A 229,116-nucleotide genomic window follows, 5' to 3' on the forward strand; every position below is an offset into this window, starting at 1 on the left:
AGCATCTGTTTGATCGTCCAGTTTCCAAAGAGGATTAAACTTTATATTCCATTCGAAACTATCCGGGTCTATCTGGCCTCCTGCTTCATCGCTAGCCCATAATAGTAAACGAACCAAGTACTCAATCTTAGGACGAATAAAATTCTCTTGAATGCCGGCAATCCGTGCGTAGTAGTTTAAACTGTCGTACTGAGCACCGCTAATTGTGCCAGCTTGTTGACCTAACAAATGCGATTTCGGCATTCTAGCTGAACCAGATAAAAGCTCCCAAACAAAGTTTAGGAGCTGGTCAATACCTTGTACCTGAGTCGATTCTTTACTTAACGTTTCGTTCTGACCAATAAGAGCAAGTGCTTCCGTTCGAAACATAAAGTCGGTTAGCATTTGTGTTTCACGTAATTCTTCTTTGGTGAGCCCTTCTGCCTGATCAGAGCTAAACACTTTAAACGTATAGTCATACAAAATCTGCCCGACGGACCAAACCGATGTATCAAACACCGTAAGAATATCCCACATCGGCTCTAGCATCGGTTGGCCCCAGTGGTCATCTTCCAGCTTTTTGGACTGCATGTGTAATAGCCTAGAACGATGAACTTGTCTCGACATTTCAGCAAGCATCCCGGAGGAATTGACTTGATAAAATTCAACGTCGCCGTAATTCGGATGGAACGGGTCGTCTAACACTTCAAACTTTGTGATTTTGTTGCTGCTGAACCCATGCAGATAATCAATTTTTCTAAGCTTATTCACATTTAAAGGATCCTGCAGCTCCCAGTTTCCTGTTTCTGCTGAACCAATAGATACAAATCCATCCCCACGCAGGCGGTCAAAACCTACCATCTTTTCAAAAGCCTCTTGCGCTTTCAATTTCTGTAGCTTTTGTTCCAATCCCCGCGCCAACTTTTCATTTTCCATTTCTATTGTGATCCACTCTCTTGTGCAATCCTCAGCAGGAATATCAATGATGTTCTGCACGATTTGATTGTTCGCGTACATGCGCGTTATCTCTTCCTGGCTGACGTAACGACGACCACTTGGCTTTTGTTTAGTGAGTGGATCACGATGCCCCGCTTTACCACCACCGGCCATGAAGTCGTTCTTATATTCTTTTGCGCGGTCGAATGTGGTTCTTTTTGTCATCGCAGTCACTCACCTTAAGCTAAGTTTTTGTACCGTTCTTTTAGAGATTTTTTACCGCGTCCGTAAATTATTGTGTTTACAAAGTATCTATCAGCGTCCATATGATGGTCATTGGCTTTGATGGGCTTATCTTCGCCACGGTTGCCTGCTTTTTCATCCCAAATATAGGAGGAGAACTCACGAAATGTTTCTTTACAAGACTCATCATAATAAATTTCGCCTTCTCTTAATGCGTTGGCCATGTTTTGAATACCTTCCAGCACCTCGTTCTTAGCTTCAATGACACGAAAGCGATTGTTCTTTAATAACGCGATAAACGGTGTAGCGCTTGGGTCCACCACAACTCCTGTTACTCGAATATCGGACGTGAAAGTCAGCAAGTCATCCAGATAATCCTGTGGCGTTTTCTGTTTGTTTTCTTTACGACCATCGTAGTGATACTCCCGCAGCTTATACCAAACACCCAAACGTAAACCCCACAAGCCAAAAGCTGTGGGGTTCTGCGTGCCGTAGTCGGCAGATACATAATATTTATCAAAACGTTTAAAGTTCACTTTCATAGCATGTTGCTTCTTATCAAACATGTCGAAAATAACGCCTTCAGCAAGCACCCACAGGCCAAGAATAAAGCGTTCATAAAAGACGCCGCTGAACATGCGTTTATATCTGGCTATGGTTCCTTTATCCAAAGACGGGTTATCCTCCATCCGAAAATGAAGGTGGACGAGTCGTTTTTCTTCTAAATTATCCAAGTAATTTTCTTTGAACCAGTGATAAGGCGATTCAGGGTTACAGTTGTACCAGAACTTAGAGCCACCAACAGAACACCGTGCTTCAGCTTGATTAACAAAAGAATCTGGCATGAGTGCTACTTCATCGAAAAACATCCCTGCCAGTGTGATACCTTGAATCAAGTCCTGGCTGCCTTCGTCCTTACCGCCAAAAATGTAAAAGTAATTGGTTTTGCCTTTGTAGCTGATGGTCATGAAGTTGTCGGCACGATGATCTTTGACACGATATCCTCTGGACTTGAGCATTCGTTTTAAAGGTCGGATAACGTTACGGCGGAATGAACCAATTGTTTTACCGGCCATGCCTAAGTTCTGGTCATTAAAGCTTTCCATCCCCCACATAACATAAGAGAGTGACATCACAACCGTTTTGCCGGCACGCACTGAACCATCGCAGATAATGCCATCTTTATCCTTCACTGGCGACTTATAGTGCCACCACGTCAGGACCTTCTTTTGTTTCTTCGAAAACGGCTCAAATTTGAATAATGCGGGCTTTTTTTTAGTCTCCGTTGTCGTCATCGTCCCACACCTCTTCAACCGTATCTCCTAGGGCATCGATGAATCCATCATCTTCGTACTCCCCTTCATCCACATTGGCTTTTGCTTTATCAAGTTCCATTTTTTCTTTAGATAAGTCTAGCTTTTCTTTTTCGATATATAGCTTGTTGACCTGCCCTTCTAGCCTGGAAACCAACTCTATACCTTTTTGAATAGATTCTTCGTAAAAATCATCCTGGAGACGGTAATGATCCACGCCATCCTTAGTTGACGAAATTCCTATCATTCTCTTATTCTCTTGCTCCCTTACCAATCGAGCCACTTTATATCGGGCAAGTTGTAATTCCTGTTCTATACCCTGGATCTCTCCAGACAATAAAAAAAGCTGTTGATCCTCTTCAGAAAGATTATCAACAACTATGGTTTCATATAGCCCGTGCGTAACTGCGTTTTTGTTTGATTCGGGAGCAGAACCGCCACTGTTACCTGCAGCGTTTTTATTGCCAGGTGGCGCCCCTTTTTTTGTGTGCACACTTTTTTCTTTGGGTGCACCCTTTTCTCTGGTCCACCCATATCGCCTTTTCCATGACTTCACGGTATTAATCGTGACGTCATATTTTTTAGCGATCTCTTTATATTTCAGGCCTTTTACGTAATCCTTCTCTGCTTGGACATGTTTTTCTGGCACCTCACATCACCTGCCACCTCCACTTATTTGTGTTTGTTTCGGAAAACATACTTCGGAAGCCTATCAGCATCGTTTGTAGCTTCTATTAAAAATGTGCTACTGTTAATGAAACTCATATATAAAGGAGGAGGAACATGGATCCATTAACACCTCATGGTAATTCCATTCACACCAATGAGGAATTTGAACGCCATTGGGCTTTGGAAATTCCTATTGCTGTTGCAAATCCAGATTTCCCAGACGATATAATGGCCTCTGGTCTCATCGAATGGTTCAATGGAGACCTTGTTAAATTGAAGGAATACGACCTACCGAAAAATCGAAACGAACTATTATTTATATCTTCGATTGAATAAAGCGCCGCATTTCGCGGCTCTTTTTTTTATAAAAAAGCACCCCGTAGGATGCTTCAATCAGATTAAGTAGCTCTAATTACCTTGATATAAATTTTTTGCCAACTCTTTAGTTATATCTTTTATTTTTTGAGATTGTTGTATTTCTAGTTGTTGTATTAAATTGATTTCTCCGCTTTTCATAGTATCCACACCAAACTTCATGGTCTTCTCCTCTATGTAATCGACATACTTTTGATAAGCTTCGCGGAGTTCTTGTCCTTTTTCTTCAGCTCCCTCTGGTATCTCCAAATCGTTAATACGACTTTGAATTACCCTGAAATCATCAACTATTAATAACCACCCTTTTTTAAACTCTTGTAGATCCTCTTCTGTTTTGAAATTGGGCGATTCCCCATACTCACCATACCTATCAGCAGCTTCAATAATTTGATCAGCATATAACCGTATTTTTTTAATATATTCATTTTTACTAATAGTCATATCATCCCTCCTCTTGATAATTTCTAAGGAGAAAGGCATGATTCCTTCATCATTCTTTCGTCAATTATCGACAATTACATAAATACTTGGAACCAGTAAAAGCCCGCAACTAGTGCAGCTACTGAGCTCAAGCTACCTGAAATTCGAGAGGGGACCTTGCAAACTCTTAAAATATAACCAATTATTATTCCCACTGCTATCATAGTAAACGCTAATGCTCCGAACTGAAGAGCAAGATTATCAATCACTGATGTATCAAATTCTGATAAATCTAACATAATAGCACCTCCTGTTCTACAATAACAATTCGACAAAAGGTACTATTTTCCTGCTTTTTTAGTTTCAGGAAAAGGAAAAACCTCCCTTTGTGTTGAAGTGTGTCTTATAAGAAGGGAGGTGAAAGAATGAAAGCATATGTTATAAATCATAACCCGGCAAGCAAAGAAATTCATCGTAGAGATCATTTAACAGATAATTGTCAGATTCGAGAAATTAAAGACAAAGAAGAAACGGACGATTATAATAAAGTATATCGTCTACTTAAACCTCGCGGTTCTTACAACGGCTGTTACTATTGTTACCGTAATCAGCATACCGATTGATTTTTTTTAAGAGGGCCATCAAGGCTCTCTTTTTTTATAACCCCTATATTTTTTTCTAGCGGCAGTTGATTAATTCGATGCCATTCTTCGCAATCCTGCTTTGTTATGCATCCTGTTTTAAGAGGCATCTGCCAAACACCACCGCTTATCCCATCTGCGTAATAATATGGATAAGGGTTGTATCCTGAGTGTCTTGCTAATTGAACACTCTTTTTTTGAATCAAAGCAACTGGCGGATCAGCACGGCTTTTCCAAATGCCGAAGGCGTTTTCCCACTCCACATTTTCCCCTGCCGTACCGTGATTACAGCAACACCCTAACGTAATAATGCCTTGATCATTTAGTTGCTGAATTTCATCGGATATACAAGCATCTACAAATACCTCTGTATTGCTCTGATCAGGATTGATTACATACACTTTTTTATATACACCATATAAACACATATTGATCACCTCAATTCATTAATATGCCCGAGGAGAACAGAAAATTATGAGCGAAACCTGTAATGAATTTCCGCTCCGTTCCTGCCTCCTATTCTACACGAGAGGATTTTCATTTTCATAATCCGTCAATCTCTGTCAAGCGTGTCAATCAAGTCAATCGTTCAAATACATGATGACGGCTAACTTACGAACAGCACTCTCTTTAATTTCGAACGTAGCTTGTCTACTAATACTGAGAACTTGACCGGTTGCGCGAAGAGTCACTTTATCCATACACCCTTCTATAATCAAGCGTTCTCGTTCGTCGTCTAATTGGGATACCGCATTCTCTAATCGCTTAATTTTCTCTAGGAAGCGCCGGTTGCGTTCTTCCACACGCATTTTCTTTTGAACTTCTCCGTAGGTTGGATCGCTAATTTCATCAGGCTTTGGCATTGTAGAATCATCGCCGTATTGAGAAATCTGAGCAGCAGCCTCGAATTGTTCGGCTTCCATTTGACTAACTTTACGAGACATCCAGTAATAGTTATTAATGTCCTTATTAACCTTACGGATAGCTTCGATGGTTGTTTCCACATCATTTATAGTTGCTGGCATTCGCCACTCCCCCTTATTTCTGCTTAATAGCTCCACCATTGCCGCGGGCATACGTCGGACGGTTAACGCCCATCAGTTCCTTCAAATCTTTATCTGTGAGCTTCTCTTTCGGCTTTTTCTTGGTCATGCAGCACCCTCCTATCTCATAAAAAAAGAGGACGCCAAGATCCACGGTCGTAACCGTAAATCAAAGCGTCCTCCAGTGGGCTGGTAGAACTAAATGTATCTCTTTTCAATAACTAAAATTTAGTTTGTTTATTATGATAATCGTTTTTTTCGGAGTCTAAATTCTCTAATGCTCGCTTTTCGTTTTTGGATAATTTTTCTTTACTCTTAGCTGCTAGAATTAACCTGTCGGTGGCGGTTAAATTTCCGTTTTTATATCTTTTTCTTCTTTCTAATTCATCATTTACATAACTTGTGAAAGCATATATCCTATCCCTAATTAAATTCCAGACTTTTTTTAATATCCATTTAACTAAGCTAATCAATAATCCACTAAGTAAGCCTATTAGAATAAAATCTAAAATGGTTAATTCATTATACCTACCAAAATAATTCGTTAATAATTCCAAATTCAAAAATCCTTTCTTGTTAAAATACATCGAATATTAATAAATTTAAATAATTTTCTTATCCAATGTTTTACTTTTGAAGGGTTTTTTTGTAAATTATATTCACGATGAAGTTTTAAAAACGTGTCTATTGATTTCACCATAAAAGTTGTAAAACTATACTTTTCATCTTCATCCCCATTCTTAAATTTATTAACCATATAATTATTGAAGTTTATTAGATCGTAATTAGTTAAAAGATGCATGTTATCTTTAAGTAAATTTTCCACTTCACTTGCACAATCCTTAAAGTTTGCATAACTATTATATATTTCAGTTTTTTGTACAGATTTATTTACAAATCGGAAATCTTTAAACGCTGCTTGATAACTTAGATATATAAAGTACAATTTATTGTAAAGAGTCACCATTCGATTTTCGATTAACTCCCTTTTTTTCTCCCTATTTTTTTGAATTCTATCTTTCCAAAAAATCACAGTTGCTGTAAATAAAGTAGTTAAAATACTCGTTAATATCGGTGTAGTAAAAGAGCTTAAGTTAATACCAAAAATCAAAGCTTTTCCCCCTCATCAAACTCCTCTGATTTATTGTCCTAATGTATAATATTTTTTCACAAATCATTACAACAACATCACAGATATATCTATAAAAACTTCTGCAGTAGGCCGGTGGAATTATTTTTTCTTTTTTGGAAGAAATTTTTTATATCGTGGTTGATGTCGTTTCTTCAAAATAGGTGGTAAACCCACATTTTCTCTTAAATCATTATATCTACCCATTGCAAATTCTAAAAATTCCCTATCTTCATCTCCGAAATAGTCATCTATCTGCTCATGTATAATAAAATCTTCTTTCAAACCCCATAAAAGCGAATAGAGCTCTGCATCAACATATTCATGATTTTCTTCTATTATTTTTTCAATTTCTAAAAGCTGGTCATATGTTATACCTTCATACCCATCCGTAGCAACAACCTTCTTTTCGATTACCTTGGCTATAGGTGCATATACATTTTTTATTATATCTATTTTATATTCTATGGATGTTTTCTTTTCTTCTTTTTTTATAGCAAACCAATAACTGAATAAATTGGTTATAAAAATTGTGATAGCAGCAGTTAATACCCCTATAGTAACATCGTTCAATAATCTTCCCCCCAAAACAGTATAAATGAACTGCAGATTTATTTATAATTACTATGGTAATTGTTGAGCAAACTCAACTTTTTTCTTTAATATAAATCTATTGACTAATTATAATAATAATTGTAGGATATAATCATACATAAGCGCTTAATATGGAGTGTTAGTCAATCTAACACCACCCCTATTAGGCGCTTTCTTTATGTTTTTTTATATCTAAAATGCAAACTAGTTTTCTATAAATTGTATTACCATTATTAATTTGTCTTAGAGCTTCGTTATAATTTTGTAGAAATTTTTGTATTTCCTCAACATTTGCGTCAAATACAGTTCTTAAAACCAAGTATGAAAATTTCTTATTGTATGGAATTTCTGCATTAAAGATTTCTTCCAAGGATTCATAATTACATCTAGCATAATTTGTGCCCCTTCTACGAATGCTGTTAGTTAAAAAATCTTCAGGCATCATTCTTTCCATGTTAATAACTTTTTCCTCTAATACAATATTATCCCTATCTACGTTTTTCAAGTACTTATTTACCGGTAAAACATTATTTCCCCGTAACAAATTAGGGAGTTGTCTTTCGGCTAACAAATTATATCTACCCCTTAGTGTAGATTCTAAATTATCATTAATTAAATCATCAAAAAGATCGCTGGCTTGAATACCAGTTATTCCTACTGAATCTAACATTTCTGATTCTTTTCCAATAGCCACTACAATTTCATCGCCGTCATATTCATCATCTTCTACTAAATTTACTAATTTCTTCTTTTCACCTTCATTATCTTCAACTATGTCGTATACTAAATCTTTGATATGCTGAATTTCCTTAAGTGTGGTGATTCTTTTTAATTTGTTCATTTCTTTGAGCAGAGGAGTAAAATCTGATAGTGTTATTTTCGTCATTGAAATTTCAACTCCCTCGATGTTCATACCGTATGTACCAACAAGGGGATTTTTAACTGTTTCATCAAAAATAACAATAACTAGTCTTTCCTCAAATTTTTTAAATTCCTCATCATCTTCTAGACATTGAAAGATGTCTAATAATATAGCTTTAATATTTTCATCTGAAATAGAATATCCCATAAATATAACAGGATTTTCAGTAAATAAATTAATTATTTTAGCTGATAATATCCTTCTCTTTCTTTGAAATTTGTCATAATCTTTACTCGTAAGAACTAAAGAGTTAGGTAATGATGAACAACCATGGATTTTCATTATCGTTCCCATTTCTGACTTTTTAAAAATCTGTTGTCCGACAATTTTTTCATGTTTTGTGAACACTACATCTTCGAAAAAAGTATCGTAATTTGTAGTTAAAACTGTTAGCATTTTTTCTTTTAAACTCTTAAATAGATTGATCTCATCCTCCATTTCTTCTTTTAGTCCATACTGATTAAGAAGTTGCGATACATAGACCTTTAAAGGTGAATCCTCTTCCTTAACTCTTAATTCGGTTATTTGTTTCCGATAATATGCTTTATTAAAATCACGTTCAACAAAAGATCCAATTCTTTCATTTACTGAAAATTTGTTTACGTTTTTATATTCCATTCCATGTTCGACTTCTTCTTTATACTCCTTATATTTATTTAGAGGATCATCACTATAATTGCTAATGCACTTTATTAGCAATTCCTTCCAATCATAACTGTTAGTAGTATACCTTTTAGATAGTCCAGAACCTGCGAAAATAATTGGGAGTCTTTCAGATTTAACAATATTATTAAAAACTTCTGAAATTTGATCTTTGCTCAAAATTCTTCCCCCTCATCATACTTAATCCTCTTAACCTTGCCTTGGTGCGTGACTATCTTTGTCTCCCCATGATTAGGCAACTCCGTAAAACGAGCTTGTCCATTACACACCACGATAGCAAATGAGGAATTTTGTTCCATTATATCAATATCTAGTTCTCCAGTACTAGGGTTAATGTCAATATTCTGCAATCTTTTCATAGTAGCCCCTCCCTGATATACTTGCTGTAGGGTTAAGTCGTCTCGAGAGGGGCGGCTTTTTTATTTAATTAACTGGAACTTTCTCAGTATGTTTGTCCACGATGGCCAAAAAGTCCAATGGTATCCCTCTGCCCTTTCCACTTGATCAGCGTATATCTGAAAGTCATCAATGGGGATAGATTTTCGTCCTCCCTGATCCGCATTTTTAGCCGCCAGAGTGATTAAAGATAGTGGCGTGAAGAATACCTCCCGAGTGTCTCGAAACTTAATAAGAAGAAACGCGGCGGCTCCATGTTGCTCTGCATTTTTAAGATACTGGATTTGATGGTCATGAATGTTTTTTAAATCAAATCGTTTCCCGGCGACACTTTTTGCTTCAAACTCAATCGCTTGCCCATTGTAGACGCCTGAGTAATCTACCGAACTTTTCGTTCCCCAGACCGCTTTTAAGATGTGAACGCCTTTCGACTGGAGTACCTTTACTGGGGTAGGACGCTTGCTAATCAGCGCCAGCCCTTTATTTTTATACTGAGTATTAGCCATATTGACAAGATTCTCAAAAGCCATCCCACGTTTACCCTGTCCGTGCTTCATCGGTATCACCTTCTCTAAGCATGTCTACAAGATCCGGATTCTCTTTTGATTTCTTCCAACACTTAGGACCGTAACCACGTTCGATAGATTTGAGGTCTTTCAGCTTCCTTCCGCACTTTGCACATTCCATTACTCCGCCTGCCTCCTTATTTCCTGATTGCCTCGTTTATGATCCGGGTGCGACAGTGTGTACCGTTTCCCGCTTATCTCCACAACGGTTGGAACGCCTTTCTTTGCCTTATCTACCGTCACAATAGGGCGATAATGTTCATTTTTAACCCGTTCTCGCATCTTCTTCAGCTCCTTCTGATAGATTTGCAATAATCTCATAAGCAGCGTCTTTGCCTACAACAGCTACACAAGCATTTAGCCATCTGTTAAACTCGTAAGCCAGCTCGTTCTCCAGTCTTTCTATCTCCTGGCCGTCCTTCTCAGCGTCTTCTGCTTTGCCGTACAGTATCCAAAAATCTTGATTCGAGAGCGTTACATCTCCATGCTGCTCATCTATAATAACTCGTTCCTGGAGTTCCTCAAGTTCACTCATGTTTTGCCTCCAATCGCTTTATTCGATAATTCGAAGTGTCTGGATTCTCTCGAATTTTTCTCTCTGCATCCTCTATCTTGTCAGCGTTTATAATAGTTTCGAAAATACCACGCATCGGCGGCACTTCGTATAAAACTTTATATTCCAATGAACTGCCTCCTTTAAGGGTCATAATGGTCGGTATGCGTACTAATCTTCATAATGTTTTGAAGCAATATCTTGATACACTCCGTAAAACTCATCAGGATTTATCTCAAGTTCTTCAAAATGAGAGAATGTTAATTCTGTTTCTTGTTGGATTTCAGCCTGTTTTATGAGCCACTCTATATCATCTTTCCATCTTGTTCCTTCGAAAATTATTCTGTCTCTTTTCTTTATTTGCTCCAAACGTGCAGACATTAGTCTCACTCCTTTCGCATAATCCGTCAGATGTTCATGATGGCCGGTATGAGAATTAATCAAATTCGGTTCCACACCAGCAACAAAATTTCTGGTCTGCATCAAGCACAATTTTGTTGCAACTTCCGCAATATGGCATCGGTATTCGTGCAACCGTTCCTGTTTTGTTTTCGTGAGAGCAATTTTCACAGGTGTGGTATTCATAGCCACCTACGGTTCGTTGCTTTTGAATGATTTCAGTTTTCATTTTATTCTCCTTTCTTACTTACACACTTTCCGTCATATATGCGCTATTCAAGGTTTGTTTTCGATTCTTTTTATTACCTTATGCTGACATCTTTCATGCCTAATTGCTGCCTGTTGCCATTTATACGCGTCAGACCTTCCTTACAAAATTCTTCGTCAAGTTCAAAACCAATCCAATTACGTCTTGTATTATCAGCTGCGACCGCTGTTGTAAATGCTCCCATGCAGTTATCCAATACTGTGTCGCCTCTATTTGTATAGGTTTTAATTAGATACTCAAAGAGCATCAAAGGCTTCTGAGTAGGATGAAATGTGTTTTTGTCACGCGGAAAATCCACGATTGATTTCGGATAGTTTGTATGAGTGGTGGTGTGCTCTTTCATTAGACTTTTATCTCCTTCTTTAAAAATCCCACCTGTACTTTTCCTCTTCTTTCTTTTAACCTTCACTAACGGTAGCAATCCCTGAGGATGATAAGTCGGTAACTTTTTATAGAAAACACAGATATTCTCATGATTTTTCAATGGCATTCGCTTTGCATTTTGGAAACCTGTGGTGTGTTTTCCTTTCTTCCATATCCACTCATACCTAAACCAGCTCATATTACTTGTGATTAATTTAGAAGTGAATGGTTGGCTCGCCGTTAATACTATCGCTCCATGATCTTTGATAATTCTCTTGTATTGCTCCCATAATTGATCAAAAGAGATGATTTCATCCCACTTACAGTGAGTTGTGCCATAAGGAAGATCGCATAAAATCATGTCTATGGAGTCATCCGGTATTTGCCGCATCCCTTCAATGCATTCCATGTTATAAATAGTATTTGGTTGTATAGTCATTCCTTTTCTCCCTTCCGCATGATAGAATTAAATTTAGAAGGGAACGCTTGTTCCTTATTTGTGTTGAGACCCTTTTGTAAGGGTCTCTTTTAGTTGATAGCTGTCGTAATGCGATTTGAAAAAGAATGAAAAAAACAATTTTATATAGTAAAATTTAACCACCGACCTATTGAAAGGAGTACATAATGATATCACTGAAGGTGTAGATTTCAATACCATGATGTTTATTGGGCCTCTGGTGGTTTTAATTGTCACAACTAGTGGTCTTTGTTTAATTTACAAGGTTCTGTTTAATAGGATCCCAAGACCAATTGATAACTTCCTACTATCCGGAGTTACACTTTTAGGCGCTTATATATGGGCCTTCCCAATGGGCATGGGATTCTTTGAATATTTTAAGGGCTGGGGCATGTAATGTGCCCTCCTGGTACGCATTATCCGTCATACTCACTACAGCCGCATAACTTCCGGAAGCCTGATCTTCTCTCGTTCCAGTTCGGATACTGTCAATTCTTGTAACGTTCGACCGTCCATAGCCAAGAAAAAACCTTTCTGCTCAAGCTCCTTTATGAGCATCTGTCGTCTCAGTTCCATAGCTTTCTACCTCCATTTCTTTTAACTTTTGTTTGTTCTGCTCATAAAGCTGCATCAGCTGCGCCTTACGTTGCTCCCACAATTCCCACGGGACCTTTTGACCGCGGAAATGAATTGCTGATTCCACTGTCATGTCATGCCCTCCAGTCGATGATTAAGTTGAAATTTATCCCCCTGTATCAAAACCAAGTAATCCTTGCACATTTCGTATATGCGAGTAGCAAGCGCCTCGTCTATTTCAACCATCTGATCAATCTGCAGCTCTGACGAGATCATGATTGGCTTATGATTCAAGTAACGGTGATTGATAACAGCGTATGCCTGCTCTACCTGCCAATCCGTAGCCCTCGCCTTACCTCTTGCCGGTTTAAACAAGTCGTCGATAAACAGCACATCCGCCTCTTTCATCCGGCCCATTTTCTCTTCTAGCTTGTCAAAATCATCTTTCAAGTCGTTAAAGCCCTCAACGTAGGGGAAATACTGTACGCCAACATGCTTTTTATGCATGAGATTGTTGGCTATAGCCGTTAGTAAATGTGTTTTCCCTGTACCTGGCTGGCCAAGGAGAGCTATGCTGTTCTGCCGCTGCTCTCGAATATCTCTGAAACTTTGAAAATAGTTATAAGCACACTCATAAGCCCCTTGAATCAGCTCAGGTTTACCCTCAATGCGAAAGTTTTTGAAGCCCAGCTTTTTAAACTCGTCCGTAATCTCGCTGGAACGCATCAGCTTTTGTACTCTACGCCATTCAACACAACTACAGCGTACCCAGACTTCAAAGCCGTCTTGTATTTTTAGGTAGCCTGTTTGGTCCTGGCATTTAGGACAATCGTAATCAGGCTTGCTTTCCTGGCCTGATCCATCCGAGTTGACCGCCTGTAATTGACCGTTTTTGGCTTCCTCCGCCTTGATTCGCAGGTTCTCCATAACTTCTTGCAGTTTGTCCACGTTCAGTAGCCTCCTTTCGCTGTTTATCCGCATAATGATTAGCCAATATAATTTTTTTGCAATACCCCAAAGAAGTGATTTCATCGCCGTCGTACTTAGGTTTAAAGATGTCGAACGATTGTTTAATACCAGCTATGGCTTCAGTGGCAGAAACCCCAGCTTCTAAAATCGCTCTTGCATGGTCATAATCGGAGGCCCTGGGAGGCATGCCCGGCTTCCCGCGATATGCCATGAATGCATCTGTTATTTGATCTAGTTGTTTTTCGAATTGCTGTTCTTGCGTGCGCGCTTGCGCACTATCAACAACAACGTCTTCTTCCTCATTCTTTTCATTCTTGTTTGTCTCCAGTGACTGTTTATCGGGTGTGTAGTGACTGTTACTTGTAACACCTTTCCCATCTGATTTATCTTGATTTGACGGGCTTTTTTCTGTGTTTAAGGTGTTACCATTAACACCATTTTCAGGGTTTTGGTGTAAATCAGTGGTGTTACTTTCATCTTCTTTCGATTGGTAAACCTCCCAATTTAGCAGGCTTATAAGTGTGTATTGCCTGTTACCTGCTCCAAGGTCTTGTTCGATCATTTTTTGTTTCTCTAACCACTTCAGAATATCGCTAATGGTTTTTGGATTTGGTTCTTTCCAAACCATTCGTTCATACCAACCAACCGATTGAGCGAGCTTTCTTTTGGATGTTAAATGCTGCCCTGGTTTTACTGTTAAAAAGCTGCCGTCTTTCATCGGTATCCGTTCTATTTTGTGGTTCACTTTATATTTGAGATACTGCCAAACCCGATGGTAAAGGGGCGGCATCATCCAAATATCACTGTCCAGTTCCTTTCGATAATCCTTGATGTACCCTTGCAATGGCCACCCCCTCCCTAGCTAACTCGGTATCTCTCGAGTCTGTTCTGTGTATCTGTGCTTCAGTAGCAACATACCGTCATTGTTCTTTGTAACAAGCCAGTTGTCTGGATTAAGATTAAAGTACGCTATTCTTTCTTTTTGAGCTCGTGTCGGTTTCTTACCTTGTTGCATGGGATTATCTCCTTTCGCAAATCGCTGTCATGCCTTCAATTTTTATTAAATTCATTTCGGGATAGGTTCTTTTTATATAACCTTGGACATACTGTTTAAAGAGCCGTCCCCGGTCTTCACATCCTTCTGTTAAACCAACATAGAAGCCGGGGATTGGCACGTAATATTTCATGGTACATACACCGGAACACCGGTTTGCTCCTGTATTTCTCGCTTAAATCTAGCCTCATCTGAGTTGCTATCTGATAAATGCAGCATCCAGATCTCTTCAAGCTTCGATAAATCGTTAGCTCGTATAAATTCTTTGAAGTTCTCCAAGCTCATGTGTGACCTCATGAGTCGTTTTCTCATGACTTGAGGAACACTACCATTCAGAATATTTTCATCCAGTATGTCTAGGCTGTAGTTACATTCCAGAAGTAAATGCGTAACACCATTGAACCGGTATTTAATATAGAAAGTGTCTGTGGCAAATAACAGCTTCTCTCCTGCTTCATTTGCTAACAGAAACCCATACGGTTCTGATACATCATGTTGTACGTCAAAGGGCAGTATGGTCCATGTTCCGACCGTAAATTGTTTCTTTGCCTCAACTGTTTTAATTCGGTGGTGCTTATTTGCAATAGCGTCTGCTGTTCCTGAACTCATATAGCAATTAATACCGGCTCTTGCTACGTCTTTAATAGATTTACAATGATCGGCATGTTCGTGTGTAACTAAGCAACCAGCAATACTTGATGTTTGGAAGTCTAACTTTTTCTGAATCTCTTTAAAGTTGATACCGCATTCCAGGAGAAGGGAAGTCTTCCCATCTGTAACGTGATAGCAGTTCCCTTTACTGGATGAGGCAAGAGCTGTAATTTCAATCATTAGAATGGATCCTCGTCTGTTCCTGCTGCTACCGCTTCGTTAGCTTGTTCAAAAGACGCTGTCAGGTCCAGTTGTTCTTCCTGATTATTAGACTGTGGCTGTTCAGGCTGCTCTTCCTTTTGTGCTTCAGGAATCGGTTCTTTCTCTGGAGTTGCTGGTCCTGGTTCTATATCAATAATCTCTTGATTAGCATTCTGATTAACTTCCTCGCGCATCCGCGCTTCTTCCGCGGCGTCATCGGTATGATGGAAATGATTCATAACAAGGCTACCGTCATCGCTTGAATTCATAAATTTTTTGCAGGTGCGATTGATGACTGTCTTCTTCGCCATTTCCTGCTTGAAGTTATCGTGTGTGGATCCGGCCTTTTCTTTCTTCTGATCTTTTCCCCACATCTTCGACTGACTCCAGGATTGGCGAATTTCATCTATCGTCATCAATTCGGTATATATACTCCCGTCGCCCATTTCAATGGTGCAGTATGCGCCGGATACCTTCTCCTTGTCGATATTGTTAAATTGCTGTTTATGAGTGAGGTTTTTAATCTGGCCATTTTTTATCTCGTAATTGACCTCGTCCCCCTCGTAAATGACAGCTGCGTCAATGGATTTTGCTCCGGTAACTCTTTGAGTGACTGCCATTGTGCCAAAATACGAGCGTTGAAAGGTGAGTTGATTACCGTAAACAATGAAGTATCCTTGTTTTTTGCTAGGGTTAAGACCTTGAACCACCATATCGAGAAGAGCGTTTGCTACACTGTCTCGCGTACAAACTTCTAGGGCTGGCTTGTAGTTACGATCCTGCGTGTTTTGCAGGGTGAGCCATGCGCTTTTCATCGCGTTCTCCGGGGAATAATTCACCGGAAAATGCAGCTCTCCTTTCTCCTGAAAGGTCTTCACCTTGTCTGCCACCACGTCGACTGTATCCTTCTTAATTAGTGCAATATCATTTTTCTGTTCTGCCAATTAAACCGCCTCCTTTGTTCGTTCCGTTTCTTCTACCCGTAGTTGCTTGTCCTGCTCGCTAACAACCAAGCTGATAACCTGCGCTTCCGTATCTATTAATCTAGTAACAGCCTCACTATTGTCTACAAAGATTGGTGCTGAGAAGCCATAATGTTCGCTGAGAGTGTTTATAATATCGAGTCCTACATTAATCCTTGCCGCGTTGTTCAATCCTCCTGAGTAAGGCACACCTTCATACAACGTCTCACAAGTCTCTTTCAATCCTTCATTTATCTGTGTGTCGAATAATTTAAAATGAGCATGTTTGAATTTGCTATTGATTTTATCTTCCAGGAGATCCACCTTCGCACGGATAAATTCTTCTGTTAGATACAGTTCGTGTTCAAGTTTTTCGTAATCGGCAGATAGCTGTTTTTGTTCATCCTCCAGCTCTTTAATACGCTGGTCAGCTTTCCGGATTTGTTCAAACTTCGCTTGGTCTTGTTCAAAGCTGGCTTTTTTGCTCTTGATTTCATCCATTTCAGCACGTACTTTCTGCGTAGATTCCTGCACAGAATCCTTAAGTTGCTGGATATCATGCTCGATCTGCTTTGCTTCTTCTTGCTTCGTCTGATACTGAGCATTTTCTGAAATATCGCTGACATTGGCCTGCAGACTTTCTATTTCAGTATTCAGATCACCAATTTCGGATTGTTTGGCTTCAAGTTGTTGCTTCGCTTGCTCCAATTCTTGCTGTGCAACTTCTGTGTCCTTCTCCAGTTCTTTGGCTTTGCTAGTTTTCTGGGTGCCGGATGCCTTAATATCTTCCAACTGCTGAGCTTTCTGTCGATTGAATTCTCCAAGATTGGCTTCATAAGACTTCATGGCTTTCTCATGGGCAGCTTCTACCTGATCAGGTGGCAAGTCTTGTCCGCAAGCAGAGCAAGCACATTGTTGTTCATCTTTGGTAGGCTTAATGCCATCAAATTCTTTGCCATTTAAATCATGCCACTGTTTTCTAAGGTCATCTGCTTCTTTGGTTAAATGCTCTGTTTGCTCGCAGTTTGCAGTGATACGATTGTTTAATTGATTAATAGATTGCCTGATTCTGTTCTTTTCTCGTTCCAGTTCATTCAATGTATAGCGCTTTTCATTAATCTTCTCGTACTGCCCGGACTGATGATTGTTTTTGATTTCCTGCATCTCACCTTGAACCTCAGCAAGCTGCTTCTGCTTTTCGGTGACTTCGCCTCCAGACTGGATCCTGTTTAATTCGTTCTGTTTGTCATCCAGTTGTGAGCTTAGATGCTGCAGTTCATTATTAATCTCTTCTTCATCCAGTTGGGATGTATCCGGTAGAGCTCGATGCACTTCATCGATTCGTAATGGTATTTCATCGATTTGTTTATTAATCTCTTTTCGTTTAGCAGCAATCACTTTCTTGTGGTCTTCAATGCTTCTTCCGTTGAGCGCATCAGCAAGCTTGTCTAATCCTATCTTGCTCTGCATGACTTCCTCATCTGAGACATCACCTGCTATTTCTAAGAGGATGTCACGGCGCTTCTGCCAGTGAAGAATTTCATTGAAATAAGATGGCGATGTAACCCATTTAAAAATTTCTTCATCGATAATGGACTCTACAAAATCTGTAAACTCTTTTCTCTTTGACGGAACCCCGTCGATATAATAATCCGTTGTATTTCCAGTTAGCTGCTTGTTAATATCGCCGCGTTTTTTGGTCCACTTTTCTTTGAAAACCTTACGCAACGTTTTTTTCTGTCCATCTACTTTAAAAGTAGCTTCTACCTCATGATCCAACCCGTGAATATCTTCTCCATCTTTATTGACAGTCTTGATGGAAAAATCCTTTTTGTTATTGGAGTCCTTATCGAACAGGAGCCATATAAAAGCATCGAATAATGTAGTCTTGCCCGTTGCATTGTCGCCGAACACCTGTATGTGCTCTCCCTTTGGCTCCAGAGTAAATTCTTTAATACCTTTAAAATTGCGTAATGACAAGCGTTGAATCGTCATCTGTTTCACGTTGATTCCTCCCGTATTGTTATTTTTGGGTAAATCGCATATAATGGTGGTAATAGTTAATCTAGCGATTCACCGACGATCAGCCCGCCAGCTGGTCGTCTTTTTCTTCTTCCTCCATCAAACGCTCTGTTTTCTCAATTTCCTCGATAAAATCCATAACTCGGTTATTCATTTTTATAAGCTCTCGCTTCATCTCAGATAGCTGATTTTGAATTTGATCGGTATCCATCATCTATCCTCCTTTTAAAAAGTCGGGGTCGACAGGCTCTAAAAAGCGACCCCTTTAAATGTGTGTGTCCATAATTTCATGTCTTAATTTGGAGGCATTGATATCACCCCTATCTGGCGCAGTCGCACCGTTGAACCCACAAGCTAAAAGGGGGGATGAAGGGAATAAGTTTGTGAGCTCAACGGCAAGACCGGCCCGCAAAAACCGGCTTGCCTTGCTTATCAACCTTTGTTACACTTGAATCAACTAATAAGAACTCACTTAAGTGCTAGCTGTGTCCGCAGCTGGTGCTTTTTCTTTGTAGTGCTTCACCATGTAATCAACCGTTACTACTGACCTCAAATCCGTTGAATATGGAACGTTTTGCAACCTAGTATGTTCGTCTGCATCTGCCACGTAATTTAGCAATTCATGACTTATTCTCATCCTTTGATTACTCCTAACTGAGCCATTCTCTCTTGATCTGTTCGCGCTCTTCGTAGTTTTTCGAAATCGCTGACTGATCGCATGACCACATCGTTTGAGATGGCACCATTAATCCATGTGGCTTCTACATATTCCTTATTAAGCCCCCATTGGTTTTCCATTGCTGTTAGCAAGCATTCTGCAGCATGCTTAATATCAAAAATCTGTTTAGCAGTGGTCTCCGCGAGACGTTGATCGTGTTCATTAAATCCTTTCCATGGCCTACAACGCTGAGATAATTTTTCAATTTGTTTGGCTGCTTGAAAGGCTTCTTCAATCTCCGGTTTCAAATTATCTAACTGATCTGAAACACTTTCTAGTAATCTAGGATCCGTAGGCGGTAAGCCGATCCCATAGATGTGCATGATTTGCTCCAACGCTTCCGAATCTTCTACTGCCTCGCACCATTCAATACATTCTTCCAAATGGATTTGAGAAGTACGATCTTCTATTCCAGTCAAGCGCCTTTCCGTTATCCCTAATTGATCAGCAAGCCACCGTTTGGTTCGGCGTTCGGGTTTCAACGCTCTTTCTCTCGCCGTTTTTAAAATGGTTGGTATCGCTGAGGGATTATATAGTTTTGCTTTTGCCGTTTTGTTCTTCATTGTGTTCGCCTCCTATATATTGTTTTGTTAAAGGTAAGATAGTAATAGTTAAACAGCTTGTTTGTCTTTTAAATGTTGTTCTACTTCGGCATACATGTCGCTGATAGTAACTTCATCTTCAACCCAGCGTCTTAATAGTTTAATAGCAAGTTTTTCGTCTTTATAAGAAATTTGAACAAGCATCTTACGAATTTGGGCACGTTTTTGAACAAGTGTTTTATCTATTGGTAAATCTGGCATCTAAATCACCTCCAAAAATTCATTTATCAGTATGTCTGCAAATTTAACCTGCCCTTTTCCAGTGATTAACGTCGTAACGTTTTCTACATCACCTTCAGTTCGACTAACCAAAGTAACGCTTGTGTCAAATAGACCTTGCTCAATATATTTTTGTTTCGGATTATTACGTTCTCTACCATTTTTTATCAGGTAACCATTATCACGAAGCCATGCAAACATTTTATTGCGACCAAGCTTGATACCATGATCGTCATACATCATTTTGGCGAATGCTCCCACGTTGATTGATGCGTTCGACTTGGATATCGCTTTGCCAAAAGTAGAGTAAGGCTTGTCCAGTCGAAGTTGGTGCTCGACAGCCTGTCGTTTTTCCTGTTCTTCTTTTAAATTGGTTGCCAGCTTGATGATTGTGTCTGGATTCATCAACGTTTCTTCGATCTTTTCCGGCGTCATATAAGCTCCGTGTTTTCTAATAGATGGCAAAACTTCTGCTGTTACCCATTTTCGAAAATCCCTTGCTTTTTCTGTGCCGGCTTCGAAAATGAAATCGTAGAGTCCTGATTCATCGATAAAAAGTTGTCCGTCGTGGTCAACCGTTGTTATATCAAGTTTTTTAATTACATTATTGATTCTGTCGTATCTCAGATAATGAGTTCCTTTTGACTCTCTTGTATAACCGAGTGACCATGCTACATTCATTAAATTAAAATGTTCTTTTTCATCAATAGAAGTAACTCTAAGTTCTCCAAATAGATTGTGGTTAAAGATTTTAATATCGGTCACTTGTTTCTCCTCCTATGCTGATGTGGTTTAGTTACTCGTATTGTGTAACTTTTCATCAAAAAAAAGTTCTTTAACGTCAGAGTCTAAAATGTTTGCTATTATAAGCGCATTTTCTAAACTTGGTTCATTTCTACCCATTTCAATATTTGCATAGCCACTAGGGCTTTTATAACCAAGTCTGGATGAAATAAAGGTTTGTGTAACTCCTTTCTCAATCCTTCGATCTCTTAAACGATGTCGCATTTTTTCACCTCGACTTTCACTTTATGTGTAACTCTTAAGTACATAATACTTTTTCAAAACGTGTAAGTCAATATATTTTTATTCTTTTTGTGTAACTTTTTATTTAAACTGTGTAAGGAGTGATATAATTTACACACAGAGTGCAAATGAGAAGGTGAGTATAATGGAAAATACGACCGCAAAAAGATTAGAACAACTAAGAGAAAACCGCGGTTGGACAAAATCTTATGTTGCAAAGGATAAGTTAGGTTTTAAGGGTGTATCAACCTATGCTAATTGGGAATATGGTACAAGAAGTCCCGATCATGATTCCATCTTAAAACTTGCAGACATATACGATACAACAACTGACTATATCTTGGGGAGATCAAATAACCCTACCCCACCCGATGAAGACTACGATCCCATGGAAGACCTCAAACAGTTCTTCATCGACAACGACCTTCAGGACGCAGGCTTTAATTTCTACGACATTAATGAGTGGAAAAAGATGAGTCGAGAGCAGATCCAAGAAGTGAAGAATCATTGGTTGTGGGTGAAGGAGAAAGCCCGGAGAATGGAAGAAGAGGATGAGGAATAAAAGATAGTCGGTGATACTTGCTACAATATATCTACTTAACATTGTAGCAATTGAACGTTATCGACTCTAAATCCTGAGGTTCCTTGACTTTGTTTAGAGGTTTTGAACTACTTTCTTTATTATAATCTAAGAGCCTTTTCAGGCTTTTCTTTTTAATCTTTTATCGAACATACATTCCCTTAAGGAGTGATACTATGCTTCACACACACAGAGAAGATTATGTTTTACGACTTTATGACAGATTAGATATTTACCATCCCAAACAAATCATCGAGAAAAACATTGCTCGACGCCTTCACATCTTTTTAAAGTATCACGATGATGGGTCTACTTATAAAGAGACTGGAAAATTCCGAGCCATTATATTACAACGTGGACTATCTCCAGAGGAACACCGCATTCAGTTTTTTCATGAATTAGGGCACGTTTTGCGGCACCACGGAAACCGCTTGTTTTTACCAGAAGGATTTGCTGATTTTTTAGAATGGGATTCCAAGCTTTTTGAATTGTATGCTTCCCTCCCCTATCACATGCTGAAAAATTATGACTGGGATGCCTTAGACATTATCGAACAGCTTTCTGAAGACTTCGTTGTCCCTGAAGACTTTGTAGAACGCCGGTTAAGACAGCTTTATAAACAAACGGTAATAGAACCAGTAACAATAAACAAAATTACTAATCAATTGCCAACCTATTCCGCAAGCTATGAACCTAGTAAATGGTCAAAGGAGACAAAGCGAGTCATGGGTCAGCTTCAAGAACAAATCGGCAAGGAGGTAATAAATCATGTGGGTTTACTACGAAGAGATTGACGGGGAACTCAATCCAAAATGGGTAATCGTAAAGGCTGAATTACCAGAGGAAAGTTCCACCACCTATTATTCTATCAGTCAACCATTTGGTCGTTTTCATGAGGAAGATTTTCATGATGACTTCCAAGCGCTTTCTATCGATATGAGCGAGTTAGTAAGAGATCCGTTCCAAGATTACAGCGTTGGGATTGACTGTGATTTAATCAAGAATCGATTACAAAGCGAGGGACTCTCTGCAGAGAATATTTATTATGATGTGGAATATTTTATTATGTTGTGTGACGATCTGGAAGAGGTCATGTCGCTAGATTTAACGTTTTTCAGATAATAGCGAACCATACTTTCGTGACAATACGTTCGTTATTGTGTTCGACTACATTATGATAATACTACAATGCAAAAATGGAGTGTTGAATTATTAAAGGAGTTAGTGATAGACATGAAGTGTGCTATATATATTCGTGTATCGTCAGACATGCAGGAATCTAACTATTCTCTCGCCGCCCAAACTGGTGAATTAAATCGATATGCCGAACAACAACAGTGGCAAATTATTGGTGAATTTAAAGACGTGGAATCCGGCGGAAAGCTTAACAAAAAAGGCTTAAACAGCATGCTTGATTTAGTGGAAGAAGGTTATATTGATGTGGTACTATGTATCGACCAGGATAGACTTTCTCGGCTCGATACTGTTGCCTGGGAGTACTTAAAGTCTACACTACGAGATAACAATGTTAAAATAGCTGAACCTGGGAACGTCACAGATTTAAAAGATGAAGACCAAGAGTTTATTAGTGACATAAAAAATCTCATTGCCCGTCGCGAAAAAAAATCCATTGTAAAGCGTATGATGCGCGGCAAGCGTCAGCGTATGCGTGAAGGGAAACCTTGGGGCAAGGCTCCGATTGGTTATATATACGATAAAACCAATGAACGTTTTGTCATAGATGATAACTGGGCATGGGTGATACCAACGATAGACAAGCTATACCTCGAAAAAGAGTTAGGTATGCAAGCAATTGCCAATAGACTAAACGAAATATCTCGAACACCTAAAGGGGGATTATGGAATGAAACCCTTGTACATCGAAGACTAATATCAAAAGCTTTTCATGGCATTATGGAAAAAACTTTTTCTAATGGTGAAGTTATTACGATTGAAGATATTTATCCCCCTCTCCGTTCTAAGGTAACTTATGACCGTATTCAAGACGAGAGAATGAAGCGCGGTAAAAGATTTAAAGTAACTAGCCGACAACGCGAAGATTTGCATATGTTACGACGTACTTTAATTACTTGCGGTTTATGTGAAAGAAAATTAAATCTACATCAAAATGGCAATTCTAAAAAGCCTCGTTATTATCTCAAACACGGACGTACCATGAAATTAAATGACGAGACTGTTTGTGATATATCCATTAATACCAAACGTGTAGATCAAAATATAGTTAACGCTGTCAAAGATATTTTAACTAGCGAAGAGTTTGCGAAAAAATATGTTGATTTACAAGTGGATAATGAAGAGTTCCGTGAGTTACAATCATCTTTAAACTCTGTGACATCGTCTTTGAACAGCAATCAAGAAAAACTAGATAAGCTTTTGGATTTATATTTAGATGGTTCTTTTTCTAAAGATCAGTTGTCTAAAAGACAAACAGCATTGCAACAAGAAGTGCAACATTTACAATCGCTAAAGGATGGATTAGAGCGTAAAGTCGATATGTTCAAAAAACAAGAATGGAACTATGATACGCTTTATGAGTACATGGAAATAGCAGAGGGCTTTGACAAAGAGCTATCACCGGCAGAACAGGCAAGAATGGTTGGTAACCTATTCCCTCACGTCAAAGTATTCGAGGATAAACTACTTTTACTCGGAGAATTAGAAGGTGGTGCCCCTCTACAACTGGAAATACCTATAGATTCTGATCCATACAAATGGCACCACAGTAAAACAGCAGAATATAAACAAAGATACGAAGGGCGAATAAGGTGATTTATATGTTATCGCCCCCTTTTATCTCAATCATTGTAAATCCAGATTGCCTCCATGCTTTATTCATTAAGACCATCCTTTTTATTTTAATTTTTGTTCCATAAGATGCAACAGAGTAACTATATCTTGCTCTTTGGTTTTTTCTAATTCTTGTAACCTGCTGTCTAAAGCAGTTAATTTTTTTGAAGCTTCTTCATGCCAATTTTTAAGTCTTGTAATAGGGGTATCGTTCATTACTATACATCCTTTCCTTTTTTTGATTACTGAATAGAAGTCATCAGTTGAAACATTGGTAAAAATACTGATAAAAACATCGCTAAAATTATACTTCCTATGAATAAAAACATAATAGGCTGGAGTGTCATCACTGTTTTTTTTACTTTCATTTCCAGCATTTTCATTACTCTGTCACTGTAAAAATATAAATCGTCTTCTAACTTACCAGCTGCCTGCCCGTGTTTAATCACATACTTCATATCATGTCGGTACCATCCAGATATTTCAATGGCGTCATATAAAGGTTTTCCGTCTTTTAACATACGTTTTAAATCATGTCCTTCTGCTTGAAAAAAAGGAAAATGTTGTTGCTTCTCAAAAACCCGGCAAGCATCATATATAGATATCCCCCCTTTCAACATACTGCTAAATTGAAGAGAAAAATAATAAGTTAGAAACAGTTGTAAATAAGTCGCTGCAAAAGGGATACGACTTATGAGACGACATTGTTTTTGAGGTGTATAATGGCGGAAGGTCATCATGTAATATACGAAACCTGCCGCAAGAGGCAGTAATAGAACTACTAAGATATAAGGTGAATATTGAAACATCTGAATCATTAGTTTTGTTAAAAATGGGAACTCAATATCAAGAGATTGAAATAGTTGCTGAAAGGAAGGGAATAAGAAGTGGATCATCAGAATAGCTATCATAACTAAAACCCATAGCAATAATAGAGGGTATCGTAACATGCGACGAACCGTAGTTAATGTCTGCAGACGTTTTTTAAACAATCCTCCTGATCCTTTCAATCCTTCTGGAAGTGAACCAGTTTGTTCAGCAAAAAAGACATAGGCGCTAATATCAGGAGGAAAATCGTAACGATCAAGGACTTCGTGAAAAGAACTCCCCGTTCGAAGCACTTCTATCATGTGAAGAATTTTTTCTTTCACAAAATATGATTGTTCCCAAGACAATAGTTGTAAAGCAAGATGAAGAGGATAACCCTGATCTAACAGTTCCCCCGCTTTTAGGAGAAAATCTGCTTTCTCTTCTTTTCGCCACTTCTTACTCATTTTTAAAAAACCGACTCCTTGACTTTAAAATTAGAAAATAAACCAAGCACCCAACCCCTTATCATTTGATGATTTTTTGAAAACGTCAGTGTGGTAGAACTTTTCGTATTATTTGAAGACAATACCTGCTGCAGTTGACTTCCTGCTAAAATATCGAAAAGAGCCAACCGGGATGTATATTTGTTTTTATTACAATACAAAGAACATGAATCATTATTACAAAAGTAGCAATATCGAGGAAACAACTCTTGGGAGGTTAGACAGAGTAAGGTTTCTTGCAAATCTGTTACAGAACACCCGAAGTCAAGCATTCTGTTAATAGCGCCTGAAGGAGAGCTGGCATGCATAGTTGTTAATACTAGATGACCGCTTAAAGCAGCCCTAATCGCTAATCTCGCAGTATTGTGATCTCTAATTTCACCTATCATTAATACATCTGGATCATGACGTAGCGATGATTTTAACAATTCCATATAGCTTAAGCCGGCTTTTTCATTCACTTCTGTTTGTATGAAAGCATCGTTTTGTATTTCAACCGGGTCTTCCATACTTACAATTCGTGAGTCGTAATGAATCTGTAATTCGTTCATCAATGTATAAAGAGAAGTCGTTTTTCCTGAACCTGTTGGACCGGTTAAAATAATCATTCCATTAGTGTAAGAGATAAGAGAGTAGAAATACGATATAACTTTAGGGTCAAAAGTCAAGGAAGGTATCATATGGAATTCGTTTTGGGGCAAAACTCTGATTGATAAGCTTTCCCTCACGTTAGAGGGCATTGTAGAAAAACGGAGATTAACAGGCGGAGAAGTATTTTTTAACATAAAAGCCCCATTTTGTGGACGTCTCTGTTCACCAATATCCATTCCAGCTCGAAATTTAAAATGAGCAATGAGGCGTTCAGAATACTGCCTATTCACAGTAAACACTTGTTGCAGCTTCCCATGAATACGGAAGACTACTGCCGCATTTTTTTCTTTTGGGTTCAGATGAATATCAGTAGCGTGTAAGGCGAGAGCTTTTTCTATTAACATCCTGCTCTCATATTCCATGTTGTTCAATAAACCACCTTCCTTATCACTTATTTTCTTATGCTATATAACTATTCGACATCATTTTATAATCCCCTTCTTTTTTTAAAAAATTTTTTTGAGAATGAATAAAATACAGGAGACTGCTTACACTATTCAATGTTAATGGGATGTAGCCAAGCGGTAAGGCATCGGATTTTGATTCCGTGATGCGCAGGTTCGAACCCTGCCATCCCAACCAAAAAAGGAGACGCTAAACAACGTCCCCTCTTTGTTTATTTTAATTTGTCATCGACAGATTTCAGCTTATCTGTCATACCTCTTCCATCTTTGTCACGGCGGTCATCTACACGTATATTAGTCGACACACGTTTCGCACCGCGTTCAAATGGAATTTCATGCAGTTCTTTAACAATCATAAGCAAATCGTTTAAATCTCCTTCAATGATTGTTCCCATCGGAGTTAGTTTATATTCAATTTTTTCAGCATGCGTGTCCAACACGCTTTGCATTTGTGCTACATCACTACTAATACTAGTTGATTCCGTTCCTACTGGCACAACCGTAACATCAATAATTGCCATATGGTTTACCTCCTTCGAATGTTCCCTTTTCTTATCCTTCAATAAATGTGGATATTCTTGCTTCGCCAAGGCTCTATAAGCTTCTAAAGCTGTTAAAACATGGCGCCTGTCAGGAGAAGCACACGACACATGACGTTGCACATAATACGAAACTGCAAGTAAAGGTTTTCTCAGCCAATGCATATTTTTTCTTTGGATGATGCGATGAACAACCAATGCTAACGGGACAGCAGTATAGGATATTATTGCAAGTGCCGTGCCAATGGGCTGCCAAATTGTGAGTAAAGGACACCCTGCCACAATAAATAAGAAGTACAATACAACGACATTAGTAGAACAGTATCGATTTGTAATCGGTGCACGCTTCATTCGATATATATTTCTTCTTTTCTTCATTCCTTTGTAGCTAAATACTTTATGCTCTGCACCATGGAACTTTCGAAGCTCCTTAGGAAAAATAAAATGGGTGCCAAAAAGAAAGTAAAAAAATATATAAAAAGGTACACCAGGTAAGGAAAGGTCAGCGAAAAATCCTATCAATACTGGGAGAAGCAAACCCATTACAAGGATGCCGCTAATACTCTTATACCACAAAGGCATCGCTTTAAAAACATGTTTTCCAATGTTTAATATAGATCTTGCGTTTATTGGCATCACAGACACTTCCGGACGCTTGTGTTTCCATTGAGCCCATCCAATATATTCTTCACCTAAAAAGAGTACTCCATTTTGATAGGATAAACCTTTCATTATACACTCAACCGCCTCTATTTACTCCAAATCTTCAAACGTTTCCATCACCCAATAAAATGATTCATCATTATCCTCTTTACCTTTAAAACTTCTATTAAAGAACCTTGCATCTTGTGATTCTAACCCCTCATGATCTTCCCATGTGTGCAAATAACTAATAACAGCTTGCTCAGTATGAGTTTCACCATTGGAAGAGACTTGTAACGAACCACTATCTCCAATCGTTTGATTTTCCTCTAATTTGTTAGGAAAAGTAAATAAAATGCCATTTTCGACTACCTGTCCTTCTTTCACAATATCAGCTTGATCATTTTGTTTTAAGGACAATTTATAGTCTTTTAATTCTTCTTCCGGCAGTGGATTACCATTTTCATCCATAAGTGTTACACCAATATAATCGGTACCTTGTAAACCGTCATCTGGCATTACTCCCCAACTCCAAGAAGCATTTAAAACCGAGCCGTTGTCACCTTCGTTAAAACTTTTTTTCCATTCTACTTTTTCGGACAAATTATCATTCGTTACTTCTTCTGCTTGTTTTACATATATACTTCCTCCCACAAATAGAAAGGCCATTAAAAACAGCGGTAATATTACTATTAATTTATTTCCACTAAACATACACGTCGTCTTCCTCTCCCATAGATACCTTGTCCCACTTATTCAAACGACCTAGCTATATTTTCCACCTATCAATATAAAAACCGAGAACCAGCTATACCAGCATTGGTCATTTCTTTTGTATCAAGTATTTCATCTAGTTCTTCTGCTGTTAGTATATTACGCTCCAGACATATTTCTCTGACACTTCTCCCTGTATCAATTGCTTCTTTCGCTATCCTAGAAGCCGTTTCATATCCTACATGAGGGTTAATAGCCGTAATGATTCCGACACTTTTTTCGACGAGATCTTTACAATGCTCCACATTTGCAGTAATACCTGCAACAGCATGTTCTTTAAACACACTCAGGCCATTTTGCAGGATAGAGAGTGATTGAAGAAGATTGAATACCAGAACCGGCTCCATTACATTCAGTTCAAGCTGCCCTGCTTCAGATGCCAAACTAATCGTGTGGTCATTTCCGATAACTTGAAATGAAATTTGATTTATCACTTCACACATAACCGGATTCACTTTACCTGGCATAATAGATGAACCAGGCTGTCTAGATGGAAGATTAATTTCATTCAAACCGGTACGCGGCCCGGAACTCATTAAACGTAAGTCATTAGACATTTTCGATAAATTGATGGCATGAACCTTCAAGGCTGCAGACAGTTCTGTATATGCATCTGTATTTTGGGTAGCATCCACAAGGTTTTCTGCACTATAAAACGGTAGACCTGTTAAATCCGATAAATATCCGGAAACTTTATCAATGTATTCCGGTTTTGCATTTAATCCAGTTCCTACTGCTGTTGCTCCCATATTTATTTCATATAAATGATCCACCGATTGTTTAATCCTAGTTAAATCTCTTTGCAAAAGACGTCTATATGCTCCAAACTCTTGTCCAAGTCTGATAGGAACAGCATCTTGTAAATGGGTCCGTCCCATTTTTATAACATCATCAAATTCCTCTTCTTTTCCCTTTAATGTAGTTAGAAGTTGTTCAAGCGACATCGTAAGTCCCTTGGCCAGATGAAGCGCAGCAATATGAATAGCAGTCGGGAACGAATCATTCGTTGATTGACCCATATTAACATGTGTGTTTGGACTAACCATAATATAATTACCTTTTTTGCCGCCTAAAATTTCAATCGCTCTATTTGCAATGACTTCGTTTGCATTCATATTAAAGGAGGTTCCCGCTCCTCCTTGAATCGCATCAACAATAAATTGGTCATTAAATTTTCCCTCTATTACTTCATCGGCCGCTTGTATAACTGCTTTCGCTATGTTTGGATTTAATATCCCCACTTTTTGGTTAGCCATCGCAGCGGCTTTTTTCACATAACCAAACCCTCCAATTAATTCTGGGTGAGGCGGATAACCTGTAATGGGAAAATTTTCTTTAGCTCTAATCGTTTGAATTCCGTAATAAGCGTCTATGGGTACATTTTTCTCCCCTAGAAAATCACGTTCTTTTCGATATTCCGTCATGCAATCTTCTCCTTCAGAGCGGTGATTTATAAATTATGTATGATTTCTGTTTTTGTGATTTCTGCTCACATACCTTTATCATGTTTTTGCTTTGGCAAGCCAAGCGGCTCCCGCTACACCTGCATCATTGCCAAGGTCAGCCAGCGCAAAAGTAGAATGTTCCTTCACTTTAGGCAAGGCATATTTATCATAGTGATAACGCAAAGGTTGTAATAAATCTTCCCCTGCAGCAGACACCCCTCCACCAATAACAATTTTTTGAGGGTTGAGTATATTAGCCATATTTGCAGTAGCTAGCCCCAAGTAATACATGGCATCATCAATCACTTTTTTAGCCACTTTATCCCCGTTTTTTGCACACTCAAATATTTCTTTCGTTGTTAATTCTTCTTTTTCGTGACATATCTTATATAGCATCGAATCTGTATGACCTTCTATTGCTTCTTTTGCCATACGGACCATCCCAGTTGCTGACGCTACCGTTTCCAAACAACCCAACTTACCACAATTACAAGGAGCCCCACCTTCATCTATCATCGTTACATGGCCTATTTCTCCTGCCATGCCAGCGACACCGTGCAAAATGTCTCCTTTCACAATAATACCGCCACCAACTCCGGTTCCTAACGTCAATAATATTAAATCATCTGCGTCTACCGCTGCACCACGCCAATATTCTCCCGCAGCAGCAAGGTTAGCGTCATTATCCACTATAACCGGAATACTTAATTGTTTAGACAAAATAGAAGAAATTGGGTAGTTTTTCCAGCCGATATTAACAGCAAAATCTATCGTCCCTTGATTCATATCAACAAAGCCTGGAACCCCGACCCCGGCACCTGCAAATTGCGAGGCGGCCATATCTAACTCCTGCCACTTTTCTTTAACAGAAACAGAGATATCTTCTAAAATAAATTCTCCATTATTTTTTTGATTTGTAGCAATTGACCATTTATCGATCAGTTTCCCTTGTTGCGAAAATATCGCCATCTTTACAGATGTTCCACCAACATCTATCCCTAGAAGATAAGAACTATCCATATTTATAACCCCTTCCCTGTTCCTAACGTTCCTCCAATTTCCCTTTTTCACGTCTAATAACTAGCAACGCTTGCTGGAATAACTTTTTTTCCATCAGTCCAGTTTCGTGTGCCTCTCGGACTTCTTCTTCCATTAAGTCTAAATCAACACTTTTATCTTTTGTGTATACAACCAGCCGAAACTGCATGAGCCACTTTCTTACATCTGCAATAGAATTTATTTCATTTATCATATCTTTATTATAGCAACATGAGGAAGGAAAATAAAAGCAGGATTATAAAAGGGGTGAAAGGGATAATTGACTTTTGTCTCCATTTAAAATGAATTAATCCTTGAATCGTATTACCTCCGATAAAAAAAATAACATAAACAATAAACAAGGCAGTAAAAGAGTATAAAGAAGAAAACCAGTGACCAGCATGCCAACCAATGAAAAAAAACAAACTTGAAACAGCAAGCCATGTATAATTACTTTTGGTATGAAAAAAACCGTGATAAGGGATATAAGCCATAAAAGCAGCGATGATTAAAGCAAATGCTATTATCACTCTCAGTATAGGAAATACCCAAGGGATACCTTGTCCAAAAATCAATTGATTGCTTGACACAAGAAAACCAAAATAAAACAAACAAAGAAATAACAACATAAACATCATTGTTAACATTTTTTGTTTATGAGACGTATAAATACAGGCAGCTCCGGTGACTAAACCAGCTAGCATTATTTCAATCATGGACACAAACATGATGACCTCCTCGGAATGTCGATAGGTTATTACAACCTATGTTTGTCCGAAAAGATACATACATGTGCATCAGCGTTTTATGAAGATGGCTGCTTGTCCAAATCTCTAACATCAAGTGCTGTCGGTCTTTTATTTTTTAATGGAATCGGTTTTCGTTTAAATATATCCCCTAGATTAGAAAAGGAGAAAGGAATAAAAGGCCAACAATAAGGAACACCAGCCGGGCGCAATGTTACTAAAATTAATATCCAAATTGTCATAGCAAAAACAAAACCGGGTGCTCCGGCAAAGGCTGCGGCAAATAAAAATATAATCCGCCAAAGTCTATTGGCCAAACTTAACTCGTAGCTTGGCGTTGCGAAGGAACCGATTGCTGCCACGGCCAAATAAAGAATTACCTCTGATGAAAAAAGACCTACATCAATGGCAACTTGACCAATCAAGATTGCTGCAACCAAACCAAGTGATGTTGCTAAGGCAGAAGGCGTATGAATTGCTGCCATCCTCAACATTTCAATTCCAATTTCAGCGATGATAAATTGAGTTAATAATGGCACTTCCCCTTTGTCTTCAATTCCTATATAACTTAGATATTCTGGCACAGTAATCGCGTCTGATGCGAACACATACCACAATGGGAGCAAGAATAACGAGGATAATACCGCAATATGCCTTATTATTCTGTGCATCGTACCGATAATCGGCTTTTGGCGATATTCTTCGGCATGCTGCATATGATGCCAGTACGTGCAAGGGACAATGATGGCTGTAGGTGAACCATCTACATATATTAATACATGACCTTCTAACAAGTGTGCAGCCGCTGTATCTGGTCTTTCTGTATAGCGGACGAGGGGATAAGGATTTAAATATTGACCGAAAAGATATTCTTCTATTGTTTTATCAGCCATCGGTAAACCATCAATTGCAACACGATCTAATCCCTCTCTTATACGTTCCACCATGTCATCACTTGCAATGTCATCTATATAGCTGACGCAAACGTCTGTAAGAGATCTTCTGCCAACTCTCGTATGTTCCATTCGCAGATTTCTATCCCGTATCCGCCTTCGCGTTAAAGCAGTGTTAAAAACTATTGTTTCTACAAAACCATCTTTTGCCCCTCTTACTACTTGTTCCGTTTCTGGTTCTTCTAAACTTCGAACAGGGTACTCTCTTGTATCAATAAGAATAACCTGGTCTTCTCCATCAACAATTAAAGCAGCTGGACCCGACAAGATTTGGTTTACTGTTTCATTCAGATCATCGCTTGTCTCTAACTCAATATAAGGTATACGCGACTGTATTAATGACTGTACGTTTTCTATTTTGCGTCCTACCGACCCCAGATGATCCAATTCCCGTTGTATTTGTGTCATAGCTGCATCTTTTACAAAACCATCGACCATGTACATCAACATTTTTGTCCCATTATATTCTAAAGGTAGTTCGATAATATCGAAATTTTTATCAACAGCTAGTTCTTCCGCAAGATATGCTTTATTCTCCTCGATATCACGTTGTACTGGTATTATATCTTTATTCATATCCATTCACCTCTCTCCCATTTTCTCCTTCTTGCTGAAAATCATACTGAATCATTCATGATGTATTGAAGGGATAATCCTTGCAAACAATACAGAAAAAACGGACAGGAGATTTGGTTCAATGAAAGTCAGATTAGAACGGTTACTATTATTTATTTTTTTATGTTCAGGCTTTATGATAGAACAAACAAACGCCTCTCCATTGCAAAAAGAAAGTCCATCCTATCGTTATGTGGAATCCGAAGAAGCATTTATTACGACAGAAAGTTTAGTTGACATTCTTCATATTACCGATGAGGATGAATATATCATAGAGTGGACCGGAAGCTCTGAAACAAGCGATGAAACCGATACTCAACAATCCATCACTTTCTTATTTGACGATGGTTACTTAAAAGACTTATCTTCCGGTTGGTCAGAAGAAAGCGACCACGTGTCGATAACAAAACAAACACTATCAGAAGATAGCAGCAGATATAATGCTATCAGCTTTCATTTCATGACAAAAACTCCAGCCTTCTCTTACGACTGGAGTGAATCAATGTTGTATGTTTTTGATACACCAATGACAGAACTTCATTCCTTTAAAAAACCAAAATCTAAAGAAGAAGAAAAATCGCAACAAGTATTAGATACAATCATTAAACAACAGCAAAATCATATTCGTCGTATCATAAAGGACAAAGCGTCTTTAAAGTCCGATGTTAAGCTATTCCCTTTGTATGATACGACAGCGTGGAAATCACTAGAAAAATCACCAGCGTTTCCACATACACACGTTGAAGAAATCTGGAGCGATATATATCAGAAACTTATGGAAGAAAGAAAAGAACTCCAAGCAGATAATAAAAAAGGGATGCCATTTATAAGCTGGAACAAAAACAGTCGACAATTATCCTTATATATTCATTATGGTCACGTCTAATCTCTTTGTTGTTCAAGCAGTGATTCTATTCTTTCTATTTCCATATCATCATTTTGTTGTTGTTCATTTAATGACTTTGCTCGTTGAAGAGCAGATTCCGCTTCATCGAGTTCGTCTATCTCCATATAAGCTATTGAAAGGTTATAATAAGCTTGAGCTAGTTCTTGATCGAGACTTGTTGCATTTTTATAGCTTGAGATGGCTTCTTCGAATTTATTTTCCTGAAGATAAGAATTTCCCAGTACAAAATAAGCCAGCGCATTATCATTCATTTCAAGAGTCTCATTAAGAATAGTGCGCGCTTCTTGAATATTATCTTGTTGTAAATATTCTTGTGCCAATTGCACATTCATAGAAGCTGATTCCATTTTGTTTTCATTTACTAAACCATACCACAATAGTGCTCCTGCCAGAACAGGCAGGACAAGCAATGAAACAAACTGGCTGCCTTTAAATCGATGTTTTGGTAAATGAACCGTTGCAGAAGCTGCAAATCCTCCGATCAGACCTCCGATATGCGCACCATTATCCACAGCAGGAACGACAAAACCAAACATAAGATTAATTGCCAAAATAACTAGAACATTCATCCCCATTGTTCTAAAAAATAATTTTTTGTGAATGACTCCAAAGTACAAAAGCGCTCCAAAACATCCGAAAATAGCGCCAGAGGCACCGGCAGACACTTGTTCATTTAAAGCAAAACTCGCAAGTGACCCAAAGAGTCCAGCTGTGAAATAGATGAAAATGAAACGAAACGTACCATACATTCTTTCCACAGCACCACCTAAGTAAAATAAAGCTAAAGAGTTCATGAACAAGTGAAACATTCCAATATGTAAAAACATCGAGGAAAATAAGCGCCACCATTCTCCATTCATAATAGCAGGATTATACTTAGCTCCAAATTCAATTAACGTCAGAATATTTGTGCTGCCGCCTGATTGTTCCACCCAAACGAAAACAAGCAAAATAGCAGCAAGTAAAACATAAATAAACCGCTGTTTGCTGAAAAACAATAAAGAACGGTCTTGTTTTTCCATACTTTTTTGCTGTGTTTGTACTTCTTTCCTGTAATAACCGGCATACATTTCATGTTCTTCAGCAGACATTTCTGTAATTGGTTTCCATACAGTGGAGACCCCTAAGTCTTTAAAAACTTGATCAGGTCTATCGGCAATTTGTTCGGAAGGATCTTTTGACAAAAAATAAGGGCGCATCCTCTTTTCATCTTCCCAATGTTTCGCTAAGCTTGAATACAAATCAACAGGGGGATAAGATGACACGTAAATGTTGAAAAACAGAATATTTCGTCCGGCTATCATTTTTTTAACTTTGCTAAACATTTGTTTCGTACGTTCAGCATCGGCTTTCAGCTGTTGCATCCAATCGTGTTCTACTTTAGCAACGCGAACTACAGCTTTTTGATTTTCTAGTTCCAGCCATATTTGTTTTTTGTCAGGACTTAGATCTAGCACTCTTGCATTTTCTTTTATTACAAGATTATAAATGAACTTCCAATAAAGGTGAGAAGGCTCCACAACGGTTCATCCTTTCAGGTCAAGGGATTGCAACAAAAACTGAGTGGTCTCCAAAAAATCGTAATGTTCTGCAACCGGGATATCAAGCGATGATTTATGTTCCATACGTGAATTTAAAAATATTGCATCCCATCCAGCTTGTATCGCCCCCATCACATCTAATTGCCATGAATCTCCGATAAATAATGCATGGTCTCTATTCCCATTCATTTTGTTCAGGGCATAGTCGAAGATTCGTCGGTCCGGTTTTTCTATTCCTACGTCTTCAGAAATAATAATATGTGATGGCGGGATGTAATTATCTGTTTCGAGTTGTTCGATTTTCCGTTCTTGGGTATTTTGTTTTCCGTTCGTAATGATACCTAATTTTATCCCTGCTTGATGCAAAGAACGTAACAATGTATGCATGCCTTGGTAAGGTGCACAGTATTGTACAACTACATTTTCATACTCATTATGGAATTGTTTAGCGTCTGATTCATGGTAGGGAAGCCCAAATGCTTTCATGGTCTCATCAAAACGAACTTTACGATACTCGTCATGTGTTAATTTATTTTTTTCAAGATCTTCCCAATAGTAATCACTATTCTTTTTAAATGTGTCAAACCATGCTTTTTTATCTATTTCATTAGCCAACTCTGTCTGTTTAAGGTATTTATTTTGAAATGTGTGCTGTATCGCACTTTCAAAGGCGGCTTCATGACTAAATAATGTATTATCAAGGTCAAAACAAATCGTAGTCCAGCGCATTTTCATTCCCTCCATCAATCAATTATAGCAACACTGCCATCATATATCGAATCATTTCATACACGGAATCATTCTTAACATTTCATACAAACTTATACCCCTTTGCAAGAAAACACATGGCACCCTAGAAGACGCAAAAATATATACTGTTCTGTCTTCTAAAAAAGAGAGCCTGTCTGTGAAAGACGGCTCTCTTTTGAATAAAATCGGTTAAAATGATTGTAGCAAATACTTTCGAACACCAGGAACTCGCATTGCCATTGTCACCACAACTCGTCGAAGAGAAGAATTGTTCAATATAAATCGAAAAATCAATCCTTTGTATCGTGACAAAACAAACAAAAGCATAATAATAATTAATGTTCTCCATCCGTTTTTAAACATTGATTTCCCTCTTTTTATTGTTATAGTTTACGGGAAGGATCATTTTTATGCTTTTCATTTACAAAATAAATGATTCAGTTATAAGTCTTTGTAAAGGAATATCATGTTTTTCACGTGGGAGACGTTCGTACAGTTGAAAATCAAATAACAAAGCGCATGTAGAAGCACCAATATTTTGTAAAAAGCGATCGTAGTATCCCCCTCCATAACCGATTCGATATTTGTCTTTATCGAAGGCTATTCCTGGAACAATAATTAAATCAAACTTTTCCTTAGGAATGATTGTGGTCAGTGAGGAATCTGGTTCCGAAATACCTGCGTATTCGACTTTTGTCTGTGCGAAATCGGTAAGGGAATAAAAATGCAACGTATGAGAAGATGGGTTAACCTTAGGAACAGCTATATGCTTCCCTTGTTCCCAACCTTTTTCAATAATTGGTCTCGTATTAATTTCATTTGGCATAGACATAGTTATTCCAATCGTTGTTGCGTGTTGCCATATAGAAGAGAGGAACAATTGTGCGTGCACATGCTCAGTCTTTTCGTTCCACTGTGTCGGCTGAAGTTGTTGCAACTGTCGTTTTATATGTAATCGAATGTCTTTTTTTTCTTTCATAAAAATCCCCTTACCCGTTTAACGAACGAAATTTGAAGACCGAAAAATTGAATAAAAAAAAGCAGAGGAGGTATTCTCCTGCTGCTTACTTTGTCTCACGATGCAACGTATGCTTATTTAAACGCGGACTAAATTTTTTAAGTTCAATGCGTTCCGGATTTTTACGTTTATTTTTTGTAGTAATATAATTACGATCTCCTGTCTCAGTGCAGGCCATAGTTACTTGTACACGCATATTAATCCCTCCTCACGTTTCTACTTCACTCATACTTTACAATGATAGCAAATCCAATGACGCCTATCAAGCAATTTGTAAAGAAAATAAAAAGATTATTCTCCTTTTTTATAGAACCATGTATAATGTGAAATGAGTCTTTTATCATTATTGGGGGGGACAACACAACATGGAATGGCTGATTATTGTATTAATTGTAAGCAGTATCGTTCTATTTGGATTATCCTTTTTTGCAAAAGATCGTACTAAACAAATGGATAACGATATGGAACAATTATCTTTACACGTGATGGGAGAAATGTACCAGGTCAAACAAAGACTGCAAGTACTTGAGGAAGAATTGTTATCTGTCGGCACGCCACCTACTGCGTCAAAGCGTCCTCTTACGCAGGAAGAATTAGCAAACGAAGCGTATCAACTATTTCAACAAAATAAAAGTACGGAGGAAATCGCTTCTCACATGCAATTAAAAACGGATGAAGTGAAATATTTGTTGGCACAACTTAACTAATGAAGGAGAGACTTTTTGATGAATCGAAAGAACATCCAACTATTTTCATTCGGATTGTTCACTGCGACTTGCTGTCTTGCGCTATTTTATTTCTTTTCTCCGACATCTGCGGAAACAGACGACTCTAGTAATGAACAAACAACTACAGCTCCTACCCTTGAGGAGATAAAAAAAGAAAAAATTGTTTCTTTCTTAGAAACAGAAGGATTAACCGTATTAAATGAAGAAGAGATGGCTAATTTGGAACAAGCAGCAAATAGTGCGCAAGATGTTCCAGATGAAGACGAAATGAATAATGAATCAATAAAGGCAATTTTACATATTGAAGAAGGCATGACTAGTAAAGAAGTGACTGCTTTGCTAAACAATCTTGAAATGGTAAAAAATACTTCTGAATTTGAACAAAAATTAACGGAACACAAAGCGGCAACAACCATTCAACCTGGTATGTACGAGTTGACAGATGACATGAGTTTTGTAGAAATTATTGAACAAATAACGTCATAATACATAAAGCTGACTGGCTTAGAACCAGTCAGCTTTTGTTTATTCTTCTTCGTCTACGCTTTCCCCTTGTGGTTCTATTTCTTCACGTTCTTCTTTCATATCAAAATAAGCGTCTAATGACCTTCTTGCTATCGTATTGGCAATACCTGATGTACCTCCATCTGAACTTTTATACACATTTGGCACAATCACAGCTACGGTTACTTCCGGATCATCGTAAGGAGCATATCCTATAAACGCTTGATTGTTTCCATCCACCGTACTATCAGAGTTTTCCAGTCTCACACTCACTTGAGCTGTCCCTGTTTTTCCGGCAGCTTCGTAGTCGGTTCCTTGGAAATACCCATAGGCTGTTCCGCTTTGGGTATTCACTGCACTCCAAAGCCCTTCCTGTACCATATCGATGTAGTTATTATCGATATCTACTTTATTCATGACATCAGGTTCAAATTGTTTTAAGACAGATCCTAATTCACTTTTGTCAGGGTTAGGCTCTCGGATTTCTCTTACAAAATGCGGCTTCAAGCGATAGCCGTCATTGGCAATAGTTGATGCATATTGAGCAAGTTGCATCGGTGTATAAGTATCAAATTGCCCAAAACTTAAATACAAAAGACTACCCGGACGACCAATTCCTCCATCAATCCCTGTAGATTCTGAAGGAAGATCTACTCCAGTCGTTGTTCCTAGTCCAAATTGCTCGTAATAGTAACGAAATGTATTGTAAGCTTGAATGTACTGAGTGCTGTTCCATCCCTGCGTAATTCCAGGTTGGTAACCTGCCATATTCATTGCCACGTAGGACATATAAATATTCGAAGACTCTGCTAACGCACTGCGATAGTTCACTGGGCCTAAATTCGATACGGAACTGATTTCCGGGGTCGATGGCAAATCTAAAGGACGGTCGTTAATCACAGTGTATTCATCCACTGCTCCTGTTTCAAGTCCCAGCATTACCGTTGCCGCCTTCACGGTTGACCCCATTTCATAAGACCTTGACGTAACACCAAGCTGATCGGTATATCCATCAGCAGCTAGGATTTCCCCTGTATCAGGTTCCATCATGACAACATAAGCATTGGCATCATTTATGAAACTGCCCGTGTCTCCTCCAATTTCTTCATTAATAATAGCATCAACTTCTTGCTGTAATGCCATATCAATCGATAAAATTAAATCATTACCCCGAGAACCATTTGTTTCTTCTTGTCCATTATTGGCTTCATTTGAAGAAATTTCACCTTTTTTTCCGCGAAGTTCAGCTTCGTATTCTTCCTCCAAAAAGCTTGTGCCAACCTCATCAGACCTCGCATATCCTTTAGCAATGTATTCATCGAGGTTTTCACGAGGAATAGAATTAATACTTCCAAAATAATCCGGGAATTCATCATCATAAATATACTGCCGGTTTGCATCACGCAATATATCAACACCCGGAAGATTGTCTAGGCGCTCACTTATGCTATGTGCCTCATCTCGGGAAATATTCTTTTTTATCCGCTGCGGAGAATCATAGTACCCACTCATCATTTCTCCCCATATATAAACAACCTCAAGTTCATCGTCTACATCACTTAATTGTTCATCAGAAATTCGATTAAGCTGAAGCTCATATAGTTCATCTTCTTCTACCTCATCCCTGTCTTCTTGTGTTATTAAATCTTCTGCATCCTCAGGATGGGTTGCAATCCAAAAGTCTTGTTTGGTCCGCCTATTAATTTCGTCATCAAGGTCAGAATCTTCATCTGTCTCAATCGTCACTAATTCACTTAATCTTCTTGCAATATCCAGTCTTTCTTCGGTTGTAACACTTTGCTTGTTCGTATAGGTCAGTGATAAAGCCAACTCATTATCCACTAACAATTCTCCGTTCCTGTCGTACATTAAACCACGAGGAGCATCAATTCGTGCTGTCTCACTGGTAGATTCCTCCAGATCACTCTCAAATTCATCACCTTGCACGATTTGAATATAACCTAGCCTTAATATCAACAACGAAAAAAGCACAAACACTGCGAAGAATAATACATTCAAGCGAAAAGGAATATGATTTTTCCCTGTTTTTGTTTTCCCCAAGCGTATTCCTCTCCCTTTCCCTTATACATTTTCCAAAATTCTTTACACTCCACCATTTTAGCATATTTTCAAATGAACCAAAACGAAAAAGAAGGACTCAAGTTAATGAGTCCCCTCCACCGTTTTCAGGCATGCCGGCTTTTATCTCTTTTTTCGTTGTCAAAAAGGAGGTGTCTATATCTTTAATAAAAAAATTAATGATGAAATGTCCTGATCCGCAAATGACCATTAGAATGGGGATAATAATTTTGTCTTCAAATAACGACATACCGATGAGCAATAACACAATGGATACAATTCTTCCCCCATTTACAAACCATTCCTTTGTGATGAGATATTCTATTCGCAACTCACCTGCATCTGTTGCTTTACCCAAAATGTCATAAGTTAAAGACACATACGGAACGAGCATCAATGGGTATGCTGCCGATACAATAATTCCATATGAGATAAGTAGCGGGTAAGTCGGGTGAAAAACAATCAAAAATACAGCAGCCGTTAAAAGAATACTTCCAATGAAAATTGCTCTTTTTCGCTGTGATGCTTTTAGTAATCTGCTTACTGTAAAATATCCAATTAAGGATACACTAGATGTAATGAACCCATAAGTACCAAGTGCAAGTTCACTACTAGTTGCCATATATACCCATAGTACAATAATAAATACAAAAATTCCTTCTCTGAGCCCTTGTGTAAAATGAGAAAAAAGAATCCTGCGCCAGGCTGGGTTCTTTTTTATTTCACGCGTTGAGGTTTTTATATACAACGGTCCATTGGTGCGACGGTGCTTCATTCTAAAGCTTAATAAAACAGCCAAAATGAACAAAGCGAAAGAAATAAAAAAAATAAACTGGTAGCCTCTTGCATCAGGAAGCCACGTGATAATAACCCCAGCACTCAACGGACCAATCATGCCAGCAAAGGATGTCAATAATCCCGAAAACCCGTTAAAAAAATCACGCGTTTCTGGTTCTGTTATCTCAAATGTTAGAACATTATATCCAAGCCAATAGAAACCAAAACCAAGCCCCAATAAAATACCTAGCAATACAATAACATCTTCCGCAGATTCACCGGAAAATAGCACCATTAAATAAAAAGCAGTTAATATGAAAACGCCTAATCTCAGCGTATAAATTCGATCAGCTTTTTTTGCAATATACCCGGCCAACAAAAAAGCAATCGGTTGTGTGAGAACAGAAGCCAGTTGGTACAAGGCAATATCTCGAATTTCACCAGATTGCTTCCATAAATATATATTCACAAATGTATTGGATAAAGAGATGGATATCGCATACAAACCACCAATAACAAGTAATAATAATAAATTTTTAGTGATTGGAACATCTCCGAGAAAAATTTTTGCAACAGAACGTAACATTTCCCCACCGCCTTGGTTTTTATTGTGTCGCAAAAGAAATGCAACTATTCAACATGAAAGCGATGGAAACTCTAAAATATCTGCGCAAATTGAACCAATTTGGTGAAGGTGAACGCTGCAGTTACGAATCGAACATCGTCGAGGGTTAACGTTATCATCTTAATTACTAACTGGATAAAGATGGACGGGCAAGAGTTCTAAATTTTAAAATATCATGTGTTTGACAATAAATGGAGACACTAAAAAGAGACTGCCCTCAAAGGCAGCCTCTTCATCAGTCATTATTTTGCTTGGGCATAACGTTTAGCAACTTCATCCCAGTTAACTAAGTTCCAGAATGCTTCTACATAGTCTGGACGACGATTTTGATAATTTAAGTAGTAAGCATGTTCCCATACGTCAATACCAAGAATCGGCGTTTTCCCTTCCATAATTGGAGAATCTTGGTTCAATGTATCTTGTACTTCAAGGTCTCCATTATTAACAACAAGCCAAGCCCAACCTGACCCGAAACGTCCAAGAGCAGTGTTTTTAAATTCTTCTTTAAATTTGTCAAAGCTTCCCCACTTGCTCTTAATAGCATCAGCTAGTTCACCGCTTGGTTCACCGCCACCATTTGGACTAAGAATTTGCCAGAATAGGGAATGGTTAGAGTGACCTCCCCCATTGTTTCTAACTGCTGTACGAATGCTGTCAGGAACTGAATTCAAATCGCTAATCAACTCATTAACATCTTTATTTGCAAGATCATCATGACCTTCCAAAGCAGCGTTTAGCTTTGTTACATAGGTGTTGTGGTGTTTACCATGATGAATTTTCATTGTTTCTTCATCAATGTGAGGTTCAAGAGCATTGAATGCGTATGGTAGTTCTGGTAGTTGATGGTTTGCCATAATCAAACTCCTCCTTGAAAAGTGTATTTTTGTGCTGTTTCCTGCTGATGAACAACTCTAACATGAAACGTCAGGAAGGGATGGTATCATATAACACCATCTTTTGCCTAACAACAATAACATTACCAAAATATTTTCATGTTATCAACAAATATGCACGCACTATTCGTGCACCATCCATACCATACCACCCTTTATCTATAGTTAAACATTCTCACTATAAAAAAATTCCCTCTAGTTATTCTAGAAGGAAGGCACATGCCGTTATGTATGTATCATTTTATATATGGCGGAGGAAGAGGGATTCGAACCCTCGCGAGCCCTTGACGGACTCCTGGCGGTTTTCGAGACCGCTCCCTTCAGCCGAACTTGGGTATTCCTCCATTGTGAAAACAAAATAAAAGCATAATATTCATGCTTTTATGTAAGTAAATGGTGGACCCTGTAGGACTCGAACCTACGACCAAACGGTTATGAGCCGTTTGCTCTAACCAACTGAGCTAAGGGTCCTTTTTAATATTTTATAGTTATTTCTTAATTCCCGCTTTAATCGTTTGTCCCCTCCTCTGCATGTTTATTCAAGTGATGCTTTCATGCGTCAGGGACAACTCGAAGCAAATTCGACGATGTCTTTGCTCGTTGCTCTAACCAACTGAGCTAAGAATCATTATTATTTGTACTAAGTTTATCGTACAATTTTTTCAGTTTCATCGCACATTAACCATAAGCGAAGCGATAATAACAATGGGGCGGTTGATGGGAATCGAACCCATGCGTGCCGGAACCACAATCCGGTGCGTTAACCCCTTCGCCACAACCGCCGTCTGAAAACATTAAATGAATAAAGTGGTAGCGGCGGAGGGAATCGAACCCACGACCTCACGGGTATGAACCGTACGCTCTAGCCAGCTGAGCTACGCCGCCTTATGGCTCCACAGGCAGGATTCGAACCTGCGACCGATCGGTTAACAGCCGATAGCTCTACCACTGAGCTACTGTGGAATATGTAAATAATGTTTCCTCTTTTCAACGACAATAATGATAATACCATGCTATTTAAAACGAGTCAACCATTTATAATAAAGAATATATTATAAACATGTTTAAAATATAGCCCGGTTAAACACCGGGCCGTATTTTATTCCTCATTCTCATCTAAAACGGCTTCAGCAATATTAACTGAATGATCCCCTACTCTTTCTAGGTTACTAAGAATATCGACAAAAACAATGCCTGCAGAACCAGAACATTTACCTTCATTCAAACGTAAAATATGCTTCTTGCGTAGTTTACGCTCAAGTTTATCTATCTGCTCTTCCTGTTTCACAACTTCCTGGGCACCATCAATATCATCATTTTCTAATGTTGTTACCGCGTTGTGTAACGTTTCAATCGTCAAGTTAAACATTTCTTCTAAGTCGGAATATGCTTCTTTTGACAATACTACTTTATTGGTTATTTGGTAATCAACGAGTTCGACTAAGTTTTCCATATGATCTCCAACTCGTTCAATATCCCTCACCGTATCCATCAATATTGAATGCGATTTTGAATTTTCATCAGACAAGGAGCGTTGCGAAATAAGAACTAGATAATTCGTTATGCTTTTGTCTAAATTATTTATCGCTTCCTCAAATTGTACTGTCAATTCAGAGTGCCGCTTATGAGTTGTCTTTAAATAATTTTGAGACTCTCGTAAGCCTTTTTCAGCAAATTCTCCCATACGCATGATCTCTGATTTAGCTTGTCCTAATGCAATAGAAGGAGATCTCTCAATAAAGCTAGTATCTAAATTCTTTGCCTTATATTCAATTTCGGTGTCTTGACCAGGTATTAATTTTGTCACAATGACAGCAAGCAATCCAACAAAAGGAAGTTGCAACAATGTATTAGAAATATTAAATATACCATGAGCAAAAGCTACCGTCATTCGTTCGTTCAACTGCAACCATTCTTGCACATTCTCTATAAACGAAGTATATGGAACGAGCAGTATTAGAATAATTGTTGTCCCGATTAAATTAAATATAACGTGTGTTAATGCTGCTCTCTTTGCTGCTACAGATGCACCAATTGCGGCTAGTACTGCCGTAACCGTTGTCCCAATATTATCGCCGAACAACACTGGCATAACAGCATCGAGCATAATTGCACCTTGCTGATAAAGTTCTTGTAATAACCCAATCGATGCAGAAGAGCTTTGCACTGCAACGGTAAAACAAACACCTATAATAACGCCAAGCACAGGGTTATTACTCATACTAATAGTCAGGTTTTCAAATGATTGCAATTGTTCTAATGGGGCTACCCCATCTCCCATAAGTTTAAGACCATAAAATATACCGCCAAAGCCAAAGAATATTTGACCGATACTATTGGCTTTTTTGTTTTTAAAGAAAAAGATCAAAAACGTACCGATAAATAAAATTGGGAGTGCATATTCTTCAATATCTATCCCGATAATGAACGCAGTAGCTGTGGTTCCAACGTTCGCTCCCATAATAACACCAATAGCTTGATGCAGTGTCATGAATCCTGCATTTACCAAACCTACTGTCAATACAGTTGTTCCCGAACTTGTTTGTATAAGTATGGTAACAATAATACCTGCAAGAACACCCATGACAGGGTTGCTTGTAAACTTATCCAGTATCTCCCGAAGCCTGTCCCCGGCTACTTTTTGCAGGCCATCCCCCATAAATTTAATACCAAACAAAAAGATTCCGAGACCCCCGAAAAATGTAAAAAGTATTGTTTGAAGATCCAACACCGTTCATCCCTTCAATTAATAATTATTTAGCCCCTTTTTCGACAAACCTCTTATATTCTACTTCATATTTCTTTAATAAGCATTTGTTTTTTTGTAAAGATTTTATTAAGATTTGTAAATGTGATTGTAATATTCCTTTTTAGGCTGCACTTTTTCAGGTAGAATTAGACATGAAAGAAGGGAGCAACATATGAATATCATTCAATCATTTATCAAAAGTCTCTATTCTCCAAGGTATACTGGACGTTTTCGTTTTAAAGGTATAGGAAAAACAATTGGTTATATCTTTTTTTTAATGTTTATTGCAAGTATTCCCGCTGCCATTATTTTGACAAACACAATATGGACCGGAGTCAATCAATTAGAAACAGCTTTGAACCACGATAAGATGCCAGATTTTGAAATTAATGACGAGGGATTACAATCAGAAAATGAAGATGTTCATCTTTCGTTAGAAGGAGAACAGGGAGAAATCATCATTTTTGACACAGCAGGTCAAACAACGAATAATGAGTTACAGCAAAATGAAAAAGTAACGGCTTTTTTACAAGAAGAACTCGTTTTTAAAAACAACGGAGAAACTCAAACGTTTCCTTATGAACAAATAGGAGGATTTAATGTATCGAAAGAGGATTTAAATTCCTATATTAGTGCTGTTGATGGGTTGTTACTCCTTGTTGTGCCTGTTGTTCTACTCTTTATGTATTTACTTTCTACAGCCTTAAAGTTTATCGGCATCTTTTCATTATCTGTATTCGGCTTGTTAATAAAGAAGGCATCTCCTATCCCTTTATCGTATCGTCAGCTATGGATATTAAGTGCTCATGCCGTAACACTGCCGACCATTGCTATAACACTACTAAATTTACTGCCATTCCAAATACCATGGTCTTTCAGCATTTACTGGCTCATCGCATTTATTTGGCTATACCTTATTTTTACAAAACTTCCAATTCCAAAGAAAAAAACATCATAAAAAAAGGGAAACCGTTTGAATTGTCGGTTTCCCTTTTTTATTGGACCATCTCGACTAACCCGTTTCCTCTGAGCGCCGAACTAAAATTTTTGTTCCATCGACCGAAATAACCTTTACCATTTCACCTGGTTCCAGCCACTGATCTCCACTTGTAGCACTATAATGTCTGCCTTCAAAAATAATCGTGCCCGTCGGCCGAAAAGGGGTTAACGTTTTTACTTCTTTTCCTTCTAACTCTTTGTATGTTTGATTCATCGAATTGTATCCTTGTTCACTTCCCAATTGATCCTTCAATGTCATCTTTGACCATAAATTTCTGCTTGAGAACACTTTCAAAAATAAACCCGATCCAAATAAGCCTGTTATATAGCCAAAAACAACTAACACTCCGTAGGTAACACTTGGAGTTGGAACGGCTAAACCAATTCCCATCAGTAAAGCTCCAAATAAAGCAATGGTTCCGTCACTAATTACTTTGCCATCTAAAACAATTAGCGCAATTCCAATGACATACAAAATAATAATCCACATATTGCCACCTGCGTCAATATGGAAGGAAAAAAACAAAGACATGAAAGCTATTCCCAACAAAGCAAATAATCCTTTTGCTTTCACTAACATTTCACCCATTAGAAATAGAGTACCAAAAAACACGACCAAAAATCCGACACTGGCATATTCAAGCCAATCCACGTTTATCAGCTCCTTTTGAGCATAAGTTCAAGAAAGTTTTCTTTTATATAATAGTACGTATGAAAATATTATATCGTTTCACTGTATATTCTACCTTGTTTGAAGGTTTATTTCACTCATAAAAAAAAGACATCTAATCTTCATCCTTTTGATTCCCATCTTCTAAAAAGAGCCGTCTTATATAAATAAATACAAGACGGCTCTTTACACTGCTTTAAGTTGACTCTTCTTCTCCGCCAAACCAACCGCTTACAGCATCTATTAATTCATTAATAAAGTCTAGAAAACTTGAGATAAATGATTGGGTGTCTTCTCTGTTCAAAAATTCATCCAGATTATCCCTTACGTTGCTAATTTGATTCTGTACTTGATCCCAATCAATGTTTAAATCCTGCATTCTATTAAATAATGACACAAGACCATTCATTTCTTCTTCGGTTAATTCAATTCCAAGTTCATTAGCAATTCGTTCAATTAAATCTCGAAGATCTTCTTCATTTTCTATTTGTTCGTCTCCAATTTCTTCTTTGACCCTCGTAATTAATTCCGTTGCTTCTTCCATACCAATTCGCTCGCCCAATTCAGAAGTTTTTACCATTTCTTCATTAGCTACTTGTTTTTGGTCTTCTGAGATATCAATATCATTCTGTATTTCATAAGCCTTTATTAACCCAGTCAAACCTGCCGTTCCGGAAACTGTAAACGGTGCTGTTACGTATATATCAGCATCTTCAACACCAGCGGTTATAAGCGCATTAGCATACATACCTTCTGAAACTTTATCAATATTATTTGTCTCTACATTAAGTCCACTACCAGACTCTGTAACTGTAATTTTAGATGAAGAAATGGCATTACTTCCGATATCATCACCCAGATAATCCCCTAAATATTCATATTCTTCTTCATTAGACACAGTGATAATCTCTGCACTTTCCCCCGCTTCCATTTCATCGAGCAGACTATTTTGTTCTTCTTCACTCAAATCTTCACCTAATGTGACAATAACATCACCTTCTTCAGCGTTTGCAAACGCTGCATTTGGCAAGGATAACACCAAGACTGCTGATATAGCTGCTAACAGAGATTGCTTGAACGTTTTCATTTAACATACTCCTTTTATTTCATATTCTCTATATTAAGTTCTAATGACCATGTCCAACACATATATATACATTATAAACGTTATTTAGTCCAAGTGAGGTAAAAAATTATGAAAAAAATGTTGTTCTTATTATTGTTTATATTAGTCTGTACCTCAATCTATTATGATATTACAGAAGGAACACTTCCAACTTTATCTCCTCCTTCCGCTACTTCCGATTCTTTAGACGACCAAACTATCATAAAGGTTACAATAGAACCTGGACAAACCGTGTTATCTATAGTTGAAAAGCTTCATGATGGACCTATTCCCGTTAGTATTGAACGAGTAACAAAAGATTTTCAACAACTTAATAATGATATGGAACCTAATCAAATTGAAGTGGACAAGTCTTATAACTTTCCAGTTTACGAACCTTAACAAAGTAAAAATATTTTTATAAATGTCCTTGCTTGCCAAATCAGTCAAAACGCTGATACAATTACGAGTGATTAATCTAAAGGATTTAAAAATATTAGCTGTGAAATGCAATGAGAATTTATCAACATAAAAGGGGCGAATGGATTCATGAGCCAAATCACCCATCGTACAGAAACAAGACGAGTCAAAGTAGGCAACTTAGTTATAGGCGGAAACGATGAGATTGTTGTACAAAGTATGACAACGACAAAAACCGATGATGTCGAAGCGACAGTAAATGAAATTCATCGATTAGAGGAAGCAGGCTGCCAAATTGTGCGCGTCGCTTGCCCTGATATGGAAGCAGCAGAAGCTATTCCAGAAATTAAAAAACAAATAGATATTCCACTTGTCGTGGACATCCACTTTGATTACAGATTAGCCTTGAAAGCAATCGAAGGTGGTGCGGATAAAATTCGCATTAATCCAGGTAATATTGGTAAACGCGAAAAAGTTGAGGAAGTAGTAAAAGCTGCAAAAGCTAAAAGCATCCCTATTCGTATTGGTGTTAATGCAGGTTCTTTAGAAAGAGGGATTCTTGAAAAGTATGGATACCCAACGGCTGATGGTATGGTAGAAAGTGCCCTTCATCACATTAAAATTCTAGAAGAACTTGATTTCTATGACATCATTGTATCTATGAAAGCTTCCGATGTTCATTTGGCTATCGAAGCTTACGAAAAAGCAGCGCAAGCCTTCAGTTATCCACTCCATCTCGGTATAACTGAATCAGGCACACAATTTGCCGGAACTGTTAAAAGTTCAGCTGGTCTTGGCGCCATCCTTAGTAAAGGAATTGGTAATACACTTCGTATTTCTCTTAGTGCTGATCCAGTCGAAGAAGTGAAAGTAGGACGCGAACTCTTAAAAACATTCGGCCTAGCTTCGAACGCTGCCACTTTAATTTCTTGTCCAACATGTGGACGTATTGAAATCGACTTGATAAGTATTGCCAATGATGTAGAAGACTATATCTCCACTATAAAGGCACCTGTGAAAGTTGCTGTACTCGGTTGTGCAGTTAATGGCCCTGGTGAAGCTAGAGAAGCAGACATTGGGATAGCTGGTGCCAAAGGGGAAGGACTTTTATTCCGTCACGGTGAAATTATCCGCAAAGTACCAGAAGAAACTATGGTTGATGAATTGAAAAAAGAAGTCGATAAAATCGCTGAAGAACATTACGAGAAGGAAGCAAAAGCCAAAGAAGAAGAGGAAAAAGCAGCAGCTTCCCAATCCTAATAAAAAAGCTGTTCCGAAAAAATAATCGGAACAGCTTTTTTTATTCGTTAAAAGAACGGTGCAAATAGTACGGTCATTACAATAGCAAAAGCACCTATCCCTATTGACCAATACCCTAAAGCTTTTGCTTCTTTTCTCGCTGCGAAAATGCCTAGTACAATTCCTGCGCCGCCTGTTACAATTGGTAAAAAAAACAAAGCACAAATACTTAGTATGAGCGCCGTTACACCCAGTCCTTTGCCTAGTGACTCATCATTCACATTTGAATCCATTGTTGCGTCTTGTTCTTCTTCTTCGCGTTCAGGCTCAGATAAATTGGCCTTATTACCAATTCCAGGTGCTGCTATTTCTGAGGCGGTTTCCATTGTATAATCATCTTCTGACAGCTCTACATCATCCGGTCCATTTTCTCTTTCTCCAAACCCTGGTTCCTCTGTTAAATGATCATTTGTTCTGCGATCGTCATCCATGTTGCTGCCCTCCCCTGCTCTTATTAAAATGGCTCATCATAGAAAGCATCATAAAAGTAAGAGCATTTATATTGTTCCCGGGGCATACACTTTAACACTGCCAAATTTAACAAAACAGCTGTGTCTTATGTGTGAGAAACAACAAGTTGACATTCCGAGCAATACCCGTATATTTCGAATTTGTGACCGGTCACTTCAAATTCTTGTTCACCATTTTCATTTAGCCAATCCATAGGACAAGCATGTATTTGTTTAGTTTTCCCACATTCAAGGCATATTAAGTGGTGATGATGATGTGTTGTCGAACAACGAAAGCGAAAACGTTTTTCTCCTTCTAGTTCAGTCACTTCCAAAATTTCCATATCCTCAAACAAAGATAAGTTTCGATAAACCGTATCAAAGCTCACATTAGGAAAATCAGACTGCATCTCTGTCAATACTTCCTTTGCGGACAAATATCGTTTTTCCTCTGCAAATAAATGCAGAAGTTGTTCCCTTTTTCCTGTAAATTTATATCCTTCATTCTTTAATTTTTCCAATGCTTGCTCTACGTTCATCATTTATATTCCTCCTACTTACATCCGCACTAAGAATTTTTTTATTGCTAATACGGTTAGTAATAAAAAAGCAGCAAAAACGACAATAGCGCCTCCAGTTGCAATATCAAAATGGTACGAACTATAGACACCTAACATAACTGTTATTTCCCCTATCATAACACTCCAGAGCAACAATTTCCTAAAACTTTTTGCTAATTGTAGTGCTGCGGCGACTGGTAAAGAAATAAGAGCGCCTACCAATAGTATACCTACCACTTTCATTGACATGGATATAACAAGGGCTACCAAAAATGAAAAAAGAAATTGAATCATCTGTACAGAAATCCCGGAAACTTTAGCAAATTCCTGGTCAAAAGAAACAGATATAAGTTCCTTATAAAATAATAAAAATAATGCAAGGGCAAGAAAAGAAGTGACAATAATAAATATAAGATCTTCTCCAGTTACTGAGACGACACTTCCAAATAAATAATCATACCACTCATTGTATCCAGAATTATCTATGCTCATAAGAATGGCACTAGCCCCAATCGCTCCTGATAATATAATTGGGGCCGCTAATTCTTGGAATTGGGAATATACTTGTCTTAATTTTTCAATGAAAAGAGAACCAGCCAAAGCAAAGATAAACCCAGAATATAACGGATTCACCTGAAGTACTTCCAGCGATTGCCCTAACAGTACTCCTGCCGAAATACCTGTAAGCGTTACATGAGAAAGGGACTCTGAAATAACAGAAGACCGTCTCACAGCTAATAATGTACCGATTAAAGGTGCAATCAATCCAACAAATAAGGCGGCTATTATCCCTCTTTCAATAAATGTTAATTCCATCTTCAATCATCTCAATTTTTTATAATTTTTTTAGACTTTAACGTCCATGATTACGTGTTATTGTCTGTATAAGACATTTTTTTACGAGACGTTCCTACATGTATTTTTTTGCAGCCAAGTATAATTAGTAAGATTGATAACGCCACTAATACAATGACACCACCTGGTGAAATGTCTAAATAAAATGCCGAAATAATACCTGTAATCACAGAAAATTCCCCTATAATGATAGAGTATAAAAACATTTGCTTAAAACTTTTCGAAAGTTGAATAGCAGATGCCGCCGGGAGTGTCATCAACGAAGACACCAATAAGATACCGACAATTCTCATGGAAGATGCAATCACTAGTGCTGTCATTATAATGAATAGTATATTAATCCATTTTCCAGGAATTCCGCTAACAGACGCCTGTTCTTCATCAAAAGATAAAAATAATAACTCTTTATAAAATAAAATCAACAAACCAGTTACTACAACTGTAACAATCGAAATAACTGATAAGTCTTCTCGTGTCACCGTAATAATGCTACCAAATAGGTAATTAAACAAATCATTATTAAAGCCATCAGCAAGGGATATAAATACGACACCCAACCCGATACCTATCGATAAAATGATTGGAATGGCAAGTTCTTTAAAGGCTGTATAAACATTACGCAATTTTTCCATCAGAAGCGACCCAGCAACCGCAAATGTCATTCCCATATACAACGGACTCATTAGTTGCATAAATGTAAAAGTCTGAGCTAATAACAAATGAAATGCAATGCCGGTTAAAGTGACATGTGACAAAGCATCTGTAATAAGTGCCAACCTTCTCACGACAATAAAAACCCCTAATATTGGTGCCAAAAAACCGATCATGATACCGGTAAAAAAAGCATTTTGTAAAAATTCATAAGTAAAAAACTCATTCATCATTTTAATGCCTGCCCCCGTGTTCATGATCATGGGTAATGACTTGCACATCATGTCCGTATAAAGACGATAAGTCACTTTCTTGAAAATCTTTAGAAGTTCCATGAAAATGAAGTGTTTTATTTAAACAAGCCACATTGGATACATAGCTTGTCATCACCCCTACATCATGCGTGACTAATAGCAATGTAATATGTTTTTCTTGATTTAATTTTGTTAATAGTTGATAAAACTGTTGGACAGAGGATGTATCTACACCAACCGTAGGCTCATCAAGAATAAGAATGTCTGGTTCACTTACTAACGCTCTTGCAACGAATACCCTTTGTTGCTGTCCTCCAGACAGTTCACCAATATTTCTGTTTTTATATTCAAGCATCCCTACACTTTCTAAAGTCTCATCAATTTTTCTTTTATGCTTTCGATTTAAAAAGCGAAGTAGACCTACTTTAGAGTACAGTCCCATTGAGACCACTTCATATACGGTTGCAGGAAAGCCCGTATTAATAGTATTTGCTTTTTGAGAAACAAATCCTATTCTTTCCCACTGCCGAAATTTGTTCAAAGGTTTATTAAAAAGCTCGATGTCTCCTTGATTAGGAGTTATTAACCCGAGTAATGTTTTGATTAATGTTGATTTCCCTGATCCATTAGGTCCAACTAGACCTAGGAATTCTCCTTTTTCAATATTTAAATCAATATTTTCTAAAATGGTCTGGTTCCCATATTTCAGAGAAACATTCGTCACTTTTACAATTGGATCTTCTAATATATATTCACCCATTGGTACACCTCGTTCCTGAACATCGATAAGAATGATTACGATTTACTGCTTTTATGAGTATACAGGATGATTTTATCATTGTAAATGTATACACTCTTCTATCTTGTTCTTTCTCGGACAACCGTTTATGATGAAAGTAGAAGCTATTTAGAGAGGATGACTTGCGTGTTTCAACCAAAAGAAAAAGTTGCCGTTATCGATATCGGTTCAAACTCCATTAGGCTAGTCATTCATGAACTGGATGATAAAAAAGGGACTAGAGAGTTACATAACTTAAAAAAAGTCGCCAGATTAAGCAACCATATCAACTCTGATTATCAACTAACAACAGACGGGTTACAAGTGTTGAAAGAATCGTTACAGCAATTCGAAGAAGTTCTTAGCTTTCACCACGTCACTAATATTAAAGCTGTAGCTACTGCCGCAATTAGAAATGCGGTAAATAAAGAAGAAATAATTGATTTTGTTCATAACGAAACGTCACTTCATGTTCGAGTGCTGTCTGAACAAGAAGAGGCTTATTATGGCTACCTTGCTGTAGTCAATTCGACATCCATTTCAGATGGCTTGTCTATCGATATTGGCGGTGGCAGTACAGAAATCACATTTTTTAAAGACAAAAAATTAATCCATTCCCATAGTTTTTCTTTCGGTGCTCTGACTTTGAAGAAAAAGTTTTTTCCGGACAAAGAACCAGATAAACAAGCATTAAAAAACATATCTGACTATGTTATTGATCAATGTAACCAGATTCCATGGTTGAAAGAAGCAAAACACTTACCAATTATCGGTATTGGGGGAAGTGCTAGGAATATGTCCTTAGTTCATCAATCGCAGGTTCACTATCCCTTGGCAGGACTACATCAATATGAATTGGAAATGGATGAGTTGAAATCGATGATGCAGCTTTTTGAAAATTGTTCATTAAAAGAAAGAGAAAATATTGATGGACTGTCTAAAGATCGTGCTGATGTGATTGTTCCCGCTGTTAAAGTTATTTATGAAATGGCAGATTATATTAATGCTGCTTATTTTATGATGAGCAATAAGGGCTTAAGAGAAGGTTTATTTTTTGAAGAAATGCTCCGTGAACATTCAACTGAATTTTTACCGGAAGTCGTGGAAGAAAGTTTTTTTCAACTCAGTAGGGAGTTCGAGATGAACGAAGATTATGTGCAGGAAGTTGGCAGAATAGCCCGTCAACTATATACCGAATTAGAACCCTTTATCCCTTCGCCTCTTAAACAGGACGATAACATTTATCTATTAAAAAAAAGTGCGCGGGTTCTTTACATCGGGGAATTTATTAGCCATGAAACGAGTAGTCAACACACCTTTTATGTATTAACTAACCGTTCCATTGATGGAATTTCTCATTCTGACAGACTGGCTATGGCTTTCATAGCATCTTTTAAATCTAAAAAATGGATGAAACAGTTATCCCCGCCTTTTAAATCTTACCTATCAAAAAGTTCATTAAAACGCTTTGAACTACTCGGTAGTATTTTGAAAATGGCCTATGCCTTAGATCGCACGAAACGAAAAGTTGTTGAGTCCATTTCTTCTGAAAAAAATGGGAAATCGATTAATCTTTACATAGCCTGTAAACCAAACACATATAGTTATTTCGAAGAGGTTAAAAGTACAAAATACAAAAAACACATTGAAAAAGTTTTAAAACAAGACATTTCTTTAACATTTCAACCCATAGACAAACTTAACAAAAAATTTACATTGTAATGTTACTATCGGTTTAGATTTGATTGATGAAAGAAAGGTGAAATGTGTAATGACCTCTCGATTTAATGATGATAATGAACTAAATAACCCCGGCTACTATAATAACAGAGAATTAAGCTGGCTCGCTTTTAATGAAAGAGTATTAGAAGAAGCTATTGATGAAAATAATCCTTTATTAGAACGTCTGAAGTTTTTAGCTATTTTCAGTTCCAATTTGGACGAATTTTTTATGGTTCGGGTTGCAGGACTTAAAGACCAAGTAGAGGCTGGTTACAATAAACCTGAGAACAAAGCTGGCTTAACACCTAAACAGCAATTAAAACAAATAACAAACAAAAATCGTGAACTTGTTCATTTACAAGATGATTTTTTTACAGAAACACTTATGTCTCTTCTGCATCAAGAACGAATTGAATTTTTATCAATTGAAGAGTTAAGTACGGACCAGTTAACGTATGTGAAAAATTATTTTGAGGAATATATTTTCCCTGTGCTCACACCATTAGCAGTGGATGCCTATCGACCATTTCCTATCCTTTTAAGTAAGTCGATCAATTTGGCTGTCCTTTTACAGGAAGCAAATGATATACATAATGAACAAATTGCGATTGTTCAAGTGCCTTCTGTCTTAAGCCGCTTTATAGAACTGCCTCCGTCTGCTCCAAATAACAAACAATTTATAATGCTGGAACAAGCAATTAGTGAGTTCATTGGCGAGCTTTTTGTCGGATATAAAGTTAAATCCGTATCCCCTTTTCGTATTACTCGCAATGCTGATCTAACTATTCATGAAGAAGGGGCCAGAGATTTACTTGTAGAAATCGAAAAAGAACTTAAAAAAAGAAGATGGGGGGCCGCTGTTCGTTTAGAGTATCAAAAAGGACTTATGGACAACAAGATTTTGGAATATTTAACGACAGAACTTGAAATTCATGAGAATGATGTTTACTGTTTGCGATGCCCGTTAGATTTAACTTTTTTATTTAAGTTGTACAACGAGTTATCTGAAGAACGTGAACATCTTGTCAATGAAACTCTCATACCCCAGCCTCCGCAAGATTTAATTGGGGAAACAGACATTTTTTCTGCTATAACTAGAAAAGATATACTCCTACATCACCCATATGAATCTTTCCAACCTGTCATTGATTTTATGGTAGCGGCAGCGAATGATCCCGATGTGCTTGCTATTAAACAAACACTGTACCGTGTCAGCGGCGATTCTCCTATCGTCAACGCTTTAGCTGAAGCCGCTGAGAATGGAAAGCAAGTAACTGTACTCGTTGAATTGAAAGCGCGATTTGATGAAGAAAATAACATACAGTGGGCAAAGAAATTAGAGAAGTCTGGTGTTCACGTCATTTATGGAATTACTAGCTTAAAAACGCACAGCAAAATCACGCTTGTCGTAAAACAACGCCACGATAAAATCCAACGGTTTGTCCACCTTGGTACCGGTAATTACAATGACTCTACTGCTAAATTATATACAGATATGGGGATTCTAACATCTCGACAAGAATTTGGTGAGGATGCTACAAATTTTTTCAACTATTTAAGCGGTTATCGAAAAAAACCTGTATGGAACCATATTTCCACATCACCGCTTGAAATCAGAAATCATCTCATCCACTACATTGATGAAGAAATTGCCGCACACAAAAAACACGGACGAGGACAAATTACTGCCAAAATGAACTCGTTGACCGATAAACCACTGATTCTAAAACTATACGAAGCTTCGATTGCCGGAGTCACCATCGATTTGATAGTACGAGGGATTTGTTGCCTACGTCCAAATATTCCAAGTATTAGTGAAAATATTACGGTTCGGAGTATTGTCGGTCGCTTTCTAGAACATAGCCGAATTTTCTTTTTTCGTAATAATGGTAATGAAAAAATGTTTTTGTCATCAGCAGATTGGATGACCCGAAATATGGAAAAACGCATAGAAATTATGTTTCCTATACTTGATTCATTCTTAAAGCAACGATTAAAAACCATTTTGGAGATTACTCTAAACGATAACCAAAAAGCAAGAATCCAAGATACTTCAGGCAAATATTACTACGTAACAGCAGACACAGATGAACCTGCTATAAACAGCCAGCTCCAACTATTCGAGCAGGCTTCCCTTTTTATTGATCATCAAGATGAATAAAACCAAGAAAAGAACTCTCCAAAACCCTTCCTCAAGAAAACAAAGATAAAAAGCAGCCGTCATGAAATATCATAACGGCTGCTTTATTTGATAAAAAAGTCGTTGAAGAAGGTGAAGTGCTCCCCTTAAAACTTAGACATCTGCAGTAAAATCCAACATTACCATGAAGATTTCTTAGTAAGTTTTTATTGCTTGGCAAGCAATTCTTGTTTATCTTCTGCTTTTTCTTGTATTTCTACGGCATACCAGCTTTTTGCATCACCATTTTCTTCTTCATACGTTTTTAAACCACTAATACCTCGATGATAAGCAGTAAGTGCTTGATCCCAATTGTCATACTTATCATGTAAATAATCTAGATACTCAATCGACAGTTGAATCGAATAATAAGGGTCAAACAGCATAGAATCACTGTAAGGCAAGTCAGCTAAATCAGCAATCCACGGACCAGTATTCTTCATAAATTGCGCCAATCCGTATGCATGTCCATATTTTGTTTGTGGTCCTGTTAAAGTCGGATCAAACGTTCCACCGGTCTCTACCTTTAACAGTTCATATACAAGAGCAGGGCTGATATCTCTTTTTTTAGATTGATATATCATATAAGTGCCCCAATTCAATGAAAATCTGCCACCGCTCTCTTCTTTAAATGTTTTTGCCTCCTGCCTTGCATCTGCCCATTCATGATAACTAATGTCCCATTCTATACCACTAGACTCTTGTAAGAAATCTACGTTGTTTGCAATTGTTTCTGCTTCTTCCAATTCCTCGCTTTTTTCCTCTAACTCCTCCATATGAGATTTATCAAACCCCAACAACAAAAATAAAAGAGGTAGCAAAAAGATGGTACGAGTGTACGGAATAAGATTCAATTGTCTTCCCTCCGTTCTTTCAATGATAACTGTATTATGAGAGCCAAATGATTTTTTACCCTACAAAAAAATCGTTTAAACATAGAGGTGTGATATACACCATATGTCACTCACGATTAACGGTTTTACCAGAAATACATACTATCGTCAATCAAAAAACTTGCGTGTACCTATTTTATAAAAAAGTACAAGGCGTATGCTTTCCATTTTCTTATCTTACAAAAAAAGGGGCGTTCCAAAGTCGTAAAAACCACTTTAGAACAACCCCTGTTCTTCTTTTATTCTTGTATTTGGATTGGAAACGAAAGAGTTATTAACGTTCCCTTCCCTTCACTACTCTCAATATCAAATATCCCATTATGTTCTTCCATGATTTTTTTACACAATGGAATACCCACACCTGTACCTTTTTCCTTTGTTGTAAAAAAAGGTTTACCTATATTATTTAAAATGTGTGCTGGAATACCTTTTCCATTATCTCTTAAGCAAATAACTAAATAATTGTTTTCCTTATAGCTATCAAGAGAAAATACATTGTTTTTCCTGTTTTGAGGAAAAGCTTCAATCGAATTTCGTAATGCGTTTAGTATAATTTGTTTAAAAGAAGACTCATTTACTTCTATTTTCCCTTCAACAGGATCTACGCGATATTGAAAATGTACTCCCTGCATCAGACATTCCGATCTTATAATATCAATCACACTGTCTAGTAAATGATTAGGTGTCTTCCATTCTTTCTTGACTTTTTTTCTTGCAACGGACAAAAAATTATCAATAATTTCATTCATACGTTCTGTTTCAGACAAAATGGTGCCAGAATACTTATGAAAGCTATCTGTTAAAGAGGACAGCTGCAAAAACCCTTTTATAACAGATAAAGGATTCCTTAATTCATGTGCCACTCCTGCCGATAGATAAGAAACAGATTCCATTTGATCTTGAAAGGTCAGAAGATGATGATACTTCTTTTCATAGGTTAAATTATAAATCATCAATAATACACAATGGGAGCCTTTTAAGTATAATCCTTTAAGATAAAACCATTCATCCGCAGAATCATTTTTTATTTCCAACTCTAATGATTTCTTTTTTTCAAGTACTTCTTCGACTAATTTTGGAGTGACATCCAGTTCCTTACTTGCTTCCGTTAATACATGGATATGTTTAGGGTAAATCTGACTAATTGTATCTTTGTCATCTTTTATGCCCAAGTACGGATAAAACGCTTTATTGTATTTCTCTATTTCTAAGTGGTCATTAACGATGACACTGGCATGTTCAAATTGCTGTAATAATTCTGTTGTCTCCATTGAAAAAGGGGAATCTGTGATTTCTTCGCCTGTTAGTAATACATAATCTTGTGACACCATACCTTTATACTGCATGTAAATTGCTTCTTTTTCAAAAATGTGTACTAGAGTTACACTTTTGCAGACATTTTTATTTGATATCTCTTCCACAAAACGTTTTGCCCGATTCTTATAAGCACAATGCAGATAATCATAAAAACAGCTATTTTCTGTGAAATATTGTTCTCCCTTATCGTTCACGGACAGTACGTTTCCTTCTTTCGTAAGAACTAATCCGGTAGTTATTTTAAGATTGTCAAACTCTTCTTTGAAATCCGTTGTGCTTAATGTACGCAGCGATTGGTACATATAACCCCTCCTTGATTAACGAAACAAACCTCCAATTCCTCCACCATTCATTTATAAAAATTTTCATTAATCGCTCTACAAATAATTATACTAAAATTTTCAAAAATTACTACATATAAATATTATTTCTTTCATTTTTCCTTTTTTCTTTATAGGTCACCTTTACATTCGCTTAAACATAAGATACGTAAGAATGTTACATGTTCCATCTACGATAAAGGAGAGATATGTATGAATCTTTTTAAAGATCAGTGGATAAAGTACAAAATATCTGAACTTCATCCGACGGACCTTGTCCATTATGGAAAATTGTACGGGGTTACCATTTCACTAGACGAGGCTGAAAAAATATTAAACGTGGTGCAGCACAGTAACTGGAGTATGGATGATGAATCTTCTTTACAAGCATTACTTGCAAACATTAAACCCATTGTTTCTAAGGACGCGTACAGTGTGATTACCAAACTTTTTCATCATTACATTGGTTGAGTATGAAGTTCTGCTATTACATTTTCCTGACTGGTGACAGTACTTGATCCGGCAAGGATAGAAACGCAGGTAACATGAATTATTACAGTTAGTCAACATTTTAAAGGGGCTGTATACAGTCAAAAGGGGCTTGGTGAACAAGGAGGACATGCGCTGCAGGCGGACGCTTTCCGCTCCTGACCATGGTCGACTGCTTACTGTCATAGAAAAGGGACTGTACCTTTTGATACAGCCCCTTCAGATTAATATATGCGTATGATTAAAGTTTTATGAGAGGATTTGCTCTTTCATGTTGTCATTAAATTGTTTCGTTTTTAACATGTCAATCTCATGTTTATAAGGCGGCTTTTTGTCTTTCTTTTCGACTCCAACATAAGGTGTTTCTAGTATTTTAGGAATATCGTCAAAAGATGGATGATGTACAATGGTTTGAAGTGCTTCAAATCCAATATATCCAAAACCTATATTTTCATGGCGATCCTTTCCTGCTCCTCTTTCATTTTTACTATCATTAATATGAAGTACTTTCAAACGATCTAAGCCTACCGTTTTGTCAAAAGCAGTCAACACATTATCCAAGTCATTAATAATGTCGTATCCAGCATCATGGGTGTGACACGTGTCAAAACAAACCGACAGCTTTTCATTATGGGTAACACCATCGATGATAGCAGCCAATTCATCAAAGGTACGACCACACTCTGATCCTTTTCCTGCCATAGTCTCTAATGCAATCTGAACATCTTGATTTGCATCAATAACTTCATTTAAACCTTCGATGATTTTCTTGATTCCAACATCAGGTCCAGCTCCAACATGTGCTCCGGGATGTAGAACGATTTGTTTTGCTCCTATCGCTTCTGTCCGCTCTACTTCTGAACGTAAAAAATCTACCCCAAGGCGAAACGTTTCCGGTTTAGTTGTATTTGCTATATTAATAATATAAGGAGCGTGTACAACTACACTATCAATGCCGTTCTCTTTCATGTGCGCCGTCCCGTTCTCTATATTTAAATCTTCAATCGCTTTTCTCCGTGTGTTTTGTGGAGCACCGGTATAAATCATCAATGCTGTTGCTCCATAGGAGACTGCTTCCTCACTTGAACCAAGCAGCATTTTTTTTCCGCTCATTGATACATGAGACCCTAATAACATAAACTTTTGTCCTCCCTACCCTTATTTTTTAGCTTTATTTTGCTTTTTTTGTTTATGATAAGCTTCCTGCTTCGCTTTCTTTTTATATCCTGGCTTAACTTGCTTTGGTTTTGGAGCCTTAATGACAGGATCATTTCTATTTCCTTGTTTCTTTTTTTCCTTTTTCGTAATTGGATTCTCTATTGGAACAATCTCATTGTTTTTTAAATCAGCAAATATAGGAGATACACCTTGATCCTGCAGTGTTTTTACTTTCGTGTATTCATCGGTTTCTACAAAGGTATACGTTTCTCCTGATTCACCTGCTCGTCCAGTACGACCTGTTCTGTGAACATAATACCCTAATTCTTTAGGAAGAGAATGATTAATGATGTGAGAAACCCCTTTAATATCTACACCTCTTGCGGCAAGATCTGTCGCCACTAGATATTGTATATCCAATTTATCGACATTTCTCATGACTTGTTTTCGCTGCCGTGGTGGAATATCACCGTGAAGAACATCAGCATTTAAGCCGGCATCTATCATAGCCGCCATTAGTTCATCCGCTTCTTGTTTTGTAGATGTAAACAAAATAGCAAAGTATGGATGCAATCGTTGAGCTAGTTCTACTGTTACTTCTGTTCTATCCCTGTGTTTTAACGGGATAAAGTGATGTTGAATTTTAGCCGGTGTCGCTTCTTCCGGTGCAACATGCACATGACGCGGTTGTTTCATATATTTTCTTAAAAATGGCTGCAGTTGTTCAGGTACGGTAGCGGAAAATACCATCATCTGCAAGGAGTCCGGCATTAAAGCTGCTACTGGATCAATGTCTTCTATAAAGCCCATATCCAACATTTGATCTGCTTCATCCACAACGAACATTTCAACCAAATGAACATCTATAATTTGATTTTCAACCATATCTTTCAAACGTCCGGAAGTAGCAACAATAATTTGTGGCTGGTTACTCAACTTCTCTATCGACCGCTGGCGATCTGTTCCGCCGGTGACACTCTTAGCTGTAACTTGTTGTCCGTCTCCCACTTCTAGGAGTTTTTGAAGTTCATTGTAAATTTGACTTGCCAGCTCTCTAGTAGGAGCTGTTATTACGGCCTGTACATGATTTTTATTTGAGTCTACTCTAGCCACTATAGGAAGTAAAAACGCTAGCGTCTTACCAGATCCAGTATTGGATTGACCAATAACATCACGACCGTTTAAAATTGCCGGGATTAATCGTTCTTGAATCTCCGTAGGTTTATTTATTTTTTGATTCTGCAAAGCCTCTATTAAAAAAGGAGGTAAATCAAAACGTTGAAAAGCTTTCATTTTCAACCGCCTTCCATGCATTGTTTATATTCAGATTAGTTATTCCGTCACATTCTGTAGGATGCTATCATATTTTATCACAAACACAAAGAAAACACAGCTTTTATAAAATAAAAAGAAAGGATGACTCCCTTTGTTATCATTGTATCCATCATCTCATCCTATACCGCCCACTTCTCCTGTTCCTCGCCCTCCAGCTAATTATGGATATAACAATCACGCTATGACGTTTGCAAATCCTGGAGGAATGGTTAGAAATCCGTCATTTGGTTTTGCTGCGCCATTTATTTCCCAACCATCAAATGTAGCTGCATTACTGCCTCAAATTCAAAGAATGGTTGGTATTGCTCAGACAGTAGCCCCCTATGTCAAGCAGTATTATCCTCTTGTTAGACAATTGCCCGCCTTGTGGAGTTTATTGTCATCCTCGTCCTCATTTGATGGAGGCTCTCCAAGCGTTAAAAATGACGATGACGATGTCAATGTCGATACTAGTGAACTTAAAACAGATGCTTATTACTCAGAATCTCCTCCGCCTAAATTGTATATATAATATGCCAGTTGTCTCTTTGGGGATCGACTTCTTTTACATTTTTCATAACAGATAGTATAATAACCCTAGCATTTACAACAACTTTGTGTTGTAGTGCTCGCGTCTTAACATAATAGACGACAATTAATGAATGGATTCAGTTTCAGAGGAGGCTGTTATGGAAGTTATTAAGATTTCCCCAAGGGGCTATTGTTATGGTGTTGTCGATGCTATGGTACTAGCTAAGCAGGCTGCTAGTAACTTGGAGTTACCGCGCCCCATCTATATTTTGGGAATGATTGTTCATAATAAACATGTCACAGACGCTTTTGACGATGAGGGGATTATTTCACTAGACGGGCCTAATCGCCTTGAAATATTAAGAGAGGTTGAAAAAGGGACTGTCATTTTCACTGCTCATGGTGTGTCACCCGAAGTACGTGAACTTGCACGAGAAAAAGGATTAACGACAGTTGATGCTACTTGCCCTGATGTGACGCGTACACATGACCTTATTCGTGATAAAAAAGAAGACGGATATCACGTGATTTATATTGGGAAAAGAGGGCATCCAGAACCTGAAGGTGCTGTAGGTGTAGCACCAGATATTGTTCACTTAGTAGAAACAATAGAAGATGTAGAAGCATTAAACATTGACACCGACAAAATTACCATTACAAACCAAACAACGATGAGTCAATGGGATGTTTCTGATATTATGAGTGCAGCTTTAAAACGGTTTCCGAATGCGGAAATTCATAATGAAATTTGCATGGCGACACAAGTTCGTCAAGAAGCGGTCGGTGAACAGGCTAAAGATGCCGATTTGATGCTTGTAGTAGGTGATCCAAAGAGTAATAACTCAAATAGACTAGCACAAGTGTCTGAGCAAATTGCGGGAACTCCAGCTTATCGAATTGCTGACATATCCGAATTGAATTTGGAGTGGTTGCAAGGTATAAATACAATTGCTGTTACAGCTGGTGCGTCAACTCCAACACCTATAACAAAAGAAGTCATTCAATTTCTAAAAGAGTACGATGAAAATGATCCTTCTACTTGGCAAACAGAAAAAAGAGTTGAATCTTCAAAGATTCTCCCTAAAGTAAAAAGTAAAGCCAAATAATACAATGCTAAAAGGACCAGCTCTTTGCTAGAAAGAACTGGTCCTTTAAAATTATTATAACTTCTCCTGCTATAAAGTTGTTAACGAAAAGAAAATGGTTCGGTAGACACACTCGATGCTATAAATTGTGTCGCGTATTTATTAGAATCAATAAGTGATTCCATTTTCCTTTTTACGCCCTCTTTCATTATTTTTTCCACATTATGTCCAGGATCAATCATACTTAAACCATCAAGTGCTGCATCTTGTGCGACATGGTAGTAAAGATCGCCGGTTATATACACGTCTGCTCCATTTCGTTTAGCATAAGACCAATACTTATTTCCATCTCCACCTAGAAGAGCCACTTTTTTCACCATATCAGGTTCCGGTCCTGCTATTCGAATATGATGAACTTCAAAAGCCGATTTTACTTGAGTGATAAATGTTTCAAAGGAGACTGGTTCTTTTAAACAGCCGACTCGCCCAAGACCAAGTTTTTCCCCTTCTAAGTCTAATGGGTACACATCATAAGCTGGTTCTTCGTAGGGATGTGCTTTTTCAAGAGCTTTTATAACGTTACGAATCATTGTTTCAGGTACAACGGTCTCCATTCGTTTCTCAGCAGCAAACTCCATTTCCCCTTGTGTTCCTAAATAAGGATTCGTGTTGTCTCCTGGAATGAAAGTTCCTGTACCGTCTGTAGCAAAAGTGCAATGACTATAATCACCGATGTGTCCTGCTCCTGCATCCCCGAGAGCTGATCTAACAATTTCTACATGATTTTCAGGTACAAAAGCAACGAGTTTTTTTAAAGGAATTTCTTCGGTTGGAACAAGGACTTTAGTATCTTCAAGTCCCAATGCCTCGGCCATCATGTCATTCACGCCGCCATTCGTAATATCAAGGTTCGTATGGGCTGCATACACAGCGATATCATGTTTGATACACTTTTCAATAATTGGGCCTTGTCCTGTTGTTGTTTCTATTTGCTTCAATGGCTTAAAAATGAGGGGATGGTGCGCTATAATCAAACCCGCTTCCTTTTCAATTGCTTCGTCCACTACTTCTTCTGACACATCTAAAGCTATTAAGACATTCTCAACTGGTTTATTTAATGTCCCTAACATTAAACCAACTTTGTCACCTTCAACAGCAAGCGATTTTGGTGACCACTCTTCAAATGTTTGAATAATTGCTTGTCCATTAGCTGGTTTCATGGTGAATAACCTCCTCCACTCTTCGTATTTTTTCCGACAATGCTACTCTCTTTTCAGATACAGTTTCACTCATTTCAGCTTTTTCTAAATTTGCTAAAATCTTCTGCCATTGTATTTTTTCCCGTTCCCATTTCTTTTTAAAAGCAAGGTTTTGTTTTTGAATTAAGTATGGTCCAAATAGCAATTCTTTTTCTCTTTTTTCTTGATCGCTGCTATATGGCTGCGCTCCGCTTCCAGGCTCTGCTGCTAATATTTCATAACATTTATTATCTTCTTCTAAAATATGTTCATTTGTTAAAAACCAATCATGTTCACACAACCAAATGCGAATTTCTTTTGCTCTTACATTAGGTTGTAAAATAAGCTTTTTTACAGTTTGTAAAGGTGCTTGACCCTCATCTAAAATACTAGTAATTAAGGGGCCTCCCATTCCTGCAATAACAACAGTATCAATGTTATCCTTCCCTTTTATAACATTTAATCCATTCCCGTAGCGCGTTTCTATCTTATGATGTAACTGTTCTTGATTTATTTTTGCTGCGGCTGATTGAAGCGGACCCTGATTTACATCTGATGCAATCGCTTCTTGAATTTTATTTTCTTTAACCAAATGAATAGGTAGATATCCATGATCTGTACCTATATCAATCATTTTTGCTCCCCAAGGTACCTCTTGAGCTATTGTTTGTAACCTGTCAGACAGACTTTTATTATTCATCTTCTTGCATGATTCCTCTCTTATAAAGAAAAGCGCGTTTACCGACCCGCTTTAAATGTTTTACATGTTTAAATAAATTGCCGCGTGCATAAATGTAGTAAAAGGTTCTTCCTTTCATTTAATCACTGCCTTCCTACATTCCACGGAAAAAGGAGAGGCAAACGCCCCTCCTTTTTACTTTATTCTTCTGAGAGCGACATTAAGTATTCCGCAATCGCCTGTGCTTCTTCCGCATTAGCTTGTCCTGATGGCATATCACCAATACCATTTTGTGCAATGTCAGCTATTTCTTCTGCTGAATGATCATCTCCTGCATCAACAATAGCAGGCCCACTTGCTCCTTCTAAATTGTCTCCGTGACAGGAAACACAGCTTTCCATAACAACTTCTTCTCCGTATTCAACCGGATCTTGTTCTTCTGTATCTCCACTTTCATCATCCGCCTGCTGATTCACTCCGACAATGGATAGTCCCAACGTCAATAACAAACCAACAACAGCTATGAGAAAAAATGGAATGAGAGGTTTACCTTTCACTACCTATTCCCCCTTTGCCTTATGTACTTCCGATAATGACGCGTTATAATTCCGCATTCGTATTCATTTTACTTTATTCTTACTAATTAGAAAAGGTAAAAGCCAGACTTTTATAGTTTTTGTCACATCTTATTCAAATATACCAATCTTTCACGTTAGTAGGTAAAATAATATAGCCAGCAATATACCTGCTGCTCCGCCCCATTTTAAATATGGTAATCTCCAATAAAAGCCAGCCATTAACCAAACAGCACAGTTCAGTAAAATAGTTAAACTCAGCAAAAGATTATTTTCTTTAAAATTCATTACACTAGTTGTACTTCCTAAAAAAAGAATTAAGGCGCCAACACAAATAAGAATATGAAATAAGATGAGATCTTTTCTTTTTATATAAAAGGCCATCGTCAATACAAGAATCGATAGAAATATATGCGATAGCGTTTGCACCAAAAGTGAAAAAGAAGTAAAATATATAATAATACATGTGAGGCCTAATGAGATAAAAGCAAAAAGCATCATGCCGAGCAACACACCTTTTTTATCCCTTGAAGGAGTCTCTATCGTCGCGGCACTTTCAACCTTTTCGGCCTCTTCCCCTTCTGTATATAGCATTAGGAGAAAATCACAATAATGCTCCGGAAGCATTTTGTTTGTTTTCCAATATTTTATTTCATTAATAATAACTTCTTTTCTTTCCTCATCCATGGACATTCTCCTCTGCAAAGATACAGGGGGACAAATTATATACGGTAGCACGTAAGTTTTTCTATTTTAATAATCGAATGGAGTGCCATATATAACTCACTATAAAAAAGCTGCTGTTTACATTGAGTGCTGATTTTGGTCCACCTATTCATTAAAGAATAATGTAAAAGATTGTCTCCAACTTGGATATTCTAGAGACAATCCTATTTCTTCTACATTAATCGAGGAAATCTTTTAATCGTTTACTGCGACTAGGATGACGGAGTTTTCGTAAAGCTTTTGCTTCAATTTGACGTATCCGTTCTCTTGTCACACCAAACACTTTTCCAACTTCTTCAAGCGTGCGTGTCCTTCCATCATCTAGACCAAAACGAAGACGAAGAACATTTTCTTCTCTATCGGTTAATGTATCCAGTACATCTTCTAATTGTTCTTTTAACAACTCATATGCTGCAGCATCAGATGGAGCAGTTGCTTCTTGGTCTTCAATGAAATCACCAAGATGCGAATCGTCTTCTTCCCCAATCGGTGTTTCTAGAGAAACGGGTTCTTGAGCAATTTTCAAAATCTCTCTTACTTTGTCAGGAGTCAAATCCATTTCCTTCGAAACTTCTTCGGGTGTAGGCTCACGCCCTAAGTCTTGCAGAAGTTGACGTTGTACACGTATTAACTTATTAATAGTCTCTACCATATGCACAGGGATACGAATGGTTCTTGCCTGATCGGCTATTGCTCTTGTAATAGCTTGACGAATCCACCATGTTGCATAGGTACTAAACTTAAAGCCTTTATCATAATCAAATTTCTCGACCGCTTTAATCAGACCCATATTACCCTCTTGAATGAGATCCAAAAACAACATTCCACGTCCCACATATCTTTTCGCTATAGACACAACCAACCGCAAGTTTGCTTCAGCAAGGCGACGTTTTGCTTCATCATCGCCTTCTTCGATTTGTTTCGCGTACGTAATCTCTTCTTGTGCTGATAAGAGAGGAACACGGCCAATTTCTTTTAAATACATACGTACTGGATCATTAATTTTAATACCAGGCGGAACACTTAAATCGTTCAAATCGAGTTCTTCTTCTTCTTTGGCTACTTGATCCATACTCGGAACTTCTTCGCCTTCATTTAACAAATCGATTCCCTGTTCACCCAAGTATTCGAAAAACTCGTCCATTTGCTCTGAATCCTGATCATATGGGGCAAGTTTTTCTGTTATTTCAGCGTACGAGAGCACGCCTCGTTTTTTACCGGTTTCGAGTAATTGTTCTTTGACTTGATCGATTGACATTTCACCTTCCGCCAATGGACGCGTTGGTTTTTCAGCCATTCTCGATCCCCTCCTTCCATTCTTCAAACCGCTTTATCTCTCTCATAACATTCTCCAAAACAGTAATGTTTACTTAGATAATTAAAACAACTTTTCATCTTACTTTAACGAGTTTATTTTTGCAAGGCTTTTTTCATGTCAATTATTTCGTTTCCAAGCTTAACAGCAAGAGAAACATCTTGATTTCTTTCTGCTTCTTTCATTTTTTGTTGAATTTGTTCTATTTCTACCCATTTCGGGTAATTTTTAATCTTATCAATATAGTCAACCAATTCATTTTCCGACATGTGTTCTGTTATGTCAAGCAACGCAATCTCGGAAGCTTCTTTGATTAAATCAGGGTCTTGCAGGTGATTAATAAACGTTCCCGCGTCTGCTGGATTACCCTCGGCATAATAGGCATAAAGGTGAGCAGCTATAGCAATATGCGATTCAATGTTAAACTCTGCCCCAAGTCTTTCTTTTACTTCCATACAGGCTTGACTGTCGTGCATCATATGGGCTAACAGCAATCTTTCAGCATTTTGAAATGCAGGTAATAATTTTGCCCTTGCATATTGGTCTGTACCCCAACGTCTTTTTCTGTCGTTAAATCCATTTTCTTTTGTTTTCTCTGTCGAATGATTAGAAACTTGTTTGTATAGACGAAATTGTTCTTGTTTTAATGCATCGAGAGACAACGAAAATTCATCAGCCAATTGCCTTAAATAGAAGTCTCTTTCTACTGCTTTAGAAAGATGCGTAATTTCTTTTAATACTTCTTCTATATATTGAAGCCGTTCTCCTTCATCTTGTAAGTTTTTGTCCTTTTTCAGCATTTGTAATTTGAAACTCATAATCGGAACAGACGCTTCAATGACTTCCTTTCTGAAACGTTCCGTACCATATGATTGGATATAGTCATCAGGGTCCATTCCGCTTGGCAACACTGCTACTTGAACAGTTAATCCCTGACGCTCAAGGATTTCAGCAGATTTCTTTGCTGCTCCTTGTCCCGCATTATCGCCATCGTAACAAATTATAATACGTTCCGTGTTCCGGCGTATCAGTTGGGCTTGTCTATCGCTCAATGAAGTTCCAAGTGATGCTATCCCATTTGTCACTCCTGCTTTGTTTGCAGAAATAACATCCACATACCCTTCAAACAAAACAGCTGTGTTTTGTTTTCTAATGTCAGGCCTTGCCAAATCGATTCCATATAACATTTCATTTTTATGAAAAATAGCGGAGTCTGAGCTGTTCAAATATTTAGGTTCTCCTTCGCCCAGTGTCCTGCCACCAAATCCTACCGTTCTGCCTTGGACGTCACGAATAGGAAACATAATTCGATTACGAAAACGATCTCTTAGTTCCCAACTGGATTCCTGTCGGAATAAAAGCCCGCCTTCCTCCATTTCTTGTAGGTCAAAACCTCTGTTTTCTAATAATTCTTTTAAAACCTCAGGTTGATCAGGCGAATATCCAAGTTGAAAATGTTCCATTGTTTCCGTCGAAAAACCTCGATTGACAAGGTAATCATAAGCCTGTTTACCCTGTTCTGTATTCATTAACACATGATGATAAAATTTCGCTGCCAAATCATGACCTTCTCGTTTCGCTTTATCTTTTTCTCCACTCTCTTGTTCCGCATTAGAGTAACCAATATCGGGAACAGATATTCCAGACTTATTCGCGAGTTTCTTGACAGCATCAACAAATACAACGTTTTCCATTTCCATTACAAATGTGATGGCATTTCCGCCTACTCCGCAACCAAAACAGTGATACAGTTGTTTTTCTGGCGAAACAGAAAAAGAGGGTGTCTTTTCACCGTGAAACGGACAAAGTCCTAAATAATGTTTGCCTTGTTTTTTTAACTGGATATGTTCACTGATGACATCGACTATATCAAGAGATTTTTGAATTTCATTAATGGTTTCTTCCGGTATAAATCCCGCCGCCAATATTATCACCTGCGCTTTTCCAGTAAAGCAATCAATTATTGATTGCCCTTTATTACATTAATTTTGTTAATGACTCTACAAATCGTTCTCGATCTTCCTTTTTCAGCGAAGGTGGTCCCTTTATTCTGGTTTTTCCTCTTTTTGCCTGGATGCCCTCATAACGCCCTATCAAAAGGGTATCAATATCATTTTTATTATACGTTTTACCCCTTGGATTTATTGCAATAGCTCCTTTTTCCAGAACCATAGCAGCTAACCCATTGTCTTGGGTAACAATAATATCATCTGGTTTAACATGATTAAAAATATAAAGATCAACCGCTTCTGCTTCAGAATCTAAAATAATATTGTGCGAATAATAGCTGTTTTGTGAAACATGTGCATAAGTAGATACAAAATAAGATTGTAGTTGATGCATCAAGGCAATATTATCTATTTCTTGTTTTACCGGGCACGCATCGGCATCTGTATAAATAATTATAATACATCGTCTCCTTCTAGATTCGACAGTGTTAAACAAATTCCTTTTTTTATAACAAAAAGTTCTATTATTCTCATACAATGTATTATTTTAAACAATAATTTTATCGATTACCAGAGATAGAAATCGACAAATTAGTAGCCCGTTATATTAAAAAAGCTGCTTTTATAGTAGCAGCTTTTCAGATGTAACGTTATCCCTTTTGAAACATATTAGAAATCATGTTGGCCGTCTCTTCCACCGCTTTACTTGATACGTCAATAACAGTACAGCCGATTTCATCCATTACTTTCTTGGAATGCTTCAATTCTTCTTCGATTCTCTCTAATTTTGCATAGTTTGCTTCAGGCTTTAAACCCAGTGCTTTTAGTCGTTCTGTTCGTATGTCATTTAGTTTTTCTGGACTAATGCTTAGTCCTATACATTTTTTAGATGATATTTTAAAAAGTTCTTCTGGAGGATCTACTTCCGGAACCAACGGTACGTTTGCTACTTTTAATCGTTTATGAGCTAAATATTGAGATAAAGGGGTTTTTGAAGTTCTTGATACACCGATAAGAACAATATCTGCTCTCATAATCCCTCCTGGATCTCTACCATCATCATACTTCACTGCAAATTCGATGGCTTCCACTTTTCGGAAATAATCTTCATCTAATCGATATACTAATCCAGGTTCATATTTTGGAGCAAGGCCGGATACACTCATCATCTTTTCTAACATGGGTCCGATAATATCTACTGTCTCCACCCCAGCTTCGTGTGCGCGCTGTAGTAAATAATCATTCTTTTCCGGAATAACAAGTGTATAAGCAATCATAGCCTTCACTTCTTTTGCCAAATCTATGACTTCATCTATTGTACCTTCATCTTCTACATATGGTATCCGCCGTATTTCCATACCTTGTTCACCGAATTGGCTCGCTGCCGCTTTGACTACTAGTTCCGCAGTTTCACCAACCGAATCGGACACAACATAAACAATCGGGCGTTGTTGATTCATCTATTCCATCCTCCTCGCCTTGTTTGTCTCCATTAGTCAATCTGATCGTGAGAAAGATCCACAAGCACTTGGGTTATATTCGTCTTCGTTACCCTTCCTGTCACTTCCAATTGATTATCTTGTACTGACTTGACAACCGGGAGCGCATCAATTTGCTTTTCAATTAATTTATTCGCCACTTCGATAATCAAGTCGTCTTTTTTACAGACAGCAATATTGGGCATTCTTGACATAATGATACTGACAGGCATGGACTCGAGATCTTGGTTGCCTATACTTGCTCTTAGCAGGTCTTTTCGCGACAAAACACCTGCTAAAAAGGAGTGTTTATTTACAACAAACAAAGTCCCTACATCTTCTAAAAACATGGTACAGATTGCATCATACACAGAGTTTGATTCGTTCACAACAACAGGAATTGATTGATAGTCCTGTACAGTTAATTTCTTCACTTTCTCGGTCAATAACTGTGATCCTGTTTTGCCAGTGAAAAAATAACCTACTCTCGGACGTGCATCTAAAAAACCTGCCATGGTAAGTATCGCAAGATCAGGCCGAAGTGTAGCTCGTGTAAGCGATAATTGATCAGCGATATGTTCCCCCGTTATCGGACCATTTTCTTTCACTATATTCAAGATATATTCCTGCCGTTCTGTCAATTCGATTATCATCACCGCCTTAAGACCATTCTATTACATACGTGGAACACTTTTGCTAGACGGCCTCTTGCTAAACTTCATTATACCCCGATGCGCGTTTATAAAATAACTAACGACAAATTCTATATCGTTACGCCGAAAACACAATCTGTTGAAAGTCAGCAAAACGTTTGATTTCTTCAGATATACAACACATTAAGCGGAGGCGGTTTTGTTTTAGTGCCTCATCATCTGTCATAACCATTACATTATCAAAATACGCATGAATGGATGGTTTCATCTCTTCAAGTAAACGATATGCTGACTCAACATAACCCGCTTCAAGATTTTCTGAGAGTTTCGTACTTATTGTGCAATATGCGCGATATAAATCTTTTTCCGCCTGTTCGTTTAAAAGCTCTTCTTTTACGCTTTCATTGCCTTCTTCTGCTTTTCGGGCAATGTTAGTAATTCGGCTTAGTGCTTCCACTGTATCTTTAAAGCCTGCATCATTTGAAGTAGCTTGTAGAAATTCAGCTTTCTTTACCAACTCTCGAATTTGGCCTCCCAAATTGTTAAGAACAGCATCTGCAATATCATAACGAATATTACGTTCTGCCAGTACATTCTTCAAACGTAGTCCAAAGAAGGTCAAGACTTCTTGTTTTACTTCTGCCGAAGTTTTGTGCAGTACTCCTGTTTTTTCGATTTCGGTAATCGTCGCTTGAATCAATTCATCCAAGTCAATGGCAAATTCATGTTCTAATAAAATATGGGAAACTCCTGCAGCTTGTCTTCTTAATCCATATGGATCCTGAGAGCCTGTAGGAATCATTCCGATTCCAAAACAAGCAACAATAGTGTCCATTTTTTCAGCAAGACCAATGACTGCACCAATATTTGAATCTGGTACATTATCCCCGGCATGTTTTGGTTTATAGTGTTCTTTGATTGCTTTAGCTACTTCTGGCTTCTCTCCAGCTAGTAAAGCATATTTCTCTCCCATTAAACCTTGAAGCTCTGTGAATTCATCAACCATCAGTGTAACGAGATCAAACTTAGAAATGGAAGCTGCTCTTTTTGTATCTTCTAACACACTTTTATCAAGTGAGAGCATATTTCCAAATGATAAACTGAGAGATTCTACTCGACGAAGTTTATCGCCAATCGTTCCTAGTTCCTCCTGAAATACGATATAATCAAGTTTTCTCGTTGCTTCTTCCGGTTTTAATTTCTGATCTTCTTCATAAAAGAATTTTGCATCTGATAACCTTGCGCGCAGAACTTTTTCATTTCCCTTTTGTACATTTTCTAAAAATTCGTCATTACCATTTCTAATTGTTACAAAATAAGGGAGCAGTTTGCCCTTCTTATCTTCGACAGGGAAATAGCGCTGGTGCTCACGCATGGAAGTAATTAATACTTCTTCAGGAAGCTTAAGAAAATCCTCATCGTATTTACCATAAAGGGCAGTAGGATATTCCACCAAGTTATTTACTTCTTCCAGTAAATCTTCTGTTACAAGAATAGACCATTTTTGCTCTTCAGCCATTGCTCTTAACTGATTTCGAATCGCATCTTTCCTTCTTTGTGCATCAACAATAACAAATTGCTCTAAAAGGTCTTCTTCATACTGATCCGTGCTTGTAATATCCACTTTATCCCCTAATACTCTGTGTCCAAATGTAAATCTGTCACTCTGAACATTTGTGATGGTAAAAGGAATAACTTCCTCTCCAAAAAGGGCTACCAACCAATGAATAGGACGGACAAATCTTAATTGGTACTCGCCCCACCGCATATTTTTAGGAAAACTTAAGGATGTAATCTCACGATCGATATGTGTCAGCAATTCTGATGTATATTTACCTTTTATTTCTTTATTAGCAAATACATAGTCGGTGCCCTTAACTTCCTTGAAATATAAATCATCTTGGCTTACCCCTTGTCCTTTTGAAAAACCAAGTGCTGCTTTCGTCCAATTGCCATCGTCATCTACTGCTATATTTTTAGCTGGACCCCGTGCTTCTTCTACTAAATCCTCTTGTTTATCAGCCAAACCATTTACACGAATCGCTAAACGGCGTGGTGTGGAAAATGCATCAATAGAATCATGTGTTAGTCGATTCTCATTTAACCATTCTTTCATTTTTTGTTTCAATTGCTGCATCGCATCTGTTACAAAACGTGCCGGCATTTCTTCTAAGCCAATTTCGAGTAGAAAATTTCTTTTACTCATCTAGTTTTCCCTCCTTTGCTTTCCCCATCGGAAAGCCAAGTCTTTCTCGTTCTTGATAATACGCTGAGGCGCATTTTCGAGCTAAATTCCGAACTCTTCCGATATAACCTGTTCTCTCTGTTACTGAGATAGCTCCGCCTGCGTCAAGTAAATTAAAGACATGAGAGCATTTCAATACGTAATCATACGCTGGAAACACGAGGTTTTCGGAAATCGCTCGCTCTGCCTCTTTTTCATACGTACTAAATTCCTCAAAAAGCATCTGATGATCGGCTATTTCAAATGTATACTTGGAGTGCTCATATTCTTGTTGAAAAAAGACATCTCCATATGTGAAGCCATCTACCCATGTTAAGTCAAAGACATTCTCTTTATCTTGAATATAAGAAGCCAAACGTTCAATTCCGTATGTAATTTCAACAGCTACAGGGTTTGCATCAATACCTCCGACTTGTTGAAAGTATGTGAATTGAGTGATTTCCATACCATCGAGCCATACTTCCCAACCTAGTCCCCACGCACTTAAGGTAGGTGCTTCCCAATTGTCCTCCACAAAACGAATATCGTGTTCCTTTGGATTTATGCCCAATTCTTCAAGGCTTTGTAAGTAAATGTCTTGAATATCGATTGGGGAAGGTTTCATAATGACCTGGAATTGATGGTGTTGGTAAAGACGATTCGGATTTTCACCATATCTTCCATCTGCCGGCCGTCTAGATGGTTCCACATACGCAACATTCCAAGGCTCAGGACCAATACTTCTTAAGAAGGTCATCGGATTCATCGTTCCCGCACCTTTTTCTACATCATAGGCTTGCATAATTAAACAATTCTGTTCAGCCCAGAAATTTTGTAACTTTAATATCATATCTTGAATATTCATTAATTTCTCTCCTCCTTCTATTAAGAAAAGCACAAATACACTGTTTGGCTCAAGTTGTGGTGACCTTCAACATTCAAAACACGAGTGGCTTTAATATAAGAAATATGAAATCCCGCCCCTATACCAAACACTACCTGGTATAGGGACGGGATTCTCCGCGGTTCCACCCTATTTGCTTGATTTCATTCAACCAAGCCACTTTCTCGTAAACATGCTCTGGAACGCCTTCATTATCTTAATTAACGCAGCTTTCACCACCCTGCGCTCGCTCTGTAATCAGAGGATTATTACTACTTTCCATCTTTGCACTATATTCAATGTAATAGCATCATACTTAACTGTATGCTAATCTGTCAAGTCCCACCTCTTCTTATTACCACTTTTCCATTTGCTCTATAAAACGTTTTGATTTCAGATGCAAGCCTGAATACTCTTGATAATATGTGTCTAAAATGGTGCGCAATTCTTTTTTTGTCTCTTCTTTTAACGAAATGCTCCCAAACCGAGCAATGTCCAAATGAAAAAAAGTACGCAGTAACTGCACTGTCTTTGGTTGTATGTTTAATCGGTTTTCGTCCACTGCTTTACAACGATGGCACAAAAAACCCGCTTCCTTCACAGAAAAACTAAACGTACCTTCCTTGTTTTTGCAGTGGACACATTGTTCTAACTCCGGTTTTATCCCAGCTTGAGCTGTCATTTTTGTTTCAAAAATCTGCACCAGCACTTCTGGGTCATCGTCATCATTCATTCGTTCTAATAATTGCAGTATCAATTCAAATAAATACGGATTTTTCTCTTGTTCTTCTGTCAATTTGTCCAAAAGTTCTGTTATATAAGAAGCATAAGCTGTTCGTACGATATCATTTCGTATGATTCGAAACGAATCAATCGTATCCCCTTGATTCAAAGTTTTCATTCCTGAAGATTTATAGTATAAAAATGTTGCGTAAACAAACGGTTGAGATACGGCGGCCAGTCTACTTTTTGGCTTCTTGGCCCCCCTTGCCATTACAGCTATTTTCCCTGCTTCTCTCGTGAAGAGTCTTAATATATTATTCGTTTCACCATATGCAAACGTACGAAGAACAATACCTTCCGCCTTTTCAAGCATGGCTTTCATCCCTTACCATCACTCTATTGTTTTTCTATATCTTCCTCCCCATCATAACGGTAACCAGAATTTTCTTGCTCTAATTCTTTTGTTAAAAGATAAGCGTCCACATTTCCCGTTAGAATAAATAAGTCCCAGGAAGAAAAATTACTTTCATAAAGCATTGTAAGCCACCCTTTCTTTTTAACAGCCAAAATAAGAGCTGTATTATTTAGAGTGGCTTATAAAGATTAAAACATGTCCTGTAATATTTGCCTATTTATTAATACTCTTCTTCGTTATATCCATATTCATTAAGCTGATAGCGGCTGTTTCTCCAGTCTTTTTGAACTTTGACAAAGAGATCTATATAGACACTTGAAGCGAGCAGCGCCTCAATATCTTGACGTGCACGTTTACCAATTTCCTTTAACATGCTTCCTTGTTTTCCAATAATAATCCCTTTTTGGGAAGAACGTTCCACTACGATAACAGCAGATATATAAACGGCACCTTCTTCTCGTTCTTTCATTTCCTCTACATATACAGCAATCGAATGTGGTATTTCATCTTGTGTGAGGTGAAGGACTTTTTCGCGAACTAACTCACTCACCACAAAACGTTCTGGATGATCGGTTAATTGATCTTCCGGATAAAACTGCGGTCCTTCTTCCATGTAATTGATAATCTGATCCATTAGTGTGTCTACGTTGTTTCCTTGCAAAGCAGAAACAGGCACAACTTCTGCAAAATCTGCCCGAGTTCTATATTCATCTATTTTTTCAATTAATTGGTCGGGATGAATTTGATCGATTTTATTAATAACAAGAAAAGTTGGAGTTGAAGTTTCTTTCAACTTATTCACAATGAATTCTTCTCCAGGCCCATAGCTATCAGAGGCATCAATCAAAAATAAAATCAAATCAACCTCTTGTAAAGACTGTACGGCAGATTGAACCATAAAGTCTCCAAGTTTATGTTTTGGTTTGTGAATACCCGGTGTATCGATGAAAATAACTTGCGCCTCGTCCGTTGTATGAATCCCTTGTATCTTATTCCGTGTCGTTTGCGGTTTATCACTCATGATTGCTATCTTTTCTTCCAAAACAAAGTTCAACAGTGTCGATTTGCCCGCATTAGGTCTGCCAACTAAAGCAACAAATCCTGATTTAAAGCTATCACTCATTGTTTAAGTCCTTTGCTTCAAAAGCTCCTGGAAGCAGTTCAGCTATTGTCATCTCTTTCACCATTCCATTTATATTACTAAGGATAACTTTCCCGTCGGTCGGCAGAAATTCAGATAGGACTTGCCTGCAGGCACCGCAAGGAGAAACTGGTTCCTCCGTGTCAGCCGCAACAGCTATTAATTTGATTGTTTTTTTTCCTTCACTTACCGCCTTAAAAACAGCCGTGCGTTCTGCACAATTGGTCAACCCATAGGATGCATTTTCAATATTGCTACCTGTAAATACTTCACCATCATCAGTTTTCAAGGCTGCACCAACAGCAAAACGTGAATAAGGAACATAAGCATTTGACCTTGCCTCTATCGCTTTTTTTACCAATTCTTCATTCGTGTCCATGAGTCCTCCCCCTTTTTAATTGGAAAATAATACAGAAACAATCGGATGATAAAACAATAAAACACCAATAATAATAGCTGCTACGCTATACACAAAAACAGAGGCTGCCGCTATGTCCTTAGCCAGCTTAGCTAAAGGATGGTATTCATCGGTAATAAGGTCTACTAGTCTTTCTAACGCTGTATTAACAATTTCAAGCGCAAATATTCCTCCTATCACTATGATTAAAATCATCCAATGAACAAGAGGAATAGAAAACACAAACGCCATTACAATCGCAATTACCGCAGCTAACAAATGCAATTTCATATTTTGTTCTTCTAAAAATACATATCGCAGTCCGTGTGATGCATATTTAAAAGATCGAAAAAACCGACCCAGCCCTTTTTTTCTTCTATCTTTCAAGTCCATAAGCATTTAAGATCGATTCCTGGCGGCTGAACATTTTTCTTTCCGATTCCTGTTCATCATGGGTATAGCCTAGCAGGTGCAACAACCCATGTACCGCCAAAAACCCAAGCTCCCTTTCCAAACTATGACCATATGCCGTTGCTTGCTCTTCTGCTTTGTTTATACTAATAATGATATCTCCCAGTAAATTGGGCATATCTTCTTCTCCATATACTACTTCTTCATTTTCATCTAATGCAAACGAAATAACATCCGTCGCTTTATCTATACCGCGATACTGATTATTAATTGTTTGAATACTATCATTATCAACGATTGTTACAGATAGTTCCGTTTCAGCCGGAATCTGTTCTTGTTTTGAAGCATATTGAAGAATATTCTCTATTAGGGTTATCTTATCATCCGTCATTGTCTCTGTTTCATCCATTAGATCAATGATGACACTCATGCTTTTCCTCCTAATCGCTATCTCCTGATTTATCTTGGCTGCGCATACCCGTTCGGGTGGGTTCCGCTTCTTCATAGGCATCTAGTATTTGTTGAACGATGGTGTGGCGGACAACATCTGTTGACTGTAAATAGATAAACCCTATGTTTTGAATATGCTTCAATATATTTATGGCAATTTTTAATCCGGACTGCTGTCCTTTAGGTAGGTCAACTTGGGTCAAATCTCCATTCACTACCATCTTTGAACCAAAACCCAGTCGTGTTAAAAACATTTTAATTTGTTCTCTCGTTGTATTTTGGGCCTCATCAAGAATCACGAAGGCATCTTCAAGTGTACGTCCTCTCATGTAAGCAAGAGGAGCCACTTCAATCGTTCCTCTTTCCATCAATCTGGCCGTATGCTCGACTCCAAAAATATCGTGCAACGCATCATACAACGGCCTTAAATAAGGATCTACCTTCTCTTTTAAATCTCCTGGTAAAAAACCGAGGCTTTCCCCAGCTTCCACCGCTGGACGAGTTAAAACAATTTTTTTGACCCTTCCCTCTTTTAATGCATTAACTGCCATGACTACTGCTAAATATGTTTTACCAGTTCCTGCAGGACCTATCCCAAAAACAAGATCTTTTTGACGGATAGCATCTACATAATCTTTTTGACCAAGCGTTTTCACGACGATTGGTTTTCCTTTTGTATTTACAGCTATTGTTTCTTGATATAAATCCTCAAGCTTATCTAACTTGTCCTCTTCGGCTAACTGAATCGCATATATCACATCTCGTTCAGATAGATGGATTCCGTTTCGTAATAATCCAATAAGCGAATCCAGAACATTTTTAATTAAAGACGCCGTCTCTTCAGACGCCGTTACAACTAAGGATTCTCCTCTTGTTATAAGGGTTACATCAAGCTTTTCTTCTATTCGTTGCAAATGTACATCATTAGGACCAAATAACACTTGCAGTTCATTTGTATCTTTTACATCAAGTGAAATGAATTGCTTTTCTTCCAATCTTCTCATTCTCCTTGGATGATCGGTGCTTCCGACATAATATCTTCAATGACTTGGTAGTGAACAACTAGTCTAACTTTACCATTCTGTGAGTCCTCGTGCAAAATTTTTTCGGCTTTTATTTCTGCATTATTAGAAAGACGGTTTTTTAATTTAATTGTTGCCGCTTCTTTTGACTTTTCGATAATATTCTTTTTTGAAACATCTTGCACCGTCTTGCTTTCCTGATATTTGTTAACCTCAAGTGAAGCAGGAAGATTCCATTTCCATACCTTTGCATCATGCGTCTTTTCAGTCATTACAACGTTATCATACTGTTCGCCAGCATTCATGCCCCATATTGGTATATTTAAACCAAACAGTTGTATAGTATAGCTTTTTTCCGATTCACCGGTCAATGTTTGTAATAGAAGTTTCTCAGGTAGCTCCACCGTAACCTTATACCAAGTTTCTCCTCTCACTTCGCCTTGTGCCGCTACTGTCCTAGTGTACTCTCCTTCACCTATAAAACCTGAAATTAAAACATCATCTTTATGAACCACATCATTTTGTTTCACCATTGGTTGTCCTTTTTCAGCATATATGCTATTAATCACTGCCGTTTTTTTGGCAACGAGGTGATGTGGAGATTGGGATTCACTTTTTTCCGGAAGCGATTGTTCCACTACTTGAAATTGATAGGTTGTCCCTTTTTTGTTTACACCTATCCATGTTACCTCGTCCATCCTGTTTAATAATTGTGTTTGCATTCCTTCCGAATCAGGTAGGAGAAATTGAAACGCTCCTACTTTAACGCCCAGTTCGTCAAGATAGTCCTTCATTTCGTATTCTAATCGGGGATCGGCACCTTCTATTTCTACTTTCCATATCATTTGCGATAACAATATTATTATTAACATAAATAAACCAATACCTAGGAAAAATCCTGTTCTTGTTTTTAAATAACCGTAGTACTTTTGATAGGTTGATTCCTCTATTATCTCCCATTCACAATCATGTAACCTTGCTGCTTCTTGTATTTCATTTACGTTTGATTGTATCGTATAAAACTCGACTGCATCTTTTTGTCTTGTTACATTACTCAATATAATCCCGTCTCTGAGACAGTAATTTATTATGTTTTCTATATGTTTTCCCGTTACTCTTACTTTTACGTCTGCGAGTTCACGCCGCTTTTTCATGTTACCCTCCTTGGTCATACTCCGTGGAATATTTAATTTCGCTGATTATTCCTTCCAACAACAGTTCCTCCGGATATATTTTTTTTATGACAAAATCTTCACCGTAAATGAGCAGCTCGCCGTTGGAAAGCTTTAAACGTATATAGTCTTTTGAAAAATGGAGAACCCCGCGGTGATTTTCCACGTGCAAATGAAGCTGACCAATCATCGTTAAACGAGGCACATCCATTAATATATCTTCCGGCAGGTTTAATCTTTCTGTCATCCATTGTTTTATAGAGCGTTGCATTCGAGTCAGCATTCAGGCACCCCTTTTCTATTCATATGATGGTATTTTGTATGTATCACTAGTTTACGTTTCGAAAACAAGAAAACACAGACACGCTCTATATAAAGGGACTATTGGACAAGCTCTGTTTATCATAAAAAAGAGCTTTTGCGAAAGTTATTATATAACTCTCACAAAAGCTCTATGGCATTTTACCTATTCCGTTTTAGTTCGATCCGGTTCTTTTTTGATAACGTTTCATGCCGTTGTTTGGATAAGGCCGTCGCGCTTTTGGTTCTCCTAAAATTTCCGACCAAACAACCCCCTGAATCGCGTCACTGCGAGATGTAGGGGCAAACCGAGAACGAGATCCCGTTTGCCTTGAATCAACTCCAGTAGCTGCTTGATCTAATGCATTATCATGTACTGTAGAACGGCCTACTTTTTCAACCTTTTCTCTTGCTTCTTCCTGCTTTTTTCTTAATTCTTCCATTTGTTTACTATATTGCTCGTGCTGAGCTGGCCCGCTGTTTTCAACATCTGGTTTAACTAATTCCCCTTCCGCTTCAGGAACTGGTTTAGTTGGTCGTTGGGGAGAAGAAGTTTCCTCATCTTCTTGTTGAAAAATGCTTTTCCAGTCAATTTCTTTTTTTTCCTCTTTTCCTTGTTGCCCTTGACCAGATGATTGTTCTTGGCTGGTTCTGTTACGGTTAATGAGTGAAATGATACCGCCAATAATTAAGGCAACAAAAAAGATGTTTCCAAATATCAACTCAATAATGGTTTGCAAAGGGATCACCCTTTCTCTTTAAGTGCCATGGCCAAACTAAATGTGGTTTCCGGAATCATTACCCGAACCATCATCGTCATTTGGTTTTGTTTCTTTACCGATGGATGTTCTCATATCGGTATCGGCACTAACATTTTGGATGTTCATATAATCCATAACTCCAAGATTTCCTGATTTAAGCGCATCGGCCATAGCCATTGGAACTTCTGCTTCGGCCTCTGTTACTTTAGCACGCATTTCTTCAACTTTTGCTCTCATTTCTTGTTCATGTGCCACTGCCATTGCACGGCGTTCTTCTGCTTTCGCTTGAGCAATCTTCTTGTCAGCTTCAGCTTGATCCGTCTGCAATCCAGCACCGATGTTTTTACCGATATCAATATCGGCTATATCAATCGAAAGAATTTCAAATGCCGTTCCAGAATCGAGTCCTTTACTAAGTACAGTCTGAGATATCATATCAGGATTTTCTAATACTGCTTTATGGTCTTGAGAAGAACCAATTGTAGAAACAATCCCTTCCCCTACTCGGGCAATAACAGTATCTTCACCAGCACCACCGACAAGGCGGTCTATGTTCGCGCGTACTGTTATTCTTGCCTTAGCTTTTACTTCAATACCATCCATAGCCACCCCGGCAATAAAAGGAGTTTCAATGACTTTAGGATTAACACTCATTTGTACCGCTTCTAGTACGTCACGGCCAGCAAGATCAATCGCAGCGCAACGTTCAAATGTTAATTCAATGTTAGCCCGTTGTGCCGCAATAAGCGCATTGACTACTCTATCTACATTACCACCTGCAAGATAATGTCCTTCTAATTTGTTTAATTCAATATTAAGTCCCGCTTTTTCAGCTTTAATGAGGGGATTCACCACTCTTGCTGGAATAACACGCCGTAACCTCATTCCTACTAATTGAAAAATACCGACTTTCACCCCGGCAGCAAGCGCAGATATCCACAACATGACTGGCACAAAGGTGAATAAAATAAGCAACAGAATAAAAGCCAGTACTAATACAATAATCAATCCTACATCGATAGGCATATCCATAATTCCTCCTTATGTGTCTATTTATTTAATTTCCGTACAACAATCCTTGAGCCCTCTGTCTCTACTATTTTCACATTTTCTCCTTTTTCAATATATCCTCCTTCCGATATAACGTCAAGCCGCTCTTCGCCTGATAAGATGGAACCAGCAGGACGAAGAGATGTTAGAGAAACACCAGTAGCTCCAACAAGTTCATCTCGACTTTCATTCGAGATAAATCCATCATCTGTAGTAACAGCATCATGAAGAACAAAGCGTTCCATCGGACCTTTTTTCCCAAACATCGTGAACAAAACAATAATTGCTATTATGGATAAAATACCCGCAATTAATATGGAGATAACAATATTCATCGTGGAAAACGAAGCCAGTACCATGCCGGTGATTACCGATCCAATTCCTAGAACACCAAAAATACCGAACCCTGGAATCAATAGTTCTATGATCAGCAGTATAATACCAACAATGAACAAAATGATAGATTCAAAGCCAGCAAAACCAGCTATAGCGTGACCGAAGAAAAACAAAAATAATGATGCAGATCCCAATATTCCTGGAATTCCAAAACCTGGAGAGTATAATTCCATAATGAGCCCGATACTACCTACACTGAGAAGAATCGGTATTAATACTGGATTTGTTACAAAACGTGCGATTTGTTCAGCCAGACTTACTTCAAATTCCTGAATTTGTGCATCAGCGGCATCCAATTCGGCAAGCAGTTCTTCTCTGTCATCCACCACATATTCTGTGTATTCAACCTCTAACGCTTCAGATGCAGTCAGTGATAATAGTTCCCCTTCTCCAGCTCGAAACTCCGGGAGATTTACAGATGGATCAGCCATAGCTACCGCATACTTAGGGTCACGATTATTTAATTCAGCTGCCCCTTTCATATTAGCTTCCCAATGAGATTGAGCTTTGTTACTTGCTGCATTACCGGAACCATCAATTACTTGGGCAGCTCCCATCTCCGTGCCAGGTGCCATAGCAATATTATCAGCACTTAAAGCAATAAAAGCGCCGGCTGACATTGCTTCCTCTGTTACAAAAGCAGTCGTAGGTATTGGTGCGTCTTGAATGATAGACGAAATATCTCCCGCTGCATCTACGGCTCCACCAGGTGTATCGATTTCAAATATGATTCGGTCTGCTCCAGCATCTTCTGCTTCAGTTACAGACCGTTCTAAAAAAGATACCAATCCTCTTTCGACCGTTTGCTCAACAGGAACAATATAAACTAAACGATCAGACGAATCGTTGGCATAACCTACATTCACAGCTAAAATAACCAGAGATAGTACCAGTAAACCTACGTATATTTTGGTTTTATGGAACACTACGAACCCCTCGTTTCTACGTGTTACCTTCCTGTTGATTTATTAAAATATATAGTACACCTATTCTATCCTGCGAATCATTATATACGTTATAAAAATGAAATCGTTTCAGCTAAAGACAGTATAACATTAATTATGTATGCCTTCCATCAACTCTCCTCATTAACAATATATATACAGGACTTATCAAGAAAAGTACAAGAAGCCCTGGGGTAGATGACTTCTGCAGGGCTGGCCTCAGCCTTCTCAAACTCTGCTTTCAAGGGATCCGCTCGTTTTTTTAGTCCGTCTTCTGCTTCTGCTGGAGGTTTTACACTGCTTCACAAAATCATACACGTTTTAAACATTTCTGTCCTATAAAAAGAGACTGCCTCAAAAGTCGTTCTTACGATTTTGAGACAGTCTCTTGTATTAAGTCAAATGCTTTTGTACGAGTTGATTGACCTTTTTACCGTCTGCTTGCCCTTGCACTTTCGGCATGACAGCAGACATTACTGCTCCTATATCACTTTTGGAAGAAGCGCCGACCTTTTGAATGGTATCTTTAACGATAATATCAAGATCTTCTTCCGAAAGCTGCTTTGGCATGTATTCAGATAGAATCTTAAGTTCTTCCTCTATCTCTTTTGTCAAATCTTCTCTATTCGCTCTTTCAAACTCATGGAGGGATTCATTCCGTTTTTTCCATTCACGGTTTAATACAAGAAGAGCTTCCTCTTCCTCAAGTTCCCTGTTTACTTTAATCGATTCATTTTGAAGAGATGATTTTATACTTCGAATAACAGTAAGCCTTTTTTTGTCCTTGGCTTTTAAAGCAATCTTTAAATCTTCATTTAAACGATCCATGAGATCCAGCGCCAAGCACCTTCCTTCTTTAGAACTTACGTTTTCTAGCCGCTTCTGATTTTCTCTTGCGTTTCACGCTTGGCTTTTCGTGGTGCTTGCGTTTTTTAACTTCAGCCATCGTTCCTTCTTTAGAAAGATCGCGCTTAAAACGGCGAAGAGCGGCATCAATATTCTCGTTCTTACGAACTCGGGTCTCAGCCATATGATTCCCTCCCTCCGAACAACCAGTACAGCCATAGTATTTCAACAAAAACTATAAAAAGCATGTACATCAAATGTTAACCCAATACATGAATGAATAATTTTTAATTGAAAACAATAGCTATTTTCACAAATTATAAAACAAAACCATAAAAAAAGCAACACATCTATTAAAAAATATATGCTTGATTTTAATAGTCAGAAGAACTTGAAGTACCAGAAACGATAGCAATTCCAGAACTAGTGCCAATTCTTTGGGCACCAGCTTCTATCATCGCAAGTGCTGTCTGTTCATCCTTCACTCCACCACTTGCTTTTACCTCAGCTTTATCTCCTACAACTTGCTTCATTAGTTTAACATCTTCTAGGGTAGCTCCACCACCGGCAAATCCAGTCGAAGTTTTAACAAAATCGGCACCAGCTTCTACAGCTAAAACACATGCCTTTTCTTTTTCTTCATCAGTTAATAAAACTGTTTCAATAATAACCTTAACTAAGGCTTTGTCTTTTGCCGCTTCAACCACCGCTTTAACATCTTTTTGAACATCTAATTCTTCTCCGCTTTTTAAAGCACCGATGTTGATAACCATATCAATTTCGGTTGCACCCTTATCTATGGCTTGTTTTGTTTCAAACGCTTTGACACCTGGCAACGTAGCACCTAGTGGGAAGCCTATTACCGTACACACTTCCACCTCGGTGTCTTTTAAAATAGAATAAGCGACAGGAACCATAGACGGATTGACACAAACGGATGCAAAGTTGTATTCTTTTGCTTCATTAGACAAGGTTTTAACTTGATCAATGGTTGAATCAGGTTTTAAAAGAGTGTGATCAATCATAGTAGATAATGAATTCATGCTTACTCATCCTTTCTGTTACGCGAGTACTATATCTTCCTCTTCGCTAGCTTCACGTACAAATTCACCTATATTGTAAGGATAGCCGGCTTGTGTAATTCTTACTTTAACAATTTTACCTATCATATTTTCCGTTGCTTCAAATTTAACTCTCATATAATTCGACGTATAGCCTGTGTATAATCCAGTTTCTTCGTCCTGTTCTTCTGGTATAACATCCACTTCTGCACCTTCATAATCAGAAGCGTATTCTTTTGCTAATTGGTTAGAAAGCTCGATTAAACTGCGCACACGCTTTGTTTTGACATCATTATCAACTTGATTATCCATCTTTGCTGCAGGGGTTCCAGTCCTTTTAGAATACGGAAATACATGTAATTCTGAGAATTTGTTATCTGCAATGAACCGATAGGTTTCGTTAAATTCTTCTTCTGTCTCTCCAGGAAAACCAACAATAACATCTGAAGTAACAGCCAGCCCCGGAAGAGCTTTTTTTAATTTATCTATTCTTTGAGCAAAGAATTCTGTTGTATACTTTCGTCTCATTCGTTTTAATACCGTATTCGATCCGGATTGAAGAGGAACATGTAAATGGTTGACGATTTTATTTGACTGATCAATAACATCAATAACTTCGTCGGTTATTTGACTTGCTTCAATAGAAGAAATTCTTATTCGTTTTAAACCGTTTACTTGCTCGAGTTCTTTTAATAAATCAGGAAGACTATACTCTTTCATGTCTTCACCATAACCGCCAGTATGAATACCTGTAAGTACTATTTCTTTGTACCCAGCTTCGACAAGTTGATGAGCTTGCGCTAAAACATCTTCCGGTTTTCTAGAACGAAGTAACCCTCTTGCCCAAGGAATGATACAAAATGTACAGAAGTTATTACAACCTTCCTGTATCTTTAAAGATGCTCTTGTTCTATCAGTGAATTCTGGAACATCTAACTCTTCATATACTCTAGTTTTCATTATGTTCCCTACACCATTAATGGGTTCACGTTCTTTTTGGAATTGTTCAATGTATCCAATCATTTTGGAGCGGTCTTGAGTACCGACTACAACATCTACTCCAGGGATATCCATAATCTCTGCTGGAGAGGTTTGAGCATAACAGCCGGTAACACAAACGACAGCTTCAGGATTTTTCCTTACCGCTCGGCGAATGACCTGTCTGCTTTTTTTATCACCGGTATTAGTAACTGTACACGTATTAATTACATAAACATCTGCTTGTTTATCAAAATCCGTTTTCTCGTACCCTTCTTGCTTGAAAAGCTGCCAAATCGCTTCCGTTTCATAATGATTTACTTTACAACCAAGAGTGTGGAATGCTACAGAAGCCATTAGTTTCACCTCAATAATTCATAGTTATAAGATAGAACCGATAGTAAATATAGAGAAGCCGTTTCACTTCTTACTATTCTTGGTCCTAAACTGACTTGACGACAGTTATGTTTCGTATAAGCGTTTGATTCATTTTCACTTATTCCGCCCTCCGGACCAATAATAGCTAACAGAGAAGAAGAGGCATGTTTCAAAACAGCCGGCAATCCACTGTGATTATTCATCTTTGCCTGCTCTTCGTATAAATAAATGCTAGCATCATAACTGGACATTGTCTTGAGCAATTCTTTATAGTCTGGGCAATAGCTAATCGATGGAATAAAAAGTCTGCCTGATTGTTCTGCAGCTTCTTTTGCAATTTTACGCAGTCGTTCTATTTTCTTATCTACTTTGTTACTGTCCCATTTTACCACAGATCTTTCAGCATGGAATACATAAAAGCGATGGGCCCCAAGTTCTGTACCTTTTTGAATAACAAGATCTAAATTGTCCCCTTTAATCAGAGCTTGAGCAATTGAAATTTTCACAGGGAGTTCAGGATTATAATCCACGTCTTCAAGAATGTCTGCTTTAACTTGTTCTTTTTCAATAGCAGATATTGAACAATAAACTTGGCGTCCTTCGTTATTTAGACATATGATTTTATCATCAATCTCTAATCGCATAACTTTTACAATATGCTTCACGTCATCTCCAGTAATGAACACATTCGTATCTGTCATTTGTTCTGGATTGACAAAATACCTTTGCATAGAAGTGACTCCTTTATTTTTGTGCGACAAAAGCGACCCAATCTTCCATTTCCATCGTATCTTTAATTACAAAATTTTCATAGGTCAAAGCTTCTTTCACTTCGTCCTTTTTACTCGAAATAATGCCTGAAGTAATAAATAGACCTCCAGATTTTAACGATTGATAGGCTCTTGGGGTTACTCGAATAATAATATCCGCCAAAATATTAGCAACAATAATGTCCGCCTGGTGGGACTCTTGATCTAACAAATTATTCTGTCTGACCGTTATCTTATTTTCTGTATTGTTTTCTAATACATTTTGCCGGGCTACATCTACAGCTTTCTGATCAAGGTCTAATGCTAGAACGCTCGCTGCATTTAACTTGGCCGCACCAATAGCCAGTACACCCGATCCAGTACCTACATCAATAACCTGTTCTTGTCCAACCATTTCTTGTTCCAACGCCTGCAGACTTAGAACAGTGGAAGGATGTGTTCCCGTACCAAAAGCCATACCCGGGTCCAATTCTATCACTTGTTCTTGTGCCGTTTCTGGAATATAGTTTTCCCAAGTTGGTGCAATCGTCAAGGAGTCAGTAATTTTTACAGGCTTATAATATTGCTTCCAAGCATGAGCCCAATCCTCTTCCTGTATTTCCTTTAAGGTCACATTATTATTCCCAAGATCAATATGATGAAGACGTAAATGTGCAATAGAAGTTTTTATATCTTCAATTGTTTCTGTTAGAAGATCATTGTCTGGGAAGTAAGATTTTACAATCACACCTTCTTCCGGGTAATCTTCTTTTGATAAATCAAAAATTTCGTCTTCTGCCCCGTCCCATTTTTTATCAACGTCATTGGAATCTTCAATAACAACTCCACTTGCTCCTGCTTCATGAAGTATATTAGATATTGGTTCTACTGCTTCTTGGGCAGTATGAATACTGAATTCTATCCATTTCACTTTTACCATCTCCATCATATTAAAAGGCTTTCTTAAAAGATTCTTACTGTTTAAGCATAAGAAGTCAATGAACGAAAGGCGGCAACACCTGCGAAAAACAGCACGAACTAAAATCACTTGAAACGACGAAAGTAGTTTCAAGGAGTTAACGTCGTGCCAGTGGCAAGCGTCCGCCATCAGTGAACAATTGTAAAAAACAACAAGGATTACAAAAACAGCCTATTAAAAAATCCCTTGTCGCTTTTAATACATTTCGCTTAGGAATCTGATAAAACCAAGCCTGTGGGTGCACAGACTTGGCTTCCATATATACTTATTCTCCCTTAAAAGCTCGCTTTACTTTTTCAAAGAAATTTTGGTGTTGCTCTTCTACTTGTTCATCTCCGCTTAATTCCGAAAATTCTCTGATTAGTTCTTTTTGTTTTTCGTCTAATTTTTTCGGTGTAATAACCTGAACTTTTACGTGTTGATCACCTTGACCCCGTCCATGAACATTTGGAATTCCTTTTCCACGTAACCGGAAATTAGTGCCCGTTTGAGTTCCGGCTGGGATTTTCAGCTTCACTTTTCCGCGTAGGGTCGGCACTTCAATTTCGTCTCCTAATGCAGCTTGAGCAAATGTTAATGGCATTTCGCAGTATACATCGTCACCATCACGGTCAAAGAATTCATGAGATTGAACATTAAACACAACAAATAAATCGCCCGCAGGACCATTATTAACTCCTGCTTCTCCTTCTCCAGCGACACGTATTTGTTGACCATAATCCACACCAGCTGGTACTGTTATGCTGATTTTCTTGTTATTTTGAACTTTTCCTTTTCCGCCGCACGTATTACATTTGTCTTTAATGGTTTTACCAGTTCCTTGACACCGATCACATGCGCGTCTGTTTACGACACGTCCAAATGGAGTATTTTGTTCAACATTAAGCTGACCAGCTCCTCCGCATTTCGTACATGTTTCTGGACTCGTTCCCGGTTTTGCCCCGCTTCCGTCACACGTTTCGCATTCTTCTTCTCTAGGAATTTCAATTTCTGTTTCTTTACCAAAAACTGCTTCCTTGAAAGTGAGAGTCATTGTGTACTGTAGGTCAGCACCTTGTCTTGGAGCATTTGGATCTCGTCTTCCACCACCAAAGAACATATCGAAAATATCGCCAAATCCGCCGAAATCACCTGCGCCTCCACCGGCACCACCGAATCCTTGATTTGGATCAGCGTGTCCGAAGCGGTCGTAATTAGATTTCTTTTGAGGATCACTTAAAGTATCGTACGCTTCCTTCACTTCTTTAAACTTTTCTTCGGCTCCCTCTTCTCCATTTACGTCAGGATGATATTTTCGAGCCAGTTTTCGATAAGCTTTTTTTATTTCATCCGTTGAAGCATCTTGATCTAACCCTAATACTTCATAGTAATCGCGTTTACTCATCATATATTCACTCCCGTTCGCTATTCCATAGACGTAATCATATCATTATACTCGAAAATTCTTCAAGTTTTTCCGAGTCGACCCCAGCTGTCCCTCGAACGAATTAATTTTGTTCTGTTGGGTTTTCGAGTCACGTTTTTCCCGCAGGGAGACGCCATCTTTCGCTTCTGCTGAAAGCTCCACATTGCATTCATTCTTATCTTTTTAGAAAGACCCGGCTCATCGCCGAGTCCTATGGCGAAAACCAAGGTTAACTTGTAATGAGTTTCCATACCATTTATATCACTCAAAAAGAAAGGAGCTGACCCATAGTAAAGCGAAGCTTAACCTTTTTTTGGGACAACTCCTCATGTAGGTAAATACTATTTTTTGCTTTTCCTTACAAGTAAGTTCCCCATTCAAGGGAAGAAGACTATCTCTTCATCCTTAATAGTAAAAGGAGGAGAGACAGTCTCTTAAAAAGCATAGCTATTATTTTTCCTTGTTATCGTCGTCAACTTCTTCATAATCTGCGTCAACAACGTCGTCTGAATTACCTTCTGTGTTTTCTTGAGCATCTTGAGCTTGTTGAGCTGCTTGCTCGTAAAGCTTAGTAGAAAGCTGTTGAACAATTTCTTGTAATTCATCTTTTGCAGAACTAATAGCTTCGATATCATCGCCTTCAAGCGCTTCTTTTACTTTATTTTTCGCTTCTTCAGCTTTATCTTTTTCTTCTTGATCGACGCTGTCTCCAAGGTCTTCTAGTGTTTTCTCTGTCGTAAATACAAGCTGATCCGCTTCGTTTCTTGTCTCAACCGCTTCTTTACGTTTTCTATCTTCTTCTGCATTTTCTTCTGCATCTTTCACCATTTGTTCAATTTCATCATCGGAAAGACCAGAGGAAGAAGTGATTGTAATGGATTGTTCTTTATTTGTTCCTAAGTCTTTTGCACGTACATTAACAATACCGTTTGCGTCAATATCAAATGTTACCTCGATTTGAGGAACTCCACGTGGTGCTGGTGGAATGTCTGATAGTTGAAAGCGGCCAAGTGTTTTGTTGTCCGCAGCCATTTCGCGTTCCCCTTGAAGGACATGAATGTCTACAGATTGTTGGTTATCCGCAGCTGTTGAGAACACTTGCGATTGACTTGTCGGAATCGTTGTGTTTCTTTCAATCAGTTTAGTTGTCACACCACCCATTGTTTCGATACCAAGTGATAATGGAGTAACGTCAAGCAATACAACATCTTTAACATCTCCAGCTAACACGCCTGCTTGTATAGCAGCACCTAGTGCTACCACTTCGTCAGGATTTACACCTTTGTGTGGATCTTGGCCAGTTAGCTTTTTAATACCTTCCTGTACTGCAGGAATACGTGTAGAACCTCCTACTAGTATCACTTTATCAACATCAGACGCACTCATTCCTGCATCTTTCAATGCTTGACGTGTAGGTCCCATCGTTCTTTCTACCAATTTGGAAGACAGCTCATCAAACTTAGCACGAGTCAAAGTCATTTCCATGTGCTTTGGACCAGTTGAATCTGCTGTAATAAAAGGTAAGGAAATTTGTGTTTGAGCAACGCCAGACAAATCTTTTTTAGCTTTTTCCGCTGCATCTTTTAAACGTTGCAAGGCCATATTGTCTTGAGATAGATCAACACCTTGTTCCTTTTTGAATTCAGCAACTAGATGATCAATAATAACTTGGTCAAAATCGTCCCCACCTAATTTATTGTCACCAGAAGTTGATTTAACTTCAAAAAAGCCTTCTCCAAGTTCAAGGATAGATACGTCAAATGTTCCACCGCCAAGGTCATATACTAAAATAGTTTGATCTTCTTCTTTATCTAAACCATAAGCTAGTGAAGCAGCAGTAGGCTCATTTACGATACGGTCGACTTCAAGACCTGCGATTTTTCCAGCATCTTTTGTTGCTTGACGTTGAGAATCATTGAAATAAGCCGGTACTGTAATAACAGCATTTGTAACTGTTTCACCAAGATAACTTTCAGCGTCATCTTTTAGTTTTTGTAGGATAATAGCTGAGATTTCTTGTGGAGTGTAACTCTTTCCTTCGATTTCAACAGTGTGATCCGTACCCATATGTCTTTTAATAGATTGGATTGTATTTTCGTTTGTAATTGCCTGACGTTTAGCTACTTCCCCGACTTGGCGTTCACCGTCTTTAAAAGCAACTACTGATGGAGTTGTACGATTACCTTCCGGATTCGGAATAACTTGTGCTTCTCCACCTTCCATTACTGCCACACAAGAATTTGTTGTCCCTAAGTCAATACCAATTGTTCTACTCATTGTCTCGTCAGCCTCCTATACACATTTACTTTAAATTTTTATTATGCATTTACTTTTACCATTGCTGGTCGAATTACTTTATCTTTTAATTTATAACCCGTTTGCAATTCTTCCACGATTTGATTTGATTCAAACCCTTCTTCTTCAACTTGCATAACGGCTTGGTGTTGATGTGGATCAAATACTTCACCTTCTGACTTGATCACTTCTAGACCCTCATTTTGCAGAGCATCTAAAAGTTGGGAGTAAACCATATTAACCCCTTGCAATAAAGAATCAGAATCCTCATTTTCCGGAGCAGCATCTATCGCTCTCCCAAAATTATCGAGTACTGGAAGAAGAGACTCAATCAAATCCTGGGCTCTATATTTGGCGTCCTTCTCTTTTTCCTCTTTTGCACGCCGTCTTACATTATCAAGATCAGCCTGAGCACGTAAAGCACGACTCTGCCAATCTCCTGCTTCTTGCTTTAATCTTTCAATTTCTTGTTGTTCCGGAGTCTTATCTGACTGTTCTTCCCCGTCTTCTTGTTGATTTGTTTCATCGATTATTTCTTCGGAGTTTTGCTCCGTTGTGTTGTTTTCTTCTTCCATAGAAGAAGTATGTTCTTCTTTCATATCATTCACCTCCCGAACTTCCTGTGTTCCTTTTTTCAAACCCAATCACTTATAGTACCATTAAGAGCGTTTCGTGTACAAGTTTGTAAGAGCGATGGATAAATCTTTGGATAGATGTTCAATTAGACCTATAACTCTTGGATATTCCATTCTTGTAGGACCTACAATTCCAATAGTCCCTACTGGATTTCCATTAAAAGAATACGTCGCAGAAATAATGCTGCAATCTTCAAAAGCTTCATTCGCATTTTCTTGCCCTATACGAATTGTTAATCCGCGTTGATTAGGCTTAAGAAGTTCATGTATCGTATGATCTTCTTCCAACAATTCAAAAATCATTCGAATCTTATCCACGTCTTTAAACTCTGGTTGTGATAATAGATTTGTTTTACCGCCGTAAAATACTTTTTCTTGTTTGCTCTTTTGCAACGTTTCTTCTGTAAATTCCAGTGCATCATGAAAACTGTTGACATGTTGTTTAAGCAGACCGGCTACCTCGTTCATAATTTTATTATGAAGTTGATAAAGAGGAACACCCTCAAGCCTTTCATTTAAAATGTTGGCGATTTTTTCAAGGTCACTACTATTTAAAGACTTAGGAAGAGAGACCGTGTGATTTTCTACGTGTCCCGTATCTGTCACAAGGATAGCTACAGCTGCATTTTCATTTAATGGAATAATTTGAACTTGCTTTAACTTGGATTGAAAAATTTCTGGTCCAAGAACTATAGAAGCGTAACTAGTCAGCTCAGATAAAATAGTAGCAGATTGCTTCACTACCTCTTCGGCTTCTGTGACCCTTCCAGCAAACAGTGCTTGCATATCTTGAATTTCTTTTTTAGAAAGTCGATGTGGAAGCAACAAATGATCCACATAGTGACGATATCCCTGTTCAGACGGAATTCTCCCTGATGAACTATGCGGCTTTTCCAAATAGCCCATATCTTCTAAGTCCGCCATCTCATTCCTTAACGTGGCCGGGCTGTAACTTACTCCTCTTCTTTTGGAGAGGTTACGAGAACCTACCGGCTCTGCTGAGTGAATATAATCATCAACGATCGCTTGTAAAATAAATAATTGACGGTCTGTAAGCATGACATCATCACCTCTGTTAGCACTCATTGCTTTCGAGTGCTAAATCTATTGTAAAGTTATCAAAAGGGATGATATTTGTCAATAAATAATGCTATGATTCATCCACTTAAAATCATTTCATATTTCTAATATACAAGCAGAAATTTTTCAAACACTTCGTTGCCTAACAGTTTTCCGTTTTTTGTAAGATGAAGAGAGTCACCGGAGTCATAAAGCAACTCTCGTTCTAATAAGTCATGAATCACTTCCGGAAAAATAGTGTAGTACGATGTTTGAAACTTGCTTTCAAACCTGTCTGCTCTCACACCTTCTTTCATTCTAAGACCCATAAACATTTCTTCTTCCATCATTTCTGTCTTTGGTACCTCATGACTTTCTTTTACTGCTGATTCACCGTTTTCAATTGCCTTAATATAATGTGGAAGTGGACCGATGTTTGCATACCTTGTTCCATCTAAATAACCATGAGCTCCTGCACCGAACCCGTAATACTCGTTATTTTTCCAATATGTTTTATTGTGTTCACTATCCATCCCATATTTAGAGAAATTACTTATTTCGTAGGCGGTATACCCGGCATTGTGTAATCCTGAAACTAACACTTCATACATCTCTGCTTCCGTATCTTCAGGCAACGGTTGAATTTTACCCTGTCGATACCAATTATAAAACATAGTTTTTTCTTCGATTTTCAAAGAATATGCTGATATGTGTGGAATATCTAGTTCAAGTGTTTTCGAAATGGTATCTTTCCATATTTCCATCGTTTGTTCAGGTAACCCGAACATCAAATCAATCGAGATGTTTTCAAAGCCAACAGACTTTGCTAAATCTATAGTTTCGACAGCTTCTTGGGCTGAATGTCCTCTACCTATCTTTTCTAATAACTTATCATTAAAACTTTGTACACCTATACTTAAACGATTAACACCAGCAGCGCGCATCATTTTCAGTTTGTCACGATCCACTTCGCCGGGATTAACTTCAACGGTAAATTCCCGCACCTGTTCTGGATTCCTAACAAGTGTATTTACATCATCAAGTACTTGTTTCAATTGCTGCTCATTTAACGCTGTCGGAGTACCTCCGCCTATATAGATTGTTTCAATCGAAGGTTTTTCATCCATCGATATCACACGTTTCATTTCTTCATTCAATACCTCTACGTATTTATCCACTGGTTGATTTTTAATATAAAATTTATTGAAATCACAATAAAAACATATTTGTTCACAAAAAGGAATGTGGACATATATCGAGGAAGCCGCCATGTAATCACCTTCTTTTTGTCCTCCAGTTGGACGAATTAATCCTCATCCATTCGAAGAACAGACATAAATGCTTCTTGTGGTACATCTACTTTTCCTACACTTTTCATACGCCGCTTACCTTCTTTTTGTTTTTCAAGGAGTTTTCTTTTTCTAGTAACGTCACCACCATAACATTTTGACAACACGTTTTTACGCATCGCCTTTATGTTAGAACGAGCAATAACATTATTTCCAATTGTCGCTTGAACAGGTACTTCAAATTGCTGACGCGGGATTAATTCTTTTAATTTATCAACAATCGATTTTCCACGCTCGTAAGCAAAATCTCTGTGCACAATCACAGACAGGGCGTCAACTATTTCTCCATTTAATAAAATATCCATCTTCACGAGGTTCGATTCTCTATACCCGATGAATTCATAATCAAACGAAGCATATCCTTTTGTATTAGATTTCAATTGATCAAAAAAGTCATAAACAATCTCGGTTAAAGGTAAGTGATAAACGATGTTCACACGGTTTTCATCCATATACTGCATATCTATAAATTCCCCGCGTTTTTTCTGACAAATATCCATAACAGCACCAACGAAATCGTTAGGAACCATTACCGTAGCTTTAACAAAAGGCTCTTCAACAGAGTCAACTTTCTGCTGATCGGGCATTTTCGATGGATTGTCAATTTCAAGTACTTCTCCGTCTGTTAAATAAACATTATAAACAACGCTAGGTGCTGTTGTTATTAACCCGATGCCATACTCTCGTTCGATTCGTTCCTGTAATATTTCCATATGCAAAAGACCCAAAAAGCCGCAACGGAAACCGAAACCCAGTGCTTGAGAGGATTCAGCTTCATATTGAAGCGAACTGTCATTCAATTCCAACCTTTCCAGAGCATCTCTTAAAGCGTTGTAATCATTAGAATCAATCGGGTGCATACCACAAAAGACCATCGGATTCATTGTCTTATAACCAGGCAGCGGCTTTTCAGCAGGCTTATTAGCATGTGTTATCGTATCACCGACTCTAGAATCACTAACATTTTTAATGGAGGCTATCATAAATCCGACATCACCAACTGTTAATTCATCACAGACAACCGGTTTAGGAGTAAATACGCCAACTTCAGACACTTCAAACTCCTTACCTGTCTGCATCATTTGTATTTTTTCACCAGGACGTATGGTTCCTTCTATCACCCTGATATAAGCAATCACACCTCTATATGTATCATAAATAGAATCAAAAATAAGAGCTTGCAACGGCTCTTCCGGATTTCCAGATGGTGCTGGGATTTTTTCTACAATCTGTTTGAGAACTTCATCCGTTCCAAGTCCACTCTTGGCTGAAGCAAGTACAGCGTCAGACGCATCTATCCCGATAACATCTTCAATTTCTTGTTTGATTTTTTCTGGCTCAGCACTTGGCAGGTCTACCTTATTAATGACAGGAATAATTTCCAAATCGTTATCAACAGCTAGATAAACATTGGCTAACGTTTGTGCTTCAATTCCTTGTGAGGCATCTACAATAAGAAGAGCTCCTTCACAAGCCGCTAAACTTCGGGATACCTCGTATGAGAAATCGACGTGCCCCGGTGTGTCAATCAAATGAAATGTGTACTCCTCACCGTCCGTGTGAGTATATTTCAAATGAACAGAGTTTAACTTAATCGTAATACCTCGTTCTCTTTCTAAATCCATAGCATCCAACATTTGATCTTTCATTTCTCTTTCCGGTAAAGACCTTGTCGTTTCTAAGATTCTATCCGCAAGTGTCGACTTACCGTGATCAATATGAGCGATGATAGAGAAGTTTCTAATTTTCTTTTGTCTTGCGTCTCTTTGTTCATGATTCATTATTTGATCACTCCTGATTAGAATAAACCATCGAAAACTTTCAATGATTTCCCCGTACTAAAAACACTAATTTTAATTATACCAACGGGCGGCCGGCACTTCAATAACAAGCATACTAATTCACGACGTGGATTCGAAGATGTCCAATGTATCACCTATATTAGAAAAAATATTAACGACGTCTTCTTGCTTCATTTGATCCTGACGCTTTAACAAATCCTTTGATAAATCAGTTTGTTCTTTTTCTGACTTTACTGTCTGCTGAGAGGTTTCAGTTTTTGAATCAACTAAAGTATCCATATCAATGTTCTGCCAATGTATTTGAGAATACTGAAAACCGGTTATCATACCTCCCATAAATAAAATGCCTGCCACACAAATAACGGTCAGAAATTTCATCGTTTTACTCCCCTTCCTCTTTGGATTCGAAATATTGTTCACTAATTACTTCTGCTAATTTATCTGCCGTACGGTATGTTTCATTTAATGAGTTTTCAACCCCGCCTACTTCGATAAGAATCGATTTCTCAGAAAGGTCTTGATTGTAGCGACCGTTTGCACCGACTCCACCTTTAGTAAGCACCCCTCTGCTTATTCCTGGGTATTTGTCATTTAATCTATGGTGTAGATCTGTCGCCATTTCTAAATTCTTCTCATAATGAGGATTGTTTTCACCAATAACAAAATATGTTCTTGCAACCGTCTCTCCATTAATTGTAGCTGTGGTGATATCTCGTGGCTGTGAATCCCTGTGTAAATCAAAAAATAATTCTAATTGATCGTTTTCTTCAATCGCTTCTTGCAGTACTGTTCTAGACACATCGTAGGATTGCGGAAATTCCCAACCCTTTTCATGGAGTCTTTTTTCAATATCTGTTTTATCTACTGTCGTTCCTATGCCTTGTTTTTCTAGCTGTTCTCCCAATCTTTGCCCTACCATCGTTATATTCACATCTGAATGAAAGGCGTTTTCTGTCCCTTCTTCTAATTCCGGTAAATATGATTCCCGACTATGAGAGTGAATAATATGGGCGATTGTCTCATTTGTTTGCGATTCATTGTCCACTTCTTGGTCAGAATCGTCCATAATCTCTAATCTATCAGCCGTTGCTTCTCTTTCTTCGAGCAAAACTTCTAAAGGAGGAGCTGATTCTATCGGCATATTTGTAAAATCCGCCCCATCACCAGCTACTACTATTTTTCCATCAAAAGATGCAAAACCCGGGATTTCTCGTCCCAGTAATGTTCTTGGTTCATGAAAATCTAATTTTGTTGCGAATTCAAACAACATGTTAGAAATTGATTCGGTTTCTACATCTAAGCCATTTATAAAATACCGATTTTCATAAGTGAACAACGAAATCAGCAATTCCTTTTGTACTTCTGAACTCCACGTATGTAATTGACGAGACGAAAATATACTTTCGTCTTCAGATGACGTTAACACTGCTATAATAAACATCACTAGTAAATAACCAGCCATGCCTGTCATTATTATCTTCCTAATGCTTGTACGTTTTTTGGGTAAGCCTCTTCTTCCTTTGTTTTTATATACCATGGTTTTCCCTCCTGCCTCTAATCTATGAACGAAATATAATAGATTAGAACTGCAGAAAGTAATTTAAGAGAAAAGCCGTTCTCTAATGATGGAGAACGACTTAATCTGGCTTAATGGTTTATTTTGTATATGTCCCTGTACTTTCTTGTGAAATGCTTTCATGAAGGGCTGCATTTAGTCCTTCTGCAATTACATTTGCCATGTCTCTCATAAATACATCCACTTCTTTAGGGGTAACCATTAAATTATGACCCATTGGTGCGAGCACTTCCTGAATTAGCTGTCTTTTTTCCATTTCTTCCAATCCCCCTACCATGCCGAGCATAGCCTTGCGTTTCTCTTCATTAGGCATATCTTCTTCAGTTAGTTCCTTTTTTTCTCCAAAAACCATACCTGCTGGAGTTAAGGCTTTACTCGCAGAGTCTTTTGTGTCCATTTCCTTTCCTAAATGTTTTAATATAAAGTCAATTGTATCGCTAGTAATCGAAACGGCATCAACTACAGTTGGAATACCAATAGCAATAACAGGAATACCAAGCGTTTCTTTACTTAATTCTTTTCGTTCATTTCCAACCCCTGATCCAGGATGAATCCCCGTATCCGACATTTGAATCGTTGTGTTCACCCGTTCGACAGACCGAGATGCTAACGCATCAACCGCAATAATGAAATCAGGGTTTGTTTTGTCAATAATTGCCGAAATAATATCGCTCGTTTCTACCCCGGTCAACCCCATCACACCTGGTGAAAAGGCACTAACAGGGCGAAATCCTTCTTCCACTTGTTCTGGCGCTTCTTTAAAAAGATGTCTTGTAATAACTAGTTTATCTACTACCATAGGTCCTAGTGCATCGGGAGTCACATTCCAATTTCCCAATCCTGTTATTAAGCAGGAAGCATCTTTAGTTATACCAAGCTGTTTGATAAAGGCGGCAAACTCTTTAGCAAAAACATCTTCCACTGCTTGTTGCAGTTCTGTGTCTTGTTTACGAACACCTTGGGCTTCAAAGGTTAAATATTCTCCTGCTTTTTTACCTGTTTTTTCTGCACCCGCTTCATCAATACGAACCTTTGTTATTTTTACTCCTCTTTCCTTTTTTTCATGGACACGTACTCCTGTACTTTTATCCTGTTGTTCATCACCCTGTATTTCTTTTTCTTCTAAAAGTTCTTTTTCTTCAATCGCCAAATCTGTACGGACAGAATATTTAGAGAGGTCTAACTCCATAACAGCACCTACTTTCTATTCCTTTAAAGGCGTTCCTGGTAAGGTTTCTTCTTATTGTGTTACCTGATTTACTATTTATTCGTCTTGCACGACATTTTGTTTTTTGATAGAATCCTCTTGTGTTCTTATCAACGGTTTATGGATGGAACAGAACAAGGAGGTGACAAATATGCCAAATATTAAATCAGCAAAAAAACGCGTAATCGTTAATGAACAAAAGCGCACAAAACAGCACGCTTTTAAATCTGCGATGCGCTCGACTGTAAAGGAATTTAATAAAAAAGCCGACAACAACGATGTTGAGGGAGCGAAAGAACTTCTTCAGCTTGCTACGAAAAAAGTAGACAAAGCGGCTGATAAAAAAATGATTCACAAAAACACTGCTGCTAGAACGAAAGCTAAAATGCAGCAACGTTTTAATAAAATTGCTCAATAAACAGACAAAACGACTCTTGATGAGTCGTTTTTTTTAAAAGATAAGAATGTATAAAATGTGGAGCTTTTGGTACGAAAGGAAGACTTCAGCAGGAGCGGAAGACGGGCGACTCCTGCGGAAAACGTCCCGTCTTCAACGGATGCGGGATGAAGCACATTTTAAAAAAAGGGCGGCTACACAAAGAACGGAATCTGTGGTTACCAGATTCCGTTCTTCTTACAAATTCTATAGATTAGCTAATTTTACTATACTCAATTCTAATTGCAGAGATTTTCCGAATTTTCCTGTTTTCACTTTGTAATCTGCTTCCGCTAATTCTTTCAGCACGTTTTTCAACATTAATTCATTGTATTTACTAGCTTGTCCTTCTGCTATTTTTACAGCATAAGGATGCAACTTTAGCTGTGAAGCAATTTTTTGACGAGAGTAACCCGTTTTCTTTAAATGGCTTACATGTAAAATAATTCGAAACTGCCTCGCTAGTAAAGCAAGGATTTTTATCGGTTCTTCGTTTTGCTTCATTAAATCATAATATATTCGAAGCGCTTTTTCTGACCGCCCATTCACAACATGATCCACTAACTCAAACACGTTATCCTCAAGGGTTCTGGCAACTAATTTTTCCACAATCTCTTCGTTTATTTCCCCATCTTTCTCTATGTATAACGATAATTTCTCCATTTCAGAAGAAAGCATCATCATATCTTTCCCGGCTAGTTGTATGACTTTTTGTTTTGCATCATCTGTCATATTAAAGTTCGAATCGTGTACATACGTATGAAGCCATTGCATCATGTTTTTTTCATCGAATGGATTCGCATCCAGAACTATACCTTGTTTTTTGAGCTTCTTTACTAATTTTTTTCGTTCATCGAGTTTTTCATGAGAGACCGTTACAATCATCACCGTCTCTTCCGGTGCATTATCTACATATTGTTCAAAATAACTTACATTGTGCTCTATTTTTTCTTTATCCTTCACACCGGTTAAAAAATAACAATTTCTCATAAGAATCACTCTTTTCCCTCCAAAAAAGGGCAAAGTTTCTCCCTCTTCTACAGGTAATTCAACCGGAGTTTCTTTCATATCATAAATGGAGTAATTAAAATCGCGTTCCTCTTCAGCCAGTGATGCCGAAACGATTTTTTCAATAACATTTTTTATTATATACTCTTCTGTTCCATATAATAAGTACAAAGACGAGATTTTATGTTGATTTAATTCTTTTAAAAGCTGGGTATATTCCATTTAAGTCGCACTCCAATACTGTAATCTCCTCTTTCTATCCTATCCCTGGTATTATTATTTCGCAACATTTAGAGAAAAGGAAAGTGCTGTGTAAAAGCACTTTCCATTTATAATAAACGCTGATAAAAAGGCCTAGGATATCTTTTTATCAACGATATTCTTCTTCTCTCTTTTAGGATATCCTATGTTATCGGGGGTTATAGGTGACAACTGTTTACAGCTTGGGCAAAGTAATCCTTTCTCCACTATTCTCTGGCAGGTGCGATTTTTAATGGAAATATGGATTTTTTTGAATGGTTGTCCTATACTAGTAAGAGAAGCGTAATCGTAAGGGGGGAATATTGGTGAACCACTTTGAAAAAGACGTACAAAGCAAACGTAATGATTTCAACGATTCCGTTGTCGGTTTTGTTGTTCCTTTCATTTTCTTTACCCTGATTATGGTAATCGCCACTGTCATAGATGTTGCTGGCGGCTTCTAAAAGGTGTGTAGAAAGGCTGTAACAAGTATTGGATTTGTTACAGCTTTTTTGTATGCATACTTTTCTTAAGAACATATACTATTTGTTGTATTTTGCTGCATTTGCTTGATATTTTTCACTTTTGTTTTATCGAATCGGATTTCTATTGCCCCTCCAATATCTGTCCTGAACACTTTCACCCCATTTTCTTTCAGCGTTTGTAATGTCTCTTCATGAGGATGACCAAACCTGTTACACGTTCCGGCAGAGATAAAAGCTGCCTTTGGCTGAATATGTTCAATAAACGGTTTACTTGAAGAAGTTTTACTTCCATGATGACCTACCTTAAGCAAATCCGTTTTTAAATTTGGATATTTTTTCAAAAGCTTTCTTTCTCCCTCTTCCTCTAAATCACCTGTGAATAGCCATTTGTATCCTTCGATGTCTGCCCTGATAACAACAGATCGACCGTTTCCCGGCTCCTCCTCTCCTTCAGGCAGCAAAATGTGAAAAATTGAGTCGCCTTCCCTCCAAATGTCTCCTTCTTTCCCCCATGTAATCGGTACTTGCTTCTCATTATGAAGGTATTCTAAAAATTGTATCTCTTCTTCTTTATACTCTTCTCCTTTGCCATAAATGACTTCGTGTATTTTCATTTCTTCGGCCGTTTTATATAGCCCTCCATAATGATCCACGTCTCCATGTGTGACAATTAGTTTATTTATCGACGATATCCCTTTCGCCTTCAAATAAGGGACAATGACTCGGTCTCCCGGATCGTAAGGATTATTTTTTTCTTCCCATAGTTCTTTTGGAAACTGGATAGTACCTCCTCCGTCAATTAAGTACACTGCTTTTCTGTATGGCAATTCAATCAGTATACTATCCCCTTGTCCAACATCTAATATTGTGATGTATCCATTTTTATCAACATAAGGGAGAATCATTTGAGCGAGGAGTACGGTGGCTAAAAGACTAATCGATCCGTATAATTTCTTACCTACTCCATATTTTTCAAGCCGGTAAAATAAACAAAAAATAAAGATAGAAAGGAAACATAAAATAATTAAAGAAGGTTTTCCAGACAAAAATTGAAGTCCGTTCCAAGATGCAGACCATTTTAATAAGTGATGGGCTTTATCTACTATAAAATCAAACGGTACAATTAGTATTGTAAATATAAGGGGAGAAATCAATGACACAATAAATAAGAGGAAAATGGAAGGTAATACAAAAAAAGGAAATAAAAGGTATAAAAAGAAGGTTTAAAATAAAACTGAGAAACGAAAATTCATAAAAATGATAAAGGACAACGGGTAAAGCAGCGATTTGCGCGATAAATGTGACTAACAGAGAAGCTTCACGTTTCCTTTTAGATTTTAATAACGGCCAAGACAATAACAAAGAACCGCTGATTAAAAAAGAAAGCTGAAATCCAACGTGAAAAATATAATACGGATGAAGAAACAATAGAAACATTATAAAAAATGCCAGTACTGAAAATGGATCACACCTCGCAAGCCCTGTTTTTCTCCATAGTAAAAATATTAATAACACAGAAGATGCGCGTATAACCGAAGGAGCAGCACCAGCTGTTAAAATATAAACGGGAAGCATGAATACAAGCACCCATTCACTCACTTCTCTAGTTAAACCAAGCCGGATCAACCCATAATATATAGTCGTCGATATCAGTCCGACGTGAAGCCCCGATACAGCTAATAAATGAATAAGACCCAACTTTTGATAATGGCTTTCCGTGTCAGCATCTAGCAAATGTCTTTCACCAAAAATAAGGGCCGCTGCTATACCTTTTAACGATGAAGGAAAAGTAGTATCAATCCACTGAATGCCATCGTGTCTCCACTTTTTTATTATATAAAATATATGTCGTGTTTTATTCTCATTACAGTGAATATCGTCCATAGAAGACACTTCAAACGTCCAATGAATATATTTATATTTCAAGTAATCAGCGTAATGAAAAGCATAAAAATTGTTAGGAGGGGAAGGACGAATCATCTTACCTTCTAACGTACACTGTACGCCCGGAGAAAAATTTGCCAGAGAAAAAGTGTCTTTATATTCATCTAAAAAAAGGGTTACTGCTATTTTTTCGTCACGGTTGCTTTTTAACTCAAGTTGCACTTGATTTCCATCCCTATACGGACCATCGTGTATGATTCCGTGCAGGATACTTTCATCTCCTTTAAATGTGGAGACATTCGTATGTTCTGTCCATTCGGCTCTCAGAAAAAATAAGATAAACACAATGAGCAACAAGGCAACAATGATTCGTATCTTTTTGAAAAAAATGATACCTAAAAGAAAGGCGGTCGCAATAGTAACAGCTGCTACGGTTACATGTTGAAACGACAAAATTAACGCAACGATCGCAGTGACAGGATAATATATTATATTTTTACTCAAAACATCACCTGACTTTTCAGTAACGTTTGTCCTAACTGTTATGACTCGTGTTTAAAATATCTTTCTTTAATCAGCAGTTATGAATTCATTGAGCTGTTCTAGGGACTTCTCACCAATACCTGACACAGACTGAAGATCCTCTTCTGATTGAAATAAACCATGTTCCTCTCGATAACTTATAATTGCTTCCGCTTTTGCCGGTCCAACACCAGGCAGCGTTTCTAACTCTTCGCGATCGGCATAATTAATACGCACTTTATCGTTTTGTTCAGAATTATTCGGATTTATTTCACTTTCCGTTCCTTGTTTTGGAACATAGATTATCATTTCATCATAGACCCGCTCTGCAAAGTTTACTTGTACCGGATCCGCATCTTCTAATAAACCGCCAGCTAAATCAATCGCATCAATCACTCTCTCTCCTTCCTTAATATCGTAAACACCAGGGGAATTCACTTCCCCTTTCACATCAACGACAACATGTTGAACAACTTTATTTTCTTCCACTGATTCTTCCTTATCTGTCGTTTCACCAGTTGTTTCTGCTGATAATTCTTGTAAAAAATCTTCTTCCCTTTCCGTTTTATCTGTTTGAAAAAAGAATGAAATAGATAAACCTACGATAATAGATAGTGCGATAATACCTGTTACCAAGACAAAGGGTTGTTTCCATTTCATTTATTTTGCTCCTTTTAAAATGATTGTAGAATGTTCAGTCGATTTGTCACATATAGTGTAGGGAAAAGCATGAAGTAGAAGAATGTCTTAAGGAGGGAATTAGTGTGACTAATATTGGTATCGTGGGCACTGGGAATATGGGAGGAATGTTGGCGGAAGTAATGATGAACCAACAAAGTATTCCTCAACAGCAAATGTACATTTATAATCGAACGAAAGAGAGGAGCACCGAACTACAGACAAGATATCCGAGCTTAAATATTACGCAGGATATACGGGAATTACTTTCAAAAACCGAAACTGTATTCCTATGCGTAAGGCCCAATCAATATAAATCGTTGGTGAACGAATTAAAAAAACATTTAACTTTAGAGCATATTGTAGCCACTATCACAAGTCCTGTATCGTTAAAAGACTTAGAAACACTTCCGGCAAGAAGAATAGTCAGAACAGTCCCGACTATACTCAATCGAACAGGAAAAGCACCATTATTATTGACATTTGGAAATCATTGGACGAACAAAGAAAAGACTTTATTTGAGCAGTGGCTCCAAACATTTTCTGAACCAATCTCTATCACTGACGACACATTACGAATTTCGAGTGACTTCATAAGTTGCGGTCCTGCTTTTATCAGTTATTTACTCGAACAATTTATACTTGCTGGAGTGAAAGAAACAAATATTACTGTGGAGGATGCTGAAATCTTAACCGAGAAAATGATCGTCTCATACGGTCATTTGTTGGAGGAAGGTCATTTTAATTTTCAAGGATTAAGGGAAAAAGTAAATGTTCCAGGAGGTATCACGGGGAAAGGGCTAAAAGTATTAGAAAAATTCAGTGAAGGAATGTTTGAAGAGCTCATTCAAGAGACACACCACAAATATGCCGAAGACAAAAAAGAAATGGCTACACTCTTTCAGGGGAAGACAGACATGTAACAAAGGCGGTTTCTACCGTCTTTGTTACTAGTTTACTTCTTTTCTCGAATTTGTACAATCTTTTTTTGCTACAAAGAAAATTCTTTCGCTGTCTTCTGCCGGTTCGTCAAACGAAAAGTCGGCGTATATTCCAATAACTTCAAAACCTGCTTCCTCTAAAAAAGTTTGATAAACGGGAATCGGAAATGTTTTTTGGACATGAAGTTCATCATGACGTTCATAATGCCCTTTCTGTTGTTTTATAAAAAAGGATAATTCATGTTCGACTTCCCCTTTTTCTTCTGTAGGAAAGGAATTCCATATATAAGAAACATCATCTGCTGCATCAGCAAAGCTAAAATCATGAAGGACATTCTCTACATAATAAAGAGAGTGAACATCAAAAATCAATGTTCCCCCTTTATTTAAATGGGTATAAAATGACTGAAAAGCCGTTCGTACATCATCTTCCTCTAGTAAATAATTCAAGGAATCACACAATACAACAATACTATCATAATCACCGCCCGCATGAATATTTCTCATATCTTGATGCAATAATAGCGGTTTATACCCTTGTTGCTCTGTTTTTGCTCTAGCAATCGACAACATATCTTCAGACATATCTAAACCATGAGCATTATACCCAGCTTGAAGCAGTGAATATAAAATGGTTCCAGTCCCACAGCCAACATCTAAAATAACTGGTGACGATTCACATTGCTTTTGAAAAACTTGCGTTAACCAATCCACCCAAGTCTTATAAGGGGCATCTTCCATCAAACAATCATATACACCAGCAAACGCGCTATATGTTTTCATTTTTGGGGGGTCTCCTCTACGTTGAAACTGTATCTAACTGTACTTGCGATGCATCTCCCCAAAGTTTTTCCAAGTTATAGTAATGACGTTCATCCTTATGGAAAACATGCACAATAACATCGCCTAAATCAATAAGAATCCACTTTGCCTCATCGAAACCTTCGAGCCTTTTTACTTCTTGCTCTTGTTCTTGTGCTTTCTTTTTTATATCTCGAGCTATAGCCTGTACTTGCTTATGAGAATTACCTTGCCCTATCAAAAAATAATCTGCAATAAGAGAAATTCCTCTCATATCCAAGGCAACTAAATGCTCTGCTTTTTTTTCATCCGCTGCATTTGCAGCCAGTTCTAACAGTTCTTTACCTTCCATTCGATTCATCAGCCTCCATTTTTTTCTTTTTTAAAATCATATCATTATAGGTGGAGAGTGTTTCCGGAAAAACAGGTTGATTTTTTTTCATTAAAAATGTGATGGTATTGCGAAGTGCCATAATAATTGCTCCATCTATACTGCGTTTTGCTTCTTCCCTTGTTTCTTCAACACTCGGAAATTTTCTGTTCGGTTCAATATAATCAGCCAAAAATATAACCTTTTCCATGGCACTCATATTTACTTTTCCTGTAGTATGCCAATAGATTGCCGATAGTATTTCCTCATCACTAATTCCGATTTCTTTTTCTACTAAATAAGAACCTGCAGGGGCATGAAGCAATTCATCCCCGTATGTAATGAACTTATTATCCCAATTTTGATCTGTGATAATTTGCCGCATTTCTTGTTTAGGACGAAATTTAGCATAATCATGAAAAATCGCTGCTAATTCCACTTTTTCATGATCAACGTCTTCTCTTTCCGCTAATTTCAATGCACTGTCCCTTACCCCTAATGTATGAACATAACGGTGTTCTGTCAAATGTGGTTTCACTAATTCTAATGCTTCTTTTCTATCCATAAATATTTTTCTCCTTAATAAACTTCCAAACGGAGTCAGGAATATAGTAACGGATATTTTTCCCTGATTGATGTCTTTCCCTTACAACTGTTGAAGAAATATCAACTTGTGGCATTTTTATATATTTCATTTCTTTTAAGTCAATTGGTTGAATCGAATAACCGGGACGATCAATGACTGCGAATGTTACTAAGTTTTTAAGCTTCTCAATGTCCTTCCATAAATGAAGCTGCTCCGCCATGTCTCCACCAATGATAAAATAAAATGACGTTTCAGGGTGGGCCGTTTTTAACGCCTCTACCGTTTCTAATGTGTAAGAAGGCCCTTTTCTTTCCAATTCAATTGTAGATACTTGAAACTGATTGTTTCCCTCAATCGCTTTTTCTGTCATTTCTAAACGTTCTGCTGGAGTCGCCATATGTTCTCTCGTTTTATGAGGAGGAGAATATACAGGTATAAACCAGACTTCATCTAATTGAAGAACCGTTAAAGCTTCCTGAGCTATCATCAAGTGGGCATTATGAGGCGGATCAAATGTTCCGCCAAATAAGCCGATTTTCGTATGCATCATTTATACCCCTTTTTTACGAAGGCAGTTCAATCGTTTTATTTTCAACAGATTCTTTATACAATACAATGGTGTTGCCGATGATTTGCACAACTTCGGCTTTTGCTCCTGATGAAAGAAGATTTGCAACCGACTTCTTATCATCCATACAATTTTGTAAAATATTCAATTTTATAAGTTCTCTAGCTTCCAAAGCATCTGCCGTTTGTTTGATTAAATTCTCACTCACCCCTGATTTACCAATTTGAAAGATAGGTTTCATCGAGTGAGCTCTACTTCGTAAATAACGTTTTTGTTTACCGGTTAACAAGTTTATTTCCCTCCAAGATGTTGCATTACAACATCATTCATTCTATTTAAATCAGGCCATACACCAGTCCATTTATAAAAAGCAAAAGCACCTTGTCCTACAAACATACCTACACCATTTAAAGTGTCAGCACCATTACTCTCTGCTTCAGCAAGCCACTTTGTTTTTAAAGGATTATAAATCAAATCACTGCACAAACAGTTTTCTTTCAGATTATCGGTCCTCCATGGTGTTTTATCTGTTTCAGGTGACATACCTACCGAGGTTGTATTTATGATAATATCATAAGCAGGAGTTTCCTTTTCTGCCTCCTCTGTCGTTAGTACACTTATATTTGAATGGTGAGGCACACGCTCTTTCAAAGATTCTGCTTTAGAATACGTTCGATTGGTTATCGCCAAATGACGCACTCCCTCGAAGGATAGCGCTGTTACGACAGCTCTTGCAGCACCACCAGCACCAATCACTAATATATTCGAATCCTTTAAAGTATCTCCGGTTTTGTTCAACAATGATTCAACATAACCGCGACCATCAGTATTATATCCTATCCATTTATCATTTTGGTTGACCACAGTATTCACAGCTCCAATGATCTGAGCTTCTTCATCCACTTCATCAAGGTATTTCATCACTTCAATTTTATGGGGAACAGTCACGTTAAAACCTGAAATACCCAGCGCCTTAAATCCTTCTACCGCCTCTTTCAAATTTTCCGGAAGAACATTGAAAGCATGGTAAAAGAAAGGAAAATCATGATTTGAAAATTGATCGTTTTGCATAACTGGTGATAACGAATGTCCAATCGGATAACCAAGCAGCCCAAATAACTTTTCTGCTCTCATCTCATCTATCATTATATTATCGCCTCTCTTATTGAAACTCCTGCTCCTTTTGGAGCATAAACCGTTATGTCGGCACCAGGGTTTACAACGGTAATCCAACCTAAACCAGAAATAACAACATCTATTTTTTCCTGTTTAATGTGAAAGGAATGAGCTACAAATTCCGGCATATGCTGCAATGTTTCTTTACTAGGAGGTGCGAGCATGTCACCTGCTTTAGCCGCATAAAGGTCATCTGCCTTTTCTAATTTTGTGCGGTGAATGAGTAGATCATTGGCAAAAAACGCAACAAAAGAGTTCGGTTCTCCTTTTGTAAAATCCAGTCGAGCCAATCCGGCAATAAACAATGATTGCTGTTCATTTAATTGATAAACTCTTGGTTTGATTTCTTTAGCCGGTGTCATTTGCTTCAATTCTTTATTATTTACAAAATGAGCCATCTGCTTATTATTAATAATACCAGGTGTATCATAAAGCTTACTACCATCATCAAGTGGTATATCAATCATATCAAGCGTTGTCCCAGGGAAATAAGAAGTAGTAATTAATTGTTCTTCATCGCCACCAAATTGTTGAATTAATACATTGATAAAAGTCGATTTTCCTACATTCGTACAACCAGTTATGTAGACATCCTTTCCTCCTCGCAATGCATCTATTTTAGAAGCGGACTCTTCTACACTTCGCTTTTTTTCGGCACTAATTAACAATACATCTCTTACTTTCAAACCTTGTTCTTTCGCTTCTCTTCTGACCCAGTCTTTCAGTTTGTTTTCATTAACTGATTTCGGCAGTAAATCAATTTTATTAACTAATAAAAGAACATCATTACTACCGACATACCTTTGAAAACCCGGAATCCAGCTTCCCTCAAAATCAAAAACGTCCACGATTTTGACGACTAACGCCTTACGTTTCCCTAACTCATGAAGCTTATTTGTAAAATCAGTATTCTCTAAAGGTACGTCTTGCACTTCATTGTAATGTTTCAGACGAAAACAACGCTGGCATATAACAACTTCTCTTTCCAAAGCTGATGGTGGGGTGTAACCAGCTTGTGTTTGATCATCCGTTTGAATAGCTGCACCACAGCCTGCACATATTAAATCTTCTTGACTCATCTTCATTCCTCCCACTGTATAAGACCTTTTCGTTTTAGCTTGCTAAGTACTCTTCTTTCAACTTTTCTATTCAACTTCGTAAAAAAACCGTCACCTTTTCCTACAGGAACGACTAAAACAGTATAAAAACCAGCTCTATTACCGCCAACGACGTCAGTTAATACTTGGTCTCCCATGACAACGACTTCGCTTTTTTTTAATCCCATGTTTTTGCAAGCCTTACGAAAGGCTTTCCCCATAGGCTTTTTTGCAGAATGAATAAATTGAATACCTGTAGGTTCCGAAAAGGTACTAACACGTTCTTTATTATTATTGGAAACAATGGTGACTTGAAACCCCTGCTGTTTAACAAAATACATCCAATCAAGCAACTCGGGAGTAGCTTCAGGTCTATCCCACTCTACCAATGTGTTATCAAGGTCCGTAATAATACCTTTAATGTTTCGTTTGGTTAAATCCTCAAGATTTAAGTCATATACGGAAGGTAAATATTCATTAGGTACGAAGTACTTAAACACAGCGCAACTCCTTCCTTTTTATATGTTACGTACAAACATCCACTAAACTGAAAGTATATCGTTAATGGCTTCTTTTTTCAAACCATTTAGATACCGAAAAGTTTTCGACATATTTTGGAATTGACGCAAATGTGGATAACTTTTTTGATTTTCCAAAATCCTTTTAAATTCATCATTCGAGTATATTTTTTGTTATTTATGAACAACTTATCCACGGATGAATGTGGATAAAACGAACGGTTGTTCTCTTCTTGACACCATGATACACTGACTATACAATCAGTTGGAAAAACCAACCTGTTCCTATTTTTTCAAACGTACATCTATATGAGATTGCAAACATAAACATGCACATTTGTTTCACTATTACATTTTTTGCTGATCAAGGAGGTGTTTTGTCTTCTCATGAGACAATTATCGGACGAATTATTAATTGAAGCGTACGAAAAAGCTCTTCGTCTTCAACTAAATGATGACTTTATCTTATTAATGGAAGAAGAAATAAAAAAACGTTCGTTGCAAGAAAAATATATCAAGCAAGCTATCACTCTTTAATACCAGTGCCACTGTTTCAATAACTAGCAATTGCGCTGTAACAGATATAAAATACGTCTACATTTCATTCACATTCTTTTTCCATGGAAAAGCCTTTCCGAATTTAACCGGAAAGGCTTTTTATTTTTACGTATTCCCTAGGTTCAAACGAATCTTTTTCTATCGGCGTGTTCGTTAACGACAAAGAATCTTTTGTTGAATAGAATTTTTCTACTCTTTTTTGTTCAACATAATCATTAGCCGCCCAGCCGCCGGCTAAAAACGTTATCAATAATATGAAGAACAATACACCATTCAATCCGTTTTTATTAGTCATGTTGTTGCACCCTTTTTAGTATTTTCTCTTAGTGTGAAATAAAAGTCAGTAAATTATTCACAAAATTTTTAACATCGTGTTTCTACCTATATTAGAATAAGCCGTATTTCCTGAAAAACCAGCAACTCAAAGATGCACAGCTTTTTAATATAAGTTATAATGTGAAAAGAATTTGTACGTTCTACGACAAAAAGGAGGTTACGTATGTTTACAGCACTTCATTTCGCCATTATTGCGCCTTTTATTGCTGCAATTTTTGTTCCTATTTTGTATAAATTATTTTCCCGCATACATACTGGATGGTTCGTGCTGACTGTCCCTACGATTTTGTTTCTTTATTTTCTACAATACTTACCTATAACGGCGAATAAAGAAACAGTAACAGCCGTATTTGATTGGATTCCTTCTCTTGGTATTCATTTTACTGCTTACATAGACGGCTTAGGGCTGTTGTTTGCCCTTTTAATTACTGGTATAGGCATCTTGGTTGTTCTTTATTCGATTTATTACTTATCGAAAGAAAGAGAATCGTTACATACTTTCTACACATTTTTATTAATGTTTATGGGTGCCATGCTCGGTGTTGTGCTATCAGATAATCTAATCGTTTTGTATATGTTTTGGGAAATTACCAGCTTGTCCTCGTTTTTACTGATTTCTTATTGGTACGAAAGAGAAAAATCGATTTATGGAGCTTTAAAATCGATGATCATTACCGTTATGGGTGGTTTTTCAATGTTAGTCGGCTTTGTGTTGTTATACACGATGACTGGCACATTTAGCATTCAAGAAACCATAGCTGCGTCTTCTGACATCGTGTCACACCATTTGTTTCTTCCAGCAATGTTAACAATTCTACTTGGAGCTCTTACTAAATCGGCGCAGTTCCCATTTCATATTTGGCTTCCTGATGCCATGGAAGCCCCGACTCCGGTAAGTGCTTACTTGCACTCGGCAACAATGGTAAAAGCCGGCATTTACTTAGTCGCACGATTAAGTCCTGTATTCGCCATCAGCGGTGAATGGTTTTGGTTAATTGCCGGCTTCGGTATTACAACATTATTCTGGGGATCCTTTTCCGCTGTACGTCAAACGGATTTAAAAGGGATTTTAGCCTTTTCAACTGTGAGCCAGCTAGGGATGATTTTATCTATGCTCGGCGTAGGGGCGGCGGCTCTCCACTTTGATAGTTTAGACTTAGAGAATAATGTGTTCGTTGGAGCGACAACAGCAGCTCTTTTCCATTTAATAAACCACGCCACGTTTAAAGGCAGCTTGTTTATGATGGTCGGAATTGTTGACCACGAAACAGGAACAAGAGATATTCGAAAATTAGGCGGCTTAATGACAATCATGCCTATCACCTTCACGATAGCAGTCATAGGAAGCTTTTCTATGGCCGGATTGCCGCCCTTCAATGGATTTTTAAGTAAAGAAATGTTTTTCACAGCTATGGTAGAAATTACAAAATTTCAATTATTTAACGTTGACACATATGGCGTAATGTTCCCTGCGATAGCTTGGGTTGCTAGTATTTTCACTTTCATCTATAGTATGGTGCTAGTATTTAAAACCTTTAATGGAAAATTCAAACCCGAAAAGTTGGATGTCAAACCACATGAAGCACCATTTGGCATGCTTTTATCTCCAATCATTTTGGTCAGTTTGGTTATCGTATTCGGCTTTTTCCCTAATATTTTGTCTTATACGGTTATCGAACCAGCGATGGCTTCCATACTTCCTTCACTGTTGCAAGAAGGAGAACAATTCTATGTAGACATTTATTTTTGGCACGATTGGACACCAGCATTGTACATGACTATAGGAGTTATTTCTGTTGGTCTCTTCCTTTATTTAGGAATGAAAAAATGGGTCGGAATTTACCGTTTATTCCCGGATAATGTTTCATTTAACACTTTATATGATCAAGCTATTGTAAAAGGAGAGCGTTTATCAGAAAAAATTATTAGTTCCCATATGACCGGGTTCATCAAAGACTATTTACTTTACATTTTCTCCTTTATTACTGCGGCCCTGGTTTTCACCCTGTTCCATAAGGGAGCTTTTGTTGTTGAAACCCAAGACTTGGCACCAATAAGTATATATGAAGTCATTCTTGCAGTAGTACTCATTGCTTCGGTGTTAACCGTTATGTTTACTAAGTCACGGCTCAAAGCAATTATCGGGCTTGGCGTCGTTGGTTATACGATTGCCCTGTTTTTCGTGATATTCCGGGCACCTGACCTTGCCTTAACTCAGTTAATTATTGAAACCGTGTCGGTTGCTTTGTTCTTGCTATGTTTTTATCATCTACCGCAAATTGCGAAATCACTAGAAACTATCCGTTTCCAATTAGGTAACTTTATTATTTCCTTAGCTGTAGGAACGACAATTACCTTAATTGGATTAACAGCAAATAGCAATCGTTTGTTTGAATCGATATCAGGATTCTTCATAGAGAACAGTTATAATGAAGCGGGCGGAAAAAACATGGTTAACGTCATTTTAGTTGATTTTCGTGGTTTTGATACAATGCTCGAAATTCTTGTATTAGGTATAGCGGCATTTGGTATCTTTACCATGATTAAACTTCGATTAGAAGGGAAGGAGCAGCTGTGAAATCCAACGATATTATTTTACAAACGATGACAAACGTAGTGTTGTTCATTGTTCTCATTTTTTCGATATTCATCTTTTTTAACGGGCATCATGAACCTGGCGGTGGTTTTATCGGTGGATTGATGACCAGCTCTGCATTGGTTCTGCTTTTACTTGCCTATGATTTAGAAACGGTTCAAAGAATACTCCCTATTGATTTTAAAATTGTTGCAGCTATAGGTTTACTAATAGCTATCGGAACTGGAATGGGTTCTTTCTTGTTTGGAGAGCCCTTTTTATCCCAAACTTATGATTATTACACTTTTTTTGTTTTAGGAGAGCTTGAACTTGCAACAGCTCTATTATTTGATATTGGTGTGTATTTAGTAGTGATTGGAGTCACCCTCACTATTATTCAGACAATAGGAGAGGATAAATAATGGAAATTATCATGTCTATCTTAGCTGGTGTTTTATTTATGGGTGGTACATACTTAGTTCTGTCTAAAAATATGATTCGAATTATTATAGGTACTTCCATTATCAGTCACGGAGCCCATGTTCTTTTATTAACAATGGCTGGATTAAAGACGGGGGCACCTCCGTTACTAGGGCTTGATGCTTCAACCTATACAGATCCGCTTCCTCAAGCATTGATTCTAACTGCCATTGTCATTAGCTTCGGGGTGACATCGTTTTTTCTCGTACTCGGTTATCGAACCTATAAAGTAACCGGAACGGACAACACCGAAAGAATGAGAGGAACTGATTCGTATGACTAATTTAATGATTTGGCCTATTTTAATACCGCTTTTAACCGGGGTTGTCCTTCTCTTAGCTCCAAAACGAGTATTATTTCAACGTGTACTAAGCTCGATTGCAGGAGTGGCGTTGATTGTACTGAATATATTTATTCTATTATCTATTCATCAAGATGGAATCCTGACGTTGGAGCTTGGAGGGTGGAATCCTCCATTTGGGATTGTACTTGTCGGAGATATGCTTGCCGCTTTATTAATAACAGCAACATCTATTGTCAGTTTGCCTATTCTACTTTTTTCAATTTATACGATTGGAAAAGAACGTGAACAATTTTATTTTTATGCGTTTTATCAATTTCTTATTACAGGGGTTATAGGGGCATTTTTGACTGGCGACTTGTTCAACTTATTCGTATTTTTTGAGGTTATGCTTATTTCCTCCTATATCTTAATTGTTCATGGAGGTACAAAAAAACAATTAAGAGAATCGTTTAAGTATGTTCTCGTCAACGTTATATCTTCTGCTTTTTTCGTTGTCGGCGTTGCTTATTTGTACGCCGTAACTGGTACATTAAATATAGCTCACTTATCCGAAAGAATTAACAGTTTAGACTCGCCAGCTCCCATTCTTACAGTTATCGCAGTCTTGTTTTTAATTGTTTTTGGACTAAAAGGTGCTTTGTTTCCATTATATTTTTGGCTGCCAGCCTCCTATACCGCACCACCATTTGCAATCGCTGCTATTTTCGGGGCCTTGCTCACAAAGGTTGGAATTTACTCCATTTTTAGAACCTATTCCATGATATTCACCCACGATATCGGCTTTACTCATCAATTGCTAAGCATTTTAGCAGCTCTAACGATGGTAATAGGAATTATTGGAGCGATTGCCCATCAAGATGTCAAGAAGATTCTTGTCTATAACGTCATTGTCGCCGTCGGTTTCGTCTTATTCGGGGTTTCAACGATGACAGAGGCAGGATTTATCGGTGCTATTTATTATGTTCTTCATGACATGGTCATTAAAGGTGCGTTGTTTTTACTCATTGGTGCTATGGTAATTGTAGCTGGCACAAGCCATTTGAAAGAAATGGGCGGTTTAATCAAACACCATCCTCGAATGGGCTGGATGTTTTTCACGGCTACTATGGCCCTTGTAGGTGTTCCTCCTCTCAGCGGTTTTGTTGGTAAATTAATGTTGATTCAAGGTGGAATAGAAGCTGGACAATATGGAATTATTGCCGTCATGATGGTAACCAGCCTGTTGATTTTATACTCGATGATTCGTATATTCTTAAAAGGCTTTTATGGACAGATTAAGCTTTTAAAAGCAGATCAATATGGATCTTCCAAAGGTTTATTGTTACCGTGCGCTTTTCTCATAACTGTATCAGCGCTTATGGGGCTTGGAGCAGAATCACTATACCCATTTGTTGAATCCGCGGCAAAAACGTTACTAAACCCTGAAATTTATATTGACGCCGTGTTAAAGGAGTAATAAACATGTCTTTTCAATTATTAATTAATCTTTTGATGGCACTCATTTGGATGTTTATGAACGATGCCTGGACCTTTGGTTCCTTCATCAGTGGTTTTGCGATAGGCCTTGTTATAGTCTATTTTCTGCGAGCTTTCTTTCCGCAGCGTTTTTACTTTCTAGGGATTATTGCCATCGTCAAACTGTTATTCATTTTTCTTAGAGAATTAATGCTTTCAACGTTTGAAGTGGTTGGACAAATTTTGCGTCCTAAACTCAACATTACACCTGGCATTTTTGCAATGGATATTGAGTTAAAAAAGAATTGGGAAATTACCGCATTATCTTGTTTAATAACACTCACCCCTGGAACTCTTGTAATCGACGTGTCGCCGGATAATAAGACTCTCTACATTCACGCCATGGATTTACCTGACGTGGAGAAAGCGAAAAAGGACATAAAAGGCTCATTTGAAAAAGCTATTCAGGAGGTGAGCCGGACGTGATAAATATATTACTGAATACTTCAGCCGTTATCATTTCCATTTCTATCTTTGTTGGATTGTACCGAGTGGTCAAAGGCCCTTCTATGCCGGACCGCGTTATCGCCTTGGATATGATAGGTATTAATTTAATCAGCCTGGTTGCGGTAGTATCTCTTATATTAGAAACAACTGCCTTTCTTGAGGTAGTACTTCTTCTTGGAATCCTAGCTTTTATAGGGACAGTCGCTTTTGCCAAATTTATAGAAAAGGGTGTTGTCATTGAACGCAAACGAGATTAGCAGTTGGATCATTGGAATTGTCGTTTTAATAGGCGCCCTTTTGAGTTTGATAAGTGCGTTAGGCCTCGTTCGACTGCCCGATATTTACACGAGATCCCACGCTGCCACAAAAGCCGCAACGTTAGGTGTTATGTCTGTTCTTCTAGGTACTTTCTTATTCTTTGCTCTCATAGAAGGCTTGGTGAGTGCACGTATCTTACTGGGCATCGTATTTGTCTTTATTACAGCACCTGTAGGTGGACATTTAGTAGCCAGAGCCGCTTATCATTCAGGCGTTTCTTTATCAAAAGGCAGTAATCATGATCAATTAAAGAAGAAAATAAGGAACAAAAATTCTTCATAAACCTTTATATTCCGCGCTTTTTTGGATGAAAATGTAAAAACGGCCGCTTATATGCTGTATTTTTGTATGAATTCCTTGTGAACACTTGACATATCAAGGATTGATGAGTAAATTTGTATTGTACAGGCTCTATATTATTGGAATGAAAGGGAGTATTTTTTATGAACAAGACAGATTTGATTAATGCTGTCGCTGAGCAAGCAGACATCTCCAAGAAAGATGCTTCAAAAGCAGTAGACGCTGTATTCGACAGCATTACAGAAACATTGAAAAAAGGTGACAAAATTCAACTTGTTGGCTTTGGAAGCTTTGAGGTACGTGAACGTGCAGCACGTAAAGGACGTAATCCTCAAACTGGTGATGAAATCAAAATTCCAGCAACTAAAAATCCTGCATTTCGTCCAGGAAAACAGCTTAAAGACGCTGTTAACTAAGAACGCCGCATTGTAGTTCAAAGAGTCTGACATATTTTTTGTGAAAATGAATACACAGTAACATGGATTATAAGTAATAGGAAAAAAGAAGCTTTTCCCTTTTTGTGGAGAAGCTTCTTTTTTATTATTCACATAGTGTGCTTGACTCCTTTTTGTACCAACAACCAATTAGCTGGATAACTTGTAAAAAAACCTAGCATCATCGCAATCTGCATCATAAACCAAAATACTGAGGTAGTTGGTTCAGGAGGTTGTGTGAAAATTACATAATGTACGATAGCCATCCAACCGAACATTCCTATTTCAAAAGCAATAAGAGCCAGTGTATCAGCTTTGATTGCATCTTTAATAGCTTTTCTTGGTTCACTTTTCTTACTAAAACCCATCCCAAAATATTGAAATGCGATACCAAAAATATAAGCAAGTATAAACTCAACCATATAATTCGCAAATAACGTACTTCCTGCAATCGTTAATCCTGTTAACGCTACAATGGGAACACCTATCATATCACCGAGCGAGCAACCGCTGCTACAGTGAGTAGTAGAAACAAAAACGCTTTGCCAAAAAGGTTTCTTTTCATGATGATGCATGTGATGGCCATTGTGTTTTACCCGATGACGGGTATGACTTTTTCCCAATTTTAAGTATGTTAGTAATCCCAATACAGGAAAATATAAACCAGTCAGCGGCCAGACAATATTCATAATAGGCATCGTTTTTTGTGGGTTTTTGATTACGTCAATAGTAATATAAACAGCTTGCATTATCCCAATTAAGATAGAAATCCATGCTATAGATTCTAACAAATTCATATCGATAACTCCTTTTTTATAATTTTTTAAAGATCCATAGCATGTTTTATCCCTTTGCTAATGAAATAAAACTTCATACATATTTTAGATTGTTTGCTTCAATATATAGCAATTTTGCTATGTTTGTTCCCCTGATAAGTAGTCATGAGTACATATTGTTTTCTTTCATGCAAACAATATTGAAAATGATATTAGGAGGAACATGTCATGACCAACGTGAATCTTGAGGAACTCAATAAACAAATTGAAACCTTAAGAAAAACCCTTAACAGTCTTGCAAATGAAAAGTCGCTTACAGATTCAGAAATAGTTGAAACTAGTAAAATGCTCGACGCATTATTGAATCAATATGAACAATTGCTTCGTAGAAAAATGGATTCCAATAAATAGTGTTTTATATAGTGCACAATTTAAAACATTTAACAACTTTTATCGTCAAAATGGATGAGGAACAACTTTTGTTGAACATAAAAAGGAGCTTTTGCCTTAGTAACAGGAAAAGCTCCTTTGATTTTATGCAATAGCCGCTTATTTCGATGGTTTTCTAAAATTAGAACTTGCTGTCTGGTCGACTTGAGCGAACTTTTGTTGTTTATAAAATTCTTGAAACAGTTTAAGCAGGGCTCGCTTCTCTATTCTTGACACATAACTTCGAGAAATCCCTAGTTCTTTTGCGATTTCTCGTTGTGTTTTTTCTTTTTCTTTTTCTAAACCAAAACGATAAACAATGACCTCTTTTTCTCTTTCATCCAAGATGTTCATATAAGCCTGCACTTGTTTTTTCTCCATATTTAGTTGAATCAGGTCCGCTACATCAGGTCCCTCTTCCTCTAAAACATCAATAAGAGAAATTTCATTTCCTTCCTTGTCACTTCCGATTGGATCATGCAGAGAAATATCTTTTTTGACTTTTTTTAAAGCTCTAAGGTGCATAAGTATTTCATTTTCTACACATCTTGCAGCGTAGGTAGCAAGCTTTGTGCCTTTTTCCGGAGAATAGCTTTCAATTCCTTTTATTAAACCGATGGTACCAATAGAAATTAGATCTTCCGTATCTTCTCTTGTGTTTTCAAATTTTTTAACAATGTGTGCCACTAATCTTAAATTATGTTCAATTAACATATTTCTTGAGTACTCGTCGCCTTGCTTCATTTTTTCAAGGTATTTCTTTTCTTCTTCCTTGCTTAAAGGTTGGGGAAAGGCGTTGTTTTTGACATAAGAGACAAACAAAGCCAGCTCTTTAAACAGATACATCATAGCAACAAAAACGCTGGACAACGTTACCGCCCTCCTTCTTTAATCACTTATCTTCATTATATGCAGAGGGAGCTTTAAGTTGTTTGTCCTGTCTACCTTTTTCTAAATAAAATCGCCTTGTTTTCTTTAACCGTCCTACGGGAATATACAAATATAACACAAACACACATTCAGGAGTGAAAGCTATGATGAATATTACATTAACACAGCCCGCTGTGAAATGGTTTCAAAAAGAAATGAATACCAAACCAGGAGATTATATACGATTTTACGCACGTTACGGTGGGATATCTCCTATTCATCCCGGTTTTTCCATAGGTATTACCAAATCCGAACAACCCTATGAAATAGCCGTGCAAACGCAAGAAAACGGCGTAACATTTTTCATTGAGGAAACGGATAAATGGTATTTTGACGGATATGACCTTCACGTGAAATTCAGTCGTAAAGACGATCAAATAAAATATGAATATCGTTAATAATGGATAGGTAAGTGAAAGTAGCAACACAAATTAAAAAATGCTGACTGGATATGAGCCAGTCAGCTTCAAGTGGAGAGAGAGATGCCAACAAGGAAATGTAACGTCGGCAAAAGGAAAAGGAGTTTCCTTACATCTTAGTTTAGGATACATATGCCGTTCTTTCATTACTTTTGTCAGATAATATACCTTCCTTCTTATTTAAAGAATAGTTAATCATTTGAGTTTTTCTCCATTTTTTACTATACTAACTTCACACTAAGTATTTTATACGAATACACCATCTGCCTCTGCATATCCTGTTCTTATAGCATTTTTTATCACATAGAAAAATTCATTTATTTATTCATAAGGGGGAATTATTTTTGAGTTATAATAAACGTCCGATTACCTCAAATGATTTAAAAAAGATAAACGTTGTCAGCGAACCTCAGATTTCTAGAGATGGAGAAAAATATGCTTTCGTTCAAAAGAAAATTGGAGATGATTTAAACTATTATTCCCATCTATTCATCCATTATCATACCGATGATATTCCTATCCAATGGACATTTGGGAAAGTGAAGGATCATTCTCCACGTTGGTCACAAGATGGCACAGAACTTGCTTTTGTATCCAACCGTTCGGGAATAGACCAAATTTGGGTGATGTCAGCAGCAGGAGGAGAACCTCGTCAATTGACCTCCATCAAAAATGGAGCCACTAATCCTATCTGGTCTCCAAACGGAAAATATCTGCTATTCTCTACTTCTTTACGAGCTGATGAATCTATGACTTTAGTCGATGAAAATCATACAGAAGATAGTGACCCACAAAAAGAACCGGTTGTAGTGAACAAGCTTAGGTACAAATCCGACGATAAAGGATTTCGAAAAGGGAAACGATCCCACCTTGCTTTACTACATTTAAAAACAAATGAAATCAATATACTGACTGATGGTGATTTTGATCATCATTCTGCCGATTGGTCTCCAGACAGCCGACACATTGTTTTCAGTGCGAATCGTGATGCTGACGAGGACGTTTCTAATACACTAGATTTATTCATCATTGATATTGAAACAGAAGACATCATTAAACTTACCGATTCTTCTGGTGTGTTTTCTCATGCCAATTGGTCCTATGACGGTAAAAAAATTGCTTGCATCGGACATGAACTTGAATATAAAGGAGCCACACTTAATCAAGTTTGGGTTATTGATCCATTATCCAAGCAACGTACATGTATGACATTAAAGTGGGACGTACAAATTGGAGATGCTGCTATTAGTGACATTCGTTCCGGACATCCCAATCCAGGGCCTGTTTGGTCTCATGACCACAAACATCTGTTTTTTATGGCAAGTGATCATGGCATCACTGGAATTTACCAAATGGACATGGATGGCGAGATTTCTGCGGTCCATGAAGAAGATAATCACGTATTTGGATTTTCCTATCATTCCCAGCTTGATTTATTCGTTATGGGTATTAGTGATCCCTCCAATCCAGGTGACTTTTATAAATTAAACAGAAATGAAAAAGGAAAAGTGAGACTGACAGATGTCAATGTCGAGTTTCTAAAAGAAGTTCACATGTCTATCCCTGAGCCGATCACAACAAAAGCCAATGACGGTTGGGAAATTCATGGTTGGCTGATGCGTCCAGCGAATTATGAGGAAGGACAGCGCTACCCTCTTGTCCTGGAAATACACGGGGGTCCACACGCGATGTATGCTAATACCTTCTTCCATGAACTGCAAGTGTTAGCTGCACAAGGTTATGCTATTTTGTATACAAATCCTAGAGGAAGTCACGGGTACGGACAGACCTTTGTAAACGCATGCCGTGAAGATTATGGTGGAAAAGATTACAGCGATTTAATGAATGCTGTCGACCATGTCATAAACACCTACGACTTTATTGATGAAAAACGTCTCGGCGTTACCGGGGGGAGTTACGGCGGTTTTATGACCAATTGGATAATTGGACATTCTAATCGGTTTAAAGCAGCAATTACCCAACGTTCTATTTCAAATTGGACAAGTTTTTATGGAGTAAGTGATATTGGATTTTTCTTTACCAATTGGGAGTTAGGAGCTCGTATGTTCGATGATCCTGAAAAACTATGGCATCATTCACCGTTGAAGTACGTAAAAAATATAAATACTCCTTTACTCATCATGCATGGTGAGAAAGACTATCGTTGTCCGATTGAACAAGGCGAACAACTTTTCACTGCGCTGAAACATTTAGACAAAACAGTTACTTTTTTAAGATTTCCAGACGCAAACCACGAATTGAGCCGCAGTGGCCCGCCTTCTCTTCGAATCGAGCGGTTAAATCATATGACTCAGTGGTTTAAAGAATACTTATAAAAGGTTTCATTCAACATTAAAATCCAGAAGAATAGTCTTCTGGATTTCTTTTATGGATTTAGATGAGTTTCAAGCAATTCTCTGCTATTATTGAGAATATAGACGAAAATGTTGAAGGTGGCATGTATTTGTGAATGGACGTATAAAAGAGATTGTAAAGCAATTCGAAAATAGAAAACAAGGCATTATCAATGAAAACGCTATGAGGCATTATGCTATATTTCTTCCATTACTAGAATTAGAAAACGATATCCACCTTCTGTTTGAAGTACGGGCTAAACATATGAAACGTCAGCCTGGTGAAGTCTGCTTTCCAGGTGGCATGGTGGACTCATCAGATTCAACACCAGCTGATGCAGCGGTAAGAGAGTTATGTGAGGAAATAGGGATTCAAAAAAATCATGCGACTATCATAGGAAGCCTGGATAAAATAATATCGCCGTTTAAACAGATTATTTTTCCGTATGTAGGGTATATTGAGGAAAACGCAGCTTATTCCCCTAATGAGGCGGAAGTAGAAGAATTGTTCACCGTTCCTTTATCATACTTTCTAGATAACGAACCAATTCAACATAATATTCATTTAAAAATGGAAGCACCCGACTCTTTTCCTTATGACAGAATTCCTAATGGGAAGAACTATAAGTGGAATACTATCACTTTGCCTGAGCACTTCTATTATTATGAAGATTACGTTATTTGGGGATTGACAGCCCAAATAACGAAACACTTCATAGAAGAAGCAATCAAGTAATTTTCCCGCATTGTATTATTGTTCTGCCTTTTTGCGTTCTTTTTCTGCGAAGAAATGAAACGTTAATGAAAATAAGGCCAAGCCCCCGATAATTAAAAACGAAGTCGTTTCCTTATCCGTCGGGATACTATTATCAGGAAGAAAAGCTCCAATTAGCAGAAAACAAGCGAGTGTTATTAATATCCTGCTGAATGTGTGTAAATCTTTCGCGTTTTTTTCTTTTGTGGTTGTCTCCTGATGCATTCCCCTTCTCCTCTCTTTTCACTTGTTTCGTTTGCTTCATCGTATCATAGATTAACAAGTTGAAATGGAGGGGATTATTGGTAATTTATTTGTTTTTCTGATGATGATCAATCATTGACAGCACTAGATTTGCCGAATTCACCGATGCCGTTTCCAAAAATTGATCATATGATTGTTTTGCATCTTTGCCTGCTATATCACTTAGCGCTCGTATTACAACGAATGGAATGTCAAAACGGTAACAAACTTGAGCTATAGCCCCTGCTTCCATCTCTGAGCATTGAGGATTGATAAATGTTTTCTTTAAATAATCCACCTCGGACTCTCCACTCATAAACGAATCTCCCGATAATATTAGACCCGCTTCAATCGAAATATTCTCTTGATCCGCACACATCTTAGTTTGTTCCACAAGCTGCTTATCAGCGCTATACATTGCAGGCATTTGTGGCACTTGTCCATATTCATATCCAAACACGGTTGCATCGACATCATTGTACCTTACTTCTGACGATACTACTAAATCTCCCACTTCTAATTCAGGATTAAAACCACCAGCAGAACCCGTATTTATGACGATTTCAGGTTGGTATTTTTGTAATACAAGCGTTGTCGCTATAGCTGCATTCACTTTTCCTATGCCTGATTTTATAAGGACAACCTCTTCATTATGAATGGAACCATAATGAAAATAAGTTCCACCTGCCTTATCATCTTCCCTATTCTCTAATTTTGATTTTAATAGTTCAACTTCTTCATCCATTGCACCAATTACTGCTATTGTCATTATCATTTTCCTTTCTCACTTTGCCTAATATGTACAAAACTGTTGCCGTTTAAATAGGCGGCAACAGTTGTTTTTATATCGGAATCTTTTATTGTCGATAAGGGTTAGAATCCAATCTTTCGACTTCTAAAGGTTTCCATCCCTCATTTTCAACAAATTGCATCGTCACTTGTAAAGGCTGATCCGCGTTACTAAGTGTACTTACCGTGCCAATTACCTTATCAACGTCGCCTCCATTTTCAATTTGCCACACTTTCATTTCTTCTTCACTTAAGTCCGTTGCATATCGCAAAGCTGCTTCCATCTCTTCCCAATTTTGACTGTCTTCATCAAAATCATGGCTGAAAGATCCGGATTGTTCTGTTCCAATCGGCTCCCATTCTCCATCTTCTGCTTCTGTTTCTGGTACAGAGAGCTGGTCGTCCTCATTGTCCTCTTCTCTATCTGAGGAGTTAATCTCATTTTGTTGATCTTGTTCTTCTGTATTTTCATCAGAGGTGTTTTCTGGAGAATTATCCGTATCTACGGTTTCAGACTGATTATCTGTTTCTTGATTATCTTTTGGTGCCGTTTGATCTGTGGAGTCTTCCGTGTCTATCTCTTCTTCTTCACTATCTGGTGTGCTTTCATCATTTTGTTCCTCGTCTGAAGCTTCTTCGCTGCCCGGTAGAAATAATTGCAAAGCAAAGAACAGTATTAATGCCCCCACCACTAAAATGGATCCATTCAAAATACGGTTCATGCGTTTCCGTCTTCTCATTTCATAACGATTGTCTTCTCCAAATCCTCGATTGTTGTTTTCACTCATTATTCTCACCTGCCATTTTGTCTCTCATAATATGATAGTGATAGCACATAGGATTACTAATATCATATAAGATTTTGTCCATTTAATCGAGAGCAAATTGGAATTTTTTCAGCATTTTACACAAAGACATAGATTTGTGAAATATAATTGTTATGGCAAGAAAGCAGTGTCCTTAATAGAACACTGCTTTCTTCATATAACTTTATTACTTCACTTCGATTATTTTCACATTAAATTCTCCGCCTGGAGTTTGAACTGTTACAGAATCTCCTACTTTTCGCCCTAATAAACTTTGAGCCATAGGAGAATCGTTGGATATTTTCCCTTCGAGTGGATCCGATTCAGCACTTCCAACGATAGTATAGATTTCTTCATCTCCATCAGGTATTTCTTTAAACTTCACAGATTTACCTAAAGCTACCTCGGAGTTATTAGAAGAATCTTCTTCTATAATAACGGCATTCTTTATCATTTGTTCTAGTTGATTTATCCGTCCTTCTACAAATGCCTGTTCATCCTTAGCTGCATCATATTCAGAGTTCTCGGAAAGATCCCCAAAACTTCTTGCTATTTTAATACGTTCCACAACTTCTTGACGTTTTTCCGTTTTAAGATATTCAAATTCTTCTTCTAGTTTACGTTTACCTTCTTCTGTCATGTAATGCTGTTTTTCTTCTGCCATTTTACCGTCACTCCTCTTTCCATTCAGTCAATCCTATTAATTTTGGACAAACAAAAAAAGCGTATCCTTCTTACAATAAATACTGATTGCACAGGCAGTATTTTTTCTGACTTACTTTCTGCCATTATCATACGCACTGAACGCGCAAATTACAATCAGTTTTCTTTTAAAAGTAACAAAAATGCTGATACAAAGAAGCTTTTACTCTTCTGTTTATTTTTTTATACTAACCGCAAGTCCGTCTCCTACCGTCAAAAAACGTGTTTTAAACGAAGGATGTTTAGAAAGCCAGTCGTTATAATAACGAATCTTTTGAACCATTGAGCGAATCCTTTTTGGAGCTTCTTCTGGAACTGCTGTCCATCCTTTAAAAAACACATTGTCTGATATAATCAAACCGTTTGGTTTCACATACGGATGGTATCGTTCAAAAAAATCTATATACTTACCTTTTGCTGCATCTATAAACAATACATCATACAGTTGCGATGTATCAAGTACAGGAGGTTCAGCTAATGCATCTGTATGAAGAAACGTGGTTTGTGTAGAAACGTTGCTTTTTTCTCTAAAATAGAGTGCTTTTTCGTAGCTTTTTTGGTCCTTTTCCAACGATACTACGTGTACTCCTTGAAGGGCAGAAGCCATTCTTAACGCTGAATATCCAATAGCTGTTCCAATTTCTAATATTTTTTTACTTTGATGCACATCAAGAATTTGAAGCATAATATTTATGGATTCATTTTCAATAATTGGAACTTTTTGCTGTTGGGCATACTCCTCCATTTCTTTAAATAAGGCGTTGCTATCATTGCACAACGATTCTGCATATTGGCGCATGTTCTGCTGTTCATCCATACATCGTTTCTCCTACACTTATAGATTAACAAAAGGCGGCTTCTCTCTTGTTCCTATGAAATGAGAAGCCGTTATCTTTTAAAATATAACAAATGTTACTTATTCGTCCTCCGCTTCTATCCACTCACTGCGATATTTTTCTTGAACTTCCCGGTGCTCTTCGTACGTTTCATTGTATATAACTTCACCACTTCTTCTTGCATAAAAATACAAGTTGTCGCTTTCTTCTGGATTCAATACTGCTTCCACAGCAGGAGTGCCGGGACTTGCTATCGGACCAGGTGGAAACCCTTCAAAACGATACGTATTGTAAGGAGATTCACTCTCTAAATCCTCGTTCGTTGTCATATAATTATGTTCTCCAACTGCATACGATACCGTTGGATCAACTTCTAAACGCATTCCTTCATCCAACCTGTTATACAAGACACCAGCAATGCGAGGACGATCTTCCTGTTCTCGAGCTTCTCTTTCCACAATAGAAGCTAAAGTTAACAGTTCATGAGGGGAATAATCATTCTCCTCTACTTGTTCCGAAAATTTTACCATATTTTCTTGCGTACGTTCAATCATACGTTCAATAATAGTGCTGATTTTTACGTCTTCTTCTAAAAATTCGTATTTTGCAGGAAATAAGTATCCTTCCAATGGATATCTTATGTCCTCATCAAGTATATCTTCGGTTAAAATGTTATGCCGATCAATTAATTCTGCTAAATATTCCTCGTCTTCGAGTTTTGCGCTAATGTCACTTAAATCATGAGTCGTTTCTTCGGAAATGACAGAAATAATATCTTCATACCAAGTACCCTCTGGTATAATAAACGATACGGAATATTCCTGCTCTACAATGCCTTCTTTTAACTCTTGAATAATCTCATCTATGTCCATGGATGGAGACAGTTCATATTCTCCCGCTTGGAAACCACTTTCATTCTTATAGCGGACATAATATTGAAAAATAGTTCCATTCTTAATTACTTCTTCTTCTTCGAGTATTTCTCCAATTGCTGCTGCATTGGAGCCAATAGGTATTTCAATATTTTTCGTTTCGTCACTCTCTTCATCGACGGGGTCAAGTGCAGAAGATATGTATACGTAGCTGCCTATTCCAACCGCTGCTATGACAACAATAAGGATTGCCAAAGTAATAAAAACGATTCGCCGTACAACTTTAGCTTGATTTTCCTTTTCCTTAAAAGGGCCTTTATTTGAGTCATTTTCCATAAAATCCAACTCCCTCCTATCGACTCTATTATACAGCATACGTCAATATTCGAAGGTAGTATAGAAAAAACTGTCTTATAGAAAGGATATTCTATAAGACAGTTTTCATATTTTTAAGAAAGCACATGTAGCTACTTTTCACAGATATGAGGCAGCTTTTATGTTATATGTGAGTGTAGGGGATTCGAAAATCTTTTAGGATTTACTCTTCTTCTCCAGAGCTGAACGTTTCCACCATTTCCTCTACCATATTCCATTCTTCATCCGTCTCAATCGGAAATAAAGACAACTCTGAGTCTTCTTCTCCTTCTTCTTCTTCATATCGAAAAGCAAAGACCTCTACTTCTTCATCTTCACTTTCTTGTTCACCTGCTGCGGTCAACACCATATAAGAATAGCCGGTATCGTCTACATCAAACGTGAAAAGCATATCAAATAAATGTTCATTGCCATCTTCATCCGGAATTACAATACGTTCTTTTTCTTCTTCTGCCATTTTAAAAACCTCCGTTACATTGAACTAGATTGTTCTTGGTCAAGATACCCTTGCAAAATCATAACCGCAGCCATTTTATCTACGACTTTTTTTCTTTTTTTTCTACTCATATCCGCCTCGATTAACGTTCGTTCAGCAGCTTGTGTCGTTAAACGTTCATCATACATCGACACAGGCACGTTAAATTCTTCCTTTAATTTATCAGCAAACATTTGGCATTGCTCACCACGTGGACCTATCGTACCATTCATATTTTTAGGAAGTCCAACCACAATTTCAGATGCCTCATTCTCTTTCATTAATTCAGAAATACGATGAAAGGACTCGATTGGGTCATCCCCTTTAATGTGAATGGTTTCCACCCCTTGTGCCGTCCATCGTAATTGATCAGAGACCGCAACGCCAATTCTCTTCATTCCTACATCCAAACCTAGTACCCTCATTCATTCTCCTTCCCATGCTCATACAAGTAGGACCTTACCAATTCTTCTATTAGTTCATCCCGTTCAATTTTACGGATGAGGGTCCGGGCATCTTTAAATCTGGGAATGTATGCGGGATCACCAGACAACAAATAGCCGACAATTTGATTTATGGGATTATAACCTTTTTCTTCTAACGCTCGATATACCGTAAATAATACTTCACTCGCATCTACATCTATGGAGTCATCTTGAACATTGAATTTCATTGTGTTGTCATTTGAATCCACTCCATACACCTCCTCATTCTTACTGCAATCAGCTATAGGAAAAACGGGAGACCGCTCTAGGCTGTTCACATCTTGCCCTTATTGTACACCAAATATTCTCATTTAGGAAATGGAATTCACTATATTTTCCACTGCAGCTAAAGCCTCGCCCAACTTTTCAGGTTTTTTTCCTCCTGCTTGAGCCATATCAGGACGACCTCCACCGCCGCCGCCACAAATAGATGCCGTTTCCTTAACAATAGATCCTGCTTTATATCCTTTTTCGATTAAGTCCTCTGTAACTCCTGCCGCGATATTCACTTTGTCGTTATTTTTCATACCTAATACGACAATTCCAGAACCTAGCTTTTGTTTAAGTTCATCTAGTGTGTTTCTTAAACCATCCATATCCGGGGCTGCAACTTCTTTTGCAATAACTTGCACCCCATTTACTGTTTTAACTTCATTTATCAGGTTGCCTGCTTCTATGTTACCAAGTTTAGAAGTAAGGGAGTCATTTTCTTTTTGCAGTTCACGTATTTGTTGTTGAAGCGATTCCACTCGTTGAGGTACATCTTTAAAAGATTTAGCTTTTAGCTGTTCTCCTGCTTGCTTTAACATGGAGAGTTGCTCGTTAATATAATCATATGCCTTTTTACCCGTTACTGCCTCAATCCGGCGTATACCAGCACCAACTCCCGCTTCTGATACAATTTTGAAAATCCCTATCTCTGCGGTATTGTTCACGTGACATCCCCCACAGAGTTCGATGCTATAATCATCTACCTGTACTACACGCACGTCTTCACCATATTTTTCACCAAACAATGCCATAGCTCCCATCGACTTAGCTTCTTCTAGTTTCATTTCTTCGATGGCGACGGGAATGGCGCCTGATATTTTCTCATTAACTGTGTTTTCAATCGTATCTAGTTCTTCTTGCGTCACTTGGCCGAAATGAGAAAAGTCAAACCGTAAATAATTCTCAGATACAAGGGACCCCGATTGATTAACATGATCCCCAAGTACATCTTTTAACGCTTGGTGTAAAAGGTGGGTTGCTGTATGGTTTTTAACAATACTCACACGATCCCTTTCTTCTACAACCGCTTCTACTTTCCCACCTGCACGAAATGAACCTTGAACCATTTCTATAGTGTGTAAATTTTGGCCGTTTGGAGCTTTTTGTACATCAATGACCTTTGCCTGCGCCTGATTATTGAAAATCGTACCTTTATCAGGAACTTGACCGCCGCTTTCAGCATAAAAAGGAGTTTGATCTAAAATAAGTTTCGCTGTCATCCCTTCCGATACAGTATCAACCAGTTCTTTTTCTTGAACGATAAGCTGGATAACAGATTCTGATTGCAGCACGTCATAGCCTACAAACTTGCTTTCAACATTGGCCTCAGATAGTACAACATCTTGTGTTTGCATCGAACCGCTATCTTTTCTAGCAGCTCTTGCCCGATCACGTTGAGCCTGCATTTCTTTTTCAAACTCTTCTTCATTAATGGCAAATCCTTGTTCGATTACATATTCTTCAGTTAAATCTGCAGGAAAACCGTACGTATCATATAACCGAAAAACATCTTTCCCTGATATGACACTATTCCCCTCTTCTTTTTCCTTTTTCATAATGTCAGCCAAAATGGCAAGACCTTCACTAAGTCTTTCATGAAAACGTTCTTCTTCATTTTTGATTACTTTTTGAACAAAAGCTTCTTTGCCTTTCACTTCTGGATAATGATCGGCCATTATTTCACCAACCACAGGCACGAGCTCATACATAAACGCGCGTTCCACACCTATCATTTTTGCATAACGAACAGCTCTTCTTAACAACCTGCGAAGAACATAGCCTCTTCCTTCGTTAGAAGGTAGTGCTCCATCTGCAATGGCGAAGCTAACCGTACGAATATGATCAGCTATTACTTTTAATGAGGTATCTGTTTTGTTAGAAGAATTGTACGAAACAGATGCTATTCTCTCTGTTTCTCTGATGATTGGCATAAATAGGTCTGTGTCGTAGTTTGTGTTTGCCTCTTGGATGACTGATACAATACGTTCAAGTCCCATCCCCGTATCAATGTTCTTTTTAGGAAGTGGTGTGTACGTATCATCAGGATTGTGGTTAAATTGGGAAAACACTAGATTCCAGATTTCCAAATAGCGTTCATTTTCACCACCTGGGTACATTTCAGGATCTTTTGCATCATCACCATATGCCGGTCCTCGATCGTAAAAAATTTCTGTATTTGGACCACTAGGCCCTTCCCCTATGTCCCAGAAGTTTTCTTCAAGTCGAATAATCCTTTCTTCCGGAACACCTATGTCATTTTTCCAGTAATCATAAGCTTCAGTATCTTCTGGATGAACCGTGACAGACAAACGTTCTTTTTCAAATCCGATCCATTTCTCGGAGGTTAAAAATTCCCATGCAAACTCGATTGCCTCTCTTTTAAAATAATCCCCGATCGAAAAGTTACCGAGCATTTCAAAAAATGTGTGGTGTCTCGCTGTTTTACCAACGTTCTCAATATCGTTTGTACGAATTGATTTTTGTGCATTCACAATTCGGGGATTATCTGGTATAACACGACCGTCAAAATATTTTTTTAACGTGGCTACTCCGCTGTTAATCCAAAGCAACGTTGGGTCTTCTTGCGGTACAAGCGAAGCACTTGGTTCTATTTCATGTCCTTTTTCTTTGAAAAAATCTAAAAACATTTTTCGCACTTCAGCAGATGTATGATGTTTCATTCTCTGATTCCTCCCTCTTTTAAATAACAAAAAAATCCCGCCCCTGGATGCAGGGACGAGATTAGCTCGCGTTACCACCCTGTTTACAGATTATAACATCTGTCAACTTGAAAGCTTTAACGCAGCTATACGGCAAACTTTTATTTTGCACTCCGGGTTAGCTTTTCAACTAATCTTCTCCGCCATTTTATTTCAGCCAAGTAAAATGGTCTCTGTTCAAAGGGCTTTAGTCTACTTTTCCCATCCTCACATTTTCTTTTACAGTTATTCTCTACTATTTATATAAGAAAAAAATCTATCTGTCAAATGACTTATCATCTTTCTCAGCATTTTGATAAGATTGGAACGTATGAAATACATTATTCACCACTACAAACACCGGCACAGCTATTAATAAACCTATAACCCCGGCAACTTCAAACCCTAACAAAAGAGCAAAGACAATCATTAATGGATGCAGATGTACATTTCTTCCTACAATATAAGGGGACAATAAGTTACCCTCCACTTGTTGAATGAAAAAGATAACTATTGTTGTGATAATTAATGTTTTTGTCGAAACGGACCCTGCAACTACAACTGCAGGAAGAGCTCCAAGTATTGGACCAAAATAGGGAATAATATCAGTAACTCCTATAATTAACCCCAGTATGATAGGGTTAGGAATGTTAAGTAGAAACAAACATATTACTGCCAGCAGTCCAACTGTACCAGCAACGATAAACTGTCCGCGTATATAACTCCCTAGCGCTTCATCTATTGCTTTCGCTAAAAGATGGCCTTCCTCTCTCCATTTGGAGGGTGTAAAACGCTTCACCACTTTTTCCAATGCTTTAAAATCTTTTAATAAGTAAAATACTAAAAAAGGCAACAGTATGATAAGAACAGCTATATCAAAGGCGCCTCTCCATTTACTCATCCAATCATTCAACATACTCGTCAGTTTGTCTTCCGCTTGTTCAAACACGCCTTCAATATTATCGTGAACGATTGGAGGAAAACGATCAACTTGATGGTGAAAATCTGATAAAAGACGGTATAATTGATCAAAATACAACGGTATATGACTGATTAGCCGTTCTATTTGAACGTATACAATTGGACTGAAATACCAGCACAACCAAACACCTCCGCCAAAAAAAACAACATACACGAGTAGAATGGACATAGAACGAGGAATTTTTTGGTTTTGAAAAAAGTCAATGACGGGATGGAGTAAGTAGGCAATAAGACCAGCAATAATAAAAGGAATAAGAACTTTAGCCGCCACATGGAAGATTTGTGACCAAAGCGGATGGAGTAAGTAAAGTAAATATAAGATTAGTAAAGAAACAGCAACAAAAACAACTCTGCGCAACCAGATCGATTCTTGTTTTTTTTCCATTAGATACCCCACCTCCTCCATGAATAGGATGAGATATCTCGCTCATATTTATGAATTTTATTTTTACGTATTATTTTATACCTAACGACAAAAAGCATCTTTGGTTACTTTGTTCCAAAGATGCAACGGATACGTCACTTTTTTCAGCCTTCAAGATACCACTGTTTTCCAAACAGGTCATCTAAACAACACAATGTGCCATCTTCCTCAACTTGATACAGAGTAAATTCTCCATCTTCTATCGTCCATTCAACGAAACATTCCCAACAATAAAAATGCTCTACACCAATTTTTCCGGTCGTTTTTGATTTGCAGTAAGGACAATTCATATACCTATCTTCCTTTATTTAAAAAGATAGTATTCAGCCTGTCCTTTCTCCTGATAAAATATACGTCAAATTATAAAATTATTCTTCCATCGAAGCACCGTCCTGATCCAACAGTTTTTCTTTCAACATCGTATACCGTTCTTCTTTATTTTTATTATCAACTGCAAACTGAAGAGCCTGTTGTTCTCCACTTAAAATTAAATAATCTCTTGCTCTCGTAACCGCCGTATAAAGCAGGTTCCTTTTTAACATTCGTCTATAAGACATAAGGATTGGTACAACCACAATCGGGAACTCACTTCCTTGTGATTTGTGGATAGATGAACAATAAGCGAGCATAATCTGACTTAAATCTTGTCTGGTATAAGTAACTTCTTTTCCTTCAAAAGATAACACGATTTGCATTTGTTTATCTTCTGTTTCTTTTGATTCAAAAATAGCTTCCACAACGCCTCTATCCCCGTTATACACCTGCTCTTCTGGATTATTAACGAGTTGGAGAATAACGTCTCCTTTTGAATAGACGGACTCACCGAAGGTTACTTTTCTTTTTTTGTTTTCATGTGGATTAAATAATTGCTGTAGTCTTTTATTTAATTCATGTACACCGGCAGGTCCCTTATACATAGGAGCAAGTACTTGAATATCCAGTGGCGTGTAACCTTTATTCATAGCTCCTGCACATACTTGCTCTATTAAATCAGCGGTTTGCAGTTTACCACATGGGAAAAAACGCCGATCCGAATAGGGGGTATACAAATCTTCAGGTAAAGACCCTTGCTTAATAGAATGAGCTAGCTGAATGATCGATGAACCTTCTGCTTGCCTATAAACAACCGAAAGAGCAACAACTGGAAGAATGTTTGTTTGAATTAAATCACCTAGAACTTCTCCAGGTCCTACAGAAGGTAACTGATCTTCATCGCCCACTAAAATAACCTGCATTCCTTCTGGTACCGAGCGAAACAGTTGATTCGCAAGCCACATATCAACCATCGACACTTCATCTACAATTAAGAGTTTGCCTTCAAGTGGCTCTTCTTCACCCTTTTCAAAAACTTCATTGCCTTCTTCTCCACTAAACCCAAGCAACTTGTGAATTGTTGATGCATCCAATCCGGTTGATTCTTTCACTCGCTTTGCCGCCCTTCCAGTCGGCGCGGCTAGTAAAATCGGGAAGGGCTCTCCTTTTTTATACGAAGATCGATCGAGGGAAAAATCATGCAACTTTGAAAACATTTCAACAATCGCACGTATAACTGTTGTCTTACCTGTCCCTGGTCCTCCGGTCAATACCATTAAAGAAGAATGCAGCGCTTTTCTAATGGCATCTTTTTGTTGTTCTGCGTATTCAATTCCTAGTTTCTCTTCGGTTTCTCCTAACGCTTGTAAAAACTCTGATTCAGAAAATTCAATGTCGTCTTGGTCTATTTCTGTCATTTTTTTCACTCTTGAAACAAACCCTTTTTCGGCAAAATAGAGGGATGCCATATAAATACGATTTTCATCTTGAATCAGCTTGTCCTCTTCCATTAAATAAAGAAGAGATTGTTCCAGTAAACCGTTTGAAACTTGAAAACTTCCATCGTTTAATAATTGTTTTGCTTCATCCATCAGTACAGATTCCGGCAAATACACGTGACCGTCCTGCATTGTTTTTTCGTATAATGTGTATAACATGCCTGCTTTAATTCGTTCTGGATTATCGCGATTAATACCAACACTTCTTCCTAATTTGTCAGCTTTATAAAACCCGATGCCTTCCACATCCCATACAAGCTGATAAGGAGATTCTTGAATAATCTCAAATGTTTTTTCCCGATAAACATGATATATCTTTACAGCAAGATCCATCCCAAAACCATATTGGGTAAGTGTAGTCATTGCTTTTTCCATTCCTTGGTTTTCAAGCATAGCCTCATATATTTGCTTTCGGTTTTTCTCACTCAGCCCTTTTATTTGTTTTAACTTTTCCTGATCATCCAAAATGATAGAGATAACATCTTTGCCGAATAACTCTACCATTTTGGTGGCTGTTTTCTCACCAATACCAGGGAAACGCTCACTTGATAGGTATAAAATAAGGGCATCTTTTTCTGTAGGTATCTCTTTTTTGTACATCTGGACATGATATTGTTTTCCAAAACGTGGGTGTTCTTTAAATTGTCCTTCAAACCGGTAACGTTCATCTGTCTCAATCATTGGAAAGTGGCCGACAACAGTTACTTTGCTGTCGGAACATTCAGGATAAGCATCTTTTACCTTCACGCTTAATACAGTATATCCGTTGTCTTCATTTCTGAAAATAATATGTACCACCGTTCCGCTTAGAAACGATTCAGAAATAGCATCCTCTGTGTGTGAAACACTTGTCATCATTTACAACCTCCGGATTACTCTTTAAGCATTTTTTGCGCCTGTTCTTTTCCGTTTAAAGCTAGCATATGATCCGGTTGAGCTACAATCGCCTGTTCAAAATAATAGATAGCATCTTTCAAACCATCCGTCATCATACTGGCTACTCCTAAATTATAATAAGCATCTGCGTGATTGTCATCCTCTTCCACAACCTTCTTCAATTGAGACATTGCTTCGTCTATTTGTTCAGTTTGTGCTAAACATAATCCATAATAAAACCTTGCTTCTGTATCTGTTTCATCCCATTCTACAGCACGTTGAAAGCAAGCTAGAGCGTGACCGACTTTTTCGATTTGAAAATGCGACATCCCCATCATATAATGTAAACTTCCGTCATCAAGTCCAGCATGGTGAGCTTTTTGATACATTTGAAGAGCTTCTTCATATTTTTCAACATTAAAAAGAACATTTCCCGCACCGTAGTAAGCTGCTGCAGCTTTATTATCGATTTCTATAGCTTTTTGATAAAACGAAAGAGCTCTTTCACTTTCCCCAACTTCAGCCAATATATTCCCAAAATTAATATAAGCAATCGAATCTTGAGGATTTTTTTCTATTGCAGTATTTAAAAATTCAAGCGCTTCTTCATAATTACCATTAGATATCGCTTCTATGGCTTTTTCATTTTCATCCATCGTTATGTACTCCTTTATTTGTTTCATTGATTAGATAAGAAAGAGAGAAAACGCGGTTAAGATCCCACGCTTTCCCCCGTTTTAACAGCTTCTTCGATTGTTGCTCCGCCAAGGCAAACATCATCTTCATAAAACACAACAGCTTGACCGGGAGTTATTGCTCGTTGTGGTTCATCAAAGGCAATATAAGCCTCCCCATTCGATTTTGGATGCACAGTAACTCCTTGATCCATTTGACGGTAACGAAACTTCGCGGTACAAGAAAATGGTTCTTGTCTTACAACATCATCTATCCAATTAAAATCAGAGGCATATAAACCTTCCGAATATAATCCTTGATGATGAAAACCTTGTCCTACAATTAATTTATTTTCGTTAAGATTTTTGTCTAAAACAAACCATGGCTCTCCAGAACCACCGATACCAAGACCTTGACGTTGGCCTAGCGTATAATACATAAGGCCTTCATGTTGACCTTTTACCACCCCGTCTTCTGTTACCATTTGTCCAGGTTGCGCAGGCAGGTATGACTGTAAAAATTCTTTGAAGTTACGTTCACCGATAAAACAAATTCCAGTACTATCTTTTTTATTAGCTGTACTTAAACCTTTCTCATGAGCAATATCTCTTACTTCCTGCTTCATTAGACCCCCAAGCGGGAACATAACTTTTTGAAGCTGCTCTTGATTCAGTTGGTTTAAAAAGTAAGTTTGGTCTTTATTATCATCTTTTCCTCTTAACATTGAGACCGTTCCATCTTTTTCCATTCGAACTTGAGCATAATGGCCGGTTGCCAAGTAATCCGCTCCGAGCGTTAGAGCATGATGGAGAAATGCTTTGAATTTTATCTCCTTATTACATACAATATCAGGATTAGGCGTCCGTCCTGATTTATATTCGTCCAGAAAATACGTAAAAACGTGATCCCAATATTTTTGTTCAAAATTAACCGCATAGTACGGGATATCTAGCTGATTGCACACTTTAATCACATCATCATAGTCTTCTGTGGCCGTGCAAACGCCATTTTCATCCGTATCATCCCAATTCTTCATAAAAATACCGATCACTTCATACCCTTCATCTTTTAATAAAGCCGCTGTAACGGATGAATCTACACCACCTGACATTCCGACGATAACTCGTGTGTCTTCCGGCTTCTTGGTTGTATTCAGCATCTTCTACACCTCCACTCTTATATGCTTTTATCTATTCATTATCCTTTTTATTTCTTTTGCAATATATTCTACATCTTCAAACGTATTGTCAAGACCAAAACTGAATCGTATCGATGATGACGCTCTTTGATCATCATGAAACATAGCCTGCAGGACATGGGACGGTTCAACTGAACCAGCGGTACATGCCGATCCACTTGAAGCAGAAATACCTGCCATATCTAATTGTACGAGAGACGATTCTACATCGATACCAGGTAAAAATATATTTAATATATGGGGAAGTTTATTTTGGTTGGAACCATTCACTTCAAATGGTACCTCATTTTTGGTTAAAGAAGTAATAAAATGCTCACTTAATTGGCCATACAGTTTATAATGATTCTGCATGTCTTTTTGTGCTAACACTGCTGCGACTGCAAAACCCGCAACTGCTGGGAGGTTTTCTGTTCCGGCTCTTCGTTTTCTTTCCTGTTCCCCTCCCGTTACACTTGGAGTCAGCTTTGTTCCTTTTTCAGTATATAATAAAGCTGCCCCTTTTGGGCCGTTTATCTTATGTGAAGATACCGTCATCATAGTGACTGGAATAGATTTCACATCAATATCAATAAGCCCATAGGACTGAACGGCATCCGTATGAAACGCTATGCCATAGTTGTGGGCAATAGCAGCGATAGCAGTAACTGGTTGAATCGTTCCAACTTCATTATTTCCATGCATTATCGTTATAAGAGTCGTCTCATCTGTTATCGAAGCTTCTACTTCTTCGGGGTTCACTCTGCCATCCTTGTCAACAGGGAGATACGTAACAGAAAATCCATCTCTTTCAAGCTTCTCACACGTATGGAGTACAGCGTGATGTTCAACTTTTGTGGTTATAATATGATTTCCTTTTTGTTTATTCGCATGGACATATCCAACAATAGCGAGATTATCCGCTTCTGTACCGCTACTTGTAAGAATGATTTCATCTGGAACTGCACCAATAGACGAAGCAAGCTTTTCCCGGGCTTCATCTAATTGTTTACGAGCCTGTCTGCCATGTTGGTGAATACTTGATGGATTACCAAAGTTATTTTGAAGTATATCCATCACCGCTTCAGCAGCTTCTGGATGAACAGGCGTTGTCGCGGCATGATCTACATAGATTTTTTGCATACTGGCATCATCCTAGTTATTCTTATTCTTAAATATAGAACATGTAATACTCGTGATCTTCATCACCTTTATACGAAGCAAGTGCCTCTAGTGACGTATTATCTAGAACCTGTTTAACGGCATCTCTAATTTTGATCCACAAATCTCTTTTGGCCGGTTCTTCATCATCAAGTACCTCGACAGGACTAATTGGTCCTTCGAGTACACGGATAATATCCCCTGCTGTTATATCAGCCGCATCTTTTGTCAGCATATAACCGCCATATGCGCCTCGAACACTTTTCACCAACATCGCATTACGAAGTGGTGCAATTAATTGTTCTAAATAATGTTCGGATAATTGATGGTCTTTCGCTATTGATTTTAACGAAATGGGACCTTCACCGGATTTCTTTGCTAGAGCCATCATAATGGTTAGACCGTAACGTCCTTTGGTTGATATTTTCATGTCTTCCACCTCTTTCAATCAATCGATAAACAATTTTTTGGCATTGTGGTAATGCAAAACCGACTACTTGCCCAATTCCTGCACAGAAAAGAATCGTTCCGATGAAAACAGGACCTCCAAGCAGCCAACCAATGAGTAATACACCTATTTCCATAATTCCTCTGACTCTCGACACTTTCCATCCTGTTTTTTCCTGCAAAGCTAACATTAAACTATCACGTGGTCCCGCTCCACATTCAGGGGCAATGTAGGTACCAATTCCGTATCCAATAACTAAAATGCCACTTACTAGCATAATCAGTTTCATGATAAAGGAATCAGGTGTTGATAATAGTAGTAAAAATATATCAATGAATATGCCAACGAGAAACATATTAACAATGCCACCGGCTTGAGGAAATTCCCGTCGCATCAAGGCAGTAGAACCTATAATAACAATTCCAATAATTATACTCCATGACCCGACTGTTAATCCAAATTGATGTTGCAAACCAATATGCAAAACATCCCACGGGGCACTTCCTAGTTCCGCCTTAATCATAAGGGCAATTCCAAATGACATAATAACAAGGCCAATCATAAAAATAAGCCACCTTTGCAAAAGGTGCTCATTTCTTGCAAATCTTCTCTCCATCCTAACCCAGCTCTCTATTTATCTAAACCATTATCATATGCCTTATCTTTTATTGTGAAGAATCCTTTGCCATTATAGCATGAAAAGGGTAGTATTTGCATGAATGCTAATCAACCATTCTAACATAACAAAACAGCACACTTTATTTCTATTAATAGAACATCATCTTTGTTAAAATGGAACTGATGTTCTTACGATAAAGGAGCCTACTATTATGAATAAACATCAACCATTGGCTTATCGGATGCGTCCACGTACCATTGATGAAATAATTGGACAAGAACACTTGTTAAGCAACGGTAAATTGCTGCAACGCATGATTTATACTAGAAAACTGACATCTATGATTTTGTACGGACCGCCCGGCACAGGAAAGACTTCCATTGCGTCTGCTATTGCAGGTAGTACAGATACTCCTTTTAAAATGATGAATGCGGTTGAACACAATAAAAAAGATATGGAAATCGCAGTTGAAGAAGCTAAGATTTCTAATCAACTGATTGTAATTATGGACGAAGTGCACCGGCTTGATAAAACAAAACAAGATTTTTTGCTTCCCCATCTGGAAAAAGGACTTATTATACTTATTGGAGCAACTACAGCTAATCCATATCATTCCATTAATCCAGCGATTCGAAGCCGGTGTCAAATATTTGAACTGGAGAGCTTATCGACAGACAATATAGTCAAGATGTTATACCAAACACTTCAAGATAAAGAAAGAGGTTTAGGAAACTATTCTGTTGATCTTAAAGAAGATGCAGCCTATCATTTTGCAACCGCAAGCGGTGGTGATTTGCGGACAGCATTGGGTGCTCTGGAACTAGCCGTGCTTTCCACTCCAGAAGCCGATGAGCAGACCATTATTATCGATTTGCCTGTTTCAGAGGAATGTATACAGAAAAAAAGCTTTCAGCATGATAAAGATGGAGATGCCCATTACGACGTGTTATCTGCGTTTCAAAAATCGATACGGGGAAGTGACGTAAACGCAGCCTTGCATTATTTAGCACGATTGGTAGAAGCAGGCGACCTTGTTAGCATCGGCCGTCGTCTTGTCGTTACCGCCTATGAGGATATCGGCCTTGCAAGTCCTCAAGCTGGACCAAGAGCCCTTGCAGCGGTTGAAGCCGCCGAGAGGCTTGGTTTTCCGGAAGCAAGAATTCCATTGGCAGATGTTGTGGTTGAATTATGTCTGTCTCCTAAATCAAACAGCGCTTATACAGCATTTGATAAAGCAAGAGAAGCGATGCTTCAAAGAGGAACACCTTCTATTCCAATACATTTAAAAGATGCTCATTATAAAGGTGCAAACGCTTTGGGACGTGGAAATACGTATCAATATCCTCATAATGACCCACGTGGCTGGGTACCACAGCAATACTTACCCGACTCCATAAAACACGATCAATATTACACTCCAAAAGAAACTAGTAAATTTGAACGCTCCCTTGCGGATATTTATAATAACATGAAAAGGTAAAGCTGACTCTTCATCGTCCAGCTTTACCTTTTAACATTTGCTAACAAATCACCGTAAGGGTAGCCAAATTTTAAATACTGTTCCTTTCCTCTGCTCACTGTCAACTTGAATAGACCCGCCTGATTCTTCGACAATTTGAAAGCATGTCATTAACCCTAGTCCTGTTCCATCTTTTTTAGTTGTATAAAAAGGCGACCCTAATTTCTCTAATGTTTCCTGTGTCATTCCTTCTCCGTTATCTTCGATTCTTACTATAATTCCTTGAACCTCATTTTCTGTTACTGATTCCGATGAGACATGAATATGCCCGTTTTCGGGTATAGCTTCTATCGCATTTTTTATTAAATTCATCACTACTTGTTTTAATTTTTTCTCTTCGGCATAAATGTGTGGCAAAGATGGATCTAATTTATAATTTGTAGTGATTTCTTTTGTTTTTGCTTGACTGTGAAATAGATAGAGCGTATCAACAAGAATATCATTCACCTGAACATTTGTTTTTTCTTTTTCCCTATCCGGCTTAGCTATCGTCAAAAGGTCCTCAACAATACTGTTCACCCGATCAATTTCACTTAAAATAATATGATAGTGGTAATTATCTACTTTCTTGTCATCTGTTTCTTTGTAGAGCTGCATGAATCCCCGTATCGTGGTGAGCGGATTTCGTATCTCATGAGCGAATCCAGAAGCTAACTTTCCAATAACCTTTAACTTCTCACTACGCAACAGCTCTTTCTCCATTTCCTTTTTTTCTGTTACTTCTTTAAAAACTAATAAAATATCTTCAATCTGTTCTTCATCCTCAATGGTAGGCAGAGGCGTCATACTTAAGAAAAAGGCGTGATTTTCCCCTTGAATATCACAATCAAATTCATATATTCGGGATGTATGTTCATTCTCACGATTAAAATAAACGTTATTCATAAAGGCTTTAAAGTCGGAATGATGATCTATTAATGAAAACAAAGAACGCCCTATCACGTCTTCTTTATCCAATTGAAATAATTTTTCACACGTTCGATTAAATGTCGTTATATGAGCATTATTTCGATTGATCGATATAACACCATTATCCGTTGTTTCTATAATTAACGTTGATTTACGATGGGCTTTTTCCCTTTCTTCCAGTCTTTTCGTCATATCATTGAATGTTCTCGTCAATTTATTAATTTCCTCATAAGCATTGGACTGAAGAGGAAGTACCTTTTTACCAACCGCAAAATCATTCGTCGCAGATACGAGCCTTTCTACTGGTTCTACAATGTACCGCGATAATTTGAATACGGCCGTTATAGTGATTAAAAGTACGATACTAAACAACAATAAATATTTAAACAACAAGTCTCTAAGAGGCGCATACATTTCATCCGCCGGTACCGACAATCCAACATACCAATTGTTATCGAAACCTTCCATATGTCCAATTGGTGCAATAGCGTTTACCGTTTCTTCCTTCTCATTATGTATCAATCCGGGATCAGCACCCAATCCCTGCATGGAAGTCAATGTCGAATTCGTTTCATTTAAAAAATTTCGTTCGAGAACATTATCACTGTCCGGATGAGCAATATAATCGCCAGATTCATTTAATAAAAAAGTCTCACCAGCAACATTTATATTTTCTTGTTCCTCTGAATATTGATCAATTCTTTTCCAAAGAAAAGACCATAAATATTCTAAATCAAAGGATGGAGAGATGACTCCTATCACTTCTCCTTCTTCATTTTTCACACCAGATGCCATAGCAAGGATTGGATTGTCTACAACAGACGACATAAATATATCCGATAAAAACAAGCTGCCATCATTTGCTTCTTGAAACCATTCTCTTTCTTCAACATTATTTCCAACCACTGTTCCATCAGTATCAACTGTAATTAATCCGTCCCGATTCACAAAAATCAAGCCATAATAAAGGTCATGGTTATCAATAAATTTCAAGAACTCCTCCTGAATTTCTTCGTCTTCTGCATCTTCATTCATCAAGACTGGGTTTTGTGACAGTTGTTCCAAATCAGTCAACCGTTCACTAATAATATCCTCTACGGCAAAAGCTAGATTGTCAGAAAACATGAACAGCGTTTGTTCAATTCGGTTTGTCAGATCTTTTTTTGTGTTTGATAAGAAATGATTCCAGCTGCAATAAGCGGAATACATGTAATCGTCAAAAACGCAAATAATAACTTGGATCGAAGAGTTTTCATGGTCTCACCTACATTCCTACACTTAAGCACAAGCTTTATCTTTATCTGTTTGTCTAATGTATAAAACAATTTTCCCCTGTCTAAACTAGTAACTGTCAATCTATTTCTAAGTTTATAAAGGAGAGAAGAATCATGAACATTAGACAAGATGCCTGGTCAGACAAAGATGATCGATTTTTAGCAAATACAATTTTAAAACATATCCAAGAAGGCAGTACACAACTAAAAGCATTTGATGAAGTTGGAGATGCATTGGACAGAACATCAGCAGCCTGCGGATTTCGCTGGAATGCTATCGTTCGTCTTGATTACGAACAAGAAGTGAAACAGGCAAAACGAATTAGGAAGCAGCGGATGAAAGAAACCGCTAATCACGTAGCATCTAAACTTAGCCATTCAAAACACCGCTCTTCCTCAAATATACATTCTATTATTGCTGGACTGCACCAAATGCAAGCTGATCTCGAAAATAATATACATTCTACTTCTCCAAATATCGAAAACGATGTGTTACATTTACAAACTAAAAACAGTGAAATGAGAGAAGAGATTGCTAGAATAAAACAAGAATATCATACCATAAAACAAGACTATGACATGATAGTTACAATGATGAATCGTGCCAGAGAACTTGCTATGACCGAGGAAACCATCCCTTCTTCTAATTTTTTTCGAATGGACAGAAATGGGAATTTAGAAAAAATCGCATTCAATGCCTAAAAATACTATCTAAATTATCTCATAAGTTCAAATGAGATAGAAGTACTTTCGCAAGAGCTTCCCTATAATTCAAAAAAATCGCCTCTCCGTTTTCTATAATGATAACGGCTTAAGGCGATTTTTGTATATTTCAAGTAAAAAGGGCTACCCTCAACAATGTTTGAAACATCTGCTGGGGAAGCCCTTGTGCATTTAATTTAGTAGGAAGAGTCCCGATGTGCCGTCAAACTGACTTAGTTTTGAAGCCTGCTCTCAGCAGGTGGGTGCCCTGTTCAATCGTTCAAACGTCCACATAAAGAGGCATGTCATCCTGATTGAAACGACAGGCTCCCAATGTAAAAATGTTGGCTCAAAACAATAGTGTCCCACGAACACCTCAGGACTCTTCAAATGAATTGACTACATCATAGCACGCAAACCACAGGGGGTCAAGAAGTTACGAGCCCTTTCTCTTCATTTCATAAAAATGCGATAAATTAACTAATTTTTCTTATGAGATGTCTCCACTCAAGTTTTAAAAATTACGAATCAGGGAACAGTAATGTTTCGGTGTTTTATAAACCCTTGAGCAGAAAGGAAAGAGACATTACTATGAAGAACAATCATAAAATGAGTGACATACCGCTTGCTCAACAAGAAATCATTCATGTTGAGCAAACGATTGATGGATTAGAAAAGAAACAAATAGAATATAATGATTCGCTTTCATTATATAAAGATTTTTTAAAAACTAGCTATCATCAGTATTCGATAAGAGACGTATTTGACATCTCGTATCGCTGGACTCCAGGGCAAATCGGTTTTTTATATCTACATACAACAGGAGGTGTAAGAACATTTTATATTAAAACAGACCCTTCTCCGTTCATCCAACAGTTTCAGCAAACCGATCATATTTGATGTAATCTATTTTTCCTCTTCTTCTTCTATTTTAAGATTGAGTTCTTCTAACTGACTATCGCTAACTTCACTAGGCGCTCTTGTTAGAGGATCCGTTGCACTTGCTGTTTTCGGGAAGGCAATCGTATCGCGCAGATTATTGCGACCGGCAAGAATCATAATTAGACGATCCAATCCAAGTGCAATTCCGCCATGCGGTGGTGTTCCATAATCAAAAGCATCAAGTAAGAATCCGAATTGCTCTCTTGCTTCTTCCTCACTAAAACCTAGTGCTTTAAACATTTTTTCCTGTACATCACGTTCATAAATACGTTGAGATCCTCCCCCTAGTTCATAACCATTTAGAACTAAATCATAAGCTTCGGCACGAACATTTTCAGGGTTATTTTCAAGAGAATCCATATCTTCACACATAGGACTTGTGAATGGATGATGCATCGCTGTATATTTATCAGCATCTTCGTCGTACTCCATCAATGGAAACTCTGTTACCCATAAAAAGTTAAAAGCATTTTGATCAATGAGATCTAGGTCTTTCCCAAACTTTAAGCGCAAAGCACCCATAGCATCAAATACAACGTCCTTCTTATCAGCACCAAAGAACAGTAAGTCCCCAGCTTCTGCATCAAGTGCTTCTCTCAATTGTGCCGTTTCCTCATCATTAAAGAATTTTGCAATCGGCCCTTTCAATTTATCTTCTTCCACTTTTAACCAAGCTAAGCCTTTTGCTCCATAAATAGCAACAAATTCAGCTAGATCATCAATTTCTTTTCTAGACATTTCATCTGCAACGCCTTTTACGTTCAATCCTTTCACAATTCCACCATTTTTAACAGCATCAGCAAACACCTTAAAGCCGCTGTTCTCCACAATATGAGAAAGTTCTACTAGTTCCATGCCAAAACGAGTGTCTGGTTTGTCTGACCCAAAACGGTTCATTGCCTCATCATAGGTCATCCGTTGAAATGGAGTTTTTACGTCCAAACCGTGAATGTCTTTCATCACTTTTTTCATCATTTCTTCTATGAGAGGAAGAAAATCTTCTGTATCCATAAAGGACGCTTCGATATCCACCTGTGTAAATTCAGGCTGGCGGTCTGCTCTCAAATCTTCATCCCGGAAGCAACGTACGATTTGATAATATTTTTCAAATCCTGACACCATCAGCAACTGTTTAAACAATTGAGGAGATTGCGGTAGTGCATAAAACTCTCCATGGTGAACACGACTTGGCACTAAATAATCCCGTGCGCCTTCTGGTGTACTTTTTGTTAACATTGGGGTTTCCATATCTAAAAAGTCTTGTTCATCCAAATAGTCTCTGATTACTTTCGTTGTTCGGTGCCGCATCTTGAACGTTTCTCTCATTTCTGGACGTCTTAAATCAAGATAGCGATATTTCAAACGTACATCTTCGTTCAAGTCTGTCTCCCCATCCACTTGAAAAGGAAGCGGCTTCGATTCGTTAAGTATCTTTACTTCTTCCACCTGAACTTCCACTGTGCCGGTTGGAATTTTTTCGTTATATGTTTCTTCATCCCTTTTAACGACAGTTCCTTTGATATCAAGCACATATTCATTTCTCACTTTGTCCATCGTTTCCAACGCTTCTTCAGAAATCTCCGGATTAGCAACAATTTGTACAATACCGCTACGATCTCTCAAATCAATAAAAATAACTTGACCTAAATCACGTCTTGTTTGCGCCCATCCTTTTAATTCGACTTGGGTTCCAATAATGGATTCTGATACTTCTCCACAATAATGAGTTCTTCCTATCATTATTTTTCACTCTCCAATTTCTTTTTTAAATAGGTTGTCAGCTGATTAAGTTCTACTTCCTGTTGTTCTCCACTATTCATATGTTTAACATTGATTTTACCGGCGTTCCATTCTTCTTCACCAAGAACAGCTGTAAATGATGCCTTCAAACGGTCTGCCGTTTTAAATTGGGCTTTCATTTTTTTATCCATATAGTCTTTATCAGCTTGAATTCCTGCTCGTCTCATTTCCGCTAATATAGCAGTACCTGCTTTAGCAGGTTCTTCTCCTATAGTAACTAAATAGCAGTCAATTCCTTGATCAACTGGAAGTTCTACCCCTTGCACTTCTAATGCCATCAGGAGACGCTCTACACTTAAAGCAAACCCAATACCAGGTGACTTGGGACCACCTAACTCTTCGACGAGACCGTTGTAGCGTCCGCCCCCCGTTAAAGTAGTGATTGCTCCAAACCCATCTCCTTCAATCATAATTTCAAAAGCAGTGTTATTGTAATAATCAATACCGCGGACTAAGCCGGGGTCAATAGTATAAGGAATCTCCATTTTATCCAGTAGCTCTTGTACTGTATTAAAATATTGTAGAGATTCTTCATTTAAATAATCGATAATAGAAGGGGCCGACTCCATAAGTGGGTGATCTTGATCTTCTTTGCAGTCGAGAATACGCAAAGGATTTTTTTCAAGTCTGTTTTGACAATCCTCACAAAATTCATCGATTCTCGGCTTAAAATGTTGAATCAAAGCGTCACGGTGAGCTTGTCTGCTTTCTTTATCTCCGAGACTATTTAACACTAGTTTGAGTCCTTTTAATCCGGTTTCTTTATAAAAATCCATCGCTAGAGCTATTACTTCCGCATCAATAGCTGGATCATCACTGCCGATAGCTTCTACACCAAATTGTACAAACTGGCGCATTCTTCCGGATTGAGGGCGTTCATAACGGAACATCGGACCTGTATAATACAATTTATCCGGCTGGTTCGGACTGCCATATCTTTTATTTTCTACGTATGAACGTACAACAGAAGCCGTTCCCTCAGGTCTTAATGATAGACTTCTTCCGCCTCTATCAGAAAAAGTGTACATCTCTTTTTGAACAATATCAGTGGTATCTCCAACCCCCCGTTGAAATAATTCCGTTTGTTCAAAAATAGGGGTGCGGATTTCAGAATAATTAAATCGACGGCAAATATCGTGCCATATTGATTCTACATACTGCCATTTTTCAGATGTTCCAGGTAATATATCTTGGGTTCCCCGTGGAATACGAATGTCCATCTTATTTACTCCTTTCTATATTTTAAAAGCATAACAAGGTCAAACATATAAAAAAACCCGCCTCTCGCAATAAACGAGGGACGAGTTGTTACCCGTGGTGCCACCCTGGTTGAAGCATTTTATAACAATACTTCCTCTTTAACAGTTAACGCCTGTCAAACGTCCATTCCTACTAATTGCATGTTCGAAACAGAGCCTCAAGAGTGTCTTTTAGCAGGCAGCAAATAGAACTGATTTCAGCTATAACAGTTCCTCTCTGCAAATGCGTCACCTGCCTACTTTCTCCATCGTAGGCTATCTCATGGTTGGTTAACTGATAACTATCATACGAATCTCAACCTTGATTGTCAACCTGTCTTATTTACTTGGGCTGTCCAAAATTAAAGTGACCGGGCCATCATTTGTTAAGCTAATTTTCATCATTGCCCCAAATTCCCCCGTTTCTACTTTTGCTCCTTTTTCTAAAAGCAATTCGTTAAAACGGTGGTATAGTGTAGAAGCTTCATCTGGTTTGGCAGCCTCCATAAAATTCGGGCGTCTCCCTTTCGTACAATCACCGTAAAGCGTAAATTGCGGAATCGATAATATCTTTCCACCTTTATCTAACAGTGATACGTTCATTTTCTCTGTTTCATCTTCAAAAATTCGTAAGTTAACGATTTTTTCGGTCATCCAGTCAAGATCTTCTTTCCCATCTCCGTGAGTAAAACCGACAAGGGCTACAATTCCTTCCTCAATGGATCCAGTCGTTTCATCGTTAACTTGACACTCTCCATAATCTGAGCGTTGAATAATGACTCTCATAACTCTAACGTTCCCTTCACTATTCTATCAATGTATCATTCTTCTAACGGAATAAATATCAGGCAATTTCTTTATTTTCTCAACAACTCGGTGTAAATGATCAACGTTATGAATCGCTATTTTTATATCTATAATCGCCACTTTATTTTTATCCGATCTGCCGTTAACAGCAGTAATATTCGTTTTCGATTCTGTTACAGCATGCAACACTTCATTTAACAAGCCACGCCGGTCATATCCTGTAATCTCAATATCGACACTATAGTTTTTCTTTTTATTCGTAGCGCCTTCCCATTCAACCGGCAGGAGTCGGGATTGCGCATTTTCATCATTTACATTCGGACAGTCACTACGGTGAACCGATACACCACGACCTTTGGTTATAAATCCGACAATGTCATCTCCTGGTACTGGTGTACAGCATTTAGAGAGACGTATAAGAAGATTATCAACACCTTTTACGTTTACTCCAGTGTCTGTTTTCTTCGTTTCTGTATGCGTCGTGACATCTTTCACAGCTTCTGCTACTGACTTTTGTTCTTCTTCCTGTTCCTGCTGTTGTCTAATTTTATCGGTTAGTCGAGTAACAATTTGTTTAGGACTCACTCCATTATAGCCAACAGCAGCAAACATATCCTCTTCCCCGTTAAAACTAAACTTTTCTGATGTTTCTTTTAAATTTTCATCGGAGAGCACCGTTTTCGAATCAAAACCTTGCGACTTCAATTCTTTTTCAATCATTTCTCTGCCTTTCACAACATTTTCTTCCCGTTGTTCTTTTTTATAGAATTGTTTAATTTTATTTTTGGCATGAGAACTTTGCGTTAATTTCAACCAGTCCTTGCTCGGTCCATAGGAGTGTTTCGAGGTCAGCATTTCCACTATATCTCCTGTGTCAAGCTGATAGTCCAGTGGAACCATTTTTCCATTCACTTTAGCTCCGATTGTGCGGTTACCGATTTCAGTGTGAATACGATAAGCGAAGTCTATTGGTACTGATCCTCTTGGTAGTTCAATCACATCTCCTTTTGGAGAAAACACGAAGACCATATCAGAAAACAAATCCATCTTAAGTGATTCCATGAAATCCTGAGCATCCGACGCTTCATTTTGCCATTCGATGATTTCACGAAACCATGTTAATTTATCTTCTAGTGATTTCCCTGCTGCTGATTTACCTTCTTTATAAGCCCAATGTGCAGCAACACCGAATTCTGCAACTCTATGCATATCCTCTGATCTAATCTGAACTTCAAGCGGTTCGCCTTTTGGACCGATAACAGTCGTATGCAAAGACTGGTACATATTGGCTTTTGGCATCGCAATATAATCTTTGAAACGTCCGGGCATCGGTTTCCAACAGGTGTGTATAATTCCGAGAACAGCGTAACAATCTTTAATGCTTTTAACGATAATACGAACCGCCAGCAAGTCATATATTTCGTTGAATTGTTTCTTTTGCTTAACCATTTTGCGGTAAATACTATAAATGTGTTTCGGCCGTCCATATAATTCGTTTGGTTCGACATTTATATCTGTCATACTGTCTTTTATATTATGAATAACTTCATCAATGTATTGTTCTCGTTCTGCCCGCTTTTGTTTCATCAAATTAACAATACGATAATACTGTTGTGGGTCTAAATAACGAAGGGCCGTATCTTCTAATTCCCATTTAATGGTTGATATCCCTAATCGATGAGCAAGCGGAGCAAATATTTCAAGCGTTTCATTTGATATGCGGCGTTGCTTGTCCGGTGGTAAATGTTTTAACGTACGCATATTATGAAGACGATCGGCTAATTTAATCAAAATAACACGGATATCTTTTGCCATAGCAACCACCATTTTTCGATGGTTCTCGGCTTGTTGTTCTTCTTTAGACTTATATTTAATCTTTTTTAATTTTGTTACACCATCTACAAGCATCGCTACTTCTTCATTAAACGACTCTTGTAAATCTTCGACAGTCACATCCGTATCTTCCACGACGTCGTGTAGAAAAGCTCCAGCTAACGTATCAGAATCCATTTGCAATTCTACTAATATCCCAACCACTTGAATTGGGTGCAGGATATACGGTTCTCCGGATTTTCGATACTGGTCTTTGTGAGCTTCTTCTGCGTATTTATAAGCACGTTCCAAAAATGAAACGTCATCATTCGACAAAAATTCCCTGGATTTTTCCAACACTTCATCGATGGTCATGAAATCACCCTGCAAGCCTTTCTAAAATCATTATTTCTTTATATTATCTTTAAATTTATCGGTTCTGTAAAGTCTAAAGGGATATGTCAAATTAAAATCGAGTTTTTTCGTAATATTTGTTCAATTAATGTTTGATATTCACCTCATTATTCCCAGTATTTCTTCCCCCAAAAGGGTCCTGCAGTTTCCCCGTCAGAAATAAAAGTCCCTATGTCCATTTCAACCGAAGTCCTTAATAAAATAGAGCTATCCCGACTTGTGGAACAGCTCTCTTTATAATCTTATTCAAAATTCACAAGTGAGAAAATGTCATATTGACTCAGATTTTTTCTTCCATCTAAATATAATAGTTCAATCATAAAAGCCATACCAGCAACATGTCCCCCAAGTTCTTCTACTAGCTTCACGGTTGCTTCCACTGTTCCTCCCGTAGCTAATAAGTCATCGGTAATTAGTACATTCTGACCTGGTAGAATAGCGTCTTTATGGATAGACAGACTTGATTCTCCATACTCCAAGCCGTAATCGGCATCAACTGTTTCTCTCGGGAGTTTTCCTTTTTTTCGAACGGGGACAAATGCTTTTTCAAGGGAATAAGCAATCGGACAGCCTACGACAAAACCTCGTGCTTCCGGTCCAACGACAACATCGATTTCTTGATTTGCTGCAAAAGCGGTCATATCATCTATTGCTTTTTTGTAAACCGGACCATTTTGCATCAATGTAGTTATATCTTTGAATCGAACGCCTTCCTTTGGGTAATCTTCGATAATTGTAATATGTTCTTTAAAATCCATTGACGACTTTCTCCTTCGCATCATTTTTATTATTTGCTGTCACAAACGAATCTATTTTTTCTTTCAGTTCGTTGTATGTTGAATACAATAACTCTTGTTCCGTTTGTTTTTTGTTTAGGTGTCTTTGATAGGTTAAAGAATTTGTTAAATCTTTTTTTTCCGGAGATTTATTCACAGTAATAATACCATTTTCCAGTTTAACAAAACCAAGCTCAAAAAACACATCAGTCATAAAAGATATAGCAAAAAATGCCTGCCCTTTTCGCCGCGCTAATTCTTCCCCGTGTTTGGTGAAGTTAAATGTCTCTCTTTTTTTAAGAAAACTGTAATACCATTTAAAATCTTCTCTAGAAGGCGTTGTTTGAAAATAAACCTGCTCTTTTTCCTCAAAGAATGCGTAAATTCTCTCTATGTTTTCCACTTTGGATAGAATGTCCGTTAATTGTTGAATGGAACCAGGCAAATCGGCTAGTACAACATTTGTTGCTTGCAGGCTTTGTTCTGTTACATCGTTATGAAAGAAAATAGACGTATTATTAAATGAAGACTGGAGCTTTGTGTACGTCTGTTCTTGAAATGTAATCACTATTGTATCATGATTAGACAAATAATTTAGCGTTTCTTCTATATTTTTATCATGTCTCTTGTCAAACAGCTGCCATTCTTGCACTGCTAAATCTTTTAAGAACAATTGCGGTTTCCTGAAACCGTTCCATTCGTTAATCGATAACTCACCAACGGCAGAAGCATTAGCGTATTCCGTTACTCCGTCAGCAAGTTCGCCAAGGTGAAAACCAACGCAATCTAAACGATTATCTTGGGAAGCAAATTCTAATTTGATATGATTTTTTTCACTTCCTATTTTTCGTTTCGAGGCAATACTTACATCACTTACCTTAAACAAAGGCTTAGGATTGCTAACACCAAACGGAGCTAGTTTTCTTACTTCTTCTAGTGAGGAAACAGTTAGTTGATGTAAGGAAACATTCATGTCTACTTTCAAAGATGGTGTGAAATCATTTTCTGTCAATGTTTCGCTCGCTTGTTTTAAAAGGCGGTTTCTTAATTCTGGTATATCGTCCGCCGCCATCGTAAGTCCAGCTGCCATAGGATGACCGCCAAAGTGCGGAAGCAAATCTCTACTCTTTGATAATTCTTTGTAAATATCAAACCCTTTAATACTTCTAGCTGATCCTTTTGCTTTCCCAGTCGCTTCATCTATTCCAAGTACGATGACAGGGCGATAAAATCGGTCCATTAATCTAGAGGCCACAATCCCGATAACTCCTGGGCTCCACCCGGATTTCCCGACAATAAGAACACTGTTTTCCTCAGGTGGAAATTCATTTTCTACTTGCTCTACCGCTTCTTTTGTCATTTCGTTTACAACTTTTTGTCTCTCTTTATTCAGCCCATCAATAATTTCAGCCCATTCTTCGGCTTCAACAGAGTCGTTAGAAATGAGCAGATGAACGGCTGGATCAGCTGCTTCCATACGCCCGGCCGCATTAATACGCGGTCCCATCGCAAACCCAACATGGTCCTCTTCTACTTCATTTCCTTCTATCCCACAAATATTTTTCAAAGCTTGTATTCCAGGTTTTTTGGACACAGAAAGAGATGTAAGACCATATGCAACCATTGTTCTGTTTTCATCAAGCAATGGCACTAAATCGCTGACAGTGCCGATCGTGTATATATCAAGCATGTGCTTTGGAAAATAGCCAAGAAGCGCATGAGCGACTTTCAAGGCGACACCAGCTCCTGCTAATTCTTTAAATGGATAGCTACATCCCGGTTTTTTCGGATTTAAAATACAATGCGCATCTGGAAGTTCAGGTGGCGGTTCATGGTGATCCGTTATTATAACATCTAATCCCATGTCATTAGCAGCTTTCACTTCCGGCACGGCAGCAATTCCAGTATCAACTGTAATGACCAATGAAGCCCCTTCTTCTCGAGCACGTTCGAATGCCGGAATGTTTGGACCGTACCCTTCCGTGAAACGATTTGGTATGTACCACCCAAAATCAGCTTGCAATTCTTTTAAAAGTGTAATCATGATTGTCGTACTTGATACTCCATCCGCATCATAATCCCCAAAAATAAGTATCTTTTCTTTATTCTCGATAGCTTCTCTTATTCTAGTCACCGCCGTTTGCATGCCATCCATTAGAAATGGATCGTGAACGGGGCCTTCTTCTACGTGCAAAAATTTATTTGCTTCTTCTGCCTCTTTATACCCACGCATCCATAACAACTTTGCTGTTATCGATGATATGTTTAAATCCTTTTGTAATTGTTCATACTCATTTGACTCATCTATTTCGATTTCCCACCGTGTTTTTGGTTTCAACATACAATAACACCCCTGACCCACTTATTATACTAAAGGGAATCAGGGGATACAATTGTTGTTGCTTTATTCAAAACAATGATAATTTTTATGTTACGTTTGAATCCTTATTTTGAGTCCTTATTTCGACTATTCGTCTCATTATTTTTTGTTTGAGTACGTTGATTCGATGATTCTTTGTTTGCCTCGGTATTTGTTTTTTTAACCGTTGATTTTTTTGACTGCTTGATTTGCTGTTGTAATCGATATACTTTTATCATACCAAACGAACCGACGACGACAGCTCCCATTAAAACAGAGCCAAGGATAACTAAAATCAAGGGCCATTCTGCCGTACCAAATATGTAATTTACTTCTACACTCTCCACGTTCATGACAGCAAATACAGCAATGATAAGAGCTGCTATGAAACCAAATATTAATCCGGACTGCCCCTTCATACGTGACCTCCTAACTAATAACTTTGATCATGCGGATTAATATGGACAAATACGTCCTTAACCCTTTCTTCTTCTAACAATAAGTCTTTCACGTTTTTTCCAATTCTATGTCCTTCAATAACTGTAATAAATGGGTCAACAGCAATCTTTATATCAATAATAACATAATGCCCATGTTCTCTTGCCAAAAATTCATCGATATGAAGAACACCATCAATTTTTTCCACTTCATCTCTCATCTTCGCCGTGTCCTCGGCATGTAGAACATGATCAAGAGCGTTATGAATGGAAGACTTTCCTAAACTCCACGCCATCTTCATGATAAGTAATGAAACGAATAAACCAGCTGCCAAGTCTCCATACAACAGCCATGATATCCCCCAATAGTTTCCTGCAACCGACGCACCAATACCAAGGAGTGCTGCTGCCGATGAAAACACATCAGAGCGATGATGCCAGGCATCGGTAATAAGTGCATCACTTCTATATTTTTTTCCCAAATGATGTTTATAACGAAACATCACTTCTTTCACTAAAATAGAAAAGAACACGGCATACAGCGCAATTATTTTCGGTACAGTGACCGTTTCTCCTATATCCTGCACTGCATTAAGGCCAATTTCAAAACCAACAATAAATAATAATACGGCTACAATAATTGCCGTAACTGTTTCTGCCTTCCCGTGTCCATATGGATGATCGTTATCCGGCGGTAAATTAGCAGCCCGAACACCTATAAGAACAGCGACAGACCCAACAACATCAGATGCAGAATGGACTGCGTCAGCAATAAGAGCACGACTGTTAGCCATCCAGCCTACAACACCTTTTAAAATAGCAAGAAGAATATTACCAAAAATGCCGACAAAAGCACCTATTCTCACCATTTTATATCTCTGTTCTTCCTCATGTTTCACGGTCCCACCACCAGTTAAACACTTTTAAACTTTTTCTCAAATTCATTATACCAACAAAAAGGCCATGGTATGTACCATGGCTTGAAGAATATTGCAAGACACTCACGGTTGAGTATCTTGCGCGCCTGACTTAGATAATCTTAAATTTCCGGTTCAAGGTCTTCTGGATCTTTTTCTTTTGGCTTATTTTTTTCACGCTGTAAACTCTTCCACTTCCACGAAAGCCATAATTGGGATGCTAAGAACAAGGAAGAATAGGTTCCAGCAATTAAACCAACTAGGAGCGCAAAGGAAAAGGATCGAATCGCTTCTCCGCCGAGAAAGAATATCGCTCCCGCAGCAAATACTACCGTTAACACCGTATTAATAGAACGCGCTAACGTTTGATTCAAGCTGACATCGACCACATGAGCAAGGTCATCAAACGTTTCAATTTCCTCTTGTTCTCTCATATTTTCCCGTATCCTATCAAACGTCACAATTGTATCATTAATAGAATACCCAACTATGGTTAATACAGCAGCTATAAAAGGGACATTCACTTCAAATTGAACAATAGAAAATACAACGATAATGAAAAAGGCATCATGCATCAGAGCTGCAATCGAAGCCACTCCATACCAAAATTCAAATCGAATCGTTACATAGAGAATAATACCGACCGAAGCAATTAAAACCGAAATCAGCGCATTTTGAGCTAACTCTTTCCCAACTAGAGAGGATACTGTATTTACGCTCGGTTCTTCTCCATATTTATCTATAAAATACGTTTGTATTTCTGCAATTTCATCTTGTCCCAACATCCCTACAAAACTGGCGTGCGCCATTTCATTCGAATCGCCGGCAAGGGTTATTTCATCTGGTTCATATCCACTTCCTGCCTCTGCAAAATCGTCCTTCACTTGCTCAGCGGTGAATGAGTCATCGGACATCACTTCAACCTTTGATCCACTCTGAAAATCTATGCCAAGATTTAAGCCGGCAGTAAATAGTAGAATAATTCCCACCAAAGCAAAGATGATGGAGAATGAAAAGAATTTTTTCCGGTGTTTTACGAATGGAATGAAACGTTTGTCAGTATTAAAGTTCATTGATTTCATTCTCCTTTACTCCAAACACCCGCGGTTTTTTGTTGAATATCCTGCTGTTAACCCATAGACCAAGCAACAGACGTGATCCGTATACCGCGGTTAGAAAACTGGTTAATATACTTACAATCAACATGACGGCAAAACCTTGAACGGAGCTCGTACCATAATAAAATAGAACACCGGCCGCAAGAATTGTCGTTATGTTTGCATCCATGATAGTAGAAAGAGAACGCCTTGTTCCGGATTTAAAGGCTGACATAATCGTTTTTCCAGACCGTATTTCCTCTTTCACTCGTTCATAGGTAATAATATTAGCGTCAACTGCCATACCTACACCTAATATTAAAGCGGCAATACCAGGCAAAGTAAGGACTCCTTGCATCCAGTTAAAGATGAGAAGAACAATATAAATGTAAGCACTTAACGTAATCGCTGCTACAACACCCATAAAGCGGTAATAAACAAGCATATAAGCTAGAATAAGAGCAACACCTATGAGTCCGGCAAATATCGTATTATCCATTGCTTTTTCACCCAAGGAAGCTCCAACAGCATTAGAGTAAATTTCCTCCATTTCCACTGGTAGGGAGCCAGCATTAAGGACTTCTGCTATATATTCTGCTTCTTGTAGTTCAAAATCGCCTTCAATTTGAACATCTTTGCTGTAAATCGGTTCACCACTTTGCGGCATCGTTGGAGCAGATAAGTATTTCGGGTCTTCTTTACCGATCTCTTCAGCAAATGAGTCCCCTTCTTCATAATCAAGCCAGATGACAAGTCGATCATTTCCACGTTCATATTCGTTGATAATATTCCCTGTCACTTCTCCAAATCGATCGGCATCTTTTAGTGTTACCATTACAACTGGTTCATTTGCCTGATTAAACCCAACACTTGCCCCATTTTCTTCGAGGGCTTCTCCTGACATTCTTTCATTATCATCTATGTCCCGGAAACTCAAGTCTGCTTCCGTTGACAAAAGCTCTCGAGCGGACTGTTGATCTTCTACGCCCGCAAGTTGCACACGAATACGATTTTCTCCTTCAATCGTAATATTCGGCTGTGACACACCGAGCACGTTCACTCTTTCATTCAACGCACTTACTGTCGCCTGCATCGTTTCATCTGTTAGTTCTTCATCCTCTTCAGTTGGAGAAACTTCATACAGAACCTCAAAACCACCTTGCAGATCCAAGCCTAGATTAATTCCTTTTGCGGTGTTCATCACTGTTTGAGAGATAAGGCCACCCAACAAGAGTACTACCACAAAAAAAGTTACTATTCTCCATTTCTTTACCATTGACCTTCCATCCTCCTTCAGCCGGCCGTAACTCTTTCATACACAAAAAGGGAGTTATTCTATAAAACAAAAAGAAGGCAGATATATGCCCCTAAAAACAGACGTGTTCGTCGTTTTCTATAAAAATGGACTCTCATTATATACGCAATATGTACGGCTTAGCAACATGTTAATTATACTGATGCTTTCAAATTCATGTCAAATGACGGTTTGTTGAAGCATGTGTTTCTATATCCCCTAGTAAATCATCGAGACTCGCCTTCGTGGAATAATGCTTCGCACTCTCCTTATAGGAGGAAACTGTGAGACGGTTCATATATTCACTTAGCTTCAACGTCAAAACATAATGTACCAACACATGCAGACGTACCGCTTCTTCTCTGTTCTCTAATTTTTCCATCACACAATTCCACACTTCTTCTTCGTCAGCACTTTTGTAGCCAAGTAAATGAAATTCATCCACCTTACTTTGCAGGGCTGGTTTCACATCTGATTTCCACACTTCAAATTGTTGTTTATTCATTATCTTTATCTTCCTTTCTAAAAATTGTCATGCTCGTCCTGTTATGTTGCATACATATAAAAAAAGCGCGTTCACTTACAATTCCATAGTTTAAAACATTCTAGGTGAAATGTCTCTAAAGGCGGGAGCAGCATATGAGTAAACAATCTTTTATTCAAGGAACAATAATACTAATCGTTGCAGGTCTCATAACGCGCGTTCTAGGATTTGTTAATAGAATTATTACTGCAAAAATCCTTGGAGCTGAAGGAGTAGGCCTGTATAATATGGCTTTTCCAACTCTTCTTCTACTTATTACCTTAACACAATTAGGACTTCCTGTAGCCATTTCAAAATTGATTGCAGAAGCCCAAATGAAAAATGATATGTATAAAATGAAGCGAATACTTACAGTCTCAATGACTGTCACAGGATTGTTAAGTTTATTTTTCACAATCCTTCTGCTTACTACAGCTCCGTTTTTAACCAATTATTTACTGACTGATGAGCGTGCACTGTTTTCACTGCTTGCGATTACACCTGTTATCCCTATTGTAGCAATGTCAGCCGTATTAAGGGGTTATTTTCAAGGTCGTCAAAATATGAAACCTACCGCTATCTCTCAAGTGATTGAACAAATTGTTCGTATCTCTCTTGTCGCCATTTGTACAAATGCCTTGTTACCTTTTGGACTGGAATTTGCAGCAGCAGGGGCGATGCTTTCCGTTGTAGCGGGAGAGTTGGCTTCTCTATTGTTTATGATCTGGAGTTTCCAAAGAAAAAAATCTCTCAGATTACGAAAACAATTTTTTGCAGCTTTACACGGAGGCAGAACAACATTTAAGGAATTGATGGACATTGCTCTACCTGCGACAGGAAGCCGTATGATTGGTTCAATTTCTTTATTTTTAGAACCGATTGTAATTACACAAAGCTTAGCTCTTGCTGGAGTAACCACAGTAGCAGCTACAGCACAGTACGGGGAGTTAAGTGGTTTTGTTATTCCTTTATTATTTTTACCTACATTCATTACATATTCCTTTTCTGTCACTCTGGTTCCTGCGGTTAGTGAAGCTGCAGCAGAGAAAAGGTATGACCTTGTTCAAAAACGACTCCGTCAAACGTTACGTACTGCTATTCTTGCTGGTGGATTTTCTGCCGTATTTTTATATATTTTTGCCGAATCGGTAATGACCGTTGTGTATGATGCTCCCAAAACGGCTTATTTATTAAAAATACTGGCTCCCTTTAGTCTATTTCTTTATTTACAAGGACCTTTACAAGCAGTCTTACAGGGGTTGAATCTCGCCAGGTCTGCTATGATTAACACACTTATAGGAGCTGTTATTAAAGTCTCTGCGCTATTTATACTCGCTTCTTCACCTGATCTTGGTATTAAAGGAGCAGCACTAGCAATTGCTATTAATATGGTACTTGTAACATTGCTGCACTTACATGTTGTAGCCAAGGCAACTGGTTTTGTTTTGGAAGGCGGGGCAATTATTCTCATTATAGTAACGGCTGTTCTTTCTGTTTGTGTCACAGATCTTTTCATCCAAAACGTTTTATCAACACAACCTATACTCCTGCAAATAGGGTTTGCCGGGCTTTTATCAACAGCATTATATGCAAGCCTATTAACTTTTTTAGGTATTATAAAATGGGACCAATGGAAAAAAATTATGGCTCGGTATTAATCATCTTTTTCATCAATAAATAACACCCCATCCTGCTGAAGAGCACAATAAGACACTTGTTTTACGTTCTCAATCCCTGCTTTGTGTATTTCTCTTCTTAACCAAAGCTCATCTCTTTCTGATTTCTGTAAATTATCCCATTGTATGTGTCCATCAATAATAAAAGGAACAGGAGATGACGGTTTATCTTCTGTTTCTTCTCCCTCCTGTTCTTTTTCAAATACCGACAACTCCCCGGATGGTTCTAGTATCGCAAACTCCACATCAGACACATCTTTTACGTCCTTTTGACGGATTTGCACTAACAAATCATCAAAATTGTAACGCTGTTCTTTCATAGCTTTCTCATCAATTTTCCCATTATTAATTAAGTATGTTGGTTTACCGTCTAATAAATAACGCATGTTTCGACTTTTTAAAGACCAGTAAGCCAAAAAGATTTGAAGGACACACAATATAATAATTGGTAAGAATGCTTCTCTGTATGTTATTTGAATGTCTTCAATCGAAGTAACCGCCATCTCTGCAATCATGATTGATATCACAAAATCAAGCACAGACAACTCTCCGATTTCCCTTTTTCCCATGACCCTAAATATTACAAGCAAAAAAAAGTACACTATTACTGTACGAAAAGCAATTGTCCATAACTCCACATTTTACACCTTCTTATCAGCACACCTTTCTATATAGTGTTTCCTCTCTTCTTGCTTTCATGTATGTTAATAGAACATCAGATATCGGAAATATATATATATGGTAGAAATAAAAAGAGATAGAAAAGCAACGGGAAACCCAATTTTGAAAAAATCTATATAACTGAAGCCATGACCTTCTTTTGCAGCCATACCAGCGACAATAACATTGGCTGTCGCTCCAATTAACGTCGCATTCCCTCCAAGACAGGCTCCTAAAGCTAACGACCACCAAATAGGACTCAAGTCTCCCATACCATATCCTTCAAGCTCTAAAATAACGGGAATCATCGCTGCAACAAATGGGATATTATCTACAAAACCAGACACTAACCCAGATATCCACAACATAGATAAAGATGTTTGGGTCATATGACCTTCCGTAAAAAACATTAAGCCTTTCGCCAATTCTTCCAACAAACCGGTTTCTTCAAGCCCACCTACTAACATAAACAAACCGGCAAAAAAGAAAATCGTTGTCCATTCCATACGTTTAAATACTTTTTCCGGATCAGCTTGTGATTGTGTCAAAAACATTAAGAGCAGAGCACCGGCCATAGCTACTGCTGTTAATTCAATCTTTAAATAGGGCTGCAGTAAAAAAGCAAAAATAGTCAATGCCAGAACAATAACGGACTTCATTAATAAAGACCTACTCTTAATATAATCAAGTGCTTGGAACTCCATTAATTCCTTATTTAATTCTTTTCTATCTGTATCTTTCCACTCTTTACGATAATAAAACGCAACACTTATCACTACTATTAAAAAAATAACAAGGGCAGGCGGTCCAAGATGAATTAAAAAGTCATTAAAAGTTAAATCCGGCGCCGCCTGTCCAATCATTAAATTAGGAGGATCTCCAATTAAGGTTGCTGTTCCACCTATATTTGACGAAACAATAATAGCCATTAAATATGGCATAGGTCGTAATTTGAGCATATTAGTCAATGTAAACACGATTGGGGTGATTAACAAAACTGTCGTTACATTGTTTAGAAATGCGGAACCAAAGGCTGTCAAAAGAGAAAGCAGTAACAACAGCGGCATCGGCTTGCCACGTACGAATTGAGCCGTTTTAATAGCGGCAAATTCAAACATTCCACTTTGATTGCAAATCGATACGATAATCATCATAGATAAAAGCAATATAATGGTATGCCAATCAATATAACGAAAGAATACGAGGCTAAGATCCATGATTCCAAGAACAATCATAATAAGACCGCCTGAACAAGCGACTAAAGCCCTGTCTCCTTTTTCTGCAATCAAAAAACCATAACTAATAAAAAAAACGATAAGTGCGAGTATAACATCCTCCACGCAAGCGCCCACCTTTTACAACGGTTTGTACAATTTTATGTAACAGACGCAAAGTTTTGAACAAAAACTTCTTCTATTTTTTAATTGTTGTCCATATATTTTCTATAAACAAACGAGAGAGGGGCAGAAGACCATGCAGCGAACAGGACAACTTTATGGTGTTGGGATGGGAATCGTTGTCATTATAAGTATTTTGCTTGGATGTAGTATTATTTTTTCTACGTTATTAAGATTCACTACTATTTCAGAGGGCTCTATTCAATGGTTGCTTTTACTTGTAACTATCATTAGTTTTGGAATCGGCGGTATTATAGCCGGCGTACGTGCTAAAGAGAAAGGCATTTTGACGGGGCTGTTTACGGCTGCCGGGGTTCTATTGGTTTTTGTTTTGTTAGAGTATCTAGGCTATGACAGCGCCATTAGTGGAATACAAGCATTATATTTCTCTGGTTTTGTGGCGTCGTCAGCGATTGGAGGAGCCATTGGGGTAAACACATCATCATAAAATACCACCAAAAAACGTTGAAGAATAACAAAAGCTGTTCCAGCATTAGACCAGAACAGCTTTTTCACATTCATAAGAAGCTTTTTCTTTTTTCAAACAGGGTGAAAAAAACTCTTATGTAAGAAGACATAATTAGTCTTCATTTACTATTTCGCGAACAGAATTTCGATCAAATGTTAATTTGTGATCATTCTCTACAGCAAGAACAATTTTTCCTTCATCCAAAGCATCAATTGTTCCATGCAATCCGCCAATTGTTATGATGCGGTCCCCTTTTTGCAAATTAGCATGCATTTCTTTAACTTGCTTTTGACGCTTTTGCTGTGGACGAATTAACAAAAAGTAGAAAATCGCGAACATTAGTACCAGCATAATAATTGGTTCAATCCCCATGAAAGTCCCTCCTTTCTGTATCCTAGACTTACAAACAAGTCCTTTTGTCTTGTCGAAAAAACTAAAAGTTTTTAGCGTTTGGACTGTTAAAGCCATACTGTTCAAAAAATGCCTCCCTGAAATCAAGGAGTCTATCTTCAAGTATGGCCTCTCTAACCTGTTTCATTAAGTTTAACAGGAAATAAAGGTTATGGTAAGAAGTAAGACGAAAACCAAATGTTTCATTCGATTTCACTAAATGTCTAATGTAAGCACGAGAATAGTTTCGACACGTATAGCAGTTACAGTTTTCATCAATCGGTTTAAAATCACGAGCATATGCTGCATTCCGGACAACTAACCGGCCATTACTAGTCATACACGCGCCATTTCTAGCAATTCTGGTTGGTAGTACACAATCAAACATGTCGACTCCTCTTATTGCACCATCAATGAGAGAATCAGCAGATCCAACTCCCATCAAATACCTTGGTTTATCTTTCGGTAAAAGAGGAGTAGTAAAATCCAAGACGTGATTCATAACGTCCTTTGGTTCTCCTACAGACAGTCCGCCTATAGCATAACCCGGAAAATCTAAAGAAATCAAATCATGTGCAGATTGTTTACGCAAATGTTCATATTCTCCACCTTGCACTATGCCAAATAATGCTTGATCTGATGGCCTCTGATGGGCTTCAAGACACCTTTCGGCCCACCTTGATGTCCTTTCTACCGAGGCTTTCATATACTCTTCCTCTGCCGGATATGGAGGGCATTCATCAAAAGCCATCATCATATCAGGCCCCAGCGCATTCTGAATTGTCATTGCTTTTTCTGGTGATAGGAAAAGCTTTTCCCCACTAATATGATTTCTGAAGTGGACGCCTTCTTCTTTAATATTTCTAAGGTCACTTAAACTAAATACTTGATAACCACCGGAATCCGTCAAAATTGGTTTATCCCAGTTCATAAAAGAATGAAGCCCGCCAGCTTCCTGAACAATATCTTCCCCTGGGCGCAACCATAAATGGTACGTATTACTCAAGATAACTTGAGCTGCCATTTCATCTAATTCATCAGGACTTAAAGTCTTCACTGTCGCAAGGGTTCCCACCGGCATAAAGATGGGAGTATCAATGGACCCATGCGGCGTATGTATTTTACCAAGTCTTGCACCGCTTTGTTTACATGTTTTAATTAATTCATATGTTATTGCTGCCATTTGTGGCGACTTCCCTTCATAATGAGCATTGCGTCTCCAAAACTAAAGAATCGATATTTTTCACGAATTGCTTCCTCGTACGCCGATAGTAAAAACTGTCTGCCGGCCATTGCACTTACGAGCATGACAAGGGTCGATTTCGGCAGGTGGAAATTGGTAAGCATTGCGTCAATACCTTGAAAACGATAGCCCGGATAAATAAAAATATCCGTCCAGCCTGACTCTTTATAGAAACCCTCTTTATTTTGAGCAGCGGTTTCAAGCGTTCTTGCTGACGTTGTTCCAACTGCAACAATCTTATTTCCTTTAGCCTTGGTCTCATTCAACAGCATAGCTGTTCCTTCACTTATTTGATAAAACTCTTCATGCATATGGTGATCTTCAACGTTATCAGCAGAAACCGGACGGAATGTGCCAAGTCCTACATGTAATGTTATTGTTGTCACTTGGATTCCTTTTTCCTTCGCCTGTTGAAGAAGAGATTCTGTGAAATGAAGGCCTGCGGTTGGAGCAGCAGCAGAACCGTCCTGCTTCGCATAAACCGTCTGGTAACGTTCCTGATCCGAAAGCTTTTCTTTTATATACGGAGGTAGCGGCATTTCTCCTAGTTCTTCCAGTATTTCTAAAAATACACCGTCATAAGAAAAACGAAGCATCCGTCCGCCGTGTTCTAAAATGTCCGTACATTCGGCTTTGAGTTTTCCTTCACCAAAGGATAATATTGTACCTGGTTTGACACGTTTAGCCGGCTTTATTAACGTTTCCCATTCATCTGTATCTTCTTGCTTTAAAAGTAGTACTTCTATTTGACCTCCCGTCTCTTTTTCACCAAATAAACGGGCCGGGAGCACCCTCGTATCATTTAAAACAAGACAGTCCCCCTCATCCAAATAATCAAGAATAGATTGGAAAGAATCATGGCGAATGTTATCTTCCTCTGGATCGAGCACCATGAGACGAGAAGCGTCCCGCTCTTTTAATGGGGTTTGTGCAATAAGTTCTTCCGGTAGTGTAAAGTCAAAATCATTGACATTCATAGTCGTTCAACCTCGTTTCTCCCATTTCCTCCGTTACGTATGTAACTTTTTTAACGAAAACGTCCAAAAATATAAAACAACAAAGACAATACAACACTAATCACAATAGACGTTACAATTGGAAAATAAAATGTAGTATTTTCTTTTTTTATTACAATATCTCCTGGCAATTTTCCGAGCGATATAAATTTACCGCCCACTTGCCAAATCAATCCAAATAACACAAGTGCAATGCCCAGCCCAATAAGAAGCTTAGGAATATCACTCACTATCAGGCACCTCCACACCTAGATGCTCATAAGCCTGTGATGTAACCATTCGCCCGCGCGGTGTACGAACTAAAAAGCCGATTTGCATTAAATAAGGTTCGTATACATCTTCAAGTGTATTCGCCTCTTCACCGATTGTGGCAGCAATTGCCTCTACGCCGACGGGACCTCCTCGAAATTTTTCTATAATACTTGCCAGTAATTTATGATCTATTTCATCTAGTCCAAGTCGGTCAACCTGCAGCTTTTCAAGAGCAGAATCTGCCATTTCTAATGAAATAACACCACTTCCCTGTACTTGCGCAAAATCACGCACTCTTCGCAGTAAGCGATTGGCGACTCTTGGGGTCCCTCTAGAGCGACGCGCCATTTCAACCGAGGCTTCTTCATCTATCGGTACTTCTAATAAATCACCGCTTCGAGTTACAATTTGGGAAAGTTCCTCTTTATTATAATATTCAAGTCGCGAATGAACACCAAACCTATCTCTAAGTGGAGCTGACAGCATTCCTGCTCTTGTTGTTGCGCCTATTAACGTAAAAGGGGGAAGATCTAGTTGAACAGATCTTGCTGTCGACTCTTTGCCAATGATGATATCAATACAAAAGTCTTCCATTGCTGGGTAAAGAACTTCTTCAACGGACCTTGGTAAACGATGAATTTCATCAATAAACAATACGTCTCCCGGTTCAAGAGCTGTTAAAACAGCTGCTAAATCACCAGGGCGTTCGATGGCAGGTCCCGACGTTGTTCGAATATTTACACCCATTTCTGTAGCTATAATCATTGCAAGAGTTGTTTTTCCAAGACCAGGTGGACCATATAACAGAACATGGTCCAGACTCTCTTCTCTCATTTTGGCTGCTTCAATAAACACTTCAAGGTTTTTCTTCACTTTCCCTTGACCTATATATTGAGAAAAGTCAACCGGTCTAATGCTGCTTTCTAACTGGTCATCGGTTCCATAGGCAACTTGTGAAACCACACGTTCTTCCATTTTAAGTACCACCTGCCATTTTGCTAAATTATGAAGAAAGCATCCATTGTAATGCTTTTCTTACATATTCGTCAGCACTTTGTTCTTCCTTTTGTAATTCAGGTTTTACTTTAGAAATTTCTTTTTCTCCATATCCTAATGCCCTTAAAGCTTCCAACGCTTCTTCTAGTGCGCTTTCTTCTGTATTATCTATTTCGTCTTGCAATAAAGAGCCGGTTGAAACCGAATCACTCGTTATGTCATTTAGTTTACCTTTAAGATCAAGAATGATTTGTCTCGCAGTTTTTTTCCCTACACCTGGAAACTTGACGAGAAAGTTTTCGTTCTCTTCTTCAATCGCACTAACTACTTGAAGGGGCGCGCCTGCAGCTAGGATGGCTAGAGCTCCTTTAGGGCCGATACCCGACACTTGGAGAAGCTGTTCAAACAGACCTCTTTCTTTTCTTGAAGCAAAGCCATAAAGGCGAAGTACGTCTTCTTTTACGTATTGATACGTATAGATAACAACGTCATTTTCGTTTTTTTCGAAAACAAACGGATTCGCACAATATATTAAATATCCTATATTACCAACTTCAAGGGTGAGAGTTTCTCGTTCTGTATGGACTATCGTTCCTCTTAAAAATTCAATCAAAACAACTTTCTTCCTTTCCCCAATCAAACACGAACATGCTTTCTTTTATTATCATAGCAAAATTCAAGCATAATAGAAACATATTAATGGTTTTCATATGGTTTTCTTAAAATAATTTGACCTTGATTTTGATCAATTACTTCCCAATTTCTATACTTTGCCCAAAAATCTTCCACGGCCCAAACCGTTTCTGTTTTTTTCTTCGTAACAACAACTCCGTTTGAAGTTTCTTTTTCTAAAATTAATTCATATGTGGCTGGTTGTTCTTGTTTTCCCGCATCTAATAAAGGAGAATCCAGTTGGTTTGATGAAGCTGTCAAAAAAACTAAGGCTGTTAAAAGAAACAATACGTAACGAAACGTTGCACATATCATAATTGTACTTCCTTTCAAAGCCTTTCGAGGTTGTTATGCGAATAAAGAAAGACCTTTTTTTACGGTATTATCCCCATAAAAAAAGGCATTTATTCTTATTAGTATGAAATTCGGGACAGTTGTTCTTCATCAGCTTCAAAATTATGATAAACACTTTGCACATCATCATTATCTTCTAATGCGTCAATCATTTTTATCATTTTTTCCGCATGCTCATCTTTTAACGTTGTATTAGTATCCGGAAACAGAATAATCTCGGCTTTTAAAAATTCATAGTTGTTGCTTTCAAGATCTTTTTTTACTTGTTCAAAATTGTCGGGATCTGTTTGAATATAGAAACTTTGATCGTCCGACTCAAAATCTTCGGCTCCAGCCTCTATCGCCTCAAGCATAAATTCTTCTTCATCGATTTCATCTGTCCGATCGGCAATGAGCTGACCTTTTCGGTTAAACATAAACGAAACGCAGCCATTTTCCCCAAGATTTCCTCCATTTTTAGAAAACGCGTGACGTACATCTGCTGCTGTTCGATTTTTATTTTCGGTTAAGGCTTTCACCATAACAGCTGCACCGCCAGGCCCATAACCTTCATATGTTATTTCATCATAATTTACAGCTCCCGCTTCACCAGAAGCTTTTTTAACTGTTCTTTCGATATTGTCACTCGGAATATTCTCAGCTCTTGCTTTAGTTAGAGCCATCCGCAGGCGAAGATTTGTGTTCGGATCGTCTCCACCTTCCCGCACTGCGGCGAAGATTTCTTTTGACAATTTCGTGAAAATCTTTGCTCGCTTGGCATCCTGACTTTCTTTTCTACGTTTTATATTATGCCATTTGGAATGTCCTGCCATTGTTCATTCCTCCTCTTTCTTTTCCAATTACTAAATATAGCATATATATAAGTAACATTGAAGGAAAGAGCACTATTGAAAAGCGTTCCAACAAGTTTTCACTTGTGGAACGCTTTTTTCTGTTAACTGTCTTCAAATGGTCGTTGTGCTGCGTTACTTAAATCCTCAATCATGCTGTTGATTGTGTCGCCAGCCTCGTCCAAGCCTTCACCGTTTTGAATATTATCGCCAATTTCTTGAATATTTCCAAATTGTTCTTCATCGAAAGTTACATACACTTGTCGATCATTATCCACAGTCTCTTGCACTTTTTCTTTAATTTTAGATGTGAGCTCTTCAGCTTGTTCATCTTCTTCTGGCGTATCAATTCCAACTAGAATATCGTTTCCTTTAACAATGGCACGAGCGTCATCAACGCCCTCCATGCCTTCTACTTCATTTTCGATTTCTTCGACATTTCCCGCGGTTCCACTGCCATTCCCGTTATCATTGTTATTTCCGTTATTATTTCCTGCATTGCCTGCATTTCCAGTTCCATCATCTACGTTTTCAGCGTTTAATCCACCACGGTCTCCAACCATACCTGGTCTGTCCCCGATTTGACCTCGATTGTCATTAGCAGGACGTCGACCTGTTATATTACCTCCGCCTTGCGAACGATCATCTTCGGTCATCATGTCTGTCATAGGACCTTCACCACGTTGATTCATTCTCCCATTGTCCCGGACATTGTTATAACGTCCCTCATTTTGGTCATAATCATTATAATTGGTCCGGGTAGGAGCACCCATTTCATTATTGTCATTTGCTTCTCCGCAGCCAGTTAATCCACCGGCAATGATTGCGCAAGCTGTTAATGTCATTGCAGCTTTTTTCATTAAAAAACCTCCTTTCATCGTTAGTTTGATTCAAGGAGGCTTTTTTTAAGCTGTTATTTAGAGGTAAAAAAGGCAATTGCTATGCCGTTACTCACGATTGAAATTATTCATCCATGGCGAATAAGGACCCCCATTATTGTTATTGAAATGGTTATCATTATTATTATTAGTGTTATTGTCATTATTATTGTTATCCATATTATAGTTATTGGAGGCATATGGACCACTGGATGGCATCTGATTTGAATGCAACTTACCAGGTGGGAACATTTGTTGTTGCATTGGCATTTGTTGCATTGGCATTTGCTGCTGCATTGGCATAGACGGTGCTCCATTCATTTCCGGCATCATTGGCCCTCCTTGATGCATATTTGGCATAGGCATCATTTGAGGCGGTGATGGTTGATGCATGTATGGACTCATCGGGGGACAAGGAGGCATCATAGGAACAACTGGTACACATTGGCAAGGGCCTGGCATCATATAAGGCATAGATGGATAATCATTCTGATTCATACTTTCCGGTGAAACCATTTCATTAACATTTTTCCCCTTTACTTCTGCCTTTTTAGGTGGTTCTGGCATTTGTTGTGGCTTTTGCTGTTTTGGGGACTTAGGCTGCTCCTTTGGCTGAGGCTTTGGTTTCTGTTGCGGCATTTTTGCCTTTTCTTCTTTTTTCTTTTCTTCTTTTTTTGGTGCTGTTTGCGGAGCTTTTGGTGCTGTTGGTTTATAAAAGTTTACGTTCATATTATAATGATTTTCTTCCGAGTGACTTGGCATTGGTGGCTTAGGAGGCATTGGCGACGGTTGATACATCGGTGGAACGTTAGGCTGTTTTGGTTTATTTTCCATTGGTTGCTGAGCTTTCGATTGTTCTTTGGGCTGTTCTTTCGCTTCTGGCTTCATCTGTGGTTGATTTATATTACTATTTTCTGGCTGCATGTTTGATTTAGGCTGTTCTTTTTTCACTTGTACACTTTTGGCCGGTATTTTTATTTTCATCCCTGGCATTATTTTATCCGGATCTGCCAAGTGTCCATTCGCTTTCTTCACTTCTTCAAAGGAAACATTGTACTGCTGAGCTAATTTCCACAATGTATCCCCTTTTTGTACAATATGAATATTCATAATATTTCCTCCCTCAACTAGATGTTTGAAGCCGGGATAAAGAAGAGGAATATGATATCCCTTTCCTTCTCTTTTCACCGTTCCCACCGTCTATGGCAAGCATATGCGCTCCAACATACATATATGCATATTGGAGAATAATACGAGTTATAGTCTTTCTAACTGTTCACAACGAAATGGTTCATGTAAAATGAAAATAAACAACTTCTTAATGGAGGAGCATATCGTGACAAATAAATCAGATAAATTATCCGGTGAAAAAAGAAGAGAGCTGATATTGGAGTGGCTGGTACATTCTAATAAACCTATAACTGGTAAGGATCTTGCTGCTAAAACAAATGTCAGCAGACAAGTTATTGTTCAAGATATTTCACTATTAAAGGCAAAAAATCACCCCATCCTTGCAACATCTCAAGGATATATTGTGATTCCTGAACAAAAATCTCAGACCGTCCAAAAACAAATAGCATGCTTTCACTCTTCGGACTTATCCGTAACAGAAGAAGAATTAAATATTATCGTCGATCACGGAGCGCAAGTTATTGACGTTTCTATTGAACATCCTTTATATGGTGATATCACCGCGTCATTAATGCTTTCTAGCCGAAGTGATATTCAAAACTTTATTAAAAAGTTACAACAAACTAGTGCACCATTGTTATCAGAACTAACAGACGGAACTCACCTACATACAATAGAAGCATCATCCTACCACGTAATAGAGGAAGTTGAATCGGCTTTAAATCAAAAAGAATTCCTTTTAACATAAAAAAGAAGCTCATCCCTATTTTGGGACAGGCTTCTTTTTCATTTCTTCCATTTCAGTGGAGAGTAAACAGGGATAACTCCCGAGAATTCGCACTCCACACCCGAGCGCCTCTACTTCAGCAATAACTCCAGGCAGTAAAACATCATCCATTTCCTTTTCCACATCAATAACGAAAAAATAATTACCAATACCTGTTTTCATCGGCCTTGACTCTATTTTGGTTAAGTTCAATTTTCTCCAGGCAAAAGCTGATAATACTTGATGTAATGCCCCAGAAAAGTCCGAAGGCAGTGTAATAACCATCGTCGTTTTACTTTTCTCATTCTCCTCAACTACAAGCGATTTCTCCGTGTTGGATAAAAGGGCAAATCGTGTATGATTATTATCATAATCATGAATATTTTCTTTAACTGTGGTCAGCTTGTAAGCGTCAGCTGCTAAGGAATTGGCAATTGCTGCACCATTATAATCAATATTATCAGCAATCTCTTTGGCAGCCGAACTGGTTGAATTTGTATAATGTATTACTGCTTCAGAAAAATTCGTTTGAATAAATTCATGGCACTGGGCAATCGCTTGAGGGTGCGAATAAATGTCAGTTATTTCATTCCATGCATCGGCTCTCTCCGGATGAACAAGTAAATGTTGTTCAATAGGTACAGTGACTTCCCCAATAATAGGGAGTTCATGCTTGTGGATTAAATAATCAAGCGTCATATTCACTGATCCTTCAATCGCATTTTCCATAGGAACTACCGCGACATCAATTTCTCCTTCTGCTGCAGCTGACATACAAGCGGGTATCGTTGAAAAGGAGTGTCGTTCATCACTTGGAAAAATTGATTGTGCCGCAATTTCTGTAAATGACCCCATAGGACCGAGATAGCCGATTTTTTTCGTCATTCTTGTCTCCACTCCTTCTACAAAATAATGGCTCACAGTGAACCTGAGCCAACTATTTCTACATGTTCTACCGCATCCATAGCTTCCATTCTCTGAACAAAGGTTCGAATTTCCATTTTTAATGCAGAAGTGTCAATAGTTAATGTAACATTAGCACGACCTTCTAACGGAATCGTTTGATTAATCGTTAAGACATTCGAATCAGCTCTCGCTACTTCTTTTAGAAGGTCGGATAAAGAACCGGATTTATCAGTTAGTTGAATAGATAACGTTATTATTTTCTCCTTAATCACCGTATGAAAAGGGAAAATCGCATCTTTGTATTTATAAAAAGCACTTCTGCTTAAATTAACTGCCTGTACGGCTTCAGCTACTTTTTGCGTCTTGCCGCTTTCAAGTAAAGCTTTTGCTTCCAGCGTTTTTTGCATTGCTTCTGTTAACATATCTTGCCTGACAAGATAAAAATTATCAATTTTCTCTGTCATTTATACACCACCATAATCATGGCATCATTGTCACACTATTATACATTATAATTTGCTGAATGTGTTTTTACAACGCTTGTTCTTCTACTCAATAAATTCAAATTCAAAATCAAGCAGTCGAACAATATCTCCATCATTTGCTCCTTTTTGCCGCAGAGCATCGTCTATTCCCATATGGCGCATTTTTCTAGAAAATCGATTAACAGATTCGTCACGTGAAAAATCGGTCATCTTAAACATTTTTTCTATTTCGTCACCTTCAATAACAAAAACTCCGTCATCATCTCTTGAAATAGTAAAAGGATCTTCTTTCTTCTCATAGCGATATACAACCCTTTGCTCTTGCTCTTCTTCATCATATAGAGGGAATTCTGGAGTAGTATCCACAAGATTGGCAATCTCCCGTAACATTTCAGTTAATCCTTGTTTTGTTAAAGCGGAAACAGGATATACTTTTACATCTTCAGAAATTTTACTTTTAAATACTTCTAACTGTTCATCGGCTCCCGGCATATCCATTTTATTCGCCATCACCACTTGCGGGCGTTCGAGTAATCTCATATTGTATTGTCGCAATTCCTCATTTATTTTTTCAAAGTCATCATACGGATCTCTCCCTTCAAGACCCGACATATCAATGACATGAACAATCACCCTGGTTCGTTCAATGTGACGTAAAAATTGCTGACCCAGTCCGACACCTTCGTGTGCTCCTTCAATTAAACCAGGAAGGTCTGCCATAACAAAGCTTCTTCCATCTTCAATCCCGACAACACCCAGATTAGGACTGAGTGTCGTGAAGTGGTAATCACCGATTTTTGGTCGCGCCGCTGATACTACAGATAACAGTGTGGATTTTCCAACACTTGGAAATCCAACAAGACCTACATCAGCCAACACTTTTAATTCGAGATTTATATATCTTTCTGGAGCAGGTTCTCCTTTTTCACTCAATTCCGGTGCTGGATTTGCCGGGGTTGCAAAGCGGGTGTTTCCTTTTCCACCTCGCCCACCCCTTGCAACAATCGCTCGTTCTTTATGTTCGGTAAGATCGGCAATAACTTCATTAGTATCATCATCGATAATCGTTGTGCCAGGCGGAACTTGTACAACTAAATCTTCTGAGCTTTTACCGTGTTGATTTTTTGATCTACCATTTTCTCCAGGCTTTGCCTTAAAATGCTTTTGATAACGAAAATCCATTAATGTTCGGAGGCCTTCATCTACTTCAACAACAACATTTCCTCCTTTGCCGCCGTCTCCACCCGCAGGTCCACCATCGGGTACAAATTTTTCACGACGAAAAGCCACCATTCCGTCACCGCCGTCTCCTGCTTTCACATACACTTTCACTTTATCAACAAACAATGATTTTCACCTCATTTATTATTTAACGCAACGAATAAAAGTTCTTTTTCATTCCACACAATATCTTCCAAGCAGCATTTGCCCGAATTAGAAAATAACGCTAACCAATTTTCTATCCTTTCTGTTTGCTCCAGCTCCCCTTGAAAATCAATTTCTAAATAGGGTTCTTCATAAGCATGTATTGTCACAAGTAACTGGTTTTCTATTCCTGGCTTCACAGCTTTATCTAATTCTTGTGTAAAGGACGATAATATCTCATACCAGCAATGTTCATACGGTTGACAGTCCACATTTTTTGCAGACACCTCAATATCTAAATAAAACCAATGCGAATGCCAGTTGAATGTTAATAAAAACATTGCTGTGGAAGGAATATTCAGGCTCGACAGCCTACTTTCATGTTCTAATTTTCTTATTGCATCATCCATTATTTGATCGACTCTATCAATATGTCCCAGGGCTATATTTCCCTTTATGATCTGAATAGTATTCATCCAGTCGTGTCTAGAGTGTCTTAAACAATCCAATAGTTCTCTGTCATCCATTCACACTACACCCCTCATGTAAGACGTTTGAGGATAAATTATATTGTATCACAACGTTTGCAGGCGGTCATACCCAAGTAAGCTGAATTGGCATTTAGTTAGAATTATGTATATTTCTCTTTCGTGTGGAAACGATAAATACCGTTACACTATACCATCATAATATGGAGGTATCATCATGGCACAACAAAACCAAGGTCAACAGTTACAGCAAGCACAGCAAGCTATTCAACAAGCGCAACAAGGCATGCAATCAGCCGGTAATGATCCACAACAGCTTCAACAATCTCAGCAGCAGTTACAGCAGGCCCAACAGCAACTACAGCAAGCACAACAGCAAGGAAATAATCAGAATCAGCAAGAATTTCAAAAAGCTCAGCAAGAGTTACAACAGGCGCAACAAGACCTTCAACAAGCACAACAACGTCAACAGTAAGACATTTTATTGAAAAAGGAACCGGTTCTCCTATTGAGCCGGTTCCTTTTTCTATGTCCTTATTTAACAATTTGCTCCACAATGTCTTCTCCCTGTTTAATACAATCCGGTAAGCCGACGCCGCCATAAGCAGCACCTGCCACGTGTACACCCGGAAAATCCACTTCCAACTGTGCTTTTATTTCTTCTAGTTTTTTGTAGTGATCTACTTCATATTGAGGCATGGCATCATACCAACGCGTAACTTTATAATATTCTGGATAACCTTCAACCGTCATAATATTATTTAAATCTTGTAATGCCTTATCCACAATGTACTCGTCATTTTCATCCACAATATCTTCTCCACCGGGTTTACCGACAAAACAACGAAGCAATGCCTTTCCTTCTGGCGTCGAATGTTCCCATTTTCGATGTGTCCACGTACATGCAGTTATCGTATATCCACTTTTTTTGGATACAACAAATCCAGTTCCATCAAAATCACCAGAAATTTGGTCTTTATCAAAGGCCATTGCTACTGTAGCAACAGACGTTGATGGAATAGACTGCAGTTGCTTCTGCACTTGATTATGTTCCAACAGGCTAGCAGCAACATGATGAGAAGTTGCCAGAATAACTTTGTCATACAACTCCGACTCACCTTCTGCGAAATGCAGCTGATATTGATGATTTTTTTTCGTTATTTTTTGCAGCGATTGATTTTTATGGACCGAATCTTCATCTAAGTGATTTTCAATGCCGTCAACAAAAGACTGGAGCCCCTTCGTTAAGGTAAGAAATCCTCCCTTTTTATGGCCTTGACCTGGAGGTTCAGCTGGCCTTGTTGTTTTCATTCCAAGAATCAGACTGCGATATTGTTGCTCCATATCATAGAATTGAGGGAAAGTTGCCTGCAAGCTTAAACGATCCATATTCCCGGCATATATCCCAGACAATAAAGGCTCAATGAGATGATCAACCACTTCGTTTCCAAGACGCCTCCGAAAAAACTTACCTAATGATTGATCTCCCCTGCTTGGCGATTTCGGTAAAACAAGATCAGCACCAGCTCTTAGTTTCCCTAAAACAGAAAACAAACCTGTTGTTAAAAAAGGACCTAATTTCGTAGGAATTCCCATAACAGCACCCATTGGAATGGGGTGCAACGTTTGATCTTTCAAGACATAAGCCTGCCCCTTATTATTAGAGATTAATTCTTCCTCTAAACCAACTTCCTTTGCCAGCTTAGAAGCACTTTCTTTTCTTGCCAAAAAAGAGTCAGGACCTTGTTCAATCACAAACCCATTATAATGATCTGTTTTAATTTTCCCGCCTAATTGTGACGTTTTTTCATACAAATCGTATTCTATATCCAATTGATTTGTCATCATTTCTTTTTGGAGATAATAAGCAGATGTTAATCCTGTTATTCCCCCTCCAATAATTGCTACTTTCATGGCGAACTCCCCACTTATTGCTCTACACTAACATTCATCTTTTTCAAAATCGAATCAGCTAAAGCATCAATAAATTCCGGTTTTGCATTTGGCATTTCCGGGCGATAATAAGCAGCACCTACTTCGTCACAGGCTTGTTTACACTCTACATCATTATCAAAAAGAACTTCTAAATGGTCGGCAACAAAGCCAACAGGGCAGTAAACAAAAGCAGTGTACTCATATTTACGGTTCAAATCTTTCGTTAAGTCTTGAACGTCTGGACCAAGCCACGGATCAGGAGTATTCCCTTCACTTTGCCATCCTAGGGCATAATGTTTGATATTAGCTTTTTCTGCAACAAGTCTCGCTGTTTCTTCCAACTGTTCTGGATAAGGATCACCATTTTGAATAATTTTTTCAGGTAAACTGTGAGCAGAAAAAATCACACAGGTTTTATCCCCATCTTCTGTTTTTTGAAGGGTCTGTTGAACTTGATCTACCCAATAATCGATAAATTTAGGTTCGTCGTACCAATACTCGACACTGTTAATTTCAGGACCGCCGATTCTTTCAGACTCTTCTTTCGCACGACCATTATACGACTTAATACTAAATGTTGAAAAATGCGGGGCGAGGACAATACTATACGCTTCCTCTATTCCATCTTCCTTCATAGAAGCAACGGCATCTTCAATAAATGGATCTATATGTTTTAAACCCAAATACCAATGAAACTCAACGTCTTCGGTCCGTTCGTTTAGACGGTTTTGCAAGTTTTCTCCCTGTTCATTCGTGATTTTAGCAAGTGGAGAGACTCCTCCAATTGCTTCATACCGGGAAATTAAGTCCTGCAACGCTTCTTCAGACGGTTTTCTCCCTCTGCGAATATGTGTATAGTAAGATTCTACCTCATCTAAGCTTCGTGGTGTACCATAAGCCATAACTAAAAGACCGATTTTCTTTTTCATATGTCATCATGCCTCCTATTACTTTTTTGTATATTCATGAACAAATGCTGTTAGCCTTTTTAATGTTTCAGGATCAACTTCTGGAAAAACACCGTGACCCAAGTTAAAGATAAAACCATCTTTTTGCATTCCTTCATCAAGAATTGGCTTTACTTTCTCCTTGATGACATCCCATGGTGCTAACAGAACAGCGGGATCTAAATTACCTTGTAGTGCTTTATTTATCCCTAAATCTCTTGCTTCAGAAACAGAGAGTCTCCAATCAAGACCTATTACTTGTAGGGAAAGATCATTCCATTCCTGCATAAGATGGCGGTTCCCTACACCGAACATAATTAAAGGAACCTTTTCTTCCTTTAGCTCATCCATGATTTTTTTCATGACAGGCTTAACGTATAAACGATAGTCTACAGCGTTCAACGCTCCAACCCACGAGTCAAAAATCTGAACAGCTTGAGCCCCTGCTCTTATTTGTGCTTTGACATAACGTATTGTCATATCACCCAGCTTGTCCATTAATGCATGCCACGCTTGTGGTTGTGCATACATAAATGCTTTTGTGTTGTAGTAATTTTTGGACGGTCCTCCCTCAATCATATAGCTTGCCAGAGTAAAAGGGGCACCGCTGAAACTTATTAATGGTACATGCAGCTGTTCTCTTAACAAACTTATAGTGTCTAAAACATAGGGCACTTCTTCTTCCGGCTCAATCATCCCCAGCTTTTCTACATCGTCTATGTGTTTTATCGGATTATTAATCACCGGACCTACTCCGGGTTTTATATCCACCTCTACTCCAAGAGAAGGCAACGGGGTCATAATATCTTTATATAAAATCGCTGCATCTGTATCGTATTGATCAACCGGTAATTTTGTTACATAAGCACATAATTCCGGTTGTCTTGTGATTTCAAATAAAGAATATTTTTCTTTTAGTCTGCGGTATTCAGGTTGTGACCTGCCCGCTTGTCTCATATACCAGACCGGAATATGATCGACAGCTTCTCCGTTCGCTGCTCTTAAAAAATTATTATTAAGTAATTTTCCATCCATCTCCAAACACTCCTTTATCCTATCCCACACCCAAAACTTCCTTCAGTCCATCGTTGTCTTTTCTTGTCGTTTCCATACCCTTTTTACCATACTCTAAGGCAAATGTCATGTACAGTACTCAAGACCAAAGTTCAAAAAATAGATGAAAAAAGGATTTTCTAAAAGGCATTATCCAGTTGAACTACACTCGGGTTTCCTCGGGTAATGCTTTAGTTCATCGAGTGCAAAAAATACTATGGCTAAGAGTCTTCACTATACTTGGAAGACGAAAATATATCTTCCTTCGCCTTAAAAAATAGAGCCATCCCGACTTTGGGACAGCCCCTTCAACTTAAACATTTTTTTGGTTGCAGTCGCTATCCCCCAAATATTGAACCAACTGATACGTCTGCCACATTGGAAGGCTCTCCTTCTTCTTGGGTTTGAGGATTATACGGCACAACCATATATTCTTTCATATTAAATATATTAACACCTTCAATAGTGTAACTGCCTCCCTCTTCCACTTCAGCTATTTCATCACCTTCATCATCATTCACTTCATACACTCTATACATGACCCTTTCATCGTCCGCAGGGGTCCAATCGAGGTGAACGTTGAACAATCCTCCCCCTTTTAAACTTAGAGAAGCCGACAAGTCATTGACTTCCGTCATTTCTACGGGGGTTTCAAGATCTTGAACGTCTTCAGGTTTTTGGAACGCTGTTTGCGCTTGTGTATCGGCCGGCACTCGATTAAGGATTTCTTTAAACAATTTCGTTGGATAAGAGCTTCCTGCGTCTAAATACTGCTCAGACGTCGTTTTATCATAGCCCATCCATAAAGACCCGGTCCATTGCGGAGTAAAACCAGTAAACCAGGCGTCTCTAGTAGCTCCTTCCACTTCTAAAAAGGAAGTTGTTCCCGTTTTCCCCGCTAAAGAATAGTTAGTTGATCCGGCTGTGCCTGTCCCTTCTTGAACTACATTTTCAAGCAATCTTGTCATATACCATGCATTTTGCTCGCTCATTACTTTTGTCGTTTTTGGATCCGCTTCTCCAACAAGTTCTCCATTACGATCCGTTATGCTTGTAATAAAGTAAGGCTCTATCGTTTCCCCTTTATTAGAGAAAGCAGTATACGAACTTGCAATTTCAAGTGGAGTCAATCCTTCAGATAATCCCCCTAGCGCTACCGCTAAACCATTATCATCTATATCAAGTCCAGCTGATTCCATCCAATCTGATGTCGTTTCTGTACCAAGTTGATCGTATAACCAAACAGCTGCTGTATTGGTGGATTCTTTCACAGCATCAACCATCGTTATTTCCCCTTGGTATTCACCACTGTAGTTTTTAGGCGTGTAACCATCATAATCTAATTTCTCATCTTTCAACATAGAGTATGGTTGGTACTGACCAGTCTCGAGTGCTGGAGCATATACAGCAAGGGGTTTCATCACGGAACCAGGCTGTCTTTTTACGTTCACACGATTTAATCCTTGTCTTACATACTCCCTTCCTCCTTGAACAGCGGCAACACCGCCGCTGTTATGGTTCATCATAAAAAATGCGGCTTCTGTTTCTTCTGCCTCTGAAGGAAAGGAAGAGGCATCCTGAAATAAATCAAATGATGCTTGTTGCATTTCTTTGTTCATCGGTACAACAATGTCATATCCACCTCTATAAATTTCTTCAGCCGATAGTTGATATTTTGATTCCGCTTCATCCAACACCATATCGATATAAGTATAAAAAGCAGGCGTTTCTTCGGATTGATGCAGTGATTCAGGTAATGTTTTCCCTTGAAATGAGACCGTTTCTTCAGCATTTATAAAACCTTGCTGTTCCATAAGTGCCAAAACTGTATTTCTTCTTTCTTTTGCTTGTTCAGCATCATCAACAGGGGAATAGTTGGACGGCGCTTTGGGGATACCTGCAAGCATCGCTGCTTCATCCTCCGTCAAATCTGCTGGCTGCTTTCCATAATACAGTTCAGCCGCTGATTTTATGCCATAAGCCCCATGCCCAAAATAAATTTGGTTCATATAAAATTCCAATATTTGATCTTTGCTGAATCTCCTTTCAAGCCCCATCGCAATCAATACTTCTTTCGTTTTACGGAGTAAGGTTTTGTCATTCGATAAAAATGCATTCTTGGCGAGCTGTTGTGTGATTGTGCTTCCGCCTTCCACTTTTGCACCTGCGAGAATATCACGATAAAGAGCTCGTGCTATTGCACGTGGGTCAATACCCTGGTGTTCATAAAAGCGTGTATCTTCAACCGCTATAAATGCTTGTTGTACATGGTCAGGAATATTTTCTATTTCAACCATATCTCGATCTTCTTTGTGTAATTGGGCAAGTTCTGCTCCGTTTTCATCATAAATAACGGTTGTTTCATTCATTACTAACTGTTTTTCGTCTATTGCTGCGGCACCTATAACGACAGATGACAGATAAATCCCGGCACTTACTAGCATGAATACTAGCAATATAAGTCCCCAGATCACCCATTTATTTCTCATGATATGCTGCTCCTTCTTGCTGCGCTTTTTCCAAGGCGCAAAAGCTATAAAACTTAGACTAATTTCTATTGTAAATGAAACAAACTTTTTGTGCTTATTTTTTCACAGCTTTTGATATTCTTTGTCATTTTTAAGAAATTATTAGGTTGCTAAACCATGACGATGGGCATAAATTGCGATTTGCGTTCGATCATCGACACCTAATTTAGATAAAATATGACTCACATGTGTTTTTACCGTTTTTATACCAATAAATAATTCATTAGCAATCTCCTGATTTGTTTTTCCGTTACCTATAAGTGTTACAACATCGAGCTCACGATCTGTTAATGTTTCGTGTAACGATTGTTCTGTACCTCTCATCCGTTGCATCATTTTCTTAGTCACCGCGGCTTCAACCATCGATTCCCCTTTAACCGCTGCACGTATTGCTTGAGCAATCGTTTGGGCTTTTGACGTTTTTAATAAATAACTAAATGCCCCGGCTTCAATGGCAGGGTAGACTTGTTCATCATCATAAAAACTCGTAAGTACTATTACTTTGATTTGCGGATATTGTGAATTGATTTTTTCGGTCGTCTCTACACCATCCATTTTCTCCATAATCAAGTCCATTAAGACTACATCAGGTTGATGCTTTTTTATGAGTTCAAGCCCACTTTCTCCATTATCTGCTTCCCCAACTACTTCGATATCTGTTTCCGTAGAAAGATAAGCTGACATTCCAATCCGCACCATTACATGATCATCTATTAGTAATACGTTAATCACGGCCGTGTTCCTCCTCATTTGACACTAACACATTAACCTTCACATCAATTTGTGTTCCTTTACCCGGATAAGACAAAATATGAATAACGCCACCGAGTTCATTCACCCTCTCCTTCATCATTGATAATCCATAAGAAGAATGTTTTTGGTTATTATCTAAGTGAAATCCTATCCCATCATCTATTACTTTCATTCGCAGCTGACCGTTGTACCATTTTAATTGAAAATCGATATTTCCCGCTTCAGCATGGCGAATGACATTAGATAAGGCTTCTTGGGCTATGCGGAATAAATGATTCTCCATCCCTTTCCCTAATGCTTCTACTCTTTGAATATCAAAATTTATTTTCACATTTGTTTTTTCAGAGAGTTCTGCTATTAAATCACTCAATCCTTCTTGTAAACCTTTTCCTTCCAAGCTCACAGGGCGCAAATGCATAAGTAAAGCCCGCATCTCCCCTTGTGCGTTCACCGCCATTTTTTCAATCAATGCCGCTTGCTCCATAGACTTCTCACAGTCGATGTTCATTGTTTTTTGAAGAGCGGCAGTTGTCATAGATATAGCAAATAATTGCTGACTAACTGCGTCATGTAACTCTCTGGCAAGCCGCTGCCTCTCATCTGCAACAGCGTCTCTTTTAATAGATGCCTGATATTCTGCCCTTTCATCAGAAAGCTTTTGCATAGAAGCTGCCTGCTCCTGTAATCTATTAGCAACGGCGTTTAAATGGGTGCTCATCACCCCTAATTCATCTTCTCCTTCGAGTGTCGCACGCTTCGAAAATTCTCCTTTTTCTAGCGCCATCGTAGAAGCAATGAGATGGTTCATCCGTATTTTTTGTCTTCTTCCTGTACGCCAACCAATGAATACTGCCAAAGTCAGGGATAGAAAGGCCCACAAAAGAAGAACAGGGATTTGAAACCAGGTTTCAAAAGAAAGCAGAAGCATCATATCTTCTACACTCGATAATAATATAAGAAACAATAAAAATACGCTTAAAACAGCAATCCCTAAAGAATGGCGAATATAATCCCATTGAATATTAACCATCTTTTTCATCACACGTACCTCACATCTATATCTCCAAGGATGACGGAAATGATAATTTTTACTTTTCGATTTGATTCTTTATAGTTTTCTGTTTGTACCACAGCTTGTTTGTTTATGCCTTCTTCCCGGTGTTTGAACACGTTTATATCTCCCAAGGATGCACTCGCCTGGATGGATATATTAAGATCACTTGGAATATATAAATCAACATCACCAATTCCACCGTGCAAAACAACAACCGTTTCTCCTTCATCAACGATAGCCTTTGAAAAATCAATGGCAATGTCACCAATACCATATTTAAGATTCATATCCTGCAAAGCAAACGTTCGTTTCATCAGTTTGAAATCTCCGATGAATATATTTTTTTGAGATGGAGTAACAATCGGTTCATTTCTTATTGTTGCATCTGGTTGTGATGAATGTCCAAAAGAGGATCGGTTGGATACAACGGCTTCTGTTATATGTTCATCCGGTAACTCGTCTTTTTCAACCTTTTTTTGGTGTAAGTGTGGTGTTTGGTCAACTGTATCTTTTTTTATATCGTTATGTTCTTGAGTTTGGGGCGGCAGATCTTTATCTATATCAATTTCCTCGGAAAAATCTTGTCCTTTTAACAATTTAATACCGAAATATAACAAGACTACCGCAATAATAAAGCCGCCTAAATCAATATTTAGAATAGTATCCCCCAATGAAATGACACAGAACGACAGAAATAATAAAGATAACCACTTATTTTTGTTTTTATAAAAGTGGTACGATATAGACGCTGCAATAATCGGCCAAATATAAGAGCCTACGTCGATACGTATACCCAACTGACTAAATAATAGATTCAATCCAACCATAATAATAATAAAACCTAACACAAGATTACCAGAGCTTTTCATCATTCACACGACCTTTAATCTTTTATTGAAACATCAATTATTTTATTGATTCGTTTATTTAGTGTAATATGAAAATAAAAAAGATGCGACCAGCTAAAGGTTAATGTTGACTCCGTCTCAAGTTGGAGTCTTGATTTCACAATTTCTTCATATTTATAAGCTATCATAAGAAAAGCGTAAGCGCCTTGGGAATCTGCGATCTGGCAAAAAAACGTAATCTGAGCGCTTGTGCTAAACTTGGAAGATATATTATATATACTTCTCTTCCTATCTTATAAAAAAAGGTACATAACGCAATAAAAACAGGAGGTTCCTCCATGAATGAAATAAGCATTTGGCTTGCCTTTGGAGCAGGTATTGTTTCGTTTTTAACACCTTGTATTTTCCCGCTTGTTCCGGCTTACTTAGCACAGCTTACTGGAACAACAGTTGAAAATAATCAAATTCAAGTAGAACGACGAATCATCTTATCAAGAAGTTTAGGTTTCATTCTCGGGTTTACGATTGTCTTTTTACTTCTTGGAGCGTCATCAACATTTTTAGGTGAATTGTTTTTTTCGAATAGTCAATTGATTGAACAACTCGGTGGGATTATTATCGTTTTATTTGGTCTGCAAATGACTGGCATCATTTCTATAAAGGCTTTGTTGACCGACAAAAAAGTACATCGAAATCCCAAAAAATCAACCAGCTTTGCCGGCTCCGTTCTGTTTGGATTGTTGTTTGCTGCTGGCTGGTCCCCGTGTATTGGGTTAGTACTTGGTTCGATACTAGCACTTGCAAGCGGGAGTGGAACAATGCTTTCAGGCATGTTCATGTTATTTATTTATTCGATGGGATTAGGTTTACCATTCTTGCTCGTCGGGCTAATTTATTCGAAATCCTTGAATAAACTAAAACGATTAAATAAATGGATGCCGCGTATTCAAAAAATAAGCGGAGGTATTATGATTATCCTCGGCATCATGCTATTCACTGGATATTTCCAAATGTTGTCTAGTTATTTACCGAGCTTGGTTCCATTTGGGTTATAATATTCAATAACATTGGAGGGGAACATGTTGGAACATAGATTGTTTGAACTGTTAGATGCTGCATATAATGAAATGGTTGATATACGGAGGTACCTGCATCAATATCCCGAGCTTTCCTTCGAGGAAAAAGAAACCCCTGCCTATATCGCTTCCTATCACAAAAAGCTTGGGCATGAAGTGAAAACAAATGTCGGAAACCGTGGTATTACCGCTCGCCTAAAAGGAGGAAAACCCGGTCCTGTTGTCGCATTACGTGCTGATTTTGACGCTCTTCCAATCCAGGAAGAGACAGGGCTCCCTTTTCAATCAAAAAAAGATGGCATCATGCATGCTTGTGGTCACGACGGACATACAGCCACTCTGCTCGTATTGGCCAAAGCACTAAACAACATTCAAGCTGATATAAACGGAACAATCGTTTTTATTCATCAACATGCGGAGGAATATGCGCCCGGAGGTGCTATTGAAATGATTCAGGATGGGTGTCTAGATGATGTTGATGTTATATTCGGCACTCACTTATGGGCGACCGTTCCGTATGGTGTGATGCAATATAAAGACGGTGCAATGATGGCGGCTGCGGACCGATTTGAAATAAATATAATCGGAAAAGGTGGACACGGGGCGACACCTCATCTTACAAAAGATGCAATTGTCATTGGTTCTCAGCTTGTCACAACGATTCAACAACTTGTAAGCAGACGAATAGATCCCCAAGAATCAGCAGTGGTGTCGATTGGTTCGTTTGAAGCGGCTAATGCCTTCAATGTGATTGCAGATCAGGCTAAACTTATCGGAACCGTCCGAACCTTTAATAACGATGTAAGAGATTTAATAGAAGAAGAGCTTGAACGCATTACAAGAACAACTTGTGAAGGTGCGAATGCAGACGCCGATTTTCATTTCAGTAAAGGATATCCGCCTGTAGTCAATCATAAAAAAGAAGCGGAGTACCTTGCTACATGTGCATCATCTGTCCCAGGCATCCAAAAAACCGAATATATGAAACCGCAGATGACCGGAGAGGATTTTTCGTATTATTTACAACATGTGAAAGGTTCTTTTTTCTTCACTGGCGCTCAACCCCCCAACACAGAAGAGACTTATCCCCATCATCATCCTAAATTCGATATCGACGAACGAGCTATGCTCTTAGCAGCAAAAATCATGGGAAAAGCCGTGTTAGACTACAAAGACGAAAGCAAACGCTCGGACCAAAAGTAGGTTCGAGCGTTTTTAAGTATCATATATTCTTTTCTTCCATGAGCCACTTCCATCTATAACCTTGTTTAGCTGTCTCCCCAAGATGTCCAAGTAAATGGTAATTAGCTGCAGCCCCTACAATGGCTCCCACTCCCGGTACTAATTGAAGCATTTTCACTAAGTCAATATGGTCTCTGTATTCTTGTTGAAAAGAACTCCAGTCCATTTCTTTGGCCACCGATATATCTTTTGGTTTATCTTCAATATATTCTTCCCAGTTTTCTAACCTCAACGCAGTCTCCGCCCTTTTCTCTGGACTTGAAAAGGCAGCCTGAAATATATGAAGCAAGTATAACCTGTTTCGAAAATCACTAACATCCATACCATAGATAGTTGCCGCCGAGAACAGAAATCTCATCTTAAAACCAAGCAACAACGGAAAGTCAGCAGCCCCTAAAAATATACCGCCGGCACCAGTTCCTGCTCCCTCCGCAGCTGCACCTTTTTGAAAAACCGGGATTAGTTCATCAAGTTTATCGTCCGCTTCTTGTAGATAAAGGGCCGTTTCATGTTTACCATGAGGCAAATAGTCAGAACCGTTTATCACCCCTTCTACCATTTGTTTCACCGCCTGCCCCAAGGCTTGTTGGAATTTTTGCGGAATGAATTTATTTATTCTTGTTTGCACGTTTTTCGTCAGATTTTGAGGCATCGTAGCAGGTTTTTTCATTTTACGCAGCCAAACATCAACGTCCTCACGTACCGCTTGTTCATAATTATTCACGCCATTCCCTTCCCCTTCCTCTACGTTACTCCTCTATCCTTTTTGAAAATAGGATAAAAATAGCAAAAAAGTAATCCGATTACTAATACAAGTGTTCCCGGCAGTACAGCGGATCCCACAATCCCATACACAATCGAAAGCAGGACCGTCTGAAAAAGCAACAATCTTTTTGCTATATGCCGAAAGGCTAATTGTTTGTTACTGATTGAAACCGGATAAAGATCCGGCCACATCATTACATCAAGATGGTGCCAAAGCGTTCGTAATTGCACACTTGTCATATATACAAACAGCAGTGCCACGCCCAAGCGGAACCAATCATTAGGAAAAGCGTACATAACAAGACCTCCTGTTACTAGAAGTCTTGTGTACATCCCTAAATATTCGCCCGACCGTATAAAAGCTTTTCCAAAGAGCACTTTATAAACGGAATTATTTTTCCAAATAAATGAATCCGTTAACGACGTTATCCATTTTCTCCGTTTTACACCTGCTTTAACATGAGGAACATCCGTAAAGGATTGAACAAAACGATAAAATATCGATAAACGTTTTTGTTCTAAGGCAAGCAACAGTTCCCACTTTAAAAGATGTTGAGTTAACAACGGATAATAATAAAACAGATAGACGAATAACATAATAAGAAATACAGCTGCCGGATACCAGAATGCTGCATTATGAAACAATAAAGTAGTAAGGCCAGCATTAATTACTACTCTGGCAACGACATGCACATTTCGGATTGTTTCCGTCTGTATTCTAGCTTCAGCCCAAAACGAGGCATAATTCCACAAATTAGCAACAAGAATACAAAACAGTACACTGTAAAGATACCCACTGTCCTCATTCACCCGATCCTGAAATAAAGGACCCAGTAATAAGAATATGATTGCCATTGCAATGGATTGCATAATAAACGAATACAAAACAGAATTTCGAAAATAATTTTTTAATTTCGGCTCTAGCGGGAGTAAAAAAACCAAATCTCCTTCTTTTAGAAAGGTTCTTAACGGGCATTTGGTCAACATGTAGGTGAAAACTCCGGCAAGTATAAAAGACACAGGAATCGCTTCAGGCAGCCACTCGATAAAGGATGGGTAAAAATAACCTCCTGCTATAAACAAAGCATACAAGCTAAACATGAAGCCGCTGTTTCCTAATAGCCGTAAATAACGGATAGCTTCATTCCAAAACTCTCTGACCCTGTCTCCCCATAAATTGTTTACATCCATTATACTTCTCCTTTTGTCACTTCTATGTATAAATCATCTAAATTGGCGTCTTTCATACCTATTTCCTCACGAAGCTGTTCTATTGAGCCTTGATGTTTAATTTTGCCTTCATCAAGGAGGATGAACCGGTCACAATAACGCTCTGCTGTTGCAAGAATATGCGTTGACATAATAATCCCTGCACCTTCTTCTTTCTTTTGTACCATCATATCCAGAAGAGACTTTATCGCAACTGGATCAAGACCGACGAAAGGTTCGTCGACGACATATAAATCTGGCTGCACAAGAAAAGCACACATAATCATCACCTTTTGACGCATTCCTTTAGAAAAATGACTCGGAAACCATTGTTTCATTTTTTCCATTCTATATTCTTTTAAAAGTGGATATACACGTTGCTCAAATTGCTCATTTGTCACTCCATAAGCAGCAGCCGTAAGTCGTAAATGTTCCCATAGCGTTAATTCATCATATAAGATCGGTGTTTCCGGTATATAGGTGAACGTTTGACGATAAGCTTCAGGACGTTCCTTACAACGCTCTCCATTAATACGAATATCTCCCTCGGTTGGTTCCATCAAACCAAGAATATGTTTAATGGTTGTACTTTTTCCAGCCCCATTCAATCCTATTAATCCTACCATTTCTCCCTTGCCTACACTGAAGTTCAAATTATGTAGAACAGGTTTATGCACATTATAACCACCACTTACATTTTCAATTTCTAGAAGTTGCGCCATCTATAAATACTCCTTTTTACGTAAAAATACCCGGAAAGTGTTACCGGGTTGCATCGGTTTTAGAGGTTACATCATGATTGAGTTGCTTTCTTTCGACAATTTGAATATATCCATAGGTATCTACAACAGCCATATCCCCTGTATGGAGCCAGCCGTTTTTTATCATTTCAGAGGTTGCTTCTGGATTCTTCAAATAGCCATCCATCGCATTATTTGATCTTACAACAATCTCACCAACACTCACTCCGTCAAACGGTACAGTATGTCCTTGTTTATCTGCCACTCGCACATCTGACCCTATCATAGGATAACCTATTTTAGCTTTCGTTACATATTTTTCTTCTTTTGAAAAATAGTGATGTTGAGATCGAACTTGAGAAATAGTAACGAGCGGCGACATTTCTGTCATACCATAAACTTGTATAAATTCCCAGCCAAGTTCATCTTCCACTTGAACGATATAGTCCTGTGGCGGAACAGATCCCGCTACAACAACTCGTACATCTCGCTTTGTCTGTTCCATATCATTATTGTAATATGTGAGAACAGACCCCAAAACTGGCGGGGTCATATGGATAACGTTAATGTCATACGTGTGTATGTTTTCAAACATCTTTTCCGGATCTGATTCTTTTTGCATGACTTGAGTAGCTCCATTAGCTGTATAATAAAATGGCGAACCCCACCCATTCACATGATACATAGGCAACATGTGTAATAAACAATCACGATCTGTCACTTTTAAGTGATGCATTGCCGACATTGCGTGTAAATAATTACTACGATGAGTCAAAAGAACTCCTTTTGGTGTTCCTGTTGTCCCTCTTGTATAAAGAAGAGTCGCTATATCTCCTTCCTCTAATTCTATCCTGTCAAAAGCTGTTTTCGGAAAAGTTTCTATCCATTTATTATAACTATAATATTCCTCTGTTTCAGAAACACTTCCTATTACAATAATGGTCTCTACTGTTTCAAATTCATGTATAGCTGGGGAAATCAGGGAATATAAAGATTCTTCAACAAATAACACTTTGCTCTCACTATGATTCAATATATATGCATATTCCATCGGTTCTAAATTTGTATCGAGCGGGGTCATGATGCCTCCCACTTGAAATACACCAAAAAAACCCTCCAACATTTCAAGTGAATTGGGGGTTAAATAAGCCACTTTGTCCCCCTTTTTCACTTGAAGATGGTTCAGCCCATGTGATAACTGATTTACCCGCTGGTTTAATTCTGAGTATGTTACGTGCTGTTGTCCATCTATGACGGCAGTCTTATTTCCATACAAGGAAACTGCCCGATCTAAAAAATCTGTTAACACGAGGGGGACAAACATTACTACTCCTCCTTAGTCATTCATTCTATGAAAATTATAGCATTGTATTATGTGATTTGTAAGAATCTGCTTTCGTCTTTTGCCCTTCTGACACCGCAATGGTAGAATAGTGTCACATAAAAAATTATAAAAGGGGTGTTTCACGTGACTCACGACAGCAATTGTATTTTTTGTAAAATTGTTTCCGGCGATATTCCTGCTGCTGTTGTTTATGAAGACGACACCGTTATTGCTTTTGCTGACCTAGGACAGGCAACGAAAGGACACACACTGTTAATTCCAAAAGAACACCAGGAAAATATTTTCGAACTTAAAGAAGATACTGCTGCTTACTTATTTAAAACTGCTCCAAAAATTGCCAATGCAATAAAAGAGGCCTTTCAACCAGAGGGGTTAAACCTCATTAATAATAACGGCAAAGTTGCATCTCAATCCGTGTTTCATTATCACCTTCATTTTATTCCACGTTACGGTCCCGATGACGGTTTTGAACCAACATTTAAAGATAATGGTTCTGAGTATTCCGCCGAAGATTTACAAGCAGTGGCGAAAAATATAAACAGACATTTATAAAACATAGTATCTTTGTAGGCAATCTGTTAGGATAGAAATCAATATAAGCATGAAGAACATTGAAAAGGAGTGGAGAGAGTTGTCCAGAGCCCATAATTTTAATGCCGGCCCCGCCGCATTACCTACCGAGGTGCTAGAAAGCGCCCAAAATGAACTAGTCGATTTTAATAATACCGGCATGTCTGTTATGGAACTAAGTCATAGAAGTCCAGATTACGAAGCCGTACACAATGAAGCGATTGCATCTATCAAGCGGTTGCTTGCTGTTCCTGATGACTATGAAGTCCTTTTACTGCAAGGAGGAGCCAGCCTCCAGTTTCCTATGATACCAATGAATTTTCTTTCTAAAGATGAAACAGCTAATTATATCCTCACTGGGTCTTGGTCAGAAAAAGCAGTGAAAGAAGCTGAGCTGATTGGCAAAACACGAAGCAGTGCTTCGTCCGCAGAAAGTAATTACACATACATTCCTGACACTAGTCAATTAGGATTGAATGAGAATGACGCTTACGTTCATATCACTTCCAATAATACGATTTTCGGTACGCAATGGCAGGATTTTGATTTAGATTGGAAGTCCCCTTTAATCGCCGATATGTCTAGTGATATTTTAAGTAAACCGATACCCATAGAACGTTTCTCCATGATTTATGCCGGCGCCCAAAAAAATCTTGGACCTTCCGGGGTCACTGTCGTCATTATAAAAAAAGACTTATTAAACCGGTCCTCACAAAACATTCCAACATTAATGAGGTACCGTACACATTCTGACAAAAATTCTCTTTACCACACACCTCCGACTTTCGCGATTTACATGCTGAAGAAAGTATTAAATTGGGTTGAAGAAAACGGTGGAGCAGAAGGAATGAGGCAAAGGAACACCGAAAAAGCCAATCTGTTGTATCATACCATCGATGAAAGCAATGGTTTCTATGAAGGACATGCAGAAAAAAGCAGCCGTTCCTTTATGAATGTTACCTTCAATCTGCCTAGTGCAGAATTGAATGAGAAATTTCTTAAAGAAGCAAAAGAAGCTGGTTTTGTTGGTTTAAATGGGCACCGCTCCGTCGGAGGATGCCGAGCTTCGATTTATAATGCTGTTTCATTAGAGTCTTGCCAAGCATTGAAAGAATTTATGATTGAGTTTCAAAAAAATAATTAATTATTTACACATCACATAGTAAATATGTTTAACTGCCTGCAGTTCAGATTGTTTTTCTGTCAGGCAGTTTTTTTAGTTAATTAAGAAAAAATTAACACGAATCTCCTTTTCTTTCGCCATTTTTTTCTCTATACTGTTATCAGAGAATAATATTAGATTAGAGAAGGAAACAAGGAGAGAAAGGATAGGTGCTAATATGGATTCGAAATCATTATTTTCTGGTTTATTTTTGGGAATTGTTTTAGGAGGAGGATCTGCTTTATTATCCGCCCCTATTTCCGGTCAAGAAACGAGAAGTATGATGAAACAATACGATTTAAAAACGTTAAATAAAAAATTATCACGCAAAGGAAAATCCGCGGTACAAGAATGGCAGGAAGCTGCAACAGAAGGTTTTGAAGCTGTCGATGGTTTAACACAAGAAATGAAAAAAACATACAGCCGTTACAAAGATGAAGTAGAACCGGAAGTTGAAGCCATCCAGCAACAGGTTAAAGAAATTTCAGATTCCATATCAGAATTAAATGAACGAATTCGTAAAGAGTCAGAATAATTCAGCAATATAAGCAATACTTTATGTAACATTTAATAAACAAATCTTTTTATTACAATAATACATCAGAGAGGAGGGAGAAGATTGGATCATTCTTCTCTTTCTACGAAACAATCGATAATGTTCAGCCACAAATTCGCTCAATTAACCAAAGCAATGTGGAAATCTGTAGAAAAAGACTGGCAGCAGTGGATAAAACCTTATAACTTGAATATTAATGAACATCAGATTTTGTGGATTGCTTATCATTTGTCAGGGGCTTCTATTTCAGACATTGCTAAGTTTGGTGTTATGCATGTGTCTACTGCGTTTAACTTCTCCAAAAAACTCGAGGAAAGAAATTTAATTACATTTTCCAAGAACGCCGAAGACAAACGCAACACTTATATAGAACTGACCCCAGATGGAGATCGTCTCTTATTAGAAACCTTAGAAGCGTATGAACCGGACACATATAGTATTTATAATGGGGCCCTTCCTATCAAGGAATTATACGGAAAGTTTCCTGAATTCACTGAACTTATCGCAATTATCAGACACATTTATGGAGAAGATTTCATGGGTATTTTTGAAGAATCTTTCCATACGTTTGATGAAGAATTCACGGAAGATAGTGGAACCTTAACACCCGTAAATCAAGAGAATAAGATACAAAAAAGTGCCAGTACTCTTAATAAGTAAGACAATAATATCTTCTTATAAGAACTGTTCTAAATGTCGTTTCATACGATTTTTAGACAGTTCTTTTTATATAGAGAGATTTGAATTGTCAAAATCCTTTTTCTTTTAATTTTTCTCCCGAATTCTATTGATTTTTTCTGGTAGAGGATTTACATTTATCAAGTAGGATAAGAAAAGGGGGGGTCTCCCATGAATTGCTGGAAATCAATTAATCTAAAAAAAGAGTATAATCCTTCGAGACTGATGCTTTTGTCAATGAGTGTGATGATTACAACATTTGTTATCAGTTATCTTGTATTCAGTCTTTATTACGAAAATATCAGTTATGCTGAATTAGGCTTAATTGATACGTTGCTATTTTTATTATTGTTGTTCCCTATTCATACCATACTCCATCTTATCCCGTTGCGATTTGTGGGAGTTCGAATGCAATGGAATTTGAAAATGAGCAAAAAGAAAAGAGCGCCTTTGCTTTTGTTAAGGTTCACTAAACCTGTTGGGCGCAACTTCTATATAAACGCTATGCTGTTCCCAACACTATTTATTAGTGTTGTGTCTATTGTAAGTGCGCTGACTTTCCCATCATTTATGCTTTATTTTGTATTATTGTTTTCTTTTAATGCAGGCCTTGCCGTTTATGACTTTATCTACATTAAACAATTACTTGGGGCACCACGCCATTGCTTTATTGAACAAAACAAAAACGGGATGGATATATTATTAAAGCAGCCAATATAACGGCTGCTTTTTAATGTGAATCTTCTTTTAAGCTCTGTTACTTGGCATTCAAACGTTATTTCCCTACGTTAAATACAATGTCATCATCGGCTAGCTTAAATGTTTCTGCTTGGATATAATAACCGTTGTCACCTATATCCAATTCATCCAAATTTATAAGGATTCGATTATTGTCAGGCTGCACATTCACGTATTCAGGTAAGTCTGCTTGAGCGTCCATTAAAGCAAGTACTTCTGATCCAGGAAGAGAGAAATTCCCGAGTGAAACATTCCTTTGATGGAGAACAATATTTCCATCATCAAGCGCTTCTGGTTCTAATTCCATAACAGCTTCAATAGATCGCCCCATAAACTCGAAACTCGTGGTGACTTGAGAAATATTTTCTCCAAAATCAACTTTTACATTTTCCTCATCTATTTGTTCATTTAATAGCCTATTTAATTGTTGTCTCGTCAACTGTACAGAGAAATACTCATTAAAGTTTTCATTATCTTCTGTTGTAATATTTTCCTTATCACTGTTCTCATTAGAATCACTTAGTAAGAAAAATAAAATAAGAACGGAAAGGAAAATAACAGCTATCACTGCAAAAAACATTACTTTCCAAATATTGGTTTTACCATCTGCCATATAATCACCACTTTCATTCAAACTGCTTCTACCACTATAATATTTTCCCTCTTTTTGTGCTAGCAAAAAACTATCTTTTTTTTAAAAGTTTTGTTAAGGTATAATAGATATAAGATATTGGGGGTAAAAAGATGCTTATTGCATTATTCGGATTATTTTCGTTGACCTATTTATTCATTATAAACTCTATGACTAATGCCCTCTGCGTACAAAAAGAAATTCCCGCAGAACGCCAACCGAAAATATTTAGAACCATTAATATTTTGCTTACCATTTTGCTGACTTCCACTTTTGTGGAATTATGGTTTGTTTAACGTTATGGCAAAACAAGTGCAAGGTACCGCCTGTCGGTGACAAGTTCTGAAAGCCAACTGACGAGGCTTGCCGCCACAGTGCGGGTTCAATAATAGAAGTTCGGCTAACTTTGCAGCTTGATACCGGAACTGCCAGAATAATATACATTCTTTACTCATAAATAAAAGGCTTTCCCATTATCATGCTTGGGAAAGCCTTTTTACAACAATTATAGAAGTATTGATTTATAGGTTAGCGACTTCATATTTTCATAGCACTCGGCTTTTGCCAAGTGCCTATTCATTAATAAAGCCAAGCTGCGCCTACAATCACTAACAAAATGAACAATACGACGATAAGCGCAAAATTGGAGCGATTATCATATCCCATTTGTATTCCTCCTTTTTATTAACATTTAATACCAAGAGGCACCTACAATGACAAGCAGAATGAAAAGTACTACAACTAGCGTAAAACCGCCGTAGTAGCCTTTAGACATTTCATCATCACCTCCTAATAGCCTTGCTGGGTTATATTATGTGTATAGGTGAAAAATTGTTTAGGCTTTTTACCTAGATTTTTTCTTTTTATAGATTTTTATGGTATCATATGGGTTGTCTTTATTTTTTCTTTTTTTTAACATGACTTAGGAGTGAAAAATTATATGAAAAAATTACTTCTGACCACTTTAGGGGTAACAACTATTATTATTGTTGCTGCATGTAACAATAACGACGAAAACGGTGAATCTACAATTGTTGAAGTTAATGACACCTCGATAACAGAAGCGGAATTTATCGGAGAATTAAAAGATGGTTTTGGAGAACAAATGCTAAATGAAATGGTTCAAAGTACGATTCTAAATGATAAAGCAGAAGAGTTGGATATTAGTAGTGAGCAGGTTGATGAAGAATTTCAGTCATTTAAAGAAAACTATGGTGTAGAAGACGATGAACAACTGCTCACTATGCTCCAAACCCAATTTCAATTGCCGGTGGAATCTATTGATGAATTTAAACAAGATGTATTAAAGCCTGAGCTTGTCATTTCTGAAATTTCAGAAGCAGATGTTGAAATAACGGACGAAGATAAACAAGAGTATTATGATAATAATAAAGAAGACTTAGAATCTGTTTCGGCCAGACATATCCTTGTAGAAGACGCGGAAACGGCTGAAGAGGTGAAAAACCAACTAGATGATGGGGAAGACTTCGCCGAACTTGCTGAAGAATATTCCACGGACGGTTCCGCTTCTGAGGGTGGAGAACTAGGCTCTTTCACCCGAGGACAAATGGTTGAAGAATTTGAAGATACAGCATTTTCTTTGGAAATTGGAGAAATCAGTGAGCCAGTAGAAACAGAGCATGGTTTTCATATTATTGAAGTTCTTGACAAAAAAGAAAGCTTTGAAGAGCTTGAAAGCGATATTGAAAATACGTTGAGAGAAGAACAGTCTATACCTGCAGAAGAAGTCATGCAGAATTTAATGGATGAAGCGAACATTAATGTGGAAGAATCAACGTATGAAGATTGGATTCAATCGTAGTCTATTACGATACTATACAGATTAAAAAGCGAGCCGTCCTTATTAGAATAAGGACGGCTCATTTCATAGGATATTTATGAAGAAACCCTCTTTTTTTCACGTTCTTCTTCCATTCTTCGTATAAAAACTCTACCTTCTTGTTCAATCCAATGTTGGTCTTCTTGCTGCTCTTTTCGGCTCGACTGCCACCACATATAGCCACTAAAAACAATTCCAAGACCACTTAAAACAACCCATGTAGGAACTTGTGAAGATCCAGGTGCAAAAAATCGCTGCCACATAACAAGCATTAAGAATACAACAATTAAGGTCAGTAATAACTTTTTAGAGCGGTTATCCATACAATCCTCCTTTTTCTGCCTTGTCCCTCTTTATTCTTATGCTTATGCACTGATTTTACATATATTCATGGTTTGGGTAATGTGATTTTAAAAGCAACCCCGTCCTCACAATTACTTATCTTAGCATCACCGTCGTGAAGTTCTGCTATTCGTTTTACAATAGCAAGCCCGAGCCCAAATTGACCTTTATTCCCTTTTCTAAAAGGCTCAAATAAAGTCGGTAACTCTTCTTCATTAATGGTCTCACCATTGTTTCTTACTGTAATTATGACCTTACTATCTTCTATCTCTTCCGCTTTCATCCAAACCGTGTCACGAGCATATCGCATTGCGTTCTCGACAAGGTTTTCAAGAAGTACTTGTAAATGTTCTGGGTCCGCTTTTATTTTCATATCAGCGCCTTGTATTTCAAAATGGACATCCTCCCGCTGCATGCGAAAACGTTCTTCCATTTGAAAAGCCAGTGTTCCAAACATTATTTCTTCCACATTAATTGTATCATTTTTCATGGTGTCCAATTTGGTAAAGTACAGCATGTCTTTTACTCTTTTATCCATCCGGTCTGTCTCATCAATAATGACATTCATCGTTTGTTCTAAGTCAGCTTTAGGAAGAATACCGTCTTTTACAGATTGTGCGTAAGTTTTTACAACCATAATAGGTGTCTTTAATTCGTGAGAAGCATGTTGAATAAAGGTTTTTTGTGAGCGATCGTATCGTATAAGATTTTGACGCATTCCTTCAAATTGATCAGAAAGCTTTTGAAAGTCTTCGTCTCCTTCCCAATGGAACGGTTCTTTCCAATTTCGCTTTGAAATTTGTTCAAAATGATCACCCAAAACTCGGAATGGCTGACGCAGATAACGTTTCAACCATATTGCAGGTAAAAGGCTTAACACACTTGAAATGAGTAATAAATAAACAAGTCTCTCCCAAAGTCTATTCACCATTAAATCACGGTACGTATCCCACATGAACGAAATTTGATAGGCTTCTTGTCCGTCTGATTCAATTCTTGTTATGACATAAAACAAGGTTGCTTCATTATAAGTCAGTTCATATCTTTCACGTTCAGCTGTTTGATTACCTGCATTCATTACCATTTCTTTTAATACTTCATCTGGAGGGATTGGCTCTCCCCTTTGTTCTCCATCCAATAAAAAAACGTGACCAACAGAACGTTCGGCTTCTCGTCTTTCAACAAAATCCATTTCAGATTGGGGAATGGAAAAATGCTCACTAAACGGATTAGCCATTCGTGCCTGTTCTTGTTCAATCATTCTGTATGTTTCATCGTTGAGTGTTCCTTTTATTGAAATCGGATAAATAATAATAATGGTCAACCCAACAAGAACAACTAAAGCGATAAACGAAAACCAAATACGTTGTGTTAAATTAACTTTCATCATGATGATAGAATTCGGTATCCAAACCCATACAACGTTTCAAGGTGGATTCGAGGCATTTTTTTACGTACTCTCCGCACCACATCATCTACCGCTCTCTCGGAACCGAAATAATTTTCCCCCCATACATTTTCAATAATTGCCTCTCTAGAGAGCGCTTTTCCGATGTCTTCTGTTAACAATAAAATTAAATCCATTTCTTTTGTCGTTAATTCCACATGACCGCTATCTGCCTGTTCATCTGTTACTATACGAGCTTGCGGGTCAATCAAATAATCGTTCAGCTCCACTTTCTTTGATTCGTTTGATTGTTCCCCATATACTCTTGAAATCAGTTTTTTTGCCCGAATAATTAGTTCCTGTGGTAAAAATGGCTTCGCCAAGTAATCATCACTGCCCATTTCAAGTCCTAGTACTCTATCAAGATCTTGATCTCTCGCAGAAATGAAAATAACAGGCACATCTCCTTGTTCTTCACGAATACCTTTTAAAATTTGGTATCCATCCGTTCCAGGAAGCATAATATCAAGCACCCATAAATGAGGTGGTTCTTTCACTGCTTCGAGAGCGTCAGCGCCATTATCAAAAACCTTGACAAACCAACCTTCTTTTTCCATGTATGCTTTTAATACTTCTGATAAATTGTTTTCATCTTCTACTAAATATACTGTATAACTACTCATAAAATGTCGGATCCTTTCTGAAACCTAAATGATTTTACAGCTATTCAAGCTTCATGGTAGCAGGCTTTTCTCTAAACTTCCAGACATAATCCACTATTTTTGTCAGACGAGCTGATGAATCCTGCCATAATCCTGTACTGACTTGGGAAGAGTATCGCAAGTGAAATATAAAATTTGTCTATGAGAGCTTGCCTGTAGAAGAAGTTGAAAAGCTAGTTGTTGACGTTCACGATCAAAGTTAACAAAGGGATCATCCATAATTAGTGGCAGAGTCTGACTATGATTATAGTTTTCAGCAAGAGCCAAACGTAATGATAAATAAAGCTGCTCTGCTGTTCCGCGACTTAGCTCAACCGGTTCAAACCACTGTCCACGGTTATCTTCTACAATGAATTTCTCTTCCCCTACAGGAGCAAACAAACGTGTATAGCCCTGCTGTGTCATATAAGAAAAATAAGAAGAGGCTGTTTGTACAACTTCTGGCTGTCTTTCCTTTTCATACACTGATTTTGCCTGTCGCAGGATCATCCTTGCTGCTTTTCGTACAAGCCACTTATGTGTATTTTCTTGGAATACAAGCTTATTTTCTTCAAAATATTGTAATTCTTCCCCGTAGGTACCACCATCTTCGATTTGTTTACGTTGTTGGTTGAGCTCAGCTAATTTTCTATTCAACTCTTGTTCTGTTTCGTCCAGTTCTGCCAACTCTTCTGCTTTCATCGTTAATTCTTCTTCGGGTGTGTAAGAGTCATTCTTTATTTCATTCATCCACCCTTCCACACTTTCTCCTTCAAACATTTGAGCCATAAGTTGACTATGTACCCATTCCTGTTTATTTTTCCACTCCTCATACTTTTTCTTCTGTTCTAATACTCGGAAAAATGATTCTTTATCGTCCGCTCCTACATTTCGATACAACTGATTTATCATGTCTACCGCTTCCATACGAAGTGTTTCATATAGATTGACTTGGTGAACGACAGTAGACCAGTGTTTTTCTTCTTCTTTATATTCTCTATAACGCTGCTCTTCTTTTTCAAAAATATGCTGTATTACGGCAAAGGTTTCTTCTACAGTACGAAAAGAAACATTTGCTTGCTCGGCAAGCCAGCTAGTTTCCACTTGGATTTCTTCCATCTTTTCTAAAATATCCTGGCTTTCTATTTCTAACCTGTTTATATCATGGACAAGCCCTTTCCATTCTTTTACCGTTTGAAAATATGTTTCAGCTGACTGTATGGAAGGAATGGTAGGAAACTGGTAGGTCCTGCACCATTCTTTAAATTCTGTTTGTAGTGTTAGCCAGTTAGCTTGTTCTTGTTCTAATGCATTTTCGAGAGATTGCTTGGCGTTGTTTTCTCTCCCAAGCTGCCATTCGTACTCTCGAACTAGAGCTTCTAAACGCAAATCCTCTTCTAATAATGATTTATGTTTCCAATACAAACTATTAGTCGAATGTTTATTGTTTTGTTGATGTAGCATGTACCATAAAATACTTGCTGCAACACCGACACCGACCATAACGAAGCCCATCAACCATTGACCAGTTAACCATTCCCAAATTCCAAGTGTAAAAAAGATAACAATAGAAATCTGGAGCATCATCACTGGTTTATTTGACGAAGGAGATAGACTGGATTTCTCTTCAAATTGAACGACAACATCTTCACTATATCCCCGCTCTTCTTTAGAACGCTGCTTCTCATTGTTTTGATGGTAATCTTTTTGAATCAACGTTGCTTTCTCGTCTTGCTGCTGATACTGTTGCTCCAGCAGTCGCAATCGTTCTTTTACTTCTTTACTTTTATCTATAATTGTCTGCAGTTCTTCTTGGGCATGAATCGTAGTAACACTAGCGTGCAAATCCTCATGATATAAATCTCCTAGCCTTTCTTTCAGTTCTTTAAGCATGTCTTGTTTTTGATCAATCTTATAGCTAATACGATTATTATCCTCCACATACTTGCTATAGACAGGAATTCGTTCCTTTAATGCTGAAAACCTTTCTAAGTGATGAAAAACAGGCCACATAAGCGCTGCTCCCTGGTTTTCTGATTCCAGCTGCTTTTTGGTGATTTTCGCATTCTCCCACCATTTCACAGCTTCATCGTACTTTTGCTTATACTCTCCCCATTTTTCTTCTTTTTCAAGCGGAATGTCTTTAAATGAATGCAAGCTTTCCAGGTTTTTCTCCGTGTCTTTATTCTCAGTCAACAATTGTAATAAATACTTTTTTCGATTTAATCGTTCCGTTACATGATTTATTTCTTTTTTCTTCCGTTTGTATTCTTCTAGTTGGTGTATTACATTTTCTCTTTCTTCCATAAGACGATCATATTGCTCAAACTGCTTTTCCCATTCTCTCAAATGAAGACGTTTGTCATGCAAGGTTTTAATATCTTTGTTTATGATTGGTTTTTGGCCTTTAGGTTTAAATAAGTTACTCAACTCTTCATCCAGCTTTTTTTCCATTTGGGCGATGTGTTTAGTACCGGTCATACCGGCTTCGTAAATGTATTTATTCAATTCCTCTCCTTTCAAATTTTGTATCTCACTCAATCCATCCAATCCAAAGCAAAATATACCTTGAAAAATGCCGCGATCCATATTACCGAGTGCTGCTTTTAACCACTCTTCTCCAAAACGTTCCCCCTCCTCTGTATATACGGTTACATCTCCTGCTGCTTTTTTTCCAGATTGCCGTTCGACTGTTGCTTTCTTTCCATTTTCTAAACGAATTGTTATATAACCGCCGTAGTGATTACCGGTTTTAGGTTCATAACGAAGTGCATTTTCTCTTTTAGAAGGAAAACCAAATAAAACCGCTTGTATAAAAGCTCTGATAGTAGATTTTCCAGCTTCATTCTCCCCTTGTATGAAATGAATCGGGAGCTGAAAATCTATGATTTCATCCTGAAATTTCCCAAATCCATAAATATGAAGTTTCTCAATCTTCATTGGCCTTCTCCTTCCCCCACATTTCCCACAACAGTCTTTGTGCTTCATCAATAATTGCCGCTGGATCTTCCACTTCTGAAGCAGATAAATAAGTTCGCGCTGCCGGGTGCTGCATAAGCTCCTTCCATACGTTTGCCACTTGTTCTGGGTTATCTTTCAAATGGAGTGCTGCTTCTGCCATATCCCCAAGAAAATGATTTTCGCCATTAGAATGTATGGTCATGTCATCAGGTATTGTTTGATTCGTTAATCGGTGAATATGGAAAAAGGGACTGTCTACAGCGCCGATTTCATTTAAAGCTTCTTTCCATTCTTGTAATTCCTTTTCTTCTTGCAGATGTAAACTTAATGAGCCTTTTCCCTTCAAAGTTATATCAAGCCATACACCTATTCGATTAACGATCTGATAAGCTGAAATATCCTCTACTATTTGATTTGTAAGACTGTCAAATGATACATGTCCATCAATAGACGTTTCGATCTTTATAAAAGGGATAACCGAGGCAGACCTAAACGACACGTCTGCCTTCTCTTCATCTAAGTGAACATATAAATATCCTTTGTCACCAGGTTCATTGCGATGACGTGCTTGAATATTGCCTGGATAGCAAATATGATTTGCAAGCGAATGTCTCGTATGAATGTGACCAAGAGCCCAGTAATCAAACTCTTTCTCCAACAAATCTTCTTTGTCAAAAGGAGCATAAGCATGATCTGTATTACGTCTTTCTTGTCCATGCAGCAAGCCTATCTGAAGTGGTGCTTCTGTCCCTTCCTTTTTATTATATTGTTTCGCTATATTTTGATGGAGCGTTCGTTTTTCATAACTGCAACCATAAATAAATGCTGCTTCCTCTCCTTTTTTATGAAAAATTTTTATTTCCGGTGTCGTATCAAATATATGTACATTTTCAGGCCATCCTGCGGGTGCATACTTTTTATGAACAGGATCATGATTTCCAAAAATAACGTAAACCGGAATATCATGTTTTTGGAGTGTTTGAAATTGTGTTTTTAAGTACAGCTGATTTCTTAAGCTGCGATTATCTTGATCAAATAGATCACCTGCAATGATGATAAAATCCACTTCAAGTTGAATCGCATCCTTCACCATATTATCTACTGCGGTGTATATACTATCTTCAAGCTGCTGTTTTAATAATGACGGTGCTCCTGCAGCAGCTGGAATAGTTGAACCAAGATGAAGGTCGGCTGCGTGTATAAATCGTAATGGTTCCATAAATAAAACAGCCTTTCTATATTAAAGAATTTCTTTCATTATATCACGAAAAAGGTGAACGTATGCTCGCATTAGATATCGTTCACAAGAAAAGCATGGTGCTCCGCTACAGGGTCTAGACAGGATGTGCCTCGAGCGTTTGGGCGTTTGCGTTAAACATAGACGACAAAAACGGAATAGTTTCCTATCTTAAAAAAAGCAGAGCCTGCATGGAGTGCAAGCTCTACTTTTTAAAATAGCGTGGACAATGCAACAAGGGCAGCCAGCGGTAATACTAATCTACGATACCTTGGTCTCGGACGAGGATAATATCCTCCGCCTGGGTATCCCCCATATCCACCATATCCTCCAAAAAACTGTCGGTTGTTCATGCCGGATTGACAACCGCACCCTTTCGTTAACATATTGTTCATCTGTGCTCCTTGAACCATCCCATTGTTATTGTTATTGTTGCTATTTTCAGGGACCATCATATACACATTGTTATCATCTACATCTTCAATAAACCCTTGTAGTTGTTCGTTATTATTCATTTGCACCGTAACCAAATGTCCAATATGCTGCTTACAAAGATGATGCATTTGCATAGGATTCATATAAACGTCCGCCTCCTTTTTCCATGCTATCCTATTCAAGTTGGCGGGCGCATGTGCAGCTAATAGCTACTACTGTTCCGTCGATTCTTCCATTCTTTTTCGTTGACGAGCAAAAAGTAACGACTGAAATATCATAAATATCCCGCCGGCAAACCAATACAACGATAGGGCGGATGGTAAAGCAAATCCTGCAGTAATCATCATACCAGGCATAATATACATAAGTGCCTTCATTTGCTGAGGAGATTGACTCATCGTCACTTTTGTTTGTATAAACATTGATATACCTGCTGCAACAGGCATGATATGCAGTGGATCTGTTTGTCCCAAATCCATCCATAAGAAATTGTGATTCGCAATTTCCTCTGTTCGCATGATTGCGAAATAAAAGGCCATTAAAATAGGCATTTGAATAAAAATAGGAAGGCAACCGGCCACAGGATTTACTCCGTGTTTAGAATATAACTGCATCATTTCCTGCTGTAGTTTTTGAGCTTGTTCTCTATCTTTTGTATCGTATTTTTCTCGTAACTCTTTCATTTCGGGCTGAAGCTTTCTCATCGCAAACGTACTACGCTGCTGCTTAATAAAAAACGGCAAAAGAATAAGACGAATGACTATTGTCATCATAATAATCGCTAAGCCGTAACTTCCTTGAAAAAGATCTGCCATAGAAGTTATTAACCACGATAACGGATAAACAAAGAAATGGTTCCAAATACCATCGGTTTCCGAGGTGATTGGCTCTTGGTTCATCCCGCACCCTGATAAAACAACCAAAATACTTAAATATATAAAAATTTGTTTATATTTTTTTATTGACAACACTTGTTCCTCCTAAAAAATAATACTTTCTTTAGATATTGGGAGAAATAAGTGAAGCGTCGTCATCGTCCTGTTGATCTTTTACTGACGGTATTTTTCTTCGATTCATCGAAAATATTAAACAATCAAGATCAGGGATTTGATTTGTATTATATCTTAAATCAATATGAGTGTTACGGTTAATTAAATAACGACATGTCCAACTAGGGCCAGAGGAACCTATGACAGACCAGGTTGTTATATAAAGAAGTGATAAAACGAGAAATATTTCTAAAATACCAACGTCCATAAAAATTTCAATCATCGATTCCTCCCCCTTTCATAGACTTAATTATTATTTTCTTCTTGTTTTACCGCAACGTAATTTTTTTCGTATCTTTCAGCAAACTCGAGCACTTCATCCACATACCAATCTGCATGGTTATATTGATATAATGCCGAATTTAGGTCACCATCGGCTGCACCATTAGCTTTAAGGTAATTGGCTGTTGAAAAGATAGCATCCTTTAGATTATAAGGATCAGCTTTCCCATTACCGTTCCCATCTACCCCATATCCTCCATTTTCCTCAATAACATCTAAACTTGTTAATTCTTCATCTGCAATATCTATATTTCCTTTTCCATTACATTCTTCATAACTCCAACCTACAAACGTACACGGCATAAACTGTGTATGCCCCACAGCGCCAGCTGGACTTTCTAAACTTTCCATCGTTGAAAACAACGTCTCTACGCGATGTACGGCTGCTAGAACTTCCCATGAAACACCATAATCCGCTTCTGCCTCTTTATATATTGGAATATACTGTTCTGGTATTTCATCCTTCGAGTATTGAGGGGTTGTATCTTCTTGCTCAGGATTCGTGTCTGGTGTTAACCCTTTATACAAAAGAGCACCACTGATAAACAAGAATAAAAAGAGGATAATTCCAGCTGACACCGGCTTTTTCTTTTTCTTTTTTGCCAATGTCTCCACCTCCACTCCTCCATCATAAACAAAACTTGAAAATGAATCCACCGACTATTTCGTGAACTGTAGTTCTTTACGTACTTGATTCCGGTTTCGTTTCATCGTAAAATAAAAATGAATAATCATTCATTTTCTTGCTTGTTAGGAGGAGTGTTTTGTGCAGTATTTTTTGACGGCGTTTGCAAAAGACGGAAAGATACTACTTAATGAGGTGTTTTCATTTGAAAACGAGGCAGAAGCAGTAGAATATGGAATCAATCGTCTGAAAAAAGAACAATGTGATAAGCAAACCTACAGAATGACAAGAAATGGTGAACTTGTCCTTTTCCATCGTTAATAACCCCTATTAATAATAACTTTTTTCACTAGTGTCTTTAAAACAAAAAGCTGTTCTGTTAAACAGAACAGCTTTTTGAGTATTATACTTCAACTTTCATTTGTTTGCGAAATACTTCTTTCACCATATAAGATACACCGTTTTGATCATTAGACCGGGTAATCCAATCAGCTTTTTGTTTTACTTTCTCAGGAGATTGCCCCATCGCTACACCTATCCCGGCCATTTCTAAAGATGGTTCATCTGCGGTACCTGATCCTATATATATCGTTTCTTCTCTTTGAATACCAAGTTCAGACATGAGATAGGATAGCGCATATTCTTTTGTAGCCTCTTCTTTTTTTACGGTAAGATGTGTACTATTCTGTTCAATAATGATTCCTGGTATTTGTTCTAGTAATTCCTTTCGACACCTGGATGCATCGTTTTCTTCTTCAAATTCTCCAAATAAACGAAGTGCTGTCAGCTGCTTTTCATAAACAGAAGAAGAGATACGGTCCGTATATGTTTTAGGTTGAAGCAGTCCTTCTCCTAAGCTGAATTGAATTTTTCCAAGTACATTTTTGGATTGCTGATGTTTATTTTCCCATTCATAATCTTGGCTCTCCAACTGAATACGGCAAGGATACCTTTCCATACAGTCTGCAGCATCATAAACCATTTCTGCAGGCATTCTCGTTTCTAAAATGGAGGCTCCTGACAAACCTGCCATTAACCCGCCACCATGACAAATCATTTCATGATTCATTTTCAAATGCTTTGCTATTTTTTTTGCTGACGAAAAATGTCTGTTCGTCACAAGGACAGAATATACCCCCTTGTTCCGAACAAAATCGATAGCTTCTTTTGTTTCCCGGCTGATTCTATCATTTGTTTTTAAAAGCACTCCATCAATACTCATTGCAAGCAATCGATATTTCATGTTGTTTTTCCCTCCTCGGCGTCTGGCCATATCTAGTTTTATCTTATGTCGTCCTAGCCATGTTTAGAACGAGAGGGAATCTATTAAACAGCACGGATTTTTGGAAAAGTTGATCGATTTCCGCTCTTTATGATCTTATGGTGCTGAATGACCTGTGCTAGAGGCGGATGCTTTCGGCAGGGATACATTAAAAACCCGGCAGATTTTAAACCTGCCGGGTGACTATTTTTATTGTCCGCCTTCTTGATCTTCAGGAGATCCGTATAACTCTTCAAGCGGCTCTGTAATAATTTTATTCAAATCGCTGATGATAGTACTCATTTGTTGTTCTACTTCCATCAATTTAGAAATAACTTCGTGCTGCTGCACCATTTCAAATTGTTGTTGAGCTTGTGTAATTTCTTCTTCAGAAGGTTGTTCTCCTTGCATTTGCTTTTGTTGAAGGTCTAATTGCAAAGAACGGAAATTATCAAGCATTCTTTTTGCTACTTCATCATTTTCCACTTCTTCGTGGAGATTCTTTAGGTTTTGAAACTCATCACTATCTCTCAATTCACTGGATAGTTCATTTGCTTTGTCATATACATTGGACATTAGGTAGTCCTCCTTTTTACAATCTTAACCGAGCATAACATGAATCCCTGCCGTAAATCATCCATTCGCTATTATTCTTAATTGCACAAATTCTTCAACTCGTAAAAAATACAACCATAATCCCTTGAATGAACCCAACGGTTCCACCAAGAAAAGCGCCCAGATAAGTAATCATTTTAAATTCACGGCGTGATATAGACAATACCATCTCTTCTAATCGATCAACCGAAAAGGTATCCACCTGTTCACGTACTATTTCATCTAACTGTAATTGGTCAAATAACGTAGGCAGACGATCGATTAAAAATTGTTGTAATACTTCCATCATTCCCGGAATCCATTTATTTATAATCACTTCTTTATAATGAGGAGCCCATTCTATTAAAGGCGTTTCTAAATTTTGATACAACGGAATTTCTTTTTTTAGCAGTTTTACTATCTCTGATGCCGCCTTATCAGTCTGTATAAATGCATGGAATGACGCTAAGTGTTTTGTTTGAATGTTCGTCCATTCTTGATAGATAACATCTTTAATAAAAGCTTCTGACGATGGATCTTCAAAAAAACGCACGATTTCCGGCTGAAGCTTTTCAATAATTTTATCACTACCAAACATCGTCCCTAAGAAATTGAGCATAGACCCTTTTCCTTGCAAAAACTTTTCAAGCAACAAGTGAAGCTGGCGTTGTCCTTCTTCTCCACGAAAATAGTCTGCGCCTTTTTCTGTTACTTTATGGGCAAGAACTGGTACAAGATCATCTCCTTTTTTAATTAGGTTTTCAGGTAGCACTGCGTTAATAGGTTTATTAGAATTATCCTTTAAAAATTGATTTAATTTATGTTCTACAAACTGTTCTGTAAATAAATCAATATTTGTATCCTGTTTTGTAATGGTACGGGCCCAGTCAGAAATAGTTGACGAGCTGTGCAGCATTTTTTCCGTTTCGTGACTCATCCATTCAATCATTTTTTCACGGAATAAGGATTGCCCAATTTTTTCACGAATTCGTTCCGGAGTTAACAAGTGGTTAACAACCATTTTTCCCATCTGCTCAGCCATTTCATCTCTTCGTTTCGGAATTAATCCCGGAGTGAAAGGCAACCTCCATTTACCCAAGTAAACAGGACGATATGGTCTAAAAAGCATTTTTATAGCAAGAGAATTCGTCACTCCACCAATTACTGCTCCAATAATAATCATTAGTAAAAGTAATAACAGTCCGTCCATTATTCAAACTCCTTTTTTCCTCTCGACACTTACGACCTTTATGCAATCATTTTCACTTTATCAAGTTGTATCACAGAGAGCAAGTCCAGCGTTTTTCTGTTGTGTTATGTTAAAATTAATGTAAACGATAACAAGAAGGGAGAATCGTTATTGTTTACACATTTCCAATGGCAAGAAAGGAAAAACAACTTAATAAATAAAGAATGGTCGTTTTCTTTCCTATTACAAGGAGCATATTACCAAGGCATATATTATAAAGACGGAACAATTATTTGGTCAGGTAAACAACCACCTGAAGAACATCTTAGCAGCATAGAAACGCAAGTGCATGACCTTATCCTCTTTCACGTTTTTGAAGATCATACTCCCCCTATGTAAGTCATTGTCGTCCCAACATTTGCATGTTATTGCTTAGCGTTATGAGGATAAAATACAAATATGGGAGGGGGATTTAGCCATGAGGGAACACTCAGAAAAGGATCGAATGAACTACGAATGGGATGTAGATCGAATGATAAATGAAGGTATGGCAGGCGGCAACACACATTCTATAGAGAAAAAAAACCAGATAGAAGAGGCAAGGGAATTAAAAAAAGAAGAACCTCCGCAACACCACTAATATTTTAAGCCTGGTTTTTTAGCCAGGTTTTTTTGCGTTGCATAATAAGGAGGTTGCCCGGATGACGCGATGCGCCACCCTTTAGACAACCTCTCTAGTCATAATATTTAATTATTGTTGTTGACCGCCCATTTGTTGCTCGGCCATTTGAACAAGACGTTTTGTGATTTCCCCTCCAACAGAACCGTTAGAACGGGAAGTAGCGTCTGCATTAAGCTGAACTCCAAATTCTTGAGCAATTTCAAATTTCATTTGATCAAGTGCTTGTTGTACACCAGGTACTACCAATTGATTAGAACTATTGTTGTTTGCCATTGTGTCTCACCTCCTCTTCGTATCTATAGTTTGTATCGAATTTCTAACACTATGCTATAAAAACTATAGTAAATTAAGGTAATCCACTAACGCCGTACAACTTATCTGTTAACAAGCAATAATGCCGGCATTTTTCGTTTGTATCGCTGCAATTTTTATGTTTTTATATGTATAGGCTTTTATCTAATCCGAAATATTGAAAGAAGAGATGATCCACATGAAAATTGCATTGTTTGGAGCAACGGGACGCGTCGGACAACAATTATTAAATTTGTTGCTCACTCACGGCTATGAAGTAAAAGCACTCGTTAGGAATCCTGATAAAGTAAAACAACAAGAAGGATTAGAGATTCTTGTTGGAGACGTTTTAGATGAAAAAAACGTTTTCGAGACAATACGAGGAGTACAGACTGTCATAAGTACGCTAGGTACAGATAAAAACAATGTATTGTCCAGAGCTATCCCCAACATTATCTCTGCTATGAAAAAAGAAGATATTACACGTCTTATTACTACAGGAACAGCTGGTATTTTAAATGCGCGTTATGAACCAAATTATTTCCGTTTTGAGACAAATGAATCCAAAAGAAAACATACAACCGCAGCGCAAGACCATGCCAAAGCATATTTACTTTTACAACAATCAGACCTTGACTGGACCATCGCTTGTCCCACCTACCTTCCTGATGGTATATCTGAAAAGTTCTTTCGAACGGAAAAAAATATGCTTCCTGTCGACGGTAAAAAGATTACAACGGGGGATACAGCTTTATTTTTATTACAGCTTCTATCCACTGATGAGTACACAAAAACACGAGTCGGTCTCGCCTACTGATGTTCCCTTTTCAAGCATGGTATAATATTACGTAGAATATGTTAGAAGAAGAAATTGTTACATATTTACTGATATAAGGAAATCAACCGTAAAGGAGGATTCATCACTTGACCGTTTTTGGAGCTATACTCGGCATATTAATTATTATTGCTTTAGTTAGTTGGATTATTGGGTATAACGCATTAATCAAATATTTAAGTTGGGTCGAGGAAGCATGGGCGCAAATAGAAGTGCAGCTAAAACGCCGCATCGATATCATTCCTGATTTAATTGACATCGCTCAACAACGAGTAAAACATGAACAACATACTTTAGAAAGAATTGTAGAATTGAGAAGTGAATTAACCTCTCCTCAAACAAGTAAATTCGAACAAATCGAAACTAATGAACAACTTACACAAACGTTACATTCTCTCTTTGCATTAAAAGAAGAAAACAATGAGTTAGAACAAGATAAAGATTTTCTTTCTTTGGAAAAAAGTCTTAAAGATTCGGATATTAAATTAAAAAAAGCGATTAAAGTTTACAACAATACGGTACAAAAGTATAATAATAAAATCCAGTCCATACCAGCAAATTTCGTTGCTAATATCCACAGCTTTAAAGTAAGAGACACCGTAGATATTCCTCAAAATGAAAAAAATGACGTAAAGCTTTCTTCATAAATTAAAATCACCTTCTCTACCTTTGAGAACGGTGATTTTTTCATTCAGCTACTAACTACGTGCATAATGATTTCTGTTTTAGTTAAACTAGCTCGTGTCTTACATACCACTCATCCCTTTTCAATATGTTACAATAATTTTCAGATATATGTAATTGATTTCTAATTATGCATAAAAAGGAGAATAAGAAATGACTACCTTTCATGAAAAATTTAACAACTATGCGGATTTAGCCATAAAAAAGGGAGTGAATATCCAACACGGTCAGACGTTGTTTATATCAGCTCCTATTACTTCTTCAGAATTTGTACGAACTTTAGCTGAAAAAGCATATGATGCAGGGGCTAAAAATGTTCATGTCGATTGGGTTGACGAACAATTAACAAGATTAAAATATGACAAGGCTCCAGCCGAGGCGTTCAAAGAATTTCCCAGTTGGGTTGCTAAAGGTCGTGAAGAACTGGCTGAGAATGGGGCAGCCTTTATAACAGTGAAATCCACTGATCCCGACCTTCTAAAAGGGGTCGATCCTAATAAAGTGGCAGACGCCAACAAAGCAGCCGGAAATGCAATGGATACGTTCCGTTCTTATATACAATCCGACATGGTAAGTTGGCTTGTTATCGCAACTCCATCACCAGGATGGGCCAAAAAAGTTTTTCCGGAAGAGAGTCCTGAAGAAGCTGAAACGAAATTATGGGATGCTATCTTTAAAGCCGTGCGAGCTGATGTAGAGAGTCCTGTCGCAGAATGGGAAGAGCATGACAAAAGATTACAAGAAAAAGCATCCTTCCTCAATAGTAAACAATTCAAACAATTACATTATACGGCCCAAGGTACTGATCTAACGATTGAACTTCCTGAAAAACATATGTGGGTTGGAGGCGGAAGTGCCAACAAAGACGGTGTTCATTTTATTGCAAATATGCCGACAGAAGAGGTGTTTACGGTTCCTCACAAAACCGGTGTGAACGGTTATGTAAAAAACACCAAACCGCTTAACTACAGTGGTACTGTAATTGATGATTTTACCATTCACTTTAAAGATGGAAGGATAACAGATTATCAAGCAGGTGAAGGAGAAGAAACGTTAAGGAATCTGATTGAAACGGATGAAGGTTCGCATTACTTAGGAGAAGTTGCTCTCGTTCCTCATAGTTCTCCTATATCTCAATCCGGCGATTTATTTTACAACACACTTTTTGATGAAAATGCATCCAATCATCTTGCGATTGGAAGTGCCTACGCCTTTTGTTTAGAGAATGGATCGGAAATGTCAAAAGAAGAACAAGAAAGCAACGGTCTTAATAGTAGTATCACCCATGTCGATTTCATGGTGGGGAGCAGTAAAATGGACATTGACGGTGTTTTACAAAATGGGACAACCGAGCCTATTATGAGAAATGGCGAATGGGTAATTTAACATGACAGGTATAATGAAAAATCCTGGTGGCATTTCCATCAGGATTTTTCATTTCCATTCCATTTGCATAACATTTATAGTGTTTTGCGATGCACTTTTTCGCCATTATACTGAAACAACACAGGTTTATTTTCTAACACTGTTTCGATGTACACCGTTCTTCCCCAAAGCTGATACAAATACGGAAGCGTTTTTTCCAAATAGGTAACATCTAGCTCTTCCTCTTCATAACGATGGGTAATATAAAGTTCACCATTTTTTTCATAATCCCCGTCCGTTACTGTCAAATAAGGAAATCCTCCATTCACTCTTGAACGAATAAGCTGATCACGTACATTCTGCCATTCTTTATCGATGATGGTGTAATCTTTGCCTTGCTTTTGAAACAAGTACATATCTTCTCGTTGCACTAGCTCTTTTGTAATGTGATTCCTAATAAAGGAAGTATCCGATTCGAGCTCTCTCACTTCAAATATTTTTTCTCGACCACTTCCCGGGGCTACACCTGATAACTGAAGTTTTTCATCAGGATGGTTGTATCGTTCTTCTATATCCTCAAATATTTTAAGACCTAAATGATAAGGATTTACAGTTGTTTTTGATGGTTGGATGACGCTGGCATTTAACTTAGCAAATTCAATACTCTCATCGGCGTCCAATTCTAATTCCCTTAGAATCCGGGAATGCCAATAAGATGCCCAACCTTCATTCATAATTTTTGTCTCCAATTGCGGCCAGAAGTACAGCATTTCTTCTCTCATCATCGTTAATATATCCCGCTGCCAATGATCTAATTCTTTACTGTGCTCTTCTATAAACAAAAGCAAATCTTTCTCCGGACCGTCTGGAAACGCCCTCTTCTTTTTCGGTTCTGTATCCTTCTTATCTTCATCTAACTCCCATAAATCTTCATAAGGTCCCTTTGCTTTGTTATCTGGGGTGTCGTTGTTATCAAACTCCTTTGAGCCAAGATTGGGACGCACTAGACTCGGATCAATATGCTCTTGTATAGCAAGAACAGCATCCAAAAACACTTCCACTTCCTTTTTTCCATATACCGTTTCGTAATAAGAAATACGTTCTGCTGCCGCAGCCATACTTTCTACCATATCGTTGCGCGTGTTGGAAAAACGGATATTATTTTTGAAAAAATCACAATGTGCCAGCACGTGTGCGACGATTAATTTATTTTGCACAAGCGAATTACTATTTAATAAAAAGGCGTAACAAGGGTTGGAATTGATAACAAGTTCATATATTTTACTTAGACCTAAATCATAATGTACTTTCATTTTATGGAAGTTTTTCCCAAAACTCCAATGTGAGTAACGTGTCGGCATTCCATATGCGCCAAATGTGTATATAATATCAGGTGGACAAACTTCATATCGCATCGGGTAGAAATCTAATCCAAAGCTTTCTGCGACTTCAGTGATTTGTTCGATAGAGTAATGTAATTCTTTTTCTTCTTGATTGTTCAAAAATCCCCCTCCTTTTCACTCTTGTTATCCCTACTATATGAAACGAAATGACAACAATGAATCCGTGAAGCAAGATTTGTGCGTCTTTATTGATAGAAGGAGGAACAAACAGGTAAAATAAAACTATCTTTTAAGAAATCAATAATTAGGTGATAAAATGGAACTCGTGCAATGTAAAAAAGATGTGATTAAGTCACTAGGCCATGATTTCGTAGAAGAAAACCCGCCCAGTGTCTTGTTTAAACAAAACAATTTTTATCCTGTTTTTCAAGATGAATACGGAACTTGGCTATCAACCGATGAAGAAGGAGAAGCTCACATTATTTCTGAAGGGACAGATGACTTAGAAGCAGACCCTTGGTTTGGGGTTTATTTCAATAAACTATAATGAAATCGGGAGGTACGTTTCATGCTAAAAAAACATATGATTCTACATGGAAAAGTACAAGGTGTCGGCTTTCGACAATTCACACAAACGGAAGCAGAAAAACTGGGGATAAAAGGCTGGGTGAAAAATAAGTCAGATGGTACTGTAGAAGTAAAAGCAGAAGGAGAAGAAAAGACGATGAACACATTTATCGAAAACGTGAGACAAGGTCATCGTTTTTCTTCTGTGGAAAACGTCGATATTTCAGATACAGACACAGTAGAGCATAACGGTTCTTTTTCTGTCACATTTTAATGTAAGTAATGAAAATTATTTTTCAAATAAATCTATCCCTTTTTGCTCTAGAATATGTATAGCTTTCGTTACAGGCAATGACGGCATCTGAAACTCATCATGTATCACTTCAAGCAATGCGTCTTTATCAGGAAGATGTTTTGTCAAAATAGCGCCATTTCCATTTCGAACACTAAACCGTTTATTAGTGAGAGACAACCCCTTTCTTTTCTCTGGCTGCCAAACTTGACAACGCAACATGTTCATAAAGACAGCATTGCTTTGAAATGTCGATGTTACCCAAGGCTTGAAATCCTCTATAGACATAGCATCATGCACAGAAAACGTCCACTTTTTATCTATAATATGCTGTCCTCTCATACGTATGTATGTATAAACTCCCTTCTCTTTCTCAGGAAGAAATAATAAACGTTCGCCTGCAAATGGTGGAATTGAATGTCTCCGTCCATAAAAAGGGATTGGGTCAAATAATGGAGCAGTTGTACCTGCATCGACATAAAGTAGATTTCCATCTGACTCCGGATCTTTAATAATGACGGCCATATGCTCTTCACCCGGCCGGATTAAATATCCTTCAAAGCCAAGAGCACATAACAATTGGTATAAACAGGAGTTTAACGCAAAGCATGTCCCACCTGTGTGATACTCCCAATGACTTTCCAAAAATTTTTCAACATTCGTTATAGGAGCACTCCCGTCATATGTTTCAGCTATGAGCAATTTACTTACATTTTCAAAGGGAAAGGTCCGGACATGGGCTCGTATTATTTTCTTTAAATATCTTCTAGAAGGAGTTTCGTCTTGCAGATTCAATGTATTTAAGTATTGTTTTTTCCAGTCGCCAGTCATAGGTAAACTCCTTTAATCATTGGGGACTTGTTCCAGTTCTTATTTTAACAATAAAAATCTACAAAAAGAACTCCGGAAAACGTAATCTCCGGAGTTTCGTATTTTTTAGAAATTCGATAAGCATATTGCTTTATGAAAACTTATGCACTTCTTCCATCACTGCCGTTTTTAATTCCGATAATTTGTCTTTTGCCTTTTCGTTCTCTGATTCATGTACACCGAAATAAAACTTGATTTTAGGTTCCGTACCGGAAGGACGTATACAAAACCATGCTCCGTCTTCTGTTATATATTTTAGAACATTAGAAACCGGCAATTCGATTGTTTCTTTGCTACCATCCTTGACATAGAAACGTTCTTGCATTTGGTAATCTTCTATCACCGCAATCTTTTCTCCACTTATCGTTTTTGGAGGATGGTTTCGAAATGCTTTCAATAACGCTTCAATCTTTTTAACGCCTTCTAATCCCTTCCAAGTGAGTGATTCTAATGTTTCCATATAATACCCGTATTTTTCGTATAAATCATGCAATCCATCTAAAAGAGTCTTCCCTTGCTGCTTGTACCAAAGTGCCATTTCTGACGCTGTCAGTGCTGCTTGCACTGCATCTTTATCACGAACGACATCACTTATTAAATAACCATAAGATTCTTCATATCCAAATTGAAAACGGAACTTTCCATTCTCTTCAAATTGTTTAATTTTTTCGCCAATGAATTTGAATCCTGTCAGTGTATCAATCGTTTCAAGCTCATAGTTCTCGGCAATTTTTCTCCCTAATTCAGAGGTTACAATTGTTTTCATAACAACCCCGTTTTCCGGGAGCACTCCTTGTTTTTTACGTTGTGAGAGAAGATATTCCAACATGAGAGCGCCAGTTTGATTCCCAGTGAGAAGTTCATAAGTACCCTCTTTACTGCGGGATGCGATTCCGATTCTATCCCCGTCTGGATCGGTTGCTATTAATATATCAGCATGTTGACTTTCTCCCTCTTGAATCGCTAAATCAAAGGCTGCTTTATCTTCGGGATTCGGACTCTTAACCGTTGAAAATTCTGGATCAGGCAGCGCTTGTTCCTTCACAACATGTATGTTTTCAAAACCGCTCGTCTCAAGCAAACGAGTAACTGGAATATTTGCCGTGCCATGAAGTGGGGTGAAAATAATCGAAATCTCATTCCCTTTCTCTTGAACAAGATCTGGATTTAAAATAATCGACTGCAATTCATCGTTGTAGGCTTTATCTATTTCCTCTCCAATCACTTTTAACAGTCGCGAAGCCTTCACTTCATTTTCATCTGCTATTTCTATAGCAAGCTCATTTTCCACTTCTTCTACTTTATTGATCAGCGCTTCTGCTGGTTCGGGCGGAAACTGGCCGCCATCTTGTCCATATACTTTAAAACCATTATACTCTGGTGGATTATGACTAGCTGTTATAACAACACCGGCAAACGCTTTTAACGTCCGAACAGCATAGGAAAGTTCCGGAGTAGGCCGGAGTTCCTGAAATATGTATGTCTGAATATCATGAGCACCAAGAGTTAAAGCGGTTTCCATTGCAAACTCATGAGAGTAATGTCTTGAATCAAAAGCAATCACAACACCTTGTGATTTAGCTGATTCTCCACATTCATCTATATATCGTGCAAGCCCTTCTGCAGCTCTTCGAATCGTAAATCGATTCATTCGATTCGTACCCGGTCCTGTTTCACCACGCATTCCGCCTGTTCCGAATTCTAAATACTTATAAAAGCTGTCTTCTAGAACTTTTTCATTGTCGGATATTTCTTTAAGCTGTTCCTTCAATTCTTTATCTAAACCAATCGCGTCGTTCCACCGATTCCAGTTATGTCTCCACTCCATCATCATCTTTCCTTTCCTGAAAATGAGTCATGTCATTTAAACCACTACTATAACCATTAATACTGTTACCATAATTCTCGTCGAGTTGTCGTAATTGCAACAGCTCCTGCGTTCATCGCTTCTTCTGCTTCGTGAAAATTACGGATAAATCCTCCTGCTATTAACGGAATATTTGTTTTTTCTGATATTTCTGAGATAATTTCCGGCATTCTTCCGGGAAGGACTTCAATGAGATCTGGTTTTACTTCTTCAATAATTTTAAAACTTGTCTCGAGTGCGCTTGAATCAATCAAAAATAAACGCTGTACAGCAAGTAAACCATGTTTTTTTGCTGTTAACAACACTTGCTTTCTAGTCGAAATCAAACCATACGGACGTATTTGTTGACAAAGAAACTGTGCTGCTGATTGGTCATGTCCCAATCCTTGAATTAAATCGGCATGTAAAATTAGTTTTTTATTTTTTTGTTTTGCAAGCTGATTCATACTTTTTAATTGAGTTAAATGGGAATTTAATAAGACATTGTACGTATGGTTGTTATCAAGCATTTTTTCGTATTCTTTTTCTGTACGGGCAGCTGGAATAATTGTTTCATCATTAAACATACTCATTTCCTTTCCATCGGCTATAAATCTTCTTCCTTTATCTTAAAAAAAATACAGCCATATTACCATGTTTTTTTATTCTGTTTACGCTTTCCTATTTGCAATAAGCTTATTTCTAGTCGTTTCACGTTAATTTTGCTATAATTTTTAAAGCATGATAGATGTAGCAGGGGGGAATGAACAGTTGAGTGAAGGTAGTAATATTCAAACAGCAACATTTGCCGGAGGATGTTTTTGGTGTATGGTCAAACCATTTGACGAAATGGAAGGCATCATTAAAGTCACTTCCGGATATACAGGTGGTCATGTAGAAAATCCTTCGTATGAAGATGTAAAAACCGGAGAGACTGGTCATTTCGAAGCGGTTCAAATTGTATTTGATGCCGATATTTTTCCGTACGAAAAACTACTTTCTTTATATTGGCCGCAAATTGATCCTACCGATGATGGAGGGCAATTTCATGATCGCGGTCCTCAATACAGAACAGCTATTTTTTATCATAATAACGATCAGCAAAGAGCTGCCAAAGCAACTAAAAAGGAAATAGAAAATAGCGGTCGCTTTAAAAATCCTATCGTCACAGAAATATTGCCTGCTTCTCCGTTTTTTGCAGCAGAGGATTATCACCAGGACTTTTACAAAAAAAATGAAAAAGCCTACAAGGCAGATCGAGAAGAGTCGGGGCGTGACGGTTTTATCGAAACATATTGGAAGTAAATCGGCGTGGTGTTTTCTCATTTAGTAAAACACCACGATTCAAGTTATTGAAATAAATCGTTGCATGTAATAAAATAACGTTTGCACCTATAAATCGGGATGTAGCTCAGCTTGGAAGAGCACAGGCATGGGGTGTCTGGAGTCGCAGGTTCAAATCCTGTCATCCCGACCATACCACTCTCCCAAAGGATGCAACGATTTACACCCTGGAAAGTGTTTAGTAGTAAACATAGATACGGCGGAAGCATGCAATTATAATTATTAAGGTACAATACTCAAGAATGGGACAGGAAAATCTTTAAAAGAAATTATCCAGATTTAAAAATTAACCCATGCCTCGTTTTTGTTGGTTAACACCTTTACCCCTTATTTATGATATCGTAGTTGATACGAGCACAATATTTTAAGTTATTTATATAAAAAGTTCAAGGACTACTTTAGAATCACACTACAGGAGTACCGTGAAAATAAATAAACTTGAACGGTGAAAGTGCATCGCTCACACCAGGATTATGCAATAGTAAATCTAAATGTGAGAATACCTCCACTAACCTCACAACCGTAAGTAATTGACGCTATAATTCTGAATGCAAAAAAGTGATGGATACTCTGCTGTATCCGTCACTTTTTTTCTATGTGTTCGGATGACCTACCCTATCTTCCACGTGGCTGATATGTCCTCCATCCATTTCAAACACGTCGTCGCTGACTTCGTCGATATCTTCCTGGATGTGGCTGGAGATAAGGATGGCAGCTCCTTCTTCTTTGAGTTTTAATATGATCTCCAGTACATCTTTCACGCCCTGTTTATCCAGGCCGTTCGTCGGCTCATCCAGAACGATGACACTTGGGTTTTCCATGATGGCCTGCGCAATCCCGAGCCGTTGTTTCATTCCTAAGGAATAACGTTTTACCGGTTTGTTTTCCGCCCCTTCCAGACCGACAAGGGAGAGTGTCTGCATAATCTCCTTCTTCCCTATTTTCTTCTGGATATCCGCAAGCAACTTCAGATTCTTGTAGCCCGAATCTCTTGGTAGAAATCCGGGGTTTTCGATGAGGCAGCCGAAGTTTTCAGGAAAGTTCTTTTTTTGATACAAATCGATGCCGTTCACTTCAATGGTTCCCCGGGAAGGCTGATAAAATCCCGCAATCGCCTTAAACAACACACTCTTTCCTGATCCGTTCCGGCCGACAATGCCGATTACCTCCCCGTGATTTACCGTCAACTGAATATCCTCCAGCACCTTCTGCCCGGACAACATCAAGTCTACATCGTGTACGTTTACTGCTTCGCTCATTCTTGATCACCTCTTTTTAATAAATACGTTGTGATAGAACCAGTCGCCGCATACCACAACAGGCATGCATTAACCAGCCACAGAACCCCCATTTTCACACCGAAACCTTCGGAGGCTCCTAGAAGAAAATAGGAGGGCAACGGCCTGTCTGATCCCGCAAGAAATACCAAAACTAATGGGAGTACAGCCGTCAGAAGAAACGCGCCGGTCATCGACATATGAAAAAGGAGGCAGCTGTACAAAAAAGTGAAACCAATTCCTACACTTAACGGGACTATCAAAACGAGCATGACATCAAGAAAGGCGTGCTCGCTCCAGAATAAGAGAATTGTCCCAATGCCGATAAAATAAAAAAGACAATAACTGATGATTATAGATATCAATCGATTGACGATCCACGCGCGAAAGGAACGAAAACGAAGAACTTCGGTATACATCGTTCCAAGCGATGGACTGAAATACATCACATGAACCAGCAAAGGAAAAAAGAAAACCCCGTACCAAAACGGCTTGGAAAGACGCGCCTGGTTGAAAATGATCTGATCAAATACCACCAGGGCATCCACCTTCTGGTCCTGAATAAGCATCAAGGCAACAACAAGCTGCACAGCACTCCAGCCGAAAAGAATCATCCAATACGAACGTTTCTTGATAAGCTGCCTCCACATCATATCGTTATCTTCCTTCTCTTAACTAATTGCCAGCTTGTCAGATACAGCATACCAATCACGGCAACACAAACAAAGGTAGATGTCAAACTGGACATATCGTCTCCCATTTTTTCTTGGGGCATGATGTGCAATTGCGGAAACAGTGCTGTGTACCATCCATTAACAACACCATAAGCAATTAATAAAGAGCCCGTGGTATAGAAGATCATACCTGCCAAAGCAAACACGGGTTTGGAAACAATCAGAAGCATTGTATGAAACAATAAACCAACGATCATCATGCCAAGAATACAAAACAAAAATGCGATCGGCACCAGCTGTTCCGGTGAGTAGGGCTGGAGAGCGTCCATACTGGTAGCGATATAATGAATTGGTGGAGTCGGCGGCCCGCCGCCATCCATAATCTGGACAACTTCCACAACATCGGCGCTCCATCCCATGTGAAATCCCCTAAATAAGGAAGCCGATCCAAGAAGAACGATGAAACAAAAAATAGTGAAGAACAGAGCATTAAAAAAAAGAGATACTGCTTTTGTGGTCATCCACTGGGTCCGATTACGCAGCCGATAGACATACAGCGAACGCAATGTATCTTTACGCTCTGCCATAAAAACGAAAGCAAAAAATACGGTGGAGAAACCAAAAGTTGTTAAATACGGATCAATAGTCAAGACCAGAAGTTCCCAACCGCTAACGTTCACCTCATAGTCAGCAGCATATCCGGCGTAAAACTGAACGCTAATAATAAAATACCCAATTAAAACGGCGAGCCAAATCCATGCGGCCGGATGTCCCCAGAAAAGAGTAATTTCCTGTCGAAAAAGGGCAGGGTTGATCCACTTTCTCATATATGATCACCCTTCCCAAAGTTTTTCCAAATGATAAAGACGCTTGTCCCCAAAATCACGGCAAGCTGCGGGTACACACTTAAGATCGTGGTGTAACTATTAGACGTAGGATCCCAGGTTACCCCCGGGGCCCACCACAATTTAGAAAGAATCGTTGTTAAAAAGGTAAGAATCACATACAAAACAAACGGTGCAGCATAAGCAAAAATCGGCTTTCGGAAAATCGTTGACGCTGCCATGCCAACGGTAGCGTACGTCATCGTAAATAACCCAGACTGAAAAACCAAGAACCACCCATATAAAGTCGAGTTATTGACTTTCATGTCCTGAAATACGCTGGTAATATTATACTTAGACATTCCGATACCGTACCCTTCACCGTAATTTAACAGTAGGATAGCAAAGAAGATTCCGACAGGGATTACAATAATGGCAGCAGAAGCCAAGACGTTAGCTGTAAATTTTGCCCATAGATAATGGGTTGTTTTGACTCGATATAAAATGAAAGGAAGCAAACCGCTGCTTCTTTCCACAGCATATGTACCAGCAAAGGGAACCGCAGCCAGCAAGGGAATGATAATGATGATAATACCGGTATAACCAGCCTCAAGAATCATCGTAGCAGGATATACATCCCCTTTGTTTAACCTGTTTATAGTAGGGATTATTAAAAGTAAACTTATTACAATCAGTAACAAAATAAATTTCACCGAAAAGAAAGCTCGTTTTAGTTCTAATTTAAGTAAATGCATCTTTTTTTACACCTCTTACTGTAACTCACAATTAAAAATCAACCCGCATCTTTTTGACATGATGCGGGTTGTAAATTTAGGTTAATTTAACCCATTAATTCGGTCCCCATTGTCCTCTGTCCTAATATTCCGGAACATTATCTCAATTTGAAAACAGTGTAATTTAATGCTTCATCTTTGTCACCTTCACCAGTAAGATAGTCTATGTTAACTCTTTAAGTAGCAGCAAATTGTACATCTTAAGTTACTTTGTCAATTGATGAGTATTAAATTGGGTATTTACTGTGTGACTACCGTTTACAATTGAATTATTATTTATTGCGGGACCGCTCCCACTATAAGTAAGGGACTCACTCGATGTCCATTTTCCATTATTACCACCAATAAACGCGTTTGTAATTCCATTGGGATAGTCCGCTGTTTCTGCGCTACTTCATTTACGGGAGTGGCTAAAAGAGTTCCGATTTTCAAAATACCAATTAAGACCATTATTTTCCTTATATGCATTTTATAATACAATTCAACATATTTCTACCATTTATGGATATTTGTTATTTTTCAATCTACACACTGCTATGAGTGTAAAAAAGGATCGATACCGGCAACATCCATTCTTTTTTACAGAATTATTCTTATTTCTGAACCGGTGCAGTTATCATGACCTCGACGAGTCATTACATGCCTTCTTCTATCATCTCCGGTTCAGCGTTGGTATGCATTAATAAAAGCTGTGTTGAAGAGTTTTACTCTGTAACACAGCTTTTTCTATCCAAACCAGCCTAGAAGCCGATCTATTCCGTAAACAGAGATTCCTGTCATAGCAACCGCCCAAATAAAAAGACTGATATTCATCCAAACAGCGACTTTTTGTTTGTTCGCTTTAAACGTTAGGGCAACAATTGCAGCTAGATGAATCCCTGTAATTCCTGGACCGGTTAGAGCCAATCCCACAACTCCGTATTTATCAAATATCGTTTGTAACTTTTGTTTCCGTTCTTGCTTTTTTGCCAATTTTATTTCACTCTGTTCTTTCCTAAATAGGTGAATTGCTTTCAAGCGATTTTTCCATTTTTTCACCCATTGTTTCTCTTTAAATGCATCCATACCATAAATAATGAAAACAACAGACAACGCATTTCCGATAAATGCAATTATTCCTACTGTTACTGGATTTAGTCCTGCGCCAATTCCAATAGGAATGACCACAATCAATTCCACCCAAGGTATGGCTGCCATTAAAAATAAACCTGTATACCATCCTATTAAATCAAACATTATCCCACCTACTTTCAAACACAAATCCCCTGCCAAAACACGTACCAACCTGATTCTAGTTTCGTGTTCACTTTCGGTTGACTATATATAAACATGTCGGTGGAAATTCCATCGAGCAATGTATAAAAAGCCTGAACGTATGTTTCAATATCTCCATCTTTTATTTCCTGATTGTGCACACCTAATTTAAATAATTCTATAAAAATTTCATCCGTTTCTCCCTCAAATGCTTCAAATCGACGATTGATTGTTTCCTTTAAATCTAAAGGCGGAAACATTAAAACTCTCATATATAACATCCCTAAATGACGGGAACTTAAAAATTGGGAGATTGATATTAAAACTTGTTTTAATTGATTTTTTACTGTGTCTCCCTGTCGTTCGTCCAAAGATTGGTTTACATAATCGACATATGATCGAAATACATCATCGATAATAGATAAAAATAACGATTCTTTACTATTAACATAGTTGTATAATGAAGGTTTTTTTATCCCTACTTGCTTTGCTATATCAGCCATACTTGTGCCGTCATATCCACATTCAGCAAATAGTTCCAACGCTGTACGATTAATACTGTCGCTTGTCATAACAAAACCCCCTTGGTAACTAAGCCAAAAAACTACCGACCGGTTGTTAGTTTACACCTTTTACTGTTTTTCGTCAACAGTCTTCATATAAGCTCTAAACCGAAACACAAAAAGGCTGACCTTAAAAGTCTTATCTTAACAACTTTAGAGATCAGCCTTTTTGTGTTTCTTTTATTTCTTTATTTTTACAGCCGTACCAAATACCATTACTTCTGAAGTACCATTCATAATGGAGGAGGAAGAATAACGAATTCCAATGACAGCATCAGCTTCAAGCTCTCTCGCCTTTTCCTTCATCTCTTGTTCCGCGTAATCTCTTGCTTCCAAAAACATTTCCTCGTATTCTTTCATTTTGCCGCCTACTATTCCTCGTAGCCCTCCGACTAAGTCTTTACCTAGATGTTTAGCTCTAACCGTATTTCCTTTGACCACGCCCAACGCTTCATTTATCTCATATCCTGGAACATACTCTGTAGTAACCATTATCATAAAAATCCCCCGCTTCTATTTAAAGTATTCTCATATATTTACGAGAGATATTACGTTTTCGTTTCACATTTATACAAATTGGGGTTCTTCTTTAGCAAAAAACCACTTCAGTGCTTCAAATACGTCTCCCTTTTGCTTAAGAATGAAATGCCGGAATCGTTTATCGTGAATTTTTCTATACGATTGAAGTAAAGTAGAGTGTCGTTGATACTGATTCACTTCCGCATAACCTACCATACTAGACAGTTCCATCAATTCATTTATTAATCGTATACACTTGGGATTATCAGAAGTTAAATTGTCCCCATCTGAAAAATGAAACGGATAAATATTATAAAGAACGGGGGAATAAGAATCCTTAATCGTTTCTAAAGCTTTTTCATAAGCAGACGAACAAATCGTTCCCCCGCTTTCTCCTTTTGAAAAAAAATCCTCTTCGCTTACATTTTTAGCTTCCGTATGATGAGCAATAAACTCTAATTCTACCGTTTCATATTTTGTTCGCAGGAATCGAACCATCCAAAAGAAGAAACTTCTTGCCATAAATTTTTCCCATCGGCCCATCGATCCCGAAGTATCCATCATAGCAAGAACTACTGCCTTTGATTCTGGTTTCACTTTTTCATTCCATGTCTTAAATCGAAGATCTTCATTAAATATCGGATTAATATTAGGGTTTCCTTTGATAGCGTTACGTTTTATTGCTGAAAGAATCGTGCGGCGTTTGTCGATATTACCCATTAATCCTTTTTTTCTAATATCATTAAATTCAATATCTTCGACAATAAGTTCATCTTGCTGTTTTTTCTGTAGATTCGGTAATTCCATTTCATTAAATAGCAGCTTTTCAAGTTCTAATATAGAAACTTCCGCCTCATAAAAATCTTCCCCTGCTTTATCACCGGGTTTTGAACCGGTTCCGCCTTTTTTCGGTTTTCCTCCCGGTTCCCTCGCGATAACATCCCCTTCTTGACTGTCACCGTCTCCCTGTCCCGTATACTTGTTATTCTCCATATTATATCGAATTTTATATTCATCAACAGAACGAATAGGAATACGTACCACTTCTTTTCCTTTAGACATAATAATGTTTTCTTCTGTAATGAGATCAGGGAGATTTTTTTTTACTGCCTCTTGTACTTTTTCCTGGTGCCTTCTTTGATCTTCATAGCCTTTGCGGTGAAGGGACCAGTTTTCTTTTGATATGATAAAGTTCCGATTTTCTTTTTCAGACATGATAGGGCCCCCTTTCCTGACTGCCCATCTATAATGGTGGATATAGTATCTTATGCGGGGGAGACAAGAAACTTGCAACATTATTCTGACTAATATAACAAGCAATTTCTAAT

258 protein-coding genes, 7 tRNA genes, 1 other RNA gene, 1 pseudogene and 3 other annotated features (1 of these 270 only partly in view) are annotated in these 229,116 nt (G+C 38.0%); of the genes and pseudogenes, 60 read left to right on the top strand and 207 right to left on the bottom strand.

What is annotated here, in order from left to right; genetic code table 11:
• The 3 genes in view from J2S78_RS10230 to J2S78_RS10240 are tightly spaced (at most 14 nt apart) and all read right to left on the bottom strand, a layout consistent with a single transcriptional unit that may run on beyond the window.
• Window positions 1-1,140: the 5' portion of a DUF1073 domain-containing protein gene (locus tag J2S78_RS10230; protein WP_306898334.1), read on the bottom strand. The gene continues 195 nt to the left of window position 1, outside the view; only the first 1,140 of its 1,335 coding nucleotides appear in the window; the start codon lies at window positions 1,138-1,140; its stop codon lies off the left edge, out of view.
• Window positions 1,141-1,154: 14 nt separating this feature from the next.
• Window positions 1,155-2,453, bottom strand: coding sequence for a PBSX family phage terminase large subunit (locus tag J2S78_RS10235; RefSeq protein ID WP_306898336.1), 1,299 nt, complete (start codon window positions 2,451-2,453; stop codon window positions 1,155-1,157).
• Window positions 2,434-3,120, bottom strand: a complete 687-nt coding sequence (locus J2S78_RS10240; RefSeq protein ID WP_306898337.1) for a terminase gpP N-terminus-related DNA-binding protein — start codon at window positions 3,118-3,120, stop codon at window positions 2,434-2,436. The genes J2S78_RS10235 and J2S78_RS10240 overlap by 20 nt, the downstream gene beginning before the upstream one ends.
• A gap of 134 nt (window positions 3,121-3,254) precedes the next feature.
• Here J2S78_RS10240 and J2S78_RS10245 point away from each other — a divergent pair, with 134 nt between their 5' ends.
• Window positions 3,255-3,476 carry a hypothetical protein gene (locus J2S78_RS10245; RefSeq protein WP_306898338.1) on the top strand — a complete coding sequence of 74 codons (222 nt, stop codon included), beginning with the start codon at window positions 3,255-3,257 and terminating at the stop codon, window positions 3,474-3,476.
• 72 nt (window positions 3,477-3,548) lie between these two features.
• Here J2S78_RS10245 and J2S78_RS10250 read toward each other — a convergent pair whose 3' ends face one another.
• Window positions 3,549-3,956 (bottom strand): hypothetical protein, encoded by a 408-nt coding sequence (locus tag J2S78_RS10250; protein WP_306898339.1) that lies wholly within the window; start codon window positions 3,954-3,956, stop codon window positions 3,549-3,551.
• Window positions 3,957-4,030: 74 nt separating this feature from the next.
• Window positions 4,031-4,234, bottom strand: a complete 204-nt coding sequence (locus tag J2S78_RS10255) for a hypothetical protein (RefSeq protein WP_306898340.1) — start codon at window positions 4,232-4,234, stop codon at window positions 4,031-4,033.
• A gap of 126 nt (window positions 4,235-4,360) precedes the next feature.
• Here J2S78_RS10255 and J2S78_RS10260 point away from each other — a divergent pair, with 126 nt between their 5' ends.
• On the top strand, window positions 4,361-4,558 hold the full coding sequence (locus J2S78_RS10260; RefSeq protein WP_306898342.1) for a hypothetical protein: 198 nt from the start codon (window positions 4,361-4,363) through the stop codon (window positions 4,556-4,558).
• Here J2S78_RS10260 and J2S78_RS10265 read toward each other — a convergent pair.
• From J2S78_RS10265 to J2S78_RS10400, 28 genes are all read right to left on the bottom strand, one after another.
• Window positions 4,543-5,004, bottom strand: coding sequence for a hypothetical protein (locus J2S78_RS10265; protein ID WP_306898343.1), 462 nt, complete (start codon window positions 5,002-5,004; stop codon window positions 4,543-4,545). The two genes, J2S78_RS10260 and J2S78_RS10265, sit on opposite strands and share 16 nt — an antisense overlap.
• A 153-nt stretch (window positions 5,005-5,157) precedes the next feature.
• Complete coding sequence (locus J2S78_RS10270; protein WP_306898345.1) at window positions 5,158-5,601, bottom strand: hypothetical protein; 444 nt, start codon at window positions 5,599-5,601, stop codon at window positions 5,158-5,160.
• Window positions 5,602-5,840: 239 nt separating this feature from the next.
• On the bottom strand, window positions 5,841-6,176 hold the full coding sequence (locus J2S78_RS10275; protein WP_306898346.1) for a hypothetical protein: 336 nt from the start codon (window positions 6,174-6,176) through the stop codon (window positions 5,841-5,843).
• 2 nt (window positions 6,177-6,178) lie between these two features.
• The gene (locus J2S78_RS10280) at window positions 6,179-6,730 is read right to left on the bottom strand and encodes a hypothetical protein (RefSeq protein ID WP_306898348.1); all 552 of its coding nucleotides are present in this window, start codon (window positions 6,728-6,730) and stop codon (window positions 6,179-6,181) included.
• A gap of 120 nt (window positions 6,731-6,850) precedes the next feature.
• A complete protein-coding gene (locus J2S78_RS10285) occupies window positions 6,851-7,321 on the bottom strand; it encodes a hypothetical protein (protein WP_306898349.1) in 471 nt (156 codons plus the stop codon).
• Between the two features lie 184 nt (window positions 7,322-7,505).
• Window positions 7,506-9,086, bottom strand: coding sequence for an SIR2 family protein (locus tag J2S78_RS10290; RefSeq protein WP_306898351.1), 1,581 nt, complete (start codon window positions 9,084-9,086; stop codon window positions 7,506-7,508).
• Window positions 9,083-9,286, bottom strand: coding sequence for an XtrA/YqaO family protein (locus J2S78_RS10295; protein WP_306898354.1), 204 nt, complete (start codon window positions 9,284-9,286; stop codon window positions 9,083-9,085). The genes J2S78_RS10290 and J2S78_RS10295 overlap by 4 nt, the downstream gene beginning before the upstream one ends.
• A 60-nt stretch (window positions 9,287-9,346) precedes the next feature.
• Window positions 9,347-9,880: a Holliday junction resolvase RecU gene (locus J2S78_RS10300; protein WP_306898356.1), complete on the bottom strand. Its 534-nt coding sequence runs from the start codon at window positions 9,878-9,880 to the stop codon at window positions 9,347-9,349.
• Complete coding sequence (locus J2S78_RS10305) at window positions 9,861-10,010, bottom strand: DUF6011 domain-containing protein (protein WP_306898361.1); 150 nt, start codon at window positions 10,008-10,010, stop codon at window positions 9,861-9,863. Before J2S78_RS10305 ends, J2S78_RS10300 begins: the two co-directional genes overlap by 20 nt.
• Window positions 10,010-10,171: a hypothetical protein gene (locus tag J2S78_RS10310; protein WP_306898363.1), complete on the bottom strand. Its 162-nt coding sequence runs from the start codon at window positions 10,169-10,171 to the stop codon at window positions 10,010-10,012. Before J2S78_RS10310 ends, J2S78_RS10305 begins: the two co-directional genes overlap by 1 nt.
• On the bottom strand, window positions 10,155-10,424 hold the full coding sequence (locus J2S78_RS10315; protein WP_306898364.1) for a hypothetical protein: 270 nt from the start codon (window positions 10,422-10,424) through the stop codon (window positions 10,155-10,157). The genes J2S78_RS10310 and J2S78_RS10315 overlap by 17 nt, the downstream gene beginning before the upstream one ends.
• A complete protein-coding gene (locus J2S78_RS10320; protein ID WP_306898365.1) occupies window positions 10,417-10,572 on the bottom strand; it encodes a hypothetical protein in 156 nt (51 codons plus the stop codon). Before J2S78_RS10320 ends, J2S78_RS10315 begins: the two co-directional genes overlap by 8 nt.
• A gap of 41 nt (window positions 10,573-10,613) precedes the next feature.
• Entirely contained in the window at window positions 10,614-11,027 is a 414-nt protein-coding gene (locus tag J2S78_RS10325) for a hypothetical protein (protein ID WP_306898367.1), read from the bottom strand.
• A gap of 116 nt (window positions 11,028-11,143) precedes the next feature.
• Window positions 11,144-11,911 carry a DNA-methyltransferase gene (locus J2S78_RS10330; protein WP_306898369.1) on the bottom strand — a complete coding sequence of 256 codons (768 nt, stop codon included), beginning with the start codon at window positions 11,909-11,911 and terminating at the stop codon, window positions 11,144-11,146.
• Window positions 11,912-12,361: 450 nt separating this feature from the next.
• A complete protein-coding gene (locus J2S78_RS10335; protein WP_306898371.1) occupies window positions 12,362-12,505 on the bottom strand; it encodes a Fur-regulated basic protein FbpA in 144 nt (47 codons plus the stop codon).
• Window positions 12,468-12,638 carry a hypothetical protein gene (locus J2S78_RS10340; RefSeq protein WP_306898373.1) on the bottom strand — a complete coding sequence of 57 codons (171 nt, stop codon included), beginning with the start codon at window positions 12,636-12,638 and terminating at the stop codon, window positions 12,468-12,470. Before J2S78_RS10340 ends, J2S78_RS10335 begins: the two co-directional genes overlap by 38 nt.
• Window positions 12,635-13,432, bottom strand: a complete 798-nt coding sequence (locus tag J2S78_RS10345; RefSeq protein WP_306898769.1) for an ATP-binding protein — start codon at window positions 13,430-13,432, stop codon at window positions 12,635-12,637. The genes J2S78_RS10340 and J2S78_RS10345 overlap by 4 nt, the downstream gene beginning before the upstream one ends.
• Complete coding sequence (locus tag J2S78_RS10350) at window positions 13,341-14,318, bottom strand: hypothetical protein (protein ID WP_306898375.1); 978 nt, start codon at window positions 14,316-14,318, stop codon at window positions 13,341-13,343. Before J2S78_RS10350 ends, J2S78_RS10345 begins: the two co-directional genes overlap by 92 nt.
• 18 nt (window positions 14,319-14,336) lie before the next feature.
• Window positions 14,337-14,489 (bottom strand): DUF6906 family protein, encoded by a 153-nt coding sequence (locus J2S78_RS10355; RefSeq protein ID WP_306898377.1) that lies wholly within the window; start codon window positions 14,487-14,489, stop codon window positions 14,337-14,339.
• A gap of 168 nt (window positions 14,490-14,657) precedes the next feature.
• Window positions 14,658-15,359 (bottom strand): MBL fold metallo-hydrolase, encoded by a 702-nt coding sequence (locus tag J2S78_RS10360; RefSeq protein ID WP_306898378.1) that lies wholly within the window; start codon window positions 15,357-15,359, stop codon window positions 14,658-14,660.
• Window positions 15,359-16,324 (bottom strand): recombinase RecT, encoded by a 966-nt coding sequence (locus J2S78_RS10365; RefSeq protein WP_306898379.1) that lies wholly within the window; start codon window positions 16,322-16,324, stop codon window positions 15,359-15,361. The genes J2S78_RS10360 and J2S78_RS10365 overlap by 1 nt, the downstream gene beginning before the upstream one ends.
• Window positions 16,325-18,337, bottom strand: coding sequence for a hypothetical protein (locus J2S78_RS10370; RefSeq protein ID WP_306898770.1), 2,013 nt, complete (start codon window positions 18,335-18,337; stop codon window positions 16,325-16,327).
• A gap of 88 nt (window positions 18,338-18,425) precedes the next feature.
• The gene (locus tag J2S78_RS10375) at window positions 18,426-18,575 is read right to left on the bottom strand and encodes a hypothetical protein (protein ID WP_306898381.1); all 150 of its coding nucleotides are present in this window, start codon (window positions 18,573-18,575) and stop codon (window positions 18,426-18,428) included.
• Window positions 18,576-18,836: 261 nt separating this feature from the next.
• Window positions 18,837-19,001, bottom strand: a complete 165-nt coding sequence (locus J2S78_RS10380) for a hypothetical protein (RefSeq protein WP_306898382.1) — start codon at window positions 18,999-19,001, stop codon at window positions 18,837-18,839.
• Complete coding sequence (locus J2S78_RS10385; protein ID WP_306898383.1) at window positions 18,998-19,645, bottom strand: hypothetical protein; 648 nt, start codon at window positions 19,643-19,645, stop codon at window positions 18,998-19,000. The genes J2S78_RS10380 and J2S78_RS10385 overlap by 4 nt, the downstream gene beginning before the upstream one ends.
• A 48-nt stretch (window positions 19,646-19,693) precedes the next feature.
• Entirely contained in the window at window positions 19,694-19,885 is a 192-nt protein-coding gene (locus tag J2S78_RS10390; RefSeq protein ID WP_306898385.1) for a hypothetical protein, read from the bottom strand.
• Window positions 19,886-20,668: a phage antirepressor KilAC domain-containing protein gene (locus J2S78_RS10395; RefSeq protein WP_306898387.1), complete on the bottom strand. Its 783-nt coding sequence runs from the start codon at window positions 20,666-20,668 to the stop codon at window positions 19,886-19,888.
• Window positions 20,669-20,695: 27 nt separating this feature from the next.
• The gene (locus J2S78_RS10400; RefSeq protein ID WP_306898390.1) at window positions 20,696-20,911 is read right to left on the bottom strand and encodes a helix-turn-helix transcriptional regulator; all 216 of its coding nucleotides are present in this window, start codon (window positions 20,909-20,911) and stop codon (window positions 20,696-20,698) included.
• A 163-nt stretch (window positions 20,912-21,074) separates the two neighbouring features.
• Between J2S78_RS10400 and J2S78_RS10405 the strand changes: the two genes are divergently transcribed.
• The 4 genes from J2S78_RS10405 (at window position 21,075) to J2S78_RS10420 (ending at window position 24,299) form a co-directional block, all read left to right on the top strand.
• On the top strand, window positions 21,075-21,491 hold the full coding sequence (locus J2S78_RS10405) for a helix-turn-helix domain-containing protein (protein ID WP_306898392.1): 417 nt from the start codon (window positions 21,075-21,077) through the stop codon (window positions 21,489-21,491).
• 194 nt (window positions 21,492-21,685) lie between these two features.
• The gene (locus tag J2S78_RS10410; RefSeq protein WP_306898394.1) at window positions 21,686-22,303 is read left to right on the top strand and encodes an ImmA/IrrE family metallo-endopeptidase; all 618 of its coding nucleotides are present in this window, start codon (window positions 21,686-21,688) and stop codon (window positions 22,301-22,303) included.
• Window positions 22,278-22,631, top strand: a complete 354-nt coding sequence (locus J2S78_RS10415; RefSeq protein WP_306898396.1) for a hypothetical protein — start codon at window positions 22,278-22,280, stop codon at window positions 22,629-22,631. Before J2S78_RS10410 ends, J2S78_RS10415 begins: the two co-directional genes overlap by 26 nt.
• 111 nt (window positions 22,632-22,742) lie before the next feature.
• Window positions 22,743-24,299, top strand: coding sequence for a recombinase family protein (locus J2S78_RS10420; protein ID WP_306898398.1), 1,557 nt, complete (start codon window positions 22,743-22,745; stop codon window positions 24,297-24,299).
• An 81-nt stretch (window positions 24,300-24,380) separates the two neighbouring features.
• Here the strand turns inward: J2S78_RS10420 and J2S78_RS10425 are convergent, their stop codons facing one another.
• The 3 genes from J2S78_RS10425 to comGA are packed head-to-tail and all read right to left on the bottom strand — an operon-like array spanning window position 24,381 to window position 26,643.
• The gene (locus J2S78_RS10425) at window positions 24,381-24,533 is read right to left on the bottom strand and encodes a hypothetical protein (RefSeq protein ID WP_306898399.1); all 153 of its coding nucleotides are present in this window, start codon (window positions 24,531-24,533) and stop codon (window positions 24,381-24,383) included.
• 26 nt (window positions 24,534-24,559) lie between these two features.
• Window positions 24,560-25,591, bottom strand: coding sequence for a competence type IV pilus assembly protein ComGB (gene comGB / locus J2S78_RS10430; RefSeq protein ID WP_306898400.1), 1,032 nt, complete (start codon window positions 25,589-25,591; stop codon window positions 24,560-24,562).
• 2 nt (window positions 25,592-25,593) lie between these two features.
• Window positions 25,594-26,643, bottom strand: a complete 1,050-nt coding sequence (comGA, locus tag J2S78_RS10435; RefSeq protein WP_306898771.1) for a competence type IV pilus ATPase ComGA — start codon at window positions 26,641-26,643, stop codon at window positions 25,594-25,596.
• Between the two features lie 145 nt (window positions 26,644-26,788).
• Here comGA and J2S78_RS10440 point away from each other — a divergent pair.
• A tRNA-Gln gene (locus tag J2S78_RS10440) sits at window positions 26,789-26,863 on the top strand.
• A gap of 34 nt (window positions 26,864-26,897) precedes the next feature.
• On the opposite strand, the gene J2S78_RS10445 is transcribed toward J2S78_RS10440, so the two are convergent.
• The 7 genes from J2S78_RS10445 to J2S78_RS10475 all read right to left on the bottom strand — a co-directional run bounded on the left by J2S78_RS10445 (window position 26,898) and on the right by J2S78_RS10475 (window position 33,404).
• Window positions 26,898-27,956, bottom strand: coding sequence for an MTH1187 family thiamine-binding protein (locus J2S78_RS10445; protein ID WP_306898402.1), 1,059 nt, complete (start codon window positions 27,954-27,956; stop codon window positions 26,898-26,900).
• Between the two features lie 21 nt (window positions 27,957-27,977).
• On the bottom strand, window positions 27,978-28,580 hold the full coding sequence (locus tag J2S78_RS10450) for a hypothetical protein (RefSeq protein ID WP_306898404.1): 603 nt from the start codon (window positions 28,578-28,580) through the stop codon (window positions 27,978-27,980).
• A 71-nt stretch (window positions 28,581-28,651) separates the two neighbouring features.
• On the bottom strand, window positions 28,652-30,064 hold the full coding sequence (gene aspA / locus J2S78_RS10455; RefSeq protein WP_306898405.1) for an aspartate ammonia-lyase: 1,413 nt from the start codon (window positions 30,062-30,064) through the stop codon (window positions 28,652-28,654).
• Between the two features lie 78 nt (window positions 30,065-30,142).
• Complete coding sequence (locus J2S78_RS10460) at window positions 30,143-31,105, bottom strand: ROK family glucokinase (RefSeq protein ID WP_306898407.1); 963 nt, start codon at window positions 31,103-31,105, stop codon at window positions 30,143-30,145.
• A gap of 22 nt (window positions 31,106-31,127) precedes the next feature.
• Window positions 31,128-31,337, bottom strand: a complete 210-nt coding sequence (locus J2S78_RS10465) for a YqgQ family protein (protein WP_281280565.1) — start codon at window positions 31,335-31,337, stop codon at window positions 31,128-31,130.
• Window positions 31,338-31,344: 7 nt separating this feature from the next.
• Window positions 31,345-31,851 (bottom strand): hypothetical protein, encoded by a 507-nt coding sequence (locus J2S78_RS10470; protein WP_306898409.1) that lies wholly within the window; start codon window positions 31,849-31,851, stop codon window positions 31,345-31,347.
• Between the two features lie 77 nt (window positions 31,852-31,928).
• Window positions 31,929-33,404 (bottom strand): spore germination protein, encoded by a 1,476-nt coding sequence (locus J2S78_RS10475; RefSeq protein WP_306898410.1) that lies wholly within the window; start codon window positions 33,402-33,404, stop codon window positions 31,929-31,931.
• A gap of 115 nt (window positions 33,405-33,519) precedes the next feature.
• On the opposite strand from J2S78_RS10475, the gene J2S78_RS10480 reads away from it, so the two are divergent.
• On the top strand, window positions 33,520-34,323 hold the full coding sequence (locus J2S78_RS10480; protein ID WP_306898412.1) for a hypothetical protein: 804 nt from the start codon (window positions 33,520-33,522) through the stop codon (window positions 34,321-34,323).
• Here J2S78_RS10480 and J2S78_RS10485 read toward each other — a convergent pair.
• From J2S78_RS10485 to rpmG, 5 genes are all read right to left on the bottom strand, one after another.
• Window positions 34,320-35,864 (bottom strand): rhomboid family intramembrane serine protease, encoded by a 1,545-nt coding sequence (locus tag J2S78_RS10485; protein ID WP_306898413.1) that lies wholly within the window; start codon window positions 35,862-35,864, stop codon window positions 34,320-34,322. The genes J2S78_RS10480 and J2S78_RS10485 overlap by 4 nt on opposite strands.
• A gap of 6 nt (window positions 35,865-35,870) precedes the next feature.
• Window positions 35,871-36,614 carry an HAD family hydrolase gene (locus J2S78_RS10490; protein ID WP_306898415.1) on the bottom strand — a complete coding sequence of 248 codons (744 nt, stop codon included), beginning with the start codon at window positions 36,612-36,614 and terminating at the stop codon, window positions 35,871-35,873.
• Window positions 36,615-36,824: 210 nt separating this feature from the next.
• Window positions 36,825-36,998, bottom strand: coding sequence for a protein YqgO (gene yqgO / locus J2S78_RS10495; RefSeq protein WP_306898416.1), 174 nt, complete (start codon window positions 36,996-36,998; stop codon window positions 36,825-36,827).
• Window positions 36,999-37,056: 58 nt separating this feature from the next.
• A complete protein-coding gene (locus tag J2S78_RS10500) occupies window positions 37,057-37,614 on the bottom strand; it encodes a 5-formyltetrahydrofolate cyclo-ligase (protein WP_306898418.1) in 558 nt (185 codons plus the stop codon).
• 85 nt (window positions 37,615-37,699) lie between these two features.
• Complete coding sequence (gene rpmG, locus J2S78_RS10505) at window positions 37,700-37,849, bottom strand: 50S ribosomal protein L33 (protein WP_090925779.1); 150 nt, start codon at window positions 37,847-37,849, stop codon at window positions 37,700-37,702.
• A 169-nt stretch (window positions 37,850-38,018) separates the two neighbouring features.
• On the opposite strand from rpmG, the gene J2S78_RS10510 reads away from it, so the two are divergent.
• Both J2S78_RS10510 and J2S78_RS10515 read left to right on the top strand, forming a co-directional pair.
• The gene (locus J2S78_RS10510) at window positions 38,019-38,360 is read left to right on the top strand and encodes a hypothetical protein (RefSeq protein WP_306898419.1); all 342 of its coding nucleotides are present in this window, start codon (window positions 38,019-38,021) and stop codon (window positions 38,358-38,360) included.
• Between the two features lie 18 nt (window positions 38,361-38,378).
• Window positions 38,379-38,867 (top strand): hypothetical protein, encoded by a 489-nt coding sequence (locus tag J2S78_RS10515; protein ID WP_306898420.1) that lies wholly within the window; start codon window positions 38,379-38,381, stop codon window positions 38,865-38,867.
• A 39-nt stretch (window positions 38,868-38,906) separates the two neighbouring features.
• On the opposite strand, the gene J2S78_RS10520 is transcribed toward J2S78_RS10515, so the two are convergent.
• The 9 genes from J2S78_RS10520 to J2S78_RS10560 all read right to left on the bottom strand — a co-directional run bounded on the left by J2S78_RS10520 (window position 38,907) and on the right by J2S78_RS10560 (window position 45,987).
• Window positions 38,907-40,946 carry a peptidoglycan D,D-transpeptidase FtsI family protein gene (locus J2S78_RS10520; RefSeq protein WP_306898422.1) on the bottom strand — a complete coding sequence of 680 codons (2,040 nt, stop codon included), beginning with the start codon at window positions 40,944-40,946 and terminating at the stop codon, window positions 38,907-38,909.
• 97 nt (window positions 40,947-41,043) lie between these two features.
• Window positions 41,044-42,327, bottom strand: coding sequence for an MFS transporter (locus J2S78_RS10525; protein WP_306898424.1), 1,284 nt, complete (start codon window positions 42,325-42,327; stop codon window positions 41,044-41,046).
• A 281-nt stretch (window positions 42,328-42,608) separates the two neighbouring features.
• Window positions 42,609-43,220 (bottom strand): superoxide dismutase, encoded by a 612-nt coding sequence (locus tag J2S78_RS10530; RefSeq protein WP_306898426.1) that lies wholly within the window; start codon window positions 43,218-43,220, stop codon window positions 42,609-42,611.
• A 287-nt stretch (window positions 43,221-43,507) separates the two neighbouring features.
• Window positions 43,508-43,603 (bottom strand) — tRNA-Ser (locus tag J2S78_RS10535).
• Window positions 43,604-43,653: 50 nt separating this feature from the next.
• Window positions 43,654-43,730 (bottom strand) — tRNA-Ile (locus J2S78_RS10540).
• A gap of 235 nt (window positions 43,731-43,965) precedes the next feature.
• Window positions 43,966-44,041, bottom strand: a tRNA-His gene (locus tag J2S78_RS10545).
• Between the two features lie 26 nt (window positions 44,042-44,067).
• Window positions 44,068-44,144, bottom strand: a tRNA-Met gene (locus J2S78_RS10550).
• A gap of 3 nt (window positions 44,145-44,147) precedes the next feature.
• Window positions 44,148-44,222: transfer RNA gene (locus J2S78_RS10555), tRNA-Asn, on the bottom strand.
• 136 nt (window positions 44,223-44,358) lie between these two features.
• Window positions 44,359-45,987, bottom strand: coding sequence for a Na/Pi cotransporter family protein (locus tag J2S78_RS10560; protein ID WP_306898427.1), 1,629 nt, complete (start codon window positions 45,985-45,987; stop codon window positions 44,359-44,361).
• Between the two features lie 193 nt (window positions 45,988-46,180).
• Here J2S78_RS10560 and J2S78_RS10565 point away from each other — a divergent pair, with 193 nt between their 5' ends.
• The gene (locus J2S78_RS10565; RefSeq protein ID WP_306898428.1) at window positions 46,181-46,966 is read left to right on the top strand and encodes a DUF1189 domain-containing protein; all 786 of its coding nucleotides are present in this window, start codon (window positions 46,181-46,183) and stop codon (window positions 46,964-46,966) included.
• A gap of 54 nt (window positions 46,967-47,020) precedes the next feature.
• On the opposite strand, the gene J2S78_RS10570 is transcribed toward J2S78_RS10565, so the two are convergent.
• Window positions 47,021-47,659: an NfeD family protein gene (locus J2S78_RS10570; RefSeq protein WP_306898429.1), complete on the bottom strand. Its 639-nt coding sequence runs from the start codon at window positions 47,657-47,659 to the stop codon at window positions 47,021-47,023.
• A gap of 214 nt (window positions 47,660-47,873) precedes the next feature.
• Window positions 47,874-48,764 (bottom strand): DUF1002 domain-containing protein, encoded by an 891-nt coding sequence (locus J2S78_RS10575; protein ID WP_306898430.1) that lies wholly within the window; start codon window positions 48,762-48,764, stop codon window positions 47,874-47,876.
• 108 nt (window positions 48,765-48,872) lie between these two features.
• Between J2S78_RS10575 and yqfZ the strand changes: the two genes are divergently transcribed.
• Together yqfZ and ispG are read left to right on the top strand one after the other, a co-directional pair.
• Complete coding sequence (yqfZ, locus tag J2S78_RS10580) at window positions 48,873-49,184, top strand: protein YqfZ (protein WP_306898431.1); 312 nt, start codon at window positions 48,873-48,875, stop codon at window positions 49,182-49,184.
• 147 nt (window positions 49,185-49,331) lie between these two features.
• Window positions 49,332-50,462 (top strand): flavodoxin-dependent (E)-4-hydroxy-3-methylbut-2-enyl-diphosphate synthase, encoded by a 1,131-nt coding sequence (gene ispG / locus J2S78_RS10585; protein ID WP_370871552.1) that lies wholly within the window; start codon window positions 49,332-49,334, stop codon window positions 50,460-50,462.
• Window positions 50,463-50,509: 47 nt separating this feature from the next.
• Here the strand turns inward: ispG and J2S78_RS10590 are convergent, their stop codons facing one another.
• From J2S78_RS10590 to J2S78_RS10610, 5 genes are all read right to left on the bottom strand, one after another.
• Entirely contained in the window at window positions 50,510-50,932 is a 423-nt protein-coding gene (locus J2S78_RS10590) for a DUF4190 domain-containing protein (protein WP_306898432.1), read from the bottom strand.
• Between the two features lie 125 nt (window positions 50,933-51,057).
• A complete protein-coding gene (locus tag J2S78_RS10595) occupies window positions 51,058-51,489 on the bottom strand; it encodes a Fur family transcriptional regulator (protein ID WP_306898774.1) in 432 nt (143 codons plus the stop codon).
• Window positions 51,490-51,507: 18 nt separating this feature from the next.
• Window positions 51,508-52,326, bottom strand: coding sequence for a metal ABC transporter permease (locus tag J2S78_RS10600; RefSeq protein WP_306898433.1), 819 nt, complete (start codon window positions 52,324-52,326; stop codon window positions 51,508-51,510).
• A 50-nt stretch (window positions 52,327-52,376) separates the two neighbouring features.
• Window positions 52,377-53,249, bottom strand: coding sequence for a metal ABC transporter permease (locus J2S78_RS10605; RefSeq protein WP_306898434.1), 873 nt, complete (start codon window positions 53,247-53,249; stop codon window positions 52,377-52,379).
• 1 nt (window position 53,250) lies between these two features.
• The gene (locus J2S78_RS10610; RefSeq protein ID WP_306898435.1) at window positions 53,251-54,030 is read right to left on the bottom strand and encodes a metal ABC transporter ATP-binding protein; all 780 of its coding nucleotides are present in this window, start codon (window positions 54,028-54,030) and stop codon (window positions 53,251-53,253) included.
• A 165-nt stretch (window positions 54,031-54,195) separates the two neighbouring features.
• Between J2S78_RS10610 and ppx the strand changes: the two genes are divergently transcribed.
• Together ppx and J2S78_RS10620 are read left to right on the top strand one after the other, a co-directional pair.
• Window positions 54,196-55,770 (top strand): exopolyphosphatase, encoded by a 1,575-nt coding sequence (gene ppx / locus J2S78_RS10615; protein WP_306898436.1) that lies wholly within the window; start codon window positions 54,196-54,198, stop codon window positions 55,768-55,770.
• A gap of 49 nt (window positions 55,771-55,819) precedes the next feature.
• Window positions 55,820-57,931 (top strand): RNA degradosome polyphosphate kinase, encoded by a 2,112-nt coding sequence (locus tag J2S78_RS10620; RefSeq protein ID WP_306898437.1) that lies wholly within the window; start codon window positions 55,820-55,822, stop codon window positions 57,929-57,931.
• Between the two features lie 185 nt (window positions 57,932-58,116).
• Here J2S78_RS10620 and J2S78_RS10625 read toward each other — a convergent pair whose 3' ends face one another.
• Both J2S78_RS10625 and J2S78_RS10630 read right to left on the bottom strand, forming a co-directional pair.
• Window positions 58,117-58,803 (bottom strand): lytic transglycosylase domain-containing protein, encoded by a 687-nt coding sequence (locus J2S78_RS10625; protein WP_306898438.1) that lies wholly within the window; start codon window positions 58,801-58,803, stop codon window positions 58,117-58,119.
• A 278-nt stretch (window positions 58,804-59,081) separates the two neighbouring features.
• The gene (locus J2S78_RS10630; RefSeq protein ID WP_306898439.1) at window positions 59,082-60,461 is read right to left on the bottom strand and encodes a two-component system sensor histidine kinase NtrB; all 1,380 of its coding nucleotides are present in this window, start codon (window positions 60,459-60,461) and stop codon (window positions 59,082-59,084) included.
• A 231-nt stretch (window positions 60,462-60,692) separates the two neighbouring features.
• Between J2S78_RS10630 and J2S78_RS10635 the strand changes: the two genes are divergently transcribed.
• Window positions 60,693-60,950 carry a DUF2624 family protein gene (locus tag J2S78_RS10635; RefSeq protein ID WP_306898440.1) on the top strand — a complete coding sequence of 86 codons (258 nt, stop codon included), beginning with the start codon at window positions 60,693-60,695 and terminating at the stop codon, window positions 60,948-60,950.
• A gap of 267 nt (window positions 60,951-61,217) precedes the next feature.
• Here J2S78_RS10635 and J2S78_RS10640 read toward each other — a convergent pair whose 3' ends face one another.
• Window positions 61,218-62,105 (bottom strand): deoxyribonuclease IV, encoded by an 888-nt coding sequence (locus J2S78_RS10640; protein WP_306898441.1) that lies wholly within the window; start codon window positions 62,103-62,105, stop codon window positions 61,218-61,220.
• A gap of 21 nt (window positions 62,106-62,126) precedes the next feature.
• Window positions 62,127-63,419 carry a DEAD/DEAH box helicase gene (locus tag J2S78_RS10645; protein WP_306898442.1) on the bottom strand — a complete coding sequence of 431 codons (1,293 nt, stop codon included), beginning with the start codon at window positions 63,417-63,419 and terminating at the stop codon, window positions 62,127-62,129.
• A gap of 133 nt (window positions 63,420-63,552) precedes the next feature.
• Here J2S78_RS10645 and vrrA point away from each other — a divergent pair, with 133 nt between their 5' ends.
• Entirely contained in the window at window positions 63,553-63,972 is a 420-nt protein-coding gene (vrrA, locus tag J2S78_RS10650; RefSeq protein WP_306898443.1) for a VrrA/YqfQ family protein, read from the top strand.
• Between the two features lie 157 nt (window positions 63,973-64,129).
• Window positions 64,130-65,077, top strand: coding sequence for a 4-hydroxy-3-methylbut-2-enyl diphosphate reductase (locus J2S78_RS10655; RefSeq protein ID WP_306898444.1), 948 nt, complete (start codon window positions 64,130-64,132; stop codon window positions 65,075-65,077).
• Between the two features lie 80 nt (window positions 65,078-65,157).
• Here J2S78_RS10655 and J2S78_RS10660 read toward each other — a convergent pair whose 3' ends face one another.
• The 38 genes from J2S78_RS10660 to gpr all read right to left on the bottom strand — a co-directional run bounded on the left by J2S78_RS10660 (window position 65,158) and on the right by gpr (window position 102,259).
• Window positions 65,158-66,276 (bottom strand): Nif3-like dinuclear metal center hexameric protein, encoded by a 1,119-nt coding sequence (locus J2S78_RS10660; protein WP_306898445.1) that lies wholly within the window; start codon window positions 66,274-66,276, stop codon window positions 65,158-65,160.
• Window positions 66,263-66,994 (bottom strand): tRNA (adenine(22)-N(1))-methyltransferase, encoded by a 732-nt coding sequence (locus J2S78_RS10665; protein WP_306898446.1) that lies wholly within the window; start codon window positions 66,992-66,994, stop codon window positions 66,263-66,265. Before J2S78_RS10665 ends, J2S78_RS10660 begins: the two co-directional genes overlap by 14 nt.
• Before the next feature lie 179 nt (window positions 66,995-67,173).
• Window positions 67,174-67,530, bottom strand: coding sequence for a c-type cytochrome (locus tag J2S78_RS10670; protein ID WP_306898447.1), 357 nt, complete (start codon window positions 67,528-67,530; stop codon window positions 67,174-67,176).
• Window positions 67,531-67,680: 150 nt separating this feature from the next.
• Complete coding sequence (locus tag J2S78_RS10675; RefSeq protein ID WP_306898448.1) at window positions 67,681-68,235, bottom strand: hypothetical protein; 555 nt, start codon at window positions 68,233-68,235, stop codon at window positions 67,681-67,683.
• A gap of 217 nt (window positions 68,236-68,452) precedes the next feature.
• The gene (rpoD, locus tag J2S78_RS10680) at window positions 68,453-69,571 is read right to left on the bottom strand and encodes an RNA polymerase sigma factor RpoD (RefSeq protein ID WP_125554725.1); all 1,119 of its coding nucleotides are present in this window, start codon (window positions 69,569-69,571) and stop codon (window positions 68,453-68,455) included.
• Between the two features lie 113 nt (window positions 69,572-69,684).
• Window positions 69,685-71,523, bottom strand: a complete 1,839-nt coding sequence (dnaG, locus tag J2S78_RS10685; protein ID WP_306898449.1) for a DNA primase — start codon at window positions 71,521-71,523, stop codon at window positions 69,685-69,687.
• A 43-nt stretch (window positions 71,524-71,566) separates the two neighbouring features.
• Window positions 71,567-72,034, bottom strand: a complete 468-nt coding sequence (locus J2S78_RS10690) for a YaiI/YqxD family protein (RefSeq protein ID WP_306898450.1) — start codon at window positions 72,032-72,034, stop codon at window positions 71,567-71,569.
• Window positions 72,035-72,188: 154 nt separating this feature from the next.
• Window positions 72,189-72,998 (bottom strand): pyruvate, water dikinase regulatory protein, encoded by an 810-nt coding sequence (locus tag J2S78_RS10695; protein ID WP_306898452.1) that lies wholly within the window; start codon window positions 72,996-72,998, stop codon window positions 72,189-72,191.
• Window positions 72,999-73,030: 32 nt separating this feature from the next.
• A complete protein-coding gene (gene ccpN, locus J2S78_RS10700) occupies window positions 73,031-73,669 on the bottom strand; it encodes a transcriptional regulator CcpN (RefSeq protein ID WP_306898454.1) in 639 nt (212 codons plus the stop codon).
• A 118-nt stretch (window positions 73,670-73,787) separates the two neighbouring features.
• On the bottom strand, window positions 73,788-75,875 hold the full coding sequence (gene glyS / locus J2S78_RS10705) for a glycine--tRNA ligase subunit beta (protein ID WP_306898455.1): 2,088 nt from the start codon (window positions 75,873-75,875) through the stop codon (window positions 73,788-73,790).
• Window positions 75,868-76,758 carry a glycine--tRNA ligase subunit alpha gene (gene glyQ / locus J2S78_RS10710; RefSeq protein ID WP_306898456.1) on the bottom strand — a complete coding sequence of 297 codons (891 nt, stop codon included), beginning with the start codon at window positions 76,756-76,758 and terminating at the stop codon, window positions 75,868-75,870. The genes glyS and glyQ overlap by 8 nt, the downstream gene beginning before the upstream one ends.
• A 138-nt stretch (window positions 76,759-76,896) precedes the next feature.
• Window positions 76,897-77,071, bottom strand: a binding site (T-box leader).
• Window positions 77,072-77,131: 60 nt separating this feature from the next.
• A complete protein-coding gene (gene recO, locus J2S78_RS10715; protein ID WP_306898457.1) occupies window positions 77,132-77,872 on the bottom strand; it encodes a DNA repair protein RecO in 741 nt (246 codons plus the stop codon).
• Window positions 77,873-77,895: 23 nt separating this feature from the next.
• Entirely contained in the window at window positions 77,896-78,036 is a 141-nt protein-coding gene (locus J2S78_RS10720) for a YqzL family protein (protein ID WP_306898459.1), read from the bottom strand.
• Window positions 78,037-78,134: 98 nt separating this feature from the next.
• Entirely contained in the window at window positions 78,135-79,037 is a 903-nt protein-coding gene (gene era, locus J2S78_RS10725; RefSeq protein ID WP_306898462.1) for a GTPase Era, read from the bottom strand.
• A complete protein-coding gene (locus J2S78_RS10730) occupies window positions 79,030-79,434 on the bottom strand; it encodes a cytidine deaminase (protein ID WP_306898464.1) in 405 nt (134 codons plus the stop codon). Before J2S78_RS10730 ends, era begins: the two co-directional genes overlap by 8 nt.
• Window positions 79,435-79,449: 15 nt before the next feature.
• Window positions 79,450-79,851 carry a diacylglycerol kinase family protein gene (locus tag J2S78_RS10735; protein WP_306898466.1) on the bottom strand — a complete coding sequence of 134 codons (402 nt, stop codon included), beginning with the start codon at window positions 79,849-79,851 and terminating at the stop codon, window positions 79,450-79,452.
• Window positions 79,829-80,293, bottom strand: a complete 465-nt coding sequence (ybeY, locus tag J2S78_RS10740) for an rRNA maturation RNase YbeY (RefSeq protein WP_370871554.1) — start codon at window positions 80,291-80,293, stop codon at window positions 79,829-79,831. The genes J2S78_RS10735 and ybeY overlap by 23 nt, the downstream gene beginning before the upstream one ends.
• Window positions 80,294-80,303: 10 nt before the next feature.
• Window positions 80,304-81,317, bottom strand: coding sequence for a PhoH family protein (locus tag J2S78_RS10745; RefSeq protein ID WP_370871555.1), 1,014 nt, complete (start codon window positions 81,315-81,317; stop codon window positions 80,304-80,306).
• Window positions 81,314-82,489, bottom strand: coding sequence for a sporulation protein YqfD (gene yqfD, locus J2S78_RS10750; RefSeq protein ID WP_306898469.1), 1,176 nt, complete (start codon window positions 82,487-82,489; stop codon window positions 81,314-81,316). Before yqfD ends, J2S78_RS10745 begins: the two co-directional genes overlap by 4 nt.
• Before the next feature lies 1 nt (window position 82,490).
• Window positions 82,491-82,790: a sporulation protein YqfC gene (gene yqfC, locus J2S78_RS10755; protein WP_306898470.1), complete on the bottom strand. Its 300-nt coding sequence runs from the start codon at window positions 82,788-82,790 to the stop codon at window positions 82,491-82,493.
• A 193-nt stretch (window positions 82,791-82,983) separates the two neighbouring features.
• Window positions 82,984-83,547, bottom strand: a complete 564-nt coding sequence (locus J2S78_RS10760) for a YqfB family membrane protein (RefSeq protein ID WP_306898472.1) — start codon at window positions 83,545-83,547, stop codon at window positions 82,984-82,986.
• Window positions 83,548-83,583: 36 nt separating this feature from the next.
• Window positions 83,584-84,594, bottom strand: coding sequence for a flotillin-like protein FloA (floA, locus tag J2S78_RS10765; RefSeq protein ID WP_306898474.1), 1,011 nt, complete (start codon window positions 84,592-84,594; stop codon window positions 83,584-83,586).
• Between the two features lie 23 nt (window positions 84,595-84,617).
• Window positions 84,618-85,940, bottom strand: coding sequence for an NfeD family protein (locus J2S78_RS10770; protein ID WP_306898476.1), 1,323 nt, complete (start codon window positions 85,938-85,940; stop codon window positions 84,618-84,620).
• Window positions 85,941-86,351: 411 nt separating this feature from the next.
• Window positions 86,352-86,795, bottom strand: coding sequence for a GatB/YqeY domain-containing protein (locus J2S78_RS10775; RefSeq protein ID WP_125554903.1), 444 nt, complete (start codon window positions 86,793-86,795; stop codon window positions 86,352-86,354).
• Window positions 86,796-86,814: 19 nt separating this feature from the next.
• On the bottom strand, window positions 86,815-86,988 hold the full coding sequence (rpsU, locus tag J2S78_RS10780) for a 30S ribosomal protein S21 (protein ID WP_125554707.1): 174 nt from the start codon (window positions 86,986-86,988) through the stop codon (window positions 86,815-86,817).
• 190 nt (window positions 86,989-87,178) lie between these two features.
• On the bottom strand, window positions 87,179-87,847 hold the full coding sequence (deoC, locus tag J2S78_RS10785) for a deoxyribose-phosphate aldolase (protein ID WP_306898478.1): 669 nt from the start codon (window positions 87,845-87,847) through the stop codon (window positions 87,179-87,181).
• A gap of 18 nt (window positions 87,848-87,865) precedes the next feature.
• Entirely contained in the window at window positions 87,866-89,200 is a 1,335-nt protein-coding gene (mtaB, locus tag J2S78_RS10790; RefSeq protein ID WP_306898479.1) for a tRNA (N(6)-L-threonylcarbamoyladenosine(37)-C(2))-methylthiotransferase MtaB, read from the bottom strand.
• A gap of 5 nt (window positions 89,201-89,205) precedes the next feature.
• Complete coding sequence (locus J2S78_RS10795; protein WP_306898481.1) at window positions 89,206-89,952, bottom strand: 16S rRNA (uracil(1498)-N(3))-methyltransferase; 747 nt, start codon at window positions 89,950-89,952, stop codon at window positions 89,206-89,208.
• 13 nt (window positions 89,953-89,965) lie between these two features.
• Window positions 89,966-90,901, bottom strand: coding sequence for a 50S ribosomal protein L11 methyltransferase (gene prmA / locus J2S78_RS10800; RefSeq protein WP_306898483.1), 936 nt, complete (start codon window positions 90,899-90,901; stop codon window positions 89,966-89,968).
• A 313-nt stretch (window positions 90,902-91,214) separates the two neighbouring features.
• The gene (gene dnaJ / locus J2S78_RS10805; RefSeq protein ID WP_125554901.1) at window positions 91,215-92,333 is read right to left on the bottom strand and encodes a molecular chaperone DnaJ; all 1,119 of its coding nucleotides are present in this window, start codon (window positions 92,331-92,333) and stop codon (window positions 91,215-91,217) included.
• Window positions 92,334-92,804: 471 nt separating this feature from the next.
• On the bottom strand, window positions 92,805-94,631 hold the full coding sequence (gene dnaK / locus J2S78_RS10810) for a molecular chaperone DnaK (RefSeq protein ID WP_306898485.1): 1,827 nt from the start codon (window positions 94,629-94,631) through the stop codon (window positions 92,805-92,807).
• Between the two features lie 41 nt (window positions 94,632-94,672).
• Window positions 94,673-95,248, bottom strand: a complete 576-nt coding sequence (gene grpE, locus J2S78_RS10815) for a nucleotide exchange factor GrpE (protein ID WP_306898486.1) — start codon at window positions 95,246-95,248, stop codon at window positions 94,673-94,675.
• A 60-nt stretch (window positions 95,249-95,308) separates the two neighbouring features.
• Entirely contained in the window at window positions 95,309-96,343 is a 1,035-nt protein-coding gene (gene hrcA, locus J2S78_RS10820; protein WP_125554701.1) for a heat-inducible transcriptional repressor HrcA, read from the bottom strand.
• Between the two features lie 125 nt (window positions 96,344-96,468).
• Window positions 96,469-97,614, bottom strand: a complete 1,146-nt coding sequence (hemW, locus tag J2S78_RS10825; protein WP_306898487.1) for a radical SAM family heme chaperone HemW — start codon at window positions 97,612-97,614, stop codon at window positions 96,469-96,471.
• A 35-nt stretch (window positions 97,615-97,649) separates the two neighbouring features.
• A complete protein-coding gene (gene lepA / locus J2S78_RS10830; protein ID WP_370871557.1) occupies window positions 97,650-99,473 on the bottom strand; it encodes a translation elongation factor 4 in 1,824 nt (607 codons plus the stop codon).
• A 120-nt stretch (window positions 99,474-99,593) separates the two neighbouring features.
• Entirely contained in the window at window positions 99,594-99,872 is a 279-nt protein-coding gene (locus tag J2S78_RS10835; RefSeq protein WP_306898488.1) for a hypothetical protein, read from the bottom strand.
• A gap of 4 nt (window positions 99,873-99,876) precedes the next feature.
• Window positions 99,877-101,031, bottom strand: coding sequence for a stage II sporulation protein P (gene spoIIP / locus J2S78_RS10840; RefSeq protein WP_306898490.1), 1,155 nt, complete (start codon window positions 101,029-101,031; stop codon window positions 99,877-99,879).
• Between the two features lie 118 nt (window positions 101,032-101,149).
• Entirely contained in the window at window positions 101,150-102,259 is a 1,110-nt protein-coding gene (gene gpr / locus J2S78_RS10845; protein ID WP_306898491.1) for a GPR endopeptidase, read from the bottom strand.
• 169 nt (window positions 102,260-102,428) lie between these two features.
• Here gpr and rpsT point away from each other — a divergent pair, with 169 nt between their 5' ends.
• Window positions 102,429-102,695 (top strand): 30S ribosomal protein S20, encoded by a 267-nt coding sequence (gene rpsT / locus J2S78_RS10850; RefSeq protein WP_125554695.1) that lies wholly within the window; start codon window positions 102,429-102,431, stop codon window positions 102,693-102,695.
• Between the two features lie 225 nt (window positions 102,696-102,920).
• Here the strand turns inward: rpsT and holA are convergent, their stop codons facing one another.
• Window positions 102,921-103,943 carry a DNA polymerase III subunit delta gene (holA, locus tag J2S78_RS10855; RefSeq protein ID WP_306898492.1) on the bottom strand — a complete coding sequence of 341 codons (1,023 nt, stop codon included), beginning with the start codon at window positions 103,941-103,943 and terminating at the stop codon, window positions 102,921-102,923.
• 344 nt (window positions 103,944-104,287) lie between these two features.
• On the opposite strand from holA, the gene J2S78_RS10860 reads away from it, so the two are divergent.
• Complete coding sequence (locus J2S78_RS10860; RefSeq protein ID WP_125554693.1) at window positions 104,288-104,425, top strand: YqzM family protein; 138 nt, start codon at window positions 104,288-104,290, stop codon at window positions 104,423-104,425.
• Between the two features lie 65 nt (window positions 104,426-104,490).
• Here the strand turns inward: J2S78_RS10860 and J2S78_RS10865 are convergent, their stop codons facing one another.
• The 3 genes from J2S78_RS10865 to J2S78_RS10875 all read right to left on the bottom strand — a co-directional run bounded on the left by J2S78_RS10865 (window position 104,491) and on the right by J2S78_RS10875 (window position 107,512).
• On the bottom strand, window positions 104,491-105,606 hold the full coding sequence (locus J2S78_RS10865) for a DNA internalization-related competence protein ComEC/Rec2 (protein WP_306898493.1): 1,116 nt from the start codon (window positions 105,604-105,606) through the stop codon (window positions 104,491-104,493).
• Window positions 105,557-106,834, bottom strand: a complete 1,278-nt coding sequence (locus tag J2S78_RS10870; protein WP_306898494.1) for a ComEC/Rec2 family competence protein — start codon at window positions 106,832-106,834, stop codon at window positions 105,557-105,559. The genes J2S78_RS10865 and J2S78_RS10870 overlap by 50 nt, the downstream gene beginning before the upstream one ends.
• Before the next feature lie 66 nt (window positions 106,835-106,900).
• Complete coding sequence (locus J2S78_RS10875; protein ID WP_306898496.1) at window positions 106,901-107,512, bottom strand: helix-hairpin-helix domain-containing protein; 612 nt, start codon at window positions 107,510-107,512, stop codon at window positions 106,901-106,903.
• Window positions 107,513-107,616: 104 nt separating this feature from the next.
• Between J2S78_RS10875 and comER the strand changes: the two genes are divergently transcribed.
• Window positions 107,617-108,453 (top strand): late competence protein ComER, encoded by an 837-nt coding sequence (gene comER, locus J2S78_RS10880; RefSeq protein WP_306898498.1) that lies wholly within the window; start codon window positions 107,617-107,619, stop codon window positions 108,451-108,453.
• A 27-nt stretch (window positions 108,454-108,480) separates the two neighbouring features.
• Here comER and J2S78_RS10885 read toward each other — a convergent pair whose 3' ends face one another.
• The 8 genes from J2S78_RS10885 to J2S78_RS10920 are packed head-to-tail and all read right to left on the bottom strand — an operon-like array spanning window position 108,481 to window position 113,569.
• Window positions 108,481-109,254, bottom strand: coding sequence for a class I SAM-dependent DNA methyltransferase (locus tag J2S78_RS10885; protein ID WP_306898499.1), 774 nt, complete (start codon window positions 109,252-109,254; stop codon window positions 108,481-108,483).
• Between the two features lie 16 nt (window positions 109,255-109,270).
• Window positions 109,271-109,624 carry a ribosome silencing factor gene (gene rsfS, locus J2S78_RS10890; RefSeq protein ID WP_306898501.1) on the bottom strand — a complete coding sequence of 118 codons (354 nt, stop codon included), beginning with the start codon at window positions 109,622-109,624 and terminating at the stop codon, window positions 109,271-109,273.
• Window positions 109,614-110,207 (bottom strand): bis(5'-nucleosyl)-tetraphosphatase (symmetrical) YqeK, encoded by a 594-nt coding sequence (yqeK, locus tag J2S78_RS10895; RefSeq protein ID WP_306898503.1) that lies wholly within the window; start codon window positions 110,205-110,207, stop codon window positions 109,614-109,616. Before yqeK ends, rsfS begins: the two co-directional genes overlap by 11 nt.
• Window positions 110,200-110,778: a nicotinate-nucleotide adenylyltransferase gene (locus J2S78_RS10900; RefSeq protein WP_306898505.1), complete on the bottom strand. Its 579-nt coding sequence runs from the start codon at window positions 110,776-110,778 to the stop codon at window positions 110,200-110,202. Before J2S78_RS10900 ends, yqeK begins: the two co-directional genes overlap by 8 nt.
• Before the next feature lie 13 nt (window positions 110,779-110,791).
• A complete protein-coding gene (gene yhbY, locus J2S78_RS10905) occupies window positions 110,792-111,085 on the bottom strand; it encodes a ribosome assembly RNA-binding protein YhbY (protein ID WP_306898507.1) in 294 nt (97 codons plus the stop codon).
• A 2-nt stretch (window positions 111,086-111,087) separates the two neighbouring features.
• Window positions 111,088-111,942, bottom strand: coding sequence for a shikimate dehydrogenase (gene aroE / locus J2S78_RS10910; RefSeq protein WP_306898508.1), 855 nt, complete (start codon window positions 111,940-111,942; stop codon window positions 111,088-111,090).
• Window positions 111,942-113,051 (bottom strand): ribosome biogenesis GTPase YqeH, encoded by a 1,110-nt coding sequence (gene yqeH, locus J2S78_RS10915; RefSeq protein WP_306898510.1) that lies wholly within the window; start codon window positions 113,049-113,051, stop codon window positions 111,942-111,944. The genes aroE and yqeH overlap by 1 nt, the downstream gene beginning before the upstream one ends.
• Before the next feature lie 2 nt (window positions 113,052-113,053).
• Entirely contained in the window at window positions 113,054-113,569 is a 516-nt protein-coding gene (locus tag J2S78_RS10920; RefSeq protein WP_306898512.1) for a YqeG family HAD IIIA-type phosphatase, read from the bottom strand.
• Window positions 113,570-113,974: 405 nt separating this feature from the next.
• On the opposite strand from J2S78_RS10920, the gene J2S78_RS10925 reads away from it, so the two are divergent.
• A complete protein-coding gene (locus tag J2S78_RS10925) occupies window positions 113,975-114,124 on the top strand; it encodes a sporulation histidine kinase inhibitor Sda (protein ID WP_306898514.1) in 150 nt (49 codons plus the stop codon).
• 103 nt (window positions 114,125-114,227) lie between these two features.
• On the opposite strand, the gene J2S78_RS10930 is transcribed toward J2S78_RS10925, so the two are convergent.
• A complete protein-coding gene (locus J2S78_RS10930; RefSeq protein WP_306898516.1) occupies window positions 114,228-114,440 on the bottom strand; it encodes a hypothetical protein in 213 nt (70 codons plus the stop codon).
• A 204-nt stretch (window positions 114,441-114,644) separates the two neighbouring features.
• On the opposite strand from J2S78_RS10930, the gene J2S78_RS10935 reads away from it, so the two are divergent.
• The 8 genes from J2S78_RS10935 (at window position 114,645) to hbs (ending at window position 120,836) form a co-directional block, all read left to right on the top strand.
• On the top strand, window positions 114,645-117,059 hold the full coding sequence (locus J2S78_RS10935) for a Na+/H+ antiporter subunit A (protein ID WP_306898518.1): 2,415 nt from the start codon (window positions 114,645-114,647) through the stop codon (window positions 117,057-117,059).
• A complete protein-coding gene (locus J2S78_RS10940) occupies window positions 117,056-117,478 on the top strand; it encodes a Na(+)/H(+) antiporter subunit B (RefSeq protein ID WP_306898519.1) in 423 nt (140 codons plus the stop codon). Before J2S78_RS10935 ends, J2S78_RS10940 begins: the two co-directional genes overlap by 4 nt.
• Window positions 117,478-117,819, top strand: coding sequence for a Na(+)/H(+) antiporter subunit C (locus tag J2S78_RS10945; RefSeq protein WP_306898520.1), 342 nt, complete (start codon window positions 117,478-117,480; stop codon window positions 117,817-117,819). The genes J2S78_RS10940 and J2S78_RS10945 overlap by 1 nt, the downstream gene beginning before the upstream one ends.
• Window positions 117,812-119,296, top strand: coding sequence for a Na+/H+ antiporter subunit D (locus J2S78_RS10950; protein WP_306898522.1), 1,485 nt, complete (start codon window positions 117,812-117,814; stop codon window positions 119,294-119,296). The genes J2S78_RS10945 and J2S78_RS10950 overlap by 8 nt, the downstream gene beginning before the upstream one ends.
• A 5-nt stretch (window positions 119,297-119,301) precedes the next feature.
• Entirely contained in the window at window positions 119,302-119,781 is a 480-nt protein-coding gene (locus J2S78_RS10955; protein ID WP_306898523.1) for a Na+/H+ antiporter subunit E, read from the top strand.
• Window positions 119,778-120,059 carry a Na(+)/H(+) antiporter subunit F1 gene (locus J2S78_RS10960; RefSeq protein ID WP_125554676.1) on the top strand — a complete coding sequence of 94 codons (282 nt, stop codon included), beginning with the start codon at window positions 119,778-119,780 and terminating at the stop codon, window positions 120,057-120,059. Before J2S78_RS10955 ends, J2S78_RS10960 begins: the two co-directional genes overlap by 4 nt.
• Complete coding sequence (mnhG, locus tag J2S78_RS10965; RefSeq protein ID WP_125554675.1) at window positions 120,040-120,402, top strand: monovalent cation/H(+) antiporter subunit G; 363 nt, start codon at window positions 120,040-120,042, stop codon at window positions 120,400-120,402. The genes J2S78_RS10960 and mnhG overlap by 20 nt, the downstream gene beginning before the upstream one ends.
• Before the next feature lie 161 nt (window positions 120,403-120,563).
• Window positions 120,564-120,836 carry a non-specific DNA-binding protein Hbs gene (hbs, locus tag J2S78_RS10970; protein ID WP_125554674.1) on the top strand — a complete coding sequence of 91 codons (273 nt, stop codon included), beginning with the start codon at window positions 120,564-120,566 and terminating at the stop codon, window positions 120,834-120,836.
• Window positions 120,837-120,964: 128 nt separating this feature from the next.
• Here hbs and J2S78_RS10975 read toward each other — a convergent pair whose 3' ends face one another.
• A complete protein-coding gene (locus J2S78_RS10975) occupies window positions 120,965-121,651 on the bottom strand; it encodes a DUF4396 domain-containing protein (protein WP_306898530.1) in 687 nt (228 codons plus the stop codon).
• A gap of 207 nt (window positions 121,652-121,858) precedes the next feature.
• On the opposite strand from J2S78_RS10975, the gene J2S78_RS10980 reads away from it, so the two are divergent.
• Window positions 121,859-122,041 (top strand): aspartyl-phosphate phosphatase Spo0E family protein, encoded by a 183-nt coding sequence (locus J2S78_RS10980; RefSeq protein ID WP_306898531.1) that lies wholly within the window; start codon window positions 121,859-121,861, stop codon window positions 122,039-122,041.
• Between the two features lie 138 nt (window positions 122,042-122,179).
• Here J2S78_RS10980 and sigK read toward each other — a convergent pair whose 3' ends face one another.
• Window positions 122,180-122,929 (bottom strand): RNA polymerase sporulation sigma factor SigK, encoded by a 750-nt coding sequence (gene sigK, locus J2S78_RS10985; RefSeq protein WP_306898532.1) that lies wholly within the window; start codon window positions 122,927-122,929, stop codon window positions 122,180-122,182.
• Window positions 122,930-123,093: 164 nt separating this feature from the next.
• Between sigK and J2S78_RS10990 the strand changes: the two genes are divergently transcribed.
• The 3 genes from J2S78_RS10990 (at window position 123,094) to J2S78_RS11000 (ending at window position 126,498) form a co-directional block, all read left to right on the top strand.
• A complete protein-coding gene (locus J2S78_RS10990; protein ID WP_306898533.1) occupies window positions 123,094-123,387 on the top strand; it encodes a HesB/YadR/YfhF family protein in 294 nt (97 codons plus the stop codon).
• Window positions 123,388-123,752: 365 nt separating this feature from the next.
• On the top strand, window positions 123,753-125,744 hold the full coding sequence (locus tag J2S78_RS10995) for a S9 family peptidase (RefSeq protein WP_306898535.1): 1,992 nt from the start codon (window positions 123,753-123,755) through the stop codon (window positions 125,742-125,744).
• Window positions 125,745-125,874: 130 nt separating this feature from the next.
• Window positions 125,875-126,498, top strand: coding sequence for an NUDIX hydrolase (locus tag J2S78_RS11000; RefSeq protein ID WP_306898536.1), 624 nt, complete (start codon window positions 125,875-125,877; stop codon window positions 126,496-126,498).
• A gap of 15 nt (window positions 126,499-126,513) precedes the next feature.
• Here J2S78_RS11000 and J2S78_RS11005 read toward each other — a convergent pair whose 3' ends face one another.
• The 18 genes from J2S78_RS11005 to J2S78_RS11090 form a co-directional block, all read right to left on the bottom strand.
• Window positions 126,514-126,741 carry a YrhC family protein gene (locus J2S78_RS11005; protein ID WP_306898538.1) on the bottom strand — a complete coding sequence of 76 codons (228 nt, stop codon included), beginning with the start codon at window positions 126,739-126,741 and terminating at the stop codon, window positions 126,514-126,516.
• A gap of 85 nt (window positions 126,742-126,826) precedes the next feature.
• A complete protein-coding gene (mtnN, locus tag J2S78_RS11010; RefSeq protein ID WP_306898539.1) occupies window positions 126,827-127,528 on the bottom strand; it encodes a 5'-methylthioadenosine/S-adenosylhomocysteine nucleosidase in 702 nt (233 codons plus the stop codon).
• Between the two features lie 88 nt (window positions 127,529-127,616).
• Window positions 127,617-128,336: a YrrS family protein gene (locus J2S78_RS11015; RefSeq protein ID WP_306898540.1), complete on the bottom strand. Its 720-nt coding sequence runs from the start codon at window positions 128,334-128,336 to the stop codon at window positions 127,617-127,619.
• Window positions 128,337-128,541: 205 nt separating this feature from the next.
• The gene (gene greA / locus J2S78_RS11020; protein WP_306898542.1) at window positions 128,542-129,018 is read right to left on the bottom strand and encodes a transcription elongation factor GreA; all 477 of its coding nucleotides are present in this window, start codon (window positions 129,016-129,018) and stop codon (window positions 128,542-128,544) included.
• A gap of 213 nt (window positions 129,019-129,231) precedes the next feature.
• Window positions 129,232-129,873, bottom strand: a complete 642-nt coding sequence (locus J2S78_RS11025) for an O-methyltransferase (protein WP_306898544.1) — start codon at window positions 129,871-129,873, stop codon at window positions 129,232-129,234.
• A 99-nt stretch (window positions 129,874-129,972) separates the two neighbouring features.
• Window positions 129,973-131,100 (bottom strand): endolytic transglycosylase MltG, encoded by a 1,128-nt coding sequence (gene mltG / locus J2S78_RS11030; RefSeq protein WP_306898545.1) that lies wholly within the window; start codon window positions 131,098-131,100, stop codon window positions 129,973-129,975.
• Window positions 131,101-131,302: 202 nt separating this feature from the next.
• Window positions 131,303-131,596: a DUF1292 domain-containing protein gene (locus J2S78_RS11035; protein ID WP_125554662.1), complete on the bottom strand. Its 294-nt coding sequence runs from the start codon at window positions 131,594-131,596 to the stop codon at window positions 131,303-131,305.
• Window positions 131,597-131,610: 14 nt separating this feature from the next.
• Window positions 131,611-132,039 carry a Holliday junction resolvase RuvX gene (gene ruvX / locus J2S78_RS11040; RefSeq protein WP_125554661.1) on the bottom strand — a complete coding sequence of 143 codons (429 nt, stop codon included), beginning with the start codon at window positions 132,037-132,039 and terminating at the stop codon, window positions 131,611-131,613.
• Window positions 132,036-132,308, bottom strand: a complete 273-nt coding sequence (locus tag J2S78_RS11045) for an IreB family regulatory phosphoprotein (RefSeq protein WP_125554660.1) — start codon at window positions 132,306-132,308, stop codon at window positions 132,036-132,038. The genes ruvX and J2S78_RS11045 overlap by 4 nt, the downstream gene beginning before the upstream one ends.
• A 102-nt stretch (window positions 132,309-132,410) precedes the next feature.
• Entirely contained in the window at window positions 132,411-135,050 is a 2,640-nt protein-coding gene (alaS, locus tag J2S78_RS11050; protein WP_306898550.1) for an alanine--tRNA ligase, read from the bottom strand.
• A 48-nt stretch (window positions 135,051-135,098) separates the two neighbouring features.
• Window positions 135,099-135,306 (bottom strand) — a binding site (T-box leader).
• Window positions 135,307-135,345: 39 nt separating this feature from the next.
• The gene (locus J2S78_RS11055; protein ID WP_306898552.1) at window positions 135,346-136,434 is read right to left on the bottom strand and encodes an AI-2E family transporter; all 1,089 of its coding nucleotides are present in this window, start codon (window positions 136,432-136,434) and stop codon (window positions 135,346-135,348) included.
• 143 nt (window positions 136,435-136,577) lie between these two features.
• Window positions 136,578-136,763: a YrzR-like zinc ribbon domain gene (locus tag J2S78_RS11060; RefSeq protein ID WP_125554657.1), complete on the bottom strand. Its 186-nt coding sequence runs from the start codon at window positions 136,761-136,763 to the stop codon at window positions 136,578-136,580.
• Window positions 136,764-136,841: 78 nt separating this feature from the next.
• Entirely contained in the window at window positions 136,842-139,142 is a 2,301-nt protein-coding gene (gene recD2, locus J2S78_RS11065) for an SF1B family DNA helicase RecD2 (protein WP_306898554.1), read from the bottom strand.
• A gap of 14 nt (window positions 139,143-139,156) precedes the next feature.
• Entirely contained in the window at window positions 139,157-139,816 is a 660-nt protein-coding gene (locus J2S78_RS11070; protein WP_306898555.1) for a tetratricopeptide repeat protein, read from the bottom strand.
• 56 nt (window positions 139,817-139,872) lie between these two features.
• The gene (mnmA, locus tag J2S78_RS11075; RefSeq protein ID WP_306898558.1) at window positions 139,873-140,994 is read right to left on the bottom strand and encodes a tRNA 2-thiouridine(34) synthase MnmA; all 1,122 of its coding nucleotides are present in this window, start codon (window positions 140,992-140,994) and stop codon (window positions 139,873-139,875) included.
• A 27-nt stretch (window positions 140,995-141,021) separates the two neighbouring features.
• Window positions 141,022-142,152, bottom strand: a complete 1,131-nt coding sequence (locus J2S78_RS11080; protein WP_306898560.1) for a cysteine desulfurase family protein — start codon at window positions 142,150-142,152, stop codon at window positions 141,022-141,024.
• Window positions 142,153-142,180: 28 nt separating this feature from the next.
• The gene (gene cymR / locus J2S78_RS11085; protein WP_306898562.1) at window positions 142,181-142,600 is read right to left on the bottom strand and encodes a cysteine metabolism transcriptional regulator CymR; all 420 of its coding nucleotides are present in this window, start codon (window positions 142,598-142,600) and stop codon (window positions 142,181-142,183) included.
• Window positions 142,533-143,234, bottom strand: a complete 702-nt coding sequence (locus tag J2S78_RS11090; RefSeq protein ID WP_503167822.1) for a YczE/YyaS/YitT family protein — start codon at window positions 143,232-143,234, stop codon at window positions 142,533-142,535. Before J2S78_RS11090 ends, cymR begins: the two co-directional genes overlap by 68 nt.
• 214 nt (window positions 143,235-143,448) lie before the next feature.
• On the opposite strand from J2S78_RS11090, the gene J2S78_RS11095 reads away from it, so the two are divergent.
• Entirely contained in the window at window positions 143,449-144,717 is a 1,269-nt protein-coding gene (locus J2S78_RS11095; protein ID WP_306898565.1) for a replication-associated recombination protein A, read from the top strand.
• A 48-nt stretch (window positions 144,718-144,765) separates the two neighbouring features.
• Here the strand turns inward: J2S78_RS11095 and J2S78_RS11100 are convergent, their stop codons facing one another.
• The gene (locus J2S78_RS11100) at window positions 144,766-146,874 is read right to left on the bottom strand and encodes an ATP-binding protein (protein WP_306898567.1); all 2,109 of its coding nucleotides are present in this window, start codon (window positions 146,872-146,874) and stop codon (window positions 144,766-144,768) included.
• Between the two features lie 179 nt (window positions 146,875-147,053).
• Here J2S78_RS11100 and J2S78_RS11105 point away from each other — a divergent pair.
• Window positions 147,054-147,509: pseudogene (locus J2S78_RS11105) on the top strand (RsfA family transcriptional regulator); the annotation flags it as partial.
• A gap of 337 nt (window positions 147,510-147,846) precedes the next feature.
• Here J2S78_RS11105 and ssrS read toward each other — a convergent pair.
• Window positions 147,847-148,027, bottom strand: a non-coding RNA gene (gene ssrS, locus J2S78_RS11110) — 6S RNA.
• 205 nt (window positions 148,028-148,232) lie between these two features.
• On the opposite strand from ssrS, the gene J2S78_RS11115 reads away from it, so the two are divergent.
• Window positions 148,233-148,541 carry a hypothetical protein gene (locus J2S78_RS11115; RefSeq protein WP_306898570.1) on the top strand — a complete coding sequence of 103 codons (309 nt, stop codon included), beginning with the start codon at window positions 148,233-148,235 and terminating at the stop codon, window positions 148,539-148,541.
• A gap of 6 nt (window positions 148,542-148,547) precedes the next feature.
• Here the strand turns inward: J2S78_RS11115 and aspS are convergent, their stop codons facing one another.
• From aspS to J2S78_RS11170, 11 genes are all read right to left on the bottom strand, one after another.
• Window positions 148,548-150,323, bottom strand: coding sequence for an aspartate--tRNA ligase (gene aspS / locus J2S78_RS11120; RefSeq protein ID WP_306898572.1), 1,776 nt, complete (start codon window positions 150,321-150,323; stop codon window positions 148,548-148,550).
• A complete protein-coding gene (gene hisS, locus J2S78_RS11125; protein ID WP_306898575.1) occupies window positions 150,323-151,603 on the bottom strand; it encodes a histidine--tRNA ligase in 1,281 nt (426 codons plus the stop codon). The genes aspS and hisS overlap by 1 nt, the downstream gene beginning before the upstream one ends.
• 73 nt (window positions 151,604-151,676) lie before the next feature.
• Window positions 151,677-151,903, bottom strand: a binding site (T-box leader).
• A gap of 57 nt (window positions 151,904-151,960) precedes the next feature.
• On the bottom strand, window positions 151,961-152,407 hold the full coding sequence (gene dtd / locus J2S78_RS11130) for a D-aminoacyl-tRNA deacylase (RefSeq protein WP_306898577.1): 447 nt from the start codon (window positions 152,405-152,407) through the stop codon (window positions 151,961-151,963).
• Window positions 152,408-152,434: 27 nt separating this feature from the next.
• A complete protein-coding gene (locus tag J2S78_RS11135) occupies window positions 152,435-154,615 on the bottom strand; it encodes a RelA/SpoT family protein (RefSeq protein ID WP_306898579.1) in 2,181 nt (726 codons plus the stop codon).
• Window positions 154,616-154,896: 281 nt separating this feature from the next.
• Complete coding sequence (locus tag J2S78_RS11140) at window positions 154,897-155,412, bottom strand: adenine phosphoribosyltransferase (RefSeq protein WP_306898581.1); 516 nt, start codon at window positions 155,410-155,412, stop codon at window positions 154,897-154,899.
• Entirely contained in the window at window positions 155,402-157,771 is a 2,370-nt protein-coding gene (gene recJ, locus J2S78_RS11145) for a single-stranded-DNA-specific exonuclease RecJ (protein WP_306898583.1), read from the bottom strand. The genes J2S78_RS11140 and recJ overlap by 11 nt, the downstream gene beginning before the upstream one ends.
• A gap of 104 nt (window positions 157,772-157,875) precedes the next feature.
• On the bottom strand, window positions 157,876-158,208 hold the full coding sequence (locus tag J2S78_RS11150) for a LapA family protein (RefSeq protein WP_306898585.1): 333 nt from the start codon (window positions 158,206-158,208) through the stop codon (window positions 157,876-157,878).
• 14 nt (window positions 158,209-158,222) lie between these two features.
• Window positions 158,223-159,095, bottom strand: a complete 873-nt coding sequence (locus J2S78_RS11155) for a cation diffusion facilitator family transporter (RefSeq protein WP_306898778.1) — start codon at window positions 159,093-159,095, stop codon at window positions 158,223-158,225.
• 170 nt (window positions 159,096-159,265) lie between these two features.
• Window positions 159,266-160,216: a protein translocase subunit SecF gene (gene secF / locus J2S78_RS11160; protein WP_306898587.1), complete on the bottom strand. Its 951-nt coding sequence runs from the start codon at window positions 160,214-160,216 to the stop codon at window positions 159,266-159,268.
• A complete protein-coding gene (gene secD, locus J2S78_RS11165; RefSeq protein ID WP_306898589.1) occupies window positions 160,206-161,516 on the bottom strand; it encodes a protein translocase subunit SecD in 1,311 nt (436 codons plus the stop codon). The genes secF and secD overlap by 11 nt, the downstream gene beginning before the upstream one ends.
• A 193-nt stretch (window positions 161,517-161,709) precedes the next feature.
• The gene (locus J2S78_RS11170) at window positions 161,710-162,039 is read right to left on the bottom strand and encodes a post-transcriptional regulator (RefSeq protein ID WP_306898591.1); all 330 of its coding nucleotides are present in this window, start codon (window positions 162,037-162,039) and stop codon (window positions 161,710-161,712) included.
• Window positions 162,040-162,173: 134 nt separating this feature from the next.
• Between J2S78_RS11170 and spoVB the strand changes: the two genes are divergently transcribed.
• Complete coding sequence (spoVB, locus tag J2S78_RS11175; protein WP_306898592.1) at window positions 162,174-163,715, top strand: stage V sporulation protein B; 1,542 nt, start codon at window positions 162,174-162,176, stop codon at window positions 163,713-163,715.
• Here spoVB and J2S78_RS11180 read toward each other — a convergent pair.
• The gene (locus tag J2S78_RS11180; RefSeq protein WP_306898595.1) at window positions 163,712-164,371 is read right to left on the bottom strand and encodes a DUF421 domain-containing protein; all 660 of its coding nucleotides are present in this window, start codon (window positions 164,369-164,371) and stop codon (window positions 163,712-163,714) included. The two genes, spoVB and J2S78_RS11180, sit on opposite strands and share 4 nt — an antisense overlap.
• Window positions 164,372-164,437: 66 nt before the next feature.
• Window positions 164,438-165,733, bottom strand: a complete 1,296-nt coding sequence (locus J2S78_RS11185) for an ArsB/NhaD family transporter (protein WP_306898597.1) — start codon at window positions 165,731-165,733, stop codon at window positions 164,438-164,440.
• 133 nt (window positions 165,734-165,866) lie between these two features.
• On the opposite strand from J2S78_RS11185, the gene J2S78_RS11190 reads away from it, so the two are divergent.
• On the top strand, window positions 165,867-166,238 hold the full coding sequence (locus J2S78_RS11190; protein WP_306898598.1) for a TIGR04086 family membrane protein: 372 nt from the start codon (window positions 165,867-165,869) through the stop codon (window positions 166,236-166,238).
• A 132-nt stretch (window positions 166,239-166,370) separates the two neighbouring features.
• Here the strand turns inward: J2S78_RS11190 and yajC are convergent, their stop codons facing one another.
• The 10 genes from yajC to J2S78_RS11240 all read right to left on the bottom strand — a co-directional run bounded on the left by yajC (window position 166,371) and on the right by J2S78_RS11240 (window position 174,000).
• Window positions 166,371-166,631 carry a preprotein translocase subunit YajC gene (gene yajC / locus J2S78_RS11195; protein WP_306898600.1) on the bottom strand — a complete coding sequence of 87 codons (261 nt, stop codon included), beginning with the start codon at window positions 166,629-166,631 and terminating at the stop codon, window positions 166,371-166,373.
• 61 nt (window positions 166,632-166,692) lie between these two features.
• Entirely contained in the window at window positions 166,693-167,832 is a 1,140-nt protein-coding gene (gene tgt, locus J2S78_RS11200) for a tRNA guanosine(34) transglycosylase Tgt (protein WP_306898602.1), read from the bottom strand.
• Complete coding sequence (queA, locus tag J2S78_RS11205; protein WP_306898605.1) at window positions 167,820-168,869, bottom strand: tRNA preQ1(34) S-adenosylmethionine ribosyltransferase-isomerase QueA; 1,050 nt, start codon at window positions 168,867-168,869, stop codon at window positions 167,820-167,822. Before queA ends, tgt begins: the two co-directional genes overlap by 13 nt.
• 50 nt (window positions 168,870-168,919) lie before the next feature.
• Complete coding sequence (locus tag J2S78_RS11210; RefSeq protein WP_125554631.1) at window positions 168,920-169,138, bottom strand: DUF2905 domain-containing protein; 219 nt, start codon at window positions 169,136-169,138, stop codon at window positions 168,920-168,922.
• Window positions 169,131-170,135 carry a Holliday junction branch migration DNA helicase RuvB gene (ruvB, locus tag J2S78_RS11215; protein WP_306898607.1) on the bottom strand — a complete coding sequence of 335 codons (1,005 nt, stop codon included), beginning with the start codon at window positions 170,133-170,135 and terminating at the stop codon, window positions 169,131-169,133. Before ruvB ends, J2S78_RS11210 begins: the two co-directional genes overlap by 8 nt.
• Window positions 170,136-170,163: 28 nt before the next feature.
• The gene (ruvA, locus tag J2S78_RS11220; protein ID WP_306898608.1) at window positions 170,164-170,769 is read right to left on the bottom strand and encodes a Holliday junction branch migration protein RuvA; all 606 of its coding nucleotides are present in this window, start codon (window positions 170,767-170,769) and stop codon (window positions 170,164-170,166) included.
• Window positions 170,770-170,852: 83 nt separating this feature from the next.
• Window positions 170,853-171,143: a BofC N-terminal domain-containing protein gene (locus tag J2S78_RS11225; RefSeq protein WP_306898610.1), complete on the bottom strand. Its 291-nt coding sequence runs from the start codon at window positions 171,141-171,143 to the stop codon at window positions 170,853-170,855.
• Window positions 171,144-171,241: 98 nt separating this feature from the next.
• Window positions 171,242-171,994, bottom strand: a complete 753-nt coding sequence (locus J2S78_RS11230; protein ID WP_306898611.1) for a YebC/PmpR family DNA-binding transcriptional regulator — start codon at window positions 171,992-171,994, stop codon at window positions 171,242-171,244.
• Between the two features lie 122 nt (window positions 171,995-172,116).
• On the bottom strand, window positions 172,117-172,872 hold the full coding sequence (locus J2S78_RS11235; RefSeq protein ID WP_306898613.1) for a YhcN/YlaJ family sporulation lipoprotein: 756 nt from the start codon (window positions 172,870-172,872) through the stop codon (window positions 172,117-172,119).
• A gap of 87 nt (window positions 172,873-172,959) precedes the next feature.
• Window positions 172,960-174,000 (bottom strand): LysM peptidoglycan-binding domain-containing protein, encoded by a 1,041-nt coding sequence (locus J2S78_RS11240; protein ID WP_306898614.1) that lies wholly within the window; start codon window positions 173,998-174,000, stop codon window positions 172,960-172,962.
• Window positions 174,001-174,211: 211 nt separating this feature from the next.
• Here J2S78_RS11240 and J2S78_RS11245 point away from each other — a divergent pair, with 211 nt between their 5' ends.
• Window positions 174,212-174,769: a transcription repressor NadR gene (locus J2S78_RS11245; protein ID WP_306898779.1), complete on the top strand. Its 558-nt coding sequence runs from the start codon at window positions 174,212-174,214 to the stop codon at window positions 174,767-174,769.
• 15 nt (window positions 174,770-174,784) lie between these two features.
• Here the strand turns inward: J2S78_RS11245 and pheA are convergent, their stop codons facing one another.
• The 4 genes from pheA to J2S78_RS11265 form a co-directional block, all read right to left on the bottom strand.
• Window positions 174,785-175,672: a prephenate dehydratase gene (gene pheA, locus J2S78_RS11250; protein WP_306898617.1), complete on the bottom strand. Its 888-nt coding sequence runs from the start codon at window positions 175,670-175,672 to the stop codon at window positions 174,785-174,787.
• Between the two features lie 32 nt (window positions 175,673-175,704).
• Window positions 175,705-176,157, bottom strand: a complete 453-nt coding sequence (thrR, locus tag J2S78_RS11255; protein WP_306898619.1) for a transcriptional regulator ThrR — start codon at window positions 176,155-176,157, stop codon at window positions 175,705-175,707.
• An 84-nt stretch (window positions 176,158-176,241) separates the two neighbouring features.
• Window positions 176,242-177,525: a GTPase ObgE gene (gene obgE / locus J2S78_RS11260; RefSeq protein WP_306898622.1), complete on the bottom strand. Its 1,284-nt coding sequence runs from the start codon at window positions 177,523-177,525 to the stop codon at window positions 176,242-176,244.
• A gap of 11 nt (window positions 177,526-177,536) precedes the next feature.
• Window positions 177,537-178,070, bottom strand: coding sequence for a Spo0B C-terminal domain-containing protein (locus J2S78_RS11265; protein ID WP_306898624.1), 534 nt, complete (start codon window positions 178,068-178,070; stop codon window positions 177,537-177,539).
• A 178-nt stretch (window positions 178,071-178,248) separates the two neighbouring features.
• On the opposite strand from J2S78_RS11265, the gene J2S78_RS11270 reads away from it, so the two are divergent.
• Window positions 178,249-178,506, top strand: a complete 258-nt coding sequence (locus J2S78_RS11270; protein WP_306898626.1) for a hypothetical protein — start codon at window positions 178,249-178,251, stop codon at window positions 178,504-178,506.
• A 59-nt stretch (window positions 178,507-178,565) separates the two neighbouring features.
• Here J2S78_RS11270 and hemY read toward each other — a convergent pair whose 3' ends face one another.
• The 7 genes from hemY to liaF form a co-directional block, all read right to left on the bottom strand.
• A complete protein-coding gene (gene hemY, locus J2S78_RS11275; protein ID WP_306898627.1) occupies window positions 178,566-179,945 on the bottom strand; it encodes a protoporphyrinogen oxidase in 1,380 nt (459 codons plus the stop codon).
• Window positions 179,946-179,959: 14 nt separating this feature from the next.
• Window positions 179,960-180,895, bottom strand: coding sequence for a ferrochelatase (hemH, locus tag J2S78_RS11280; protein ID WP_306898628.1), 936 nt, complete (start codon window positions 180,893-180,895; stop codon window positions 179,960-179,962).
• A gap of 18 nt (window positions 180,896-180,913) precedes the next feature.
• Window positions 180,914-181,948, bottom strand: coding sequence for a uroporphyrinogen decarboxylase (hemE, locus tag J2S78_RS11285; protein ID WP_306898630.1), 1,035 nt, complete (start codon window positions 181,946-181,948; stop codon window positions 180,914-180,916).
• A 356-nt stretch (window positions 181,949-182,304) separates the two neighbouring features.
• Window positions 182,305-184,455: a transglycosylase domain-containing protein gene (locus J2S78_RS11290; protein WP_306898631.1), complete on the bottom strand. Its 2,151-nt coding sequence runs from the start codon at window positions 184,453-184,455 to the stop codon at window positions 182,305-182,307.
• Between the two features lie 141 nt (window positions 184,456-184,596).
• Complete coding sequence (locus tag J2S78_RS11295; RefSeq protein WP_306898632.1) at window positions 184,597-185,226, bottom strand: response regulator transcription factor; 630 nt, start codon at window positions 185,224-185,226, stop codon at window positions 184,597-184,599.
• Window positions 185,219-186,286, bottom strand: a complete 1,068-nt coding sequence (locus J2S78_RS11300) for a sensor histidine kinase (protein WP_306898633.1) — start codon at window positions 186,284-186,286, stop codon at window positions 185,219-185,221. The genes J2S78_RS11295 and J2S78_RS11300 overlap by 8 nt, the downstream gene beginning before the upstream one ends.
• Entirely contained in the window at window positions 186,286-187,173 is an 888-nt protein-coding gene (liaF, locus tag J2S78_RS11305; protein ID WP_306898635.1) for a cell wall-active antibiotics response protein LiaF, read from the bottom strand. The genes J2S78_RS11300 and liaF overlap by 1 nt, the downstream gene beginning before the upstream one ends.
• A 314-nt stretch (window positions 187,174-187,487) precedes the next feature.
• On the opposite strand from liaF, the gene J2S78_RS11310 reads away from it, so the two are divergent.
• Window positions 187,488-188,204: a cytochrome c biogenesis CcdA family protein gene (locus J2S78_RS11310; protein ID WP_306898636.1), complete on the top strand. Its 717-nt coding sequence runs from the start codon at window positions 187,488-187,490 to the stop codon at window positions 188,202-188,204.
• A gap of 24 nt (window positions 188,205-188,228) precedes the next feature.
• Window positions 188,229-189,428 carry a M20 family metallopeptidase gene (locus J2S78_RS11315; protein WP_306898637.1) on the top strand — a complete coding sequence of 400 codons (1,200 nt, stop codon included), beginning with the start codon at window positions 188,229-188,231 and terminating at the stop codon, window positions 189,426-189,428.
• Between the two features lie 19 nt (window positions 189,429-189,447).
• Here the strand turns inward: J2S78_RS11315 and J2S78_RS11320 are convergent, their stop codons facing one another.
• Genes J2S78_RS11320 through J2S78_RS11335 form a run of 4 tightly spaced genes read right to left on the bottom strand, consistent with a single transcriptional unit; the run spans window position 189,448 to window position 193,505 of the window.
• Complete coding sequence (locus J2S78_RS11320) at window positions 189,448-190,191, bottom strand: EcsC family protein (protein WP_306898638.1); 744 nt, start codon at window positions 190,189-190,191, stop codon at window positions 189,448-189,450.
• Window positions 190,192-190,211: 20 nt separating this feature from the next.
• Window positions 190,212-191,423 (bottom strand): ABC transporter permease, encoded by a 1,212-nt coding sequence (locus J2S78_RS11325; RefSeq protein ID WP_306898640.1) that lies wholly within the window; start codon window positions 191,421-191,423, stop codon window positions 190,212-190,214.
• Window positions 191,423-192,163 (bottom strand): ABC transporter ATP-binding protein, encoded by a 741-nt coding sequence (locus J2S78_RS11330; RefSeq protein WP_306898641.1) that lies wholly within the window; start codon window positions 192,161-192,163, stop codon window positions 191,423-191,425. Before J2S78_RS11330 ends, J2S78_RS11325 begins: the two co-directional genes overlap by 1 nt.
• A 40-nt stretch (window positions 192,164-192,203) precedes the next feature.
• Window positions 192,204-193,505 carry an AMP-binding protein gene (locus J2S78_RS11335; RefSeq protein ID WP_306898643.1) on the bottom strand — a complete coding sequence of 434 codons (1,302 nt, stop codon included), beginning with the start codon at window positions 193,503-193,505 and terminating at the stop codon, window positions 192,204-192,206.
• Between the two features lie 144 nt (window positions 193,506-193,649).
• On the opposite strand from J2S78_RS11335, the gene J2S78_RS11340 reads away from it, so the two are divergent.
• From J2S78_RS11340 to J2S78_RS11360, 5 genes are all read left to right on the top strand, one after another.
• Entirely contained in the window at window positions 193,650-194,078 is a 429-nt protein-coding gene (locus tag J2S78_RS11340) for an HIT family protein (protein ID WP_306898645.1), read from the top strand.
• A 79-nt stretch (window positions 194,079-194,157) separates the two neighbouring features.
• Entirely contained in the window at window positions 194,158-195,240 is a 1,083-nt protein-coding gene (serC, locus tag J2S78_RS11345) for a 3-phosphoserine/phosphohydroxythreonine transaminase (RefSeq protein WP_306898647.1), read from the top strand.
• 196 nt (window positions 195,241-195,436) lie between these two features.
• Window positions 195,437-195,793, top strand: coding sequence for a YtxH domain-containing protein (locus J2S78_RS11350; RefSeq protein WP_306898649.1), 357 nt, complete (start codon window positions 195,437-195,439; stop codon window positions 195,791-195,793).
• A gap of 120 nt (window positions 195,794-195,913) precedes the next feature.
• A complete protein-coding gene (locus tag J2S78_RS11355) occupies window positions 195,914-196,474 on the top strand; it encodes an HTH-type transcriptional regulator Hpr (protein ID WP_370871563.1) in 561 nt (186 codons plus the stop codon).
• A gap of 189 nt (window positions 196,475-196,663) precedes the next feature.
• The gene (locus J2S78_RS11360) at window positions 196,664-197,212 is read left to right on the top strand and encodes a DUF3267 domain-containing protein (RefSeq protein WP_306898653.1); all 549 of its coding nucleotides are present in this window, start codon (window positions 196,664-196,666) and stop codon (window positions 197,210-197,212) included.
• Between the two features lie 55 nt (window positions 197,213-197,267).
• Here the strand turns inward: J2S78_RS11360 and J2S78_RS11365 are convergent, their stop codons facing one another.
• Window positions 197,268-197,843: a YpmS family protein gene (locus tag J2S78_RS11365; protein ID WP_306898654.1), complete on the bottom strand. Its 576-nt coding sequence runs from the start codon at window positions 197,841-197,843 to the stop codon at window positions 197,268-197,270.
• Between the two features lie 131 nt (window positions 197,844-197,974).
• Between J2S78_RS11365 and J2S78_RS11370 the strand changes: the two genes are divergently transcribed.
• Complete coding sequence (locus J2S78_RS11370; RefSeq protein WP_125554602.1) at window positions 197,975-198,157, top strand: hypothetical protein; 183 nt, start codon at window positions 197,975-197,977, stop codon at window positions 198,155-198,157.
• A 283-nt stretch (window positions 198,158-198,440) separates the two neighbouring features.
• Here the strand turns inward: J2S78_RS11370 and J2S78_RS11375 are convergent, their stop codons facing one another.
• On the bottom strand, window positions 198,441-198,527 hold the full coding sequence (locus J2S78_RS11375; RefSeq protein WP_125554893.1) for a YjcZ family sporulation protein: 87 nt from the start codon (window positions 198,525-198,527) through the stop codon (window positions 198,441-198,443).
• Window positions 198,528-198,552: 25 nt separating this feature from the next.
• On the bottom strand, window positions 198,553-198,636 hold the full coding sequence (locus J2S78_RS11380) for a YjcZ family sporulation protein (protein ID WP_306898780.1): 84 nt from the start codon (window positions 198,634-198,636) through the stop codon (window positions 198,553-198,555).
• 165 nt (window positions 198,637-198,801) lie between these two features.
• On the opposite strand from J2S78_RS11380, the gene J2S78_RS11385 reads away from it, so the two are divergent.
• A complete protein-coding gene (locus J2S78_RS11385) occupies window positions 198,802-199,683 on the top strand; it encodes a peptidylprolyl isomerase (protein WP_306898656.1) in 882 nt (293 codons plus the stop codon).
• A gap of 74 nt (window positions 199,684-199,757) precedes the next feature.
• Here the strand turns inward: J2S78_RS11385 and J2S78_RS11390 are convergent, their stop codons facing one another.
• The 9 genes from J2S78_RS11390 to J2S78_RS11430 all read right to left on the bottom strand — a co-directional run bounded on the left by J2S78_RS11390 (window position 199,758) and on the right by J2S78_RS11430 (window position 208,710).
• Window positions 199,758-200,024: a sporulation YhaL family protein gene (locus tag J2S78_RS11390; RefSeq protein ID WP_370871558.1), complete on the bottom strand. Its 267-nt coding sequence runs from the start codon at window positions 200,022-200,024 to the stop codon at window positions 199,758-199,760.
• 65 nt (window positions 200,025-200,089) lie between these two features.
• Complete coding sequence (locus tag J2S78_RS11395) at window positions 200,090-201,433, bottom strand: sensor histidine kinase (RefSeq protein WP_306898657.1); 1,344 nt, start codon at window positions 201,431-201,433, stop codon at window positions 200,090-200,092.
• On the bottom strand, window positions 201,430-202,113 hold the full coding sequence (locus J2S78_RS11400) for a response regulator transcription factor (protein WP_306898659.1): 684 nt from the start codon (window positions 202,111-202,113) through the stop codon (window positions 201,430-201,432). Before J2S78_RS11400 ends, J2S78_RS11395 begins: the two co-directional genes overlap by 4 nt.
• A 102-nt stretch (window positions 202,114-202,215) precedes the next feature.
• Complete coding sequence (locus J2S78_RS11405) at window positions 202,216-205,071, bottom strand: ATP-binding protein (RefSeq protein WP_306898661.1); 2,856 nt, start codon at window positions 205,069-205,071, stop codon at window positions 202,216-202,218.
• Entirely contained in the window at window positions 205,061-206,311 is a 1,251-nt protein-coding gene (locus J2S78_RS11410; protein WP_306898663.1) for a metallophosphoesterase family protein, read from the bottom strand. The genes J2S78_RS11405 and J2S78_RS11410 overlap by 11 nt, the downstream gene beginning before the upstream one ends.
• Before the next feature lie 230 nt (window positions 206,312-206,541).
• A complete protein-coding gene (locus J2S78_RS11415) occupies window positions 206,542-206,907 on the bottom strand; it encodes a hypothetical protein (protein WP_306898664.1) in 366 nt (121 codons plus the stop codon).
• Between the two features lie 69 nt (window positions 206,908-206,976).
• Window positions 206,977-207,726: a membrane protein insertase YidC gene (gene yidC, locus J2S78_RS11420; RefSeq protein WP_306898782.1), complete on the bottom strand. Its 750-nt coding sequence runs from the start codon at window positions 207,724-207,726 to the stop codon at window positions 206,977-206,979.
• A 37-nt stretch (window positions 207,727-207,763) separates the two neighbouring features.
• Entirely contained in the window at window positions 207,764-208,036 is a 273-nt protein-coding gene (locus J2S78_RS11425; protein ID WP_306898666.1) for a hypothetical protein, read from the bottom strand.
• Between the two features lie 23 nt (window positions 208,037-208,059).
• The gene (locus J2S78_RS11430; RefSeq protein ID WP_306898668.1) at window positions 208,060-208,710 is read right to left on the bottom strand and encodes a lytic transglycosylase domain-containing protein; all 651 of its coding nucleotides are present in this window, start codon (window positions 208,708-208,710) and stop codon (window positions 208,060-208,062) included.
• 151 nt (window positions 208,711-208,861) lie between these two features.
• Here J2S78_RS11430 and J2S78_RS11435 point away from each other — a divergent pair, with 151 nt between their 5' ends.
• Entirely contained in the window at window positions 208,862-209,041 is a 180-nt protein-coding gene (locus tag J2S78_RS11435) for a YhzD family protein (protein WP_306898670.1), read from the top strand.
• Window positions 209,042-209,123: 82 nt separating this feature from the next.
• Here J2S78_RS11435 and J2S78_RS11440 read toward each other — a convergent pair whose 3' ends face one another.
• The 3 genes from J2S78_RS11440 to J2S78_RS11450 all read right to left on the bottom strand — a co-directional run bounded on the left by J2S78_RS11440 (window position 209,124) and on the right by J2S78_RS11450 (window position 211,785).
• Window positions 209,124-209,963 (bottom strand): HAD-IIB family hydrolase, encoded by an 840-nt coding sequence (locus J2S78_RS11440; RefSeq protein ID WP_306898672.1) that lies wholly within the window; start codon window positions 209,961-209,963, stop codon window positions 209,124-209,126.
• Between the two features lie 228 nt (window positions 209,964-210,191).
• Complete coding sequence (locus tag J2S78_RS11445) at window positions 210,192-210,557, bottom strand: YlbF/YmcA family competence regulator (RefSeq protein ID WP_306898674.1); 366 nt, start codon at window positions 210,555-210,557, stop codon at window positions 210,192-210,194.
• Window positions 210,558-210,651: 94 nt separating this feature from the next.
• On the bottom strand, window positions 210,652-211,785 hold the full coding sequence (locus J2S78_RS11450) for a DUF445 domain-containing protein (RefSeq protein ID WP_306898675.1): 1,134 nt from the start codon (window positions 211,783-211,785) through the stop codon (window positions 210,652-210,654).
• A 150-nt stretch (window positions 211,786-211,935) separates the two neighbouring features.
• On the opposite strand from J2S78_RS11450, the gene J2S78_RS11455 reads away from it, so the two are divergent.
• Complete coding sequence (locus tag J2S78_RS11455; RefSeq protein WP_306898677.1) at window positions 211,936-212,163, top strand: DUF5342 family protein; 228 nt, start codon at window positions 211,936-211,938, stop codon at window positions 212,161-212,163.
• Between the two features lie 79 nt (window positions 212,164-212,242).
• Complete coding sequence (locus J2S78_RS11460) at window positions 212,243-212,404, top strand: hypothetical protein (RefSeq protein ID WP_306898679.1); 162 nt, start codon at window positions 212,243-212,245, stop codon at window positions 212,402-212,404.
• Window positions 212,405-212,515: 111 nt separating this feature from the next.
• On the opposite strand, the gene J2S78_RS11465 is transcribed toward J2S78_RS11460, so the two are convergent.
• Window positions 212,516-212,719, bottom strand: a complete 204-nt coding sequence (locus tag J2S78_RS11465) for an alpha/beta-type small acid-soluble spore protein (protein WP_125554588.1) — start codon at window positions 212,717-212,719, stop codon at window positions 212,516-212,518.
• Between the two features lie 217 nt (window positions 212,720-212,936).
• Between J2S78_RS11465 and J2S78_RS11470 the strand changes: the two genes are divergently transcribed.
• The 3 genes from J2S78_RS11470 (at window position 212,937) to J2S78_RS11480 (ending at window position 215,642) form a co-directional block, all read left to right on the top strand.
• Window positions 212,937-213,554, top strand: a complete 618-nt coding sequence (locus J2S78_RS11470; protein WP_306898682.1) for an NAD(P)-dependent oxidoreductase — start codon at window positions 212,937-212,939, stop codon at window positions 213,552-213,554.
• 107 nt (window positions 213,555-213,661) lie between these two features.
• Window positions 213,662-214,219 carry a LemA family protein gene (locus J2S78_RS11475; RefSeq protein WP_306898684.1) on the top strand — a complete coding sequence of 186 codons (558 nt, stop codon included), beginning with the start codon at window positions 213,662-213,664 and terminating at the stop codon, window positions 214,217-214,219.
• 190 nt (window positions 214,220-214,409) lie between these two features.
• Window positions 214,410-215,642: an aminopeptidase gene (locus tag J2S78_RS11480; protein ID WP_306898685.1), complete on the top strand. Its 1,233-nt coding sequence runs from the start codon at window positions 214,410-214,412 to the stop codon at window positions 215,640-215,642.
• 74 nt (window positions 215,643-215,716) lie between these two features.
• On the opposite strand, the gene J2S78_RS11485 is transcribed toward J2S78_RS11480, so the two are convergent.
• On the bottom strand, window positions 215,717-217,123 hold the full coding sequence (locus J2S78_RS11485) for a SpoVR family protein (RefSeq protein WP_306898686.1): 1,407 nt from the start codon (window positions 217,121-217,123) through the stop codon (window positions 215,717-215,719).
• 157 nt (window positions 217,124-217,280) lie between these two features.
• Between J2S78_RS11485 and J2S78_RS11490 the strand changes: the two genes are divergently transcribed.
• Both J2S78_RS11490 and J2S78_RS11495 read left to right on the top strand, forming a co-directional pair.
• Window positions 217,281-217,511 (top strand): hypothetical protein, encoded by a 231-nt coding sequence (locus J2S78_RS11490; protein ID WP_306898687.1) that lies wholly within the window; start codon window positions 217,281-217,283, stop codon window positions 217,509-217,511.
• Window positions 217,512-217,532: 21 nt separating this feature from the next.
• Complete coding sequence (locus tag J2S78_RS11495; protein WP_306898689.1) at window positions 217,533-217,805, top strand: acylphosphatase; 273 nt, start codon at window positions 217,533-217,535, stop codon at window positions 217,803-217,805.
• Between the two features lie 15 nt (window positions 217,806-217,820).
• Here J2S78_RS11495 and J2S78_RS11500 read toward each other — a convergent pair whose 3' ends face one another.
• The 3 genes from J2S78_RS11500 to J2S78_RS11510 form a co-directional block, all read right to left on the bottom strand.
• The gene (locus tag J2S78_RS11500; RefSeq protein ID WP_306898691.1) at window positions 217,821-218,654 is read right to left on the bottom strand and encodes an arylamine N-acetyltransferase; all 834 of its coding nucleotides are present in this window, start codon (window positions 218,652-218,654) and stop codon (window positions 217,821-217,823) included.
• Between the two features lie 130 nt (window positions 218,655-218,784).
• Window positions 218,785-220,521, bottom strand: coding sequence for a phospho-sugar mutase (locus tag J2S78_RS11505; RefSeq protein WP_306898783.1), 1,737 nt, complete (start codon window positions 220,519-220,521; stop codon window positions 218,785-218,787).
• A gap of 65 nt (window positions 220,522-220,586) precedes the next feature.
• On the bottom strand, window positions 220,587-221,132 hold the full coding sequence (locus tag J2S78_RS11510; protein WP_125554580.1) for a glycerol-3-phosphate responsive antiterminator: 546 nt from the start codon (window positions 221,130-221,132) through the stop codon (window positions 220,587-220,589).
• A gap of 196 nt (window positions 221,133-221,328) precedes the next feature.
• Here J2S78_RS11510 and msrA point away from each other — a divergent pair, with 196 nt between their 5' ends.
• Window positions 221,329-221,844, top strand: coding sequence for a peptide-methionine (S)-S-oxide reductase MsrA (gene msrA, locus J2S78_RS11515; RefSeq protein WP_306898784.1), 516 nt, complete (start codon window positions 221,329-221,331; stop codon window positions 221,842-221,844).
• A 95-nt stretch (window positions 221,845-221,939) separates the two neighbouring features.
• Window positions 221,940-222,016, top strand: a tRNA-Pro gene (locus J2S78_RS11520).
• Between the two features lie 460 nt (window positions 222,017-222,476).
• On the opposite strand, the gene J2S78_RS11525 is transcribed toward J2S78_RS11520, so the two are convergent.
• From J2S78_RS11525 to yhbH, 8 genes are all read right to left on the bottom strand, one after another.
• Complete coding sequence (locus J2S78_RS11525) at window positions 222,477-223,142, bottom strand: ATP-binding cassette domain-containing protein (protein ID WP_306898694.1); 666 nt, start codon at window positions 223,140-223,142, stop codon at window positions 222,477-222,479.
• Window positions 223,139-223,813 (bottom strand): hypothetical protein, encoded by a 675-nt coding sequence (locus J2S78_RS11530; RefSeq protein ID WP_306898696.1) that lies wholly within the window; start codon window positions 223,811-223,813, stop codon window positions 223,139-223,141. Before J2S78_RS11530 ends, J2S78_RS11525 begins: the two co-directional genes overlap by 4 nt.
• Window positions 223,810-224,661, bottom strand: coding sequence for a hypothetical protein (locus J2S78_RS11535; RefSeq protein WP_306898697.1), 852 nt, complete (start codon window positions 224,659-224,661; stop codon window positions 223,810-223,812). The genes J2S78_RS11530 and J2S78_RS11535 overlap by 4 nt, the downstream gene beginning before the upstream one ends.
• Window positions 224,658-225,413, bottom strand: a complete 756-nt coding sequence (locus J2S78_RS11540; RefSeq protein WP_306898698.1) for an ABC transporter permease — start codon at window positions 225,411-225,413, stop codon at window positions 224,658-224,660. Before J2S78_RS11540 ends, J2S78_RS11535 begins: the two co-directional genes overlap by 4 nt.
• A gap of 765 nt (window positions 225,414-226,178) precedes the next feature.
• Entirely contained in the window at window positions 226,179-226,706 is a 528-nt protein-coding gene (locus J2S78_RS11545) for a small multi-drug export protein (protein WP_306898699.1), read from the bottom strand.
• Window positions 226,703-227,278, bottom strand: coding sequence for a TetR/AcrR family transcriptional regulator (locus J2S78_RS11550; RefSeq protein ID WP_306898701.1), 576 nt, complete (start codon window positions 227,276-227,278; stop codon window positions 226,703-226,705). Before J2S78_RS11550 ends, J2S78_RS11545 begins: the two co-directional genes overlap by 4 nt.
• Before the next feature lie 171 nt (window positions 227,279-227,449).
• The gene (locus J2S78_RS11555; RefSeq protein WP_306898703.1) at window positions 227,450-227,767 is read right to left on the bottom strand and encodes a YbjQ family protein; all 318 of its coding nucleotides are present in this window, start codon (window positions 227,765-227,767) and stop codon (window positions 227,450-227,452) included.
• Between the two features lie 69 nt (window positions 227,768-227,836).
• Complete coding sequence (gene yhbH / locus J2S78_RS11560) at window positions 227,837-229,003, bottom strand: sporulation protein YhbH (RefSeq protein ID WP_306898705.1); 1,167 nt, start codon at window positions 229,001-229,003, stop codon at window positions 227,837-227,839.
• Between the last annotated feature and the right edge of the window lie 113 nt (window positions 229,004-229,116).

Source organism: Salibacterium salarium, assembly GCF_030813635.1.
GTDB lineage: Bacteria > Bacillota > Bacilli > Bacillales > Marinococcaceae > Salibacterium > Salibacterium salarium.

What these genes read in the sequence shown, in the direction of transcription:
- dnaK (WP_306898485.1), bottom strand. Translation starts at nt 94,631, where the DNA reads ATGAGTAGAACAATTGGTATTGACTTAGGGACAACAAATTCTTGTGTG.
- hbs (WP_125554674.1), top strand. Translation starts at nt 120,564, where the DNA reads ATGAACAAGACAGATTTGATTAATGCTGTCGCTGAGCAAGCAGACATC.
- J2S78_RS11035 (WP_125554662.1), bottom strand. Translation starts at nt 131,596, where the DNA reads ATGGCAGAAGAAGAAAAAGAACGTATTGTAATTCCGGATGAAGATGGC.
- J2S78_RS10655 (WP_306898444.1), top strand. Translation starts at nt 64,130, where the DNA reads ATGGAAGTTATTAAGATTTCCCCAAGGGGCTATTGTTATGGTGTTGTC.
- J2S78_RS11490 (WP_306898687.1), top strand. Translation starts at nt 217,281, where the DNA reads ATGGAACTCGTGCAATGTAAAAAAGATGTGATTAAGTCACTAGGCCAT.
- aroE (WP_306898508.1), bottom strand. Translation starts at nt 111,942, where the DNA reads ATGATAGATGAGATGAGAGCAGAAAAGTTATTTGGGCTGCTTGGTTAT.
- J2S78_RS11015 (WP_306898540.1), bottom strand. Translation starts at nt 128,336, where the DNA reads ATGAGTGAAAACAACAATCGAGGATTTGGAGAAGACAATCGTTATGAA.
- queA (WP_306898605.1), bottom strand. Translation starts at nt 168,869, where the DNA reads ATGAATGTCAATGATTTTGACTTTACACTACCGGAAGAACTTATTGCA.
- J2S78_RS10730 (WP_306898464.1), bottom strand. Translation starts at nt 79,434, where the DNA reads ATGGACACGAATGAAGAATTGGTAAAAAAAGCGATAGAGGCAAGGTCA.
- rpsT (WP_125554695.1), top strand. Translation starts at nt 102,429, where the DNA reads ATGCCAAATATTAAATCAGCAAAAAAACGCGTAATCGTTAATGAACAA.
- J2S78_RS10565 (WP_306898428.1), top strand. Translation starts at nt 46,181, where the DNA reads ATGAATATCATTCAATCATTTATCAAAAGTCTCTATTCTCCAAGGTAT.
- J2S78_RS11495 (WP_306898689.1), top strand. Translation starts at nt 217,533, where the DNA reads ATGCTAAAAAAACATATGATTCTACATGGAAAAGTACAAGGTGTCGGC.
- greA (WP_306898542.1), bottom strand. Translation starts at nt 129,018, where the DNA reads ATGGCAGAAGAAAAACAGCATTACATGACAGAAGAAGGTAAACGTAAA.
- ispG (WP_370871552.1), top strand. Translation starts at nt 49,332, where the DNA reads ATGAGCCAAATCACCCATCGTACAGAAACAAGACGAGTCAAAGTAGGC.
- pheA (WP_306898617.1), bottom strand. Translation starts at nt 175,672, where the DNA reads ATGACGAAAAAAATCGGCTATCTCGGTCCTATGGGGTCATTTACAGAA.
- J2S78_RS10600 (WP_306898433.1), bottom strand. Translation starts at nt 52,326, where the DNA reads ATGGAATTAACATTTATTGAAAGAGGGATAATAGCCGCCTTATTTGTT.
- J2S78_RS10980 (WP_306898531.1), top strand. Translation starts at nt 121,859, where the DNA reads ATGACCAACGTGAATCTTGAGGAACTCAATAAACAAATTGAAACCTTA.
- J2S78_RS11370 (WP_125554602.1), top strand. Translation starts at nt 197,975, where the DNA reads ATGCTTATTGCATTATTCGGATTATTTTCGTTGACCTATTTATTCATT.
- J2S78_RS11460 (WP_306898679.1), top strand. Translation starts at nt 212,243, where the DNA reads ATGAGGGAACACTCAGAAAAGGATCGAATGAACTACGAATGGGATGTA.
- yajC (WP_306898600.1), bottom strand. Translation starts at nt 166,631, where the DNA reads ATGGGGATTGAACCAATTATTATGCTGGTACTAATGTTCGCGATTTTC.
- J2S78_RS10610 (WP_306898435.1), bottom strand. Translation starts at nt 54,030, where the DNA reads ATGGGTGAATATATATTAGAAGATCCAATTGTAAAAGTGACGAATGTT.
- J2S78_RS10640 (WP_306898441.1), bottom strand. Translation starts at nt 62,105, where the DNA reads ATGTTATTAGGGTCTCATGTATCAATGAGCGGAAAAAAAATGCTGCTT.
- J2S78_RS10355 (WP_306898377.1), bottom strand. Translation starts at nt 14,489, where the DNA reads ATGCAACAAGGTAAGAAACCGACACGAGCTCAAAAAGAAAGAATAGCG.
- J2S78_RS11525 (WP_306898694.1), bottom strand. Translation starts at nt 223,142, where the DNA reads ATGAGCGAAGCAGTAAACGTACACGATGTAGACTTGATGTTGTCCGGG.
- mnmA (WP_306898558.1), bottom strand. Translation starts at nt 140,994, where the DNA reads ATGCTGAATACAACCAAGAAGCCGGAAGACACACGAGTTATCGTCGGA.
- J2S78_RS11090 (WP_503167822.1), bottom strand. Translation starts at nt 143,234, where the DNA reads ATGGAGAGAAGATTTGCAAGAAATGAGCACCTTTTGCAAAGGTGGCTT.
- J2S78_RS10315 (WP_306898364.1), bottom strand. Translation starts at nt 10,424, where the DNA reads ATGAGTGAACTTGAGGAACTCCAGGAACGAGTTATTATAGATGAGCAG.
- J2S78_RS11445 (WP_306898674.1), bottom strand. Translation starts at nt 210,557, where the DNA reads ATGTCCAATGTATATGACAAAGCAAATGAACTATCCAGTGAATTGAGA.
- J2S78_RS11405 (WP_306898661.1), bottom strand. Translation starts at nt 205,071, where the DNA reads ATGAAGATTGAGAAACTTCATATTTATGGATTTGGGAAATTTCAGGAT.
- ybeY (WP_370871554.1), bottom strand. Translation starts at nt 80,293, where the DNA reads ATGAGTGTCATCATTGATCTAATGGATGAAACAGAGACAATGACGGAT.
- J2S78_RS10295 (WP_306898354.1), bottom strand. Translation starts at nt 9,286, where the DNA reads ATGAAAAGATTGCAGAATATTGACATTAACCCTAGTACTGGAGAACTA.
- J2S78_RS10930 (WP_306898516.1), bottom strand. Translation starts at nt 114,440, where the DNA reads ATGACTAATAAAAACGGATTGAATGGTGTATTGTTCTTCATATTATTG.
- J2S78_RS11440 (WP_306898672.1), bottom strand. Translation starts at nt 209,963, where the DNA reads ATGAAATATCGATTGCTTGCAATGAGTATTGATGGAGTGCTTTTAAAA.
- recJ (WP_306898583.1), bottom strand. Translation starts at nt 157,771, where the DNA reads ATGTTGAAACCAAAAACACGGTGGGAAATCGAAATAGATGAGTCAAAT.
- J2S78_RS10900 (WP_306898505.1), bottom strand. Translation starts at nt 110,778, where the DNA reads ATGATGCATACGAAAATCGGCTTATTTGGCGGAACATTTGATCCGCCT.
- hemH (WP_306898628.1), bottom strand. Translation starts at nt 180,895, where the DNA reads ATGAAAAAGAAAATCGGTCTTTTAGTTATGGCTTATGGTACACCACGA.
- J2S78_RS10390 (WP_306898385.1), bottom strand. Translation starts at nt 19,885, where the DNA reads ATGCCAGATTTACCAATAGATAAAACACTTGTTCAAAAACGTGCCCAA.
- J2S78_RS10460 (WP_306898407.1), bottom strand. Translation starts at nt 31,105, where the DNA reads ATGGATAGTTCTTATCTTCTAGGGATAGATGTTGGTGGAACATCTGTA.
- J2S78_RS11170 (WP_306898591.1), bottom strand. Translation starts at nt 162,039, where the DNA reads ATGAATAAACAACAATTTGAAGTGTGGAAATCAGATGTGAAACCAGCC.
- J2S78_RS10235 (WP_306898336.1), bottom strand. Translation starts at nt 2,453, where the DNA reads ATGACGACAACGGAGACTAAAAAAAAGCCCGCATTATTCAAATTTGAG.
- J2S78_RS10260 (WP_306898342.1), top strand. Translation starts at nt 4,361, where the DNA reads ATGAAAGCATATGTTATAAATCATAACCCGGCAAGCAAAGAAATTCAT.
- J2S78_RS11150 (WP_306898585.1), bottom strand. Translation starts at nt 158,208, where the DNA reads ATGAAGGGGCAGTCCGGATTAATATTTGGTTTCATAGCAGCTCTTATC.
- mtaB (WP_306898479.1), bottom strand. Translation starts at nt 89,200, where the DNA reads ATGGCTTCTGTAGCATTCCACACTCTTGGTTGTAAAGTAAATCATTAT.
- J2S78_RS11470 (WP_306898682.1), top strand. Translation starts at nt 212,937, where the DNA reads ATGAAAATTGCATTGTTTGGAGCAACGGGACGCGTCGGACAACAATTA.
- J2S78_RS11450 (WP_306898675.1), bottom strand. Translation starts at nt 211,785, where the DNA reads ATGGACGGACTGTTATTACTTTTACTAATGATTATTATTGGAGCAGTA.
- J2S78_RS11325 (WP_306898640.1), bottom strand. Translation starts at nt 191,423, where the DNA reads ATGGATGTAAACAATTTATGGGGAGACAGGGTCAGAGAGTTTTGGAAT.
- yqfZ (WP_306898431.1), top strand. Translation starts at nt 48,873, where the DNA reads ATGAAAAAAATGTTGTTCTTATTATTGTTTATATTAGTCTGTACCTCA.
- J2S78_RS11535 (WP_306898697.1), bottom strand. Translation starts at nt 224,661, where the DNA reads ATGAGAAAGTGGATCAACCCTGCCCTTTTTCGACAGGAAATTACTCTT.
- J2S78_RS11290 (WP_306898631.1), bottom strand. Translation starts at nt 184,455, where the DNA reads ATGAGAAATAAATGGGTGATCTGGGGACTTATATTGCTAGTATTCATG.
- J2S78_RS10720 (WP_306898459.1), bottom strand. Translation starts at nt 78,036, where the DNA reads ATGCTTTATGAAAGTAATTTTTCTTCCTGGGACTTATTTATTCTAACG.
- J2S78_RS11365 (WP_306898654.1), bottom strand. Translation starts at nt 197,843, where the DNA reads ATGGCAGATGGTAAAACCAATATTTGGAAAGTAATGTTTTTTGCAGTG.
- J2S78_RS10470 (WP_306898409.1), bottom strand. Translation starts at nt 31,851, where the DNA reads ATGTTTGTGTCCATGATTGAAATAATGCTAGCTGGTTTAGTCACCGGA.
- J2S78_RS10515 (WP_306898420.1), top strand. Translation starts at nt 38,379, where the DNA reads ATGAATCGAAAGAACATCCAACTATTTTCATTCGGATTGTTCACTGCG.
- cymR (WP_306898562.1), bottom strand. Translation starts at nt 142,600, where the DNA reads ATGAAAATATCAACCAAAGGACGTTACGGTCTAACCATTATGATGGCT.
- J2S78_RS11330 (WP_306898641.1), bottom strand. Translation starts at nt 192,163, where the DNA reads ATGGCGCAACTTCTAGAAATTGAAAATGTAAGTGGTGGTTATAATGTG.
- J2S78_RS11380 (WP_306898780.1), bottom strand. Translation starts at nt 198,636, where the DNA reads ATGTCTAAAGGCTACTACGGCGGTTTTACGCTAGTTGTAGTACTTTTC.
- glyS (WP_306898455.1), bottom strand. Translation starts at nt 75,875, where the DNA reads ATGAGTAAAAGAAATTTTCTACTCGAAATTGGCTTAGAAGAAATGCCG.
- J2S78_RS11245 (WP_306898779.1), top strand. Translation starts at nt 174,212, where the DNA reads ATGGAGGAGCATATCGTGACAAATAAATCAGATAAATTATCCGGTGAA.
- alaS (WP_306898550.1), bottom strand. Translation starts at nt 135,050, where the DNA reads ATGAAACATCATACATCTGCTGAAGTGCGAAAAATGTTTTTAGATTTT.
- J2S78_RS11390 (WP_370871558.1), bottom strand. Translation starts at nt 200,024, where the DNA reads ATGGATAACCGCTCTAAAAAGTTATTACTGACCTTAATTGTTGTATTC.
- secF (WP_306898587.1), bottom strand. Translation starts at nt 160,216, where the DNA reads ATGAACTTTAATACTGACAAACGTTTCATTCCATTCGTAAAACACCGG.
- J2S78_RS10885 (WP_306898499.1), bottom strand. Translation starts at nt 109,254, where the DNA reads ATGAAAACATATAGCGCGTTTGCTGGTGTATATGATTGTTTGATGGAA.
- thrR (WP_306898619.1), bottom strand. Translation starts at nt 176,157, where the DNA reads ATGACAGAGAAAATTGATAATTTTTATCTTGTCAGGCAAGATATGTTA.
- J2S78_RS10735 (WP_306898466.1), bottom strand. Translation starts at nt 79,851, where the DNA reads ATGCTTATGGACTTGAAAGATAGAAGAAAAAAAGGGCTGGGTCGGTTT.
- J2S78_RS11530 (WP_306898696.1), bottom strand. Translation starts at nt 223,813, where the DNA reads ATGATGTGGAGGCAGCTTATCAAGAAACGTTCGTATTGGATGATTCTT.
- grpE (WP_306898486.1), bottom strand. Translation starts at nt 95,248, where the DNA reads ATGAAAGAAGAACATACTTCTTCTATGGAAGAAGAAAACAACACAACG.
- J2S78_RS11235 (WP_306898613.1), bottom strand. Translation starts at nt 172,872, where the DNA reads ATGAAAAAAGCTGCAATGACATTAACAGCTTGCGCAATCATTGCCGGT.
- J2S78_RS10945 (WP_306898520.1), top strand. Translation starts at nt 117,478, where the DNA reads ATGGAAATTATCATGTCTATCTTAGCTGGTGTTTTATTTATGGGTGGT.
- J2S78_RS10270 (WP_306898345.1), bottom strand. Translation starts at nt 5,601, where the DNA reads ATGCCAGCAACTATAAATGATGTGGAAACAACCATCGAAGCTATCCGT.
- J2S78_RS11270 (WP_306898626.1), top strand. Translation starts at nt 178,249, where the DNA reads ATGGCACAACAAAACCAAGGTCAACAGTTACAGCAAGCACAGCAAGCT.
- J2S78_RS11070 (WP_306898555.1), bottom strand. Translation starts at nt 139,816, where the DNA reads ATGGATGAAAATGAAAAAGCCATAGAAGCGATATCTAATGGTAATTAT.
- hisS (WP_306898575.1), bottom strand. Translation starts at nt 151,603, where the DNA reads ATGGACATTCGTATTCCACGGGGAACCCAAGATATATTACCTGGAACA.
- J2S78_RS11425 (WP_306898666.1), bottom strand. Translation starts at nt 208,036, where the DNA reads ATGATTGAAATTTTTATGGACGTTGGTATTTTAGAAATATTTCTCGTT.
- glyQ (WP_306898456.1), bottom strand. Translation starts at nt 76,758, where the DNA reads ATGAATATTCAAGATATGATATTAAAGTTACAAAATTTCTGGGCTGAA.
- J2S78_RS10660 (WP_306898445.1), bottom strand. Translation starts at nt 66,276, where the DNA reads ATGAAACCAGCTAATGGACAAGCAATTATTCAAACATTTGAAGAGTGG.
- J2S78_RS11465 (WP_125554588.1), bottom strand. Translation starts at nt 212,719, where the DNA reads ATGGCAAACAACAATAGTTCTAATCAATTGGTAGTACCTGGTGTACAA.
- J2S78_RS10305 (WP_306898361.1), bottom strand. Translation starts at nt 10,010, where the DNA reads ATGGAATGTGCAAAGTGCGGAAGGAAGCTGAAAGACCTCAAATCTATC.
- yqgO (WP_306898416.1), bottom strand. Translation starts at nt 36,998, where the DNA reads ATGTTTAAAAACGGATGGAGAACATTAATTATTATTATGCTTTTGTTT.
- ruvX (WP_125554661.1), bottom strand. Translation starts at nt 132,039, where the DNA reads ATGAGGGTACTAGGTTTGGATGTAGGAATGAAGAGAATTGGCGTTGCG.
- J2S78_RS10835 (WP_306898488.1), bottom strand. Translation starts at nt 99,872, where the DNA reads ATGAAATTTCTGACCGTTATTTGTGTGGCAGGCATTTTATTTATGGGA.
- J2S78_RS11190 (WP_306898598.1), top strand. Translation starts at nt 165,867, where the DNA reads ATGCAGCGAACAGGACAACTTTATGGTGTTGGGATGGGAATCGTTGTC.
- J2S78_RS10875 (WP_306898496.1), bottom strand. Translation starts at nt 107,512, where the DNA reads ATGAAATGGAAACAACCCTTTGTCTTGGTAACAGGTATTATCGCACTA.
- gpr (WP_306898491.1), bottom strand. Translation starts at nt 102,259, where the DNA reads ATGGAGTTAGACCTCTCTAAATATTCTGTCCGTACAGATTTGGCGATT.
- tgt (WP_306898602.1), bottom strand. Translation starts at nt 167,832, where the DNA reads ATGGCAGCAATAACATATGAATTAATTAAAACATGTAAACAAAGCGGT.
- mltG (WP_306898545.1), bottom strand. Translation starts at nt 131,100, where the DNA reads ATGGAAAATGACTCAAATAAAGGCCCTTTTAAGGAAAAGGAAAATCAA.
- J2S78_RS10360 (WP_306898378.1), bottom strand. Translation starts at nt 15,359, where the DNA reads ATGATTGAAATTACAGCTCTTGCCTCATCCAGTAAAGGGAACTGCTAT.
- rpmG (WP_090925779.1), bottom strand. Translation starts at nt 37,849, where the DNA reads ATGCGTGTACAAGTAACTATGGCCTGCACTGAGACAGGAGATCGTAAT.
- J2S78_RS11060 (WP_125554657.1), bottom strand. Translation starts at nt 136,763, where the DNA reads ATGAATTGTCCTTACTGCAAATCAAAAACGACCGGAAAAATTGGTGTA.
- J2S78_RS10645 (WP_306898442.1), bottom strand. Translation starts at nt 63,419, where the DNA reads ATGAAAGCTTTTCAACGTTTTGATTTACCTCCTTTTTTAATAGAGGCT.
- J2S78_RS11080 (WP_306898560.1), bottom strand. Translation starts at nt 142,152, where the DNA reads ATGCAAAAAATCTATGTAGATCATGCCGCGACAACGCCTGTTCATCCA.
- J2S78_RS11375 (WP_125554893.1), bottom strand. Translation starts at nt 198,527, where the DNA reads ATGGGATATGATAATCGCTCCAATTTTGCGCTTATCGTCGTATTGTTC.
- J2S78_RS10620 (WP_306898437.1), top strand. Translation starts at nt 55,820, where the DNA reads ATGACCTCTCGATTTAATGATGATAATGAACTAAATAACCCCGGCTAC.
- J2S78_RS10675 (WP_306898448.1), bottom strand. Translation starts at nt 68,235, where the DNA reads ATGGATGAGGAAAGAAAAGAAGTTATTATTAATGAAATAAAATATTGG.
- J2S78_RS10335 (WP_306898371.1), bottom strand. Translation starts at nt 12,505, where the DNA reads ATGGAACTGAGACGACAGATGCTCATAAAGGAGCTTGAGCAGAAAGGT.
- J2S78_RS10400 (WP_306898390.1), bottom strand. Translation starts at nt 20,911, where the DNA reads ATGCGACATCGTTTAAGAGATCGAAGGATTGAGAAAGGAGTTACACAA.
- J2S78_RS10445 (WP_306898402.1), bottom strand. Translation starts at nt 27,956, where the DNA reads ATGAAAGGTTTATCCTATCAAAATGGAGTACTCTTTTTAGGTGAAGAA.
- comGB (WP_306898400.1), bottom strand. Translation starts at nt 25,591, where the DNA reads ATGAGTAAGAAGTGGCGAAAAGAAGAGAAAGCAGATTTTCTCCTAAAA.
- ccpN (WP_306898454.1), bottom strand. Translation starts at nt 73,669, where the DNA reads ATGATAATCGAATTGACAGAACGGCAGGAATATATCTTGAATATAGTG.
- recD2 (WP_306898554.1), bottom strand. Translation starts at nt 139,142, where the DNA reads ATGATGACAAGTGTTTCACACACAGAGGATGCTATTTCTGAATCGTTT.
- J2S78_RS10795 (WP_306898481.1), bottom strand. Translation starts at nt 89,952, where the DNA reads ATGCAAAGGTATTTTGTCAATCCAGAACAAATGACAGATACGAATGTG.
- J2S78_RS11100 (WP_306898567.1), bottom strand. Translation starts at nt 146,874, where the DNA reads ATGTATTCCGCTTATTGCAGCTGGAATCATTTCTTATCAAACACAAAA.
- J2S78_RS11265 (WP_306898624.1), bottom strand. Translation starts at nt 178,070, where the DNA reads ATGGATGACAGAGAACTATTGGATTGTTTAAGACACTCTAGACACGAC.
- lepA (WP_370871557.1), bottom strand. Translation starts at nt 99,473, where the DNA reads ATGAATCATGAACAAAGAGACGCAAGACAAAAGAAAATTAGAAACTTC.
- J2S78_RS11240 (WP_306898614.1), bottom strand. Translation starts at nt 174,000, where the DNA reads ATGAATATTCATATTGTACAAAAAGGGGATACATTGTGGAAATTAGCT.
- J2S78_RS10530 (WP_306898426.1), bottom strand. Translation starts at nt 43,220, where the DNA reads ATGGCAAACCATCAACTACCAGAACTACCATACGCATTCAATGCTCTT.
- J2S78_RS11005 (WP_306898538.1), bottom strand. Translation starts at nt 126,741, where the DNA reads ATGCATCAGGAGACAACCACAAAAGAAAAAAACGCGAAAGATTTACAC.
- J2S78_RS11310 (WP_306898636.1), top strand. Translation starts at nt 187,488, where the DNA reads ATGAATGAAATAAGCATTTGGCTTGCCTTTGGAGCAGGTATTGTTTCG.
- recO (WP_306898457.1), bottom strand. Translation starts at nt 77,872, where the DNA reads ATGCTTGAAAAGGCGGAAGGTATTGTTCTTCGTACGTTTGCATATGGT.
- secD (WP_306898589.1), bottom strand. Translation starts at nt 161,516, where the DNA reads ATGGTAAAGAAATGGAGAATAGTAACTTTTTTTGTGGTAGTACTCTTG.
- J2S78_RS11140 (WP_306898581.1), bottom strand. Translation starts at nt 155,412, where the DNA reads ATGGATTTTAAAGAACATATTACAATTATCGAAGATTACCCAAAGGAA.
- J2S78_RS11480 (WP_306898685.1), top strand. Translation starts at nt 214,410, where the DNA reads ATGACTACCTTTCATGAAAAATTTAACAACTATGCGGATTTAGCCATA.
- J2S78_RS10935 (WP_306898518.1), top strand. Translation starts at nt 114,645, where the DNA reads ATGTTTACAGCACTTCATTTCGCCATTATTGCGCCTTTTATTGCTGCA.
- J2S78_RS10405 (WP_306898392.1), top strand. Translation starts at nt 21,075, where the DNA reads ATGGAAAATACGACCGCAAAAAGATTAGAACAACTAAGAGAAAACCGC.
- J2S78_RS11225 (WP_306898610.1), bottom strand. Translation starts at nt 171,143, where the DNA reads ATGATATGTGCAACGTTTCGTTACGTATTGTTTCTTTTAACAGCCTTA.
- rpsU (WP_125554707.1), bottom strand. Translation starts at nt 86,988, where the DNA reads ATGGCTGAGACCCGAGTTCGTAAGAACGAGAATATTGATGCCGCTCTT.
- J2S78_RS10265 (WP_306898343.1), bottom strand. Translation starts at nt 5,004, where the DNA reads ATGTGTTTATATGGTGTATATAAAAAAGTGTATGTAATCAATCCTGAT.
- J2S78_RS10975 (WP_306898530.1), bottom strand. Translation starts at nt 121,651, where the DNA reads ATGAATTTGTTAGAATCTATAGCATGGATTTCTATCTTAATTGGGATA.
- yqfC (WP_306898470.1), bottom strand. Translation starts at nt 82,790, where the DNA reads ATGCTGACTCGAATGCAACGCTCTATAAAACAATGGATGACAGAAAGA.
- J2S78_RS10415 (WP_306898396.1), top strand. Translation starts at nt 22,278, where the DNA reads ATGTGGGTTTACTACGAAGAGATTGACGGGGAACTCAATCCAAAATGG.
- J2S78_RS11350 (WP_306898649.1), top strand. Translation starts at nt 195,437, where the DNA reads ATGGATTCGAAATCATTATTTTCTGGTTTATTTTTGGGAATTGTTTTA.
- yqeK (WP_306898503.1), bottom strand. Translation starts at nt 110,207, where the DNA reads ATGGATAGAAAAGAAGCATTAGAATTAGTGAAACCACATTTGACAGAA.
- J2S78_RS10630 (WP_306898439.1), bottom strand. Translation starts at nt 60,461, where the DNA reads ATGTACCAATCGCTGCGTACATTAAGCACAACGGATTTCAAAGAAGAG.
- J2S78_RS11315 (WP_306898637.1), top strand. Translation starts at nt 188,229, where the DNA reads ATGTTGGAACATAGATTGTTTGAACTGTTAGATGCTGCATATAATGAA.
- J2S78_RS10300 (WP_306898356.1), bottom strand. Translation starts at nt 9,880, where the DNA reads ATGAAGCACGGACAGGGTAAACGTGGGATGGCTTTTGAGAATCTTGTC.
- J2S78_RS10245 (WP_306898338.1), top strand. Translation starts at nt 3,255, where the DNA reads ATGGATCCATTAACACCTCATGGTAATTCCATTCACACCAATGAGGAA.
- J2S78_RS11550 (WP_306898701.1), bottom strand. Translation starts at nt 227,278, where the DNA reads ATGACAAGCGACAGTATTAATCGTACAGCGTTGGAACTATTTGCTGAA.
- J2S78_RS10370 (WP_306898770.1), bottom strand. Translation starts at nt 18,337, where the DNA reads ATGACGATTCAACGCTTGTCATTACGCAATTTTAAAGGTATTAAAGAA.
- J2S78_RS11385 (WP_306898656.1), top strand. Translation starts at nt 198,802, where the DNA reads ATGAAAAAATTACTTCTGACCACTTTAGGGGTAACAACTATTATTATT.
- yqfD (WP_306898469.1), bottom strand. Translation starts at nt 82,489, where the DNA reads ATGAAAAAGCGGCGTGAACTCGCAGACGTAAAAGTAAGAGTAACGGGA.
- J2S78_RS10665 (WP_306898446.1), bottom strand. Translation starts at nt 66,994, where the DNA reads ATGAATAATAAAAGTCTGTCTGACAGGTTACAAACAATAGCTCAAGAG.
- J2S78_RS10375 (WP_306898381.1), bottom strand. Translation starts at nt 18,575, where the DNA reads ATGGATACCGATCAAATTCAAAATCAGCTATCTGAGATGAAGCGAGAG.
- J2S78_RS11360 (WP_306898653.1), top strand. Translation starts at nt 196,664, where the DNA reads ATGAATTGCTGGAAATCAATTAATCTAAAAAAAGAGTATAATCCTTCG.
- J2S78_RS10250 (WP_306898339.1), bottom strand. Translation starts at nt 3,956, where the DNA reads ATGACTATTAGTAAAAATGAATATATTAAAAAAATACGGTTATATGCT.
- J2S78_RS10420 (WP_306898398.1), top strand. Translation starts at nt 22,743, where the DNA reads ATGAAGTGTGCTATATATATTCGTGTATCGTCAGACATGCAGGAATCT.
- J2S78_RS10385 (WP_306898383.1), bottom strand. Translation starts at nt 19,645, where the DNA reads ATGAAGAACAAAACGGCAAAAGCAAAACTATATAATCCCTCAGCGATA.
- J2S78_RS11395 (WP_306898657.1), bottom strand. Translation starts at nt 201,433, where the DNA reads ATGATGAAAGTTAATTTAACACAACGTATTTGGTTTTCGTTTATCGCT.
- J2S78_RS11025 (WP_306898544.1), bottom strand. Translation starts at nt 129,873, where the DNA reads ATGGATGAACAGCAGAACATGCGCCAATATGCAGAATCGTTGTGCAAT.
- J2S78_RS10330 (WP_306898369.1), bottom strand. Translation starts at nt 11,911, where the DNA reads ATGACTATACAACCAAATACTATTTATAACATGGAATGCATTGAAGGG.
- spoVB (WP_306898592.1), top strand. Translation starts at nt 162,174, where the DNA reads ATGAGTAAACAATCTTTTATTCAAGGAACAATAATACTAATCGTTGCA.
- J2S78_RS10500 (WP_306898418.1), bottom strand. Translation starts at nt 37,614, where the DNA reads ATGAAAGAAAAAAAAGACATTCGATTACATATAAAACGACAGTTGCAA.
- J2S78_RS10465 (WP_281280565.1), bottom strand. Translation starts at nt 31,337, where the DNA reads ATGATAAATGAAATAAATTCTATTGCAGATGTAAGAAAGTGGCTCATG.
- J2S78_RS10410 (WP_306898394.1), top strand. Translation starts at nt 21,686, where the DNA reads ATGCTTCACACACACAGAGAAGATTATGTTTTACGACTTTATGACAGA.
- J2S78_RS10990 (WP_306898533.1), top strand. Translation starts at nt 123,094, where the DNA reads ATGATGAATATTACATTAACACAGCCCGCTGTGAAATGGTTTCAAAAA.
- rpoD (WP_125554725.1), bottom strand. Translation starts at nt 69,571, where the DNA reads ATGGCTGAAAAACCAACGCGTCCATTGGCGGAAGGTGAAATGTCAATC.
- comGA (WP_306898771.1), bottom strand. Translation starts at nt 26,643, where the DNA reads ATGGAATATGAGAGCAGGATGTTAATAGAAAAAGCTCTCGCCTTACAC.
- dnaJ (WP_125554901.1), bottom strand. Translation starts at nt 92,333, where the DNA reads ATGAGTAAACGCGATTACTATGAAGTATTAGGGTTAGATCAAGATGCT.
- J2S78_RS11500 (WP_306898691.1), bottom strand. Translation starts at nt 218,654, where the DNA reads ATGACTGGCGACTGGAAAAAACAATACTTAAATACATTGAATCTGCAA.
- J2S78_RS11510 (WP_125554580.1), bottom strand. Translation starts at nt 221,132, where the DNA reads ATGAGTATGTTTAATGATGAAACAATTATTCCAGCTGCCCGTACAGAA.
- dtd (WP_306898577.1), bottom strand. Translation starts at nt 152,407, where the DNA reads ATGAGAGTCATTATTCAACGCTCAGATTATGGAGAGTGTCAAGTTAAC.
- deoC (WP_306898478.1), bottom strand. Translation starts at nt 87,847, where the DNA reads ATGAATTCATTATCTACTATGATTGATCACACTCTTTTAAAACCTGAT.
- rsfS (WP_306898501.1), bottom strand. Translation starts at nt 109,624, where the DNA reads ATGGAAGGTAAAGAACTGTTAGAACTGGCTGCAAATGCAGCGGATGAA.
- J2S78_RS10925 (WP_306898514.1), top strand. Translation starts at nt 113,975, where the DNA reads ATGAGACAATTATCGGACGAATTATTAATTGAAGCGTACGAAAAAGCT.
- J2S78_RS11095 (WP_306898565.1), top strand. Translation starts at nt 143,449, where the DNA reads ATGAATAAACATCAACCATTGGCTTATCGGATGCGTCCACGTACCATT.
- J2S78_RS11555 (WP_306898703.1), bottom strand. Translation starts at nt 227,767, where the DNA reads ATGATAATGGTTACTACAGAGTATGTTCCAGGATATGAGATAAATGAA.
- hemW (WP_306898487.1), bottom strand. Translation starts at nt 97,614, where the DNA reads ATGGCGGCTTCCTCGATATATGTCCACATTCCTTTTTGTGAACAAATA.
- J2S78_RS10380 (WP_306898382.1), bottom strand. Translation starts at nt 19,001, where the DNA reads ATGAGAATAAGTCATGAATTGCTAAATTACGTGGCAGATGCAGACGAA.
- mtnN (WP_306898539.1), bottom strand. Translation starts at nt 127,528, where the DNA reads ATGACAATAGCAGTAATTGGTGCAATGGATGAAGAAGTTGAACTATTA.
- J2S78_RS11540 (WP_306898698.1), bottom strand. Translation starts at nt 225,413, where the DNA reads ATGCATTTACTTAAATTAGAACTAAAACGAGCTTTCTTTTCGGTGAAA.
- era (WP_306898462.1), bottom strand. Translation starts at nt 79,037, where the DNA reads ATGAGTGATAGCTTTAAATCAGGATTTGTTGCTTTAGTTGGCAGACCT.
- J2S78_RS10310 (WP_306898363.1), bottom strand. Translation starts at nt 10,171, where the DNA reads ATGCGAGAACGGGTTAAAAATGAACATTATCGCCCTATTGTGACGGTA.
- J2S78_RS10950 (WP_306898522.1), top strand. Translation starts at nt 117,812, where the DNA reads ATGACTAATTTAATGATTTGGCCTATTTTAATACCGCTTTTAACCGGG.
- aspA (WP_306898405.1), bottom strand. Translation starts at nt 30,064, where the DNA reads ATGACGGAATATCGAAAAGAACGTGATTTTCTAGGGGAGAAAAATGTA.
- J2S78_RS10525 (WP_306898424.1), bottom strand. Translation starts at nt 42,327, where the DNA reads ATGTTACGTTCTGTTGCAAAAATTTTTCTCGGAGATGTTCCAATCACT.
- J2S78_RS10480 (WP_306898412.1), top strand. Translation starts at nt 33,520, where the DNA reads ATGAAAGTCAGATTAGAACGGTTACTATTATTTATTTTTTTATGTTCA.
- J2S78_RS11055 (WP_306898552.1), bottom strand. Translation starts at nt 136,434, where the DNA reads ATGGAAAAAAAACAAGAATCGATCTGGTTGCGCAGAGTTGTTTTTGTT.
- floA (WP_306898474.1), bottom strand. Translation starts at nt 84,594, where the DNA reads ATGCCTATCGATGTAGGATTGATTATTGTATTAGTACTGGCTTTTATT.
- hemY (WP_306898627.1), bottom strand. Translation starts at nt 179,945, where the DNA reads ATGAAAGTAGCAATTATTGGAGGGGGAATAACAGGATTAACATCTGCT.
- J2S78_RS10605 (WP_306898434.1), bottom strand. Translation starts at nt 53,249, where the DNA reads ATGATGAATGAGTTTTTTACTTATGAATTTTTACAAAATGCTTTTTTT.
- hrcA (WP_125554701.1), bottom strand. Translation starts at nt 96,343, where the DNA reads ATGCTTACAGACCGTCAATTATTTATTTTACAAGCGATCGTTGATGAT.
- J2S78_RS10340 (WP_306898373.1), bottom strand. Translation starts at nt 12,638, where the DNA reads ATGACAGTGGAATCAGCAATTCATTTCCGCGGTCAAAAGGTCCCGTGG.
- J2S78_RS10955 (WP_306898523.1), top strand. Translation starts at nt 119,302, where the DNA reads ATGTCTTTTCAATTATTAATTAATCTTTTGATGGCACTCATTTGGATG.
- J2S78_RS11415 (WP_306898664.1), bottom strand. Translation starts at nt 206,907, where the DNA reads ATGAATCCTATGCAAATGCATCATCTTTGTAAGCAGCATATTGGACAT.
- J2S78_RS11355 (WP_370871563.1), top strand. Translation starts at nt 195,914, where the DNA reads ATGTTCAGCCACAAATTCGCTCAATTAACCAAAGCAATGTGGAAATCT.
- J2S78_RS10745 (WP_370871555.1), bottom strand. Translation starts at nt 81,317, where the DNA reads ATGAGAAGATTGGAAGAAAAGCAATTCATTTCACTTGATGTAAAAGAT.
- J2S78_RS10450 (WP_306898404.1), bottom strand. Translation starts at nt 28,580, where the DNA reads ATGTTTAGTGGAAATAAATTAATAGTAATATTACCGCTGTTTTTAATG.
- J2S78_RS10635 (WP_306898440.1), top strand. Translation starts at nt 60,693, where the DNA reads ATGAATCTTTTTAAAGATCAGTGGATAAAGTACAAAATATCTGAACTT.
- J2S78_RS10590 (WP_306898432.1), bottom strand. Translation starts at nt 50,932, where the DNA reads ATGGATGACGATCGCAGAACAAATGATCATTTAACAGAGGAACCAGGG.
- J2S78_RS11505 (WP_306898783.1), bottom strand. Translation starts at nt 220,521, where the DNA reads ATGGAGTGGAGACATAACTGGAATCGGTGGAACGACGCGATTGGTTTA.
- J2S78_RS11410 (WP_306898663.1), bottom strand. Translation starts at nt 206,311, where the DNA reads ATGGAACCATTACGATTTATACACGCAGCCGACCTTCATCTTGGTTCA.
- liaF (WP_306898635.1), bottom strand. Translation starts at nt 187,173, where the DNA reads ATGATGAAAAGCTCTGGTAATCTTGTGTTAGGTTTTATTATTATTATG.
- J2S78_RS10595 (WP_306898774.1), bottom strand. Translation starts at nt 51,489, where the DNA reads ATGAACGTAGAGCAAGCATTGGAAAAATTAAAGAATGAAGGATATAAA.
- yhbH (WP_306898705.1), bottom strand. Translation starts at nt 229,003, where the DNA reads ATGTCTGAAAAAGAAAATCGGAACTTTATCATATCAAAAGAAAACTGG.
- J2S78_RS11230 (WP_306898611.1), bottom strand. Translation starts at nt 171,994, where the DNA reads ATGGCAGGACATTCCAAATGGCATAATATAAAACGTAGAAAAGAAAGT.
- aspS (WP_306898572.1), bottom strand. Translation starts at nt 150,323, where the DNA reads ATGATAGGAAGAACTCATTATTGTGGAGAAGTATCAGAATCCATTATT.
- holA (WP_306898492.1), bottom strand. Translation starts at nt 103,943, where the DNA reads ATGGAATATACCCAGCTTTTAAAAGAATTAAATCAACATAAAATCTCG.
- J2S78_RS10425 (WP_306898399.1), bottom strand. Translation starts at nt 24,533, where the DNA reads ATGAACGATACCCCTATTACAAGACTTAAAAATTGGCATGAAGAAGCT.
- yqeH (WP_306898510.1), bottom strand. Translation starts at nt 113,051, where the DNA reads ATGAGTCAAGAAGATTTAATATGTGCAGGCTGTGGTGCAGCTATTCAA.
- J2S78_RS11335 (WP_306898643.1), bottom strand. Translation starts at nt 193,505, where the DNA reads ATGTTTGTCCCCCTCGTGTTAACAGATTTTTTAGATCGGGCAGTTTCC.
- J2S78_RS10255 (WP_306898340.1), bottom strand. Translation starts at nt 4,234, where the DNA reads ATGTTAGATTTATCAGAATTTGATACATCAGTGATTGATAATCTTGCT.
- J2S78_RS11400 (WP_306898659.1), bottom strand. Translation starts at nt 202,113, where the DNA reads ATGAGTAGTTATACAGTATATTTAGTAGAAGATGAAAACAATTTATCA.
- hemE (WP_306898630.1), bottom strand. Translation starts at nt 181,948, where the DNA reads ATGGATGGAAAATTACTTAATAATAATTTTTTAAGAGCAGCGAACGGA.
- J2S78_RS10475 (WP_306898410.1), bottom strand. Translation starts at nt 33,404, where the DNA reads ATGGATATGAATAAAGATATAATACCAGTACAACGTGATATCGAGGAG.
- J2S78_RS10490 (WP_306898415.1), bottom strand. Translation starts at nt 36,614, where the DNA reads ATGCGCTGGACTACGATTTGTTTTGACCTTGATAATACATTATTTAGT.
- J2S78_RS11300 (WP_306898633.1), bottom strand. Translation starts at nt 186,286, where the DNA reads ATGAAAAAGATGGTTAATATTCAATGGGATTATATTCGCCATTCTTTA.
- J2S78_RS10325 (WP_306898367.1), bottom strand. Translation starts at nt 11,027, where the DNA reads ATGAATACCACACCTGTGAAAATTGCTCTCACGAAAACAAAACAGGAA.
- J2S78_RS10695 (WP_306898452.1), bottom strand. Translation starts at nt 72,998, where the DNA reads ATGAATCAACAACGCCCGATTGTTTATGTTGTGTCCGATTCGGTTGGT.
- J2S78_RS10575 (WP_306898430.1), bottom strand. Translation starts at nt 48,764, where the DNA reads ATGAAAACGTTCAAGCAATCTCTGTTAGCAGCTATATCAGCAGTCTTG.
- J2S78_RS10510 (WP_306898419.1), top strand. Translation starts at nt 38,019, where the DNA reads ATGGAATGGCTGATTATTGTATTAATTGTAAGCAGTATCGTTCTATTT.
- J2S78_RS11135 (WP_306898579.1), bottom strand. Translation starts at nt 154,615, where the DNA reads ATGACCATCGATGAAGTGTTGGAAAAATCCAGGGAATTTTTGTCGAAT.
- J2S78_RS11115 (WP_306898570.1), top strand. Translation starts at nt 148,233, where the DNA reads ATGAAGAACAATCATAAAATGAGTGACATACCGCTTGCTCAACAAGAA.
- ruvB (WP_306898607.1), bottom strand. Translation starts at nt 170,135, where the DNA reads ATGGAAGAACGTGTGGTTTCACAAGTTGCCTATGGAACCGATGACCAG.
- J2S78_RS11155 (WP_306898778.1), bottom strand. Translation starts at nt 159,095, where the DNA reads ATGGTGAGAATAGGTGCTTTTGTCGGCATTTTTGGTAATATTCTTCTT.
- J2S78_RS10345 (WP_306898769.1), bottom strand. Translation starts at nt 13,432, where the DNA reads ATGGAGAACCTGCGAATCAAGGCGGAGGAAGCCAAAAACGGTCAATTA.
- spoIIP (WP_306898490.1), bottom strand. Translation starts at nt 101,031, where the DNA reads ATGGTATATAAAAACAAAGGAAGAAGAGGCTTACCCAAAAAACGTACA.